Raw genomic sequence first — 225,410 nt, forward strand, 5'->3', positions numbered from 1 at the left:
CGACATCGTCCTGAGCGATCGTCACGCGCCCGAGCACCTCGCACGTACCGCGGTCGAGATGATCGAAGCCGACCCGACGCGCTGGGCAACGCTCAGCACGGTCGCCTATGCGCTGGGATGTGCAACGGCAATGGAAACGGCAGCGGCGCCAGCGGCAATGGCGGGGCCAACGGCGTCGGCAACGGTCGCGGCAATGGAAGTGGCGCTGGCGGCAACGGTGGCCAAGGCGGTAGTGGCAGCGGCGGTTCGGGTAACGGCGGCGGTACCGGCGGCAGCGGTGGCCACGGCAATGGCGGCGGCAACGGCAATGGAAACGGCAGCGGCGGCGCCGGCAATGGCGGGGCCAACGGCGTCGGCAACGGTCATGGAAATGGAAGTGGCGCTGGCGGCAACGGTGGCCAGGGCGGTAGTGGCGGCGGCGGTTCGGGTAACGGCGCCGCTACCGGCGGCAGCGGCGGCCACGGCAATGGCGGCGGCAACGGCAATGGCGGCGGCAACGGCAATGGAAACGGCAGCGGCGGCGCCGGCAATGGCGGGGCCAACGGTGTCGGCAATGGCCATGGCAGCGGGAACGGCAATGGCGGCGGTCACGGCAACGGCGGATCGTCCGGAGGCAACCACTGACCTGCCGCGTTGCCCGACCGGGTGTCGTCAGAGCATCTCGAGCGCGCGCTTGCTGCGTGGCGGACGAAAGTACGCGTCAAGCTGCGCGCGCTCGTCATCGCTGAACATGAAATCGAGCGCGGCCCGGTTGTCGCGCACGTGCTCGATCCGCGACGCCTTCGGGATCGCGAAAACCCCCGGCTGCGCAAGCACCCAAGCGAGCGCGACGCGCATCACCGACACCCCGCGCTGCCGCGCGATCTCGTCGAGCGGCGAGCGCTTCGGCAACCGTCCGTGGTCGACCGGGCTGTAGGCCATCGCCGGCATCCGGTGCTCGGCAAGCCATGGCAGCAAGTCGAATTCCGGGCCTCGCCGCGCGATGTTGTAGAGGATCTGGTTGGTCGCGCATGCGCCGCCACCGGCTTCATCGACGAGCTCGGCCATGTCGGCCGTATCGAAGTTGCTGACACCCCAGCGACGGATCTTGCCCGCGCGCTGCAGCGCTTCGAAGCCTTCGATCGTTTCATCGAGCGGCACCGAGCCGCGCCAGTGCAGCAGATACAGGTCGAGGCGATCGGTACGCAGGCGCTTGAGGCTCGCGTCGCACGCGGCAACGACGCCGCGCCGGCTCGCATGGTGCGGATACACCTTGCTGACGAGGAACACGTCGTCGCGCAGGCCCGCGAGCGCCTCGCCGATCAGTTCCTCGGTCGCGCCGTCGCCGTACATCTCGGCCGTATCGACCAGCGTCATCCCGAGCTCGACGCCTTCGCGCAGCGCGGCGATCTCGTCCGCGCGCCGGGCCGGCCGCTCGCCCATTTCCCACGTGCCCAGGCCAAGCTTCGGAATCGTCTCGCCGTCCGGCAGGACGACCGTGGCGATCGTGTCTGTCATGCGTTCCTCGTTGCGGATTCGTGGCCGCGCACCGCGGCCCAGGCATGGAATACGACGCATCAGTGTAGTCAATCGGCGCGCAATTCACCTATTGCACGACGAAAACCGGCTATAACGGCGCCACGTGATGACTTAGAATGGCCGCAACCTGATCGATACCCACTCCATGAAGGCATCCACGGACGACCGCTGGCAGGACCTGCGCCCCGACCCCGACAACGACACGCCGCTCTACCTGCAGCTCGCCCGCAAGCTCGGCGACGCGATCCACGACAACCGCTGGACGGCCGGTGAGGCATTGCCCTCCGAACGCGTGCTGTCCGATGCGCTCGGCGTATCGCGCATCACCGCGCGCAAGGCGATCGCGTTGCTCGTCGAGCAAGGCCTGATACGCCGCACGCAGGGCGCCGGCAACTTCATCCAGCCGCGCTACGAGGATCCACTGTCACGGCTGTCGAGCTTCAGCGAAATGCTCGAACGGCGCGGCTTCAAGCCGAGTTCGCAATGGATCGCGCGCGAGATCCAGCCGGCGAACCGCGACGAAGTGATCCAGCTCGGGCTTTCGCCGGCCGCATCGGTCACGCGCCTGAAGCGCCTGCGCCTCGCCGACGGCATCGTGATGGCCGTCGAGAACTCGACGTTCCCCGCGACGCTGATTCCCGATCCGCAGGCGATCGGCGGGTCGCTGTACAGCTATCTCGAGGCGCGCGGCACGCCGATCGTGCGCGCGCTGCAGCATTTCCGCGCGGTCAACGCGACCGACGAAATCGCCGAACAGATGGGCATCGCGCCGCACGACGCGCTGCTGCTGATCACGCGGATCGGCTATACGTCGGACCAGCGCGCGATCGAACTCACCGATACCTACTGCCGCAACGACTACTACGACTTCGTCGTCGAGCTGCGCAAGTAACGCACGTGCGCGGCCGGCGGCGGTCGCCAGCGCTCACAGCCAGCGCGCGTCGTCGGTGCCGAGCGGCACGGGCGGCCGCGCGAACGACGGCGGCGTCACCGACAAGCGTTCGGCCGGCCGCACGGCGTCGATCGCGCCGAACGGCGACACCGTACGGTCGATCCGGTCACGCACGTCGGCAAGCGCGAGATCGGGTGCGCGCAATCCGTCCGGCACGACGCCGAACGACTGCAGCCAGCGGCCCGTCTGCGCGAGCGACAGCCGTACGTGCCAGCTTCCTCCTTCGCGCGCCCGGCGCGCAAGCGCGATCATCGCGCCGAACGCCGCGAGATACCCCGTCGCATGATCGAGCGCCTGGCACGGCAGGTGGCGCGGCCGGTTCACGTGCGCAGCCTGTTGCTCCTGCCACGCGATCCCGCTCGCCGACTGCACGAGGCTGTCGAAACCGCGCCGCTGCGCCCACGGCCCCGCGTGCCCGTACGCGGACACCGATACGCAGACGATCCCCGGCCGCAGTTCCGCCAGCATCTGCGGCGCGAAACCGCGCGCCGCGAGCGCGCCGGGACGGTACGACTGCAGGAACACCTCCGCGTCGCGCGCGAGCGCGTGCAACGTATCGACGCCCGCCGCGTCGCGCAGGTCGATCCACGTCGAGCGCTTGCCGCGTCCGTTGTCGATCACGAGCGGCGCGATGTTCGGCAGGTGCGGGCCGTTGACGAGCAGCGTCTGCGCACCGTGCGACGCCAGCGTGCGGCCCGCGACCAGCCCCGCGATGATGCGAGTGAGATCGAGCACGCGCACGCCGGCGAGCGGCTGGCTCGCTTCGCCGCGACCGATCGGCTCGACCGGCGCGTCGCCGATCCGCTCGATCTCGAACAACGGCAGCGATGCGATCGCGCGCGCCTGTTCGTGCGCCGCCCATTCGTCAGGCATTCTGATCAACGCCGCGCACAGGCCGGCCTCGGCCAGCGCGGTATCGAGCGCCGCGCCGTCCCACGTGCGGATCGCCGCTGCGACGTCGGACGGCTGCGGGCCGCAGCCGAGCACGTCGAGTATTCCGTGCAGGTGATGCGCGAAGTTCGCGTGCAGTTGAATCCAGCGCCCGTCGCGCGTCTCGAAGAAACCCGTCACCGGATGACGCAACTCCGGCGGCGGGCCGTCGTCCACGCGCAGGTAGCGTTCGCTGCGGAACGCGACGAGTGCATCGCGCACCGACACGTCGACCGTCTGCGCCACACCCGTGCGAAGCCGGTGGCATTCGGCCGCTGCGAGGCCGGCTGCCGCGATCGTCGCCGCGGCGAGCGTGCCGACCTGAAACGTCGACGGCAGCGTCGGGTCCTGCCCGGTCAGCGTCACGCGAGTCAGGGCCTCGGAGTCGCCGTGCGCGAGTTGCCACAGATGAGTCAATGCGAGTTCGGGTGTCATGGTGGGATGGGTGCAGTAGAGAAGACGAAATCGAGTCTAGAATTCGCGACAGGCGCGATCAATCTTGATTGCACGAATCAATACATAACGAATAGTTGTAGCGGGGCCGCGCTTCATGCGCCCCGCCGGGAGCGATCGGCATGACATCCCTCAGCGCGCAGGAAGCCGCCGGCATCCTCGGTGTCGGCGTAAGCACGCTCTATGCGTACGTGAGCCGCGGCCTGCTGCGCTCGCTGCCTGACGGCGCGAGCAAGCGCCGCCGCTACGACGCCGACGAAGTGCGCCTGCTCGCACGCCGCCGCGCCGATGCGAAACGCGCGGGCGGCGTCGCCGAGCGCTCGCTCGACTGGGGCGTACCGGTGCTCGAATCGCGGATCACGCAGATCGCCGGCGGCCGCCTGCGCTACCGCGGCGCCGATGCGATCGCGCTGGCCGACGCCGCGACGCTGGAAGAAACGGCCGCGCGGCTCTGGGACTGTCCGCCCGCGCGGCTTGCCGCCGCGTCGCTCGCGTCGTCCGGTTTCGACGTCGCGCAGTGGGACGACTGGGCGCGCCGCTGGGCGCATCTCGCGCCGCTCGAACGCACGCTGGTGCTGTTACCTGCCGCGGCCGCGTCGCTGCCGCGCCTGTGGGCGCAGGGGCGCGACGCGCAGCTCGATTCGGCTGCGCTGCTGCTGCGCGTCGCGGCCGCCGCGCTCGCCGGCATCGCACCGGGCGACGCGCCCCTCCACCAGCAGCTTGCGGTTGCATGGCACGTGCGGCAGCCCGCCGAAATCGACCTGCTGCGCCGCGCGCTGGTGCTAAGCGCCGATCACGAACTGAATCCTTCGACTTTCGCGGTGCGCTGCATCGCGTCGACCGGCACCCACCTGTTCGGCGCGATCGCCGGCGGGCTCGCGGCGCTGTCGGGCCCGCGCCACGGCGGCGAGATGTTCCGCGCGGGCACGCTGCTCGACGAGGCGGCCCGCGCCGCCGACCTCGATCGCTACCTCGCGCTGCGGCTCGCACACGACGAGCGCGCGGACGGCGGCCGCACCGCGCTATCCGGCTTCGCACACCCGCTCTACCCCGACGGTGATCCTCGCGCGAAGGCCCTGCTCGACGCGCTGCACGCAGCGGCGCCGGACTGTCCGGCGCTGCACGCGGCCAGCGCGCTGATCGCGCGCGTCGAAGCGGCGACGGGCCTGCGCCCGGCGATCGATTTTGCGCTCGCGTTGCTGGAACGCGCGCTGGCGCTGCCGGATGGCGCAGCGTTCACCCTGTTCGCGGCCGGCCGCACGGCCGGCTGGATCGCGCATGCGCTCGAACAGCATGCGGAAGGCAAACTGATCCGCCCCCGCGCGCGCTACATCGGCAGCGACGCGGCCGCGTGACGCCGGCCGTCGCGCCACGCGACGAGCGGCCGCCACCACACTTGCGCGGTGCGCGCGGCCGACGCCGCGAGCGGGCCGAACGCGAAAGTCGCGCCGTGCGGTCCCGCGCTGACCCACACGCGCATGCCGGGCAAAAGCGTCAGCGAATCGCCCGCACCGAGCCAGTGATCGTCTGCCTGCCCTTCGACGGTCGCCCACGCTTCGCCTTCGGCCACCTCGAGCATGGTGCGATCGACGATCCGCCACCGCCCGGCCGGCTCGTCGCCGTCCATCACGTAGAGTCGCAGTTCGCGCATGGCAGCCTCCTGGTCGCACGAGTTCGATGCCACCAGTATTTCGGACAGTGGCAGCACACGGACAGATACGCCTGCAGACACTTTTGACCGAACCGTACTGGTCACTGGACTGGGACAGGCATCGCCGGCGGCATTCGCGCCGAACCTGCGCCGCGCGGCGGCTTTCCCTACAATGTCGGCTGTCCCGCGCCACCGCCCTGCCTCCATGTTCCAGCGCCCACCTGCCGCCGCTCCCGGCGAAAAGAACCTTACCGTCATGCTGTGGCTCGTCGCGACGGGCTTCTTCATGCAGACGCTCGATTCGACGATCGTCAATACGGCGCTGCCGTCGATGGCTGCGAGCCTCGGCGAGTCGCCGCTGCGAATGCAGTCGGTCGTGATCGCGTACTCGCTGACGATGGCGGTGATGATCCCCGTGTCCGGCTGGCTCGCCGATACCTTCGGCACGCGGCGCGTGTTCTTCAGCGCGATCCTGGTGTTCTCGCTCGGCTCGCTGCTGTGCGCGAACGCGCATACGCTGACGCAACTCGTCGCGTTCCGCGTCGTGCAGGGGGTCGGCGGCGCGATGCTGCTGCCGGTCGGGCGGCTCGCGGTGCTGCGCACGTTCCCGGCCGAACGCTACCTGCCCGCGCTGTCGTTCGTCGCGATTCCCGGCCTGATCGGCCCGCTGATCGGGCCGACGCTCGGCGGCTGGCTCGTGAAGATCGCGTCGTGGCACTGGATCTTCCTGATCAACGTGCCGGTCGGCGTCGCGGGCTGCATCGCGACCTTCTATTCGATGCCCGATTCGCGCAACCCGGCAGTCGGCCGCTTCGACCTGAAGGGCTACCTGCTGCTGACGATCGGCATGGTCGCGATCTCGCTGTCGCTCGACGGCCTCGCCGATCTCGGGATGCAGCACGCGGCCGTGCTCGTGCTGCTGATCCTGAGCCTTGCGTGCTTCGTCGCGTACGGGCTGTATGCGGTGCGCGCGCCGCAGCCGATCTTCTCGCTCGAGCTGTTCAGGATCCACACGTTCAGCGTCGGGCTGCTCGGCAATCTGTTCGCGCGGATCGGCAGCGGCGCGATGCCGTACCTGATCCCGCTGCTGCTGCAGGTGAGCCTCGGCTACTCGGCGTTCGAGGCCGGGCTGATGATGCTGCCGGTGGCGGCGGCCGGGATGTTCTCGAAGCGGATCATCACGCGGCTGATCACGCAACACGGCTACCGCAAGGTGCTGCTCGCGAACACGATCATGGTCGGCGTGATGATGGCGAGCTTCGCGCTGATGCGCGACACGGTGCCCGTCTGGGTGAAGGTCGTCCATCTCGCGCTGTTCGGCGGCTTCAACTCGATGCAGTTCACCGCGATGAACACGCTGACGCTGAAGGATCTCGGCACGGGGGGCGCGAGCAGCGGCAACAGCCTGTTCTCGCTCGTGCAGATGCTGTCGATGAGCCTCGGCGTCACGGTCGCGGGCGCGCTGCTCGCGACGTTCACGGGCATGCTGCGCACCGTGACGCCGAGCAACACGCTGCCGGCGTTCCATGCGACATTCATCTGCGTCGGGATCATCACGGCGGCTTCCGCGTGGATCTTCGCGCAGCTCGCGCCCGAGATCCGCAGCACCGCGCGCAAGACCGACCCGTCCGAGCGCGCGTGACGCGCGGCGCGCGCCGAACCGGGTCGGCGCGCACCATTGCGGTGCAGCGCGGCCCCGCGATGCGCCGGCGATGCCCGGCGGCTCGAGCGCGACGCGCCGCCGCACGGGGTACGATGCCGTGCACGCTTCTTGCTCGCCTATTCTCTAGGTAAACTGGCAGTCTTCCTTCGGCCGACATCATGAGCATGATCGAAATCGATCCCCCCGGCTTTCAGCCGCCCCGCCCCGTCGCCGGCGACGACGGGAACCGGCGCACCGTGCTGTACGGCGGCTACACCGTGTTCAGCGTGTTCCAGCCCGTTTTCTCGGTGTCGCACCGCCGCGCGATCGGCTATCACGCGTCGCTGCGTGCGCACGACGAGGAAAGCCGCCAGGTGGCGTCGCACGAGGTGTTCACGCAGGCGGCGCGGCGCGGCGACCTGCTCGAGCTCGGCCGGCTCGCCGAATCCCTGCATCTCGGCAACTTCCACGCGTTCGACAGTCATGACGAATGGCTCTTCCTGAGCCTGCATCCGGCCGCGCTGATGGACACCGTCTACAGCGACGCCATGCTCGCGAACCTGAAGGCGCTCGGGCTGCCGCCGCATCGCGTGGTGCTCGAGGTGCCGGAACAGGCGGGCGGCGAGACACCGCGCTACGCGGCGATCGTCGACGGGCTGCGCAAGGCCGGCTTCCTGATCGCGCTGGTCGGGTTCGGCGCGAAGCATTCGAACATCGACCGCGTGTGGCACCTGCATCCCGACATCGTCACGCTCGACCGCGGCATCCTCGCGCAGGCGAGCGAGCACTCGCATCTCGAACGCGTGCTGCCGGGGCTCGTGTCGCTGCTGCACGAATCCGGCCAGCTCGTGCTGATGGGCGGGCTCGCGACCGAGCGCGATGCGCTGATCGCACTGGAATGCGACGTCGATTTCGTGCAGGGCCAGTACTTCGCGGGGCCGAGCGTCGAACCGGTGCAGCCGCAGGCCGCCGCGGGCTGCATGGATACGCTGTCGGCCGCGCTGCGGCTGCGCGTCGCGCAGCGTGAACGCACGCAGGCGGAACGGCTCGCGCCGTACGTCGCCGCGCTCGAGGAAGCAAGCCGGAAGCTCGTCGCAGGCGAATCGCTTACCGACGCGGCGGCCGCCGTGCTCGGGTTGCCCGAGACCGCGCGCTGCTTCCTGCTCGATGCATCGGGACGCCAGATCGGCGACAACGTGCTTGCACGCGGCAGCGTATCGCAGCGCGCCAAGCGTTTCCGGCCGCTGCTGCACTCCGAAGGCGCGAGCTGGGAACGCCGCCCGTACTTCATCGACGCGATGCGCGCACCGGGCCGCGTGCACCTGACGCCGCCCTACCTGTCGATCAACGAGGCGCACCTGTGCGTGACCGCGTCGATCGCCGCGCCGGTCGCGACCGGCATGCAGGTGCTCTGCGTCGACATCAACTGGGAAGCGGCGCTCAACCAGTAAGTGCGACCGCGCGCCGCCTTCACGCGGCGCCGGCCGCCTTGCGGACGATCAACCGGTGTACGCGCTTGCCGGACGAGGCGCTGACGACTTCGTGCTCGTCGAGCACGTACACGCCGGCGCCGAGCGCCGCATGCATCCGCGCCGAATCCAGTGCCGTGTAGAGGCGACCGCGCTCGTCGCGCAACGTGCCGTTTCCGGCCACCCGCCAGCTCAGGTACAACGTGCCGCCCGGCATCAGCAGATCGCCCAGCCGCGCGGCGGCGGCGGCCGCATCGGCCTGTTCGAGATGCATCACGACCGTTTCGCACAGCACGTTACGAAACGAGCCGGATGGCACGCCGGCCAGCGCCGGCAGCGTGGCGAGTTCGAAGCTCAGGTCCGGATGGTGCCGCCGCGCCTCGGCGAGCAGCGCGGCGCTCGCGTCGTAGCCACGCACGTCGAAGCCGCGCGACGCAAGCCAGGCCGTATCGCGGCCCGCGCCGCAACCGACGTCCGCGGTCGGCCCCGGCGAGAAATGCTGCTCCAGCAGCGCGTACATGTCGTCGGGTGCGGCCTGGTCGAGCCAGTCCTGCGCGTATTGCGCGGCATGGGCGTCGTACGCATCGAGCGTCGGGCGATCCACCATGATGAGTGCTCCGCATAGGCGTCGTATGACGCACCCCGCATCTTAGCCGTTGCGCCCGGCCTGTGGTGCCGCACACGAGGCCCGCACAGGCGATCGTCTGACGCCGGGCTACGCGGCCCGCACGTCGCCCGCGCGTGGCACCTGCGCGGTCAGCTCGGCCCACAGCGCGTCGCCGCGCCATGCCGGGCGCACGGCCGCGCCCTCGGCGTCGTGGACAAGCGCGCACAGTCTCGCATTGACAGGCGCCGGTGCGCCGAAACGCGCGGCCAGCCGCACGATCTCACCGTTGATCCACTCGACTTCCGTCGCGCGGCGCGCCGCAAGATCGTCGGACATCGACGAACGCGCAAGCGGGTCGATCGCAAGCATCCGGCCGCCGAGCACACGGAAAGCCGCATCGGGCAGATCGAGCACGGCAGGGATCCTGGCGGCCGGCAACGGCGTCAGCCGCGCCGGGCGAATCGCGGCCCGCGCCAGCCAGTGCAGCGCCTCCCGCTGGGCCAGCGCGACGCAGCGACGGTACGCGCGTTGCGCGAGTTCGTCGCGCAGCGGCAGGTTCGCGAGCGCATTGACCGCGTTGTTCAGGTTGAGCAGCAGCTTCGCCCACTGCACGGCCGGTATGTCGCGATGCAGCGCGAGCGGCAGCCCGGCGCGCGCGAACGCGCCGGCGAACGGCTGCAGCGCGGGCGACGCTTCGGCCGCGAGCACGCCGGCCGAGCCCTGGTGAAAGGCGCCGGGACCGCGCTCGATCACGTTGAACGGCACCATGCCGGCCAGCACGGTCGCTTGCGGCAGCGCGTCGCGCAGCACGTCGGCATTGTGCAGGCCGTTCTGGAAGCTGATCACGACCGTGCCCGGCCGCAGCACGCCGGCCAGCTGCGCCGCGGCCTCACGGGTCGCGGCCGATTTCACCGCCACGAGCACGAGCCGCGCGGCGGCCGCAACCGCCGGATCGGTCGCGAACGCGACATCGGCCGGCGCGAGCGTCGCGCGATAGCCGCGCTGGTCGGTCAGCGTCAGCCCGTGCCGATGAATCGCATCGCCGATCCGTGCGCGGCCGACGAGCGTGACATTCGCGCCGGCCGCCGCGAGCCGGCCGCCGAGATAGCAGCCGACGGCGCCCGCGCCAATCACGCAGACCGGTGCGTCAGACATGCGAATGCGCGCCGCCGTGCACAGGGCCGGCGCGCCGCTCGACTTCGCGGCGCACTTCGCCGCGCAGTCCCGCGAAGAACGCGACCTCGGCGACGACGAACAGCGGCCCGACCATCAGCCCGACCAGATCGTCGACGAAGGCGGGCTTGCGTCCTTCGAACCAGTGCCCGACGAACTGCACGATCCAGCCGACGACGAACGCGCCGATGCCGACCGCAAGCCATTGTGTCGTCGGCAGCAACGCGAGCGACTGCGCGGCCCACAGGCCGAGCACGAACAGCGCGGTCATCACGAGCCCGAACCGCAGGTCGAGGCGCAGGTAGAACACGACGAACGCGACCGCGAGCAGCAGCGCCGGCGACAGCGCGATGCCGGCCAGCATCCCGACCGCCGGCCGCGACAGCAGCACCTCGACCGCGAATACGATCATCGGAATCCCGACCAGATGCGTCGCGATGTTGCGCGCGTCACGGTGGTAGGCCGCATATTGCGAAAGATGGTCTTCGAGCGTCTTCATCGCGTCTCCTGGTCGGTTGTTGAGCGCTATGATGCGCGTCACGCCCGAGAACCTCTGTCAGCTACCCGACATCGCGTATCCATGCCTGCTCCGCTCGCCCCGTACCTGCCGCAGATCGAAGCGAACCCGTGGTTCGCCGCGCTGCCGCCCGCGTTGCGCGCGGACCTGGTTGCCAGTGCGGTGCTGCGCCGCCTGCCCGCGGGCCACGCGCTGTTCCGGCGCGGCGACCCGCCGTGCGGGCTGTACGCGGTGCTGACCGGTTCACTCACCATAGGTGCGGTCGACCCGCAGGGCAAGGAAGCGCTGCTGACGGTCGCCGAGCCCGTCACGTGGTTCGGCGAAATCGCGCTGTTCGACGGCCAGCCGCGCACGCACGACGCGATCGCACTCGACGACACGCTGCTGCTGCACGTCCCGCAGGCCGCACTGCTCGCGATCCTCGACGCGACGCCGCAATACTGGCGGCAGTTCGCGCTGCTGATGGCGCAGAAGCTGCGCCTGAGCTTCCTGACCGTCGAATCGATGAGCGTGATGCCGGCCGCGCAGCGGCTCGCCGCCCGCCTGCTGATGATCGCCGACGGCTATGGCGGGATCAGCGCCGGCCGCACGCGCATCCGGCTGTCGCAGGAAAAGCTCGCGGCAATGCTGTCGCTGACGCGGCAGACCACCAACCAGTTGCTGAAGGCACTGCAGGCCGACGGCGTCGTGCGGCTGCACGTCGGCGAGATCGAGCTCATCGATGTCGACGCGCTGCGGCGCGCGAGCGGGTTGCCCGACGGCATGCGCTGAGCCCCGGCACCACCGTTGCGCGGCCACCCGGCCGTCACCGCGTTGCGCTATCGTGACGGCTCGTCCGTTCATCCGCCCGCCCCGCTTTGAGCACGTCGACCGCCTCCGCTCCCTCCCGCCATCCCTGGCCGGTGTTCATCGCATTCCTGCGGCTCGGCCTCACGTCGTTCGGCGGCCCGGTCGCGCATCTCGGCTACTTCCGCACCGAGTTCGTCACGCGGCGCGCCTGGCTCACCGAGCGCGCGTATGCGGATCTCGTCGGGCTGTGCCAGTTCCTGCCGGGGCCCGCGAGCAGCCAGCTCGGGATGGCGATCGGCCTCGCGCGCGCCGGCTACTTGGGAATGTTCGCCGCGTGGCTCGGCTTCACGCTGCCGTCGGCGTTGCTGATGATGCTGTTCGCGCTCGGTGTGCACGCGAGCGGCGCGCCGATCGAAGCCGGCGCGCTGCACGGGCTGCGCATCGTGTCGGTCGCCGTGATCGCGCAAGCCGTGTGGGGCATGGCACGCACGCTGTGCCCGGATGCACGACGCGTCACGCTGATGGCCGCGGCCGCCTGCGTCGCCCTGCTCGCGCCGGCCGCATGGACGCAGGTTGCAGTGATCGTCGCGGCCGGATTGGCCGGCCTCGTGCTGCTACCGCAGCCGGCGCGCGGCGCCCACGATCCGTTGCCGCTGCACGTGTCGCCCCGCGCGGGCGTACTGTGGCTCGCGCTGTTCGCGGCGCTCCTCGTCGTACTGCCGTTCGCGGCCCGCGCGCTGCGCTCCGATACGCTCGCCGTCGTCGATGCATTCTTCCGTACGGGCGCGCTCGTGTTCGGCGGCGGGCACGTGGTGCTGCCGCTGCTGCAAGCGGCCGTGGTCGCGCCCGGCTGGGTCGGCGATGCGGCGTTCCTGGCCGGCTACGGCGTCGCGCAGGCCGTGCCGGGGCCGCTGTTCACGTTCTCGGCGTTTCTCGGCGCGTCGCTGCGCACCGCGCCGAACGGCTGGCTCGGCGGCACGATCGCGCTGGTGTCGATCTTCGCGCCGTCGTTCCTGCTGGTGGCCGGCACCGCGCCGTTCTGGGAGCGGCTGCGCCGCAGCACGCGGATGCAGGCCGCGCTCGCCGGCGTGAATGCGGCCGTCGTCGGGCTGCTGCTCGCCGCGCTCTATCATCCGGTCTGGACCGACACGATCATGGCGCCGCGCGACCTGGCCGCCGCGCTCGTCGCATTCGTCGCGCTGGTGTTCTGGCGCGTGCCGCCGTGGGCCGTCGTGATCGCGAGCGCGGCGCTCGGCTGGGGGCTCGGCATCCTGGCCTGATCGGGCACGCGCGGCACGTTCCACCGCGACAAAAACAAAAAGCCCTCGAAACGAGGGCTTTTTTGCTGGGTGCCGCGCGCCGTAGCGGCGCGCAGGCGCCGGACCTTACGCGAAGTTCTTCGCTGCGAAGTCCCAGTTCACGATGTTCCAGAACGCTTCGACGAACTTCGGACGTGCGTTGCGGTAGTCGATGTAGTACGCGTGTTCCCACACGTCGATCGTCAGCAGTGCCTTGTCGGCGGTCGTCAGCGGCGTCGCTGCGTTGCTCGTCGACACGATGTCGAGCGAACCGTCAGCCTTCTTCACGAGCCATGCCCAGCCCGAGCCGAACGTGCCGACTGCGGCCTTCGTGAACGCTTCCTTGAATGCGTCGTACGAACCCCACTTCGCGTTGATCGCGTCGCCCAGCACGCCCGTCGGTGCGCCGCCGCCGTTCGGCGACAGGCTGTTCCAGAAGAACGTGTGGTTCCAGATTTGCGCGGCGTTGTTGAAGATGCCGCCCGACGACTTCTTCACGATCTCTTCCAGCGACAGGTTTTCGAATTCCGTGCCCGGGATCAGATTGTTCAGGTTCGTCACATAAGCCTGATGGTGCTTGCCGTAGTGGTACTGGATCGTCTCGAGCGAGATGGTCGGCGCGAGTGCGTCTTCAGCGTACGGGAGCGGCGGGAGCGTATGAGCCATGGCGATTCCTTCGTTGAGTATGTAGGGGGGCTTGTGTTGAATGCTGCCGAGCGTCCGATTGTAGGCGAGACCGAATAACCCCGCAAACTCACGGGCCATTTATCCGCGGTATGCGGAAAAGCGATGTTCGCGCATCGTCCGGCGGGGTGAGCCGACACTGCGCAGCATCCGTTCCGGCGCGAGGTTCGCCCGTTGCGCGACCTCCGCTGCGCTCGCACCGGTTATGTCAGATCGTATCGGTCAGCCGCGGCTGCACATCCGCGAGCGACACGTCGGCCGAGCCTTCGGCGAGATGCACGGTCAGGCGCCGCTGCGGCTTCAGCGCGTTCGGCGTGCGCACCGCGCGGCCCGTCTGTGCATCGATCAGCGCCGCATAGCCGCGCTCGAGCGTGCGCTGCGGGCTCAGCACCTCGAGCCTTGCCGCACAGGCTGACACGCGAGCCGTGTCGCGTTCGTGACGGCGCTGCAATGCCAGCACAAGACGCTGCGACAGCCCCGCGAGCGCCTGGCGCGCCTGCGACGGATCGGGGCGCGCGCGCTGCCAGCGCAGCTGCGCGAGCGCGAACCGTGCGCGCGCATCACGCACCGGCCGCGACGCCGCGGAGGCAAGCCGCACGGCGAGCTGCTCGACGTGCGTGCGCTGCCGCTGAAGCCGCTCGGCCGGGCTCACCAGCCGGCGCGCGAGCCAGTCGAGCTGCTGCGCGCGCTGCTCCAACCGGCGTTCCATGCCGCGCGCGAGCGCACGCTGGCGCTCGCCGACCTCGCGCAGCAGCAGCGCGCGCTGCGGGCTCGCGAGCTCGGCGGCGCCGGTCGGCGTCGGCGCGCGCAGGTCGGCCGCGAAGTCCGCGATCGTGAAATCGGTTTCGTGCCCGACGCCGCTGACGACCGGCAGGTCGCTCGCCGCGATCGCGCGCGCCAGCGCCTCGTCGTTGAACGACCACAGATCCTCGATCGAGCCGCCCCCGCGACAGACCAGCAGCACGTCGACCTCGCGGCGCGCATTCGCGGTCTCGACGGCCGCGACGAGCTTTTCGGCGGAACCGGCACCCTGCACGGGCGCCGGATAGACGATCACCGGAATGTGCGGCGCGCGGCGGGCGAGCGTGGTCAGCACGTCGCGCAGCGCGGCCGCCTGCAGCGACGTGACGATGCCGATCGCGCGCGGGTGGGCCGGCAGCGGCCGCTTGCGCTCGGGCGCGAAGAGCCCCTCGCCCTCGAGCTGCGCCTTCAGCCGCAGGAACGCCTCGTACAGGCGCCCCTGCCCGGTGCGTCGCACGGCCTCGACGTTGAGCTGCACTTCGCCGCGCGGCTCGTACATCGTGACGACAGCGCGTATCTCGATCCGGTCGCCTTCGCGCGGCGTGAACTCCGCGTATTGCGCACGGCCGCGGAACATCACGCAGCGCATCTGCGCCTGCTGGTCCTTGATCGAGAAATACCAGTGGCCGCTCGCGGCGCGCGTGAAATTCGATACTTCGCCCGAAATCCACAGCAGCGGAAACGAGCGCTCGAGCATCGTCGAAATCGCACGATTGAGCGCCGAGACGGGTATCACTTCGTCGCCGCCGCGGGTCGCGCCCGGTGCGGCAAATGGGGAGTCGGAAGGCATGGACGGTCGGATGAATGCTGGCGGCGACACGATAGTCCGACACGCGCGCGACGTCCAGCGCCGGGCGCATGCGCCGCGACGCGCGGAAGGTGTCCACACTTTGGCAATCGTCGGCCTAAAACGCTCGAAAACCGCCGAAAAATCCAGACGATTCGCAATAACACATTGATTTTTATACATTTTTAAAACTTTCGAAACGATTCTCATCCGATTCGAGGCCCACCCCACGGGCGTTTGACGCAATCGAACGGGGAGTTCTTCACAGAGTTATCCACAAGCCGCCGCGATCCGGCCCCGTGGGCTGCGTCGGCCGGTCGCGCTTGCCGCGCCCGCCCGCGGCGCGCTAGAGTGCCGCCTTCCGCAGACCCCGCGGCATGCGCCGCCCAACGGAGAATCCGCCTTGACGAATCCGTCCCACGCCGCGGCGCACGACCTGCCGCGCCCGGCCCGATGAGCACGCCCGACGGCCCGCTCGCCCGGCTCGAAGCGCGCCTGACGCGCGAATGGCAGCGCCGCGGCGCGCTCGCTTGGGCGCTCACGCCGTTCGCGTGCGTGTTCGGCCTGTGCGCGGCGCTGCGGCGCACCGCCTACGCACAGGGCTGGAAGAAGCCGGTCGACGTCGGCGTGCCCGTCGTCGTAGTCGGCAACGTGACCGTCGGCGGCACCGGCAAGACGCCGACCGTGATCGCACTCGTCGACGCGTTGCGGGCGGCCGGCTTCACACCCGGCATCGTGTCGCGCGGCTACGGCGCGAACGTGAAGGCGCCGACCGCCGTCACGCCCGCATCACGCGCCAGCGTGGGCGGCGACGAGCCGCTCCTGATCGCACGCCGCACCGGTGCGCCCGTCTGGGTATGCCCGGATCGCGTCGCGGCCGCGCAGGCGCTACGCGCCGCGCATCCGGACGTCGACGTGATCGTCAGCGACGACGGCCTGCAGCACTACCGCCTCGCGCGGACGGTCGAGCTCGTCGTGTTCGACCACCGGCTCGGCGGCAACGGCTTCCTGCTGCCGGCCGGCCCGCTGCGCGAGCCGCTGTCGCGGCACCGCGACGCCACGCTCGTCAACGATCCATACAGCGGCGCGCTGCCGCCGTGGCCCGACACCTATTCGCTCGCGCTCACGCCGGGCGCCGCGTGGCACCTCGACCAGCCCGCGCTGCGCCGCCCGCTGTCGCAATTCGCGAACGAGCGCGTACTCGCCGCGGCCGGCATCGGTGCGCCGGAACGCTTCTTCGCGACGCTGCGCGCGGCCGGTCTCGCGCCCGCGACGCGCGCGCTGCCCGACCACTATGCGTTCGCCGACAATCCGTTCGTCGACGACGCCGTCGACGCGATCCTGATCACCGAGAAGGATGCAGTAAAATTGGGCGCTTCCTGGCGCGATGCTCGACTGTGGGTCGTCCCCGTCGAAGCCGCGCTCGACCCTCGCCTCATTGCCCTCGTTGTGGAGAAACTCCGTGGACGCTCGCCTGCTTGAAATCCTTGTGTGCCCTATCTGCAAAGGCCCGCTCCACTATGACCGTGCCGCGCAGGAGTTGATCTGCAACGCGGACAAGCTCGCCTACCCGATCCGCGACGGCATCCCCGTGATGCTGGTCGACGAAGCGCGCCAGACCGTCGAAGGCACGCCGGTCGACCCGGCCGGCCGCTAAGCCGCCCGACCCAGCCCGAGCTGCGGCCCGTCCGCGGCCAGGGCGCCGAACCCCGCCGGGCGACCCGCGCCAGACGCGCCGCCCGCTCCGTTCTTTTCTCCGCCCTCCCCGATGACTCACCCGCAACCCTTCATCGCCGTCATTCCCGCCCGGCTCGCGTCGACGCGGCTCCCGAACAAGCCGCTCGCCGATCTCGGTGGCAAGCCGATGGTCGTGCGCGTCGCCGAGCGTGCGCGCGAAGCGGGCGCGCAGCAGGTGCTCGTCGCGTCCGACGCGCAGAGCGTGCTCGATGCGGCACGCGATCACGGCTTCGAAGCGGTGCTGACGCGCGCCGACCATCCGTCCGGCACCGACCGGCTCGCGGAAGTCGCCGCGACGTTCGGGTGGAGCGACGACACCGTCGTCGTCAACGTTCAGGGCGACGAACCGCTGATCGACCCCGTACTCGTGCGCGACGTAGCGTCGCACCTCGCCGCGCATCCGGCCTGCGCGATTGCGACGGCCGCGCACCCGATCCACGACGCGGCCGACGTGTTCAATCCGAACGTCGTCAAGGTCGCGCTCGACGCTCAAAGCGTCGCGCTGTACTTCTCGCGCGCGCCGATTCCATGGAGCCGGGACGCATACCAGCCGCACTGGCCCGACGTCGCAGCCATGCCTGCGCCCGCTTTCCCGGTCTACCGGCACATCGGCCTCTACGCGTATCGCGCGCGTTTCCTGCGCACGTATCCGACGCTCGCGCAGGCGCCGATCGAACAGGCCGAGCAACTCGAACAGTTGCGCGCGCTGTGGCACGGCGAGCGCATCGCCGTGCTGATCACCGAATCCGCGCCCGAAGCCGGAATCGACACGCCGGCCGATCTCGCACGCGTGCAGGCCCTTTTTCAGCCGGGTTCAAAATAACCCGTGGCATAATCAGGCGATTGTGCGAGCCGTCCGCGACCAGCGCGTCCTCGCTTGACCCCGCCCGCGGCCCTGCCGGCAGCCGCGCGTCGCCCAACCCGACGCGCCGCATCAGACCGATCCGCCGCGCGCCAGGCAAGCCCCGCGCACACCGTCGCCGGCGCTTTTTTGCGTCTCGCCACACGAATCTACATACTTGGAGATATCACCATGCGTTTGATCCTGTTGGGCGCGCCCGGCGCGGGAAAGGGCACCCAGGCAAACTTCATCAAGGAAAAGTTCGGCATCCCGCAAATTTCGACGGGCGACATGCTGCGCGCGGCCGTGAAGGCCGGCACGCCGCTCGGCGTCGAGGCGAAGGGCTACATGGACGCCGGCAAGCTCGTGCCGGATGCGCTGATCATCGGCCTCGTCAAGGAGCGCCTGAAGGAATCAGACTGCGCGAACGGCTATCTGTTCGACGGCTTCCCGCGCACGATCGCGCAGGCTGACGCAATGAAGGAAGCCGGTGTCGCGATCGACTACGTGCTCGAGATCGACGTGCCGTTCTCGGAAATCATCGAGCGCATGAGCGGCCGCCGCACGCACCCGGCATCGGGCCGCACGTACCACGTCAAGTTCAACCCGCCGAAGGTCGAAGGGCACGACGACGTGACGGGCGAGCCGCTGATCCAGCGCGACGACGACAAGGAAGAAACCGTCAAGAAGCGTCTCGAAGTGTACGAAGCGCAGACCAAGCCGCTGATCACGTACTACGGCGACTGGGCGCAGCGCGGCGAGGAAAACGGCCTGAAGGCCCCGCAGTATCGCAAGATCTCGGGGCTCGGCAGCGTCGAGGAAATTCGCGAGCGCGCGTTTGGCGCACTGAAGTAAGCAACGCGTCGCGCACCCGCAAGCCGCCCCTTCCGGGCGGCTTTTTTTGCGCAGGCGGAATTCGCGTGGCCGTTCTGGTCTCGCCGCCGCGCGAGGGCACCCCGTACAATCGGTCGAGTGCGGGCGCCGCCGATGCCGGCGGGCGCGCATTTCAACCGATCACGAGGCATCGAACCAGGCAACCGCTTTGCCCTGGAAGCGCAACTTGTGCTGAAGCGCCAACGGCGGTCGACCGCTTTGTATCGGACCACCCCAAGCGCTAAAGCGCCAAGGGCGATCGACCGCCTTGGATGGGACCGCCCTAAGCGCTAAAACGCCAACGGCGATCGACCGCCTTGCATGGGACCACCCCAAGCGCTAAAACGCCAAGGGCGGTCGACCGCCTTGCATGGGACCGCCCTAAGCGCTAAAGCGCCAAGGGCGGTCGACCGCCTTGCATGGGACCGCCCTAAGCGCTAAAGCGCCAAGGGCGGTCGACACGGAGACAGTCATGGAAATTCGCGGCAACGTATTTCTGATCACGGGCGGCGCATCGGGCCTCGGCGCCGGCACGGCGCGGATGCTCGCGCAGGCAGGCGGCACGGTCGTGCTCGCCGACCTCAACGACTCGGCGGGCACCGCGCTCGCAACCGAGCTGGGCGGCATCTTCGTGCACTGCGACGTGTCGAGCGAGGCCGACGCGCAGGCGGCCGTCGACGCGGCGACGCGCGCGGGCACGCTGCGCGGCCTCGTGAACTGCGCCGGCATCGCGCCCGCCGCGAAGACCGTCGGCAAGGACGGCGCGCATCCGCTCGACGTGTTTGCGAAGACGATCAACGTGAACCTCGTCGGCACGTTCAACATGATCCGGCTCGCCGCCGCCGCGATGGCCGCCACCGCGCCGACCGCGGAAGGCGAGCGCGGCGTGATCGTCAGCACCGCGTCGGTCGCCGCCTTCGACGGGCAGATCGGCCAGGCCGCGTACGCGGCGTCGAAAGCCGGCGTCGCAGGCATGACGCTGCCGATCGCGCGCGACCTGTCACGCAGCGGCATCCGCGTGATGACGATCGCGCCCGGCCTGTTCGAGACGCCGATGCTGCTCGGCATGCCCCAGGACGTCCAGGACGCGCTCGGCGCGACGGTGCCGTTCCCGCCGCGGCTCGGCAAACCGGCCGAATATGCGCTGCTGGTGCGCCAGATCGTCGAGAATCCGATGCTCAACGGCGAAGTGATCCGCCTCGACGGCGCGATCCGGATGCAGCCGAAATAAGCACGCAAAAAAACGCCCGCATCGCGGGCATTTTTTTCATTCAGGGTTCCGGCGAACGGCGGCGGCTCAGTCCTCGCCGTCGCGCTGCATCCGCTGCCGCAATTCGGTCACTTGCGATTCGACGACAGTTGCGTCGTCCGCGTCGGGCCGCTCGCCGAGATACTGCTCGAGATCCTCGAGCGCGGGGCGCAGGTAATCGAGCCGCGCATACGCGAAACCGCGGTCGCGGACTTCGTCGAGATGCTCAGGCAACAGGATCACGAGCCGCTGCTGCACCGCGAGCAGCCGCTGCCAGCGTTCCGTCTGAAGATAGATCGTCTTCAGGTTGCGCAGCATCCGCGCGATGATCTCGCGGCTCGTCGCCGGCTGCAGCAGCGCGCGCAACGCGCTGTCGACCGCACCGGCCGCACGCGCGACATACGGCTCGAGCATCTCGACCATCTCGGCTTCGGACAGCGAATGGCCGTTGGCCGGATCGATGATCAGGTCGCCGTCCGGCAGCGTGACGCGCAGCAGGAAATGGCCCGGGAACGATACGCCGCGCGCCGGCACGTCGATCTGCTCGGCGAGTTCCAGGTACAGCACCGATAGCGAAATCGGGATCCCGCGCCGCCGCTTCAGCACGGCGTTCAGGTGGCTGTTATCGGGGTCGTAGTAATCGTTGTGATTGCACGCGAAGCCGAGCTCGCGGAAGAAGAAGTCGTTCAGCGCGGCGACGCGGCCCTTCAGGTCCGCATCGTCGGTGAGCCGCCGGCGCAGCCGCGCCGCCAGCATGTCGAGTTCGGCCAGCGTGCCCTGCAGGTCGAGGTCGGGATACGCGTCCTGCGCCAGCGACAGCGCCGCCTCCGTGACAGGCAGGCTGTCGTCGTCTGCCACGAGCGTGCTGAAGTAGTCGAGGACGCGGGTCATAGCGGTCGTCACTTGGCGCGCCTTCTGAAGTAAGCGTATTTGAAGCCCATCACCCACAACATACCGAAATATAGTGCAGCGAACAGCACGAGGCACGCGGCCATCAGCGCGATGCGATCGAGCGGCTGCGCGCGCATCCCGGTCCAGTCGAAGCTGATCGACAGCCAGTGCATCACGCCCGCGAGCACGAGCGTCGCGCCGATCAGCTGCATGAAGAAGCCCAGCCAGCCCGGCGACGGCTGGTAGATGCCGCGCTTGCGCAGCCCGATGAACAGCAGCAGCGAGTTCAGGCACGCACCGACCCCGATGCTCAGCGTCAGGCCCGCGTGGCCGATCAGCGGCACGAACACGTAGTTCGAGATCTGCGTGACGATCAGCACGCCGATCGCGATCTTCACGGGCGTCTTGATGTCCTGCTTCGCATAGAAGCCCGGCGCGAGGATCTTGATCAGGATGATGCCGACGAGGCCGATCCCGTAGGTCGCGAGCGCGCGCGCGACCATCGTGACGGTATGCGCGTCGAACTTGCCGTAGTTGAACAGGGTCGCGGTGAGCGGCGTCGCGAAGAAGAACAGCGCGAGCGCGCTCGGTGCCGCGAGCAGGAAGGTGACGCGCAACCCCCAGTCGAGCAGCGCCGAATACTCGTGCGAATCGGCGTCGACGTGCGCCTTCGACAGGCTCGGCAGCAGGATCGTGCCGAGCGCGACGCCGAGCAGCGCCGTCGGGAATTCCATCAGGCGGTCGGCGTAGTTGATCCACGACACGGCGCCCTGCCCGAGCCGCGACGCGATGTTGGTGTTGATGATCAGCGACAGTTGTGCGACCGACACCGCGAACGTCGCGGGCACCATCTTCGCGAGCACGCGCTTCACGCCCGGGTGGCGCAGCGCGCGCAGCGGGTTGAGGCCGATCAGCGGCACCATGTCGATCTTCTTCAGGCCCGGCAACTGCACGAGGAACTGCAGCACGCCGCCGACGATGACGGCCCATGCAAGCGCGAACACCGGCACCTTCAGGTGCGGCGCGACGAACACGGCCGCGCCAATGAACGCGACGTTCAGCAGCACCGGCGCGAACGCGGGCAGCGAGAAGCTCTTGTATGTGTTCAGCACGCCGGACGCGAGCGTCGTCAGGGAAATGAACACGATGTACGGGAACATGATCCGCGTCATCGTGACCGCGAGCGGGAACGCCTGCCCGTCGGTGTGCAGGCCGGACGCGACCGCGAACACGACCCACGACGCGCCGAAGATCCCGAGGACCGACAGCACGGCAAGCGCCCACGCCAGCACGGTCGACATCGCGTCGACGAGCGCTTTCGTCGCATCGTGCCCCTGCTGGTTCTTGAACTCGGCGAGGATCGGCACGAACGCCTGCGAGAACGCGCCCTCGGCGGACAGGCGGCGCAACAGGTTCGGGATACGGAAGGCGACGTAGAACGCGTCGGTGTATTGACTGGCGCCGAACGCACGGGCGATCAGCGTCTCGCGGGCCAGTCCGGTCACGCGCGACAGCAGCGTGAAGCCGCTGACCGTCAGCAGGGCTCGGAATAGATTCATGGGGCGCTTATTATACGGACGTTGCGTGGCCCGGCCAGCGGTCGATGCCGAAAAGCGCACACGCCGCCGGCGCCCGTCCCGACGGGAATCACGTCGAGCTTGCCACTCGCTTGATTTTGTTGCTATAATCTCCGGTTTCTGGGCTCGTACATGCACGGCAACTGCCGTTTTCATGTCCCGGCCTCGGTTAAAATCACCGTTTTTTTATGCGCCCCTGGGCAATCGTTCTCAGGGGACGGATCGAAAAGCAGCGCTTGGCCGTCAGGCTCCAAGCTCTGGAAACAGGACAGGATAAGGAACCGTCATGGCTAACTCCGCACAAGCACGCAAGCGCGCCCGCCAGGCCGCGAAGGCAAACTCGCACAACTCGGCGCTGCGCTCGAAATTCCGTACCGCGATCAAGTCGGTTCGCAAGGCTGTTGAAGCCGGCGACCACGCAAAGGCTGCCGATCTGTTCAAGGCTGCCGTGAAGACGATCGACACGATCGCCGACAAGAAGATCGTTCACAAGAACAAGGCCGCTCGCAGCAAGAGCCGCCTGGCCGCAGCCGTCAAGGGTCTGCAGGCAGCAGCGTAAATCCGGTGCGCCCGCTCACGCGGGCGCTCCTGTTTCCTGCGATCGCAAAAAAGCCCGCCTAGGCGGGCTTTTTTGTCGTCTGTCGCCGGCGTGCATCCTGCGGGCCGACGGCATTTGCCAGGGCGGGCGCGACAAGCGCCCTCGCCCATACCGGCATCACTTCTTCGCGTCGTAGTCCGGCAGTTCGCACGCCTCGGTGACGACGAGGTTGTTGTCCTTCGCGAAATTCAGCACGAAATCGAAAGCCATCGGCTCGACATCGCGCAGCCGGGAATCGAGGATCACGCATTTCAGGTCGCCGAGCATCGTCGGACGCACATAGAGCGAATACTTGAGACGCGCGTTCCGCCCGCTCGCCCCCGGCCCGAAGCAGGCCATCACACCGGCCAGACGTTCCGACCAGTCGCTCGGGCGAAACTTTTTCCCGTCTTTCGTGATGCCCTGGATGAAGAATTCGGTCGGAGGGGTTTCAGCCATGTGGTTACCCAAGTGACGGCCCGGCGATGTCCAGGCAACGGCGCCTGGATACGCGAACACAAAGCTGAAACGGACGGCGGCACAAGCATTCCGATATCCCGAAAACGGGGCGTCGATGCGCGCCGCCGGTGGACTGCACCGGATTTGTGCAGCGCACGGCTTGTGTCCGGCAGAGCGCGAGGAGGCTTGCCTGCCGGGCTGGAGAAAACTTTCGGATTATACCGCAGCGCGCCATCGCGCGTCGTCCCGACACCCGTCCTCCCGCACCGTCTGCCGCGCGCGGCGATCGCGCCCCGTTTCTCCCCGCGGCTCGTCAAAGCACAGAAAATCCTTTATGCTGCTTTGAGTTATCCACACCCGACGGTGGCGCCGTCCGGCCTTGCTGCCGGGTGCAACCCGCCGTATCCCGCTTCATGACCGCCAAAACCATTCGTCACTACCTGCAGTTCAAGGATTTCTCGCTGGAAGACTACGAGTACGTGCTCGAACGCACGGGTATCCTGAAGCGCAAGTTCAAGAACTACGAGACCTATCACCCGCTGCACGACCGCACGCTCGCGATGATCTTCGAGAAGAGCTCGACGCGCACGCGCCTGTCGTTCGAGGCCGGGATCTTCCAGCTCGGCGGCCACGCCGTCTTCATGAGCACGCGCGACACGCAGCTCGGCCGCGGTGAACCCGTCGAGGATTCCGCGCAGGTCATCTCGCGGATGGTCGACATCATCATGATCCGCACGTTCGAGCAGGAGGTCATCAAGCGTTTCGCGGAGAACTCCCGCGTGCCGGTGATCAACGGCCTGACGAACGACTACCACCCGTGCCAGGTGCTCGCCGACATCTTCACGTACTACGAGCACCGCGGCCCGATCGCCGGCAAGACCGTCGCGTGGGTCGGCGACGCGAACAACATGCTCTACACGTGGATCGAAGCCGCGCAGATCCTCGGCTTCAAGCTGCGCCTGTCCACGCCGCCCGGCTACGCGCTCGACATGAAGCTCGTGTCGCCCGGCAGCGCGCCGTTCTACGAGGTGTTCGACGATCCGAACGAAGCGTGCAAGGGTGCCGATCTCGTCACCACCGACGTGTGGACGAGCATGGGCTTCGAGGCCGAGAACGAGGCCCGCATGCAGGCATTCGCCGACTGGTGCGTCGACGAGGAAATGATGGGCCACGCGAACCCGGACGCCCTCTTCATGCACTGCCTGCCCGCGCACCGCGGCGAGGAAGTGACGGCCGGCGTGATCGACGGCCCGCAGAGCGTCGTCTGGGATGAAGCGGAAAACCGCCTGCACGTGCAGAAGGCGTTGATGGAGTTCCTGCTGCTCGGCCGCCTCAAGCACTGACGCGCCGGCACCCGGCAACCCATGAAAAAAGCGCCGATCGACGATCGGCGCTTTTTGTTTGGGCACGCGAACAGCGGGGCGAGACCCGCGTTACAGGCAGACGGGTTCCGGCTCGAGCTCGACGCCGAATTGCGCGCACACGTCGGCCTGGATCGCCTGCGCCAGCGCGAGCACGTCGGCGCCCGTCGCACCGCCGCGATTGACGAGCACGAGCGCCTGGCGGTCGTGCACGGCCGCCGCGCCCAGTGCGCGCCCCTTCCAGCCGCAGCGGTCGATCAGCCAGCCGGCCGCGAGCTTGACCTGCCCGTCCGGCTGCGGATACGACACGACCTCGGGCGCACGGGCGCGCAGCGCATCGAATTGCGCGGCATCGATCACCGGATTCTTGAAGAAACTGCCCGCGTTGCCGAGGACAAGCGGATCGGGCAGCTTCGCGCGGCGGATCGCGACGACAGCATCGAACACGTCACGCGGCGCGGCCGCATCGGGTGCGATGCCACGGGCATCGAGTTCGCGCGTGACGTCCGTGTAGCCGAGCCGCGGCGCCCATTGCTTCGGCAGCCGGAACGTCACCGATACGATCGCGAACCGGCCGCGCCCTTCCCGCTTGAAAAAGCTGTCGCGATAGCCGAACGCACAGCGCGCGGCGTCGAAGCGCTCGCTACGCCCCGTCGCCAGCTCGACCGCGACCAGCGAGTCGAAATACACCTTCATCTCGAGGCCGTATGCGCCGATGTTCTGGATCGGCGCGGCGCCGACGGTGCCCGGAATCAGCGCGAGGTTCTCGAGACCCGGCATCCCGTGTTCGAGCGTCCATGCGACGAATGCGTGCCAGTTCTCGCCGCCGCCGGCCTCGACGTACCACGCGTCGTCCTCCTCGCGCACGACGCGGCGGCCCGCGATCTCGTCGAGCAGCACGACGCCGTCGAAATCGCGCGTGAACACGACGTTGCTGCCGCCGCCGAGCACGAGCCGTGGCAGGTTCGCGACGCGCGGGTCGCGATGGAGCGCCTCGAATTGCGACGCGTGCGTGACGCGCGCGGCAACGCGCGCGGTCGCGGCGATGCCGAACGTGTTGTGCGCGGCGAGCGGATGGTCGGGAAGCAGCGACAGGGCGGAATCGTCAGGAGGCATCGGCATTCGCGGTCACGTCCGCCCGGGCGGCACATGGCCGGCCTTGGGCAAACGGAGGGGCATCGGTAAAATGGCAAACAGTCCGCAATTATAGCGAGTGCCTGCGCGCGAGCCGGGTGCCCGCATCTCAAGGGAGAAAACCATGCCATCGTTCGACGTCGTTTCCGAAGCGAACATGATCGAAGTAAAGAACGCCATCGAGCAGTCGAACAAGGAAATTTCGACACGCTTCGACTTCAAGGGCTCCGACGCGCGCGTCGAGCAGAAGGAGCGCGAGCTGACGCTGTTCGCCGACGACGATTTCAAGCTCGGCCAGGTCAAGGACGTGCTGATCGGCAAGCTGGCCAAGCGCAACGTCGACGTGCGCTTCCTCGACTACGGCAAGGTCGAGAAGATCGGCGGCGACAAGGTCAAGCAGATCGTCACCGTGAAGAAGGGCGTGACCGGCGATCTCGCGAAGAAGATCGTGCGGCTCGTGAAGGACAGCAAGATCAAGGTACAGGCGAGCATCCAGGGCGACGCGGTGCGCATCTCGGGCACCAAGCGCGACGACCTGCAGAGCACGATCGCGATGCTGCGCAAGGACGTGACCGACACGCCGCTCGACTTCAACAACTTCCGCGACTGATCGCCAGACGATCCTTCACGTCATCCTGCCGGGCCCCGCACGCGCGGGGCGCCCGGCATGCGGCAAGCGCTGCGCGTTCTCAGGCTTTCCCGCCGCCCTGCGCGCCGCCGTCCGCGGCCGCCTTCTTCTTGTCACCGATCCGGCTTTCCTGCCCCGCCAGCAGCTTCGAAATGTTGCCGCGGTGACGCCACACGAGCAGCACGCTCATCGCGAGCACGGCCCACGCGACCGGGTTGTGGCCCGTGCCGAACAGGAACACGTCGAACACCGGCGCGAACACGGCCGCCACCAGCGCCGCGAGCGACGAATAGCGGAAGAAGAACGCGACGATCAGCCAGGTCAGCGCGGTCGCGAGCCCGAGCACCGGGTGCACGGCGAGCAGCACGCCGGCCGCGGTCGCGACGCCCTTGCCGCCCTGGAAGCGGAAGAACACCGGATACAGGTGACCGAGGAACACGGCGATCGCGACCCATGCGACCGCGACGTCGGGCAGGCCGAAGCGGCGGGCGAGCCAGACGGCAACCCAGCCCTTGAACGCGTCGCCGACGAGCGTCAGGATCGCGGCCTTCTTGTTGCCGCTGCGCAGCACGTTGGTCGCGCCGGGATTCTTCGACCCGTACGAACGCGGGTCGGCCAGGCCCATCGCGCCACTGACGACGACGGCGAACGACACCGAACCGATCAGGTAGGCAACAAGGGCAGCGAGCAGGATCTGCATGCGGAGGACTCTTCTTTCAACGTATCGGTAAAGGGACGGCTGCGCGGCAAGCCGGCAAGCCGAAACGGCGCCCATTCTACCGAACGGGCGCGGGGTGCCACGAAGGTGAAACCCTCAGTCGACACTCGCGCACTGCACGGGCTCCGCGCCGAGCAGCGACGTGAGCACGGCCGGCGCGAGGCTGACGAGGTAGCCGCGACGGCCGCCGTTCAGGTAGATCGTCGGCAACTCGAGGATCGTCGCCTCGACGTAGACGGGCATCGTCTTGCGCGTGCCGAACGGCGACGTGCCGCCGACGAGATAGCCCGAATGACGGTTCGCGACCTCGGGCTTGCACGGCTCGACGCGCTTCGCGCCGATCTGCCGCGCGAGGTTCTTCGTCGATACCGTGCGGTCGCCGTGCATCAGCACGATCAGCGGCTTCGCCTGTTCATCTTCCATCACGAGCGTCTTCACGACGCTGTGCTCGTCGACGCCGAGCTGGCGCGCCGATTCGCCGGTGCCGCCGTGCTCGACGTAGTCGTACGGATGCTCGCCGAACACAACGCCGTGGCGGCGCAACAGCTGGGTCGCTGGGGTTTCGGACACGTGTCTGGATTTGCTCATGGCGGCATTTTAATGGTGAACGACCGGCGGGCGCGCAATGGCGCCTTCACGCCCGCGCCGACGGTATACTCGCGGCCCGTTTTCCGCCGGGCGGCCTGCTGCGTCGCCGCAACGATTCCGTCCATCATCATTGCGGACATCGCGAAGCGCTATTGCCCGAATGGCCGATTGTGGCGCGCACGCCGTCATGGCACGATCGTTCGCCAACCTCGTCAGCCGCCGCCCGCCCCTTTTCTGGAGACGCCATGTCCTCGTCCCCCCGTTCTTCCGAGCCGCTCGACGTCGATGCACTGCTCGCCGCGCTGCCTCACCGCATCGCCGACGTGCCCGCACGCCGGGCCGCGCAGGCGCCCGCGCACCCGGCGCTGATCGAGGACGCGCGCCGCCTGTCGTACGGCGAGCTGTCGCAGGCCGTCGATGCGGCGGCCGCGCTGCTCGCCAGCCTCGGCGTGCAAGGCGGCGACCGCGTGATGATCGTCGCCGAAAACTGCGTCGCGCAGATCGTGCTGCTGTTCGCGGTCGCCCGCCTAGACGCGTGGGCGCTCGTGTCGAACGCGCGCTTGTCGGCCGGTGAACTCGACGCGATCGCCGCGCACGCGCGTCCGAAGCTGATCGCGTTCACCACCGACGCATCGCCCGACGCGCGCACGCATGCCTCGCGGCACGGCGCGACACCTGCCGGCACACTGCCGGTCGACATCGGCGCGTGGTCGTATCGCGTCGACGCGAGCGCGCCGGGCGAACCGGTTGCCGCCGACGGCGCCGCGCAATGCGCGGCGCTGATCTACACGACCGGTACGACCGGCACACCGAAAGGCGTGATGCTGTCGCATCGCAACCTGCTGTTCATCGCGGCGACGTCGAGCACGCTGCGCCGCGTGTCGCCTGACGACGTCGTCTACACGGTGCTGCCCGTGTCGCACGTGTACGGGCTCGCGTCGGTCTGCCTCGGCAGCCTGTACGCGGGCGCGACGCTGCGGCTCGCCCCGCGCTTCTCGCCGGAAGCCGTGCGCGTTGCGCTCGCCGACGAAGGCGTCACGATCTTCCAGGGCGTGCCCGCGATGCACGCGAAGCTGCTCGAACACCTGCACACGCACGGCCACGCGTGGCGCGCGCCGCGCCTGCGCTTCGCGTATTCGGGCGGCTCGCCGCTCGACGCGAACCTGAAGGCACGCGTCGAGCGCCTGTACGGCGTGCCGCTGCACAACGGCTACGGGATGACCGAAAGCAGCCCGACGATCACGCAGACGCCGCTCGACGCGCCACGCGCCGACAGCTCGGTCGGCGTGCCGATTCCCGGTGTGGAAATGCGGATCGTCGCACCGGACGGCACCGACGTGCCGCCCGGGGAAGTCGGCGAAATCCGCGTACGCGGGCCGAACGTGATGCTCGGCTACTACCGCAACGCGGACGCCACACGCGCGGCCGTGTCGCCGGACGGCTGGCTGAGCACCGGCGATCTCGCGCGACAGGAAGCGGACGGCGCGGTGACGATCGCGGGCCGCAGCAAGGAGCTGATCATCCGGTCGGGCTTCAACGTCTATCCGGTCGAAGTCGAACAGGTGCTGAACGCGCATCCGGACGTCGTGCAGGCGGCCGTCATCGGCCGCGCGGTCGAAGGTAACGAGGAAGTGCTCGCGTTCGTCGAACTGGTGCCCAATGCGACCGCGGGCGAAGCAGCGTTGCACGCATGGTGTGCCGAGCGGCTCGCGCCTTACAAACGCCCCGCACACATCCGTATCCTCGACGCGCTGCCGGCCGCGTCGACGGGCAAGGTGCTGAAGCACAAGCTGCGCGAGCTGGTCTGACGCTGGCGGGCCGGTGCGCCCGCCGGAGCCTGTGCAGCGAAGTGTGCGCTAACCGCGCGGATGGTGTTGGGCGTGCAGCGTCTTCAACCGCTCGCGCGCGACGTGCGTATAGATCTGCGTGGTCGAGATGTCGCTGTGACCGAGCAGCAATTGCACGACGCGCAGGTCGGCGCCGTGATTCAGCAAGTGCGTCGCGAACGCGTGCCGCAGCGTGTGCGGCGACAGGTGTGCGCGTACGTCCGCGTGCTGCGCGTGACGCTTGATGATGTTCCAGAACTGCTGGCGCGTCATCCCGTCGCCGCGTGCGGTCACGAACAGCGCGTCGGCCGCGCGCGCGCCGAGCAGCGCCGGCCGCGCATCGCGCAGATAGCGCTCGATCCAGCCGTGCGCGACTTCGCCGAACGGCACTAGCCGTTCCTTCGAGCCCTTGCCCATCACGCGCACGACGCCCTCGTTGAGCCCCACCTCGACGGTCTTCAGCGTCACGAGTTCGCTCACGCGCAACCCGCTCGCATACATCAGCTCGAGCATCGTGCGATCGCGCAGGCCGAGCGGCGTGCCGATGTCGGGCGCGCCGAGCAGCGCCTCGACCTGCGCCTCCGACAACGTCGACGGAAACCGGGCGGCCTGTTTCGCGGACGTGATCCGCAGCGTCGGGTCGGCGCTCGCGCGATGTTCACGCACGGCCCAGCCGTAATAGCGCCGGAACACGGACAGCCGCCGGTTCGACGACGTCGCCTTGCCGTCGCTGCGCGCGGCGATATAGCCCGTCACCATCGCTTCGTCGACCGAATCGAGCGACGTGTCGTGCGTCTCGGCCAGCCATTGGGAAAACAGCACCAGATCGCGCCGGTAAGCATCGAGCGTGTTGCGTGCGAGCCCGTGCTCGAGCCACAGCGCATCGCAAAACACGTCGATCGATGCGCGGCTCGCGAGCAGCGCGGGTGACGCCGCGGCGGCATCGCCGTCGGCTTCGGGGGAAATCAGCGATTCACTCATCAGTACGGCACGCCCTCGTGCGCCAGCAGCCAGCGCTTCACTTTCTGGTAATAACCGTTGTCGTCGTGGTTCGCGAAGCCGCCGAGGCCGCCCGCCGCGACGACGCGATGGCACGGGATCACGAGCGGAAAATAGTTCGCGCCGCACGCCTGACCGACCGCGCGCGGCGCGCTGCCGATCCGTTTCGCAACCTGCCCGTAGGTCAGCACCGTGCCAGGCGGGATATCGCTGATCACGTCCCACACGCGGTGCTGGAACGCGCTGCCGACTTCGGCGAGCGGCAGGTCGAAGCGCGCCGACGCGCGCTCGAAATAACGTTCGATCTGCTTGACCGCGCGCTTCGCGAGCGGCGAATCCGGATCGATCGACTTCACCGATTCGGGCAGATAGACGATCTCGCGCACCACCGCGGCATCCGTGCGGACGCCGACCTTGCCGAACGGTGCGTCGATGACTGCATTGAACATGGCCCTCTCCTGACCGACGGATGCGCGCGGCACCACCGCGCGCCGACGACACTGTACGCCGCCTTCACGCGGCACGCAGCGCCCATTCGACATGCTCGCGCACGACCGGCGACGGATCGTCGGCCCGCGCGCGCAACGCGGCGACGATCGCGTCGCGCGCCTGCGGCGCGAGCCGGCCCTCACCCGCGCGCAGCGCATTGCCGAGCCCGACCGCGAGATTGCGCAACCAGCTTTCGTAGCCGATGCGCCGGATCGCACTGCCCTGCATCCGCGTATCGAACGTGTCCGCATCCCACGCAAACAGCTCGACCAGCGTCGCGCGGTCGAGGCCGTGCCGCACGTCGAAATCGGCAACGGGCGCGGCCTGCGCGAACTTGTTCCACGGGCACACGAGCTGGCAATCGTCGCAGCCGTACACGCGATTGCCGATCATCGGCCGCAGCGGCTCGGGGATGCTGCCTTTCAGTTCGATCGTCAGGTACGAGATGCAGCGGCGCGCGTCGACGCGGTACGGCTCGACGATCGCGCCGGTCGGGCACGCGTCGATGCAGCGCGTACAGCTGCCGCAATGCGCACCGGGCGTCTCGGGCGCGGTGTCCGGCGACGTGTGCGCGTCGGTCGGCAACGGAACGTCGACGTAGATCTCGCCGAGGAAGAACAGCGAACCCGCATCGCGCTGCAGCAGCAGCGTGTGCTTGCCGCGCCAGCCGACGCCGGCCTTCTGCGCGAGCTCGACCTCGAGCACGGGCGCCGAATCGGTGAACACGCGGTAACCGAACGCGCCGATCTCTTGCTCGATTCGCTCGGCGAGCGTCTGCAGCCGGTTGCGCAGCACCTTGTGATAGTCGCGGCCGCGTGCATAGATGGACACGACGGCCGCCTGCGGATCGTCGAGCCGGGCGCGTTCGCGCGCGCGCCAGTCGTGCGGCGCGAGCGCGCCCGGCTCATCGTCGGGCGCGCCGGCGGCGAGCGTTTCGGCCGGCAGATAGGCGAGCCGCGCGGAGATCACGCGTCGCGTACCGGCCACAAGTTCGGCCGGACGCGCGCGTTTCATCCCATGTTTCGCCATATAATCCATTTCGCCGTGGTAGCCGGCTTCCAGCCAGGCGGCGAGGCCTGCTTCGGCATCCGAGAGATCGGTATCGCTGATGCCGATCGCCCCGAAACCCAATTCGCGCCCCCACGCCCTGATGCGCGCGGCGAGCGCAGTCAACGCCGCATCGTCGAGCGCGCACGGTGCCGCGCCTTCGGCACGAGTCGAAGGCCTGTCGGATGCGGCGAGTTCCGGTAATCGGTTCATCGCACTATTTTACGAGAATGCCAGCCACGTCCCATACGCCTCATGCCATCACGCTGCCTGCCCCGTTCGCGGAGCGCGTGATCGCGCTCGCCGACGAAGCGGCGACCGAGGCCTTCGGCACCCGCTTCGCGCACGCGCTCGACGCAGCGCGCGTCGATCTCGCCCGCGCGCATGCGTTCGACGGGCTGCAGATCCAGCTGGTCGGCGATCTCGGCGCGGGCAAGACATCCCTCGTGCGCGCGATCCTGCGCGGCCTCGGCCACACAGGGCGCGTGCGCAGCCCGACCTATACGCTCGTCGAGCCGTACGCGCTCGAACGCGACGATGGGGAACTCGAGGTCTATCACTTCGATCTGTATCGTTTCAACGATCCGGCCGAATGGTCCGATGCAGGCTTTCGCGAATATTTCAATTCCAGCGCGATCTGCCTCGTCGAATGGCCACAACAGGCGGGCACGCTGCTCGGCGTACCCGATCTGGTTTTCTCGCTCGACGTGGATGGCGACGGCCGCGCCCTCACCGTTCGGGCGTACAGCGCTTCAGGAAAGGCATGTCTCGAAAGATGTTGATCAAACCGTTCCGCTCGATCGAATCGGCGGCCACCGCGACGCACAACTGGCGGCGTCGCCAGATCCTGTGCGCGGGCGCGTCGACGCTGGTGCTCGGTCTCGTCGCGCCGCGTCTCGCGCACGCGTCGTCGGTGCTCGGCGTGCGCGTGTGGCCCGCACGCGATTACACGCGCGTCACGATCGAATCCGACCAGCCGCTGCAGAATACTCAACAGCTGCTGCAGGGTCCCGACCGCCTCGTCGTCGACCTGAGCGGCCTCGATCTCGACCAGGCGCTGCGCGACCTCGTGTCGAAGATCGCGCCGAACGACCCGCAGATCCAGTCGGTGCGCGTCGGCCAATATCAGCCGCACGTCGTGCGGATGGTGTTCGACCTGAAAGGTTCGGTGAAGCCGCAGGTGTTCACGCTGCCTCCGGTCGGCACCTACAAGTACCGGCTCGTGTTCGACCTGTATCCGGCCGTCGCGCCCGATCCGCTGACCGACCTGATCGCGCAGACGGAACGCAAGGAGCAGGCGCTCAACGATACCGCGCGCGCGCAGCAGATGCAGCCGCCGACCGCGCTGAACGGGCCGGGCACGCCCCTGCCGCCGCCCGCCGCGGGCGACGGCAGCGACGCGTTCTTCCAGCGATTCGCACAGAACACGCCGGCCGCGCCGCACACGCCGCCCGCCGCCGGCACGCCTTCGACACCCGCGAAGCCGGCTGTCAAGCCGCCGCCCGTCATCGCGCGCCGCGACGACAGCGACGACGACGGCGACACCTACAAGTTCACCGCACCGAAATCCGGCAAGGGCGGCACCGTGCGCCTGCTGACGGTGGCGATCGATCCGGGCCACGGCGGCGAGGATCCGGGCGCGATCGGCGGCGGCGGCACGTACGAGAAGCACATCGCGCTCGACATCGCGAAGAAGCTGCGCGCGAAGATCGACGGCGCGCCGAACATGCGCGCGATGATGACGCGCGACGCCGACTTCTTCGTGCCGCTGAATGTGCGCGTGCAGAAAGCGCGCCGCGTGGGCGCAGATCTCTTCGTGTCGATCCACGCGGACGCGTTCACGACGCCGTCAGCGCGCGGCTCTTCCGTGTTCGCGCTGTCCGATCACGGCGCGACGAGCGCCGCGGCGCGCTGGATGGCGAACAAGGAGAACTCGTCCGACCTGATCGGCGGCATCAACATCAAGACGGCGGACGCGGCCGTGAACCGCGCGCTGTTCGACATGTCGACGACCGCACAGATCCGCGATTCGCTGCGCTACGGCAACTACGTGCTGAAGGAAGTCGGCGGCATCAACAAGCTGCACAAGGGCTCGGTCGAGCAGGCCGGGTTCGCGGTGCTGAAGGCGCCCGACATTCCATCGATCCTCGTCGAGACCGCGTTCATCAGCAACCCGGAAGAAGAGAGCCGGCTGAACGACGACAGCTATCGCGACCAGATGGCCGACGCGATCTTCCGCGGCATCAAGCGCTATTTCTCCGCGAATCCGCCGCTCGCGAAGAACCGGATGGCCTGACGGCCGTACCCGGCCACCCCACCCCGCCGCCGGCACGCAGTGCGTGCCGGCGCGTCACGATGCCGCGAAGCGGCGCATCAGTTTCCCGCCGAACACGTTCACCGCGAGCCCGCCCATCACGAGCGCCGTGCCGATCAGCTGCGTGCGCGTCAGATGCTCGTCGAGCAGCAGCGCCGAGGAAGCCAGGCCGACGATCGGCACCAGCAACGAGAACTGCGCGACCTGCGCGGCCGGATAGCGCGACAGCAGGCGGCTCCACAGCCCGTAGCCGAGCAGCGTCGCGACGAACGCGAGATAGACGACCGCGAAGATCGACGCACCGTTCAGCCCGGCGAGCGCGGCCGCGATCCGCTGCGGCCCTTCGAACCACAGCGACAGCAGGAAGAACGGCACGGGCGGCACGAGGCTTGCCCACACCACGAGCGACACGAGGTTCGCACGGCCGACCTTCTTCGTGACGATGTTGCCGAACGCCCACATCGCCGCCGAGCAGATCGTCAACAGGAAGCCCGCGAGCGTCATCGCGCGGCCGCCCTGCGCCGCGATCACGACGAGCCCGCCCGCGGCGATCGCGAGCCCGAACAGGTTCTGCATGCGCAGCCGCTCGCCGAGGAACAGCATCGCGAACACGAGCGTGAAGAATGCCTGCGACTGCAGCACGAGCGACGCGAGGCCGGCCGGCATGCCGACGTACATGCCGGTGAACAGGAACACGAACTGGCCGAGCTGGATCGTCGCGCCATACAGCACCAGCAGGCGCCACGGAATTTGCGGCCGGCGCACGAAGAACACCGCGGGCACGGCCGCGAGCGTGAAGCGCAGCGCGCCGAGCAGCATCGGCGGCATGCCGTGCAGGCCGACCTTGATCACGACGAAGTTCACGCCCCACGCCAGGATCACGACCAGCGCAAGCAGCAAGTCCTTCGGGGCCATCATCGGCGTCTCCTCGATTGTCGAATTGTTGTGGAAGGTGTTCTCGAGCCCCGTCGCTTCGCGTCAGGCTTCCGAGGTGGTGATCCCCCAAAGGGGACGTCCTGCAGGGCGGAAAACCCGCGGCGGCCCGGCGTTTTCTCGGGAAGCCGGTCAGTCTACCGGGTTTCGGCACCCGGCCCGATACCCGCGCGGCGCGAATGGAATCGGCGGCGGACGGCCAGTACAATGACCGGCATCGCCCCCGCCGCCCCACAGGAACAGCCATGACCGCTCCGATCAAAGCCCTGCTAAAACCGCACGTGCGCGACATCGGCAACCTGCAGGTGCGCCGCACGCTGCCCGCACTCGCCGCACGCCTCGTCGGCCCGTTCATCTTCTTCGATCACATGGGGCCCGCCACGCTGCCGCCCGGCACGGGGCTCGACGTGCGCCCGCATCCGCATATCGGCCTCGCCACCGTCACCTACCTGTTCGACGGCGCGATCCTGCACCGCGACAGCCTCGGATCGCGGCAGGAGATCGTGCCGGGCGACGTGAACTGGATGACGGCCGGCCGCGGGATCGTCCACTCCGAACGCACGCCCGATGCGCAGCGCGAAAACGGCCACACCGTGCACGGGATCCAGACCTGGGTCGCGCTGCCGCGCACGCACGAGACGACCGAGCCGTCGTTCGAGCACCATGCAGCCGACACGCTGCCGAAGCGCAACGAAGACGGCGTGTCGCTGACGGTGATCGCCGGCGATGCGTTCGGGCTGCGCTCGCCGGTCACGACGTTCTCGCGCACGCTGTATGTCGCGGCCGAATTCGCGGCCGGCGGCCGTCTCGAACTCGACGCGTCTCACGAGGAGCGCGCGGTCTACGTGGTCGACGGCGAGCTCGCGATCGACGGCACGCCGGTGCCGGCCGAGCAGATGGCCGTGCTCGCGCCCGGTGCCGCAGTCACGCTGACGAGCGGCAGCGGCGCGCGCGCGATGCTGCTCGGCGGCGACAAGATCGACGGCGAGCGCTTCATCGAATGGAATTTCGTCGCGAGCAGCCGCGAAGCGATCGAGCGCGCGAAAGCGGCATGGACGCGCCAGGAAATGGGCAAGGTGCCGGGCGAGACCGAGTGGATTCCGCTGCCCGAGTCGAAGCCGCGTTGAAAAAGGGGCACACCGCCCCCATCCTGACGACATTCGAACGGAAGAGAACGACATGGACACCACGCTTGCCACATTCGAGAAAGACGTCATCGAGGCGTCGCTGGACGCACCCGTGCTGGTCGACTTCTGGGCGCCGTGGTGCGGCCCCTGCAAGACGCTCGGCCCGCTGCTGGAAAAGCTCGAAGGCGACTACGAAGGCCGCTGGAAGCTCGTGAAGGTCAACGTGGACGAGAACCAGGAGCTCGCCGCGCACTTCCAGACCCGCAGCATCCCGCACGTGATCGCGTTCGCCGACGGGCGCCCCGTCGACCAGTTCGTCGGCGTGCTGCCCGAAGGCCAGCTGCGCGCCTTTCTCGACCGGCTGCTGCCGGCCCCCGAGGAAGCCGAGCGGCGTGCCGCGCAGTACGCGATGGCTGAAGAGCGCTACGACGACGCGCTCACGCACCTCGAGGCGGCGCTCGCACTGAACCCCGGCTTCGACGACGCACGCCTCGACCTGATCGAACTGCTGCTCGCGAGCAACCAGGTCGACGCGGCGCGCGCCGAAACCGAACGCCTGTCGCCGCAGATCGTGCAAGCTGGCGACCCGCGCTTCCAGGCGATCAAGACCCGTTTCGACGCACTCGAGGCCACGGCCGACCTGCCGCCGACCGACGCGCTCGAAGCACGCATCGCTGCCAACCCGGCCGATCTCGACGCGCGTTTCGATCTCGCGCAGAGCCTGATTGCGCGGCGGGCGTATGAAGGTGCACTGGAGCAGTTGCTGGAAATCGTCACGCGCGACCGCACGTACGGCGACGATCTCGGCCGCCGCACGATGATCTCGGTGTTCGAGCTGGCCGGCGATCGGCCGGACCTCGTCGCCGGGTGGCGGCGCAGGCTGAGCATGGCGCTCAACTGATGGTCGACCGGCCGGGCCGCAACGGCCCGGCTGCGGGCAGCCCCGCACGGCATGTGACGCACATCACGCGCCGCAACATCGCGTCGACGCCCGCGCGTCGCGGCCTCAGCCGGCGGCTTGCGCCGCGATCGCGCGCAGCGCATGCGCGGCGGCCGCGAAGCCGAAACTCGCGGTCACGCACACGCTCGAACCGAATCCTGCACAGTTGAGCCCCGCGACGTGCGCGGCCGCGGACGGCTCGGCGCCGTCCTCGAGGTCGCAAGCGGCGGCTTCCGGATAGATCAGCGGCTCGTCCGAATACACGGCGCTGACCTTGAAACGCGCCTTCGGCCCGCGCGGAAAGCCGTGCTGCTTGCGTAACTGCGCGCGCACCTTCGACAGCAGCGGATCCTGGATCGTCAGCGCGAGATCGTCGATCCGGATGCGCGTCGGGTCGAGCTGGCCGCCCGCGCCGCCGACCACGACGAGCGGCTGACGCTTCGCGACGCACCACGCGATCAGCGCGACCTTCGTGCGCACGCTGTCGATCGCGTCGATCACGTAGTCGAAACCGCCGCCGAGCAGTGCGTCGAAATTGTCGGGCTCGACGAAATCCTCGATCCGGTTCACGCGGCACGCGGGATCGATCAGCGCGATCCGCTCGGCCATCGCGTCGACCTTCGGCTTGCCGTAATTGCCGTCGAGCGCGTGGATCTGCCGGTTCGTATTGCTTTCCGCGACGTTATCGAGATCGATCAGCGTCAGCGTGCCGACCGCGTTGCGCGCGAGCGCCTCGGCCACCCACGACCCGACGCCGCCGATCCCGATCACCGCAACGTGCGCGCGCTCGAACGCGGCGGCGGCCGGCGCGCCGTACAGCCGCGCGACGCCGCCGAAACGCCGCGCTCGATCCACGTCAAGCTGGATTTCCGGGGTCGGGGTAAGATCAGAGGAACTGGGCGGGGCAGTGTCGGCGGCAGACATGGCAGCAAGGAAATCGTAAGTCGTGCAGCCCTCTATTTTGCCTGAACTCCCCGCTCGCACGCGCCACTGTGCACGCACGTTTCTCACGCGTTGGCTACAATGGTTCCAGATTGAAGCGTTTGCATAACATGACGACTCTCGCCGATCTCCGCATCAATTACTCACGTGCTTCGCTCGACGAAGCCGATGTCGCCCACGACCCCTTCGCCCAGTTCGATCGCTGGTTCAAGGAGGCGCTCGCCGCCAAGCTGCCCGAGCCGAACACGATGACGCTCGCGACCGTCGGCGACGACGGCCGGCCGTCGGCACGCATCGTGCTGATCAAGGGCGTCGACGAACGCGGGTTCGTCTTCTTCACCAATTACGAAAGCCGCAAGGGGCACGATCTCGCCGTGCATCCGCAGGCAGCGCTGCTGTTCTACTGGATCGAGCTCGAGCGCCAGGTGCGCATCGAAGGCCGGATCGAGAAAACCAGCGCCGAGGAAAGCGACCGCTACTTCGCGTCGCGCCCGCTCGGCTCGCGCATCGGTGCATGGGCGTCCGATCAGAGCGCCGTGATCGACAGCCGCGCAACACTTGAAGCGCAGGAAAAGGCCGTCAGCGAACGCTACGGCGACAACCCGCCGCGCCCGCCCCACTGGGGCGGCTACCGTCTCGTGCCCGACTCGATCGAGTTCTGGCAGGGCCGCCCGTCGCGGCTGCACGACCGCCTGCTCTATACGCGCGACGTCGACACGTCGCCGGGCTGGTCGATCTCGCGCCTGTCGCCGTAAGCGCGGCGCCGGCGCATGCCGGTCGTGTCTCGTGTTGCATCCGGGCGCCCGCCTCGCAAGCGACGGGCGCCGGTCAAGATACTTGGCTGTATTCGATTCAACGAACAAACGGAGAATCCAAATGTTCTGGGAAAAGAAGCTGGCACAGTGGGCGGACGAAGTACGGGCGAAAGCGAACATACCGGCGCGCCTCGTGCTGTGGAACGGCGATCAACTCGATTTCGGCACCTTCAGCGCGCCGCAGGTCACGCTGAAGGTGAACAGCGCGTCGGCATTGCCGCTCTTGCTCGAACCGAGCCTCGACAATCTCGGCGAGGCGTACGTGAAAGGCAAGATCGACATCGAGGGCAAGGTGTCGGACATCATCAACATCGGCTACTCGCTCGCGCGCAGCACGGTGACGAGCGCGAGCAAGCTCGCGCGCGTGAAGCGCTACTTCAGCCACACGAAGAACACCGACAGGAAGGCGATCCAGTATCACTACGACGTCTCGAACGAGTTCTACAAGCTGTGGCTCGACGAGAACATGGTGTACTCGTGCGCCTACTTCGAGAACGGCGACGAGGATCTTGCCACCGCGCAGATCAAGAAGATCGACCACATCCTGACGAAGATCCAGTTGCAGCCCGGCCAGCGCCTGCTCGACATCGGCTGCGGCTGGGGGGCACTCGTGCTGCGCGCCGCGCAGAAGTTCGGCGCGCAGTGCCTGGGCGTCACGCTGTCGCAAAACCAGTTCGACCTCGCGACCGCGCGCGTGAAGGCCGCCGGGCTGGAGGACAGGATCGAGATCCGGCTCCAGGACTACCGCGAGATCGACGGCCAGTTCGACCGCATCACGAGTGTCGGGATGTTCGAGCACGTCGGGCGCAAAAACCTGCCGCTCTATTTCTCGCGGGTCCACGACCTGCTTGCCGACGACGGCATCGCGATGAACCACGGGATCACGTCGACCGATGCGGAAAGCGGCGAGACGGCGCTCGGCGGCGGCGAGTTCATCGATCGCTACGTGTTCCCGGACGGCGAGCTGCCGCACATCAGCCTCGCGCTGGAAGCCGCGCAGCGCGGCGGACTGGAAGCGATTGACGTCGAAAGCCTGCGACGGCACTATGCGCGCACGCTCGACATCTGGACGGAAAACTTCGAGGCGAAGGCGGAAGCCGCGCGACAACTCGTCGACGACGAGAAATTTCGCATCTGGCGCGTGTATCTCGCCGGCTGCGCGTATGCGTTCGAGCACGACGACGTGTCGATCTTCCAGATCGTGTGCCGCAAGGCCGGGCGCAGCGCGAAAACGCTGCCGTGGTCGCGGCGCTATATGTACGAACACGCGCTGCCGCGCTAGGCGGCGCTTCACGCTGGGCATGCATGGGTGACGGCAGGACGCGGCGCAAGGCGCCGCCCGAACGACAGCAGCACGATGATGAGCACGCGCCGCACGCCGACGGGCAATTCGACCTGTTCGGCGTGCCGGCCGATGCTGCACGCGCGTCGCCGAAGGACGATGGCCTGCCCGCCAACACCGATGAACACGTGAAACCGGACGCGCCTGACGACGCGCAGCCGGCACCGCGCAGCCGCACCAGCGCCCCTTCCTCCGACGAAACACCGCCTGCCGCTTCCGGCCTGCTGTGGGACGAACCGTCCCCGCCAGCCTCGCCGCCGAAGAAAGGCCGGCGCCGACGCGGCGTGCTGCCCGCGCCGATCGCGCCGGATGTGGCCGACGCAGCGGCCGGCCTGCCGCCGAACGTTCGGCTCGGCACGTCGTCGTGGTACTTCCCCGGCTGGGACGGCATCGTCTACGACGGCGATTTCGCGCAGACCAAGCTGTCGCGCGAAGGGCTCGAAGCATACGGCGCGCATCCGCTGTTGAGGAGCGTGAGCCTCGACCGGTCGTTCTACGGCCCGCTGTCGGTTGCCGACTACCTGCGCTACGCGCAGCAGGTGCCCGACGATTTCCGCTTCGTCGTGAAGGCACCGGCATCGGTGACCGACGCGGTCATCCGCGGCCGGCGCGGCGAGCCGTCGGGGCCGAACCCGACCTTCCTCGACGCGCAGCTCGCCACCCGCGAATTCGTGCAGCCGTGCCTCGAAGGGCTCGGCCGGAAAGCCGGCGTGCTCGTGTTCCAGTTCTCGCCGCTGCCCGACTCGCTGCTCGCCCGGCCGGCCGCGCTGATCGACCGGCTCGCCGCGTTCTTCGCGGCGCTGCCGCCGCTGCCGCCGGAAGCCGACGGCACCCGCTATGCGATCGAGATTCGCGACGCGAGCCTGCTCACGCCGCGCTTCATCCGCGCACTCGCCGCGCTCGGCGTGCGCTACTGCGTCGGCCTGCACGCGCGGATGCCCGACCCGCTGCGCCAGGCGGCCGCGCTCGCGCTGCTCGACGGCGACGCGCCGGGCCCGCTGATCGTGCGCTGGAGCCTGCACGGCGGCTTCAAGTACGAACAGGCGAAAGCGAAATACGAGCCGTTCGACAAGCTCGTCGACGAAGATCCGGCCACACGCTCGGCGCTCGCCGAACTGGCCGCGCGCTATGCGCTGGCCGGGCAGCCGGTGATCATCACGATCAACAACAAGGCGGAAGGCTCCGCGCCGCTGTCGTGCATCGCGCTCGCGCGCGAGATCGCCGCCGCGTGCGCGCAGTGGCGCAACGAGGCAGCCTGACGCGCGGTTCCCGCCGTTCGCGCGCTTACGCGCCGCGCAGCGACTTCAGCCGGTGCGAGAACTTCTGCCGGAATTTCGCGAGCTTCGGCCCGATCACGACCGAGCAGTAGCCCTGCCCCGGGTTACGCGCGTAATAGTTCTGGTGATAATCCTCGGCCGGCCAGTAGTTGCCGTCGAGCGGCACGACCTGCGTGACGATCGGCTGGCCGAACACCTGCTCGCGTTCCAGCTCGCGGATCACGTCGAGCGCCGTGTCGCGCTGCGCATCCGAATGCGTGAACACGACCGACCGGTACTGCGTGCCGACGTCGTTGCCCTGCCGGTTCAACTGGGTCGGATCGTGCGTCGCGAAGAAGATCTCGAGGATCTCGCGATAGCCGATGCGCGCCGGATCGAACGTCACGTTGACGACTTCCGCATGGCCCGTGTCGCCTTCGCAGATGTCGCGATAGCCGGGATTGCGCGTATGGCCGCCCGCGTAGCCCGACTGGACGGCCGTCACGCCGTCGACGTCGAGAAACACCGCCTCCGTGCACCAGAAACACCCGCCTCCCAATGTCGCGGTTTCAAGCATCTCGTTCACCATGAAATCAGTCCCTCGTTGATGTCGGCAACCGGCACGCATGTGCCGGCGCCGTCGTTACGCCTCGCCGCTGCCCGCGCGTGGTGCGCGGCGCAGCGGCACGCCGACAAGTATCTCACTCGCGTGCGAACCTGGCCGTTCGGACAGGTGCCGCACGCGACCGGCACGCCCTTTTCTCGTCTACACTTAGGCACGCGCAAATACGACGGCCAACCCGTCGTCCCGCGCAAGGCGCCCGATGCGTGCCCGCCCCTGATGCAAACATCATCTGCCGGAACATCGATATGCATGCCTTAACAGAAATCACCCACATCGCCCGCCCGGCCGTCGCCGCGTCGCGGGCCGCCGCTTCGACTGCTCCACCACCTTGTCGTGCATCCGTCTCACCCCGCGTGCGGCGATCCGGTACACCGCCTTTATTCGCTTCCACGATCTGATGCACGGCGCCGCACGTGTCGCCGACGCGTGCATCCGCCTGCCGATCGCTCCCGCCGGCGTGATGCGCGCCGTGCGGCAACCCCGACCCGCACGCCCGCAACGAACGGCCGTGCGTCCATGATCCGACACCATCGAGAGGGCATCACCATGAGCATGCGGCCAGACCCGACGTTTCACGCTTCGCCCGAGCTTGCGATGCAGGCGCCGGCGGAGGAGTTTGCCTATACGTTGTTGCTGAGCCCCGATTTTTCCAGACCCGACGCGCTCGCCGTGATCGACGTGAAGCCCGGCTCGCTTACCTACGGAAAAATCGTGCATACGGTGACGATGCCGAACACCGGCGACGAGTTTCACCACTTCGGCTGGAATGCCTGTTCGTCGTCGTTGTCGCCGCTGACCGGGCACGCGTTCCTCGAACGCCGCTTCCTGATCATCCCCGGCCTGCGCTCGTCGCGCATCTACGTGATCGACACGAAACCGCATCCGACGCAGGCGCGCATCCACAAGATCATCGAACCCGACGAGATCTTCGCGAAGACCGGCTATTCGCGGCCGCATACCGTTCACTGCGGGCCCGAGGGCATCTACGTGAGCACGCTCGGCGGCGCGGGCAAGGACGGCACCGACGGTGCGCCCGGCATCTTCATCATGGATTGCGAAACCTTCGACGTGCTCGGCCGCTGGGAGATCGACCGCGGCCCACAGGACAAGCATTACGACTTCTGGTGGAACCTGCCGCGCGACTACATGGTGTCGAGCGAATGGGCGCTGCCACCGCAATTCGAGAACGGGATCGTGCCCGAGGACCTGCTCGCGAACAAATACGGGCACCGGCTGCATTTCTGGGACCTGCGCGCGCGGCGCAACGTGCAGACGATCGATCTCGGCGCGCAGCACCAGATGGCGCTCGAGGTGCGGCCCGCGCACGACCCGGCGCGCGAATACGGGTTCGTCGGGGTCGTGGTCGACACGACGAATCTCGAGGGCTCGATCTGGACCTGGTGGCGCGAAGGCGGCAAGTTCCATGTGAAGAAAACGGCGACGATCCCGGCCGAGCCGGCCGCGGCCGACGAACTGCCGCCGCTGCTGAAATCGTTCGGCGCCGTGCCGCCGCTCGTGACCGACATCGACCTGTCGCTCGACGACCGCTTCCTCTACGTGTCGTGCTGGGGCACCGGCGAGATGCGCCAGTACGACGTATCGGACCCGCACAACCCGGTGCTCGCGGGGTCGGTCCGCATCGGCGGCATCGCGCGCCGTGCACCGCACTCGAACGGCCGCGCATTCGCAGGCGGCCCGCAGATGGTCGAGATCAGCCGCGACGGCCGGCGCGTGTACTGGACCAACTCGCTCTATTCGACGTGGGACGACCAGTTTTATCCGGATGGCGTGCCGGGCGCGCAGGTGCTCGCGCATGTGGGGCCGGAAGGCGGGCTGAAGCTCGCCAACGACTACTGGGTCGAGTTCCCCGACGGCTATCGCGCGCACCAGATCCGGCTCGAAGGCGGCGACTGCTCGACCGACTCGTTCTGCTATCCGTCGGTCAAGCGTTGAACGCCGGCCTTCACGCCCAGTTCGCGCTGTGGGCGGCCGTGCTCGTGAGCGGGGTGTATCACGGGCTCAACCCCGCGATGGGCTGGCCGCTCGCGGTGTCGAACGCGCTGATGACGCGCCGCGGCGGCGCGCTCGTCGCGGCGCTCGGCTATCTCGCGCTCGGCCACGCGCTCGCGGTCTTCGCGGTGATGTTGCCGTTCGGGTTGCTCGCCGCAATGCTCGCCTGGCAGTCGGCGATCCGGATCGGCGCGAGCGCGCTCGTAATCGGCTTCGGCGCCGTGCTGCTGATCCGGCGCCGGCATCCGCGTGCGCTCGCGCGGATCCCGCCCGCGCGGCTCGGCCTGTGGTCGTTCGCGGTCGCGATCGCACATGGCGCGGGACTGATGCTCGTGCCGATCTACCTCGGGCTCTGCGGGTTCGACCAGGACGCCGGCCACCGGGCGGCGGCCGCGCTCGTCGATGCGCATCTCGGGATGGCGCTCGTCGTCGCGGCCGTACATGCGATCGCGATGATCGGCGCCGGCGGCGGGCTCGCGTGGCTCGTGTACCGCTATCTCGGGCTGAAGTTCGTGTCGCGGAGCTGGTTCAATCTCGATGCGGTGTGGGCGTCGAGCCTGATCGTGACGGGCGCGCTGTCACTGGGGTTTGCGGCGGCGCGATAGCGACGGAGTCGGTGGCTTGGTTTGGCGGTTTCGCGGTTTCGCGGTTTGATAGATCGGAGAAGCGGCAGGTGACCGAACCCGCTGAAACCGCGACAGAACGGGCTCCCCGACTCGCGCCCCATCGCAAACCCGGCCGCGCGCCGCAGTGTTCGCTACGTCACCCTATCCCCGCAATGCACCGTCCGGCCGGGCCCGACGGCCCCGATTCCGCTAAAATCGAGCGATGCGCACCACTTCCCACTCGACCGCCCTGTCGCCTTTCGTCCGCCGCGCCCGTCATGCTCGCGTCGCGCCGCGCCCGCCCGTCTCGTGCCGGATGGCTGCCCGATGAGCCAGGCCAATCCCCCTGATTTCGACGCGGCCGCCTTCCGGCAAGCACTCGGCCAGTTCGCAACGGGCGTGACGGTGATCACGACGCGTGCGCCGTCCGGGCAGCTGATCGGCATCACCGCCAGCTCGTTCAACTCGGTATCGCTCGATCCACCGCTCGTGTTGTGGAGCCTCGCGCACAAATCGGCGTCGACGCCCGTGTTCCGCGGCAACAGCCACTATGTGGTGAACGTACTCGCGGCATCGCAGCTCGACCTGTGCAAGCGCTTCTCGACCTACAAGGGCGACCGCTTCGAAGGGATCGCGCATGCGGCCGGCAACTCCGGGATGCCCGTGCTCGACGGCGCGCTCGCATGGTTCGAATGCCACAACCGCAGCCGCTATGACGAAGGCGACCACGTGATCTTCGTCGGCGAAGTCGAACGCTGCGGCGTGCGCGCCGCCTCGGACACGACGCCGCCGCTCGTGTTCCACGGCGGCGGCTTCCACGGCCTTACACCGCTTTGATCGCCCCCGTGCGCGCCAGCCCGACCGGCGCGCCGGCTTCGTCCTTCAGCGTCTGCAGCACGATGTTCGAACGGATGTCCATCACCCCGGGCGCCTTGTAGAGCCGGTTCAGCACGAAATCCGAATAGTGCTTGAGGTTGTGCGCGAGCACGCGCAGCAGATAGTGGCTCTCGCCCGTCACGACGAACGCGCCGACCACCTCCGGCCATTCGCGCAGCGCTTCCGCGAAGCGCTCGTGCCATTGATTTTCTTCGTTGCGCATCGATACCTGCACGAACGCCTCGAGCTCGAAGCCGAGCTTTTCGCGGCTCAGGCACGCGCGATAGTGCTCGATCACGCCCTGCTCCTCGAGCAGGCGCATGCGGCGCAGGCAGGCGGATGGCGAAAGCGAAATCCGTTCCGCCAGGTCGAGATTGCTGATTCTGCCCTCTTCCTGCAGTACCGCCAGAATCCGGCAGTCGGTGGCATCGAGCGTGATCGCGTGCATTTATGGTCCCCGTTTTCCCTCTGAGTCGAATTATCTGCCAATCCGGCGGATTGTCCATGTTTATTTCGCAAGCACTTTCTGCGAGCGTCCACCTATCATTCGAAGCATCGACTCACCGAATCGTCATGCCATGGACACCCTCTGGGACATCTCGCCGCCCGTCAGCCCCGCCACCCCCGTGTGGCCGGGCGATACGCCGGTTTCCGTCGAACGCGTGTGGCGGATGGAGGCCGGTTCGCCGGTCAACGTCGCACGCCTGACGCTGTCGCCGCACACCGGCGCGCACTGCGACGCGCCGCTGCACTACGACGCCGACGGCGCGCCGATCGGCGCCGTACCGCTCGATACCTACCTCGGCCCGTGCCGCGTGATCCATTGCATCGGCGCATCGCCGGTCGTGCAACCGGCCGATGTCGCCGGCGCGCTCGACGGCGTGCCGCCACGCGTGCTGCTGCGCACGTATGCGCGCGCCAGCGTCGAGCAATGGGACAGCGGCTTCTGCGCGGTCGCGCCCGAGACCGTCGACCTGCTCGCCGCGCACGGTGTGAAGCTGATCGGCATCGATACGCCGTCGCTCGACCCGCAGGAATCGAAGACGATGGATGCGCATCACCGCGTGCGCGCGCACCGGATGGCAATCCTCGAAGGCATCGTGCTCGACGACGTGCCGCCCGGCGACTACGAACTGATTGCACTGCCGCTGAAGTTCGCGACGCTCGACGCGAGCCCCGTGCGCGCGGTGCTGCGCGCGCTGCCCACGCGTGCCTCCTGATTACCCCGACCGACAACCCCACATCATGATCAAGACCCGTGAAGACGCACTCGCGCTCGACCGCGACGATCCGCTCGCCCCGCTGCGCGACCAGTTCTCCCTGCCCGACGGCGTGATCTACCTCGACGGCAACTCGCTCGGCGCACAGCCGCGCGCGTCGGCCGCCCGCGCGCAGCAGGTGATCGCCGCCGAATGGGGCGAAGGCCTGATCCGCAGCTGGAACACGGCCGGCTGGTTCGCGCTGCCGCGCCGTCTCGGCGACAAGCTCGCGACGCTGATTGGTGGCGCACCCGGCGAAACGGTCGTCACCGATACCATCTCGATCAACCTGTTCAAGCTGCTGTCGGCGATGGTGCGCCACCAGGCCGAGCGCGCGCCCGAGCGCCGCGTGATCGTGTCGGAACGCTCGAACTTCCCGACCGACCTGTATATCGCGCAGGGGCTGATCGAGCAGCTCGGCGGCGACTACGAACTGCGCCTGATCGACGACCCGGCCGACCTGCCCGGCGCGCTCGGCGCAGACACGGCCGTCGCGATGATCACGCACGTGAACTACCGCACCGGCTACATGCACGACATGCCGGCCGTCACGCAGCTCGTGCACGACGCGGGCGCGCTGATGCTGTGGGATCTCGCGCACTCGGCCGGCGCGGTGCCGGTCGACCTGAACGGCGCGCGCGCGGACGGCGCGGTCGGCTGCACGTACAAGTACCTGAACGGCGGCCCCGGTTCGCCTGCATTCGTGTGGGTGCCGCAGCGCCATCATGCGCACTTCTCGCAGCCACTGTCCGGCTGGTGGGGCCACCGCGCACCGTTCGCGATGCAGCCGGGCTTCGCGCCCGATCCGGGCATCGCGCGCTTCCTGTGCGGCACGCAGCCGATCGTGTCGATGTCGATGGTCGAATGCGGGCTCGACGTGTTCCTGCAAACCGACATGCAGGCGATCCGCCGCAAGTCGCTCGCGCTGACCGATGCGTTCATCGCGCTCGTCGAAGCGCGTTGCGCGGGCCTGTCGCTGAAGCTCGTGACGCCGCGCGCGCATCACCAGCGCGGCTCGCAGGCGAGCTTCGAGCATCCGCACGGCTACGAGGTGATGCAGGCGCTGATCGCGCGCGGCGTGATCGGCGACTACCGCGAGCCGTACGTGCTCCGCTTCGGCTTCACGCCGCTTTATGTGCGCTTCGCCGACGTGTGGGATGCCGTCGAGACGCTGCGCGACATCCTCGCCACCGACGCGTGGAAGGCGCCCGAGTTCGCCGAACGCGGCGCGGTGACCTGACCGGCCTTGCCCGGCGCGGCGCGCAACCACGCGGATTGCGCGCCGCGCCCAGTCATTCAAATCTGGAGATAGTCGTGAATTCTGGTCATATGCAGCCACCCGGCGGCGACGCGCCGGCGGGCTGCCCGTTCTCGGGCGCACGCGCCGCTCAACCGGCACAATCCGCGCACGAAGCGCCGCACGTGCCCGGCGATGCCGCTGAAGCCGGCTGGCACGACGCGCAGCTCGATTTCTCGAAGTCGATGAGCTACGGCGACTACCTGTCGCTGAATTCGATCCTCGATGCGCAGCATCCGCTGTCGCCCGATCACAACGAGATGCTGTTCATCATCCAGCATCAGACGAGCGAGCTGTGGATGAAGCTCGCGCTGTTCGAGCTGCGCGGCGCGCTCGACGCGGTGCGCACCGACGCGCTGCCGCCCGCGTTCAAGATGCTCGCGCGCGTGTCGCGGATCCTCGAGCAACTCGTGCAGGCGTGGAACGTGCTATCGACGATGACGCCGTCCGAGTATTCGGCGATGCGCCCGTATCTCGGGCAGTCGTCGGGCTTCCAGTCGTATCAGTATCGCCAGCTCGAATTCCTGCTCGGCAACAAGAACGTGCAGATGCTGCAGCCGCATGCGCACCGGCCCGACATCCTCGAACAAGTGCGCGCGACGCTCGAAGCGCCGTCGTTCTACGACGAAGTCGTCCGCCTGCTCGCGCGGCGCGGTTTCCCGATCGCGCAAGCGCGGCTCGAGCGCGACTGGACGCAACCGACGCAGCACGACGAAACGGTCGAGGCCGCGTGGCTCGAGGTCTACCGTCATCCGCAGCAGCACTGGGAACTCTACGAGATGGCCGAGGAACTCGTCGATCTCGAGGATGCATTCCGCCAGTGGCGCTTCCGTCACGTGACGACCGTCGAGCGCATCATCGGCTTCAAGCAGGGCACGGGCGGCACCAGCGGCGCGCCGTACCTGCGCAAGATGCTCGACGTCGTGCTGTTCCCCGAGCTCTGGCACGTGCGCACCACACTGTAACGCGCCACGCGCCCGTGGGCCCGCCCGCCGTCACGACGACGTGCGGGCCAGTTCCTCCCCTTCGCGCGGCTGCACCGCGGCTCGTGACAGTCGCGGGATATGCCGTCGCACGACGAGCAGCGCGACGCAGACAACGCCCATCGCAATCGCCAGCATCGTCAGATAGGCCGTGGCGCCCCCCGTGGTGATCACGATCGCGCCCGCGAACGCACTGAGGATCGCACCGAGCCGGCCGAACGCGAGCGCGCTTGCCGTGCCCGTTGCGCGCACGGCGGTCGGGTAGATGTACGCACAGAGCGCGTACATCGTCGACTGCACCGCGTTGACGAACAGCCCGTGCAGGCCGAGCCCGACGATCAGCCAGCCCGTGTGGCGGCTTGCATCGACACCCATCAGCCACACCGCACTCGCCGCGCCGCCGATGCTGCACAGCACGAGCGGCCAGCGCGACCCGGCATGCGTGATCACCCACGCGCACAGCAGCGCGCCGATCACGCCGCCGAGGTTGTACGCGGTGAGCCCGGAACCCGCGACCGACACACTCAGCCCGCTTGCGGCCAGCATCGTCGGCAGCCAGCTGAACGCCGCATACACGGCGAGCAGACACATGAAGAAGGCGCACCACAGCGCGATCGTGTCACGCGCCTGACCGCTCGCGAACAGCGCGCCGAAGCCACCGCGGCCGCCTGCCGCGCGTGCGTCCTTCAGGTCGGTAAATGCGGTGCCCGGCGCAACGGGCCGCTCCATCCGCGCGAGCAGCGCGCCAAGTTCCGGCCAGCGCGCGGGGCGCCGTACAAGATAGCGCGGCGATTCGGGCAGCGCACGCACGAGCACGAAGCCGAGCACGAGCGGCAACGCGCCGCCCGCGAAGAACAGCCCGCGCCAGCCGTAGCGCGGCAGCACCTCGTGCGCGAACAGGCCGGCCAGCATCCCGCCGAGCGGCACGCAGACGATCGTCGCGGTCACCATCATCGTGCGGCGCCGCGCGGGCGTGTATTCGGCCGTCATCGTCGTGGCGGTCGGCAATGCACCGCCGATCCCGAGCCCTGCACAGAAACGCAGCACCGCGATCGCCGTGACGTCCGGTGCGAAACCGATCGCGCAGGTCGCGATGCCGAACAGGAACACGCTGCCGATCACGGCCTGGCGACGACCGAAGCGGTCCGCGACGATCCCCGCGCACGCGCTGCCGATGCCCATCCCGATCAGTCCGGCAGCCACCGCTGGCGCGAATGCACCGCGCGTGATCCCCCATTCGCGGATCAGCACCGGAATCGCGAAACCAATCAACTGGCCGTCAAAGCCGTCGAGCACGATCGCGAGCGCGGCGAGCAGCACCACGCCACGCTGCATCGCCGTGAATGGCCCGTCGTCGAGGGTCGTGCCGATGTCGACCGGCGGCAGCTGCAATCCGTCGCGCGTGCTCATGCGGCCTCCCGTGTGCCGCACGTCGGCGGCAACGTGCGCGAGCGGCGCGCGGCAAGGCAACGGCATTCGATGGTTTTCATGGTGTCTCCGGTTGTCCGGGCTGGCGCGGTGGCGCGTGCCCGAATCTCGTGCTGCGCAGTCGGCCGGCGTCAACGCATCGGCGCCGGCCCCGGTGTCTCGTCCAACCCGTCCCGATCCGGCGCCGTCGCCTGCGCGCGACGCACCCGTCTCGTCGTGCGGCGCAAGCCGGCCGCCGGCCTGATGCTCAGTCGATCCGTGCGTCGATCAGCCGGACGAGCGCGAGCAGCGTCTCGGCATGCGGCACCGCGACACCGGCTTCCCGCGCGGCCGCGACGACCTTGCCGCTGATCGCGTCGATTTCCGTGCGACGGCCCGCGAGCACATCCTGCAGCATCGACGGGCGATGGCCGCGATGCTCGCGGATCGCATGCTCGACGTTGCGCGCGATGCGTTCGCCGTCTACCGCGATCCCCTTCGCGCGGGCGACGGCGGCCACCTCGGCCGCGATCGCGAGCGCGAGCCGCGGCCCGTCGTGGTGATTGCCGAGCTGGTCGACCGTGCAGCCCGTCGCCGCGCACAGCGTGTTGAGCGCCGCGTTGAACGCGACCTTCTCCCAGATCGCGGCCCAAACGTCGACATCCAGCGTGCACGCGAGCCCTGCGCGCGACAGCGTATCGGCCACGGCCGTCGCGAACGGGCGTGCCACGCCGTCAGCCATCATCATGCGGATCGTGCCCGCGCCGTGCGAGCGCACGTGCGCGGGCCCCGCGGCGTCGGCCGGCCACGTCGTCACGCCGACCAGGATGCGTTCGAGCGCCACGAACGCACTCAGCGTCTCGACGTTGCCGAGTCCGTTCTGCAGCGTCAGCACATGCGTGTGCGGCGTCAGCAGCGCACGCACGCCGTCGAGCGCGGTGCGCGTATGCAGCGACTTCGTGAAGACGATCAGCAGGTCGAACGGTGCATCGGCCGATGCGACCGCATCCGCATTCGCGGCTTCCGGCCGCACGGCCTGCAACGTACGAACGCGCCGTTCACCGCGATCGTCGTCGATGCGCAGCCCGTCGCGGCGAATCGCATCGAGATGCGCGTCGTTCACGTCGATCAGCGTGACGGCCTCGCCGCTTTCGGCCAGCAGCGCGCCGAACAGCGAGCCCATCGCGCCCGCGCCCAGAATCGCAATTCTCATCTTCAGTGGCCTCGTCAGAACGGATAGTGGCGCGGTGCGGTCTGCACCGTAATCCAGCGCAGGTCGGTGAACGCCGCGATGCCGGCCTTGCCGCCGAAGTGGCCGAAGCCGCTGTCCTTCACGCCGCCGAACGGCATCTGCGCCTCGTCGTGCACGGTCGGACCGTTTATGTGGCAGATGCCCGATTCGATGCGTGCCGCGACGCGCATCGCACGCGCGACGTCGCGGCTGAACACGGCCGACGACAGCCCGAACGCGTTGTCGTTCGCGCAACGGATCGCGGCGTCCTCGCCGTCGACGCGCACGATGCCCTTCACCGGGCCGAACGATTCTTCCGCGTAGATGCGCATCGCCGGCGTCACATGGTCGAGCAGCGTGGCCGGGAACAGCGTGCTGTCGGCCTTGCCGCCGCACACGAGCGTCGCGCCGTGCGCGAGCGCATCGTCGATCAGCGCGTTGCAGCGCTCGACCGCCTTCATGTCGATCAGCGAACCGAGCACGACGGGCCCGTTGCGCGGATCGCCGAGCGGCAGCGACGCGGCCTTGCCGGCGAGCTTCGCGACGAACGCATCGGCGATCGACGCGTCGACGACGATGCGTTCGGTCGACATGCAGATCTGCCCGGAATTCGCGAACGCGCCGAACGCGGCCGCCGCGACCGCCGCGTCCAGATCGGCATCATCGAGCACGACGAACGACGCCTTGCCGCCGAGTTCCAGCACCGACGGTTTCAGGTGGCGCGCGCACGCTTCGGCGACGATCCTGCCGACACGCGTCGAGCCCGTGAAATTCACGCGGCGCACGGCCGGATGCGCGATCAATGCATCGACGACGGCACCCGCATCCTCGGGCGCGTTCGTCACGAAATTGACGACGCCCGGCGGCAACCCAGCCTCCTGCAGCGCCTCGACGATCAGCCCGTGCGTGACCGGGCACAGCTCCGAGCCCTTCAGCACGACCGTGTTGCCGCACGCGAGCGGCAGCGCGAGCGCGCGCGTCGCGAGGATCACCGGCGCGTTCCACGGCGCGATGCCGAGCACGACGCCCGCCGGCTGCCGTACGCCCATCGCGAGCGAACCGGGCACGTCGGACGGGATCAGCTCGCCGCCGACCTGGGTGGTCAGCGACGCGGCCTCGACGAGCCCGCTCGCGGCAAGGTGCACGTTGAAACCGGCCCACAGCGCGGATGCGCCCGTCTCGGCCGCCATCGCGGCGACGAACTGGTCGTGCTTCGCTTCGAGCGCGGCGGCCGCCTTCAGCAACAGCGCGCGGCGTGCGCCGGGGCCGAGTGCGGCCCAGTCGGGAAACGCGCGGGCGGCCGCGTCGGCCGCAGCACGCGCATCGTCGACGGTGCACGCGGGCGCGGCCGACGCGACTTCGCCGTCGAGCGGGTTGCGGCGCACGAAGGTCGCGCCGCTGGACGAATGGCGGCGTTCGCCGCCGATCAGCATCGATACGGTTTGCATGGAATCTCCGGGAGGACGCGCACCGCGCGTCACGCAATCTCGACTTCGACGACGACCGGCGTCGCGGCGCGCAGCGCGTCGGTCAGGGTGTCGCGCAGGTGCGCGGCATCCGTCACGCGCACGCTGCGGCAGCCCATCCCTTGCGCGAGCGCGACGAAATCCAGGTCGGGCAGATCGGTACCCTGCACGGCGTCGCCGGGACCGAAGCCGAACACGGGCGCGAAATCCTGCAGCGCCGCGTAGCGCCGGTTGTTCAGGATCACGAACGTGACCGGCAGCTTCAGTTGGGCAGCGCTCCACAGTGCCTGGATCGAATACAGGCTCGAACCGTCGCCGATCAACCCGATCACGCGCCGGCCCGGCTGCGCGAGCGCGACGCCGACGGCGGCCGGCATTCCGTAACCGAGCCCGCCGCTGTCCATCGTGTAGAACGTGCCGCTACGCGTGAACGGCAGGTGTTCCTGCATCACCGGTCGCGCGCTCGGCGCTTCCTCGACGACGATGTCGTGCGCATCGCGCACGTCGGCAAGGGTCTGCAGCGCGAACGCGGCCGACATGCGCTCGCCGGCGGCTGGCGGTTCGACGCGCGCACGCGGCGGCCGCGGCGCGGGCATCGGCCGCTCGGGCGGCGCCGGGCGCGCCAGCAGGTCGCGCGCGGCGAGCCGCAAGTTGCCGACAACCGCGTCGCCCGACGGCGTCCACGCGGCGACGCCCGGATCGTCGACGAGCTGCACGAGCGTCGCGCCCGGCGGCACGTGCGGGCCGAAGCCTTCGATGTGATAGGTGAACGCGGGCGCGCCGAACGCGAACACGAGGTCGTGCCCATCGAGCCGCGCGACGATCTTCTCGCGGATCGCGGGCAGGAAGCCGGCAAACAGCGGATGGTCCTCGGGGAAACTGCAGCGGCCCGACATCGGCGCGACGTACACGCGCGCACGGTGCCGCTCGGCGAGCCGCACGATTTCGTCCCACGCACCGGCGCGATCGACGGCCGCACCGACCACGAACGCGGGACGCCGCGCGGCGTCGAGCGCGTCGCCGAGCCGCGCGAGCGCGTCCGGATCGGGCCGCACGACGCTGCTGACTTCGCGCCTCGGCAGCAGTTCGGCCGGCTGATCCCAGTCGTCGACCGGGATCGACACGAATACGGGGCCGCGCGGTTCCTGCATCGCGATGCGGTATGCACGCGCGATCGCGGCCGGCACGTCCTGCGCTCGCGCAGGCTCGATGCTCCACTTCACGTACGGCTTCGGCAGCTCGGCGGCCTGCGTCGCACCAAGGAACGGATCGAACGGCAGGATCGCGCGCGCCTGCTGGCCCGCGGTGACGATCAGCGGCGTACGGTTCTTGAATGCGGTGAAGAGATTGCCCATCGCGTTGCCGACGCCCGCCGCCGAATGCAGGTTGACGACCGCCGCGTTGCCGGTGGCCTGCGCATGGCCGTCGGCCATCCCGACAACGACGGCCTCTTGCAAACCGAGCACGTAACGGAAATCGTCCGGGAAATCGCGGAACATCGGCAGCTCGGTCGAACCGGGATTGCCGAACACGCGGTCGATGCCGAACTGGCGAAGCAGGTCGATGACCGAATCGCGAACGGTGATCGATGCGGCGGAAGGGGGCGGATGGCCGGACATGCTCGGTTGTCTCCTCGATGGCTTGGCGGTTTCCACAGTATCGAAGCGCAAGCCATTCACGGATACTGTATTTTCTGCGAAAAGCCATTACAGACCGGCATGACTTTCGATCTCCGACAATTGCGCGCCTTCACGACGATCGTCGCGTGCGGCAGCCTCGGCCGCGCCGCCGACGCGCTGCATGTGACGCAGCCGGCGCTGAGCCGGATCCTGAAGCGGCTCGAGGAACAGGTCGGTGCGCCCTTGTTCGAACGCCACTCGAAGGGCGTGCAGCTCACCGCGTTCGGCGAGGCGCTGCTGCCGCACGCGACGCTGCTGCAGCACGAGGCCGAGCACGCGCGCGAGGAGCTCGACGCGATGCGCGGGTTGGCGAAGGGCACGATCAAGGTCGGCGCGGTGGGCAGCATCGCGAGCCTCGTGCTCCCGGTCGCAGTGGGCCGCGTGCTCGACCGCTGGCCGAACCTGCGCGTCGAGATCATCGAAGGCGTGTGGGACCGGCTCGCGGAAGGGCTGAACAAGCACGAGATCGATCTCGCGCTGTCCGCGCATGGGCCCGACACCGACGAGATCGTCGCCATTCCCGAGTGCCGCTGGGAAGATCGCAGCCATATCGTTGCGGCACCGCACCATCCGCTGCGCGCGCTAGGCCGCGCGCCGACGCTCGCCGATACGCTGCACGCGCGCTGGGCGATTCCGCCGCGCGGCACCGCACCGTTCGACCACATGCGCGCGACCTTCGACGCGCACGGGCTGGCGCTGCCCGACATCGCGGTCGAGACGCGCTCGGTCACGACGCTGAAGAGCCTCGTCGCGCATGCCGGTTTCCTGAGCTGGATGGCCGAGCCGATGTACGGCGCCGAGCAGCGCGCCGGCACGATCGACACGCTGCCCGTGCGCGAGGTCGTCGCGGTTCGCACGCTCACCGCGTTCCGGCGCCGCCACGGCATCCTGCCGGGGCCGGCCGGCAAGCTGCTCGAAGAACTTGTCGCGTTGACACGCGAAGGACGCTGACAGCACTTCCCGCGCATCCGCCCTTCCCGACCGCCGCCGCAGCGCACCATCGAAATGCCGTTTCCCCGCCTTGACTTTCGCTCGCCCGAATACGATCATTCGCTCACACAAAGAGCAAATGATCGTATTCGACAGGAAAGTCTGGCACGAACAGGAGACAACGGATGAGCGCATCGCCCTCCGCCCGCACGCCCGTGCTGCTGCACATCGGCGCGGGCTCGTTTCACCGCGCGCACCAGGCGTGGTATCTGCATCGCGTGAACGCGGCCGTACCGGCCGACGAGCGCTGGTCGCTGACCGTCGGCAACGTCCGCGACGACATGCGCGCGACGATGGACGCGCTCGCCGCGCAGCACGGCGAATACACGCTAGAAACCGTCACGCCGCAGGGCGAACGCGCGTACGAGACGGTCCGCGCGATCACGCGCGTGCTGCCGTGGTCGATCGACCTCGCCGCGCTGATCGACGCCGGCGCCGATCCGGCCTGCCGGATCGTGTCGTTCACCGTCACCGAAGGCGGCTATTACCTCGACGAACACAACCGGCTCGACGTCGCGAACGCCGATCTCGCGGCCGACCTGCAGGGCGCGCGCACGACGCTGTACGGCGCGCTCGCGGCGCTGCTCGCCGAACGCGTGAAGCGCGGCGCGGGCCCGCTCACGCTGCAGAGCTGCGACAACCTGCGCAACAACGGCGCGCGTTTTCGCGCGGGGATGCGCGAATTCCTCGAGCGGCGCGGGCAGGCCGACCTGCTCGCGTGGTTCGATGCGAACGTCGCGACACCCAGCGCAATGGTCGACCGCATCACGCCGCGCCCGACCGCCGACGTGCGCGAGCGCGTGCTGGCGGCCACCGGCATCGACGACGCCTGCCCGGTGATGGGCGAATCGTTCATCCAGTGGGTGATCGAGGACCGCTTCGCGGCCGGCCGGCCGCGCTGGGAGCTGGCCGGCGCCGAACTCGTCGACGACGTGCACCCGTACGAGGAAGCGAAGATCCGCATCCTCAACGCGACGCACAGCTGCATCGCGTGGGCCGGCACGCTCGCGGGCCACACCTATATTCACGAAGGCACGCACGACGCGGCGATCCGGCGCTTCGCGCACGACTACGTGACGCAGGACGTGATCCCGTGCCTCACGCCGAGCCCGCTCGATCTCGCGCGCTATCGCGACGTCGTGCTCGAACGCTTCGGCAACCCGTACGTGCTCGACACGAACCAGCGCGTCGCGGCCGACGGCTTCTCGAAGATCCCCGGCTTCATCGCGCCGACGCTTGTCGAATCGTTCGCACGCGGCGCGGCGCCGGTCGCCACCGCCGTGCTGCCCGCGCTGTTCCTGCGCTTTCTCGAACGCTGGGCGCGCGGCACCTTGCCGTACGCGTACCAGGACGGCGTGATGGACGAAAGCGCCGCGCGCGCGATCGTCGGGGCCGGCCATCCGGGGGCCGGCCATCCTGGGGGCGACGACCCGGTCGTCGCGCTGTGCGCAAGCCGCGCGCTGTGGGGCTCGCTCGCCGGCAACGCGGCGCTGTTCGAGGCGCTGCGCGCCGGGCTCGCGCGGGTCGATGCATGGCTCGCTGCGCGCTGACGCGCATCCGGGCGAACCTGCCTTGGCACGCGCACGGCCGCGCGGCTAAAGTAGCGACTCCCCACTGACGCAACGGATCGCTCATGTATCTCGGCATCGACCTCGGCACTTCGGAAGTGAAGGTGCTGCTGCTCGCCCCGGACGGCACGGTCGTCGGCACCGCCGGCTCGCCGTTCACCGTGTCGCGGCCGCATCCGCGCTGGGCCGAACAGCATCCGGACGACTGGTGGCAAGGCACGCTCGCCGCGCTCGCGGCATTGCGCGAACGGCATCCGCAAGCGTTCGCGGCCGTGCGCGGCATCGGCCTGTCGGGCCAGATGCACGGCGCCGTGCTGCTCGGCCGCGACGACCGCGTGCTGCGCCCCGCGATCCTGTGGAACGACATGCGCAGCGCCGACGAATGTGCACTGCTCACCGAACGCGCGCCTGATCTCCACGCACTGGCCGGCAACCTCGCGATGCCGGGCTTCACCGCGCCGAAACTGCTGTGGGTCGCGAAGCACGAACCCGACGTGTTCGCGGCCACCGCCTGCGTGCTGATGCCGAAGGACTACCTGCGGTTCCGGCTGACCGGCGCGAAGGTGTCCGACCCGTCCGACGCCGCCGGCACGCTGTGGCTCGACGTCGCGCGCCGCGACTGGTCCGACGCGCTGCTCGCCGCGTGCGGGATGACGCGTGCCCAGATGCCCCGCATCGTCGAAGGCAATGCGCCGTCCGGCACGCTGCGCGCGGACATCGCACGCGAACTCGGGCTGTCGGAGGCCGTCGTGGTGGCCGGCGGCGGCGGTGACAACGCGACAAGCGCGCTCGGCATCGGCGCGATCCACGCAGGCGACGGCTTCGTGTCGCTCGGCACGTCCGGCGTGCTGAGCGTGGTCGGCGACCGCTTCATGCCGAATCCCGCGTCGGCCGTGCATGCGTTCTGCCATGCGATTCCCGATCGCTGGCAATTGATGAGCGTCGTGCTGTCGGCCGCGAGCTGCCTGCGCTGGGTCTGCAAGCTGACGGGCACCGACGAGCCCACGCTGCTCGCCGAAATCGAGGCGCTCGACGCCGACGCGCTCGCGACGGCCCCGCTGTTCCTGCCCTACCTGTCCGGCGAGCGCACGCCGCACAACGATCCGTACGCGCAGGGCGTGTTCTTCGGGATGACGCATGCGACCGAACGCGCGCATCTCGGCTACGCGGTGCTCGAAGGCGTGACGCTCGGCCTCGCCGACGGTCTCGACGCGCTGCATGCGGCGGGCGTCGAAACCGACCAGCTGTCGCTGATCGGTGGCGGCGCGCGCAGTGCATTCTGGGCGCAACTGATCGCCGATGCGCTGAACGTGCGCACGCGCCAGCACGGCGGTGGCGAAACGGGTGCGGCGCTCGGCGCGGCGCGGCTCGGCTGGCTCGCGGTGGGCGGCGATCCGCATGCGGTGCTGGCCAAGCCGCCGGTGCGGGCCGAATACACGCCGGATGCTGCCCGCCATGCGCTGCTGCGCGAACGCCTCGATGCGTTCCGCTCGCTGTACCGCCACGTGCGGCCGCTGTACGAACCGTCGCGTACACGGCTCGCGTAAGCGCCGCATGTCACGCGTGCCGGCCGTTGCCGCGCGTGCGACATGCGGTACAGTGGATGCCGTCATGCGGCCCGCCGGCCGGCCCAGATCCGAACCGAATCGCTATCGTGTCCAAGTCCTCAGAAAAACTCGATCTCGCCACGCGTGCCGCGTGGCTCTACTACGTTGCGGGCGACACGCAGAACGAAATCGCGGAAAAGCTGCAGGTGTCGCGCCCGGTCGCGCAGCGCCTCGTCGCGTTCGCGGTCGAGAAGAACCTGATTCGCGTGCGCGTCGACCACCAGCTCGCCGACTGTCTCGATCTCGGCGCGCAGCTGTCGAAGCGCTACGGCCTCGCGATGTGCGAAGTCGTGCCCGTCGATGCCGATGCACCCGACGCGATCGACCGCAAGCTCTCGGTCGCCGGCGCACAGGTGATGGAGCGCTACCTGAACGAAACGCGGCCGATGGTGATCGCAGTCAGCAGTGGCCGGACGCTGAAGGCCGCGGTCGCGCAGATCGCGCAGATCGACCGTCCGCAGCACCGGCTCGTGTCGATGGTCGGTGCGATCGCGGCCGACGGTTCGTCGAACCGCTACGACGTCGCGCAGTACATCTCCGAGAAAACCGGCAGCAAGCACTTCCTGCTGCCCGCGCCGTTGTTCGCCGACAGCGCCGCCGAGCGCGCGCAGTGGTGCAATCACCGGCTGTACCGGATCGTCGAGGCGCTGTCGGGCAAGGCTGACGTCGCGTTCGTCGGGATCGGCAACATCGGCCCGCACTGCCCGCTCTACGAAGACGGCTTCATCACCGAACAGGAGCGCGACGAGATGACCGCGCTCGGCGCGGTGGCCGAACTGCTCGGCGTGCCGATCGACGCGCAAGGCAAGCTGATCGACGTGTCGACCGGCGCGCGCGTGACGAGCGTGTCGCTCGCCACGCCGCCGAAGCGCCCGACGATCGCGTTCGCGGGCGGCCCGAAGAAACGCGATGCGGTGATCGCCGCATTGCGCGGCGGCTGGATGTCGGGGCTCGTCACCGACGAGACCTGCGCGAGGGCGGCGCTGGAAGCGTAACCGGCGTGCCGGCTTCGCGTCACCGCATGCGGTCGCCGCACACCGGATCGCCGCCCCATCCGGACAAACCGGACATCACTGAAGAAACCCGAGCATCGTGGCCTTCATGACGGCCTCCGCCTTGTTGGCCGCACGAAGCTTGCGCATCACGTTCATCAGGTGAAACTTCGCGGTCCGGTCGTAGATGGACAGAATCAATCCGATATCGGCATACGTCTTGCCTGCCGCAGTCCATTTCAGCACCTCCTTCTCGCGCGCCGTTAGCGTCTGGCACACCTCGGGCATCGCCGTGGAGACGACGAGACGCGTCATCGCCCGGTGAGCCAGCGTCGTCAGCCACAGTACGTATGGCTCTTTGGACAGGAGTTCGTCCTGGAGGATCGGCGCGGATTTCCTCAGCAGCGACAGCAAGCCGATCGTGCCGAACTGCCCACGCAGCGGCATACTCCACGCGTGACGAAACCGCTGCTGCAACGGATCGGCCCAGAAATCCGCCGCCTCCCCGCTGACGGCCGACCACAGGAACGGAACGGTTTCCCGCAACCCGCGCTGCACGGCCGGATCGGTCCTGAAGCCGTCGCGCTCGACGTAGCTCCGGATCCACGTGTCCGGACAATCGGAAAAGATGTAACTCCTCGGGTTCGAGATCGGCAGTGGAATGCGCATCACATAGTAGAAATGCTCGAAGCCGAGCTCGCGCGTCACGTACGTCATGCGCTCGACCAGCTCCGATTCCGAATTCAGCTCGGAAAACATGTTCCCGTAGCCCACGCTCGATTTGTTCGTCATTTTCTCGCCTCCCTGTTTCCGGTTCGCACGTGCCCGGTCAGGAACTGACGGACGTCTCTTCGCGCCGATATGCCGGGGGAGGCATGTGCGCCGCTTCGTCGGTCGCCTTCGGAGCAATGCGGAACCAGATCGCATACAGGGCAGGGAGAAACACGAGCGTCAACGCAGTGCCGCCGATCGTACCGCCGATCAGCGTGAACGCGAGCGCCCCCCAGAACACCGAGAACGTGAGCGGAATGAAGGCGAGCGCAGCCGCAAGCGCCGTCAGGATCACCGGGCGCGCACGCTGCACGGTCGCTTCGATGATCGCGTCGTACGGATCGAGGCCATCGGCTTCGTTCTGATGGATCTGCCCGATCAGGATCAGCGTGTTGCGCATGATGATGCCGGCAAGACCGATCAACCCGAGGATTGCGTTGAACCCGAACGGCTGACGGAACAGCAACAGGATCGGCACGACACCCACCAGCGCGAGCGGTGCCGTCAACAGCACCATCGCCATCGCCGCGATCGAGCGCACCTGGAAGATCACGACGATCATCATCAGGATCAGCATGATCGGAAACACGGCGGCGAGCGCGGCGTTCGCCTTGTTCGCTTCCTCGAGCGCCGCGCCTGTCTCGATCCGGTACCCCGGCGGCAACGCGGCGACGATCGGCCGGATCGCCTGAATGATTTCGTTCGAGATCTCGGGCGGCTGGAATTCCTCGCCGATATCGCCACGCACGGTCATCGTCGTCAGGCGGTCGCGACGCCGCAAGATCGGGTCTTCCATGCGAATCCCGACCTCGCCGAGCTGGTCGAGCGGTACCTTCTGGCCAGCGCTTCCCGTCAGCGTAAACGCACCGAGTTTCGCCGGATCAAGCCGGTCGGCGCCGGCGCTGCGCGCCACCACCTCGACCGAACGGATGTCCTCGCGCACCTGCGTGACAGGGGCGCCCGTCAGCAGGAACTGAAGCTGCTGCGACGCATCGTGCGTGCTCAGGCCAATCGCGCGCAGCCGATCCTGATCGAGCGAGATGCGGATCGTCGGTACGCGCGGCCCCCAGTCGGTGTTCACCTGCCGCATCGACGGGTTCGCACGCATCACACGCTCGACTTGCGCGGCGATCTCCCGGACCTTGCCCTCGTCGGGCCCCATCACGCGAAACGCGACGGGAAAGGGTGAATACGGCCCGAACACGATCTGCGTCGCGCGCACCTGCGCGTCGGGCGCGAGGCCCTGCGCGACGGCGGTGCGCAGCTTCAGCTTCAGCGCCTCGCGCGCCTTCTCGTCCTGCGTCAGCACGACAATCTTCGCGAACGACGGGTCGGGCAGCTCGGGCGACATCGCAATGAAAAAGCGCGGCGCGCCCTGGCCGATGTAGCTCGTGACCAGCCGGGCCTCGGGCTGCTTGCGCAGCCATGCTTCCACCTTGCCGACCACCGCGCTGGTGGCGGCGATGCCGGTTCCTTCGCTCATCCGCACTTCTACCAGCACTTCCGGCCGACTCGAGATCGGAAAGAACTCCTGCTTGACGAGACCGAGGCCGAGCACAGCGGCCGCAAACGAAACCACGACCGCGAACACGACGCGTTTCTTGTGCGCAACCGTCCACGCGAGCAACGCACGAAACCGGCGATAGGCCCGCGTATCGTAGACGGCAGCATGCCCGCCCGCGACCGGCCGGATCCGCGGCAGCAGCTTGACGCCAAGATAGGGCGTGAAGGCGACCGCGACAACCCAGGACGTCAGCAGCGCAAAGGCGACGACCCAGAAGATGTTGCCCGCGTATTCGCCGGCACTCGACTTCGCGAAGCCGACCGGCATCAGCCCGATCGCGGTCACGAGCGTGCCCGCGAGCATCGGCGCGGCCGTGTGGCTCCATGCATACGTGGAGGCGGCGATGCGGTCGAACCCCTCCTCCATCTTCACGACCATCGTCTCGATCACGATGATCGCGTCGTCGACGAGCAGCCCGAGCGACAGGATCAGCGCGCCGAGCGTGATGCGATCGAAATCGCGCCCGGTCGCGAGCATGATGATGAAGACACCCGCGAGCGTGAGCGGCACGGCCGCCGCGACGACGATCCCCACCCGCCAGCCGAGGCTGATCAGGCACACGGTGATCACGACGGCCAGCGCGACGAAGAACTTCAGCATGAACTCGTCGTAGGCTTCCTCGATGTTGACGGCCTGGTCGGTGACTTTCGTCAGCGACAGGCCAAGCGGCATGTCCGCCGAAATCGCCGCCACCTCCTTGTCGAGATCCTTGCCGAGCTGCAGGCCGTTGTAGCGCTCCTTCATCACGACGCCGAGCAGCAGCGCCGGCTCGCCCTGGTTGCGGATCAGGAAGGTGGCGGGATCCTCGTAGCCGCGCTTGACGTCCGCGATGTCGGACAGCCTGAGCGTGCGGCCGCCGGCGACGATCGGCGTGTCGCGGATCTTCTGAAGATCGTCGAACGCGCCGTCAAGGCGAATCAGCACGTGCGGGCCGGCCGTGTCGATCGAGCCGGCGGGCGTCACGAGATTCCGGTCGTTCAGCGCGGCAAAGATATCGCGCGGCGACATGCCGAGATTCGCGAGCCGTGCATACGAGAACTCGACGAAAATGCGCTCGGGCCGCTCGCCGACGATATCGATCTTTTTCACGCCCGGCACGTGCAGCAGCCTCTGGCGCAGCGCTTCCGCCTCACGCACCAACACGCGCGGCGGCTCGCCGCGCGCCTTGAGCGCGTAGAGCGCGAACGTCACATCCGCGTATTCGTCGTTGACGAACGGGCCGGCCACGCCCTGCGGCAGCTTCGCCGCCTCGTCGCCCAGCTTCTTGCGCGCCTGGTAGAACTCTTCCTGAACCGCCGACGGTGGCGTGTCGTCGCGCAGCGTGACGGTCGTGAAAGCGAGCCCCGGCCGCGTAAAGGTTTCCGTGCGGTCGTACCACTTCAACTCCTGCATCCGCTTCTCGAGCGGTTCGGCGACCTGGTCCTGCATCTCCTGTGCAGTCGCGCCGGGCCACGCAGTCATGAAGGCCAGTTCCTTGACGGTAAATGCCGGATCCTCCGCGCGCCCGAGCTTGAGAAACGCGAGCGCACCGGCGACGGATACCGCGACGATCAGGAACAGCGTGACCGCGCGCTCGCGCACCGCGAGCGCGGAAAGATTGAAACCGCTCATTGCTGCGCTCCCGCGATGCGCACGCTCTCGCCGTCGTGCAGCAGGTGCGCGCCGAGCGCGACGAAGCGCTCGCCTGCCTTGAGCCCTTCCGCGACCGTGGCGGTCTCGTCGCCGATCGCGGCCAGCCGCACGCGCCGCCAGACCACTCGCGGCTTCGCCCCATCGACGACCCAGACGCCCGGGCCGTTCCCGCGATCGTAGACAGCCGCGAGCGGCACCCGCATTGCGGCGTCGCCGGTCGCGGCGCGCGCGTCGGGCACATTGACCGTCACCGTCGCGCCGAGCGGCGCGCGCGCGATCGGCCCCTCCAGCACGTAGCGCGCCTCGAATGTCCGCGTCTGCGGATTGGCCGCATCGGAAAGTTGCCGCAGCCGAGCGTCGCCCGTCAGGTCGGCGCCGCCGTACAGCATCGCGCGGCCCATGGAGCCGAGCGCGGGCCGGAACGTCTCGGGCAGGTCGACAACCGCTTCACGCGGGCCGGAACGCGCGAGCCGCACGACCGTCTGACCCGCGGCCACCACTTGTCCGGGCTCGCCGAGCGTGCTCATCACGACACCGTCCGCATCGGCGACCAGCACCGCGTAACCTGCCGCGTTGCGCGCGACGTCCGCACGCGCCTGCGCGGCACGAAGCTGCGCCCGCGCGGTGTCGGCGGCGGCCCGCATCTGGTCGTACGCGGATGCCGACACCGCGCCGGCGGAAACAAGCCCGCTGTAGCGCATTTCATCGGCCGCAGTCTGGTTGGCGCGTGCCTTCGCTGCCGCCACGGCGTCGTCTTCGGCGCGCGTCGCGAGTTGCAGATCGGTTGCGTCGATCCGCATCAGCGGCTGCCCGCGACGCACGGTCTGACCGGCATCCACCAGGCGCTCGACAATCTTGCCCGGCACGCGGAAACCGAGGTCGCTTTGCACCCGCGCGACGACGGTACCCGTGAAGGTCCGGCCGACGGCCCCCGCGTCACGCGCGATGTCCGTCCGGACGAGCGGCATCGCCGCGCGCGGATCGTCCTGTTTCGCGGGACCGCAAGCGACGAGGCCGAACGCAATCGAAGCGGCGAGAACAGCCGGCGCGGCCGCGCGAATGAGCAACATGGGCAATCTCCAGACTGAAGGAGGCCCGAGTGTGAATCATGTGACCAATATCGTCAATGGTCACAATCAAAATGACGTCAGGGCGACAGGCTACGCAACACCAGGTTGCAGACGGCCTTCGACGCGTCTTCAGCGTGGTCGAGGTGGTACTGCAGCATCACCGGATTCACGAATGGCTGCAGCACGAGAAAGATCGCGCGGCAGGTTTCGTCGAGCGGTGTCTTGCGCTCGAATTCGCCGCTTTCCCGCCCTTCGCGGACGATCCGCACGATCGCGCCCCTGATTTTCTCGTCGTGTTCGATCGTGGTCTGCCAGCCTTCCTCGATCGCATACGCGGCAATGTCGTACAGCTTGCGATCGGTGAAGAAGAACCCCACGCACGCGCCGGTCATCGCCTGGAACATCCCGCGCAGCCTGTCGGTCGCGGACTCGGCGCCGGCGATCGCCTGGTCCGCCGCCGTCATGATCGTGCCGAGGCTCGTCGCGCAGATCGCTTCGCCGATCGCGCGCTTCGAATCGAAGAACTTGTAGATGTACGCCTTCGAGAAACCGATCGCCTTGGCGAGATCGGACACCGTCGTCTTGCCGTATCCGTAATGCCGGAAATGTTCGTTTGCCGCATTCACGATCTGGTCGCGGACGGCGTGGTCCGCTGGGCCGCGCCGGCCTGCGGGGAGAGACACGCTTTCAGTCATGGTTGGAAATCTGGAACATCAGGACGTGATTGACACCATGTGACCAATTCATACAATGGTCACACTCGAAACATCGCCTCTATTCTCTACCCTGAAGGGTCGTCATGCCGGTTTCCCATCGATTTTTTGCATCGTTCCTCGCCGTCGGCGCGCTGGCCGGCTGCGCGGTCGGCCCCGATTACCAACGGCCGGCCATGGCCGCACCCGATCGCTTCATCGGGCAAGCCGAGGTCGAACAGCGCCCCGTCACGACGGTCGCGAACCTCGGCGCGTGGTGGACCGGCTTCGACGACCCGCTGATGACGCGCTTCGTCGATCTCGCGCTGCAACAGAACCTCGACATCGCCCAGGCAACCGCGCGCGTCGCGCAGGCGCGCGCCGCGCTGGGCGCCGCCACCGCAGCGCTGCTGCCGAGCGGCAGCGTGACCGCACAGGGCCAGAAGGTCTACCAGTCGGTCGATACACCGCTCGGACGGCTGCTCGACTCGACCCCCGGCTTCTCCCGCAATGCCGCCTATTACGAGGGTGACGTCGGCGCGAGCTGGGAAATCGACCTGTTCGGCGGGTTGCGGCGCAGCCGCGAGGCCGTGCGCGCCGAATACGAGGCGTCGGCGGCGGCCGCGGTCGCCACCCGGCTGGCCGTCGCCGCGCAGACCGCAGATACCTATGTGACGATCCGCGGGCTGCAGGCGCGGCTCGCAGTCGCAAGGCAGCAGGTCGACACCCGCCGGCGCCTGCTGGCAACCGTGCAAATGCAGCACCGCAATGGCGTCGCGGCCGAATTGCAGGTTCGCCAGGCGGAAGGCGCGCTGGCCCAGGTCGAGGCCACGGTGCCGGTGCTCGAAACCGGGCTCGACGCAGCGCAGAACGCACTCGACGTGCTGGTCGGCGCGCAACCCGGCACCCATCGGCCCGAACTGGACACGGCCGCGCCGATTCCGGTCGCCCCGCGCCTCGCCGATGCCGGCACGCCGGGCGACCTGCTGCGCCGCCGCCCCGACCTGATCGTCGCCGAGCGGCGGCTCGCGGCTGCGAATGCACGCATCGGCGCAGCGATCGCCGAGTACTATCCGAAGCTGTCGCTGAGCGGCCTGATCGGCACGGCCGCCACCGCATCCGGCGACCTGTTCACGCATGGCGCGACGCAAGCGCAAGGGATCCTCGGCCTGCGCTGGCGCCTGTTCGATTTCGGGCGCATCGATGCGCAGATCGCGGCTGCGCGCGGGCAGACCTCCGAGGCACTCGCCGCCTATCGGCAGGCGGCGTTGCGCGCTTCGGAGGACGTCGAGGATGCGTTTTCGGCGCTCGTGAAGCGCGAGGCCCAGATGCGTACGCTCGCACGGGGTGAAACCGCGCTGGCGCGCGCGCGGGAAACGTCGTTCACTGCGTACCAGAGCGGTATCGTGAGCCTCATCGAAGTGCTCGACGCCGACAGCGCCCTGCTGCAGACGCGCGATGCGAAAGCCCAGGCGCAGGCCGAGGCGGCCCGGGCGGCCATCGCATCGTTCCGCGCACTGGGTGGCGGCTGGGAAGCCGCGCAGAACGCGCAAAACGATGCTCCGCTCAATGTCTCGGCACGCTGACGCTGACGTCGGCGTCGTCACGTGCCGCGCGCTCGAACCGCCCGCGAGCTGCACGACGTAGGCGCGCGTCCCGCGTGCGCTGCACCGACAAACGAATGCCGCGGCTTGCGCCGCGGCATTTTCGTTCCGATGCCCACCGTGCCGGCCGGTCACGACGGGCCAGCGACGATCCAACCAGCCGGTCCGCCGGCAAACGCCGGACCGGCCGACACCCGACAGCGCGCTCAATACACCTGCACCCGCCACAGCTCGCGCGCCGCCGATTCACGCGACATCGCACGACGGCCATGCAGCACACTGTAGTTGTCGACCAGCACGATATCGCCGTCCACCCAGTCGTGCTCGACAAGGTACTCGCTTGCGTATGCGAGCGCATTGATCCGCTGCACGCTGTCATCGGGCACGGTGCCCGGCGTCGTGATGCTCACTTCGAAACGCTGCAGCGTCGACTCGCTGCCCTCCTGGTAGCGCAGCACCTTTTCGCCCGTATCCGGATGCGTGGCGATCAGCGGGAACGTCCGCGGCACGCCGCCGAAGTAGGTCATTTTCGTGTCGTAGGTCAGACTCGTCTGCTCCCACGCGGCCAGCGTGCCAGCGTCGAGCTGACTGACGATACGACGCGCATCGACCAGCGTCGTCATGCCCTCGCCGCGCTTCGGCGCGGTCTTGCAGTAAAGCGCGAACATCTTCGCGGAGAAATATTCGTCCTGCTGCACGAGCGGATGCGTGAGCGGCAGCATGCTCAGGTCCCAGTGCAGCGGCACCGCCTCGAACGAATGCACGTAGCCGTTCGCGTCTTCTTCGGGCTTCACCTTGTGCACCGGCCCGAACTGCCACACGTACAGCTGGCCGAACTGCTCGGTGAACTTCACGAGCGCAGCCTCGTCGTCGACCCGGAAGCCACGCAGCACGACGAAACCGTGACGCCGCAGCATCGTTGCGAGCGCATCCTTCGACAGCGCGCAGCAATCGATCTGGCCGGCCTCGTCGGCGTTCGGCTCGACCAGCAAGCCGAAGTCGTCGCGATGCACGACGCTGATCGCACAGCGATTCAGGACCGGATCGTCGCCTTCCGCGAAATACCATGGTTCGCCGCCTTTCGTGACGAGCGCGGCGTTGACGGTTTGATTGACCTGCGATTTGCTCAGCATGGCAAATTCTCCATTCTTTTTTTGAAGTAGTACGTTGCGCCAGGGCAGCGCACCATTGCCGCCCCCGGCATGCAACCTGATCGGAATCTTCTTGCTCCCTGGCGGCGCCGTATGGACCGTCAGCCGCAGGCCGGCAGGCAGCTTCGCGTCGAGAAAGCCATCCAGCGCGACGCCGCGCTCCGCCATCCGTTGCGCGGCCCGCGAAAGCCGCGCGCGCGTCTCGGTGTCCGCGTCGGCCAGCACGATCTGCCGTTCGCCGGCGAGCAATGCCGTCAGCTCGCCGACGCGCTCGCCGCGGGCATCGCAACGCTTGTCGTCGTCGGCGGGCCAGTACGGCGCAAGCGCGGCGTCGACGTCGGACGCATCGCGATCGAACGACGGATCCACCGTCGCATACGAATGCCAGACGATGTTGCGCGACACGATCAGCTCACGCAGCGCGCGGTGATACGCATTCGCGTCGGCCCGGCTCACGTCCAGCAGATCGAAGAACGTCAGCCCGTCGCTGAACAGGTCGACCACGCATCCCGGCGGGTAGAACCCGCGCACCGTCTCGCAGAACGCGTCGAGATAACCGAGCGCGAGTTGTTCGCCGCAGTCGGGCAGCCTGCCAAGCACCTTGCCGTGCCGGTCCGGTGACTTGAGCGGGAAACCCGGCAACGTCAGCCGGATCGGCTGCCCGTGCGTCACGCACGCGCCGACTTCTGCATCAAGCGCTTCGCGCTGCGCAACAGACAGGCGGTCGACATCTCCGCTGCGGCACAGTTGTCCGAACGCGCGCCGAAATTCGGCCACCGTCGCTGCACTGCTCATGTCGCACAGCGTGCGCTCAGGTTCGCACGCAGCGTCTGGATGAAGGTTTGCCAGACGGGAAACTCCGCGGTATTCCAGATGCCGGCGATCCATTCGTCCGCCTGCCCGGCGGACCAGCCGTCATGCATCATCTTGTAGTGCGACACGAACACCGAGACCCGGTAGTTTGCCGCGCAATGCACGAGCGTCCTGCCGCCTGCCGCTTGCCGGAAGAGCTCGGCGAAGCGATCGAAGTCCTCCAGCGCGGGCTGCTTGAAATCGACCGGCAGGAAGTGATACTGCATGCCGTTGCGCCGCACGCAGCCTTCCTCGTCGTCGATCGAGTAGCGCGTGTCGAACGGTGCGAGGTTGATGATCGTCGTCACGCCGTCCCGTGCCAGCTCGGCGAACTGCGCCTCGGTCGGCTGGCCGGCCGTCAGCGTATGCGCATCGATCCATTTCGCGTTGCGCATGTCGGAAAGATTCACGTTGTGCCTCCATTGCAGATGGAACGCATTCGTCGCCCGCGCCCGTGGTGCGACGCGGCTGCCGACGAACGCCAAACGGGTGGAACACGCAGCGCGCCGCTCAAGCAGAAACGGCTTCGGCAGCACCGGCGAACAGTTGCGGGTGATGGACGAAATGGCAGGGCACGCCGTCCGAGAACACCAGCACCGAATTGCGCTCGTCGACCTCGGAGCGCTTCTTCAGCACGATACGGTTGTTCTCGCGCACCGCCACCGAATGCCACGGCGTGAGCCACACGTCGTCGCAGTCGACGAGGCGGATGCCGATCTTCTTCGACATGCGGAACTGCGGATGAATGGACAGTCGCAGACTGTTCGGAAACGCGTCCTCGATCAGCCGGCTCCACGCATTGCTGCGCTGGATCACGCGATACGCGTTGCAGCGGCTCATTTTCTGGATCGCGGTGTTGCTCCACGTCCGGAACCGCTCGATGCCGAGCGAATCTTCATACAGGAAACGCGTGATGCCGCGATACATCGCGCTCATCGCCGGATCGTCCTGGCATTGCCGCCGGATCCGTTCGACCGGATCGCTGTATGCGATCAGCAACTCCTCGCGTTTCGACGTGAGGTCGTCGAGATAGCCGAAGTGACCTTTCAGGTCGAAGAACTCGAAGCTGCCTTCGAAATGGACGGCCGCATGCTCTTCGAGGCTCTTCAGGTATTGCGCGACTTCATCGTCGCCAATGCTGACGACGTCCGAGAAACAGTAGCCGTCCGAGCAGATGACGAACTTGACGCCCGGCTTGTAGATCTTGCCGATACGCGTGCACAACGCGGCCAGGTTCTTCAGCGCGTGCTTCTCCGCGAGATCGGGCAACACACCGAGCGTCTTCATCCGGTTCGGCGACTTGCCCGGAAACGCGGGCAGGATCAGCCTGACCTGCCGATCGCTCGCAACGATGGGCAGGATCGCCTCGACATGCCAGTCCATCTCGGCTTCGACGTCGCCGGGTCGACCGTCTTCCGTCGGATGCAGCTTGCGAAGCTTGAACACTTCGCGCACGATCGCACGGGCGATCGATAGCGCGTCGCACTCCACCGCGCGTGCTTGGGTCTCGTATAGATCGCACGACATTTCGGCCCTCTCGTGAATGGCTGAGGATGTGCTTTTCCCGGCATCGGCAGGCGGTCGCGCAACCGCTGCACTCCTCGTAATTTTTGAAATCGCGCTGGCACTGGCACGATCGATCGGCCTGACGCGGCGCGTCCTGGCGTGCGGGACGCGATATAAGCGAATTCGTCAATCAAACGCCGGGGAAATTACAAAGCAAACGCTTCCCGCGCGATAGCTGTCCTTTCGGGCAGGATTTGTCAAAAGGAAACGTGCTACTGAGCACGATTGTTCCCGCCCGGCGCGACGCGCAAGCGTCGATCGCGCCGGACGGTCGATGGGAGACGATCAGGGAGATCGGGACGGGTCGTCAGCCGGCGGCGCACCGGCAGTGCGCGGCAGGGTTCAGGAACGGCGGGACGCACGACAGGATGGCGACGGCACGGCTATCCGCGCGCGGTACCGACGCGCTACGCGCCAGGGCGGCGCCGGACATTCGGTCATCCGGAATCGCGCCCGCACCTGCACACCGCAAGCTCAAGCGGCCCGCGGCGCCGGAAACGCATGCCGGCGAGCACGCCACGCGCCGACCCACGCGGCCGCCAGCAACGCGACGAGCACCCACGGAATCGCGCCGGCGCCCGTTGCGCCGAGCAGCATCCCGCCCGCGATGCCGCCGCCCGCGATCGCGAGGTTCCACACCGTCACGAGCATCGACTGCGCGACATCGGCCGCCTCCCCCGCCGCGTTCGCGGTGGCCGTCTGGAACAGCGTCGGCGCGCCGCCGAACGCGAGCCCCCACAGCGCGACGCCCGCATACACGATCACCATGCCGGAACCGGCGCCGAGCATCGCCGCCGCGAGGGCGAACATCGCGATGCTGGCGAGCGTCAGGCGTCGCTGCGCGGCGCCGATCCACGCGCCCGTCAGCGCGATGCCGACCAGCGACGCGATACCGAACACGAGCAGCACCGCATCGACCTGAGCGCCCATCCGCACGCCCGCAAGAAACGGCGCGACGTACGTGTACAGCATGTTGTGCGCCAGCACGTACGCGAACATCACGGTCAGCACCGGCCGCACGCCGGGCAGCGTCATCACGCCGAGCACCGGCTCGCGCCCGCCGGCCTGCTGCCCCGGATAATCGGGCACACGCCAACGGATCCAGCCGATCAGCACGAGTGCCGCGAGCGTGATGCCCGCGAACGCGACGCGCCACCCGAGCGCCGCACCGAGTGCGGTGCCGGCCGGAATGCCGATCGACATCGCGACCGCGATCGCACGGCCACGCAGCGACGCATCGACCATCCGGCTCGCGTAGCCGGCCAGCAGCGCCCACAGCAGCCCGGCCGCCATCCCGGCGACGAAGCGCGCGGCGAGCGTGAGCGCGTAGTACGGCGACACGGCCGTCAGCGCATTCGATACGACGAAGCCGGCCAAGGCTGCGAGCAGCAGGCTGCGCCGGCGCATCGCGCGCGTCGCGGCGACGAGCGGAATCGCCGCGACGATCGAGCCGAGCGCATACACGGTCACGAGCTGGCCGATCAGCGCCTCGGTCACGCGCAGGTCGGCGCTCATCAGCGGCAGCAGGCCGGCCGGCAACGCCTCGGTGAGAATCGTGATGAACCCGGCCATCGCGAGCGCCAGCAGGTTCGCGACCGGCAGGCGCGCGCCGGCCTGCACCGGTCGAACGGCCAGTTCGTCATCGATCGACGTGCAGTCGCTCATGCCGCGCTCCCGGTTTCGACGCCGTAGACCGCATCGCGCACCGCGGTCACGATCCGCCCGTCGAGGCCCGCGTACAGCGTGTTGGTCAGCGCGACGACCGTCAGCCCCGCCGCGCGGTCGACGAACCACGTGTGCCCGTACGCGCCGCCCCCGCGCCAGGTGCCGACCGTCTCCGGCGACTGCGCGGCCACCGGATCGCGCAGCACCGAAAAGCCGAGCCCGAACCCGAAACCGGGGGCATCCCGCAGTTCGCTCGCCCCCGGCTGGACGCGCGCCATCTCGTCGGCCCATGCGCGTTCGAGCCAGCCGTCGCGGCCCGTGCGCAGCGCGTCGAGCAGCGTCACGCAATCGCGCGCGGTGCCGACCATTCCCGCGCCGCCCGACGGCCACGCATCGGCATCGAACACGCGCGCCGGCTCGAAGCGGATGCCGATCGTGCCGTCGAACACCGGCACGAGATCGACGTCCGCCATCCGGCGCGGGGCGCCCGGCGTGCTCACGTAAGGCGTCGCGAAGCGGGCGGCGTCGTGCGCGACGAACGCGGTGTCGGTCATCCCGAGCGGGGTCGTGACGAGCGCGGCCACCGCGTCGGCGAGCGGCCGCCCGTCGACCGCCTCGATCAGCGCGCCGACCACGTCGATCGCGAGTGAATAGCCCCATGACGTGCCCGGCGCGAACTGCAGCGGCACGGTGGCAATGCGCCGCAGGTTCTCGGCGAGCGAGAGACCCGAGCGATCCATGCCGTCCGACACGCCGGCGCGCGCATACGGGCCGTCGCCGTCCGCTTCGAGGAAGCGGTAGCCGAGTCCGGCCGTATGCGACAGCAGATGACGCAACGTGATGACGGCAGGCGTGCCGTCGGTCAACGTCGGGCGGAACCCGGGCAACGCGCGAACGACCGGTTCGTCGAGCGCGATGCGCCCCGCCGCGACCAGCCGCATCGCGGCGGCCGCCACGACCGGCTTCGTGACCGACGACAGGCGGAACAGCGCGTCGTCCCGCATCGGCGTGCCGGCTTCGCGATCGGCAAGGCCGACGGCGCGTGCGTAGCGCAGCTCGCCGTCCTGCGCGACCAGCACGACCGCGCCGACGATGCGCTCGTCGGCGAGCGCGCGATCGAGCGCGTGGTCGAGCCGGTGGCGCAACGCGACGTCCGGTTCCAGGCGCAAAGCGGTGACAGGCAGGGATGACATGACGTGACCTCTCAACAATGAACGAGCGCTCATCGTAGGGAGCCGACGCAAGAAGAAAAACCGGGGTAGAGTTCCGGACAATCCGGACGCTGGCGTCCGCAATCGGAAACTCGCATGGAAAACCTCGGCGGCTTCGTCGTGTTCGTTCAGGTCGCGGAAACGCGCAGTTTCGTCGCGGCCGGCCGTGCGCTCGGGCTATCGGCCTCGGCGATCGGCAAACGCATCGCGCGGCTCGAGGCGCGCCTGAACGTGCGGCTCTTTCACCGCAGCACGCGCAGCATCACACTGACCGCCGAAGGCACACGCTTTCTCGAACGGTGCCGGCGCGTGATCGCCGAGCTCGACGCAGCCGAGCAGGAACTGACGCACAGCGCCGAAGCGCCGCGCGGGCGCTTGCGCGTGAGCCTGCCGACGATCGGCACGCTGCTGCTGCCGGTACTCGCCGATTTCATGGCCGCGTATCCGGAGATCGAGCTCGACATCGATTTCAGCGACCGGCTCGTCGACGTCGTCGACGAAGGGTTCGACGCGGTGCTGCGCACCGGCCAGCCGTCGGATTCACGGCTGTCGTCGCGGCTGCTCGGCCACTTCCGCCAGCACCTCGTGGCGTCCCCCGGCTATCTCGACCGGCACGGCACGCCACGCACGCCGGCCGATCTCGCGCAGCACCGCTGCCTGCACTACCGTTTCCCGACCAGCGGCAAGCTCGAAACCTGGCCGCTGCGCGTGCCACGCGCGGGCATGCCGCCCGAGGTGCCGGTCACAATGGTCAGCAACAGCGCGGAAGCGCGCCTGTGCTTCGCGCTGCGCGGGCTCGGCATCGCGTGCCTGCCCATCTTCTTCGTGCGCGAGGCGCTCGAGGACGGCACGCTGCGCGCAGTGCTCGACGAACACGTCGCGAGCTGCACGCCGGCCTACGTGCTGTGGCCGTCGGGCCGCCACCCGACGCCAAAACTGCGCGCGTTCGTCGATTACATGGCCACGCACCTGCCGCTGTGACCGCGGCCGGCCGTCACGCGGCCTTCGCGTGCACGCCCAGCCGGCGCAACGCCTGCCCGTGCTCGTCGAACAGGTGGCAGTGCTCGGCTTGCGCGTGCACACGGAGCGCCTCGCCGGTGCGGTACGTGTCGAGCGGCGGAATCCGCGCGATCAGCCCGTCCGGCGCGACGGCCGACTCCGCATACAGATAGGCGGAGTCGCCGAGCGACTCAACGGCCATCGTCCGCGCGGCCACGCCGGCGGCCGCCGCTTCGACCTTCAGGTGCTCGGGCCGCACGCCGACCGTCACCGCCGCGCCGCGCTGCAGCCCCGCCGCGTCGACCGCGACACGCTGCGTCTCGCCGCTGTCGAAACGCACGAGCACGCCGCCGGCATCGACCGATTCGACCGTGCCTTTCAGGAAGTTCATCTTCGGCGAGCCGATGAAGCCGGCGACGAACTGATTCGCCGGCGCATGGTAAAGCTCGTTCGGTGTGCCAACCTGCTGCACCGCGCCGCCCGACAACACGACGATCTTGTCCGCGAGCGTCATCGCCTCGACCTGGTCGTGCGTCACGTAGATCATCGTCGTCTTCAGCTCGTCGTGCAGCCGCGCGAACTCCAGCCGCATCTTCACGCGCAGCGCCGCGTCGAGGTTCGACAGCGGCTCGTCGAACAGGAACACCTTCGGCTTGCGCGTGATCGCACGGCCGATCGCGACGCGCTGCCGCTGGCCGCCCGACAGCTGCTTCGGCTTGCGGTCGAGCAGGTGATCGATGTGCAGGATCTTCGCGGCGTTCTTCACCGCCTGGTCGATCTCGGGCTTCTTCGCGCCCGCGAGCTTCAGGCCGAACGCCATGTTGTCGTACAGCGTCATGTGCGGGTACAGCGCATACGACTGGAACACCATCGCGATGCCGCGCTTCGCGCTCGGCACGTCGTTGACCTTCGCGCCGTCGATCAGCAGGTCGCCGTTCGAGATGTCCTCGAGGCCCGCGATCATCCGCATCAGCGTGGATTTTCCGCAGCCGCTCGGGCCGACGAACACGACGAATTCGCCGTCGGCGATGTCGAGGTTCACGTTGCGCAGCACTTCGGTGTCGTCGTAGCGCTTCGCGATGTTGCGCAGGAGCACGCTTGCCATGATCTGTCTCCGTTCGTTCGTGATGCGCCGCGCGGTACGCGGCGCGCAATCATTCGGGGTTGCTAGTTCGGCAGCACCGCGCCGGTCGCCTGCCAGCGCGCGACGTAGCCAGGCAGCTCGTGCATGTCGTCGAATACGTGGCGCGCACCGATCCCGCGCAGCGCGTCGATCTGCGCGGCCGATGCATGCCCGCCACCGACGAAGCCGAGCACGGTCATGCCGGCCGCGGCCGCCGCGGTGATGCCGGTCACGCTGTCCTCGACGACGAGGCACTGGGCGGGCGCGACGCCGAGCGTGCGCGCGGCCGCGAGATACACGTCGGGCGCGGGCTTCGGCCGCGCGACGGCATCCGCGCAGAACAGCCGGTCGCCGAAGAAGCGCGCGAGGCCCGTGCGTGCCAGTGCCGCCTCGACGTACGCTCGGTAGCTGTTGCTCGCGCAAGCCGTCGTCAATTCAATCGCGTCCAGCGCCGCATCGATGCCGTCGACCATCGGCGCATTCACGGCCGCCGCCTCGACCGCGCGTCTGATCGCGTCGACATCGTCGGCCGACAAAGTCCGCCCGACGGCCTCGCCCGCGCCGGCCAGCACCCGCTCGATGCGCAGCCCGAGCAACGGCATCACGGCCGGCCGCGCATCGACGCCGGGCCAGCGGCCGTCGAGTTCTCGCACGATCACGTCGGCCGCCACGGCCTCGCTGTCGATCAGCACGCCGTCGCAATCGCAGATCAGGACGTTCGCTGTCATTTGACGGCCCCGAACGTGAGCCCGCGCACGAGCTGCTTCTGCGACAGCCATCCGACGATCAGGATCGGCGCGACCGCCAGCAGGGAAGCTGCGGACAGCTTCGCCCAGAACAATCCTTCGGGGCTCGAGTACGACGCGATGAATACGGTGAGCGGCGCCGCGTTCGAGCTCGACAGATTGATGCTCCAGAATGCTTCGTTCCACGACAGGATCACGAGCAGCAGCGCGGTGGACGCGAGCCCCGGCAACGCCATCGGCATCAGCAGGTAGACGATCTCCTGCCACGTCGATGCGCCGTCGATGCGCCCGGCTTCGAGGATGTCCTTCGGGATCTCGTTGAAGTACGTGAAGGTCATCCACACCGCGATCGGCAGGTTGATCAGCGTGTAGACGATCACGAGGCCCGACACGGTGTCGAGCAGCCCCGCGTTCTTCCACAGCAGGTAGATCGGCACGAGCACGCCGACCGACGGCATCATCTTCGTCGACAGCATCCACAGCAGCACCTTCTGCGTGCGGTGATTCGGGAAGAACGCCATCGCGTACGCGGCCGGCACCGCGAACAGCAGCGAGATCACCGTGACGCCCGCCGAGATCAGCACCGAATTCCATGCGAACGCGAAGTAGTTGCTGCGCGCGAATACCTCGCGGAAGCTGTCGAGCGTCGGCATGAAGAACAGCGTCGACGCATACGCCTGCTGTTCGGTCTTGAACGCGGTGATCGCCATCCAGAAGATCGGGAAGAACAGCAGGAGCGCGATCAGCCACGCGAGCGTGCCGGGCAGCGCGCGCCGCACGAGGTCGAACACGGCCGGCACGCGCCGGCCTTCGAAGGTCAGGTCGCTCATTTCTCGTACTCTCCCTTCAGGTTGCGCGCGAGCATCCGCACGAGGAAGAACGACACGACGTTCGCGACCACGACGGCGATGATGCCGCCCGCGGACGCGAGGCCGACGTCGAACTGCTGCAGGCCGAGCGCGTAGATCAGGTACGACAGGTTGGTCGTCGCATTACCCGGGCCGCCGCCGGTCGTCGTGTAGATCTCCGCGAAGATCGACAGCAGGAAGATCGTCTCCATCATCACGACCACCGCGATCGCGCGCTTCAGGTGCGGCAGCGTGATGTAGAAGAACATCGCGATCGGGCCCGCGCCGTCGATGCGCGCGGCTTCCTTCTGCTCCTGGTCGAGCGACTGGATTGCGGTGAACAGGATCAGGAACGCGAACGGCAGCCACTGCCACGCGACGATGATGATCACGGCGGTGAGCGGGTAATCGGCGAACCAGTCGATCGGCGTCATCCCGAGCGCGCGCATCGCGTTCGCGACGAGCCCGTACACCGGGTGCAGGATCATGTTCTTCCAGATCAGCGCGGATACCGTCGGCATCACGAAGAACGGTGCGATCGCGAGCAGGCGTGCCACGCCCTGCCCGTAGAACTTGCGGTCGAACAGCACGGACATCAGCACGCCGCCGACCACCGTGATCGCGAGCACCGCGCCGATCAGCACGAGCGTGTGCCAGATCGCGGGCAGGAACGACGGATCGGTCGCGAGGAAGCGGTAGTTGTCGAAGCCCGCGAAACCCTTCACGTCCGGGTTCAGCAGGTTGTAGCGCGAGAACGAATACCAGATCGTCATCGCGAGCGGAATCGACATCCACAGCAGCAGCACCGCGACGGACGGCGACACGAGCCAGCTCGCACCGCCACGCGCAGGGCGCGGCGCGCCAGGCGGCGACGACGCGTCGCCGACCGACGGCGCGTGGCTCAGGGGAAGACGTAAATGACGCATGATCGGCGTTCCTCCGGTTGATGCGCGGGCACGAACGGCCGCCCGCCTTTCAGCTTCGCCGGCCCGCACCGTCCGCGACGGCGCACGGTGCGGGTTGCACGGCTTCTTGCGCGTTACTTCTTGTAGCCGGCCTGCCGTACCGCGCGGTCGGCGGCGGCCTGCCCGGCAGCGAGCGCCTGGTCGACCGTCATCTGGCCCGCGACCGCACCCGCGATCGACTGGCCGACCACCGTACCGAACGACTGGAATTCAGGAATCCCCACGTACTGCACGCCCGTGTACGGCACCTTCTTCAGCGACGGATCGTTCGGGTCGGCCGTCTCGATCGCCTTCAGCACGAAGTCCGAGAACGGCGCGGCGGCCTTGTACTCGGGGCGCTGATAAGTCGACGTGCGCGTGCCCGGCGGCACCGACGCCCAGCCCTCGTCCTTGCCGGCCATCTCGATGTACTGCTTCGACGTCGCCCACGCGATGAACTTGCGCGCGGCATCCTGCTGCTTCGACGTCTTCGGCACGGCCAGCGCCCACGCCCACAGCCAGTGCGAACCCTTCGGCGTGACGGCGACCGGCGCGGGTGCGAAGCCGATCTTGTCGGCCACCTGCGACTGCTGCTTGTTATAGAGCATCCCGGCCGCGACCGTCGCGTCGATCCACATCGCGCACTTGCCCGATGCGGTGAGCGTCAGGTTCTCGTTGAAGCCGTTCGAGCTCGCTCCCGGCGGGCCGTCCTTCTTCAGCAGGTTCACGTAGAACGTGATCGCCTTCTTCCATTCGGGCGACGTGAGCTGCGCGTTCCAGTTCTCGTCGAACCAGCGCCCGCCGAACGTGTTCACCACCGTCGATACGAACGCCATGTTCTCGCCCCAGCCGGCCTTGCCGCGCAGGCAGATCCCGTAGGTACCCTTCGCCTTGTCGGTGAGCTTGTCCGCGAACTCGGCGATCTGGTCGTAGGTCGGCTGGTCGGGCATCTTCAGCCCCTTCGCCGCGAACAGGTCCTTGCGGTAGAACGTCATCGAACTCTCGACGTAGAACGGCAGCGCGTACAGCTGGCCGTTGTACGACAGGCTGTCGCGCGCGGTCTTCACGATGTCGTTCAGGTCGTAGTCGGCGGGCAGGCCCGTCATCGGCGCGAGCCAGCCGCGCTTGCCCCACTGCGGCGTCTCGTAGGTGCCGATCGCCATCACGTCGAACTGGCCGCTGCCGGTCGTGATGTCGGTCGTCGCGCGCTGGCGCAGCACGTTTTCCTCGAGGATCACCCAGTTCAGCTTGATGTCCGGGTTCGCCTTCTCGAATGCCGGTGACAGCTTCTTCAGCTCGATCATGTCGGGATTGTTCAGCGTCGCGATCGTCAGCGTGCCGGCGGACGCGGCGCAGGCGGCCGTCGCGAGCGCGGCTCCGGCGCAGCGGCGTGCGGCGGCGGCGAGCATCTTTCGTTGCATGGCATGTCTCCTGTGTTTGTTCGAAGTGTCGTCTCGGTACTGCGTGTTGCGTCGTTTCCTTCGCGGCCCGTCATGCCGGCCGCTGCATTCCGCACGCGCGCGCATAGTGCGCGATCACGTCGCGTATCCGGTGGCGCACCCACGCGCGTGGCTCCTTCGCGAGGCCGCCCGCGCGGCACGCCGCGTATACATCCGGCAGCCATTGCGCAACGAGCGTCTCCGGCACCGGCTGCCGCGCGAGGTTGTCGAACAGTTGCTCGACCGCGGCCGCGACGGCCGGCTGCAGCCAGTAGTAGCGGATCCGGTCGCTGTAGCTGAACTGGCGCGCGAGCCGCTGCTCGGTTTCGTCGCCGCGGTAGTACGGCGCCCAGTGCTCGGGCTGCGCGCGCATCGCGGCATCGACCACATCGCGCAACCGCGAGCGCTGCGCGACGTCGCCGGTCAGCGCGTCCTCGATGAAGGTGAGCGCGAACAGCGCCTCGCGCAGCGCGAACGTCAGCGCGGGGCCGACCTTCAGCACCGCGAAGTGGTCGCGCACGAGCGCGGCGAGCGCGCCCTCGGTCTGGTAATCGGTCGAATGCGCCTCGAACACGAGGCGTGGTGTCTGCAGGATACTCGCGCCGAGCGACGCGGCCTTCGCGCTGTCGTAGTCAAGCACGTGGCGATCGTCGAAGTCGACGCCCGGCTGCGCGACGATCGCGACGACGCGCGTCCATGCATCGTCGAGCCCGGCCGCCGCGAACGCATGGCGGTGCGCATCGAGCGTCGCCGCGATGCTGTCGCTGCGCGTGACCGCGATCTGCGCGATTGCCGCATCGCCCCCTTCGTTCGCGCTGCCGCTCACTTCGCCGCCCGGCGTCGGCACCTCGGTGCCGATCACGTAGACGGGCGCCATGCCGGCGCGCGCCGCCGCGTCTTCCGCCACGCGGCACAGTTCGGCCGCGCGCACGGCGATCGTGCGATCGTCGAGCCGCACCGGATCGTCCGCGCACGCCATGCTCGCATCGAGGTGGATTTTTTCGAAACCGGCTTCCACATAGGCGGCGACCATCGCGCACGCCTCGCGCATCGCGTCGGCCGCGCGGCGGTGCCGCCACGGATTCGGGCCGAGGTGATCGCCGCCGAGCACGAGTGCCGACGGCGCGAGCCCGCAACGCGCGGCGATCGCGTCGACGTCGCGGCGGAAATCGGCGGGCGTCATGCCCGTATAGCCGCCGAGATGGTTCACCTGGTTGCAGGTCGCCTCGATCAGCAGCGGCGAGCCGTCCGCGCGCGCCGCCTCGCACGCCGCCTCCAGCACGAGCCGGTGCGCGCTGCAGATCGAATAGATGCCGCGCTGAGCGTCAGCGCGGTTCGCGTCGAAGATCATCCGCAGCACCGCGTCCGCATGGGCGGTGCGAGGACGTTCGGCGAAGGTCGTCAGGCCGGACATGCGATACCTCGTTCGGTCAGGAAGCGGTCGATCTCGGCCGCGCTGCTGTTGCCCTCCATCGGGCCGCGCCGCGTGACCGCGATCGCACCGGCCGCGTTCGCGCGGCGCAGCGCGACATCGATCGGCACGCCCGCGACCAGGCTCGCGACCAGCGTGCCGCCGAAGCAGTCGCCGGCGCCGGTCGGGTCGATTTCGTCGACCGAAAAGGCCGGCGCTTCGACGCGGTTCGCACGGTCGAACGCGACGCTGCCTTGCGCGCCGCGTTTCAGTACGACACGCTCGAGCAGCGGATGCGTCGCGAGCAGGCCCGCGATCGCGCGCTCGGCCGGCTGCGGTCCGCAGAAGAACGGCAGGTCGGCTTCGCTCGGCAGGAACAGGTGGCACGCGGCGAGCATCGCGTCGAGTGCCGCCCGCATCGGGCGAAAACCCAGCATTTCGGGCCGCACGTTCGGATCGAAGGACACCTTCGCGCCGGCGCGCGCGGCCTCGATCACGCCGCGCTGCACGGCCGCGATCGCCGATTCGCTCGTCAGTGACGAGCCCATCACGTGGAAATAGCGGCAACCGTCGAACATCGCGGTATCGACATCGGACGCTTCGACGCACGCGGCCGCGCTGGTGGACAGACTGTAGACGAAGCTGCGCGAGCCGTCGTCGCGATATGCGACGAACGCGGTGCCGGTCGGGCGCGCGACGCGACGGATGCGCGCGACGTCGACACCGTCGCGCTCGAGCCGCGCGACGATCGCATCGCCGAACGCGTCACGGCCGACGCAGCCCGCATACGCGACGCGCGCGCCGAGCCGCGCGGCCTGGTCGGCGAAGATCGCCGGCGCGCCGCTCGGGAACGGCCCGGCGAACAGGCCCGGCGTGTCGAAACCCTGGCCGCGCTCGGCGGCGACGAATTCGGCGAGCAGTTCGCCGGCAACGACGATCTCGGCCATCAGGCGTGCCCTCCCGAGACTGGCGCGCAAAGGGCCTCAGCCTGTGCCAGCGGCCATCGAGGCGAACATGGATGCCACTTCATCCGTTGCTCCGACAAACTGTTATCGGCGGCCAGAAGGAACGATATGCGCTTGACAGGCCGCTTCGTCCACGGGGTAGGATCATTTGCATGATCCTTGTCTACCGCTACCGGGTGAAGTCGCTCAACGGCCTGCTGAACCAGCAGAGCCGTGCGGTGAACTACGTCTGGAACTTCTGCAACGACACGCAAAAGCACGCGCTCAAGTGGAGCAAGAAGTGGCCAACAGGTTTCGACCTGAACGGACTGACGAGCGGCAGCAGCAAGGAGCTTGGCATTCACTCCGGCACGATCAACGCAACGTGCTTGCAGTACGCACAATCCCGTAGCCAGCGCCGACGCCCTTACCTGCGCTATCGCGGCAAGAGAACGCTTGGATGGGTACCGTTGAAAGGGCGCGACCTGAAGCGTGAAGGCGACGCGTTCCGTTTCGCCGGCAACACTTTCCGCGTGTTCAACAGTCGACCGCTTCCCGAAGGCAAGATCAAAGACGGCACCAACTTCGCGCAGGATGCGCGTGGCAACTGGTTTCTCAACATCGTGATCGAGATGCCCGATGTTCAAGCGCGCCCGATCCGTTCCGGCGTCGGCATCGATCTCGGCCTGAAAGATTTCGCCACACTTTCGACCGGCGAAAAGTTGCCCAATGATCGGTTTGGCCGATGCGCGGCTGAAAGGCTGGCGAAGGCGCAGCGTGCACGCAAGCACAAGCGGCATATTGCGAAGCTGCACGCCAAGGTTGTGAATGCCCGTGCCGATTCCCAGCACAAGCTCGCACTCGATCTGGTGCGGCGGTTCGATTACATCGCGGTCGGCAATGTCTCCGCCGTCAAACTCGCCAGAACCAGAATGGCGAAGAGCGTCTACGACGCATCCTGGTCGTCTTTCCGAAACATGCTCCGTTACAAAGCGATCGCGCACGGAGCCACGTACGAGGAAGTCGACGAAAGCGGTTCTACCCAGTCCTGTTCGGCGTGCGGGTCGAAAGACAGCACGACGCGGCCGAAAGGTATCGCGGGACTGCGAGTAAGAGAGTGGGCCTGCAGTGACTGTGGTGTCGAGCATGATCGTGATACCAACGCTGCGCTGAACATTCTCCGATGCGGACGTGCATCGCCAGGTGTGGGAATCCGCCGCCTTTAGGCGGCGGAGGACGTCAAGTCAGCTCATCCAGTTGCCGCCGTCGACGTTCAACGTCTGGGCGGTAATGTAGTCGGCGTCGGACGACGCGAGGAACAGCGCGGCACCCGTCAGGTCGCCCGGCACGCCCATGCGGCCGAGCGGCACGGCTTCGCCCACGAGCCGCTTCTTCTCGCCGAGCGGCCGGTTCTCGTAGCGCGCGAAGAGGGCATCGACCTGCTCCCACATCGGCGTGTCGACGACGCCCGGCGCGATGCCGTTCACGTTGATCCGGTGCGGCGCGAGCGCGAGCGCGGCCGACTGCGTGTAGCTGATCACCGCGGCCTTGGTCGCGCAGTAGTGCGAAACGAGCGCCTCGCCGCGACGCCCGGCCTGAGACGACATGTTGACGATCTTGCCGCCGCGCCCCTGCTCGACCATCCGCTGCGCGACGGCCTGCATCAGGAAGAACAGCCCTTTCACGTTGACCGCGAACAGCCGGTCGAACACGTCCCACGATTCGTCGAGGATCGGGCGCATGTCGAACAGCGCCGCGTTGTTGAACAGGATGTCGACGCCGCCGAAGCGCTCGACCGCCGTGGCAACGATGCGCTCGATGTCGTCGCGGCGCGTGACGTCCGCGGTGACGGCCACCGCGCGGCCGGGGTTCGCCTCGATGAGCCGAGCGAGCGACCCGCCCGCCGGTTTCAGGTCGACGAGCACGCAGCGCGCGCCCTCGTCCAGATAGCGTTGCGCGACCGCCTCGCCGATACCGCTTGCGGCGCCCGTCAGGATCGCGACCTTGTCTGCCAGTCTCACTGGTTGTCTCCGGTTCGTTCTGCTGGTTGACGGTCACGAGGTGAGCGAACGCTCTGCGACCGATCAATTGCTCTGTTGGTGATCGAATGATCGGATACGCGATTCGCGCTGTCAAGGCGACGTAACGGCTTTCTATGATGCGCTGCGGCACAACGGCACACCGCAGCAGCCCGCCACGCGCGCCGGGCAAGGCGCGGCGCGCGCGGTGCGGCGCAGCCGGATCGGCGATGAAGGGGACGGAGCAAGGACGGAAAGGAGATTTCGCGCTGCACGGCGCGACGATACGTTATATCATCGCCGTACTTTGTTTCACGCCCTGCTTCATGCCATGGCTACCTCATCGTCCATTGACGCCCGGCTGTCCCGGGCCGACGCATTCGCCGCCGAGCACGGGCTCGCGTGGACGCCGCTGCGCCGCCAGGTCTACGAGCGCGTGCTGGCCGCGCAGCGCCCGATCGGCGCGTACGACCTGCTCGCCGAGCTCGAGCCGCAGCGCGGCCGCGTGCCGCCCACGACCGTCTATCGCGCGCTGGATTTCCTCGTTGAGCACGGCTTCATCCACCGGATCGAATCGAAGAACGCGTTCTTCGCGTGCTGCGAGATCGGCGTGCCGCACGAAGGCCAGTTCCTGATCTGCGATTCGTGCGGAGACACCGTCGAGATTCCCGGCGGCGACCTCGCGAAGCAGCTGTCCGCGAGCGAGCCCGCGCACGGTTTCGAAGTCCACCACCAGGTCGTCGAGCTGAGCGGCCTGTGCGGGCACTGCAAGCGCAAGCCCGCGCAACGCTGACGCCGAATCGCGCGGCCACGCGCCGCCCCTTCCCACGAGGAGTTCCATGTCCATTGCCCTGAAGCGCGCGCCGCGGCGTGCCCTGTCGCCTGTCCGCTGGCTCGCCGCCGCTATCTCCACTGCCGCCCTGTCGCTCGCGGCGCCCGCGTTCGCGCAGGCCGCGACCGTCAACGTCGTGGCCGCCGAGAATTTCTACGGCGATGTCGCGACGCAGATCGGCGGCAGTCATGTCGCGGTGACGAGCATCCTCAGCAATCCCGACCAGGATCCACACCTGTTCGAAGCGAGCCCGAAGACGGCCCGCGCGCTCCAGCATGCGCAGGTCGTGATCTACAACGGCGCCAATTACGATCCGTGGATGAGCAAGCTGCTCGGCGCGTCGAAACAGGCGAAGCGCGCGACGATCGTCGTCGCCGACCTGGTCGGCAAGAAGGCCGGCGACAACCCGCACCTGTGGTACGACCCGGCGACGATGCCGGCCGCCGCGCGCGCGATCGCGGCCGAGCTCGGTCGCGCCGATCCGGCGAACAAAGCCGAATACGATGCGAACCTGCAGAAATTCGTTGCATCGCTGAAGCCCGTCGACGACAAGGTCGCCGCACTGCGCGCGCAGTACAAGGGCGTGCCGGTGACGGCCACCGAGCCGGTGTTCGGCTACATGTCGGACGCGATCGGCCTCGACATGCGCAACCAGCACTTCCAGCTCGCGACGATGAACGACACCGAAGCCAGCGCGCAGGACGTCGCCGCGTTCGAGAACGACCTGCGCAAGAAGCAGGTACGCGTGCTGATCTACAACAGCCAGGCCGAAGAACCGATGACCAAGCGCATGCTGAAGATCGCGCGCGACGGCGGCGTGCCGACGGTCAGCGTCACCGAGACACAGCCGGCCGGGAAGACCTTCCAGCAGTGGATGGCCGGCCAGCTCGACGCGCTCGCCGCCGCGCTCGCCGCCGGCAAGAAATAAACGACGCAACGACATGACTGCCACTCCCCACGCACTCGCCGTCGATCGCGTCACGCTCGAACTGGGCGGACGCACGATCCTGCGCGACGTCAGCTTCTCGATCGAACCCGGCGAATTCGTCGGCGTGCTCGGGCCGAACGGCGCGGGCAAGACGACGCTGATGCGCGCGGTGCTCGGCCTCGTGCCGGTGTCGGCCGGCACGCTGTCCGTCGGCGGCGTGCCGGTCGTGCGCGGCAACGCGTCGATCGGCTACATGCCGCAGATCAGGAGCGGCCTCGCGAACCGCCGGATGCGCGGCTACGACTTCGTCGCGATGGCCGCCGACGGCCACCGCTGGGGGCTGCCGCACACGAACGCGGCGACGCGCCGCGACGTCGACCGCGTGCTCGATCTCGTCGGCGGCCCGACGCTTGCCCGCCGGCCGCTGTCGGAGCTGTCCGGCGGCGAGCGGCAGCGCCTGCTGCTCGCGCAATGCTTGCTCGGCAGCCCGAAGCTGCTGCTGCTCGACGAGCCGCTGATCAGCCTCGACCCGAACCACCAGCGCGGCGTCGTCGAGCTCGTGCGCAACGTGCAGCGCGAGCTCGGCATCACCGTGCTGTTCTCCGCGCACGAACTGAATCCGCTGCTGAATGCGCTCGACCGCGTGCTGTATCTCGGCAACGGCGTCGCAGCGCTCGGCACCGTCGACGAGGTGATCACGAAGCCCGTGCTGTCGCGGCTCTACGGATCGCCGATCGACGTGATGCGCGTGAACGGCAAGATCTTCGTGATGTCGGGCGACGTCGAGGTCGAGAAGCACGATCACGAACACGAGGACGACGACGGCCACTCGCACGGCGGTGGCGGCGGCCACGGCCATCACCACCACGGACACGCTCATCCCGGGCATTCGCAAGATGTTTGAATACGACTTCATGATCAACGCCTTCGCGGCGTCGGGGATCGTCGCGGTGCTCGCGGGCATCGTCGGCTACTTCCTGGTGCTGCGCGGGCAGACCTTCGCCGGCCATGCGCTGTCGCACGTCGGCTTCACCGGCGCGACGGGTGCGGTGCTGCTCGGCATCTCGCCGATCTGGGGGATGGTCGGCTTCACGCTCGTGGCCGGGATCGGGATGGGTGCGCTCGGCGAGAAGCTCGCAGGCCGCGACGTCGCGATCGGCGTGATCCTGTCGGGCGCGCTCGGTTTCGGCCTGCTGTTCCTGCATTTCTACACGTCGTTCGCGACGCAGGTCACCGCGCTGCTGTTCGGCAACGTGCTCGCGGTGAGCCATGACACGCTCGCGGTGCTCGCCGGCATCGGCGCCGTGAGCCTGCTCGCACTCGCGCTGATCGCGCGGCCGCTGCTGTTCGCGTCGCTGCAGCCCGAACTGGCCGAAGCCAAGGGCGTGTCGCTGCGCACGGTGTCGATGCTGTTCCTCGCCGTGTGCGCGCTCGCCGTAGCCGCGGCAACGCAAATCGTCGGCGTGCTGCTGGTGTTCACACTGCTGGTCGGGCCGGCTGCCGCCGCGCAGAACGTGACGACGCGGTTGTCGACCGGCGTGCTGCTCGCCGCGCTGTTTGCATTGTTCGAAGCGTGGCTCGGCATCGTGCTCGCGTATCACACCGACTGGCCGACCAGCTTCTGGATCACCGCGCTGTCGGCGCTCGTGTACGGCGCAAGCCTGTTGCGGCGCGACTGATCTGCGCGAGGCGGAGCGCCGCCCACGAAAATGAAAAACGCCGGCGTGCCAGAGGGCAGCGCCGGCGTTTTTTTATGCGTCCGCGATCGTGCGGCCCGCCGTGTGCGTTACTTGCTTCCCTTCCCGCTCAGCGTGCGAGCACGCGCGCGTGATGCGCGATGTGATCGGCAATGAACGTCGAGATGAAGTAGTACCCGTGGTCGTAGCCCGGGTGGCGGCGCAGCGTCAGCGGCTGGCCGGCCTTCGCGCATGCGGCTTCGAACACGTCGGGGTTGAGCTGGTTCGCGAGGAACTGATCCGCGAGGCCCTGATCGACGAGGATGCCGTCCGCGAACTTCGGCGCATCGGCGCGCGCGACGAGTTCGCTCGCGTCGTGTGCCTTCCATGCATCGCGATCGGCGCCGAGATAGCCCGAGAACGCCTTCTCGCCCCACGGGCAGCGTGTCGGCGCGGCGATCGGCGCGAACGCCGACACCGACCGGTACAGCCCGGGATGGCGCAGCGCAAGCGTCAGCGCGCCGTGCCCGCCCATCGAGTGCCCGAAGATTCCGAGCCGCGCGCCGTCGATCGGCAGTTCGGCCGCGACGAGCTCGCGCAGCTCGCCCGTCACATACGACTCCATCCGGTAATGCGCGGACCACGGCGCTTCGGTCGCGTCGACATAGAAGCCCGCGCCGACGCCGAAGTCCCACGCATCGGTCTCGCCCGGCACGCCCGCGCCGCGCGGGCTCGTGTCGGGCATCACGAGCGCGATGCCGTGCTGCGCCGCGTATTGCTGCGCGCCGGCCTTGATCGCGAACGTCTCGTCGGTGCACGTGAGCCCCGCGAGATAGAACAGCGCCGGCACGCGGCCGTACGCGGCCTGCGGCGGCAGGTACACCGAGAACTTCATCGGCAGGCCGATGGCCGCCGAATCGTGACGGTAGAAACGCTGCTCGCCGCCGTGGCACGCATGCGAGGAAACGAGTTCGAGCATCGCGGTGCGCTCCCGGTCAGTACAGCACGACCGAACGGATCGACTCGCCGGCCTTCATCAGGTCGAAGCCTTCGTTGATCCGCTCGAGCGGCAGCGTGTGCGTGATCAGGTCGTCGATGTTGATCTTGCCTTCCATGTACCAGTCGACGATCTTCGGCACGTCGGTGCGGCCGCGTGCGCCGCCGAACGCCGAGCCCTTCCACTCGCGGCCCGTCACGAGCTGGAACGGACGCGTGCTGATTTCCTCGCCCGCTGCCGCCACGCCGATGATGAACGACTGGCCCCAGCCCTTGTGCGTGCACTCGAGCGCCTGGCGCATCAGCTTCACGTTGCCGACGCATTCGAACGAGTAGTCGGCGCCGCCGTCGGTCAGCTGCACGATGTGGTCGACCACGTTCTCGACTTCGTTCGGGTTGATGAAGTGCGTCATCCCGAACTTCTTCGCGAGCTCGACGCGCTTCGGGTTGATGTCGACGCCAATGATCTTGTCCGCGCCGACCATCTTCGCGCCCTGGATCACGTTCAGGCCGATGCCGCCGAGGCCGAACACGACGACGTTCGCGCCGGCCTCGACCTTCGCCGAGTACACGACCGCGCCGACGCCCGTCGTCACGCCGCAGCCGATGTAGCAGATCTTGTCGAACGGCGCGTCCTCGCGCACCTTCGCGACCGCGATTTCCGGCACGACGATGTAGTTCGAGAACGTCGACGTCCCCATGTAGTGGAACAGCGGCTTGCCGTCGAGCGAGAAGCGCGACGTCGCGTCGGGCATCAGGCCCTTGCCCTGCGTCGCGCGGATCTTCTGGCACAGGTTGGTCTTGCGCGACAGGCAGAACTTGCACTCGCGGCATTCGGGCGTGTAGAGCGGAATCACGTGATCGCCCTTGCGCAAGGTGCCGACGCCGGGGCCGACGTCGACCACCACGCCCGCGCCCTCATGGCCGAGGATCGCCGGGAAGATCCCTTCCGGATCGGCGCCCGACAGCGTGTAGTAGTCGGTATGACAGATGCCCGTCGCCTTCACCTCGATCAGCACCTCGCCTGCGCGCGGCCCTTCCAGATCGACTTCCTCGATCGTCAGCGGCGCGCCCGCCTTCCATGCAATCGCTGCTTTCGTCTTCATCGTGTGACTCCTGTCTGTGTGTGAGGTCTGCCCGGGTTGGCTCGTCAGCGCTCATGCCGACCGGCGTGGGTGCGCCAGCGCCGACGCCGGCCCAATGCTTCGCACCGGGTTCCATGCAAAGCTGTCGAAACCGAGCCGCGCGGCATCGCGCGCGGCTCGGCGAGAGAATCTCGTGCTCGCCATGATGGCCGGTCCGGCCGCGCATCGCTTGCGGCAAACGGTCGCCGGCTTGCCACGATGCGTCATCGCTGACGCAAAAGAACAAGTGTTCGAGTTTAAACGCCCGTCGTGAACCATGCATCAGTACGCGCATACAGGTCGATGAAGCGCGCGTGGCGCGCGGCCAGCAAGCGATCCTCGCGCGGCGCGGCAACCGGCGACGCGGCCGGCGCCAGCGCGTGCAACGCGTCTTCGCGCCAGTGCCCGATCGCGACGCCCGCCAGCAACGCGGCGCCGCGCGTCGCGGCGTTCGGGCAGTCGATCGCGTGGAGCGACGCGCCCAGCGAGTCGGCAAGCAACTGGCGCCAACGCGGATCGACCGAGCCGCCACCCGCGAGACGCAGCATCGTCACCGGGTCGCCGCGATCGGCGTCGCGGATCGCATCGAGCCCGGCGCGCAACGCGAACGCGACGCCTTCGAACGCGGCGCGCATCATCGCGCCGCGCGTGTCGCCGAGCCCGAGGCCGAGCCAGCCGCCGCGCGCATCGGGGTTCATCCACGGCGAACGCTCGCCCGTCAGGTACGGCAGGAAGCACAGGCGTTCCGACGCAGCCTGTGCAAACGCATCGTCATACGCATCGGCCCACTGCGCGTAGCCGAGCCAGCCGCGCACGGCTTCGAGCGCGAGCCCGACGTTCTGCATCGCGGCCATCGTGTAATAGCCGCCGCCGGCCGCCGCGCGATAGCGATGCAGCCCACGTTGCGCGGGTGGCAGCGCGTCCGCGAGCACGACGATCTGGCCGCCGCTGCCCGTCGTCAGCAGCGCATCGCCGGCGGTGGCGAGCCCGCTGCCGAGTGCCGCGCATGCGGTGTCGGCCGCGCCCGTCGCCAGCGGCACGCCGGCCGGCAGGCCGAGTGCCGCGGCAGCTGGTGTGCCGAGCGTGCCGCAGCGCGCAGTCGACGGATGGACCGATGCGAACCGGTCGGTCGGCAGGCCAAGCGCGTCGATCAATGCGAGATCCCATGCGCCGTCAGGCGTCGCGAGCGCGGTCGCGCACGCGTCGCTCGGATCGGCCGCGACGTCGCCGCCCAGCGCGATGCGCAGCCAGTCCTTCGGCTGCACGGCCCAGCGCGCTGCGTGCAGCGCATCGGGTTCGTGCGCGGCCAGCCAGCGCAACAGCGGGCCGGCCATGCCGGGCGCAACGGGGTTCGGGGCGACGGGCATTCCGGCTGCGGACCAGCCGGCCGCTTCCGCTTCGCGCACCGCGCGCGTGTCGGGCCACAGCAGCGCGGGCCGCACCGGCCGCCCGGCCGCGTCGATCAACACGACGCCGTGCATCTGCCCCGAGAACCCGATCGCTGCGACCTGCGCACGCTCGTCGGCCGGCAGCCGTGCGGCCGCGCGCACGAGCGCCTGCCACCACGTGTCGGGCGCGATCTCGGCCCAGCCGGGCTGCGGAGACGACAGCGCATAGGGTTCGCTCGCAACCGCACGCTCGACGCCGTCGGCATCGAGCGTGACGAGTTTGACGGAGCCGGTGCCGAGGTCGATTCCGAGCAGGCGCATGACGTGACGGTGAATTCGAATGAACGGATGTCGATGATAACGGGATCGCGATGCGCGCCCCGTTTTTTGCCGCCGCCGCGGCGGGCCGAAAACGCGGTTGCGTGCCGGGTTTCACCCGGCTGCACCTTGCCGGCGAAAGCGGCCGCTCGCGGGTTAACCCGGCACGATTTTTCCCAGGCACTTTTTGCCACTATGCGACCCACCCGATACACACCATAAAGCGGCCTATATTTGACACGGGGGCCAGCGCTATTTTGAAGGGCTATAAAACCGGGAAACCTCACTCCTGCGGCAGTTTCCCGATGATCGACACCTTGTTTCATGCCGAAATGGCATATCGAACCAGCAAAGAACGGAATAGTACCCAGCGCTCTTGTTGCGCGGATTCATTCCGCATAACTTCGTATCACCCCGAAAACAAGATCATGGAGTGAGACAGATGCAATCGAACACGGTCCATCCGTGCGATGAGGTGCTGCCGACCGGCAAGCTTGTAACGCTTGGTCTCCAGCACGTCCTCGTCATGTACGCCGGCGCTGTCGCCGTGCCGCTTATCGTTGGCGCCGCACTCAAGCTGCCGAAAGACCAGATCGCGTTCCTGATCAGCGCCGATCTGTTTTCGTGCGGCGTCGCCACGCTGATCCAGACGCTGGGCCTGTGGATCTTCGGGATCCGCCTGCCCGTCATCATGGGCTGCACGTTCGCGGCAGTCGGCCCGATGATCGCGATCGGCACGAACCCCGGCCTCGGCATTCTCGACATCTTCGGTTCGACGATCGCGGCCGGCATCATCGGCATCGTGCTCGCGCCGATGATCGGCAAGCTGTTGCGGTTCTTCCCGCCAGTGGTCGTCGGCACCGTGATCGCGGTGATCGGGCTGTCGCTGATGGAAGTCGGCATCAACTGGGCGGCCGGCGGCGTCGGCAACCCCGAGTACGGCAGCCCCGTCTATCTCGGCCTGTCACTGCTCGTGCTGACGCTGATCCTGCTGATCAACAAGTTCGGCCGCGGCTTCATCGCGAACATCTCGGTGCTGCTCGGCATCGTCGCCGGTTTCGCGATCGCGTTCGCGATCGGCCGCGTGAATACCGACGGCGTCGCGCACGCACCGTGGGTCGGCATCGTGATGCCGTTCCACTTCGGCCTGCCGCACTTCGACCCGCTGTCGATCGTGACGATGGTCACGGTGATGTTCGTCACGTTCATCGAATCGACCGGCATGTTTCTCGCAGTCGGCGACATGGTCGATCGCCCGGTCAACCAGGAGCGCCTGGTGCGCGGCCTGCGCGTCGACGGTCTCGGCACGCTGATCGGCGGCATCTTCAACTCGTTCCCGCATACGTCGTTCTCGCAGAACGTCGGCCTGATCGGCGTGACGGGCGTGAAGAGCCGTTTCGTGTGCGCCACCGGCGGCGTGATCCTCGTGCTGCTCGGCCTGTTCCCGAAGATGGCGCAGGTGGTCGCATCGGTGCCGCCGTTCGTGCTCGGCGGTGCGGGCATCGTGATGTTCGGGATGGTGGCCGCGAACGGCATCAAGGTGCTGTCGAAGGTCGACTTCGTGAACAACTCGCACAACCTGTTCATCGTCGCCGTGAGCGTCGGCATGGGCCTCGTGCCGGTCGTGTCGCCGCACTTCTTCTCGAAGCTGCCGCCCGCGCTCGCCCCGATCCTGCACAGCGGCATCCTGCTGGCATCGGCCACGGCCGTGATCCTGAACATCGTGTTCAACGGCGTGAAAGGCGAAAAGGACGCGCGCTGCGACATCCGCCGCGCCGGACATGACTTCGACGGCCGCCCGGCCGACGTGCATCACTGATCACGACGCGCCGGGCGACGGCGCGAAGCGGAAACGAACAACGCCACGGCATGCCGTGGCGTTTTTGCTTGGCGGGGGGCGGACGACGCTCAGTGCCCGCGTGCGCGCTCAGGGTGCTCGCTGGCAGGCCGCCAGCGACGCGATGCAGGCTGCCGTTTGGCCGCGTCGGGCGACCTGTCTGCCGTGATGGACGCTGCCGATGCCTGATGCCTGATGCCTGATGCCTGATGCCTGATGCCCGATGCCCGATGCCCGATGCCCGATGCCTGATGCCCGATGCCCGGTGCCCGATGCCCAGTGCCCAGTGCCCAGTGCCCGGTGCTCGATGCCCGATGCCCGATGCCCGATGCCCGATGCCCGATGCAGTCATCGTCACGCCAACCGTCGTGATCTCACGCGACTCGGCCGCATAAAAGAAAACGCCACGGACTATCATCCGTGGCGTTTTCGTTTCCGCATACAGCCGGTTCGAAGGACAGGCGCGATGGCCGCGCCTGCCCTTCCTTTCGCTTACCCGTTCGTCGCTGCTGCCGACGCAGGCGCAGGAGCGGCCGCCTTGTCGTAGTCGACCGGCGCATCCGGCGCGCGCGGCGTCTCGCCGGCCCGCTGGACCCAGCCGCCGCCCAGTGCACGGTACAGATCGACCAGGTTCGTCCAGCGTGCGAGGCGCGCGCTGATCAGCGTCTGCTGTGCCGAGTACAGATCCGTCTGCGCAGTCAGCACCGACAGGTAGCTGTCGACGCCGTTCTTGTAGCGCAGGTCCGACAGGTCGAAACGTCGCTGCTGCGCGTGCTCGTTGCGCTCGAGCGCCGCGATCTGCTGGTCGTACGTGCCGCGTGCGGCCAGGCCGTCCGACACTTCGCGGAATGCCGACTGGATCGCCTTCTCGTAGTTGGCGATCTCGATGCGCTTCTGCACGTGCGCGAGATCGAGGTTCGCGATGTTCGACCCGCCCTCGAAGATCGGCAGCGCAATACTCGGCGCAAACGACCACGCCGCCGTGCCGGCCTTGAACAGGCCGCCCAGCGTCGGGCTCGAGGTGCCGAACGCGGCCGTCAGCGAGATCTTCGGGAAAAACGCCGCGCGCGCCGCGCCGATGTTCGCGTTCGCGGCCAGCAGCGTCTGCTCGGCCTGCATCACGTCGGGGCGACGCGTCAGCAGGTCAGACGGGAGGCCTGCCGGCACATCCGTCAGCAGGTTCTGCGCGTCGAGCGGCATGCCCGCCGGCAGGTCGTCCGGCAGCGGCTCGCCGATCAGCAGCACCAGATAGTTCAGCGCCTGTGCACGCGCACGCGCCTGTTGCTGCTGGTTCGCGAGCGCCGTCTCGACCACCGTCTGCGCCTGACGCAGCTCGAGCTCGGAACCTGTGCCGTTGTCGAACTGCAGCTTCGTCAGGTCGTACTGCGCCTGGGCGGACTTCAGCGTGTTCTCCGTGACCTGCAACAGGTCGTCGGTCGACAGCAGCGTCAGGTACTGGTCAGCCACCGACGACACCAGCGAGATTTCCGACGCCTGCCGTGCGTACGCGGTCGACAGGTACTGCGCGAGTGCCTGGTCCTTCAGGCTCTGCACGCGGCCGAACAGGTCGAGTTCCCACGAAGCGGAAAGCCCGACGTTGTAGGCGCGCGAGATCAACGGCGCCTGCGTCGTCGATACGCCGGCCGGATAGCGCTGGATGTTGCCCGTACCCGTACCGTTCAGCGTCGGGAACAGGCCCGCGCGCGTGATCTGGTACTGCGCGCGCGCCGCCTCGATGTTCAGCACCGACACGCGCAGGTCGCGGTTGTTTTTCAGCGCGATCTCGATCAGCCGCTGCAGGCGCGGATCGACGAAGAACTCGCGCCAGCCGATGGCGGTCGCCGCCTGGCCGTTCGCGCTGCGCGCGCCGGCAGCGCCCGGCTGCGTCGCGTAGACGCCGCCGGCCGGGTACGCCTGTGCGACGGGCGCGTCGGGCCGCTTGTAATGCGGGGCCATCGTGCAGCCCGTGGCAAAGAGCGCGACCGCGATTGCAGTCAAAGCGTGTTTTTGCATCATCACTGTCCCTTGTTGCCTTCGTCGCCGTTGCCCGGCTTCTCTTCGTGGTGCGAGTGCTCCTGAGCCAGGCGCAGCGCCTCGTCGACGTCTTCCTTCTCGCCGCTGAAGATCGCACGGATCTTCACGAAGAACATCGGGATCATGAAGATCGCGAGGAACGTCGCCGTGATCATCCCGCCGATCACGCCCGTACCGATTGCGTGCTGGCTCGCCGAACCCGCGCCGTTGCTGATTGCGAGCGGCATCACGCCGAGAATGAACGCGAGCGACGTCATCAGGATCGGACGCAGCCGCAGGCGCGCCGCTTCCAGCGCGGCCTCGATCGGCCCCATCTTCTCCGTCTGCTGCAGTTCGCGCGCGAACTCCACGATCAGGATCGCGTTCTTCGCCGACAAGCCCACGGTAGTCAGCAGGCCGACCTGGAAGAACACGTCGTTTTCCAGACCGCGCATCGTTGCCGCGAGCAGTGCGCCGATCACGCCGAGCGGCACCACCATGATCACCGAGAACGGGATCGACCAGCTTTCATACAGCGCCGCCAGACACAGGAACACGACGAGGATCGAGATCGCGTACAGGATCGGCGCCTGCGAACCGGACTGGATTTCCTGGAACGACAGGCCGGTCCACGAATAGCCGATACCGACCGGCAGTTTCTTCGCGAGCCCTTCCATCGCGGTCATCGCCTGGCCCGTCGACTTGCCCGGTGCGGCCTGACCCTGGATTTCCATCGCCGATACACCGTTGTAGCGCTCGAGCTTCGGCGAACCGTACGTCCAGTGACCGGTCGAGAACGCGCTGAACGGCACCATCCCGCCCGAACTGTTGCGCACGTACCAGATGTTCATGTCTTCCGGCGTCATCCGGAACGGCGCATCGGCCTGCACGTAGACCTTCTTGATCCGGCCGTCGACGTCGAGGAAGTTGTTCACGTACTGCGACGCCCACGCGATCGAGAACGTCTGGTCGATCGCAGCGGCCGTCACGCCGAGCGCATTCGCCTTCTCGCGGTCGATGTCGACCTTGTACTGCGGCGTATCGTTCAGGCCGTTCGGGCGCACGCCCTGCAGCGTCGGATCCTTCGAGGCCATCCCGAGCAGCTGGTTACGCGCGGCCATCAGCGCATCGTGGCCAAGACCCGCGTTGTCGGTCAGCTCGAAGTCGAAGCCGGCAGCGGTACCGAGTTCAGGAATCGACGGCGGGTTGAACGGGATCACGATCGCGTCCTTGTAGCCCGCGTAGCGCCCGAACATCCGGCCGATCAGCGCCTGCACCTTCTGGTTCGCATGCTGACGCTGCGAGTAGTCCTTCAGGCGCACGAACACGAGACCGGAGTTCTGGCCACGGCCCGCGAAGCTGAAGCCGTTGACCGTGAACGCCGATTCGACGATTTCCTTCTCGTCCTTCAGCAGGTAGTCGGAAATGTTCGCGAGCGTCTTCGCGGTCGTTTCCTGCGTCGAACCCGACGGCGTCTGCACGATCACGAACATCAGGCCCTGGTCTTCATCGGGCAGGAACGACTTCGGCAGGCGCACGAACAGCAGCCCGACCGCGACGATCACGACCAGATAGATGATGAGCCAGCGCCCCGAGCGCTTGATCACGTGGTGCACGCCGACGTGGTACTTGTCGCGGCTGTTGTTGAACGTGCGGTTGAACCAGCCGAAGAAACCCTTCTTCTCTTCGTGATGCCCTTGCGGGATCGGCTTGAGGATCGTCGCGCACAGTGCCGGCGTCAGAATCAACGCGACCAGCACCGACAGCACCATCGCCGACACGATCGTCAGCGAGAACTGACGATAGATCGCGCCGACCGACCCGCCGGAGAACGCCACCGGCACGAACACCGCCGACAGCACGAGCGCCACGCCGACGAGTGCGCCGGTGATCTGGCCCATCGCCTTGCGGGTCGCCTCCTTCGGTGACAGGCCCTCTTCCGCCATCACCCGCTCGACGTTCTCCACCACCACGATCGCATCGTCCACCAGCAGGCCGATCGCGAGCACGAGGCCGAACATCGACAGCGTGTTGATCGAGAAGCCCACCATCGACATGATCGCGAACGTGCCGAGCAGCACGACCGGCACCGCGATCGTCGGGATGATCGTCGCCCGCAGGTTCTGCAGGAACAGATACATCACGAGGAACACCAGCACGATACCTTCGAGCAGCGTCTTGACCACTTCCTCGATCGACAGCTTCACGAACGGCGTCGTGTCGTACGGGTACTTCACGACGAGGCCGTGCGGGAAGAACGGTGCCAGTTCGTCGATCTTCGCGCGCACGGCCTTCGCGGTCGCGAGGGCGTTCGCGTTGGTCGCGAGCTGGATACCGAGTGCCGCGGTCGGCTGACCGTTGTACTTCGTGTCGAAGTTGTAGTTTTCGCCGCCGAGGCCGATCTGCGCGACGTCCTTCAGGCGAACCTGCGAGCCGTCCTGGTTGACCTTCAGCAGGATGTTGCCGAACTGCTCGGGCGTCTGCAGCAGCGTCGATTCGGTGATCGTCGCCTGCAGCACGGTGCCCGGCGTAGCCGGCGTGCCGCCGATCTGGCCGCCCGCGATCTGCACGTTCTGCGCGGTGATCGCGGAGCTGACGTCGACCGGCGTGAGGCCGTAGTTCGTCAGGCGGTTCGGGTCGAGCCAGATCCGCATCGCGTACTGCGAGCCGAACAGCGTGACGGTACCGACGCCGTTCAACCGGCTGATCGGGTCCTTCACGTGCGACGCCACGAAGTTCGCGAGGTCGTACTTGTTCATGCTGCCGTCTTCGGAGTTGAAGGCGAGCACCAGCAGGAAGCTGCTGCTCGACTTCGTCACCGACAGACCAAGCTGCTGCACGACCTGCGGCAGGACCGGCGTCGCGAGCGACAGCTTGTTCTGCACCTGGACCTGCGCGATGTCGGCGTTGGTACCCGGCGCGAAGGTCAGCGTGATCGTCGCGTTGCCCGAGTCATCGCTCGTCGACGACATGTACAGGAAGTTGTCGAGACCGCTCATCTGCTGCTCGATCACCTGCGTCACCGTGTCTTCCACCGTCTTCGCGGAAGCGCCCGGGTAGTTCGCCGTGATCTGGATCGATGGCGGTGCGATCGTCGGATACTGCGAGATCGGCAGCGTGAAGATCGCTGCAACCCCGGCCAGCATCAGGATGATGGCGATCACCCACGCGAAGATCGGGCGATCGATAAAAAACTTTGCCATGAAACAGGCTCCCTGTTATTGCGCGCTCGAAGCAGCGGCAGCACTCGCCGGCGCGGCACCCGATGCGGCAGCACCGGAAGCGGCAGCGGCGCCGGAACCGGCAGCGGCCGGCGCGGCGGAGGCGGCAGCAGCACCCGGTGCGGCAGCGGCCGCCGGTGCGAGCTGCGCCGCGACCGTCTTCACGGTCGCACCCGGGCGCACCTTGTCGACGCCCTGCACGATCACGTGATCGCCCGCTTCCAGACCGCCTTCGACGACCCAGTTCTGGCCCTGCATGCCCGTCGTCTTCAGCGGACGCGGCTCGACCTTGTTGCTGGCGTTCACGACCATCGCGATCGCCTGGCCCTTCTGGTCATGCGTCACGCCGATCTGCGGCACCAGGAACGCGTTCTCGTTCACGCCTTCCTCGATCCGTGCACGCACGAACATGCCCGGCAGCAGCACGCGGCCCGGGTTCGGGAAGACCGCGCGGATCGTCACCGAGCCGGTGGTCTGGTCGACCGTCACGTCCGAGAACTGCAGCTTGCCGGCCTCCGAATAGGTCTTGCCGTCTTCCAGGATCAGCGACACCTTCGCCGCGCCCGGGCCGCTCGTCTTCAGGCGGCCGCTCTGCACGTCCTGGCGCAGCTTCAGCCCTTCGAGGCTCGACTGCGTGAGGTCCACGTACACCGGATCGAGTTGCTGCACCGTCGACATCAGCGTCGCCTGGCTCGCCTGCACGTACGCGCCCGGCGTCACCTGCGAAATGCCGACGCGGCCGGTGATCGGCGAAACGACATCGGTATAGCCCAGGTTGATCTGCGCGGTATCGACCGCCGCCTTGCCGGCCGCGACGTCCGCCGCGGCCTGGCCCTGCGTGGCCACCGCGTTGTCGTAGTCCTGCTTGCTGACCGCGTTCGCGGCCACCAGCACCTTGTAGCGTGCAACCAGCGCGTTCTGCGTGACGAGGTTCGCCTGCGCCTTCGCGAGCGTCGCCTTTGCGCTGTTCAGCGCGGCGATGTAGGGCGCCGGATCGATCTTGTAGAGGCGCTGACCGGCCTTGACGTCGGTGCCTTCGGTGAATTCGCGGCGCAGCACGATGCCGTCGACCCGCGCGCGCACCTGCGCGACGAGGAACGCACTGGTGCGGCCCGGCAGGTCGGTGAAGACCGGTACGGCTTGCGGCTGGACGGTGACGACGCCGACTTCCGGCGTTTGCGGCGGCGGTGCCGATTCTTTTTTCCCGCACGCGGCCAGGAAAACGGCGGCCGTCGCGACAGTGATTAAGCGGTATGGAACCCGTTCGACGCGCATGGAGCGACCTCTGTGTATAACCAATGGAATAAGTGCCGCACCCGACCGGAGCGAGCGCAACACGGATGCGCCTCACGGCGCAGATCGAACACCTGAAATACTGGACTGCTAGATACAGCAAGCGGCACGAAACCTCCGTGCCGACAGGTTGCCCCGCAACTGCGGACTGGTACTTTGGCGGGAATCAGCAGAGTGGGATATTAACTGATTGCCACTTGGGTCATTCGATCGTAGGGTGGTATTGTATATACATTCATGAATGTATGTAAAAAGCCCGTTTATGCGCCGCCGGCTGTCCAGTCTTACGAATTGTTACCAGCCGCAAGCATAGCCAGTCTATATGACTGCGACGAGGGTTGCAGACCCTATATTCACCTACGATCGATCCAATCAGGCCTGCACATGGTCAGACGTACCAAGGAGGAGGCGCTCGAGACGCGCAACAGCATTCTCGACGCCGCCGAACACGTGTTCTTCGAGAAGGGCGTGTCGCACACGTCGCTCGCGGACATCGCACAGCACGCCGGCGTGACGCGCGGCGCGATCTACTGGCACTTCGCGAATAAAAGCGAGCTGTTCGACGCGATGTTCGACCGCGTGTTTCTGCCGATCGACGAGCTGAAACGGATGCCGCTCGACGCGCCGGGCGGCAATCCGCTCGACAAGATCCGCCAGATCCTGATCTGGTGCCTGCTCGGCGTGCAGCGCGACGCGCAGTTGCGGCGCGTGTTCAGCATCCTGTTCATGAAGTGCGAATACGTCGCGGACCTGGAGCCGCTGCTGCAGCGCAACCGCGCGGGGATGAGCGAGGCACTGCACGCGATCGACGCCGACCTCGCGGGGGCGGTGCGGCTCAAGCTGCTGCCCGAGCGACTCGATACGTGGCGCGCGACGCTGATGCTGCACACGCTCGTCAGCGGTTTCGTGCGCGACATGCTGATGCTGCCCGACGAGATCGACGCCGAGCAGCATGCGGAAAAGCTCGTCGACGGCTGTTTCGACATGCTGCGCTACAGCCCGGCCATGCTGAAAGACGGCGAATGACCGCGCGGCGAGCGTTCGCCCGCGGTCTTCGTTTCATCGGGCGGCGCGCCAACCTCGCCAGCGCACTGCCCGCGCCCGCTTCTCCCCGCCCTGCTCAGGCCGCCTTCGCGCGCTGCGCGCGGGCCCGCCGGTTCGACGCGGCGACCGAATCGCGCTTTGGCATCGGCGCATCGGCCAGTCCCGCGATCCACGCATCGGTGGACATCACGGCCGCGAAATTCGACTGGAACACCACCGTGTACGCGCGGTGAATCTCCTCGGCGCTCGCCGCGCCGGCTTCGTTCTCGTATGGCAGCGCGCCCGTCGCGTCGTCCAGGTACTCGACATTCAGCCCCGCATGCGCCGCGTGATAGACCGTCGACGCATTGCAGTTGTGCGTCATGTAGCCGGCCACCGCGAGCGTGTCGATCCCGCGTGCATCGAGCCACGCAGCAAGATCGGTCCCGGCAAACGCGCTTGCCTGCGCCTTCTCGATCAGGTGCGCGTACGGCCGGCCGGCGACGACCGCGTGCAGTGCGACGCCGTCGGTGCCGGGCGCGAAGATCGGCGCGCCGGCAGGCGCGACGTGCTGGACGACGATCACGGGCACGCCGGCCGCATGCGCGGCATCGATCGCGCGGCCGATGTTCGCGAGCGACACGTCGAGCGGCGGATACTCGATCGGGAGGTTGCCCGTCACGTACTCGTTCTGAACGTCGATCACGATCAGCGCGCGGCGGGAAGCCGGACGGGAAGCCGGACGGGAAGCGGAACGGGAAACGGAATGCGGGACGGCGTTCGACATGGCGGGCTCCTGGTCCGGGGGCGCGGCCCCGCCCCGGAACGGGGCGGCCAGCGGCGCGATGCGATGCATTGTCGGGGGACATCGCTCACGCGGACAGTGGCCCGATAGCCATTCTTCGATAGAATCGGGCCATCGCCCATCCTGAGCCCGCCATGACCGCCGCCGTCTCGCCCACCCCGCCCGTTCCGACCGTCGTTGCCGTGATCGCGTACGACGGCATCAGCCCGTTCCACCTGTCGGTGCCGTCCGTCGTGTTCGGCAAGGAACGCGACGCGGCCGCCTCGCCCGCGTTCGAGTTCCGCGTCTGCTCGGCCGAGCGCGGCCCGCTGTCTACGACGGGCGGCTTCACGATCACCGCGCCATACGGGCTCGACGGGCTAGACGACGCGGACATCGTCATCGTGCCGGCGTGGCGCGACCCGGACGAAGCGCCGCCCGACGTGCTGCTCGACGCCGTCCGCGCCGTCGCCGCGCGTGGCGCGCAGCTCGTCGGGCTGTGCCTCGGCGCGTACGTGCTTGCCGCGGCCGGCCTGCTCGACGGCCGCCCGGCCACCACGCACTGGGCATGGGCCGACGACTTCGCGCAACGCTTTCCGCGCGTGAAGCTCGATCCGGACGTGCTGTACGTGGACGACGGCAACCTGATGACGTCGGCGGGCACGGCCGCGGGGCTCGACTGCTGCCTGCACGTCGTGCGGCGGCGCTTCGGCTCGGACGCCGCGAACCAGATCGCGCGCCGCCTCGTGATCCCGCCGCACCGCCAGGGCGGGCAGGCGCAATACGTGCCGCAGCCGGTCGCCGCGCACCCGCGCGATGCGCGGCTCGCGGGGCTGCTCGACTGGGTGCGCGCGCACCTCGACGCCGCGCACAGCGTCGATTCGCTCGCCGAACGCGTGCTGATGAGCCGGCGCACGTTCACGCGCCACTTCCGCCAGGCGACCGGCACGACCGTCACCGCGTGGCTGCAGGCCGAGCGGCTCGCGCGTGCGCAGCATCTGCTGGAAACCACCGGGCAATCGATCGATGCGATCGCGCAGGCGGCCGGCTACGGGTCGAGCGTATCGCTGCGCCAGCATTTCGCGGGCGCGCTCGGCACGTCTCCGTCGGCGTATCGAAGGGAATTTCGCGGCGCCGGAACCGGCGCCGATGCCGGGCGGTAATGCGCCGCGGCGGGCGGACCTTGCAGCGGAACCGGCCGGCCGCTCAGCCGCCGTTGATCCAGCGCGCCGCGTAAAGCAGCAGCGCGACGAAGACGATCATCGCGGCCCACCCCCAGACGGGCACCGTGCCGGAGCCGCGATGCGGGAGCGCGCTGGCCGCACGCCCGGTCAGCGCGCCGCCGAGGTGCGACGGCAGCGAACGCTTCGTCGCGGCCACCAGCGACGCCGGCCGCAGGAACACATGCTGGCGCCGCGGCGCGGCCGAGCGCGCGCGATTCGGTGCGAGACCGTGCTTCGCCTGTACGACCGCGCAGAATTCACGGAAGAAATCGTCGGTCCATTCGCGCAATGTATTTTCGATCTGCCGCCCCGGCAGCTCGGTGAGCGGGCCGCTCGCCGTCGCCCAGACCACGTACTCGATGCGCGTGGCGTTCGCATCGTCGTCCTGCATCAGCACGAGTTCGACCTGGCCGCGCAGCGCGCCGAGTCCGTCGGCCCGCGCCTTGAAATTGAGCACGCGGCGCGGCTGCCCTTCCGCGTCGCCCTGCTCGGCAGCCGCATGCGCACGCACGTCGTAGCGGGCGCGCAGCGGGCCGAGCGGCACCGTGATCGTCAGCGCGAACTCGCCGTCCGCAAGCTTCACGAAGGATTCGCAATGGTCGAAGCTCGCGCGCAGCAACGCGAGATCCTCGAACGCCTCCCGCACGACGGGCGGCGCGAGCGGTATGCGTAACGTGTCGTTCAGTTCCATGACGCCTCCCCGATGAACGTGCACCGCATCAGGACGTCTCGACGAGACTGTCGATCCGTGCAGCGTCGAAGGCGACGTAGTGCGCGAGCGCCGACGCAGCCGCCTTCGGTTCCTCGTAACTCCATGCGGCGTTCTCGATCACGCCGTCTTCCGTCTGCAAGTCGAAGTGCACGGCCTCGCCCCTGAACGGACAGGCCGACGTGACACCTGATTTCACGAGCCGGCGCATGTTGACGTCGCGGCGCGGCAGGTAGTGGGTGTCCGGCAGGCCCGTTTCGCGCACGGTCAGCGCGCCGTGCGAATCGGCGTACGTGATGCCACGATGGATCACGCGCACGCGATGACGGTTCGGCACGATTTCGAGACGTGGGTCGGCTGCGTCGGACATCGTTTCTCCTTGGGGCGGCACGGCCAAGCCGGGCTCAGGAAACGAAAAAGCCACGGCACGGGTGCCGTGGCTTTCATTATGGGCGAAACCGCAGCCGAATGCGCGCCCCCGGCCGGAGCCGCGCGCGGCGGGCTACTGCGCGCTCCACTGAAACGCAGCCTTCGCGCCGCCCTTCGAGCCGACCGTGACGGCACGGGATTCCTCGTTGCCCTGGTACGACGCATGCACCGTATAGCGGCCCGGCGGCACCTTCACGAGCATGTACGGCCCGCGCGCGTCGGTCTTCAGCACCTCGTCGCCCTTGCCGTCGACGATCCGCACATGAACGTCGGCCAGGAACTCGCCGCCCTTGCCGGTGAAACGCAGCGCCATCGGCCATTTCGGCTCGTTGCGCTGGAACGCCGTCGATTCGTCCTGCCCGACGCCGCCGGACACGAAGGTGACGTCGCCTTGCTGGCGCGCGGCGGGCAAGCCGTCCGACTGCGCGTACGCGCCGGTCGCGCCGGCGGCGAGGCCGGCGGCCAGCGCCGCGGCGACGGCAAATCGGGACACGTTGCGTAGATATTGCATGGCTCTCTCCTTGGGGTCGGAACACATACAGGGCGCTGCATCGTGCGATCGAACCTCGGCGGCGCCCGCCGCGGCCGGCCAGGCCGGCCGTCGGCCGTGGCCGGTCAGCTCAGGTCGACCGGCACGAAGATCTGTGCATTATCGCGCTGGATCAGCAGAGCAAGACTGTTGCCCGCACCTTTGACCGCGTCGCGCAACTGCTCGGGGCTCGTGACCGGGCGGCCGTTGACCGCGAGGATCACGTCGCCGGGCTGGATGCCCGCGTTGGCGGCCGGCCCGCCGGCCTGCTGCACGATCAGGCCGTGCGACAGGTTGTCGGCGCTGCGCTCCTGCGGCGACAGCGGACGCACCGCGACGCCCAGGCGCCCCTGCTCGACGGGTCCGCCGTCATTCGACGCGAGCTTCGCGTCGGCCATTGCGCCGAGCGTCACGCTGATCGACTTCTTCGACTTGTCGCGCCAGATCTGCAGGTCGGCCTTCGAGCCCGGCTTCAGGTTCGCGATCTGCGCGGGCAGCGACGTCGAATCGGCAACCGGCGAGCCGTTGACCGACAGGATCACGTCACCCGGCTGCAGGCCGGCCTTCGCGGCCGGGCCGTTCGGATCGACCGAGCTGACGAGCGCGCCATCCGGCTTCTGCAGTCCGAATGAGCTCGCGAGCGTCTGGTTCAGCCCCTGCACGGCTACGCCGAGGCGGCCGCGGCTCACGTGGCCCGTCTTCACGAGCTCGTCCTTTACCTTGATCGCCTCGTTGATCGGGATCGCGAACGACAGGCCCTGGAAGCCGCCCGTCTGCGAATAGATCATCGAGTTGATGCCGATCACCTCGCCCTGCAGATTGAACAGCGGGCCGCCCGAGTTACCGGGGTTCACCGGCACGTCGGTCTGGATGAACGGCGTGTAGTTCTCGTCCGGCAGCGCGCGCGACTTCGCGCTGATGATGCCCGACGTGACCGTGTTGTCGAAGCCGTACGGCGAACCGATCGCGACGACCCACTGGCCGACCTTGCTCTGCGCCGGGTCGCCGATCTTCACGGTCGGCAGGCCGCTCGCGTCGATCTTCAGCACCGCGACGTCGGACTGCTTGTCGGCACCGACGACCTTCGCCTTGTATTCGCGCTTGTCGGTCAGCTTGACCGTGACGACGTTCGCGCCGTCGATCACGTGCGCATTGGTAAGGATGTATCCGTCGGAGCTGATGACGAACCCGGAACCGAGGCTCGCGCTCGGCTGGTCGTCCGGCTGTGCGTCGCCGCCCATGCCCGGCACCTGGCCGTAGAAATGCTTGAAGAACTGGTAGAACGGGTCGCTCGGGTCGATCGGCAGTTGCGGCTGCTGCACGCGCCGCGACACCTGCTTCACGACGTGCTTCGCGCTGATGTTCACGACCGCCGGGCCGTAGGTCTCGACGAGCCCGGAGAAATCGGGGATGCCGGTCTTGGCGGCCGCCTCGGCCGGCATCAGTGCGGCAGCCTGCGCGGGCGTGATGATCTGCGGATCGGCGCGGCGGGTGCCGGCGACATAACCGGCGGACAGGGCGGCCGCCACGGCGACCGCGACGGCGCCGCGCGCAAGGAATCGGGTGTTCATCGTAGGACCTCCTCTTTGTTAGGACGCAGCGTAACGACCCTGACTTAAAGGAGGCTTAATCAGCCTTAAGCGGGGCTTAAGCGGCCGCCGGCGCCCGCCCGGCGGCGTTCTTCACACGGATTCGGACGGCTGCGGCGCCTCGGTCGGCATCTCGGCATCGCGGAACACGACGCTGACGAGCAGGCCGCCCGCGGCCGCGTCGCCGAGCGACACCGTCGCACCCTGCTGCGCCGCCACGCGCTTGACGATCGCGAGCCCGAGCCCGCTGCCCGCCACGTCGGTGCGCGCCCGCGCGGAGCTGTCGCGGTAGAAGCGGTCGAACACGCGCTCACGCTCGTCGGCCGGGATGCCGGGCCCGCTGTCGCCAATCTGGACGCACGCGCGGCCGGCCGCGTCGCGGGTCAGCGACACGTCGATGCGACCGCCGTCCGGCGTGTATTTCACCGCGTTGTCGAGCAGGTTGCCGAACATCACGCGCAGCGCGCCGACGTCCGCGACGACGCTCGCCGCGCGCGTCTCCTCGAAGCCGAGATCGATGTCGCGCCGCTGCGCGAGCGGCGCAAGCGCGGCCACGCATTCGGCGAGCAGTGCCTGCAGGTCGACCGGCTCGCGCATCGTCGCGCCATCGGGTTCGGCGCGTGCCAGCGCAAGCAGTTGCTCCGTGAGACGCGTCGCACGCGACACGCCATCCTGAAGATCCGCGACCGCCTCGCGGCGCGATGCGTCGTCCTTCGCGCGGGCGACGAGTTGGGCCTGGATCTGCACGGCTGCGAGCGGCGTGCGCAGTTCGTGCGCGGCATCGGCCACGAAGGCCTTCTGCGTGTCGAGCGCGGCCGACAGCCGCGCGAGCAGCCCGTTCAGCGCCCGCACGAGCGGCTGCACCTCGAGCGGCAGGCGCGCATCGGGCAGCGGATCGAGCGCTTCCGGCCGGCGCGCCTCGACCGCGCGCGTCACACGGCCGAGCGGCGCGAGCCCGCGCCCGACGATCACCCACACGGCCGCGCCGAGGAACGGCAGCAGCACGATCAGCGGCCACAGCGTGCGCAGCGCGACGTTCGCCGCGAGCCGGTTGCGCACCGACAGCGGCTGCGCGAGCTGCACGACGTTGTCGCCGACGATCGCACCGTACACGCGCCATTCGCCGCGATCGGTGCGCTCGGTCGAGAAACCGAGCTCCGCGCGCGGCGCGATCGGCGCACGCGGATGCGAGAAATACATCAGCACGCCGTTGCGGTTCCAGATCTGGATGACGATGCCTTCGTCGCCGTTGGTGCGCGAGCCGAACACCTGCGAGAACGGCTCGGACGGCAGCGCCGCGGCGATTTCCTGCAACTGGTAGTCGAACAGTTCGTTCGCCTCGGCGAGCGCCTGCCGGTAGATGAGCCAGCCCGCGATGCCCACGCCTGCGACAACGATCGCGAGCAGCCAGATCAGCAATTGATGACGAATCGACCTCACGCGTCAGCTTTCCTTGACGACCATGTAGCCGAGCCCGCGCACGTTGCGGATCAGGTCCGAGCCGAGCTTCTTGCGCAGCGCGTGGATGTAGACCTCGACCGTGTTGCTGCCGATCTCCTCGCCCCAGCCGTACATCTTCTCCTCGAGCTGGCTCTTCGACAGCACCGCGCCGGGCCGCGCGAGCAGCGCTTCGAGCAACGCGAACTCGCGCGCGGACAACGCGACGGGCACGCCGTCGAGCGTCACCTGGTGCGAAGCGGGATCGAGCGTCAGCGCGCCGTGGCGGATCAGCGACTCGCTGCGCCCCGCCTGGCGGCGGATCAGTGCACGCATCCGCGCGCCGAGCTCGTCGAGGTCGAACGGCTTGACGAGGTAGTCGTCGGCGCCCGCGTCGAGGCCCTTCACGCGATCGGCAACCGCGTCGCGCGCGGTGACGATCAGCACCGGCAGCGCCAGCCCGCGCGCGCGCAGCGTACGCAGCACGTCGATACCGTCGCGCTTCGGCAGGCCGAGATCGAGCAGCAGCAGGTCGTACGTCTCGCCGCCGAGCGCCGTCAGTGCGGCGTCGCCGTCCTGCACCCAGTCGACTGCAAAGCCGTCCGAGCGCAGCGCCTTGCGCACGCCTTCGGCAATCATTCGATCATCTTCGACAAGCAGTATCCGCATCGGGACAGGCATCCATGGGGCGAGTCAAACACGGCGACCATTGTAGCGCCGCGAACCGTGCGCGCGGCACCGTGCAATGCAACAGAAAGGCGGATTGCAAGGGGGCTGTCCGGACTTGTCTCTACAATGTGCGCTTTGGCGCCGCGCGCGCCCTGCCCGAACGTCGTGCTTCTCCCGTATTCGCTCATGCCGATTTCCGATCTTTCCACCCGGTTCGCCCCCCGCGCCCGCGTCTGCCTGCGGGCGGCCGCCATCGTCGCCACCTGCACCGCCCTCGCCTTCGCACCTGCCGCGCAGGCCCGCAAGAAATCCCACAAGGAAGCACGCAAGACCACGGTCGTGTCGCCGGCCGCGCGCGCGGCCGGCCTGCCGGCGTCCGTGCTCGTCGCGCTGCAGCGCGCGAAGGTGCCGGCGTCGGCAATGAGCGTCGTCGTCGAGCGCGTCGGCGATCCGGAACCGCTGATCGCGTGGAACGCGAGCCGGCCGATGCTGCCTGCATCGACGATGAAGCTCGTGACGACCTTCTCGGGCCTGTCGATCCTCGGCCCCGACTACCGCTGGCGCACGACCGCCTACACGGACGGCACGATCGACCCCGACGGCACGCTGCAGGGCAACCTGTACATCAAGGGCACCGGCGATCCGAAGCTCGTGCCCGAAGAGCTGATCGACCTCGTCGACAAGCTCCGCAAGGCCGGCGTCAAGCGCGTGGCCGGCGGCCTCGTGCTCGACAAGAGCTACTTCGCGGCGTCGACGCGCGATCTCCCTTCGTTCGACGACGATGCGAGCGCGCCGTACAACGTCGGCCCCGATCCGCTGCTGTACGCATTCAAGGCCGTGACGTTCACCGTCACGCCGGGTGACGACGGCAAGGTGGCCGTCGACGTGCTGCCGCCGCTCGCGGACCTGTCGATCGACAACCAGCTGGTCGAAGGCACCGGCTCGTGCAGCGCGGCCGCCGCGGCCGCGCGCCCGACGCTGACGGCCGGCAGCGGGATCATGACCGCATCGTTCGCCGGCGACTATCCGCTGCGCTGCGGCGCGCACACGACCAACCTCGCGATCCTCGATCACACGACGTTCTTCGCGCGCGGCTTCCTCGCGCTGTGGCAGCAGGACGGCGGCACGATCACGGGGCCCGTGAGCGAAGGCAAGGTGCCGACCACCGCGCGGCCCCTGGCCGTGCATCACAGCCCGGTGCTCGGCAGCATCGTCTACGACATCAACAAGTTCAGCAACAACGTGATGGCGCGCAACCTGTTCCTGACAATCGGCGCGGTCGGCGGCAAGCCGCCGGCGACGCCCGAACAGTCGAGCCGCGTGATTCAGGCGTTCCTGCAGAAGAACGGCATCGCGATGCCCGACCTCGTGCTCGAAAACGGCTCGGGCCTGTCGCGCGAAGAACACGTGAGCGCGCAGTCGCTCGCCGCGCTGCTGCAGGCCGCAAACGCGAGCCCCGTCGCGCAGGCCTTCGTCGATTCGCTGCCGATCGCGGGCATCGACGGCACGATGAAGAACCGCCTCACCAACGCCGGCGTGCTCGGCAACGCGCACATCAAGACCGGCACGCTGCGCGACGTGCGCGCGATCGCCGGCTACGTTGCCGGCGCCGACGGCCAGAGCTACATCGTCGTGAGCTTCATCAATAACGATCACGCGGAAGGGGCACGCGCCGCACACGACACGCTGCTCGAGTGGATCTACTCGGGCGCGCACTGACGAGCCGCGCACCGCTGCATGGCGCGGCACCGCCGGCCGCCGGCTCGCGCCGACTTGCGCCGGCCACGCGGCCGCACCGCGCAGCGGGTCGCCCCGGCGGGTAGCCGGGGCGGTCTGCAAGCGCCTCCGCACACGGAATCCCGCCCTCCCCGGTTTGAAACGGCAGCCGCCACCCGCGCGCGACACACCGCGCGCCAATCGCGCCCATAAAACAGGGCCACACCGCCCGGCCCCGTGCCGCGCGGCTTCCGTAGAAACCCTGTCCTCAGAGGGAACCCTCTACGCTGCCCCCTCGCCTAGCGCGTGGCGATTGCGTAGGCTGTTGGCCTGATCGATATCTACAACGGGCCATACGCCCGGCCTCAAGGCTTGCAGGGGAAAGAAGGAGACACGCCCATGCGATTCGACGTCGAATTGCTTCTGCTCGCGCTGGCGCCCGTCTTCCTGCTCTGCATCGCGTGGGAGGCCTGGCACCTCGCCCGCACTCGTGCGCAGGACCATGTCTATGCGTGGCGCGATACGCTGTGCAACGCGGCGCTCGCGCTGATGCACCAGGGCGCCGACAAGATCGCGTGGCTGTTCGTGATCCCCGTCTACGCGTATTGCTACCGGCACTACCGCCTGTTCACGTGGCACGACGGCTGGCTGTCGTTCGCGGTGCTGTTCGTCGCGCAGGATTTCCTCTACTACGTGTTCCATCGCGCGAGCCATCGCGTGCGCTGGCTGTGGGCCGCGCACGTCGTGCACCACTCGTCCGAGCGGATGAATTTCTCGACCGCGTTCCGCCAGAGCCTGATGTACCCCGTCGCGGGAATGTGGGTGTTCTGGCTGCCGCTCGCGTTCGTCGGCTTTCCGCCGCAACAGGTCGTCGGCATCGTGCTGATCAACCTCGCGTTCCAGTTCTTCGTGCACACGCAGGCGATCGGCAAGCTCGGCTGGCTCGAATACGTGCTGAACACGCCATCGATCCACCGCGCGCACCATGCGCGCAATCCGCGCTACATCGACCGCAATTACGCAGGCGTCCTGGTGATCTGGGATCGCCTGTTCGGCAGCTATGTCGAGGAAATGCCCGACGATCCGCCGCAGTACGGGATCGTCGAGCGGCTCGGCTCGAACAACCCGCTCGTCGCGACGTTCCACGAGTGGGTATCGATGGCCGGCGACGCGTTGCGCGTCAACGGCTGGCGCAACAAGCTGCGCGCGATTTTCGGCCCGCCCGAATGGGCGAGCGCTTATCATGCGCAGATTGCCGAGGCCGCGAACCCCGATCCGCGCACCGTGCCGCTTGCGGCTGCGCGAGACCAATAAACCGTTTCAGCCAACGGCCGCCGCGCAGCCCGGAACCGAGCAGGCACGCGGCAGATGAGAAACACATCAGGCCATATCTACGAGGAGATCGAACGATGCAGACACAACAACACGCACCTTCCCGCACCCGGCAGCGCATGCTGCGCACCGCGCAAGTCGCGATCGCCGGCGCCGCGCTCGCGCTGCTCGCCGCTTGCGGCGGCGGTGACGACAACAACAGCAACAACGCATCGAACACGCCGCCGTCGGGCGTGAAAATGCAGATCGTCTCGTTCGGCGACAGCCTGTCCGACGCCGGCACCTACTCGCAGATCAAGCTCGGCTTCGGCGGCGGCCGCTTCACGACCAACCCGGGCCAGGTGTGGACGCAGAACGTCGCGCAGTACTACGGCGACACGCTGCAGCCCGCGAACCAGGGCGGGTTCGGCATTCCGCTGCAGGCCACCGGCGGTCTCGGCTACGCACAGGGCGGCGCACGCGTGACGCTGCAGCCGGGCATCGGCCATGCGGACGCGAGCGTGCCGAACGCCGATTACGCGCAGGCAACCACGACGCCGATCGCGACGCAGCTCACGCAATACCTGCAGCAGCATGGCAGCTTCAACGCGAACCAGATCGTGCTGCTGAACGGCGGCGCGAACGACATCTTCTACCAGGTCGCCGCGCTGCAAGCCGGCGCGATCACGCCGACGCAGCTGCAGCAGAACATCGGCGCCGCTGCGCAGCAGCTCGCGGGTGTCGTGCAGCAGATCGTCGCGTCGGGCGCGACGCACGTGTTCGTGTCGAACGTGCCCGATATCGGCGGCACGCCGCTCGCGCTCCAGGGCGGTTCGCAGACGACCCTCACGCAACTGTCGATGCTGTTCAACGGCACGCTCGCCGCGACGCTGCAGGCGCTCAAGGTCGACACGACCAAGTACGCGCTGCTCGATACGTTCACGTGGCAGGACGGCATCCTCGCGAACTACAAGGCGAACGGCTTCAGCGTGTCGAACACCGACACCGCGTGCAACCTGAAGGCAATGGTCCAGGCTGCCACGCAGTACGGCGTCGCGAACGCGACCGCATTCGGTTCGTCGCTGTTCTGCTCGCCGCAGACCTACACGGTCGCAAACGCGGATCAAACCTACATGTTCGCCGACACGGTCCACCCGACAACGCGCCTGCATGCAATGTTCGCGCAGTTCGTCGAACAGCAGATCGCGAAGTCGGGCGTCGGCAAGTAAGCCGCCGGCCACGCGCCCAAACAAAAACGCCCGACCGGTTCGCCGGTCGGGCGTTTTTCATTCCTGAGTTGCGATGAGCGTCAGTCGCGCGCTTCGAACGCGGCCGCCGCGCGGCCGAGACGATCGTTGACCGCGATCCATTCGACGGTCTCGGGCAGCTTCTCGACGAGAATCCGCGCGACCTGCGCGCGGTCGAGCGCGCGCAGCATCCCGTACAGGTCGCGCGCATACGCCTGCGGATCTTCCGGCGCCGCGACGAAATGCACGCCATCGGCCTGCGCCCAGCGTCCCGCGCGCGACGCACGGGCGACAAGCGCGACGCGTTCGCCGTCGGTCTGCGCGGCCGCCAGCACCGGCTCGAGCGCATCGAACGGCAGCAGCGCGAGCGGCGTGCGCGGTGCGTAATGCGCTTTCAGCGTGCCCGATGCGCGCGGCGCGGTGGCGTCGCTGCCGTCCGGCAGCTTCGGCGCGCGGCCGAGCACGTCGGCGATCTGCTGCGGCGTCACGTGGCCCGGGCGCAGCAGCGCCGGGAAACCGCGCGACAGGTCGAGAATCGTCGATTCGATGCCGACTTCGGACGCGCCGCCGTCGAGCACGTGCACGGTGTCGCCGAATTCGTCGCGCACGTGCTGTGCGGTGGTCGGGCTCACATGGCCGAACCGGTTCGCGGACGGCGCGGCCACGCCGCCATGCCCGCCGCGCCGCGCGCTGAACGCGGCCAGCAGCGCCTGCGCGACCGGATGCGACGGGCAGCGCAGCCCGACCGAATCCTGGCCGCCGCTCACGGCGTCCGGAATGCGCGCATGACGCTTCAGGATCAGCGTCAGCGGGCCCGGCCAGAATGCATCGATCAATGCCTGCGCATCGGCCGGCAGATCGTCGGCCCAGTAACCGGGATCGCCGCCCGGCGGCAGGTGCACGATCACCGGATGATTCGCGGGCCGCCCCTTCGCCGCGTAGATGCGCGCGACGGCCTCGGGATTCGCGGCGTCGCCGCCAAGCCCGTAGACGGTTTCGGTCGGAAAAGCGACGAGCTGGCCCACGTCGAGCAACGCGGCGGCCGCGTCGACCTGCGCGGCCGTCACGGCGTTCGGGAGATCGATGGACATCGGCCGGCGCCTCAGTCGAGCGGCACGCGCAGCAGCTGCGCGCACGCGGTGGCCGCGGCAACGGCTTCGTCGCGCGTTTCGGCCGTGAAGTTCACGTGGCCCATCTTGCGGCCGACGCGCGCGTCTTCCTTGCCGTACAGGTGCAGGTGCGCGGCCGGCATCGCGGCGACCGTGTCCCACGGCGGCGTGACGGCATCGGCCGCCGCACCGTTCGGGAACCACACGTCGCCGAGGATATTCAGCATCGCGGCCGGCGAATGCTGGCGCGGGTTGCCGAGCGGCATGCGTGTCATCGCGCGCACCTGCTGCTCGAACTGGCTCGTTGCGCACGCATCGACCGTGTAGTGGCCGGAGTTGTGCGGGCGCGGCGCCATCTCGTTCGCGACGAACGAACCGTCTTCCAGCACGAAGAATTCAACGCACAGCACGCCGACGTAGCCGAGCGTATCGGCGATCCGCACGGCGGCCTGCTGCGCCTCTTCGACGCGCGCGGCATCGGCGGCCGGCGCGGGCACGACCGTCAGCGCGAGGATGCCGTTGTGGTGTGCGTTCTGCGCGAGCGGGAACGCGGCCGAGCGGCCGTCCGCACCGCGCGCGATCAGCGCCGACACTTCGTATTTCAGCGGCAGGCGCTTCTCGAGCACGCACGGCACGCCGTTCAGTGCCGCATGCGCATCGCGCGCTTCCTGCGCGGTGCTCACGCGCACCTGGCCCTTGCCGTCGTAGCCGAGGCGCGCCGTCTTCAGGATGCCCGGCAGCACCGCGTCGAGCGCGGCATCGTCGAGCGCGGCGAGCGCCGCCGACGATTCGATCACGACGTGCGGCGCAACGGGCACGCCCGACGCTTCGATGAAGCGCTTCTCCGCGATCCGGTCCTGCGCGACCGCGACGCAGCGGCCGGCCGGCGCGACGAACGTCGTGCGCGCGAGGAAATCGAGGCTCGCGGCCGGCACGTTCTCGAACTCCGTCGACACCGCATCGCACAGGTCGGCCAGTTCGGCGAGCGCGGCTTCGTCGTCATACGCCGCGCGCAGGTGGCGGTCGGCGACCGCGCCGGCGGGGCTCGTCGGATCGGGATCGAGCACGGCGACGCGATAGCCCATCGACTGGGCGGCAAAGCAGAACATGCGGCCGAGCTGGCCACCGCCGACCATGCCCAGCCACGCGCCGGGCAGGATCGGGGAAACGAAATCAGGAGTTGCGGTCATGTCAGTGGTCGGTCGCGGCGGGCGCTGCCCGCCGCAGTGGGGAGGTCAGGCAGCCGCGAGAAGGCAGTGCGGCCACCGGTGCGCCGTCATTCCAGCGGCGGCAGCACCATCGCGTGCGCGGCTTCGTTCTGGCGCACGCGGAACGCGGCGAGCCGGTTCGCATAGTCGACCGAGTTGCCGGACAGGATCGACACCGCGAACAGCGCGGCATTCGCGGCGCCGGCCTCGCCGATCGCGAACGTCGCGACCGGCACGCCCTTCGGCATCTGCACGATCGAGTGCAGCGAATCGACACCCTTCAGGTACTTGCTCGCGACCGGCACGCCGAGCACCGGCACCGTGGTTTTCGCGGCCAGCATGCCGGGCAGGTGCGCGGCGCCGCCGGCGCCCGCGATGATCGCGCGCAGCCCGCGCTCGCGCGCCTTCTCCGCATAGTCGAACATCTCGTCGGGCATCCGGTGCGCGGACACGACCTTCGCTTCGTACGGTACGCCGAATTCCTGCAGGATCGCGACCGCGTGCTTCATCACGTCCCAGTCGGAACTCGAACCCATCAGCACGCCGATGAGCGGCGCGCTGTGCGTGTGGGCAGTCTGGATTTCACTCATTTCGTCAGTTCCTGTCGACCAGAGTTGGTGCTTCAGCACTTACTCTGGTCCCATGCAAAGCGGTCGACCAGAGTTGGTGCTGAAGCACTTGTGTCGGCCGGAGTGAGTGCTTCAGCACTGACTCCGGCCCCATGCTTCGCATCTGGTCCCATGCAAAGCTCGCTCAGGCGAGCGACTGGCCCGTGATGCGCTCGAGCGCTTCCTGGTACTTCGCGGCCGTCTTCTCGACGACGTCGGCCGGCAGCGCCGGCGCCGGCGCTGTCTTGCCCCACGGCTGCGTCTCGAGCCAGTCGCGCACGAACTGCTTGTCGAACGACGGCGGGTTCGTGCCGACTTCATACTGGTCGGCCGGCCAGAAGCGCGACGAATCGGCGGTCAGCACTTCGTCCATCAGGTACAGCTGGCCGTGGTTGTCGAGGCCGAATTCGAACTTCGTATCGGCGATGATGATGCCGCGCGTCGCCGCGTAGTCGGCCGCTTCCTTGTACAGCTTGATCGAGATGTCGCGGATCGTTGCAGCCAGTTCGGTGCCGATGCGGCGCTCGGTTTCCTCGAACGTGATGTTCTCGTCGTGCTCGCCCATCTCGGCCTTCGCGGCCGGCGTGAAGATCGGCTCGGGCAGCTTCTGCGCGTTCTGCAGGCCTTCCGGCAGCTGCACGCCGCACACGGCGCCCGACGCCTGGTATTCCTTCCAGCCGCTGCCGGCCAGGTAGCCGCGCACGACCGCTTCGATCATGATCGGCTCGAGGCGCTTGACGACCACGCCGCGGCCCTTCACCTGCTCGACCTCGTCGGCCGCGACGACCGCTTCCGGCGCGTCGCCCGTCAGGTGGTTCGGCACGATGTGCGCGAGCTTGTCGAACCAGAAGTTCGCCATCTGGTTCAGCACGCGGCCCTTGTTCGGAATCGGCTCGCCCATCACCACGTCGAATGCCGACAGGCGATCGGTCGTGACGATCAGGAGCTTGTCGTTGCCGACCGCGTAGTTATCGCGGACCTTGCCGCGACCGAGGAGCGGCAGCGAGCGGAGCGTGGATTCGTAGAGGGTAGACATCGTCTTTTCGCAGATAAGGAGCCAAACAAAAAGGGAAACGCCGTTCCCCGCGGCAGGCGGGAACGGCGGTCTTGCAATACGTCGGCGAACCGGCCGGGCAGCAGTGCCCGGGCGGTTGCCGGCCGGCCCTCGTTCGGCCGGACAGAGCGGCTGCCCGGGGCCGGATCAGATCCGGCCGGGCGGCCCACCCTGCCCGATCGCAGAATCGGGCGGGGCAATCGTACTACAGTCTCAGCGCACGACCTGCGCGAGCGCGCCGGACTTGTACTGCTCGGCGATCTTGTCGAGCGACACCGGCTTGATCTTGCCGGCCTGGCCTTCGCAGCCGAACGCGAGGTAGCGGTCGACGCAGACCTGCTTCGCCGCTTCACGTGCGGGCTTCAGGTAGTCGCGCGGATCGAACTTGCCCGGGTTCTCGAACAGGTAGCGGCGGATCGCACCGGTGATCGCGAGACGCAGGTCGGTGTCGATGTTGATCTTGCGCACGCCGTGCTTGATGCCTTCCTGGATTTCCTCGACCGGCACGCCGTAGGTTTCCTTCATGTCGCCGCCGAATTCGCGGATCTCGGCCAGCAGTTCCTGCGGCACCGACGACGAACCGTGCATCACGAGGTGGGTGTTCGGGATGCGCGCGTGGATTTCCTTGATGCGCTGGATCGACAGGATGTCGCCCGTCGGCTTCTTCGAGAACTTGTACGCGCCATGCGACGTGCCGATCGCGATCGCGAGTGCATCGCACTGCGTGAGCTTCACGAAGTCGGCGGCCTGCTCCGGATCGGTCAGCAGCTGCTCGCGGGTCATCGTGCCTTCCGCGCCGTGACCGTCTTCCTTGTCGCCCTTCATCGTCTCGAGCGAGCCGAGCACGCCGAGTTCGGCTTCGACCGTCACGCCGATCGAGTGCGCCATCTCGACGACCTTGCGCGATACGTCGACGTTGTACTCGTACGACGCGACCGTCTTGCCGTCGGCTTCGAGCGAACCGTCCATCATCACGCTCGTGAAGCCGCTGCGGATCGCGCCCATGCAGACCGCCGGCGACTGGCCGTGATCCTGGTGCATCACGACCGGGATGTGCGGGTACGACTCGACTGCTGCTTCGATCAGGTGGCGCAGGAACGGCTCGCCCGCGTACTTACGGGCGCCGGCCGATGCCTGCATGATCACGGGCGCGCCGACCTGGTCCGCCGCCGCCATGATCGCCTGGACCTGCTCCAGGTTGTTCACGTTGAAGGCCGGCAGGCCGTAACCGTGCTCTGCCGCGTGGTCCAGCAATTGACGCATTGATACGAGAGGCATTGTGGAACTCCTTGGAATGAAAACCGGTGCGCCCTGACGCCGGCGCGGCGCTCGCTCCCGTTCGAACCCGGGGTGGCGCGGCGCGGCTGAGCGTCGAATAGCCGCATTTTATCGCGAAGCGCCTCCGATTCCGACCGCCCCGTGGCGCCGACTCGCAATTTGTTACGTTCGCACGGCACAATGCGGGCAAAAAAGAGAAAAAAAGCCGCGCGGGGCTTCGGACCCCACGCGGCTTTCGCGTGAAAAACGGTGCCGGATCGAGTTTTCAGCCGATCCGGACGGACGGCCCGCAGGCCGGCCCGATGTTCAGCCGGCGCTCAATAGTGCTCGCCGACCCGCACGATCTTCAGCGTGTTGGTGCCGCCCGCCTGCCCCATCGGCTCGCCGACGGTCAGCACGACCATGTCGCCGTGCTGCACGTAGCCCTGCTTGACGACGATCTCGAGCGCGGCCTGCAGCGCCGAATCGCGGTCGCTGTTGAAGTCGACGTGCAGCGGCGTCACGTTGCGGTACAGCGCCATCGTGCGCTCGCTGCCGACGCGCGGCGTCAGCGCAAAGATCGGCACGTGCGTGTAGTGACGCGACATCCACAGCGCGGTCGCGCCCGATTCGGTCAGCGCGATGATCGCCTTCGCACCCAGGTGGTACGCGGTGAACAACGCGCCCATCGCGATCGACTGGTCGATCCGGGTGAACGTGCGGTCGAGGAAATCCTTGTCGAGTTCGACGTGTTCCGACTTTTCCGCTTCGACGCACACGGCCGCCATCGTCTCGATCGTGACGACCGGGTACTTGCCGGCGGCCGTCTCGGCAGACAGCATCACCGCATCGGTGCCGTCGAGCACCGCGTTCGCGACGTCCGACACTTCCGCGCGGGTCGGCACCGGTGCGTAGATCATCGATTCCATCATCTGCGTCGCGGTGATCACGAGCTTGTTCGACTCGCGCGCCATCCGGATCATCCGCTTCTGCAGCGCCGGCACGGCCGCGTTGCCCACTTCCACCGCGAGGTCGCCGCGCGCGACCATGATGCCGTCGGATGCGTCGAGGATGCTCTGCAGCGCCGGGATCGCTTCCGCGCGCTCGATCTTCGCGATCATCTTCGGCTTGATACCGTACGGCGCGCCCGCGATATTCGCGAGCTGACGCGCCATTTCCATGTCGGTCGCGTTCTTCGGGAACGACACCGCGACGAGGTCCGCGCCGAGCGACATCGCGGTGCGGATGTCTTCCATGTCTTTCGCGGTCAGCGCCGGCGCCGACAGGCCGCCGCCCTGGCGGTTGATGCCCTTGTTGTTCGACAGCTCGCCGCCCACCTTGACGGTCGTGTGGATCTCGTCGCCGAGCACGCGCTCGACGGTCAGCACGATCAGGCCGTCGTTCAGCAGCAGCAGGTCGCCCGGGCGCAGGTCGCGCGGCAGTTCCTTGTAGTCGAGGCCGACACGCTCGTCGTTGCCGAGCTCGCAGGCGGCGTCAAGGATGAAAGGCTGCCCCGGCACGAGCGTGGTCTTGCCGTTCTCGAACTTGCCGACGCGGATCTTCGGGCCCTGGAGGTCGGCCATGATCGCGATCTCGCGGCCAACCTTGCGGGCGGCCTCGCGCACCATCTCGGCGCGCTGGCGGTGATCGTCGGCCGTGCCGTGCGAAAAATTGAGCCGCACGACGTCGAGGCCCGCCTGCATCATCTGCAGCAGAATCTCCGGCGAACTGGAAGCCGGGCCGATCGTGGCGACTATCTTGGTGGCGCGCTGCATGAAACTCCTCATCTGGATCAAGGTGGATGCGCTGGGTGAAACGCTGCGAGAGCCGGAAGCGGCAGGCCCAGCGGCGGCCGTTCCGGGGGGCGTGCCGGTGCTTGCGCCCGGCATCGCTTTGTTCTGAATCTCGTGGTGCTGGTCGGCCGCGTCGCCGGCAGCCGCCGGTGCGCGCGGGGCGGAGTTCGCCCGCGCGGGCGCGCGTTTGCGCTTGCCCGCGCCGGCCGGCTGCTCCGCTTTCGCGGAGCGCACGGCCTTCGTCACCCCTGCGCGCGCCGCCACGCTCAGGCCGCCCGCGTTTCGAGCACTTCCACCGCCGGCAGCTTCTTCCCCTCGAGGAACTCGAGGAAGGCGCCGCCGCCCGTCGAGATGTAGCTGACCTGGTCATGGATGCCGTACTTCGCGATGGCCGCGAGCGTGTCGCCGCCGCCCGCGATCGAGAACGCGGACGATTTGGCGATCGCGTCGGCGAGCGTCTTGGTACCGTTGCCGAACTGGTCGAACTCGAACACGCCGACCGGGCCGTTCCACACGATCGTGCCGGCCTTCTCGAGCTGGCTCGCGAGCGCCTTGGCCGTATCGGGGCCGATGTCGAGGATCATGTCGTCCGCTTCGATGTCGGCGACCTGCTTCACCGTGGCCGCGGCCGTCGGCGAGAATTCCTTGGCCGTCACGACGTCGGTCGGGATCGGCACCGATGCGCCGCGCTCGCGCGCTTCGTCGATGATCGCCTTCGCTTCGGCGACGAGGTCGGCTTCCGCGAGCGACTTGCCGATCGACAGTCCGGCCGCGAGCATGAACGTGTTGGCGATGCCGCCGCCGACGATCAGCTGGTCGACCTTGCCGGCCAGCGACTTCAGGATGGTCAGCTTGGTCGACACCTTCGAACCCGCGACGATCGCCACCAGCGGGCGTGCCGGGTTGCCGAGCGCCTTGCCGAGCGCGTCGAGTTCGGCGGCCAGCAGCGGGCCCGCGCACGCGACCGGCGCGTACTTCGCGATCCCGTGGGTGGTCGCTTCCGCGCGGTGCGCGGTGCCGAACGCGTCGTTCACGTACACGTCGCAGAGCTTCGCCATCTTCTGCGCGAGCTCGTCCGAATTCTTCTTCTCGCCCTTGTTGACGCGGCAGTTCTCGAGCAGCACGACCTGGCCCGGCGCGACGTTCACGCCGTTCTCGACCCAGTTCGAGACGAGCGGCACGTCACGGCCGAGCAGCTCGGCGAGGCGCTTCGCGACCGGCGCAAGCGAATCTTCCGGCTTGAATTCGCCTTCGGTCGGGCGGCCCAGGTGCGACGTGACCATCACGGCCGCGCCGGCGTCGAGCGCGGCCTGGATGGCCGGCACGGACGCGCGCACGCGCGTGTCTTCGGTGATGTTGCCCTGGTCGTCCTGCGGGACGTTCAGGTCGGCGCGGATGAACACCCGCTTGCCGGCGAGCTGGCCGGCGGCGATCAGGTCGGTAAGACGCTTGACTTGGCTCATGTTGGACAAATTGAAGTAGTGGATGGGGAAAGGGGGTTCACGCGGGGCGTGCGCGGGCTGCCGCGAAAGGGCGCCGGATGCGGCCGTGGCTGGCGGTTCGCATGACGCGCACGGGTAAAAAATCTCGAACGGGCATTCTAGCCGATCCACCCGGCAGACTGACCCGCGGGCGGCGAATTCCGCCTATTTGGGATCGCACGCGGCAACGGACACATTGCTGCAACGCAGCAATGCAGGTGCGCGGGCGGGCGGCGCCCGGCGGACCGCAGCGGCAGCCCATCAGAAGATCAGGCGCAGTGCGGTGAACACGAGCATCCCGACGACGATCGTGCCGAGCATGCTGCGCCGCCACAGGAACCAGCCAAGACCGGCGAGCGCCGCGTAAAACGGATGGTTGGACAGCGCGAACGACAGCCCGGCCGGCGTTTCGAGCACATCGGGCAGCACGACGGCGACCAGCGCGGCGGCCGGCGCATAGCGCAGCGCGCGCTGCGCCCGTTCGGGCAGCACGGTGCGTTCGCCGCCGATCAGGAACAGCGCGCGCGTAACGGCCGTGACGATCGTCATCCCGATGATGACGATCCAGATCTCCGTCGCGCTCATTCGATTTCCTTTTCGTGCACGGTTTCGGTGCGGATGCGCCGCCAGTCGGCCCGCTCGACGAAGAAGTCGGCCGTGCAGCCGGCCGCGAGCGCGGCGAGCACCGCGAGCGGCAGCGCGAGCCGGTACGGCAGGTCGAATGCGACGAGCGATACGACGCCGGCGACCGCGACGGCCGCAAGCGTCGAGCGGTTCGCGACGGCCGACACCATGATCGGGATCAAAGCAAGCGTGCCGGCCAGCTCCAGCCCCCAGCTCGCGGGGAAGAAGCTCGCAAGCAGGATGCCGGCGAGCGACGACACCTGCCACGACACCCAGCTCGCGAGCGCCATCCCCCAGAAATACGCTTCCTTGCCCGGCACGTGGCCGTACCCGAAACCTTGTTTCTGGAACAGCAGGTAGATGACGTCGCCGTTGAAATAGCCGATCGCAAGGCGCCGCCACAGCGGCAGGTAGGAAAAATGGGGGGCAAGCCCGGCGCTGAAGATCACGAAGCGCGTGTTGACCATCGCGGCCGTGAGCAGGATGGTCCAGATCGGCAGCTTCGCCGCGAGGAGCGGCAGCACCGCCAGTTGCGACGAACCCGCGTAGACGAAGATCGACATCGCGCTCGCCTGCCCGAGCGTCATGACCGACTTGCTCATCGCGATGCCGGTGACGAGCCCCCAGGAGAGGATCGCCATCAATGTCGGGGAATAGTCGCGCGCGCCCTGGATCAGCGCGAAGCGGTCGGTGGCGGACAATCGAGCGAGCATGGGAAAGCGGGCCGCGGCGGGCGGTTCGTCGGGCCGCCGGCGCCTCCTGCCGGTACGACCCGTCGTTATTGGAATCGGTACCGGGCGATTATAGCGCCGGCCCCGCGCCGACCGACCGGATCGCCTTCAAATGACGCTAAAATAAGCGTCTTTCCGGCTCAACGCTGCATACAACCCGCTGTACCACTGCTTCCCAGGAGAATCCTATGTCAATGGCCGACCGCGACGGCAAGATCTGGATGGACGGCAAGCTGATCGACTGGCGCGACGCCAAGATCCACGTCCTGACCCACACGCTGCACTACGGCATGGGTGTCTTCGAGGGCGTGCGCGCGTACAAGTCGGCCGACGGCAGCACCGCGATCTTCCGCCTGTACGAGCACACGAAACGTCTGCTGAATTCGGCGAAGATCTTCCAGATGGACGTGCCGTTCGACCGGGAGACGCTCGAAGCCGCGCAGCTCGAAGTCGTGCGCGAGAACAAGCTCGAGTCGTGCTACCTGCGCCCGATCATCTGGGTCGGCTCGGAAAAGCTCGGCGTGGCCGCGAAGGGCAACACGATCCACGTCGCGATCGCCGCATGGCCGTGGGGCGCGTACCTCGGCGAGGAAGGCCTCGCGAAGGGCATCCGCGTGAAGACGTCGTCGTTCACGCGCCACCACGTGAACGTATCGATGGTGCGCGCGAAGGCGTCGGGCTGGTACGTGAACTCGATCCTGGCGAACCAGGAAGCAACGGCCGACGGCTACGACGAAGCGCTGCTGCTCGACGTCGACGGCTACGTGTCGGAAGGCTCCGGCGAGAACTTCTTCCTCGTGAACAACGGCAAGCTGTACACGCCCGACCTGTCGTCGTGCCTCGACGGCATCACGCGCGACACGGTCATCACGCTCGCGAAGGACGCCGGCATCGAGGTCATCGAGAAGCGCATCACGCGCGACGAGGTCTACACGGCCGACGAAGCGTTCTTCACCGGCACGGCCGCTGAAGTCACGCCGATCCGTGAGCTCGACAACCGTACGATCGGCAGCGGCGCGCGCGGCCCCGTCACGGAAAAGCTCCAGTCGGCGTTTTTCGATATCGTGTCGGGCAAGAACGCGAAGTACGCGCACTGGCTGACGAAGGTCTGAGCGCGCCGCGCCACCGACCGCCCCACAAAAGAGTGATAAGAGAAAGTCTCATGAGTGAAATCAAGGAAATGCCGCTGGTCGAGCTGACGGCGAAGGATCTTCCCGCGTACTGCCCGAACCCGGCCATGGCGCGCTGGAGCGCGCATCCGCGCGTCTTCATCGACGTCTCGCACGGCGAAGCACGCTGCCCGTACTGCGGCACGCGCTACAAGCTGCGCGACGGCGAGGTCGTCAAGGGCCACTGAGCTCCGGCGGCCGGGCTTGCAGGCCCGCCGACCCGCAAAGGCGGCGCAGCCGGATCCCCGGCGCGCCGCCCTTCTCCATTCTGGCAACCCGAACGCGGCGCCTGGGCGCCGTGCTTCATTACGACATCGGAAGTCGACCTGATGCGTCGAGCGCTGGTTATCGCACCGAACTGGATCGGTGACGCATTGATGGCGCAGCCACTTTTTGCGCTGCTGAAGAAACTCCATCCCCGCATCGCGATCGATGCCGTCGCGCCCTCGTGGGTCGCGCCCGTGCTCGAGCGGATGCCCGAGATCCACGATGTCTACGCGACCGATCTCGCGCACGGCAAGCTGCAGCTGCTGCGCCGCTGGCAGCTCGCGAGCGACCTGCGCGACGTCGGTTACGACGCGACGTACGTGCTGCCGAACTCGCTGAAATCTGCGGTGATCCCGTGGCTCGCGAACATCCCGCTGCGGATCGGCTACACGGGCGAGCACCGCTACGGGCTGCTCAACGTGCGGCACGCGAACCCGACCAAATCGGGCGAGCGGCCGCCGATGACGACCCACTACGCGGCGCTCGCGTACGCGCCGGGCGCCAAGCTGCCCGAGTCGATGAAGACGCTGCCCGCGCCGCGCCTCGACGCCGACCTGAACGAGACGGCGCGCGTGTCCGCGCGTTTCAATCTCGATACGCGCAAGCCGCTCGTCGTGTTCTGCCCCGGCGCGGAATACGGCCCGGCCAAGCGCTGGCCGCCCGAACACTTCGCGTCGCTCGCCACCATCGTCCACCAGTCGTTCCCGTACACGCAGATCGTCGCGCTCGGTTCGCAGAAGGACGCCGCGGCCGCGCAGGCGATCGCCGACCACGCGCCGAACGTGCGCAACCTGTGCGGGCAGACATCGCTGTCGGAGGCATGCGCGCTGATCGCGCGCGCGAACGCGGTGGTCACCAACGATTCGGGGCTGATGCACGTCGCCGCCGCGCTGCGCCGGCCGCTCGTCGCGCTGTACGGCTCGACGGATCCGCGCCACACCCCTCCGCTGTCGGACCTGGCGAAGGTACAATGGCTTCATCTCGAATGCAGTCCCTGCTTCGAACGCGAGTGCCCGCTCGGCCACCTGAAGTGCCTGCGCGAACTCGGTCCCGAGCAGGTATTCGGCGATTTGCGCGGCATGCTCGTCGGGCAGCGCTGACCCTGGCCGGCAGCGTCGCACGACGCGCCGGGCAATCCGATTCACCGGTGTACGGCGGCTCCATCCGGGCCGCCGTGCTGAATACGGCGCGCGACGCGCGCGAGAGATAACCCCGATGCCACGTTTTGCCCGCCTCTTCGAAGCCGCCGCCGATACGCTGAATGCCTACTACCAGGCCGTCGCCGATGCCAATCTCGACGCGCTGCTGGGATTGTGGATCGACGAGGATTTCGCCAGCTGCGTATGGGCGGACGGCGAGCATCTGCATGGCCTCGACCAGATCCGCAGCGGGCTCGCCAACCGGCTCGCCACGCGCCCCGTGACGATCGAGCCGCTCGACATCCGCGTATACGACAGTCTCGGCACCGTCGTCTACACGATCGCCGAGGCGCATCAGCAGGCCGACCTGACGGCCGAACCCGACATGGTTTTCGCCACGTACGTGATGATTCACGAACGCGGCGAGTGGCGCATCGCGCATATTCACGCGAGCCCGATTCCCGAACAGGCGGCCGGACAATTCGCCGCGAAGATCCGTCACGGGCAGGGTCCGCTGCACTGACGAAGAAAGAAGCAACGCATTTGCGGGGCGATCATGAGTACGGCTTCTCCGCCCACCTCGCCGCTGACCGGGGCTCCGGCCCCCGACGACGATTCATCGCGCTATCGCGCACCGCGCTGGCTGCCGAACAGCCATGCCCAGACCATCGTGCCCGCGCTGTTCGCACGGCGTCCGGTCGTCGCTTACCGACGAGAGCGATGGGAAACCCCCGACCACGATTTCATCGATCTCGACTGGGTCGCGCATCTCGACAGCGCGGCGCCACCGCCTGACGCGCCGCTGTTCGTGCTGTTCCACGGCCTCGAAGGCAGCTCCGGCTCGCACTACGCGCTCGCGATGATGGCCGCCGCGCGCGCGAAGGGCTGGCACGCGGTCGTGCCGCACTTCCGCAGTTGCAGCGGCGAGATCAACCGCCAGCCGCGCTTCTACCATCTCGCCGACAGCGCCGAAGTCGACTGGATCCTGCGCCGGCTCGCCGCGCAGCATCGCGGGCCGCTGGTTGCGGCCGGCGTGTCGCTCGGCGGCAACGTGCTGCTGCGCTGGCTCGGCGAGCATCGCAGCGACACGTCGATCCTGCGGGCGGCCGCCGCGATCTCGACTCCGATCGACGTGCACGCGGGCGGGCGCGCGCTGTCTCAGGGGTTCGCGATGGTCTACACGCGCAGCTTCCTGAAGACGCTCAAGCGCAAGGCGCTCGCGAAGCTCGACCAGTATCCGGGGTTGTTCGACCGCGAAGCGATGCTGCAGGCCGTGACGATGCGCGACTTCGACGAGATCGTGACCGCGCCGCTGCACGGTTTCGCGAACGCGGACGACTACTGGACGAAGGCGACGACACGGCCGCTGCTGCCCGCGATCGACGTGCCGACGCTAATCCTCAACGCCCGCAACGACCCGTTCCTGCCCGAGTCCGCGCTGCCGGGCCCGGCCGACGTATCGCCGGCCGTCGAGCTCGACCAGCCCGCGGACGGCGGACACGCGGGATTCATGACCGGGCCGTTCCCCGGCCGCCTCGACTGGCTGTCGGCGCGGGTGTTCGGCTATTGCTCCAAATTCGTCGACCATGGATGACATCGTCAGGCAGGCCCTCGCCAAATGGCCGAACGTGCCGCACTGTACCGGCTGGCTGCTGCTCGACCGGCGCGGCGAATGGCGGCTGCGCGACGACGCGGCCCAGGCGGCCGGCGAGCTCGGCTCGCCGATCCGGCATGCGGCGCTGAACGCGTTCATCGGCCGCAACTACGAATGCGACGCGCAGGGCCAGTGGTTCTTCCAGAACGGGCCGCAGCGCGTGTACGTCGAGCTTGCCTATACGCCGTGGGTCGTCCGGCTCGCCGAACGCGACGGGCAACTCGCGCTCACCGACCAGACCGGCACGCCGTTCGAACCGGACGAAGCATGGCTCGACGACGCGGGCGGCGTGCTGTTTCGCGCGGCCGGCACGGCGCCGCGCATCGCGGCGCTGCACGATCACGATCTGGGGCTGTTCGCCGATCACGCGGATTTCGATGCCGCACCGCCGGTGCTGCGCTGGCGCGACGGCCGCATGCTGCCGCTCGGCAGCATCGTCTGCGCGGACGTGCCTGCGCGGTTCGGCTACGTCGCCAGCCCGGCGCAACAGGCTCGCGACGCGGCCGGCGCCAGCACCTGACCTGCAGCGGCTTCGCCCCCGCCTGGCGCGCGCCGGACGCTACCCGCGGCCGTTCTTCTCGTCTTCGCGCTCTTCCTTGTAGCGCGCCTCGAATTCCAGCAGCCGCGCGCCGATCATCGACTGCTCGTAGAACGAGACGTCCTTCGCGTCGCGCGCTTCCTTCAGCTGGCGAATCGCCGACGGCCATGCGCCGTCGAGCGCAAGCTTCTCCGCGAGCGCGCGGCGCCGCGCCAGCACGTCGCCCTTGCCGTCGCTCGCCTTCGCGAGATAGTCCCACCAGTCCGGCTGCTCGGGGTCGGCCTTCGCCTGCGCGCGTGCCTGCGCCTGCGCGTCGGCGAAACGGCGCGCCGCGATCAGTGCCTGGAGATGCACGACGATCGCCGCGTGCGACGCCGGCCAGCGCCGCTGCGCGAGCGCCGCGAGCCGCACCGCCTCGTCGGCCCGCCCCGCACGGCGCGCGAGGTCGGCAGCCAGCACATCGAGGCTCGGCGAACTCATCGCCGGATCGTCCTCGCGCCGCTCACGCGCGTCGAACGCCGTGCGTGCCGACGCGAGCGCCTTGCCGGCCGCGTCGTACTCGCCGAGCTGCGCATTCGCGAGCGCGATGCCGTACCAGTTCGCCGCGACGTTCGGCGCCGTGCGATCGTCGATCTCGGACTGCATCCGGCGCACTTCGGCCGCGATGTCGGTCGGCGCGCGGTTCTGCAGGACCCGCAACCGCGCGCGCACGAACCCGTATTCGGGCGACTGGCGCGGCTGCCGGTACGGCGCGCGGCGCGCGCGATCCTCCATGTCGGCGATCCGTTCGCCGGTCAGCGGGTGCGTGCGCGCATACGCCGGCACGCCCGCATCGCCCATCGACGCGCGGTCGAGCCGCTCGAAGAAGCCCGGCATCCCGTACGGGTCATAGCCCGCGCCTGCGAGCAACTGGAAGCCGACCCGATCGGCCTCGCGCTCGGCCGAGCGCGAGAAGCGCAGCTGGTTGTCCACCGCGTACGCCTGCCCGCCCACCGCGATCGCGCTGCCGAGGTCGCCGCTTCTCGCGAGCACGCCGGCCAGCACGCCGAGCAGCATCGTCGCGAGCGCCGTATAGCCGGTCTTCTCGTTCGCGCCGATCATCCGCGCGATGTGCCGCTGCAGCACGTGCCCCATCTCGTGACCGACCACCGACGCGAGTTCCGACTCCGTCTGCGTCGTGACGACGAGCCCGCTGTTGATCCCGATGAAGCCGCCCGGCATCGAGAACGCGTTGATCTGCGGATCGCGCACCGGGAACAGGTCGAAGTCCGGCGTGTAGCCGCCGATGAAGCGCGCGGCCGCCGCGGCCGCGAGCCGCGCCGCCATCGCATTCAGGTAGTCGCGCACGAGCCAGTCGTCGAGATAGTCGGGATCGCGCCGCACTTCGCGCATCACCCGCTCGCCGAGCCGGCGCTCGGCCTGCGGCGTCAGTGAACCGCCGGAGCCGTCGCCGAGGTCGGGCAACTCGAGCGCGCGCAGCGGCGCGCGCAGGCTCGCGGCCGGTGCCGATGCACCGCCCGCACCGGAGAACCGGCTCTCCGCGCCGCCGTACGTACCGAACACGCCGGCCGCGATGCCGGACGGCACGGTGGAAATCGACCGGGCGCCGCCGGCCGCCGATTCGAGCGGCGGTGCGGACGCACGCTGCGCATGGCCGCTCGGCGGCAAGGCGAGCGCCGCCGACAGCGACACGGCAAGCAACTGTTTGACACGCATGGCAGGATGAAAGCGACGCCGCCCCGCGCCGGGCGCGCATCGCGGCGTTTGGTCTGAATATTCGGGTCATTGTACCGGCGCCGCGGTGACTGTCCCGTGCCACGCCGGTGCCATCTGCGCTCCGGCAACGCGAACGCCGCTGCTATGATAAGCGCCCGTTGAAACGTAGCATCGGGTCGGGAGCCGGGATCGGATTCAGCGCCCTGCCCGATCGCGAAGCAGGATCGAGGAACGTGCTCGTGCGAGCACGCCGTTCCACTGGAGCATGACATGTCAGGACTCACCCATTTCGACGCCGCCGGCCATGCGCACATGGTCGACGTCGGCGGCAAGCAGGAAACCCAACGCATCGCGATCGCGCGCGGCACGATCCGGATGCTGCCGGCCACGTTCGCGCTGATCCGCGACGGCAAGGCCAAGAAAGGTGACGTGCTCGGCGTCGCACGCATCGCGGCCATCCAGGGCGCCAAGCGCACGTCCGACCTCATTCCGCTGTGTCACCCGCTCGCGCTGACGCGCGTGGCCGTCGATTTCGAACTCGACGACACGCTGCCGGGCGTCCACTGCGTCGCGCAGGTCGAAACGTTCGGACGAACCGGCGTCGAGATGGAAGCGCTGACCGCCGTGCAGGTCGGGCTGCTGACCGTCTACGACATGTGCAAGGCCGTCGATCGCGGGATGGTGATCACCGACGTGAGCGTGCGCGAGAAACGCGGCGGGAAGTCCGGGGACTGGAAGGCGGAAGACGTCGCGGGTTGACCGCCGGCGGCAACAGCAGCCATTCACGGGGCATCGTCGGCCGTAGCGATGCCCCGTTCGAACGATAAGAAACCAGAAGAACACATTACCGATGAAGAACCGCACGCTGAAATACGCCGCGCCGCTGCTGTGCGCGCTCTCGCTGCTGCCGGCCGCCGCTTCGGCCGCCGGCACCTGCCCCGCCGCCGACACTGCCGCGCGCGCGGCCATCGACGCGCAGCACCGCGTACAGCAGGTCCGCAATCCGCCGAGCGACGGCGCCGGCGTCGACATTTCGCCGCCGCTGCGCGACGCGCTGCGTGCGTACAAGCAGGCGCTCGCCGGCGCGATCGATGCGCGGCTCGCATGCAGTGACGAACAGGTCGACCCGGCCGCGCTGAAACGAACGCTCGCAGCCGCGCTCGGCGTGCCGGCACGGCCGGTCCAGCCGAAAGACGGCGAATCGGCGTTCGGCCGCAATCCGGACGTCGACGTCGAACGCGGCGGCACGGCCCGCACGTTGCTCTTCGTGCGCGCCGGCTTCGACATCGCATGCGGCGACGACAACCTGCTGACCGCTTACGCATGGGAAAACGGCGGCTGGCGGCGCGTGCTGCGCTGGCAGGCCGACGACTACAAGGACATCGGCGGCGCGTACGGCGGCGGCTTCTGGTTCTCGGCGCTGCCCGGCGGGCAGGTTGCGGTCGTCCACGGCACGCCGTGGTGCGCGTCGCGCTGGAGCCAGTTCGCCGCGGACGTGGTCGCACCGGCCAACGGCCCGGCCGCGCAGCACGTGCTGTTCCATGCCGAGAACAGCTACGTGCTCGACGAAAACCCGATCCGGTTCAAGGTGCGCCCCGACGGCTTCGAGGTGCGTGCGACGGTCGGCTCGATGGACAGCGAAGTGATGACGCGGCCCGGCGTCTTCCGTTATCGCGTCGACGGCGGCACCGTGCAGCGCGTACAACCTGTCGCGCTCAACGGCCGCGATTTCGTCGACGAATGGCTGAATGTGGACGATACGCAGGCGCGCGAATGGAGCGAACCCGTCGCCGCGGCTGCCGCGCTGAAAGGTCGGCAGGCGTTCGACAAGGCCCGCAAGGCGCCCGGTACCGGGTTCGAGTACGGCCCGGTGCGTGGCTGCTCGGACAGCAAGGACCGCTTTCAGGTCGAACTCGACCTGACGGGCAACACCGGGGAAACGGTTGCGCGGCACTATGCGCAGATTCGCCAGGAGCGCAACGGGTTCACGCTGCTCGGGCTGAGCACGGCGGCCGAGCCGGCTTGCCGCGGCGCGAACCTGATGCCGCGGCACTGAACGCCGGGCACGCGCGGCCCGACGGCCGCGTGCATCGACCTTCGGCGGCCATGCACAGCGACGCGGCTGGCAGGAAACGAAACCGGACGGCAACCCGCACGCAGGCCGCGCCGCCCACGCGTCACTGGCCGCGCTGCGGCTCGAACACGAACGGTTGTGTCAGCAGGAACGGATTCGCGGTCGCGCCCGTCTGCACGCAGGTCGCGTGCGTCATCGCGTCGACGGCCGCGCGATCGGCCGCCGCATTGCGGCTGCTCGTGGTCACGGTGACGTTCTGCGCTTCGCCGGACGTCGTCATCAGCGCGCGCACGAGCACGGTCGCCGGGCGCGTGAGCGGCTTCGCGGTATCCGGATAGACGGCACGCGGAATGTGGCAGGTCAGCTTGCTTTCCTGCGACGACGACAGCATCGCGCAGCCGGAAAACAGCATCGCGACGGCGGGCAGGATCAGGTAGGTCGAGCGAATGGCCATGGTCGAATATCGTTCTTCAGCACTGTTCCGGACGAACGCGCCGCGCACCGGGAAACATCGCCCGACCGCATCGCATGCGTCACACTGCGCCGCGGCCATCGGACCGGCGCCCCGTTACGGCCGCGCGGCCGATCGATGCTCGGCCGCGATCCTGCTTGACGGACTTCCCGGTTGGCCCGGTGTTGCCGGTGTTCGCGCCAGCCCCTGCCTCGCACGGGCCGGCACGCGAGCGCTTTCGCGCATTGTGCACGTGCCGCCCGGCGAGCGGCGGCGATTTGACAATGGTTGACGCGAATCGCCGCGCCTTCAGCCGGAATCCGCGCAATCCACGAGGTAATCGATACGCGGTCGATTCGCCCGGTTCAAGCCGGGCGGTTCCGCCCCGCGCGCACCGCTGCTTCCTCACGGCGCGGCACCTGCCGGAATTCCCCGTTCCGGCAGGCGCTGCGCGTATCAATCCGAATCGTCGTCGTCCTCGTCGTCGGCCGCATCGGCCGGAACTTCGCCGTATTTCGCGACGACCGCCGCCTTGAACGGCTTCAGTGCAGGCTGCTGATCGCACAGCTTGTACAGCGCCGCCAGTTGTTGCGGCCAGTCCTTCAACTCCTTCGCAAACACATGCAGGCGCGCGACGGTGTCGAGCGCGTCGGCTTCGCGGCCGGCCAGCGCCTGCAGCGCCGCATAGCGGCGCAGCACCGTCTCGCCGGGCAGAAGCGCGATCGCGCGCTCATGCGCGGCGAGCTTGGCCGGCAGGTCGTCCGCCGAAATCGGGAGCAGCGTAGCCGCGCCGTATTCGCCCCAGGCGCCGAACAGCAACGACGGCGCATCGCGGTACTGCGCGGCCGGATTGCTGCCGTAATACAGCACCTCCGCGCGCTGGTAGTCGCGCAGCACGGGCACCGCCGCCAACACGCCGCCGACCGACAGCACCGCGAACAGCCCGAAGGCTGCGCGCCCCGGCAGGATACGCAGCGGCTTTACTTCGAGCAGTCCGATCACGAACATCGCCGGCAACAGGAAGAACATGTACTGCTGCGGATACTCGACCAGCGCATGCATCAGCAGGATGCCGATCAGCGCGAAGCCGAACACGCGCATGCTCGACTGCGGCGCGCGCACCGCACGCACGAACCACGTCACGAGCGCGACGACGAGCACGCCCAGGCCGACGAGGCCGGACTTCGCGAGCAGGTCGATGAAGATGTCGTGCGAGTTGTTCGCGATCTCGACACCGCCGAGCGAACGCACCAGCGCGAACTGGTGTGACGGGAACTCGCCCCAGCCGACGCCGAGCAGCGGATGCTCGCGGAACATCGCGAGCCCGTACTTCCACAGCGCGAGGCGCGGCGCGATCTGCCCCGCGTCACGCATCCGGTCGGCCGCGGATTCCGCGAGACCCAGGTGGTAGTGCACGTTGGCCCAGCGTACCGCCACGTTCACCGCGATGAACGCCACCGCAAGCACGACCGGGATTGCCCATGCGCGCGCATTGCCCGGCGCGCGGCGCGATTCGAGCCACGCCATCCAGAAGCCCGCGACGACCATCACCGCGACCTGCAGCCACGGCCCGCGCGACACCGTCAGCGCAAGACCGACCGACAGCACGATCGACAGCGCGAACCACGCCCATACCGCGAGCCGGCGCGTCTGCACGAGATACAGCGCGCCCGCGAGCGCGAACGCAATGTAGCTGGCCAGGTGGTTCGCTTGCGCCATGTTGCCGTACGGGCGGCGATCGACCGCGACGTTGTACATCACGACGAACGGCGACAGCGCCGACTCGAGGTGGAACAACTGCACGATCTGGGTGCCGACCGCGAACACGCCGCCGACGAGCAGCGCACCGGCCATCATCCGTGACACGGCTTCGGCCAGCCCGTCGCGCGCAAGCGCATAGCCGGCCTGCATCGCGACCAGCGCGGCGGCAAGATAGCCGACCGCAAGCCAGTTCATCGACGGCACCTTGAGCGGGATCAGCGCGACCTGCGCGATGAGCACCACGGCGAACCCGAGCGGCGCGACGAACGCGGCCGGCGCGGCAAACGGCTCGGCCGGGCGACCCGTGCTCGCGAGCAGCACGACGGACACCCCCACCAGCAGATACAGCACCAGTGCGGAAAACTCGGAATAGAAAGTCGGGATCGGATACGTGTGATTCGTGATCGCGTACGGCACGATCAGGGCGACAGCCAGCGCAACGAGCGGCAACGAACGGGAAAAAGTAGAAGGCATGAGCGAACCGGATGTCAGCAACCGGCGCACTATACAAAACTTTCCCCCCTCTGTGCGGGGCCTTCGCGCCGCGACCCGCCGCAGGGCGGCCACCCCGGCCGACTGAAGTGGCCGCCGGCATGCGGCCCTCGCCGCCCTGCTGCGCCGCCGGTACTACGCGCGGCACTCCGCCGGTGCATATTTCGCCGGCAGTGTAGCGGCGTCGCCCGGCAACGGCCCGGCCCCCGGCGCCGGCAGCGACGACGCATCCTTGCCGGCGGCGAAGCACTCCCACGCGATCGCACCGGCCTGCATTGCGCCCTTTTTGAGCGGCACGCGCGCGGTGGGCGCGTCGGCCTTGTCGGGCGCGGATGGCACAAGCACCAGCGTATTGGCGCCGCCTGCGGCGACGCGCGTCGTGAAAGCGACCGTGATCTGGCCGGTCTCGCCGTCGATCGCGACGGATTCGACGTTGCGGGTCGCGGCCGGCGGGCTATAGCCGCCGTCGAGGCTCGCGCCGCTCGCGGCGTTGTCGGCGACGGCCAGCCGCGCGGACGACGCAAGCGCGAGCCCCTCGCCGACGCGCGAGCGCGCAAGGTAATCCTGGTACGCGGGAATCGCATAGGCGGCGATCACGCCGACGATCGCCAGCACGATCATCAGTTCGATCAGCGTGAAGCCGGCCGGCCGCCAGCGCGGCGACGACCGGTTCGCGCGCCGCAGATCGGCGGCAACGCGACGGAACAGGGAAACGGAAAAGGCTTCGAACATGGCAGGCTCCGGAAACGAAAAACGCCTGCCGGTAAAGGCAGGCGTCTCGATCGTAGCCAGCGGGCCGTGAATCCGGCAGTCGGCCGGATGGCCAGCGTCAGTGCACGCGCGGTGCGCCGCTGCGCCGCCTGAGCGCGTAACCGATCGCCACGACGAACAGCGCGCCCGCGATGCTCGCACCGTAGAGCACCTGCGGCGTATCGAGCACCGGCCAGCGATCGCCGACCGGGTCGTTCACGATCAGCCCGCCCGCGATCCAGCCGAGCAGCCCGGCGCCGAGCGCCACGACGATCGGGAAACGGTCGAGCAGCTTCAGCACCAGCGTGCTGCCCCACACGATGATCGGCACGCTGACGACGAGCCCGAAGATCACGAGCGGGATCCGGTGCGACGGGTCGGCCTGCTCGGCCGCGCCGGCGATCGCGATCACGTTGTCGAGGCTCATCACCGCATCGGCGATCACGATCGTCTTCACGGCGTCCCACAGCCGGCTGGCCGGCTTGATGTCGTCGTGCGCGTCGGCGGCCGGCGCCATCAGCTTGATGCCGATCCACAGCAGCAACAACCCGCCGCCGAGCTTCAGGAACGGCACGTCGAGTAACGCGACCGCGAACGTGATCAGCGCGACACGCAGCAGGATCGCCCCCGCGGTGCCCCAGATGACGCCGCGCAGTCGCTGGTTTGCCGGCAGGTTGCGGCAGGCGAGCGCGATCACGACCGCGTTGTCGCCGCCGAGCAGGATGTCGATGATGATGATCTGGAGAACGGCGCCCCAGTGCAGCGACGTCAGGAATTCGAGCATGGGGGTGATGTGCAGGACAGTGGCGGCCTGGCAGGCGGCCTGGTTCATCGCCGGCACATGCACGACGCATGTCCGGTGGGTGCTTACGAATTCATTGCGCGAGCATAACAAAAAACGCCGGCAAAGCCGGCGTTTTCTGCAGGACGAACCCAGGGGGAAATATTACAGCGCCTTCTTCAGCAGACGGCCCATTTCCGACGGGTTGCGCGTGACGGTGATACCGCACGCTTCCATGATTTCCAGCTTCGCTTCGGCGGTATCCGCACCGCCCGAGATCAGCGCGCCGGCGTGGCCCATGCGCTTGCCCGGAGGCGCCGTGACGCCAGCGATGAAGCCGACGACCGGCTTCTTCATGTTGTCCTTGATCCACTCTGCCGCGTTGGCTTCGTCCGGACCACCGATTTCGCCGATCATCACGACCGCATCCGTATCCGGATCGTCGTTGAACATCTTCATCACGTCGATGTGCTTCAGACCGTTGATCGGGTCGCCGCCGATACCGACTGCCGACGACTGGCCGAGGCCCAGTGCCGTCAGCTGCGCAACGGCTTCATACGTCAGCGTGCCCGAACGCGACACGACGCCGATGCGGCCCTTGCGGTGGATGTGACCCGGCATGATGCCGATCTTCAGTTCGTCCGGCGTGATCGTGCCCGGGCAGTTCGGCCCGAGCAGCAGCGTCTTGCGGCCTTCGCGACGCATGCGGTCCTTCACTTCGATCATGTCACGGACGGGGATGCCTTCCGTGATGCAGATCGCGAGATCCAGATCGGCTTCGACCGCTTCCCAGATCGCAGCAGCTGCGCCTGCCGGCGGAACGTAGATGACCGACACGGTCGCGCCGGTTTCTGCCTTCGCTTCCTTGACGCTCGCGTAGATCGGAATGCCTTCGAAATCTTCGCCGGCCTTCTTCGGGTTCACGCCCGCGACGAATGCTTCGCGGCCGTTTGCGTATTCACGGCAGGCGCGCGTATGGAACTGACCGGTTTTGCCGGTAATGCCCTGCGTGATGACCTTCGTGTCCTTGTTGATCAGAATCGACATGTATTTTGACCTCTGTTCGATTGGCGTCGCGTGCGAACCGCGCCGCCATGCGTGTTCATTAGCGCGCGCTTACTTGCCTGCGGCAGCCGCGACGACCTTCTGCGCAGCTTCTTCCATGCTGTCCGCCGAGATGATCGGCAGGCCCGAATCGGCCAGCATCTTCTTGCCGAGGTCCTCGTTCGTGCCCTTCATGCGCACGACGAGCGGCACGTTCAGGTTCACGGCCTTCGAACCGGCGATCACGCCTTCCGCGATCACGTCGCAGCGCATGATGCCGCCGAAGATGTTCACGAGGATCGCCTTCAGGTCCGGGTTCTTCAGCATCAGCTTGAACGCTTCCGTGACCTTCTCGGTCGTCGCGCCACCGCCGACGTCCAGGAAGTTCGCCGGCTCGCCGCCGAACAGCTTGATGGTGTCCATCGTTGCCATCGCGAGGCCTGCGCCGTTCACGAGACAGCCGATGTTGCCGTCGAGCGAGATGTACGCGAGGTCGAACTTCGACGCTTCGATTTCAGCCGGATCTTCTTCGTCCAGATCGCGGTACGCGACGATTTCCGGGTGACGGAACAGCGCGTTCGAGTCGAAGTTGAACTTCGCGTCGAGTGCGATGACCTTGCCGTCGCCGGCGACGTTCAGCGGGTTGATTTCAGCCAGCGATGCGTCGGTTTCCCAGAATGCCTTGTACAGGCCTTGCAGGATGGCGCGCGCTTGCGGGATCGAAGCAGCCGGCACGCCGATCTTCGCGGCGAGGTCGTCAGCTTGCGCGTCGAGCAGGCCCGTCGACGGCTCGACGATGACCTTGTGGATCAGTTCCGGGTGCTTTTCGGCGACTTCTTCGATGTCCATGCCGCCTTCGCTCGAACCCATCAGAACGATCTTTTGCGTCACGCGATCGACGACGAGGCTGACATACAGTTCCTGCTTGATGTCGGCGCCTTCCTCGACCATCAGACGGTTGACCTTCTGGCCTTCCGGACCGGTCTGGTGCGTGACGAGCTGCATGCCGAGGATCTGGTTCGCGTATTCGCGGACCTGCTCGATCGACTTCGCCACCTTCACGCCGCCGCCCTTGCCACGGCCACCCGCGTGAATCTGAGCCTTCACGACCCATACCGGGCCGCCGAGCTCTTCTGCCACCTTGACGGCCTCGTCAACCGAGAACGCCGGCTTGCCGCGCGGTACCGCGACTCCGAATTTCCGCAGGATTTCCTTACCCTGGTACTCGTGAATCTTCATGCGTGATTCCCTTCAGTCTGAGAGTTGGATGAAAAGTCGCTTTAGACGCTTCTTCGAATGATTTCCGTTCATTCCTTCGTGCTGCCATCACCGGGCAGATCCGGCCGAATCGGGCCATACCACCGCGGGTAGTACTGCCGCACGACCTCGCCGTCGAACCGCAACGCCCGGCAGCGGCCAAGCTGGAAAGGCGGTTCGGCGTGTGCGTCGTCATGATCCGGCTCTTCGCCGCCCTCCTCGCGCACGTTCCATACATCACCGGCAAACGCCTGGATCGCTGCCGTCGGCAGCACGGCGCACAGTTCGGTGAGATGGGAACAGCCTGCGACGCCGGCGAGCAGCCGGTTCGCGTTGCGGCGGAAATTGCGGAAGAGATTGAGCCCGATGAGGGCCCGATAGGCAGGAGGGGCGGATTGACAGTGACCGGGATAGGGAACCCATTCCGAAGACGCTTCCGCGTCGACGATATTGAGGTCACGATCGATAGTCACGCGCAGCCAGAGTTCGTGGATCGGCAGGCCCTGGGGCCGGATGCCCGACGCAAGCGCGACATCGCGCGGCTTGTGGTCGGTCAGGCAGGCTTCGATGTCCCACAAGCCGTCGCCGCGCTCGTAAGCTTCCGCTCGGATTGCGCGTCGATGTCGCAACTGACGGGGCACGGGCTCGGATAGCGGCATGCTGGAGGTTGAGGCCGAAGAGGAAAACCCACGGATTTTAGCATATTGGGTATTTGAGACACTTTGACGCGACGGCGGGTATTCCCGCCTGTCCGGAAGTCGTTGCGTTGCAGCAAAATCGCGCGCCACGCGCGCGATCGGCTCAGTCAGTCGTCGATCGGGAAATCGTCGCCGACCTTCAGCAACTTCACGATGGTCGCGCTCGAGAAGCCGCGCGCGGCGAGAAAGCGCGCCTGCTTCGCGCGCTCGGCCGGCGTTTGCGGCAGTGCACCGAATTTCTTGCGCCAGACCGCCTGCGCACGCGCCCATTCGGTCTCGCGAAGCTGGGCGTTCACCTCCTCGACGAGCGTGTCGCCAACCGCATGCCGCTTCAGCTCGCTGACGATGCGTGCGACGCCGACACGCGACGCGCGGCGATGCACGAGACTCTCGGCAAAGCGCGCATTGGACAGCCAGCCTTCCTGTTCCAGCGCATCGAGCACGGGTTCGACGGATTCGTCTTCGCCAACGTAGGGAGCGAGCTTGCGCGCGAGTTCCGCACGGCTGTATTCACGCCTGGACAGATAGCCGAGCGCACGTCCCTTCAAGGATCGCGGCGGCTTCGACGACTTGCGCTCACCGGCGGCGGCGTCACCGGAAGACGTGCCGGCAGAAGTGCCCGACGCTCGACGCGTGCGGCGCGGATGCTGGCTGCTGCGCGTGTAGACATCTTCCCTGGCCGGCGCCGACGCATCGGCTGCGCGATCGCCCGGGAAACTGACACCGGACACGCGACGACGGGAGCGGTCGTGCGAGTCGAACGATTCATCGTCGTCGAACGGATCGTCCGGTGCGGTTATCTCAAACGAAACGAGGGCATCGTCGGATGCCCTCGTCGCGGTGCGGTTCGCGGCATGGCTGCCCGCGCCCCGCTGATCGGCGCCCGAGGATCCGGCTCGCCGGCCGGGGCGACCCGCCGTTTCGGGCGTGTCGCACTCCTCCGGCTTGCCAGCCTGACCTCGGCGCCCGACCATCACTCTTCTTCGTCCATCGCCTCGGCTTCGTTGTGGCCTGCACCATCCGGCATGGCAACAACGCCGAGCGATTCGCGAATGCGGTTCTCGATCTCGCGTGCGATTTCCGGATTCTCGCGCAGGAATTCACGCGCGTTGTCCTTGCCCTGGCCGATCTTCTCGCCGTTGTAGCTGTACCAGGCGCCGGCCTTGTCGACGATCTTCGCCTGCACGCCGAGATCGATGATCTCGCCCTGGCGCGAAATGCCTTCGCCGTACAGGATGTCGAAGATCGCTTCGCGGAACGGCGGCGACACCTTGTTCTTGACGACCTTCACGCGGGTTTCGTTGCCGATCACCTCGTCGTTCTTCTTGATCGAGCCGATCCGGCGGATGTCGAGACGCACCGACGCATAGAACTTCAGCGCATTGCCGCCCGTCGTGGTTTCCGGATTGCCGAACATCACGCCGATCTTCATCCGGATCTGGTTGATGAAGATCACGAGGCAGTTCGTACGCTTGATCGTGCCGGTCAGCTTGCGCAGCGCCTGCGACATCAGGCGGGCCTGCAGACCCGGCAGCGAATCACCCATCTCGCCTTCGATTTCGGCCTTCGGCACGAGTGCCGCGACCGAGTCGATGACGATCATGTCGATCGAGCCCGAGCGCACCAGCGCATCGGTAATTTCCAGCGCCTGCTCGCCGGTGTCCGGCTGCGAGATCAGCAGTTCCGGCACGTTCACGCCGAGCTTCGCCGCGTATTGAACGTCGAGCGCGTGCTCGGCGTCGATGAACGCGGCCGTGCCGCCAATCTTCTGCAGTTCGGCGATGACCTGCAGCGTGAGCGTGGTTTTACCGGACGATTCCGGGCCGTAGATCTCGACCACCCGGCCGCGCGGCAAGCCGCCGACGCCAAGCGCGATATCGAGACCCAGCGAACCCGTGGAGACGACCTGGATATCTTCCGCCGCCTCGCCGTCGCCCATGCGCATGATCGAGCCCTTGCCGAACTGCTTCTCGATCTGGGCAAGCGCGGCGGCCAGCGCCTTGCTCTTCTCGGCGGTCATCCCGGAGCCCTTCTTGCTATCTTCCATGAATCGTCCTTTGCTATGATGAGCAGCGTCTGTTAGAGGCGCGCCCGCTTTCAAGCGCCGCCCACGAATGCAGACACTGTATAAAAAAACAGTGTTTTGTGCAAGCCCGCAATGCAGGCTGCGTTGTACACGAATAACTTCGGAGACAGCCGGCCGGCGCGAACGCCCTGCCGGCCATCGGTCAGCACCATGCGAATTCTCATCGCGGAAGACGACAGCATACTCGCGGACGGCCTCACCCGGTCACTCCGCCAATCGGGCTATGCAGTCGACCACGTGAAGAGCGGCGTCGACGCCGATACGGCGCTGTCGATGCAGACGTTCGACCTGCTGATCCTCGATCTCGGGCTCCCGAAAATGCCCGGGCTCGACGTGCTCAAGCGCCTGCGCGCCCGCAATTCCAACCTCCCCGTACTGATCCTGACCGCCGCCGACAGCGTCGACGAGCGCGTGAAGGGGCTCGACCTCGGCGCCGACGACTACATGGCCAAGCCGTTCGCGCTCAACGAGCTCGAGGCGCGCGTGCGCGCGCTGACCCGGCGCGGTGCGGGCGGCGGCCCGACCGTCGTGCGCCACGGCTCGCTCGCGTTCGACCAGGTCGGCCGCATCGCGTATGCGAACGATCGCGTGCTCGACCTCTCCGCGCGCGAGCTCGGCCTGCTCGAGGTGCTGCTGCAGCGGATAGGCCGGCTCGTGTCGAAGGAGCAGCTCGTCGACCATCTGTGCGAATGGGGCGACGAAGTCAGCAACAACGCGATCGAAGTCTACGTGCACCGGCTGCGCAAGAAGATCGAACCCAGCGGCGTACGGATCTCGACCGTGCGCGGCCTCGGCTACTGCCTCGAGAAGGTCGCGCCCGCTGCGCCGGCCGACACGGCCGCGCCCCAGCCCGCGGTGGCCGGCACGCCGCTGCGCTGAAACCGGGCGTCGCCGCGATGGCCACGCCGGCCCCTACCCGCCACCCGACCGGCGCGCCGTCGTCGGCCGCCGACGAGGCGCGCGACGCGCGCTACGAGAACCCGTTCGCGCCTCCCGACGAAACCGACGCGCCCGAGGCACCGCGCCCGCGCTCGCTGTTCGGCGAGATCCTCGACTGGATGCTCGCACCGCTGCTGCTGCTGTGGCCGATGAGCATCGCCGTCACCTACCTCGTCGCGAAGACGATCGCGAACGGCCCGTTCGATCGCGCGCTCGAGACCAACGCGTACGTGCTCGCGCGGCAGATCCATCCGGTAAACGGCGTCGCCGAGCTGACACTGCCGGAACAGACGCGTGACTTCCTGCGCGCGGACAACGTCGACAGTGTTTACTTCCAGGTACTCGGCACACGCGGCGAGCTGGTCGCGGGCGAAGCCGACATGCCGCTGCCGCGCGACGAGGACCGCCCGCCGCCAGGCGTCGTCATGTTTCGCGACGACCTGCTGCGCGGCAACGACGTGCGCGTCGCGTATACGACGGTCGCGCTGCCGCAATCGGACAGCACGCAGCCCGTGCTCGTGCAGGTCGGCGAAACGCTGGACAAGCGCAACGCGCTCGCGAACGACATCATCAAGGGCGTGATCCTGCCGCAGTTCGTGATCCTGCCGCTCGCGATCCTGCTGGTCTGGTTCGGGCTGTCGCGCGGGCTCGCACCGCTCAACGCGCTGCAGGCGCACATCCGCGCGCGGCGGCCCGACGACCTGTCGCCGGTCGAGGCGCAGCGCGCGCCGCCCGAGATCGAGCCGCTCGTCACGTCGTTCAACGACCTGCTCGCCCGCCTCGAACAGAACATGGCGCTGCAAAAGCGCTTCATCGCCGACGCCGCCCACCAGATGAAGACGCCGCTCGCGGGCCTGCGCACGCAGGCCGAGTTCGCGCTGCGCCACCCCGTCCCGCACGACGTGCAGCGCTCGCTCGAGCAGATCGCGACGAGCTCCGAGCAGGCCGCGCGGCTCGTCACGCAGCTGCTCGCGCTGGCGCGCGCCGAGAACCGCGCGAGCGGGCTGACGTTCGAGCCGGTCGAGATCGCCGCGCTCGCGCGGCGCGCGGTGCGCGACTGGGTGCAGGCCGCGCTCGCGAAACGCATGGATCTCGGCTACGAAGGCCCGCCGGACGACACGCCGCTCGACGTCGACGGCAATCCGGTGATGCTGCGCGAGATGCTCGGCAACCTGATCGACAACGCGATCCGCTACACGCCGGACGGCGGCCGCATCACGGTGCGCGTGCGCGCCGAGCCCGCGGCGCGGTTCGTGCATCTCGAAGTCGAGGACACCGGGCCGGGCATCCCGGCCGCCGAACGCGAGCGCGTCGTCGAGCGCTTCTACCGGATCCTCGGCCGCGAAGGCGACGGCAGCGGCCTCGGGCTCGCGATCGTGCGCGAGATCGCCACGCAGCACGGCGGCACGCTGACGCTCGACGATCACATCTACCAGCAAGCACCGCGCCTCGCGGGCACGCTCGTGCGCGTCAGCCTGCCGCTGACCGAAACCGCCCCGGATTAACCCTGACGCACGCTGCCGCCGCACACCGCGATTGCGTCAAAACCGGCAATTTGCCAGACGTTGCAGGCATGATAAGCACCCGAAGCGGCCGGTTCGGCGCGGGTTAACGCTCAGCCGTTTTGCACGCGCGAGTCAGTCCGCCGTAAGTTTCCGTACCAATAATCGTCGACAGGCCCGCCCACCCAAGGCGGCCGCACACCTATATCAAGGGACTTGGAGACGACTCATGGCAACGTTAGGCGGGCAAATTTCCCACTCGCCGATGACGGGCGAAGAGAAGAAGGTGATCTTCGCGTCGTCGCTCGGCACCGTGTTCGAGTGGTACGACTTTTACCTGGCCGGCTCGCTCGCGGCCTACATCAGCAAGAGCTTCTTCTCCGGCGTCAATCCGACCGCCGCCTTCATCTTCACGCTGCTCGGCTTCGCGGCCGGTTTCGCGGTGCGGCCGTTCGGCGCGATCGTGTTCGGCCGGCTCGGCGACATGGTCGGCCGCAAGCACACGTTCCTCGTGACGATCGTGATCATGGGCATCTCGACGTTCGTGGTCGGCTTCCTGCCGGGCTACGCGTCGATCGGCATTGCCGCGCCCGTGATCTTCATCGCGATGCGGCTGTTGCAGGGTCTCGCGCTCGGCGGCGAGTACGGCGGCGCGGCGACCTACGTCGCCGAGCATGCGCCGGCCAACCGCCGCGGCTTCTACACCGCGTGGATCCAGACGACCGCCACGCTCGGCCTGTTCCTGTCGTTGCTCGTGATCCTTGGCGTGCGCACGTTCATCGGCGAGGAAGCGTTCGGCAGCTGGGGCTGGCGCGTGCCGTTCGTCGCGTCGATCCTGCTGCTCGCGGTGTCGGTGTGGATCCGGATGCAGCTGAACGAATCGCCGGTGTTCCTGCGCATCAAGGCGGAAGGCAAGACGTCGAAGGCGCCGCTGACCGAAGCGTTCGGCCAGTGGAAGAACCTGAAGATCGTGATCCTCGCGCTCGTCGGCCTGACCGCCGGCCAGGCCGTCGTGTGGTACACGGGCCAGTTCTACGCGCTGTTCTTCCTCACGCAGACGCTGAAGGTGGACGGTGCGAGCGCGAACATCCTGATCGCGATCGCGCTGTTGATCGGCACGCCGTTCTTCCTGTTCTTCGGTTCGCTGTCGGACAAGATCGGCCGCAAGCCGATCATCCTCGCGGGCTGCCTGATCGCGGCACTCACCTACTTCCCGCTCTTCAAGGCGCTCACGCACTACGCGAATCCGCAGCTCGAACTCGCGACGCAGAAGGCACCGATCTCCGTCGTCGCCGACCCGGCCACCTGCTCGTTCCAGTTCAACCCGGTGGGCACGTCGAAGTTCACGAACTCGTGCGACATCGCGAAGAGCGCGCTCGCGAAGGCCGGCCTGAACTACGAGAACGTCGCGGCACCGGCCGGCGCGATGGCCGAGATCAAGGTGGGCGACACTGTGATCCCGGCCTACGAGGGCAAGGCGACCGACGCGAAGGCGCAGGGCGCGGCGTTCGACAAGACGCTCGCGTCGACGCTGAAGGCGGCCGGCTATCCGGCCAAGGCGGACCCGGCGCAGCTCAACTGGCCGATGACGATCGTGATCCTGACGATCCTCGTGATCTACGTGACGATGGTCTACGGCCCGATCGCCGCGATGCTGGTCGAGATGTTCCCGACGCGAATCCGCTACACGTCGATGTCGCTGCCCTATCACATCGGCAACGGCTGGTTCGGCGGCTTCCTGCCGGCCACCGCGTTCGCGATCGTCGCGGCGAAGGGCGACATCTACTCGGGCCTCTGGTATCCGATCGTGATCGCGCTCGCCACGTTCGTGATCGGCCTGCTGTTCGTCAAGGAGACGAAGGACTCGAACATCTACGCGCAGGATTGAGGTCGAGGGGCGGGCTAGCGGTTGCTGCCGGACGCGGGTTCCGGTGAACGGCAACCCGCCCCGCCGCGAGGCCGGCACGGGCCGCCGGCACCTTTTTTCACGGAAGATGAAAAAAGGTGTTGACAGCCTGACGGCCAATCTACATAATTCATTTCTTCGGCGAATTAGCTCAGTCGGTTAGAGCGACGGAATCATAATCCGCAGGTCCGGGGTTCGAATCCCTGATTCGCCACCAAATGCGAAAGCCCGGTAGATCTTTGATCTGCCGGGCTTTTCCGCTTTTCATGCCGTGAAATTCTCCTGGGCCGGGCGCCAGCAGCGCGAACGTTTCAGGTATGAGGCGGTTCGGGAAGCGCAGGCACCCGTGAAACACCCCTACTCGTCCGGGCGTTGCTTCAGTACACGGATCTGGTTCAACTCCAGCCCCGCGTACGGCTTCTTCCATCGGTAATACGTCTGTTCGGATATCCCCGGTTACCGATCCCGGTCCGACTCCGGCATGCCCTGCCTCGCCTGCTTGAGCGCTGCCACGATCTCCTCCACCGAGTATTGCTCGCGCTTCGCCGCCAACCTCCCGTTCCTGTCGGGGGAAATTGCCCACGAAACACCAACACTCATTTGTGTCCAGGATTTCCAAAGCAGATCAACTGATTTCTCGCTCCGAATTTCCAGATGATCGCGAAAGCTTGAACAGCAATGCAGTCAATCATTTCTTCAAGATTACGCCAGCCATATACTCATTCAGATCGCGAAAATCCCTAACCGTCCACGTGAATGCGGGCAGCTTTACACCATTTTCTCGCAATGTTTTCGGAATCAGATCTCCGTTTGGACGGAGTATTACGGACGAGACAATGACGCCCGGATAATCGAGCAGGCGCTTCTTGAACGCAGGCGTGGTGAGATCAGGTGTTGGAGGCGTGCTTTTATTAGCCAATGGCCCAGTGCCTTTAATGTCAGCTCCGTGGCACATCGCGCATCTCTTCAAAAAAATCCTCTCCCCATTGATAACATCTGCAAAGGACATGGACGGCGTCAGAAGCAGCATGATCAACGCGACGATGAAATTTCCCTTAGCCTTCATACAGTCCGTGCCCCCGATGGAATCAGCTTGAATCAGCGTTTCGTGCTGCGACAATTACCACGGCAGCCCTCGAATCCTCGATCTCAAGTTCTTGCAGGTGGGTTACCCGTCGGGACGAATACGCGAATCCATGTATGTCCGTTTTTTATAAACCGGCCCGCCTTTTTCGGGCTGAATTTTTGACGGGAAAGGATGTTTTGTCAAATTGGAAAAACCTTGCTGATTCGCAGGCACAATGACGCCGTCCAGCACACGGCCGACGTCACACGATGATCCAGACCACTCCCGACAAGACATGGCGCATCGCCGCCCTCGCACTGGCTGCCGTCGTGCTCTGCTATGCCGGCGCCGGCGCGCCGACGCTTTCCCGCCTGCTCGACCCTGCCGTCATCGGCGAAGGCCTCGCCCTCAAGCCGATCACCTATCACTGGGTCAATCGCGTCGACCGCGCGATCCCCGAGGCCGATCTGTTCGCGAGCCGCTTCTACGTCCTGGTGCTGGCCGCACTCAACGCAATGGCCGCGCTGGTTGCACTTGATGCCCATCGCAGCCGCAAGCGCTTCGCATTCCTGCTCGGCTGGGCCCTCGTCATGCTGATCGTGCTCGTCAACGCGCAGGTCCAGGCGTTCTACAACGTGGGCTGACCGATGAAGCGGCGCATCATGATCGTCATCGCCACGCTGGTCACCCTGATCGGGCTCGTGTCCGTCGCCGGCACGTTCGCCAATCTGTCGACACCCGACCAGTTGCGCCGTCTGCTGAGCTACGACTACATGAGCTTCGCGGACAGCCTCGTCGAACGCGACTTCGGCGATTTCGCCAACAACTTCTACGCCGGCGTGGCGCTGATGCTCGTCGGCGGCACGCTCTTCATCCGAATCGAACGCACACGCACGATCGCCCGCATCGTCACGTCGCTGCTGTTCGCGCTGCTCGCCGTCAGCCTCGTCTACGCGTGCCTGAATCCGCGCATCGGCATACGGCCGTTCTGATCGGGTGCGACTCGCGCGGCCGATCGCGCACGCCGCCCGTGCGACGAGACGCGCGCATCACTTCGACTGAACCGGCTCATAAACGCTGTCGATACGCTGATACGTATAGGAAAACGTCTTGTTCTCCGGATCGTAAAGACGCTGATACGCGTCGCGGCAAGCGCCGTCCAGCTCCACCGGGTAACTCGGTGGCCATGCCGCAACAGGCTGACACCTGAAATCGTCGGCGCCCGCACCGTTCTTTTTGAAACGCAGGATCATCAGGCTTTCCTGAATCTCCTGCGCCGCCTTCTCGTAGTACGGCTTGCGGTTGAAAACGACGCCGGGCGGGAAATAGTCCGATGTGAGGCCTTCGGCCATTTCCGGCTCGGCCACCATCACGGCCGCCTTGCGCAGATACGCCTCGGCCGCAGCGGGATCCGACGCCATCAGGCGCTGCCCCTTGAATTTGTAGGCCACTGCCACCACCGGGAGCTGGCCGGGCGTCGGGTGTTCGCCCCACCACGTGATGATCTGATCGAGACTGCGTGCGAAAAGCTGCTGCAACTCGTCCGATTTGGACTGAGTCACGCGCAACGGCAGCTGACAGTCGACCACGCATTGCGCAACGACCGGCGGATCGCCCGCTTTCCACTGCTTCCAGGTTTCCTCGTCGCGCGCGTTGCGCCGGTGATCGTCGATGGCGCTGGACACCAATGCAACCGGCGCGACGGCGACGATCGCTGCGCCCCACGCAAGATTGCACGCCGTTGAATGGCTGCTGGAAAACACGTTGCTGCATTCGCTCGAACATGCACCGAGCGCCAGCGCACCTGTCAGGCACGCCAGGCGCCGAATGATCTTCATGGACTTCGACATCGTTCCCCCGGTGATCGTGAATCGTTCTTCTGGCCGCAGTCATCCTTGCCGCGGCTCTTCACCCGAGGCGGAAAGCCGCTGCGCGAATTTAGCGAATCGGTCGATCAAAAGATAACTGTCGGGTTTGTCAGGCGGTCAACCGTTCCGGGCAAAATCACCGGGGCGGAAGGTGTGTCGAGGAAGTACGGACGGCGGTCAAACGCGGGATCGTCGAGTCATTGCGACGCGTCGACAGGCACGCGCGGCCGGGCACGACGCGCTTCGCATCCGTACCCGGCGGCATCACCATCGCATCCAGTCGTCGCCTCGATTCGTACACCCATGCCCGCCGGGCGTGTCCGTCGCACGCCATGCGTTACATCACGCGGCCACCGCGCCTCTCTGCAGCTTCGCCGCGTGCGCCTCCACCCGCCCCCGCCAGTTCTCCCCGCCCTCCAGCGACGGCGTCGCCTCGAACACCTCCGCGACCCAGTCGGCGAACACGCGCACCTTCTGCGACAGGTGCCGGTTGTGCGGATAGACGATCGAAATCGGCTTCGGCTTCGGATTGCAGTCCGGCAGCACCTCGACCAGCGAACCGTCGAGCAGGTGCGGCAGCACCATGAACAGCGTCGGCTGGATCATCCCGAACCCTTCGAGCCCGCACGTCACGTAGGCATCCGAATCGTTGACCGTGACGCTGCCGTTCATCCGCACCTCGAACGGCTTGCCGTCGATCATGAACACCCACGGAATCGCACGCGCACCGTGGCTCGAACGAAAATTCACCGCTTGATGGTCGGCGAGATCGGCGATCTCGTGCGGCTCGCCGTGACGCGCCAGGTAATCGGGCGACGCGCAGGTCACGCGCTTCAGCATCCCGATCCGCCGCGCGACCATCGACGAATCCTCGAGCGGCCCGACCCGAATCATGCAGTCGATGCCCTCCTCGACCGGATCCACGTAGCGGTCGGAGAGCCCCAGTTCGAGCGTGATGTCGGGGTAGCGCTGCCGGAAAATCGACAGCGACGGCAGCACGATGCGCCGCCCGAGCGAACTCGGCATGTGGACACGCAACACGCCGCTCGGCTTGCGGTTGCCGGTCTGGAAACTCGCGTCGGCCTCCGCGATCTCCGTGATGATCTTCGTGCAATGCTCGTAGTACGCTGCGCCTTCCGGCGTGAGCGACAGCCTGCGCGTCGTCCGGTGCATCAGGCGCACGCCGAGCAGCGCCTCGAGGTTCTGAATGATGGTCGTCACCGACGCGCGCGGCATCGCGAGCGTGTCGGCCGCGCGTGTGAAGCTGTTCGCGTCGACCACGCGGGTAAAAACTTCCATTGCCTGGATTCGGTCCATGCTGCTCCCCCTTCGAATCGCCAACGAAACAGCATAGAGCGCGCGACGGGCACGGCACAAGCCCCCACCCATTGTTCTCCGATCCTGAATAGTTTCGGCATTTCGGACTGGAAAGCGATCGATTTCCGTTCAGTCTCACCCGGCAACCGTTCCGGCCCCGAGCGCAGCCGCACGCCGTGCATTAGCGCACGAATCGCTCGCGATACCCCTGCGGCGACACGCCCAGCAAACGCACGAAACAGCGCCGCAGCGTCTCCTCCGAGCCGAAGCCGCAACGCGCGGCGATCCGCTTGACGGGCCATGCCGTTTCGCCGAGCAGGCGCTGCGCGGCCTCGACGCGGATCTGCTCGACCGCACGCGCGGGTGTGCGGCCGGTTTCCGCGCGGTAGTGACGCACGAAGCTGCGCTCGCTCATGCTTACGCGCTCGGCCAGCGCGGGCACCGACAGGTCGGCCGTCAGGTGCTCGGCCATCCACGCATGCAGTTCGCCGAACCGGTCGTCGGTGCGCTGCATCGACAGCATCGCGCTGAACTGCGCCTGCCCGCCCGGGCGCTTCAGGAACACGACGAGTTCGCGCGCGACGTCGAGCGCGGCCGCCCGCCCCAGATCCTCCTCGACCAGCGCGAGCGCGAGATCGATGCCGGCCGTCACGCCGGCCGAGGTCCACAGCGCGCCTTCGCGGATGAAGATCGGATCGGATTCGACGCGCACGTTCGGATAGCGCGCCGCGAATTCGTCGCAGCGCGCCCAGTGCGTGACCGCACGCCGCCCGTCGAGCAGGCCGGCCTCGGCGAGCAGGAATGCGCCGGTGCAGACCGATGCCACGCGCCGTGTGCGCGCCGCCTGCTGCCGCACCCAGCGCACCAGCCGCGCATCCCGGGATGCCGCATGCACGCCCTTGCCGCCGGCGACGATCAGCGTATCGGGATGGCGTGCAGCCGAGCGCAGCGACTCGGCCATCACGACGAGGCCCGACGACGTCTCGACGGGCCCCGCCTCGGCCGCGACGACGCGCGGCGCGTACGGCGCCGGCTGGCCGCGCTCCAGCGCGAGCTCGTTGACGGACGCAAACACCTGCAGCGGCCCCGACACGTCGAGCAGCTGTGCACGAGGGAATGCAAGGACCAGGATCGAACGCGGGGCGGCAGACATGGCGATTGGCTGAAAACGTGGGTGATATGGCAATTTCGCCAAACACTACGCGCCTAGAATTCATCTGTCCATCCCGTGCCGGCAACGGTGCGCTCCCCTTCCAACCGGAGTCTTCGCATGACCCTGCATATCGGCCTTCTCGTGTTTCCTGGTGTCCAGCAACTCGACCTCACCGGCCCGCACGATGTGCTCGCGTCGCTGCCCGGCGCAACCGTCCATCTGGTCTGGAAGACGCGCGACACCGTCGCGTCGAGCAGCGGGCTCGCGCTCGCGCCGACCTGCACGTTCGACGATTGCCCGCCGCTCGACGTGATCTGCATTCCGGGCGGCATCGGGATCAACGAGTTGCTGCTCGATGCCGAAACGATCGCCTTCGTGCAGCAGCGCGCGGCCGCCGCGCGCTACGTGACGTCGGTCTGCACGGGTGCGCTGCTGCTCGGCGTAGCCGGCCTGCTGCGGGGGCGGCGCGCGACGACGCACTGGGCGTTCCACGCGCTGCTCGAACCGCTCGGCGCGGTGCCGGTGCGCGAGCGCGTGGTGCGCGACGGCAACCTGATCACGGGCGGCGGCGTCACGGCCGGCATCGACTTCGCATTGACGATCGCCGCGGAACTGGCCGGCGAAGAAGAAGCGCAGGCGATCCAGCTGCAGCTCGAATACGCGCCCGCGCCGCCGTTCGACGCCGGTTCGCCCGACACCGCGCCGGCAACGGTCGTCAAGCGCGTCACCGAACGCTCGGCGGCCGGCTTCGCGAAGCGCAAGGAGATAATCGAACGAGCGCTGCGCGCGATGTCGCTTTGAATGCGGGAACGGGGAAATTGACGGAAAGACAACGCGCATTCGCGCCGGAGAACCCATTGATGAACATCATCCGCAGCGCCACGTTCACCGCGGACCGCGCGTGGGGCGCGCTCGACATCGCGAACCTGAACGGCATCACGGTCCGCCTGCACTGGACCGACCAGCCGTATCGATGGCACGTGAACGACGACGAGGAAGTGTTCGCGGTGCTCGACGGCCGCGTCGAGATGCGTTATCGCGAAGCAGGCGTCGAGCACGCGACGGTGCTCGAAACGGGTGACGTGTTCCACGCGGCGGCCGGCACCGAGCACGTCGCGCACCCGCTCGGCGAAGCACGCATCCTCGTGATCGAAACCGCAGGCAGCGTCTGACGGCCGGTGGCCGTGCGCCGGGGTCGCGCGGACGGCAAGCGCCTCCGCGCGGCGGGTTTCATCCGGTGATCGTCCCCGTGGCCTGCGACGCGATCAGCTTCGGCTGCGGCGTGCACAGGCACTGGCACAGGTCGTGTTCGAGCGCGACGACCTTGCCCATCACGGTCATCGTCCGCTCGCCGCCGTCGGAGACGATCACGCCCGGCGACTTGCAGGCGGCGCAGAATACCGGCGCGCCGAGATAGGCGAGTTCGCGTCCGTCGAACGACGAATTGGCGATCCCGTCGAGCACGACGCCGCCGTGGTCGGTCGTGTCGCCCTTCAGAATGAATTTGCGGCTCATGTGTCGGTTCTTCCCTCGGAAATGCCGTGCAGCGCGGCAGCGCGGCCGCACATGGGCAATCGGAATCCGCCCGTCGATCGCGGGCGTGCCGCGAGCATATCACCGCTCGCGGCCGCCGCCTGCCGATCGCCGCGCCCGTCAGAACTTGTGCCGGATACCGATCCGCGCCTCGAACTGGCGGTCGTTCGCGGACGCGCCGGGGCCGTTGATCGCGGCAACCGCCGCGTGCCCCGTCGAATCAGTGCCCGATGCGCGCTGAAAGACGGCGGTCGCATACACGTCGGTGCGCTTCGACAGGAAATAGTCGAGCCCGGCCGCCACCTGGTGGTAGGTCGCGCCGTCGCGGCCGTCCACGCCGCCGCCGCGCGTGTAGTCGTACGCAATGCCGCCGAACAGATAGGGCGTGAACTGGTAGCGCACGCTGGCCTCGACGTTGTTGAACACCGCGTTGCCGGACACGCCACCGGGGTTCGGCCCGGACGACAGGTCGCCGAGCCCGCGGAACGACGTGTTCGTATACATCGCGCCGAGCGTCACCGCGCCGAACGCGTAGGTGCCGCCCGCCGCCGCGACCTGCAGCGTGCGCGCCGACGCATAGCCGGAATACACGGGCGACAGCATGTTGTTGCCCGGCACGCCGCCGACGACCGGCGCGGGGCTGCCGGTCGTGCCGAAGAACGACACGTTCGGGTTGCGCGCATTCAGATAGCCGGCCGCGACCACGAGCGGCCCGCGCGTGTAGCCGGCCGTCATCGACCACACCTGGTTGCGCGTCGCCGCGCCCGCGATGCCGCCCACACCGTACATGGCCGCGAAACGGAATCCGCCATAGTCGTTGCTGGTGAACTTGATCGCGTTGTTGGTCGAGTTCGCGTTGTTCACGTTGTCGAGATCGCCGGGGTGCGCAACCATGTAGCCGCCGAACAGCGCGGCGGCCTCGAGCGGCCCGAGGAAGTCGACGTTGGTATCGTACTGGCGCCCGAGAGTGACGGTGCCGAACGGCCCCGACAGCCCGACGAACGCCTTCTTGCCGAACATCAGCCCGCCTTGCCCGAGCTTGCCGGTGCTCGGGTCGAAGCCGTTCTCGAGCGTGAAGACAGCCGCCAGCCCGCCGCCGAGATCCTCGACGCCGCGCAGCCCCCAGCGGCTCGCCTGCTGCACGCCGCCGAGCATGCGCCACGCCGGCTTGCCGCTCACGGTGCCGTTCGGGCCGGCGACCGCGAGGTTGCTCGTGTAGGTCAGCCCTTCGTCGATAATGCCGTACAGCGTCACGCTGCTCTGTGCGTGCGCCGCACCCGCGATCAGCGCGACGCCCGCGCCTGCCAACAGCCGTTTTTTCATCGGAAGGTCTCCATTGCGCGGGTCGAATGGCAAAACGCAGGCGCGCGCGTCCCCCGCAGGCGCGCGGCCTGCTCCGGAGCAAACCGGAACGGTCAGGGGTAAATCGGGGAAGACGGCTAGCGCATCGCGTCGGCGACAACCGCCGGCGGGGCCCAGCGGCGGCCGGCCGCGACTTCGTACGCGTGACCGAACTGCAGCACGCCCCAGTCGTCGCGATAGCGGCCGACGATCTGCATGCCGATCGGCAAACCGGTCGCGCCGAAGCCGCACGGCACCGACAGGATCGGCGCCTCGGTCGACGACAGGTACCAGCACACGCGCATCCAGTCGATGTATGACGTGCTCGCGGCCCCCTGCACATGCGCAGGCGAGCGCAGGTCGACGTCGAACGGCATCACCTGTGTCGTCGGCAGCACGTAGAACGCGTAGCGCTGCATGAACGCGCGCATCCGCTCGAACAGCCGCGTCTTGCGCACGAACATCCGGCCGAGATCGGCGGCCGTCAGCGACCGATGCAGCCGGTATTCATCGTGAATCTCGGGCTTCAGCGCCGCACGCTGCGCATCGTCGAACCCGTCGACCAGCGTGCCGATCATCCATGCGCGCTCGATGCGGAACACGTCCTCGGCGTCCGACAGATCGGGATCGTCGAATTCGACTTCGCAGCCGAGCGCCGCGAACACACGCGCCTGCGCATCGACCGCCCGCGCGATCTCCGGATCGACCGGCACGCCGGGCAGGCCGCGCGACATCGCGATGCGCGTGCCGCGGAAGTCGCGTTCGAGCGGCTGCGCGAAGCGCGCGCCCGGTTCCGCGAGTTCGGTCGCGGTCTCGCCGCTCGGCCCGGCGATCGCCGACAGCAGCAACGCGGTATCGGCCACGTCGCGCGCCATCGGCCCGTCGACACCGAGCGTCGTCCAGCCGTTCAGGTCGGGCGCGCGCGGCACGCGGCCCGGCGACGGCCGCAATCCGACGACGTTGTTCCACGCGGCCGGGTTGCGCAGCGAACCGCCCATGTCGCTGCCGCACGCGAGCGGATTCATCCCGCACGCGAGCGCGGCCGCCGCGCCGCCGCTGCTGCCGCCCGCGGAACGCGTCAGGTCCCACGGGTTGCGCGTCGCGCCGAACACGTCGTTGAACGTATGCGACCCGGCGCCGAATTCGGGCGTGTTCGACTTGCCGATCATCAGCGCGCCGGCGCTCGCGCAGCGGCGCACGACGAGCGCGTCATGCAGCGGCACGTGATCGGCGAACAACGGCGAACCGTAGGTCGTGCGCACGCCGCGCGTCGCGGTGAGATCCTTCTGCGACACCGGCAACCCGTGCAGCGGCCCCTGCCATTCGCCGCGCATCCAGCGGGCGTCGATGTCATGCGCACGGGCACGCAGCACGTCGGGATCGACGACGGTCACGAGCGCATTCACGCGCGGGTTGACCGTCGCGATCCGTGCGAGATGCGCATCGAGCAGGTCGCACGCGCTGATCCGCCGTGTCTTCAGCAGGTCGAGCATCGTGCGGGCGGACAGGTCGCACAGGTCGCCGGCCATGACATCGGCGGGCGGGGACGATAGCGAAACGGTGGCGGTCATACGGTTCGTGGCGAAGAGGAAGGAAAGCGGGAAGGAAGGCGGCGGCAGCGGTCACGCATCGTGTTCGCTGCGATCCGATGCGAACGCGAGCGCGACGAGCGACAGCACGCCGCAGACGATCACGTACCACGCGGGCGCCGCCGGATTGCCGGTCGCGCCGATCATCCACGTGACGATGAACTGCGCGAAGCCGCCGAAGATCGACACGCCGCCCGCATACGCGATCGACAGCGCGGTGGCGCGCGTGCTCTTCGGGAACAGCTCGGCGAGGATCACGCCGTTCGCGCCGGCGTTGATCGAGTGCAGCGCGGCGAGCAGCATCACGACCGCGTACATCGTCGCAATCGACGGCACCGCGCGCATCAGCCAGAACCCCGGCAGGATCAGCACGGTCAGCGCGATGCGCGACCACAACGCGACGCGCTTGCTGCCGGTGCGATCCGACAGCCGCCCGCCGATCGGCGCGGCGACGAACATCACGGCGCCGGACAGGATCCCGCACCACAGCGCGGTGTCCATCGGCAGGTGCAGCACCTTGATCGCGTACGTCGACATGTAATACAGCACGATGAAGTGCGCGGCCGTGCCGCCGACCACGAGGCCGAGCGCGGTCAGCACGGCGCCGCCGTCACGCCGCAGCACGGTACCCAGCACCGCCGACGAACGCCGCGCGGCCGCGGCCGGCGCATGCTGCTCGATCGCGCTGAAGCGTGCGCGCAGGTAGAGGCCGATCGGCGCGATCAGCACGCCCAGCAGGAACGGCACGCGCCAGCCCCACGATTCGAGCGACGCGGTATCGAGGAAATACGACAGCAGGAAGCCGACGAACGAACCGGCCAGCGCCGCGGCACCCTGGCTCGCGAACTGCCAGCTCGTGTAGTAGCCGCGTTCGCCGGCCGGCGCGCGCTCGGCGAGCAGCGACGTCGATACGCCGACCTCGCCGCCGGCCGAAAAGCCCTGCAGCAGCCGCGCGGCGACGACCAGCACGGGCGCCGCGATACCGATCTGCGCATAGGTCGGCAGCACGCCGATCATCCCGGTGCCGATCGCCATCGTGACGAGCGTGAGGTTCATCGCGGGCACGCGGCCGAACCGGTCGGCGACGAGCCCGATCACGACACCGCCGATCGGCCGCGCGATGAAGCCGACGCCGAAGGTCGCGACCGACATCAGCAACTGCTGCTGCGCGGAGACCGCGGGAAAGAACAGTTTGCCGAGCAGCACCGCGAAGAAACTGAACACGGTGAGATCGAAGAATTCGAGGCCGTTGCCGATCGTGATCGCGACAATCAGCTGACGATTGGACGGGGATGCGGCAACGTCGCCGACATGCCCGCCGAACATGCTGTCCGCTCGGGGCGCCTTCATGAAGGTATGTCTCCGTACTGGTTATGCGTGTCGTGTGCGCGGCCCGTTCGACGGCCTGCGCATGCAGTCTAGGCATTCAAAATACGCAGCCCGGAGCGACATTTTTCGATCGTGATAACGCACGGTTATCGCATGCTTTCCATGCGGAAACGCGGTGTAGGATACGAACGTCGCCACTGCCGCCGCGCCCCGCCTCGCCGTGAAACACCACCAGCTCCGGGCGCTTGCCGCCATCGCCGAACATGGCAGCCTGCGCGCGGCCGCGCGCGCGATCCACCTGTCGCAGCCCGCGCTGACGAAGGCGATCCGCGAACTCGAACTCGATCTCGGCGTGCCGCTCGTCACGCGCAATGCGCGCGGCGCGCAGCTCACGCGTTTCGGCCAGGCCGTCTATGCACGCGCGCGGCTAATCCTTGCGGAGATGCAGCACGCGCGCGACGACGTAATCCAGCTGTCGGGCGGCAAGGAAGGTGCGCTCGCCTGCGCGCTGACGCCGCTGATGTCGCTCGGCTTCCTGCCGGCCGCGCTCGACGCGTTCCGCCAGCGCATGCCGACGATCCGCCTCGACGTGCGCGAAGGATTTCTCGACACGGCGCTGCCGCGGCTGCGCGACGGCTCGCTCGACTTCGTGATCGCGATCGTCGATGCGACTCGGCTGTCGCCGGAATTCACGTTCCGGCCGCTGCTCGAATCGGAACTGATCCTGATGACGCGCGCGAGCAATCCGCTGCGTCACTGCACGTCGCTCGCGCAGTTGCAGGACGCGCAGTGGATCCTCAACACGTCGCCTGAAAGCATCGGCCGGCTGCTGCAGGACGTGTTCGTCTCGCACGGCTATCCGGCGCCGCAGCCGATCGTCGAATGCACGTCGTTCAGTGCGGCGTTTTCGCTGTCGGTGCACACCGACACCGTGTCGTGCGCGCCGAAGAGCTTTATGGAAGTCGACTGGATTCGCGAGCGGATGGTCGCGATCGACGTGGAGGAAACGATCCCGGCCGTGTCGGTCGGCGTGCTCACGCGCCGCGATGCGCTGAACACGATTGCCTGCGACTACCTGATCCACTGCTTCGTCGAAGCCGTGCGCCGGCACGATCACGCGACGCTGCTATGGCGGTAGCGCCGCCATTCAGACGAACAGCGCGATGCACAGCGCGGCGCCACACAGATAGGTGCCGAGCGCACCGATGAAACGCACGGGATTCGGGCTGGCCATCGTCGGCCATGCGAGCAATCCGACGACGAGCAGGCAGCGGCACGCGGTCGCCGCGACGATCAGCGCCAGGATCGCACGCGACGGATCATGGGCGCCGAAATAGAGAAACAGCACCGCGAGAAACGGTGCGTATTCGGCCGTGTTGCCGTGCGCGCGCACGATCTTGTGCAGCCCGTTCGCCGGGTCGGAGGCGCACCCGGATCCGGTGGTGCACCGAAAGCGTGTGACGGACACGACGAGCCCGAGCCCGAACAGCAGCAGGCCGAGGATGGCCGTGCAAACAAGCGCGACGGGATGGATCGGCATGGGACTCCCGGCAAAAGCGGAAATGCGCCGCACATCCGGCGATCGTACCCGTGGCCGGCTCGCGCGGCTATCACGGAAACCCGCAGCATCGCCGTTCGCCGGACACAATTTTACGGTCGGGTTCCGATCCCAATTGTCGCTCCGCCGCACCGCACGAAACCGGTGCATTGCCCGCCTGCCCGGCCGTCCGGGCCTGCCCGCCGACACGCCCGCCACGCGGATGCCTCGGCACGAAACGCGCAAACGTTGCCCTGCGACGGCATGCACCGCCGCAACGCAACGCGGGTTACAGCGCGTCACAGGCACGCACGTTGCGTCGACGCATCTCGGTAGTCAACGCCCTTGGCAGCCCGCTGCGGAGGACTACACTAATCCTTAATGGGGTGCGGCCGGAGCCCGCGCCTTCAGGGAGACGCCGCCATGAATCGGCCGCTGAATCGTATCCTGCCGCGCGTGACCGGTCCCGCATCGGTCTGGACGTGGGTCAAGTGGTCTTTGCTGGCCGCGCTGCTGATCGCCGTGGCGATCGTCGCGCGACTCGTGCAGAGCGAGATCGAAACGTCCCGGCTGCAGGCGCACTATCTGTCCGAGCTCACCCGCGACGTCGGCTACACGGTCGAGACGGGCCCGAGCGATCACATCCGCTTCCCCGCGAACGGCCCGTACGACCAGCGCCTCGGCTACGCGATGATTCCGGCATTCCAGGAGCGGCTGCTCGCGCGCGGCTTCGTTGTCAGCAAGCAGGCGCGCGATTCGCAGCGGATGCTGTCGCTCGGCGATCGCGGGTTGTTCCTCCCGTTCGAAGAGAAAGACCAGGCGGGCCTGATGCTGTTCGACTCGACCGGCGCGCCGCTGTTCGCGACCGTGTTCCCGCAGCGCGTCTATGCCGACTTCGACACGGTGCCGCGCGTGGTCGCCGATTCGCTGCTGTTCATCGAGGATCGCTACCTGCTCGACGCGAACGAGCCGAACCGCAACCCGGCGATCGACTGGGGGCGCTTCAGCCGCGCGCTCGCCGACCAGGCGCTGCACGTCGTCAACCGCCACCAGGCACGCCCCGGCGGCAGCACGCTCGCCACGCAGATCGAGAAGTTCCGCCATTCGCCCGAGGGCCGCACCGCGACGCCGCCCGAGAAGCTGCGGCAGATCGCGTCCGCGTCGGTGCGCGCGTACCTGAACGGCCCGCAGACGATGCTCGCGCGCCGCACGATCGTCGTGCGCTACCTGAACTCGGTGCCGCTCGCCGCACGGCCGCACATCGGCGAGATCACCGGCATCGGCGACGGTCTCGCCGCGTGGTACGGCCGCGACTTCAACGACGTGAATCGCATCCTGTCCGCGCCGACGACCGGCGACAACGTCGACGAACAGGGCAAGGCGTTCCGCGAGGTGCTGTCGCTGATCATCGCGCAGCGCGCACCGTCGTACTTCCTCAACCGCGGCTATCCGGCCCTGGAGCGGCTGACCGACAGCTACCTGAGGCTGCTGTCGACCGGCGGCGTGATCTCTCCGGCGCTGCGCGACGCCGCGCTTGCCGCGCAGATCGAACGCAGCGCGCCGCCCGCCGCCGCGCACGTGCAATCGTTCGTGTCGCGCAAGGCCGTGACGTCCGCGCGCGCGTCGCTGCTGTCGGCGCTCGGCATCAGCGACCTGTACCAGCTCGACCAGTTCGACCTCCAGGCGACCAGCACGCTCGACAACGGCGTACAGCAGGCCGTCGCCCAACGGCTCGCGCAGGCGTCGACGCGCGACGGCGCGCAGGCAGCCGGCCTGTACGGTTTCGAGATGCTTGCACCGAAGGACGACCCGTCGCACCTCACGTACAGCTTCACGCTGTACGAACACCGCAACGGCGCGAACCTGCTGCGGGTGCAGACCGACAGCGTGAACGAGCCGTTCGACGTCAATCGCGGCGGCCGCATCAACCTCGGCTCGACCGCGAAACTGCGCACGCTGATCACCTACCTGCAGATCGTGTCCGACCTGCATGCGCGCTACGCGAACCTGTCGAACGCGGAGCTTGCGCGCGTGAAGCCCGACCCGATCGACGGGCTGTCGCACTGGGCGCTCGACTACCTGTCGCATACGCGCGACCGCTCGCTGCAGGCGATGCTCGACGCGGCCGTCGAACGCAAGTATTCGGCGAGCCCCGACGTGTTCTACACGGGCGGCGGCGCACAGGTGTTCTCGAACTTCGAGAAGTCGGACAACGGCCGCATCCTGACGCTGCACGCAGCGTTCGAGCACTCGGTCAACCTCGTGTTCGTGCGGCTGATGCGCGACATCGTCCACTACGAGACGCTGCAGGCGGCCGGCCCGTCGTCGTCGTGGCTCGGAGACCCCGAGCAGCGCCAGCATTACCTGCAGCAGTTCGTCGACGGCGAAAGCCAGGTTTACGTGAAACGCTACTACACGCGCTATGCGGGCAAGGCGCCCGACGATGCGCTCGCGCTGATGCTGAAGGACGTGCGCAAGTCGCCGCCGAAGATCGCCACGGTGCTGCGCAGCGTCGCGCCGAACGAATCGCTCGCGTGGTTCGACGCGCAGATGCGCGCGCAACTGAAGGGCACGCCGGCCGCGACGCTCTCCGATGACGACCTCGCGAAGCTCTACGCGAAGTATGCGATCGACCGCTTCAACCTCAACGATCGCGGCTATATCGCGAGCGTGCATCCGCTCGCGCTGTGGACGCTCAACTACCTGCGCGCGCACCCGACGGCGGCGCTTGCCGATGTCCAGCGCGACAGCCGCGATGCGCGTTTCTACACCTACTCGTGGCTGTACAAGACGCGCTACCACGCGACCCAGGACCGCCGCATCCGTCGCATGGTCGAGCTGCGCGCGTACGCGGAAATCACGAAGTCGTGGCGCGCGCTCGGCTACCCGTTCGCGGAAGTCACGCCGTCGTACGCGGCCGCGATCGGCGCATCGGGTGACCAGCCCGACGCGCTCGCGAAACTGATCGGCCTGATCGCGAACGGCGGCCAGAAAGCGCCGACCGAGACGATCACGCGGCTCGACTTCGCGCAGGGCACGCCGTACGAAACGCGCTTCGTGCGCGCGGCCGCGCAGCCGCAGACGATGCTGTCGCCGGAGATCGTCACCGTGGCGCACACGCTGCTGCGCGACGTCGTGCTCAACGGCACCGCGCGCCGCCTCGCGGGCGGCTTCACGCTGCCCGACGGCAAGACGCTCGACGTGTACGGCAAGACCGGGACGGGCGACCAGCGCTTCAACGTCTATGTGCGCGGCGCGCGGCTGATCGAGTCGCGCAAGGTGAACCGCAGCGGCACGTTCGTATTCGTGCTCGGCGACCGGTTCTTCGGGGTCCTGACGGCAACGGCGCACGAACCGTATGCGGCACGCTACGACTTCACGAGCGCGATGGCCGTGCAGTTGCTGAAGTCGATGGCGCCGGCACTCGCGCCGCTGATCGAACGCCCGGCCGGCACCGGCGCGCGCACCGCGGGCGCCGCCCGCCAAGCGGAAACGCCCGCGCCGGGTGCCGCTGCCGCGCAACCGTCCTGACGGCCGCGCGAGCGTTCATGCGCCGACGCGCCGCTCAGTGCGAGCGGCCGTCGTAGTGCGTGACCGGCAGCGCATCGAGATCGACACCTTCGAGACAGCGCACGTTGATCGCGGCCATCGCTGTGCCGTTCGGATGAACGCCCTCGCCGAACGTGTGAATCCCGCAGCGCTTGCAGAAGCGATGCTTGATGACGTGCTTGTTGAACATGTAAGTGGCGAGATGCTCGTCGGGCGTGAGGAGCATCATGTGATCGCGCGGCACGAACCACATCAGCGCGCCCTTGCGCTGGCAGATCGAGCAGTTGCACGCCATCACGCCCTGCAGGTCACCTTCCACCTCGAACTTCACGTCTGAGCAGTGACAGCTTCCGCGATAAAGCATGGTCGTCTCCCGGTGCGGCCCGTGCGCATCGACGGCGCCCCGGCGGGACACCATTGGCCAGGCCGATCCAAGCGGGTACAGTAGCGCGCACATGCGCCGCACGCAATGTCCGGCGGCGCCCGTCCCGCCCCTGTCAAAACCAAGGAAAACCGCCATGCTCGAACTGCGCCCCGGCTGCGAATGCTGCGACAAGGACCTGCCGCCCGATTCCGCGGAGGCCCGCATCTGTACGTTCGAATGCACGTTCTGCGCGACCTGCGCCGACGAGGTGCTGAAGGGCCGCTGCCCGAACTGCGGCGGCGACTTCGTCGTGCGCCCGCGGCGGCCGGCGAGCCTGCTCGCGAAATACCCGGCGTCGACCGAGCGCATCCACAAGCCGGGCGGCTGCGCGAGCGCCTGACGGCACCGCACCGCCCGCCGTTTCCGCTCACGACATCTCGATCCGCGCGCGCGTCACCGCGAGCAGCGCCGCCATCGCGCGGCGCGCACCGTCCTCGTCGCGCACGCGGATCGCGTCGCTGACGGCCGTGTGCTCGGCGAGCGACGCGTTGTACACGTCCGCGCGGCGCGCATTCAGATGCAGTTGCGCCTCGAGCGTGCGATCGATCAGCGTGCCGAGCGGCACCAGCAGCTCGTTACCGCCGGCCTCGAGCACGCTCAGGTGAAAGCGCAGGTCGGCGCGCACCCATTCGTCGACATTGCGCGCGGCGGCCATCGCGCGCGCCGCGCCGTCGATCGCATCGAACGTTTCCGGTGTATGCATGCGCGCGGCGAGCGCAGCCGCGTACGGCTCGACCATCTCGCGCATCTCCTGCAGCTTCAGCGCAAACGCGAGCGGCGGCGCGACTCGCGCATACCAGTCGAGCAGGTCGGCATCGAGCAGGTTCCAGACGCCGCGCGGCCGCACGCGCGTGCCGATCTTCGGCCGCGATTCGACGAGCCCCTTCGACGTGAGCGTACGCAGCGCCTCGCGCATCACCGTGCGGCTCACGCCGTACATCTCCATCAGGTCGGGTTCCCTCGGCAGCAGCGACTCGGGCGGGTAGTCGCCGCGCAGGATCGCCGTGGCAAGCCGGAAGGCCGTCTGTCCATGCAGGTCGCGTCGAATGATCGTTCTCCGTTATGCCGGTACCCGGGCGAGCCGGCTGCCCACTATCTGCGCAATAGTGCTATTAATACTATTTTTCATCGGGCTACGCTAGGATAACCGCGAAAGCACGCGACCGTGCGCCGCGCCCGACTGCCCGCGCCGGTCAACCCTGGAGACCCGCATCGTGAAAATCACCCGCCTCGAAACCTTCGTCGTCCCGCCGCGCTGGCTGTTCCTCAAGATCGAAACCGACGAGGGCATCGTCGGCTGGGGCGAGCCGGTCGTCGAAGGCCGCGCGCACACGGTCGAAGCCGCCGTGCAGGAGCTGGCCGACTACCTCGTCGGCCGCGACCCGCTGCTGATCGAGGATCACTGGCAGGTGATGTACCGCGCGGGCTTCTATCGCGGCGGCCCGATCATGATGAGCGCGATCGCGGGCGTCGACCAGGCGCTATGGGACATCAAGGGCAAGCATCACGGCGTGCCCGTGCATGCGCTGCTCGGCGGCCAGGTGCGCGACCGCATCAAGGTGTATTCGTGGATCGGCGGCGACCGGCCGAGCGACGTCGCGAACAACGCGCGCGCGGTGGTCGAGCGCGGCTTCAAGGCCGTGAAGATGAACGGCTCCGAGGAGCTGCAGATCGTCGATACCTACGACAAGGTCGAGCAGGTGATCGCGAACGTCGCGGCGGTGCGCGACGCGGTCGGCCCGCACGTCGGGATCGGCGTCGACTTCCATGGCCGCGTGCACAAGCCGATGGCCAAGGTGCTGGCGAAGGAGCTCGACCCGTACAAGCTGATGTTCATCGAGGAGCCGGTGCTGTCGGAGAACGCCGAGGCGCTGCGCGACATCGTCAACCAGACCAACACGCCGATCGCGCTCGGCGAGCGGCTCTATTCGCGCTGGGACTTCAAGCACATCCTCGCGGGCGGCTACGTCGACATCATCCAGCCCGACGCGTCGCACGCGGGCGGCATTACCGAGTGCCGCAAGATCGCGACGCTCGCGGAGAGCTACGACGTCGCGCTCGCGCTGCACTGCCCGCTCGGCCCGATTGCGCTCGCCGCGTGCCTGCAGCTCGACGCGGTCAGCTACAACGCGTTCATCCAGGAACAGAGCCTCGGCATCCACTACAACCAGGGCAACGACCTGCTCGACTACCTGCGCAACCCCGAAGTATTCCGCTACGAGGACGGCTTCGTCGCGATCCCGCAAGGCCCGGGGCTCGGCATCGACGTGAACGAGGAGAAGGTGCGCGAGATGGCGAAGACGGGCCACCGCTGGCGCAACCCGGTGTGGCGTCACGCGGACGGCAGCGTCGCCGAGTGGTGAGCGCGATGCGCAGTGCGCGCGGCTGCGCGCCCGCGCGGTAAGCCGCGGCAAGTATCGACTCGAAAACGGCTGCCCGACAGGCAGCCGTTTTTTTCATGCTCGGCGCGACGCCCGGCACGTGCCGGATGGCATCGGCGGCCCAGCGTCGCGCCGTGCCGTGCCGCGCGAAACCGGCCGTCAGCCGAGGGCCGCGAACCCCGGCACGCTGAACGACAGCACGGCGGCCGCGACGAACACGCCGATCATCGTCAGCGCTTCGAGATGCAGGATGTTGCGGAACGTGTGCGCATCCTCGGTCGACGCAGTACGGCGCAGGCGCGGCAGCGCCGAGAAGCGGTTCAGGCCGCCGAGCACGAGCGCGAGCGCGACGAGCAGCAGCTTCAGCAGCAACAAGCGCCCCCACGTGCTGCCGTCGAGCGGCGCAAGCGAACCGCCGAGCCCGCGGATCGCATTGAGCGCGCCGGTGCCGAGCACGAAGACGACTGCGATGATCGACGTACGCGACAGGTGCTGGCCGATGCGGATCAGCGCGCCGCGTGCGACCGACGAACCGAGCGCCGGCAGCACCGCGAGCCCGCCCGCGAGCACGAGGCCGCCCCACACGGCCGTCGCAAGCAGGTGCAGCGTCTGCACACCGACCGCCGCGGACAGCGCGCCCGTATCGGCCGCATGGCCGAGCGAGGCCTTGCCGGCCGCGACCACGATCACCGCGAGCCACAGCACCGCGTGCGCGACCGGGCCTTCCGGCTTCGCCAGTGCGACGATCGCGAGCACCACGGCGCCGGCGAACGCGACGCTCCATGCGAAGCCCGTATGCGTCTGCGTGAGCATGACGGGAATCGCGGCGAACGCGCCGCCGAGCCCCGCCCCGCTCATCGTCGCGGCCTCGTAGACGAGCCAGCCGAGATCCGCGAGCACCAGCGCCAGCGCCGCCGCAGCCAGCGAATGTTGCGCGCGCAGCCACGCGGGATGCGACGGCGCGACGACCGGACGTGCGCCGTCCTTGCCGAGCCATGCCTTGAGCAGCGCCGAGCCGACTGCCATCGCGAACGCGGCGTCCATCAGCGCCGCGAGCGCGACCTGACCGATCCACAAGCTGTCGAACTTCATCGCGCACACCCTCCCGAAAGCGGCAGGCCGACGGAGCGGGGGCTACGGGACAGACAGCGTGAGGAAGGCAACGGCACGGTAGAAAACGTCATCGATGAATCCGGAAACGGGAGAAATGACTGGACCTGCGGCGGAGGCGGCGCCGCGCGACCCGCGAGTGTACGGTCTTCGATGGTGAAAACGCACGCCGGTTCAACCAGGCACGGTGCAATGCGCGTCAAATTGTCGCAAGTCGCAAACGGACAGGAACCGCTGTCCTTTTGCCAAATAGCCGTCATTACCCATCGATGATAGAATGCCGCGTCGCAGCAGCCCGGCTGCCTTGCCGTCATGCGCCGAGCCGATCGTAGCCCGGACAACAGGTCCCCGTCGAATAAACATGGAGTCTCGTGTGTCTTCAAGACGCCTCTTCCGTCCGCTGCTCGCCGTTCTGATGTTCGGCGGCGCGGGCCTTATGAGCGCTGCCCAAGCGCAGACCAAGCCCACGGAGCAAGCGCACGCCCAGCAGGCGCCGCTCAAGGCACCCGATACCATGGCCGAGCGCGTGCGCGGCTGTACTGCATGCCACGGCGTCCACGGCCAGGGCACGGACAACGACTACTTCCCGCGTCTTGCCGGCAAGCCGGCCGAGTACCTGTACAACCAGCTCGTCAACTTCCGTGACGGCCGGCGCAAGTACCCGCCGATGAACTACCTGTTGACGTACCTGAACGACGATTACCTGCGCGAGATGGCCGAGCACTTCTCGGCCGAACGCCCGCCGTACCCTGCGCCGGCGAAGCCGACGCTGCCGGCCGCGACGCTCGCGCGCGGCAAGCAGCTCGTCACGCAAGGCGATCCGTCCCGCAAGCTGCCGGCCTGCGTGGCCTGCCACGGCGCGACGCTGACCGGCATGCAGCCGGCGATCCCGGGCCTGGTCGGCCTGCACGCCGACTACCTGAGCGCGCAGATCGGTGCATGGCGTTCGGGCAACCGCCACGCGAAGGCGCCCGATTGCATGCATGACGTCGCTGCGAAGCTTTCCGACGAAGACGTGACGGCCGTGACCGCATGGCTCGCCGCGCAACCGGCGCCCGCCAACCCCGTGCCGGCACCGGCGCGTTCGATGAAGACTCCGCTCGCCTGCGGCAGCGAACCGCAATAAGGCAAGGGAGACAGACACAATGAAACGCAAGTCCCTGTTTGCAATCTCGGCCGCCGCGATCGTCGCGGCCGCTGCCCTCGTCCCGGTCCTGTGGCCGGGCAACGACACGCTGCACGGCGCTTCCGCCGTCGCGGCCACGCCGGCCGACCAGGCCGCGCTGATCAAGAAGGGCGAGTACCTCGCGCGCGTCGGCGACTGTATCGCTTGCCACACCGTGCGCGGCGGCAAGTCGTTCGCGGGCGGCCTGCCGATGGCAACGCCGTTCGGCACGATGTACACGCCGAACATCACGCCGGACGATCAGGCCGGCATCGGCAAGTGGACGTCGGACGACTTCTACCGCGCGATGCACACGGGTCGCTCGAAGGACGGCAGCCTGCTCTACCCGGGCTTCCCGTTCGCGAGCTACACGAAGGTCACGCGCGCTGATTCGGACGCGATCTACGCATACCTGCGCTCGGTCGCACCGGTGTCGGTGCCGAGCCGTCCGCACGAACTGAAGTTCCCGTTCAACAACCGCAACCTGCTGATCGGCTGGCGCACGCTGTTCTTCAAGGAAGGCGAGTACAAGCCGGATCCGACGAAATCGGTCGAGTGGAACCGTGGTGCTTACCTCGTCGAAGGCCTCGGCCACTGCTCGATGTGCCACACGTCGATCAACATGATGGGCGGCCCGGTGAGCTCGTCGGCGTTCGCCGGCGGCCTGATCCCGCTGCAGAACTGGTATGCGCCGTCGCTGACGAACGACAAGGAACTCGGCCTCGGCGACTGGCACGTGCAGGAGCTGTCCGACCTGCTGCAAGCCGGCGTGTCGCACAAGGGTGCGGTGTTCGGCCCGATGGCGGACGTGGTCCACAACAGCCTGCAGTACATGAGCGACGAAGATACGCGCGCGATGTCGACGTACCTGAAGTCGATCCCGCAGAAGGCTGAAGCGCCGAAGAACATGCAGTACGAGCCGTCGAAGCAGTTCGGCAACGCGCTGTTCGACCAGGGCAAGAAGATCTACGCGGACAACTGCGCGACCTGCCACGCCGAAACCGGCGCCGGCAAGCCGCCTGCTTATCCGCCGCTCGCGGCCAACCACTCGATCATGATGGAATCGGCGGTCAACCCGATCCGCATGGTGCTGAATGGTGGCTATCCGCCGAGCACGTTCAAGAACCCGCGTCCGTACGGCATGCCGCCGTTCGCGCAGTCGCTGTCGAACCAGGAAGTCGCAGCAGTGGTAACGTACATCCGGATGTCGTGGGGCAACAACGGTACGCCGATCTCGCCACAACAGGTGAGTGACCTGCGTTCCGCGCCGCTTGACTAAATAACGCGTGACGCAAACGGGGCGCGGCTGCGGGAAACCGCAGCCGCGCCCCTTTGCTTTTTGCGACGCCAGTCCCCGCGCGGGCCGCGCGAGGTGTCGCCGATCATAAAACTCAAGAGTGGTATCTATGTCTTTCGAATCTCTCGGCCTGGCCGAACCGCTGGTCAAGGCGGTCAACGAGCTCGGCTACACGTCGCCGACTCCGATCCAGCAGCAGGCGATCCCTGCCGTCCTCGGCGGCGGCGACCTGCTCGCCGGCGCGCAAACTGGCACCGGCAAGACCGCCGGCTTCACGCTGCCGATCCTGCAACGCCTGCACACGTTCTACGCGGACAACCGCAGCGCGAAGCGCGCCGTGCGCGCCCTGATCCTCACGCCGACGCGCGAACTCGCCGCACAGGTCGAGGAAAGCGTCCGTGCCTACAGCAAGTACCTGAAACTGCGCTCGGCCGTGATGTTCGGCGGCGTCAGCATCAATCCGCAGATCGATGCGCTCAAGCGCGGTGTCGACATCGTCGTCGCGACGCCGGGCCGCCTGCTCGATCACATGCAGCAGAAGACCATCGATCTGTCGAATCTCGACATCCTCGTGCTCGACGAAGCCGACCGGATGCTCGACATGGGCTTCATCCACGACATCAAGCGCGTGCTCGCGAAGCTGCCGCCGCAGCGCCAGAACCTGCTGTTCTCGGCCACGTTCTCCGACGAGATCAAGGCGCTCGCCGACAGCCTGCTCGACTCGCCCGCGCTGATCGAGGTCGCACGCCGCAACACGACCGCCGAGAGCGTCGCGCAGAAGATCCACCCGGTCGACCGCGACCGCAAGCGCGAACTGCTCACGCACCTGATCCGCGAACACAACTGGTTCCAGGTGCTCGTGTTCACGCGCACGAAGCACGGCGCGAACCGGCTTGCCGAGCAACTGACGAAGGACGGCATCAGCGCGATGGCGATCCACGGCAACAAGAGCCAGTCGGCCCGCACGCGCGCACTGGCGGAGTTCAAGAACAGCACGCTGCAGGTGCTCGTCGCGACCGATATCGCCGCGCGCGGGATCGACATCGACCAGTTGCCGCACGTCGTCAACTTCGACCTGCCGAACGTGCCGGAAGACTACGTGCACCGGATCGGCCGCACCGGCCGCGCAGGCGCGACCGGCGAAGCCGTGTCGCTCGTGTGCGTCGACGAAAAGCAGCTGCTGCGCGACATCGAGCGGCTGATCAAGCGCGAGATTCCGCAGGAAGTGATCGCGGGCTTCGAACCCGATCCGAACGTGAAGCCGGAGCCGATCCAGCAGCGCCGCGGTCAACAGCAGCCGCGTGGCGGTGGCGGTGGTGGCGGTGGTGGTGGCGGCAATCGCCAGCCGCGTGCGGGCGGCTCAGGCCAGCCGGCCGCGAAACGCGACGGCAACGCACAACCGAAGGCATCGCAGCAGAAAGCCGCGAAGCCGCGCACGCAAGGCGGCGCCGGCGGCAACGGCGGACGCCCGGCGGGCGGCGGCAACGGCGCGCGCCCCGCGAACGGCAACGCCGCGCACCCGAACCGCAACCGTTCGTCGCGCAGCGGCCAGCGCGGTCACTGAAGCCGCGCGGCCGCGCGCCGCAGGTGCTCGACCTGGCGTTGCCAGCGTTCGAGCACCGCGGCGCGCTCCCCTTCCAGCGTGAACGTGACGCCTGTCGCGAGACGCGCATAGCCGACCCGCTGCGCATCGCCGTGCGCGATCGTCGCAGCGAATCCGGCCAGTCCGCCGAAGTCCCCTTCGAGCGGCTCAATCCTCATTTGCGCCTGAAAGAACGCACCGTCCGCGACCAGCGTCAGCGCGGCCGTGCGCCGTTGCGTAATCGCGCGCGCCGCACGCGATTGCGGCCAGAGCGCGAGCAGCAGCGTGCGCGCATCGTGCGCATAGATCTCGCCGACGCCGAGCAGCGTCGTGCGCAACTGGCCATCGTCGGTCGCGACAATCAGCGATGCGGCGAAGTCGGCATGACGCTCGAGCGCGGTGCCGTCGAACAGCGAGACGACGGCCGGCGGCCACGCATCGAACGTCCATTGTTCGAGCGCGTGGCGATGGGTATCGGTCATGATGGCGTGGCCCCGGTGGAAAGCGGATGAAGCAGCCGCAGCATACGCGCGACGGGCCGCGCCGCGGCGATCAGCGCAGGAACACGTGCCGCGTGATCTTCGTGAGCGGATAGTGGACGCCCGGCTGGATCTTCGCGGGCAGGTCGAGCGGCTTGAGCAGCATCTTCACGCACATGTCGGCCGACAGGTTGCGCCGCACGAGCCGGCTGATGCGCGCGGCACGCTCGCGGTTGTACTGGCTGTCGCCGACGCGATCCGGATAGCGGACCGCGAACACGTGGCGCAGCGCGATCTCGGAATCCTCGTTCTTGATTTCCATCACGCGGCGCGCCAGCGCGCCGAGCACCGCGAGCCGGCCATTGCCTTCGAGCTGGTTGTACTTCTTGAAGAACTTGAAGAAGTGCTTGTAGTGACGCACTTCGTCCGTGCGGATGTTGTCGGTGATTTCCTTCAGCACGGGCTCGTCCGAGCATTCGTTGATCGCGCGATAGAGCGTGGCCGTGCCCGTCTCGACGACGCAGCGCGCGACCATCTCGAGTGCGCGGGTCTTCTCGAATGCCTCGACCTTGCAGGTCAACGAATACTCGGCGAAGAAATTCGCGAACGCGGTATCCCAGTCGAACTCGGGCCACACGTGCGCGATGTACGCCTTCAGCGCGCGCCCGTGCTGCAATTCTTCGTGCTCCCATGCATTGTTGAGCCATGCGGAGACTTCCGGATCGTCGTTGAAGAACTGGCTCAGATTGCTCGTGTAGAGATCCGAGCCGCTTTCGATGAACGACGACGCGCACAACAGCAGCAACAGATCCTCGTTCGCGGCGGCTCGCTGACGATCGATCCGGTTCAGGTCGATATCCTCGATTCGCCACGGCATCACATGCGTCGTTTTGGTGTCCATGGTGGTGCGCTCCCAGTCGTCGCGCGGGGGCCGGCCCATGCCTCCGGCACAGGCGCCAACCGACCCGCAGGCGGCGTTTTACTTGCGTTTATAGTGGATTGGTCCGGCCGAACCATGCTGGCATCTTAGCCGGACTTTGATGTTCGTGCTCCAGAGCACTGACCATACCCGACAAGCGCAGTTCCGCGGCGTCTGTTGCCGTTCGTTAGACGAGTCCTTCAAACCGCTTGCGCCCGCTCGACGATACGGGCCGCGGCAAACGAAACGGGCGGCCGTTCGGCCGCCCGTGAAGCACACGAAATGCCGGCGAAAGCCGGCCGCAATCGGTCAGAAACCTGCCGCCAGACCGTCGCGGCGGCTGTCGCTCGCGGCCACGTAGCCGCGCTCGCGATCGTCGCGATCGAGACGCCAGATGAACTGCCCCGAACCGAAATCCATGTAAGGATCGTCGATCGACTTGATCGTGTGGCCGCGTGCGGCCAGCGCATCGACGGTCGCGCGATTCATCGAGGCCTCGACGTCGAGCGTGAAGTCGCGGTTGACCTTCCAGCGCGGCGCGTCACAGGCGGCCTGCGGTTGCTGCCCGTAGCCAAGCATGCGCACGACGGTCTGCAAGTGGCCCTGCGGCTGCATGTCGCCGCCCATCACGCCGAAGCTCATCACGGCCTCCGTGCGGCCGTCGACCTCCTCGGTGACGAATGCCGGGATGATCGTGTGGAATGGCCGCTTGCCGCCCGCGACGACGTTCGGCGAGGCCGGGTCCATCGAGAAGCCGTGCCCGCGATTCTGCAGCGCGATGCCGGTGCCGGGCACGACGAGCCCCGAACCGAAACCCATGTAGTTCGACTGAATGAAGCTCACCATCATCCCGCGCTCGTCGGCCGCCGACAGGTAGATCGTGCCGCCCGAATGCGGCCGCCCGGCGCCGAAGTGCGTCGCGCGCGCGGGATCGATCAGCTTCGCGCGTTCGGCGAGATACGCGTCGTCGAGCATCTGCTCGGGCGTGACTTCCATCGCGCGCGGATCGGCGACGTAGCGATAAACATCGGCGAACGCGAGCTTCATCGCCTCGATCTGCAGATGCTGCGAGTCGACCGAATCGACTGGCCATTCCGTCACGCCCGCGTGCTCGGCGATGCCGAGCGCGATCAGCGCAGCGATGCCCTGCCCGTTCGGCGGAATCTCGTGGATCGTGTGACGGCCGAAGCGCTTGCCGATCGGCTCGACCCATTCCGGCCGGTAAGCACGCAGGTCGGCCGCGGTCAGCGCGCCGCCGCCTTCGCGGGAGAACGCGGCAATACGCTCGGCGAGCGCGCCCTCGTAGAACGCGCGAGCGCCCTCCTTCGCGAGCGTGCGCAGCGTCTGCGCATGGCCGGGCAGGCACACGCGCTCGCCGACGAGCGGCGCGCGGCCGTGCGGCATGAAGGTCTCGGCGAAGCCCGGCAGCCCCTGCAATTCGGGCACGGCGGCCGCCCACTTGTGCGCGACGATCGGCGGGACCGCATAACCGCGCTCCGCGATCTCGATTGCCGGTTCGAGCAGGTCCGCGAACGGCAGCGAACCGAACTTCGCATGCAGCGCTTCCCAGCCCGCGATCACGCCCGGTACGGTGACGGTATCCCAGCCGCGCGTCGGCTTGTTCGCGATGCCGTTCGCCGCCTCGCCGTGGCGCTGGCGGAAATAGTCGACGTTCCACGCGGCCGGCGCGACGCCCGACGCGTTCAGCCCGGACAGCCGTTCGCCGTCCCACACGAGCGCGAACGCGTCGCCGCCGAGCCCGCACGACACGGGCTCAACGACCGTGATCGCCGCCGCCGCGGCCAGCGCCGCGTCGACCGCATTGCCGCCCTTCCACAGCATCCGCAGCCCGGCCTGCGCGGCGAGCGGATGCGACGTCGACACGACGTTGCGCGCGAACACCGGAATGCGGGTCGTCGGATACGGGTTGTGCCAGTTGAAGCCTGTCATCGGTGCCACCTCGTCGAAAGCTGAATGAACGCGCCACGCGCGCACCCGCGTGCGCGGGCAATCCGCCATTGCAGCGCGATCAGCGCAATCGCACAAATTCATTTGTCACATGAATCAATGCAATTTCCGCATGAATGGCGGGCAACCCGGTCGGCCGGGCCGGCCTAACGCCGTTGCCGCCCTTACAATACCCGCTCCGTCTCACGACACGACCATCGAGCCATGACCCGAGATCCCCGCCTCACCCTCAACGCGCGCCAGCAGGAACTGCTCGAATGGGTGCAGCGCGACGGCTTCGTGACCGTCGACGATCTCGCCGCGCACTTCGCGGTGACACCGCAGACGATCCGTCGCGACGTGAACTGGCTCGCCGACCTGAACCTGCTGCGCCGCTACCACGGCGGCGCGAGCCTGCCGACCAGCTCGGAGAACGTGTCGTACACGGCGCGCCAGCGGATGTTCCACGACGAGAAGCGGCGCATCGCGGCACTCGCGGCGTCGCACATTCCCGACCAGGCATCGCTGTTCATCAACCTCGGCACGACCACCGAGGAAGTCGCACGCGCGCTGAACCGCCACCACGGGCTGCACGTGATCACGAACAACCTGAACGTCGCGTCGATGATGAGCGGCTATCCCGACTGCGAGGTGCTGATCACGGGCGGCATCGTGCGGCCGTGGGACAAGGGCATCGTCGGCGAGCTCGCGATCGACTTCATCCGCCAGTTCAAGGTCGACTACGCGATCATCGGCACGTCGGCGATCGAGGCCGACGGCACGCTGCGCGACTTCGACACGCGCGAGGTGCGCGTGGCCGAGGCGATCATGCAGCATGCGCGCACGGTCTATCTCGTGACCGACCACTCGAAGGTCGGCCGCCCGGCACTGGTGCGTCAGGGCCACCTGAGCCAGGTGCACGCGCTCTTCACCGACAAGCCACTGCCGCCCGAGATGGCCGACACGGTGGCCGCCGCCGGCACGCAGGTGTACGTCGCGGAGTGACGGTTGCGATGCTGCACCGCACCTGAAACTTCAAGTGAAATCAAGAAGTTGGCGCTTCATGCGGACCGCTTGCGGCGGGCGTTCCTGTCAAACGGAAAATTAACGGGGCACGATTTGTCGTTGCCTGCGGGCTCGACTAGACTCCAGTTCCCCGGCCCGTTCGCCCGATCCGCCTGTGCCAGGGCGTGTGCGAACCGCAGGGCCGGCGAATACAGCTTTCCCCCCAAGCCATACCCCCCGGGGTATCGCGCGTCGGCGTGTGCGCCGGCCGCGCGGGCAGTCCGATTGCCATGGAGAGAACGATGCTGAGTCCGCATGAATTCGCCACGCTATTGCTTGTGAAGGACGCGCCTGATCAGCGCGACATGGATCGGGATGAACTGGACATCCTGCTCGAACAGCAGCTCGTTCGCCTGGAAGGGCTCGGCTCGGGGCGCAAATACTGCGTGACCGAGAGCGGCGACGCCGCGCTGCGATCCATCAAATACCGCTATTCGTGAAATTCCGCTGTTCCTGACCTGACCGCGTGGCCTGATTCCCGGCCACGCGGTCGCTTCCGCTTGCTCCGCCCGCTCACCGCAGCCGGCTTCAACCGCCGCGCAGCGTCGGATCGACCGCCGCCCGCCAACTGATGGCCTGTGCGCGCGCACCGTTGAAATACGCGATCCAGCCGGCACGCGCCGCCGCGTCGGGTGCCGCATAGTGCGTCGAAAGTTCGTTTACGAACGCACAGTAGTTCGCTTCGGTCAGCCCGCGATACCGTTTCGCCACGTACGCGTCGTACAGCGTCGAGTAGACCGGCTGCGCGTCCGCGCCCCAGTCGCGCGCCGCGCCGCCGCACGACGTCTGCAGGTCGACGAACGATGGCGCCCGCCAGTTGCCGGTGAGCGGCGGCATGCCCGCGCTGCACCCCGCCAGAAGGACGGCGCACGCGCCGGCCCACATCCCAATACGCATGATTCACCTCGCGAAACGGTCGATTCCGCCAGTATCGTCCGGGATCGCACGGCGCGCTACTGGCCCCGCTTTATCGAACTTTACTTTTTCGATTTCGTTCGTTAAATTTCGAATTCGAACATTTTCTGTTCAACCATTTCCCTCAGACGATAAGGACAGCAGGTGACCCAACCGAATCGCTACGATCTGCTCGTCGTCGGCGGCGGCATCAACGGCGCGGGCATCGCGCGCGATGCGGCCGGCCGCGGCCTGTCGGTCATGCTCTGCGAGCAGGACGATCTCGCGTCGCACACGTCGTCGTGCAGCACGAAGCTGATTCACGGCGGCCTGCGCTACCTCGAGTACAACGAGTTCGGGCTCGTGCGCAAGGCGCTGCAGGAGCGCGAGACGCTGCTGCGCGCGGCGCCGCACATCATGGGGCCGCTGCGCTTCGTGATGCCGCACATGCCGAACCTGCGTCCGGCCTGGCTGATCCGTATCGGCCTGTTCCTCTACGATCACCTCGCGAAACGCGAACTGCTGCCCGGCTCGCGCGGCATCGACATGCGCCGCCATGCGGCCGGTGCGCCGCTGATCGATTCGATCAAGCGCGGCTTCGTGTATTCGGACGGCTGGGTCGACGACGCGCGCCTCGTCGTGCTGAACGCGATGGATGCGAAGGAGCGCGGCGCCGAGATCCTGACACGCACGAAGCTGGTATCCGCCGAACGTCGTGGCGACGAATGGGAAGCGCGGCTGCAGCACGCCGACGGTTCGATCCGCGTCGTGCATGCGCGCGCGATCGCGAACGCGGCCGGCCCGTGGGTCGGCGAACTGCTGCACGGCGCGCTCGGCCGCGGCGCGCACCACAGCGTGCGGCTCGTGAAGGGCAGCCACATCGTCACGCGCCGCCTGTTCGATCACGATCACGCGTACATCTTCCAGAACCCGGACAAGCGGATCATCTTCGCGATTCCGTACGAACACGATTTCACGCTGATCGGCACGACCGACGTCGAATACACGAACGATCCCGCGAAGGTCGCGATCGATCGCGACGAAACACAGTACCTGTGCGATTCGATCAACCGCTACTTCAAGCGCAAGATCTCGCCGGCCGACGTGCACTGGACCTACTCGGGCGTGCGCCCGCTGCTGGAAGACGAGAACGCCGCGAACGCATCGGCCGTCACGCGCGACTACCGCCTCGAGCTGGACGACGGCGCGGGCGCCCCGCTGCTGTCGGTGTTCGGCGGCAAGATCACGACGTTCCGCAAGCTCGCGGAAGAAGCCGGCGACATGCTGTGCCGCGCGCTCGGCCGCGACGGGAAGACCTGGACGGCCGGCGTCGCGCTGCCGGGCGGTGACATCGCGAATGCGAAGTTCGACGTGTTCGCCGCCGCGTTCGCGAAACGCCACCCGTGGCTGCCCGCCGCGCTCGCCCGCCGCTATGCACGTGCGTACGGCACGCGTGCGGAGCGCGTGATCGACGGTGCGAAGTCGCTCGCCGATCTCGGCACCGAAATCGCACCGGGCATCCACGACGCCGAACTGCGTTACCTGCGCGACGCCGAATGGGCGACCTGCGCGCAGGACGTGCTGTGGCGCCGCTCGAAGCTCGGCCTGCACGTCACGCCAGGCACGCTCGACGCGGTGACGGCTGCGGTCGACGCATGGTTCGCCGCCGCGCACGCGCCGCACGCCTGATCCGAATGCAGTTGCAGTTGCCGTACCGACGTTGACTCACCGACGCGCCGCTCCACATGCGGCGCGCATCACAACTAAGCCAAATCCACGGATGGAGATGAGAGACATGCAGGATCAGTACATCCTCGCGCTTGACCAGGGCACCACGAGTTCCCGCGCGATGCTGTTCGATCGCCAGGGCAATATCGTATCGATCGCCCAGAAGGAATTCGAGCAGATCTACCCGCAACCCGGCTGGGTCGAGCACGACCCGCAGGAAATCTGGTCGACGCAAGCCGGCGTCGCCGCCGAAGCCGTCACGCGCACGGGCCTGAACGGCACGTCGATCGCCGCGATCGGCATCACCAACCAGCGTGAAACCACGATCGTCTGGGATCGCGAGACGGGCCAGCCCGTCTACAACGCGATCGTCTGGCAGGATCGCCGCACGGCCGACTTCTGCGACTCGCTGAAAGCACAGGGCCTCGAGGCGAAGGTGCGCGCGAAGACCGGCCTGCCGATCGATTCGTACTTCTCAGGGACCAAGATCCGCTGGATCCTCGACAACGTGCCGGGCGCCCGCGAGAAGGCCAGGCAGGGCAAGCTCGCGTTCGGCACCGTCGACAGCTGGCTCGTGTGGAACTTCACGAAGCACGAACTGCACGTGACCGACGTGACGAACGCGTCGCGCACGATGCTGTTCAACATCCATACGCGCGAGTGGGACAACGAACTGCTCGAGCTGCTCGACATCCCGCGCAGCATGCTGCCGGAAGTGAAGGCATCGTCGGAAATCTACGGCCACACGAAGACCACCGTGTTCGCGTCGAAGATCCCGCTCGCGGGCATCGCCGGCGACCAGCAGGCCGCCCTGTTCGGCCAGATGTGCACGACGTCGGGCATGGTGAAGAACACCTACGGCACCGGCTGCTTCCTGATGATGAACACCGGCGACAAGCCGATCGAATCGAAGAACAACCTCGTCACGACGATCGCCTGGCAGATCGGCGACAACGTGCAGTACGCGCTGGAAGGCAGCATCTTCATCGCGGGCGCGGTGGTGCAGTGGCTGCGCGACGGCGTCGGCATCATCAAGTCGGCCGCTGAAATCGAAGCGCTCGCCGCGAGCGTGCCGCACACCGACGGCGTCTACCTGGTGCCCGCGTTCGCCGGCCTCGGCGCACCGCACTGGAACGCACGGGCGCGCGGCTCGGTGTTCGGCGTCACGCGCGGCACGACCTCCGCACACCTCGCACGGGCGGCGCTCGATTCGATCGCGTACCAGTCGCTCGACGTGCTGGCCGCGATGGAAGCCGATTCGGGCATCAGCATCGGCGAGCTGCGTGTCGACGGCGGCGCAAGCGCGAACGACCTGCTGATGCAGTTCCAGGCGGACCTGCTCGGCGTCGATGCGGTGCGTCCGCAGATCACCGAGACGACCGCGCTCGGCGCGGCCTACCTCGCGGGCCTCGCGATCGGCTACTGGAAGAACCTCGACGAAGTGCGCGACCAGTGGCAGCTCGATCGCCGCTTCTCGCCGTCGATGCAGAAGGAGCAGGTCGAAAGCTGCATGGCCGGCTGGCAACGGGCGGTACGCGCCGCGAAGGCTTGGGCCGACGACACGCAGTAACCGTCAGCTATCCCTACGAAATACAACAACACTGGCGGACCGCGCAACGCGCGAGTCCGCCGTGACATACGAGAGACAACCATGTCACCTTATATTGCAGAATTCATCGGCACAGCGATCCTCGTGCTGCTCGGCAACGGCGCGGTCGCAAACGTGCTGCTTGCAAAGACCAAGGGCAAAGGCGCGGACCTGATCGTGATCGTGATGGGCTGGGCGATGGCGGTATTCGTCGCCGTCTACGTGACCGCGTCGTTCAGCGGCGCGCACCTGAACCCGATCGTCACCATCAGTCTCGCGCTCGCGGGCAAGTTCGCGTGGTCGAAAGTCGGCGGCTACATCCTCGCGCAGATGCTCGGCGGGATGGCGGGCGCCCTGCTCGTGTGGCTCGCGTATCGCCAGCACTTCGCGAAGGAAGCCGATGCGGACCTGAAGCTCGCGGTGTTCTGCACGGCGCCCGCGATCCGCAGCGTCACGCACAACGTGCTGACCGAAGCGATCTGCACGTTCGTGCTGATCCTCGGCGTGCTGTACCTCGCTTCGCCGCAGGTCGGCCTCGGCGCGCTCGACGCGCTGCCCGTCGGCCTGCTCGTGCTCGGCATCGGCATCTCGCTCGGCGGCCCGACCGGCTATGCGATGAGCCCTGCACGCGACCTGTCGCCGCGCATCATGCACGCGCTGCTGCCGATCCCCGGCAAGCGCGACAGCGACTGGCGCTATGCGTGGGTGCCCGTCGTCGGCCCGCTGCTGGGCGGCGCCGCAGCGGCCGGCCTGTACCTGCACCTGCACGCGACGGTCTGATCGCAGCTTGACCGAAGCGCGCGGCGTCCATCGCCGCGCGCTTCGCGCATCATCCCTCCGCCCCGCCCCTTCCCCTCGCCTGTCCGGCCCCCGTCGTTGACGAATTCGCGTCGCGGCGCCAGCATACCGTCAGCCCCCGCACCCTCACGACAGCGCGCGCCTGCCGCACGCATGCCGGGGAAACACGCAAGCACCGCCCCTGGCCGACAGGAGACGACACGATGGCCGCCGACCCCGCACCTCGCCGGCGCAAACGCACTGCGCGTTTCGTCGAGATCGCACAGCTCGCGGGCGTCAGCACCGCGACCGTCGATCGCGTGCTGAACGAGCGCGGCAGCGTATCGGCGCACGCGCGCGAACGCGTCGTCGCCGCGGCACGCACGCTCGGCGTGCCGCGCCAGCTTCCCGATGTCCGGCACGGGCTGATTCACGTCGACGTACTGCTGCCCGATACCGACACGCCGTTCTACCGACGGCTGCAGCAGGCGCTGCAGCGCGCGGTGCAGATGCTCGACCGGCGCGTCGTCGTGCACCGGGCGATCCTGCCCGCCGCCGACTGCACGCGCCTCGCCGCGCAGATCGAGCGCCCCGCGTACCGCCGTGCGGCGCTGATCGTGACAGCCGGCGATACGCCGCGCGTGCGCGATGCGCTGGCCGGCGCGATCGCGCGCGGCGAGACCGTCGTCACGATGGTCTCCGACATCGGCGGAATCGCGCGCGCACACTACGCCGGCATCGACAACGAACGCGCGGGCCGCACGGCCGGCTACTGCATCGGCCGTCTCGCGAAGCAGCCCGGTCGCGTGCTGCTGCTCGGCGGCCGGATGGGCTATCGCGTGCACATGGACCGGATCGCCGGCTGCCGCGCCGAACTGGCGCGCGCATTCCCCGAACTGGCCTGCGACACCAAAATCGCCGAAACGCTCGATCAGGACGACCTCGCCTACAGCGCCGTCGCGAAGGCGCTGCGCGCGTCCGGCGACGTGGTCGGCATCTACAACAGCGGCGGCGGCTCGGCCGGCATCGAGGCTGCGCTGCGCCGCTTCGGCGCGGCCGGCAACGTCGTCTGGGTCGGCCACGAGATGCTCGACCAGCATCGCGCGTACATCGAGGCAGGCACGATGGACATCGCGATCGACCAGGACCCGGACGGGCAGGCGATCTCGGCGCTGCAGCACCTGATGCATGCGTGCGGCGTGGTCGAGCAGCCGCCGCCGGCCGAGCCGGTCGAGTTCCGCGTGTTCTGCTCGGCCAATGTGCGCACGAGCCCGTACCTGCAACCGGTCTAGGGCCTGCCGGGCACACCCGTTTCGCGCTCGCTCATGGAGCGCCTTCTTGCCGATTTTTCGGCAACGCCGCGCATGCAGCCGGGACGGCGCCGACCTACATTGACGGTCATTCGCCACGACGAATGCACCGGAAACGATGGCCTGACCGATGGCCGCCCCACACACGGGCAGCACCCGGTCGCGGCGGCCGGTCGCCTGCCGTCCCGGCGTCGAACCCCGACCGAGGCCCCCGTGATGACCCAACCCCTTACGTTTTCGCTGAACCGGATGAGCGCACCGCGCTTGCCGCTCGACCGCTATGTCGCGCTGTGCACGCGCCTCGGCGTCGACACGATCGAGATCCGCAACGATCTCGACGGCGTCGAGATCGCCGACGGCACGCCGGCCGCCGCCGTCCGCGCGACGGCCGAAGCGGGCGGCGTGACGATCCTGACGATCAACGCGCTGCAGCGCTTCGAGCAATGGAACGCCGAGCGCGCGGACGAGGCGACCGAACTGGCCGACTACGCGGCGCAATGCGGCGCACGGGCGCTGGTGCTGTGCCCGACCAACAGCCGCGGCGACACGCGCGGCGCGAACGTGCGCCACGCGGATCTCGTGAAAGCGCTGAAGGCGCTCATGCCGATCCTCGAAGCGCGCGGCCTGCTCGGCTTCATCGAGCCGCTCGGTTTCGAGGAATGCGCGCTGCGCCGCAAGTCGGATGCGGTGAAAGGCATCTACGACGCGGCGGGCGAGCAGGTGTTCCGGCTCGTGCACGACACGTTCCACCACCACCTGTCGGGCGAAGACATCTTCTTTCCGAACCTGACGGGCCTCGTGCACATCTCGGGCGTCGAGGAAAACGACCTGCCGGTCGACCGGATGCGCGACGGCCATCGCGTGCTGGTCGGCAGCGCCGACCGGCTCGGCAATATCCGGCAACTGCGCGAACTGCTCGCGCGCGGCTACCGCGGCGCGCTCTCGTTCGAGCCGTTCGCGAACGAAATCGCCGCAGCCGGCGACATCGAGGCGCGGTTGCGGGCAAGCATCGACTACGTGCGCGGCGAACTGGCGGATCAATGACCGCCGCCGCGGTGCGCGGCCGCCTCGAGCCGCGTGCCGGCGGAACACCACGCAATCAACAGGAGAACGGAATGATCGAATTCGCGTTGTTCGGCGCGGGACGAATCGGCAAGATCCACGCGGCGAATCTCGCACGCCATCCGGGTGCGAAGCTGAAGTACGTGGTCGACCGGCACGCGCCGTCGGCCGAAGCGCTGGCCAACGCTCACGGCGCGCAGGTGGCCGACGTCGAGCGCGCGCTCGGCGATCCGGCCGTCCGGGCCGTGGTGATCGCATCGAGCACCGACACGCATGCGGACCTGATCGACGCGGCGGCGAGCGCAGGCAAGGCCGTGTTCTGCGAAAAGCCCGTCGACCTGAGCGTCGAGCGTGCGCGTGCCTGCGCGGACGTCGTCCGGCGCAGCGGCGTGACCTGCATGATCGGCTTCCAGCGTCGCTTCGACCCGACGTTCGCGGCGCTGAAGGCGCGCGTCGAGCACGGCGAGATCGGCGCGCCGGAAATGCTGGTCGTCACGAGCCGCGACCCGGGCGCGCCGCCCGTCGACTACATCCGCAGCTCGGGCGGCATCTTCAAGGACATGCTGATCCACGACTTCGACGTGTTCCGCTGGATCCTCGGCGACGAAGCGCAGACGCTGCACGCGACCGGCAGTTGCCTGACCGATCCGGCCGTGCGCGACGCAGGCGACCTCGATTCGACCGCCGTGACGATCCGCACGCGGCGCGGGCTGCTGTGCCAGATCAACACGTCGCGGCGCGCCGCCTACGGCTACGACCAGCGTTTCGAACTGCTCGGCAGCAACGGAATGCTGCAGGCAGGCAACGTGCGGCAGACCGAGGTAAGCGCGTGGCTCGCGGGCGGCGTCGCGACGGACGTGCCGGAGCCGTTCTTCCTCGAGCGCTACCGGCATGCTTACGCGGCCGAGATCGCGCACTTCGTCGACGCGCTGCGCGACGGCACGCCGGTGCGGACGACGATCGACGACGGGCTCGCCGCGCTCGAACTCGCCGAGGCCGCGATGACGTCGTGGAAAACGGGGCGCGTGATCGAGCTTTGACACAACCGGTGGCAGGCGGTGGCATGGGGCGGCGAACCTGCAAGCGCGCCGCCGCCGGACGATCGGCAGCACACCTGGACGAAACGCGGCGAGCACGCGGCCGCATCGGGAAAATTTGCCGAAGCGTCGCGCGGCATGCGCGTGAAAGCACGTATGATGGCGAATTGATCTGCGTCGCCGACATCCCGCTTCTTCACCACCATGCTCGATCACCTCATCTGCGACTGCGACGGCGTGCTCGTCGACAGCGAAGTCATCGCCGACCGCGTGCTGCTCGATACGCTGTCCGCCACGTTCCCGAATCTCGATTTCGAAGCCGCCGCGAAGTCGGCGTTCGGCCAGCAGACGTCGCGCTTCCTCGCCGGGATCGAATCCCGTTTCGGGATCGAGATGCCCGCCAACTTCATCGAGACCATCGAGCACAACATCGAGAGCGCGCTGGCGCAATCGCTCGCGCCGATCACCGGCGTGCGCGATGCGCTGCTGAAGGTGAGCCTGCCGGTGGCCGTCGTGTCGAACAGCCGGCTCGTGCGCGTGCGCAGCTCGCTGAAGCGCGCATCGCTCACCGAGATCTTCGGCGATCGCGTGTTCAGCTCCGAGCAGGTGGCGCGGCCGAAGCCCTACCCCGACGTCTACCTGCATGCGGCGCAAACGCTCGGCGTCGCGCCGGGGCGCTGCATCGTCGTCGAAGATAGCGTGTCGGGGCTGAATGCCGCGCGTGCGGCGGGCATGAAGACGATCGCATTCGTCGGCGCGAGCCACATCCCCGACAACTACGCGGACGCGCTGCGCGCGATGGGCATCACGCGGATCATGCGCAAGATGGACGAACTGCCGGCGTTCGTCGAAGCCGGCACGCGCGGCGAATTCGGGGACGTACAGTCCTGACGGTTGTTCCGGCCCGATCAGGCTGATCGGGCCCATCCGGCGTGTGCGGGTTCACGCACGCCGTGCCATGGGCGCGCGAACACGCCCGCCTTCCCCGTTCCCTTCACTCATACCGGTTCGCAGCAGCGCTCGCGCACGGCAGCCAGCGCCTCGCGAAACTCGACGAGTTCCGCAATCGTCAGCATCGGCAGCCCGTGCCGTTGCGCGAAGCGCTCGACATCGTCGCCGCGCGTCATCGTGCCGTCCGGATTCATCAGCTCGCACAGCACGCCGGCCGGCTTCAGGCCCGCGAGGATCGACAGGTCGACCGTGCCTTCGGTGTGACCGCGGCGTGCCAGCACGCCGCCCGGTTGCGCACGCAACGGAAACACGTGGCCGGGGCGCACGATGTCGTGCGGCTTCGCCCCTTCGGCGATCGCCGCGCGGATCGTCGTCACGCGATCGGCCGCCGATACGCCCGTATGAACGCCTTCGCGTGCCTCGATCGAGACGGTGAACGCGGTGCCGTTGCGGCTCTCGTTGGTCTGCACCATCGGCGGCAGCTCGAGCGCGCGCACCGTGTCGTCGGTCAGGCACAGGCACACGATGCCGCTGCACTCGCGGATCAGCAGCGCCATCGTCTCGGGCGTGATGCGCTCGGCGGCAACGATCAGGTCGGCTTCGTTCTCGCGGTCGTGGTCATCCTGCAGCACGACCGCACGGCCTGCGCGCATCGCATCGAGCGCGGCGGCGATGCGCGGCGGCACCGGTTCGGAATCCAGCAACGGGAGATCGGCAAAGGCGTCGGCAGGTGCCGACGAAACGGACATCAAGGACATGTGAAACGCTCCTCGCAAATACGATTAGGGCGAAAAACGTTTCAGGGCATTGCAAACAGACAGAACGACAACCCGCTTCGCACGCATGGCGAAGCGGCCCTGGCGGACATGACTATCTGCACATCTTCTCTCATCCGGACTGTGACCGTCGGCTCTGGCATTCGACCAGATCTGCTGACCCCGCGCGGATGCGCGGGCGCTCGCGGGCTCGCCGGCTTACGCCAGCCTACCGCCGGTGGGGAATTTCGCCCCGCCCTGAAGACGCACTGATTGCCGGACGGGACAACCCCATCAGCGGCGGGCCAAGCATACAACAGCTGCGCGCGCGGCGCAGCGAACCACACTTAAAACCTTACTGACGACCCCGTCTAACGGCATCGTCCAAACGGCCGACGAACAACCCGCGATCTCGCCCTAGCGACGGGAACGCGCCCGCGCCGTGCGGCCTGTGCGATCAGCCGGCCGCGTGCGCTGCGTGCGCCGCATGCGCCGCGTCGGGCACGAGCCAGCGCGGCGGCACTTCGGGGCTCACCGTCACGCGGAATGCGCGCGCCTCGCTGTCGCCCGGGTTGCGCAGGCTGTACGGCTGGTCGGCATCGAACACGATCGCATCGCCGGTCGCGAGCAACTGGCGCCGGTCATGCACGCTGAGCTCCAGCGTGCCCTCGCTGACGACGAGGTTGACCGTCGTGCCGGGTGCGCGGCGTGCGCCGGGCTCCGTATGCAGCGGTGCGATCCGCAGCTCGTGGAACTCGGCCGCGGCCGGCTCGCCTTCCGGGTAAAGCGCGCGCGCCGAGAAGCGGCCATTCGAACTGACGACGCGCGACGCGCGCTCGGCCGCCAGATGCTCGAAGCCGTTCACCGCATGGCGGCGCAGGAAGGCGGCGACCGATACCTTCAGCGCCGCGGCGATCTTGCAGAGCACCTTGATGGACGGCACGCTGCGTGCCGACTCGATCTGCGCGAGCATCGCGCGCGACACGCCGGACAGCCGCGCGAGCGCATCGAGCGACAACTGCCGCTCGGCACGCAACCGCGCGAGGTTCACGCCGACGACCTGCTCGAGAACGTCGAGCGACGCGGACGCCCGCGCATCGGCGGCGTTGCCGGACTCGAAGGAAGACACGTCGCGCACTAGCGCCAGGGATGAAGACATAGCATTGCCTCCGGGCCGCTGTGCAGCCCTGCGATGGGGTAAGCCGGGATCGGAATCGGGTTGCGCCAGCAACGGCGCGTATCGAGACGCTATCACCCGGTCTTGCACCGGCAAACGAAGTTATCTTCACACCGTTATCAGCATCGCGGAGGAATGCGTTTCTCGCGCCCCCTTTCCTGCCGCTATCGCGTCGCGCCGGGCTCGCTCATTGCGCCGCCGGCGCCGCACCGCGCGCCGGCCCACGCGCGTCGAGCCGCATCGCGAACCACGTGACGACGAGCGCCGCGAACGTCACCGCGACGGCGACCCACGGCAGCGCATCGAGCGCGAGGCCGTGTTCCAGCGCAAGACCGCCGAGCCACGCGCCGCCCGCATTGCCGACGTTGAACGCGCCGATATTGAGCGTCGACGCGAGATGCGGCGCACTCGCGGCCTTCTCGACCATGCGCGCCTGCAGCGGAGGCACCGTCGCGAACGCGGCGATCCCCCACACGAACACGGTGACGGCGGCCGCGACCGGCAGGTGGCTCGTCTTCGCGAACACGGCCATCACGGCCATCAGCGCGACGAGGATCACGATCAGCGACGGCATCAACGCACGGTCGGCGAACTTGCCGCCGAGCGTGTTGCCGATCGTCAGCCCTGCGCCGAACAGCACGAGGATCAGCGCGACCGAGCGCGGCGAGAAACCCGACACGGTCTCGAGAATCGGCGCGATGTACGTGAACACGACGAACACGCCGCCGAAGCCGAGCACGGTCATCAACAGCGCGAGCCACACCTGCGGCTCCTTCAGCACCCGTACTTCGTGACCGAGGCCGACCGGCCCGCCGTCGTGGCGGTTCGGCACGAGCGCGGCGACGCCGCCGAGCGCCAGCACGCCGAGCGCGGCGACGATCCAGAACGACGCACGCCAGCCGAGCAACTGCCCGACGAACGTGCCGAACGGCACGCCGAGCACATTCGACAGTGTGAGCCCCGTGAACATCAGCGCGATCGCGCTCGCGCGCTTGTCGGGCGGCACGAGCGACGCGGCGACCACCGCGCCGATCCCGAAGAACGACCCGTGCGCGAACGACGTGACGACGCGCGCGACCATCAGCATCGCGTGGCCGGACGCGGTCGCGCACAGCACGTTGCCGACGATGAAGATCGCCATCAGCAGCAGCAGCGCGGCCTTGCGCGGCATGCGGCTCGTCAGCACCGCGAGCAGCGGTGCGCCGGCCGCGACACCGAGCGCGTAGCCCGTGACCAGCAGGCCGGCCGACGGCAGCGACACGGCCAGGTCGTGCGCCACTTCGGGCAGCAGGCCCATGATGATGAACTCGGTGGTACCGATGGCGAAGGCGCTGATCGCGAGCGCCAGTAACGGAAGGGGCATGACGTTCTCCGGAAGGCGGCGGGCGCGGCGCCCGGTCGGTGCCGCACCGCACAAAAGGCAGGATGTGCGCATTGTCCCGAAGACGTCGATATTTGATAATTGGCGTGGCGTTTGAACCATTTTCAAATATTTCTGGAAAATCGCATGGATCGACTGGGCGATATCCGGCTGTTCGTCGAGGCGGCCGAACTGGGCAGCCTGTCCGCCGCCGGGCGCAAGCTGAACCTCACGCCGGCCGCCGCGAGCGCGCGCCTCGCCAAGCTCGAGGCGGCGGTCGCCACCCGGCTGTTCGACCGCTCGACCCGGCAGTTGCGGCTCACCGACGAGGGCCGCCTGTACCTGAACGGCTGCCGGCAGGCGTTGCAGGCGCTCGACGACGCAAACGCACTGCTGCAGGCCGGCCGCAATGTCGTCGCCGGCCGGGTGCGGCTGTCGGCGACGTCCGATTTCGGCCGCCGCCGGCTGCTCGACTGGCTCGACGAATTCACCGCCCGCTACCCGGACGTGACGTTCTCGCTGACGGCGTCCGACTCGACGGTGAACCTGTGGCAGGACGAGATCGACCTCGCGATCCGTTTCGCCGCGCCGCCCGACGGCGCGCTGATCGCCCGCCGGCTCGCCGCGGACCGGCGCGTGCCATGCGCGGCGCCGTCGTTCGTCGAACGCCACGGCGTGCCGCGCGATCCGCACGATCTGGCCCGCTTTCCGTGCAACGTGATCACGGTGGCGTCCGGGCCGATGAACACGTGGCGCTTCACGCGCGGCGACGACACGCAGACCTGCACGGTGCCGCTCGCCACCGCGTTCGAGACCAACGACGGCGGCCTCGCCCGCGAGTGGGCACTGCGCGGCCACGGCATCGTGCTGAACTCGATCTGGGATGTCGCCGACGACATCCGCGCCGGGCGGCTCAAGGTCCTGCTGCCCGACTGGCGGCACCAGAGCGCGCCGCTGCATGCGATCTATCCCGGCAAGCGCTACATGGCGCCGCGCGTGCGCGTGCTGCTCGACTTTCTCGCCGAACGCTTCGCGCGCGAGGAAGCCGCGCACGACGACCTGCTGAATGCGTGCCGCTGACGGCCGGCGCGCCGCCGTTCAGGGGCCGGAACGTGGCAGGCGGCGTCGCGTGGCCGCAACCCGCAGCCCGTCCCGGGCGGCGTGAAAAGCTATAATGGAAGGCTTTCCCGACGGCTTTTCATGCTGGCTGCGCGCCACCCGCGTGCGGCGCATGGGCCGTCCCGATTCACTCTTGACGACGCCCCCAGGTCAACCACTGCGAACGGCGAACCCCCATGACCAAGAAAGTTTACGTAAAGACCTTCGGCTGCCAGATGAACGAGTACGACTCGGACAAGATGGTGGACGTGCTGAATGCGGCCGAAGGCCTCGAAAAGACCGATACGCCGGAAGACGCGGACATCATCCTGTTCAACACGTGCTCGGTGCGTGAAAAGGCGCAGGAGAAGGTGTTCTCCGATCTCGGCCGCGTGCGCGAGCTGAAGGAAGCGAAGCCCGGCCTGCTGATCGGCGTCGGCGGCTGCGTCGCGAGCCAGGAAGGCGCATCGATCGTGTCGCGCGCGCCGTACGTCGACCTCGTGTTCGGCCCGCAAACCCTGCACCGCCTGCCGCAGATGATCGACGCGCGCCGCGAGAGCGGCCGCGCGCAGGTCGACATCTCGTTCCCCGAAATCGAGAAGTTCGACCACCTGCCGCCCGCGCGCGTCGAGGGGCCGAGCGCGTTCGTGTCGATCATGGAAGGCTGCTCGAAGTACTGCAGCTACTGCGTGGTGCCGTACACGCGCGGCGATGAAGTGTCGCGCCCGCTCGACGACGTGTTGACCGAAGTGGCCGGCCTCGCCGACCAGGGCGTGCGCGAAGTCACGCTGCTCGGCCAGAACGTGAACGCGTATCGTGGCGCGCTGACGGCCGGTTCCACCGAGATCGCCGATTTCGCGACGCTGATCGAATACGTCGCCGACATCCCCGGCATCGAGCGGATCCGCTACACGACGTCGCACCCGAAGGAATTCACGCAGCGCCTGATCGACACCTACGCGAAAGTGCCGAAGCTCGTGAGCCACCTGCACCTGCCCGTCCAGCACGGCTCCGACCGCATCCTGATGGCGATGAAGCGCGGCTACACGGTGCTCGAATACAAGTCGGTGATCCGCAAGCTGCGCGCGATCCGCCCGGACCTGTCGCTGTCCACCGACATGATCGTCGGCTTCCCCGGCGAAACCGAGGAGGATTTCGACAAGATGATGGCGCTCGTGCACGAGATGAGCTACGACACCAGCTTCTCGTTCATCTACAGCCCGCGCCCGGGCACGCCGGCCGCGAACCTGCACGACGACACGCCGCGCGAGGTGAAGCTCAAACGCCTGCAACATCTGCAGGCGACCATCGAGGAAAACGTCGCGCGCATCAGCCAGTCGATGGTCGGGAAGGTCGAGCGGATCCTCGTCGAGGGCCCGTCGCGCAAGGATCCGAACGAGCTCGCGGGCCGCACCGAGAACAACCGGGTCGTGAATTTCCCGGCACCGCTCGCATCGCACCCGCGCCTGATCGGCCAGATGATCGACGTGAAGATCAACCACGCATACCCGCATTCGCTGCGCGGCGAGCTCGTGCTCGTGAGCGACGACGCGAGCGCGGCCACGCACTGACGTTCCACCGGAGCCCGACGCCACTTTGAAGCCGACCCAAGCACTGGAATTCGTCGCGCCGCGCGACGACAACGCGCGCCTCGCCAACCTCTGCGGCCCGCTCGACGAGAACCTGCGGCAGATCGAACAGGCGCTCGACGTCACGCTGTCGCGACGCGGCCACCGGATCGCGATCCGCGGGCGCGGCGCCAAGCTCGCGCTCGCCGCGCTCGAGAACTTCTACAACCGCGCACGCGATGCACTGTCGGTCGACGACATCCAGCTCGCGCTGGTCGAGGTGCGCCACACGGCCGGCAACGGCCGCCAGGACACGCTCGACGTGCGCTTTCGCGGCGACCCCGACCATCCGTTCGACGACCCCGTCGTCCAGCTCGACGCCAGCGAGCCGGACGAGGAGCCCGCGCCGAAGCTCTACACGCGGCGAGCCGACCTGCGCGGCCGCACGCCGGCGCAGCGCGAATACCTGAAGCAGATCCTGTCGCACGACGTGACGCTCGGCATCGGGCCGGCCGGCACCGGCAAGACCTACCTCGCGGTCGCCTGCGCGGTCGACGCGCTCGAGCGCGACCAGGTCAAGCGGATCGTGCTGACGCGCCCGGCCGTCGAGGCCGGCGAGCGGCTCGGCTTCCTGCCGGGCGATCTCGCGCAGAAGGTCGACCCGTACCTGCGTCCGCTGTACGACGCGCTGTACGACCTGCTCGGCTTCGACAAGACGGCGAAGATGTTCGAACGCCAGATGATCGAGATCGCGCCGCTCGCGTACATGCGCGGCCGCACGCTGAACCACGCGTTCATCATCCTCGACGAGGCGCAGAACACGACGCCCGAGCAGATGAAGATGTTCCTCACGCGGATCGGCTTCGGTTCGAAGGCGGTCGTGACCGGCGACACGAGCCAGGTCGACCTGCCGCGCGGCCACAAGAGCGGCCTCGTCGAGGCGCAGCAGGTGCTCAACGGCGTACGCGGCATCGCGCTCACGCGCTTCACGAGCGCAGACGTCGTGCGCCATCCGCTCGTCGCGCGCATCGTCGAGGCGTACGACGAATTCCACGCGCAGCACCAGGACGGCTGACCGGCCCGACATCCCGGCCCGGCCCGCCAGACGGCGCGCCGGGCTTTTTTTCGCCTGCGTGAATTCGGGTGCGATCGGCCGTTTGGTGTATCCTCAACGCGTCCTAATCGCCGCACGCGTCATGAAATCTTCCCGTTCCCGCAAGTCCGGGCGCGCCCAGTCCGCCGCGCCCGCCTCCCCCCGCCTTTCGCTGTTCGACGCGAAGGGCAAGGCCCGCACCGTCAACGCGCAAGGGCTGCGAATCGACTTCCCGGACGGCCGCAGCCTGATGTTCGACCTGTCGGGCAGTTCCGGGGAAGCAGCCGTCGCGATCGTCGCGCAACACAACGATCCGGCCATGCGCGCGAAGCTCGCGCTGCAACCCGAGCACTACGACAGCGTGACGCTGCACGTGGGCGCCGAGCCCGCACCGCGCGAAGACGACACCGAAGACGCACTGCGCGAGCCGGAGCTCGACCTGTCCGTGCAGTACGGCGACGAGATCACGAGCGACGTGCGCAAGACGCTGCCCAAGCGCAAGCTGATCGCCGAATGGATCGAACCGGCGCTGTTCGCCAGTGCGCAGCTCACCGTACGCTTCGTCGGCGAAGACGAAGGCCGCACGCTGAACGCCGGCTACCGCCACAAGGATTACCCGACCAACGTGCTGACCTTCGCGTATGACGCGGCGCCCGACGGCACCGTGATCGGCGACCTCGTGCTGTGCTGCCCGGTCGTCGAGAAGGAAGCGCACGACCAGGGCAAGCCGCTCACGGCCCATTACGCGCACCTGCTGGTGCACGGCGCGCTGCACGCGCAGGGCTACGACCACGAGACGAGCGACGAGGACGCGGCCGAAATGGAAGCGCTCGAAGTCGACATCCTCGCGAAGCTGGGCTTCCCGAACCCGTACCAGTAAGCCGTCCGCACGATGCGCAACGCCGCGACGCTCCCGCCCGCCTACCCGCCGTCGATCGGCGACGGGCGCCTGCTGACGGAAGACGAGCTCGCGGCGTCGCTCGCGCACACGATGCGCGACTGGGACGGCCAGCAGGATCTCTGGCTGTTCGGCTATGGCTCGCTGATCTGGAACCCGGGGCTGCCGACCGTCGCCGCCGTGCGCGGCAAGGTGCACGGCTATCATCGCGGGCTCTACCTGTGGTCGCGCGTGAACCGCGGCACGCCCGAACGCCCGGGCCTCGTGCTCGCGCTCGATCGCGGCGGCTCGTGCTCGGGCATCGCGTTCCGGCTCGCCGGCCCGACCGCGCAGCCGCACCTCGAAACGTTGTGGAAACGCGAGATGCCGATGGGTTCGTACCGGCCTGCGTGGCTGCCGTGCTCGCTCGAGAACGGCGAGCGCGTGAACGCACTCGCGTTCGTGATGCGCCGCGACGCGCCGACCTATACGGGCAAGCTGTCCGATCCCGTCGTGAAGGAAGTGTTCGGTTGCGCGGCCGGCCGCTACGGCACGACGCTCGACTACGTCAGCCGCACGGTCGACGCGCTGCGCGCGAGCGGCATTCCCGATCGCGCACTGGAAGGGCTGCTCGCGCGATGCCGGTGACGCGGCACGGCGCCCGGCTTGCCGTCACGCGCTGCCGCGCCGTGTGCGCATTCGAACGAGGGCAAGACCGATGAAACCGTCACGCTGGTCGCGGTGCAAGGTTGCCGCGCTGATCGTCGCCGCGAGCGTCGCGCTGTCCGGCTGCGGAATACTCGGCTGCGGCGGCGCCGCGACCAACGGCGCGGCCGGCGGCGGCTGCTCGGCCGGCATGCGGTTCTGAACCGCGACCGGGCGCAGCCCGCGTGCGGCAGAATGCCGCCGCTCAACGCCTCCGCCGGACGTTTTTCCGCGTCACGGTTTCCCTCCCGTTCCACACCCGTTTTTGCCGCCGCTGCCCCGCCGCCCTTTTCTGAGATAGGATGGACACGAGGACGATGCCGCGCCCGGCGCGGCCGTCCGCGAGCGGGGCCCGCGCGCGCTGCCCACCCTGGCCATGCGGCTGGTGTGACACGGTCGCGTCGTGCCCTTGGTGTATCCTTGCCTACTCCGTGACAGCGCGCTCCGGCATGACCCGGGCGCACCACCATGAACGATTCGTATCCCAGTCGTAAGCCAACCGACAAACCGCAAGAAAAGCGCTCGCTGCTCGAGCGCCTGACCGACTTCATCTCGCCCGAGCCCGAATCCCGCGGCGAGCTGCTGGAAATCCTCCAGGACGCCCACGAACGCAACCTGATCGACGCCGATTCGCTGTCGATGATCGAAGGCGTGTTCCAGGTATCCGACCTGTGCGCGCGCGACATCATGGTGCCGCGCGCACAGATGGACGCGATCAACATCGCCGACAAGCCTGAGGATTTCATCCCGTTCGTGCTCGAAAAGGCGCACTCGCGCTACCCCGTGTACGAGGAGAACCGCGACAACGTCATTGGCGTGCTGCTCGCGAAGGATCTGCTGCGCTTCTACGCCGAAGAGGAATTCGACGTGCGCGGGATGCTGCGCCCGGCCGTGTTCATTCCCGAATCGAAGCGCCTGAACGTGCTGCTGCACGACTTCCGCGTGAACCGCAACCACCTCGCGATCGTCGTCGACGAATACGGCGGCGTCGCGGGCCTGATCACGATCGAGGACGTGCTCGAGCAGATCGTCGGCGACATCGAGGACGAATACGATTTCGACGAGGAAGCCGGCAACATCATCTCGGGGCCCGACGGCCGCTACCGCGTGCGCGCGCTCACCGAGATCGAACAGTTCAACGAGACGTTCGGCACCGATTTCCCCGACGACGAAGTCGATACGATCGGCGGGCTGATCACGCATCATTTCGGCCGCGTCCCGCATCGCGGCGAGAAGCTGCAGCTCGGCAACCTCGTATTCGAGATCCAGCGCGGCGATGCGCGCCAGGTGCACGTGCTGCTGGTGCGCCGCAATCCGCTCGCCAGCCGTCGCGCCGAAACCTCGCACGAGGACTGACCGTCGCGCGCCAGCCGCGCGTTCCACAACCGCTCGCCCACTTTCGCTTCACATGGACGATCCGATCCTGTCCCGCCCGGCTGGCGGTCTTCTCGCGCCGACACCCGGCCGCGCGCTGCCGCGCTGGCACTACCCGGCCGCGCTGCTCGCCGGCGCGGCCAATACGCTCAGCTTCGCGCCCACGCCGCATGGCGGCTGGCTGCAACTCGTCGTATTCGTCTGGTTTTTCGCGCAGCTCACGCGCACCGCGAGCTGGCGCAGCGCCGCGCTCACCGGCGGCGCGTTCGGCTTCGGCAACTTCATCAGCGGCATCTGGTGGCTCTACATCAGCATGCACGTGTACGGCGAGATGGCCGCGCCGCTCGCGGGCGGCGCGCTCGTGCTGTTCTCGCTATACCTGTCGCTGTACCCGGCGTTCTCCGCCGGGCTGTGGTCGTTCTGCGCAGGTCACGCGTGGCATCGCCGCACGCCCGACCCGCGGCCGTTCTCGCCGACCTGGCACGGCGCATTCGCGTTCGCGAGCGCATGGGCACTCGGCGAATGGCTGCGCGGCACCGTATTCACCGGCTTCCCGTGGCTCGCAAGCGGCTATCCGCAGGTCGACGGCCCGTTCGCGGGCTTCGCACCGGTCGCCGGCGTGTACGGGATCGCGTGGGTGCTCGCCTTGTTCGCCGCGCTCGTCGTGCAGGCGCTCGCCGCCGCCCGGCCGTCGCCGCTCGCCGAACCCCGTGCCGGCAATGCGCGCGTGCGCATCGCCGCGCCCGCCGGCATCGCGGTCGCGCTGATCGCGGCCGGTCTCGGGCTGTCGCAGGTCACGTGGACCGTGCCCGCGAACGCGCCGCTCACCGTGCGGCTGCTGCAGGGCAACGTGAAGCAGGACATCAAGTTCGAGGAAGCGGGCATCGACGCGGCGATCAAGATGTACACGCAGATGATCGTCGAGAAGCCGGCCGACCTGATCGTCACGCCCGAAACCGCGATCGCGGTGATGATCCAGGAGTTGCCCGAGCCGTTCGCCGTCGCGATCCGCAAGTTCAGCGACACGACGGGCTCGGCCGTGCTGTTCGGCGCGGTCGGTGCATCGGTGACCGAGGACGGCCACTACGTCGACTATACGAACAGCCTGTACGGCGTGACGCCGAATTCGCGCGACATCTATCACTACGACAAGCACCACCTCGTGCCCTTCGGCGAATTCATCCCGTGGGGCTTCCGGTGGTTCGTCGACCTGATGAAGATGCCGCTCGGCGACTTCGCGCGCGGCGCGCCGGTGCAGAAACCGTTCCTCGTGCACAACCAGCCCGTGATGGCCGACATCTGCTACGAGGACTTGTTCGGCGAGGAAATCGCCGCGACGATCCGCGACAACCCGCAGCCGCCGGGCGTGCTCGTCAACGTGACGAACCTCGCGTGGTTCGGCGACACGATCGCGCTCGACCAGCACCTGCAGATCGCGCGGATGCGCTCGCTCGAAACGGGCCGGCCGATGCTGCGCTCGACCAACACGGGGATGACGGCCGCGATCGATGCGCACGGCCGCGTGCTCGGCCAGCTGAAGCCGTTCACGATCGGCTCGCTCGACGTGCGGATCGAAGGCACGAGCGGCTTCACGCCTTACGTGACGAGCGGCAACAACATCGTGCTCGCGGTGTCGTTCGTGCTGCTCGCGTTCGGCTTCACGTTCGGCCCCGGGCTGCGCCGGCGCAATGGCCGGAACAACAGCAGGAACAACGGCGACGCCCCGCCGAAATGACGCAACAGGCCGCCGCTGCGCAGTGCGTGGCGGCCGCCGCCGCATGCAGCGGCCCTTGACCGCCAACCGGCCGGCCGCTCAGGCCGCTCAGTCCTGCCGGACCGACTCCGCCGATTGAACCGACTGAACCGGCTGCGCGGCCAGGCGCCGCAGGTCGCGGCTCACGTCCTCCATCACCGGCTCCCACGCACCGAACGCCGGTTGCCGGTACAGCGTGGCGCTCGGGTACCACGGGCTGTCCTTGCGTTCGAGCAACCACGGCCAGTGCGGATTCACGTCGAGCAGCACCCAGGTGCGCGCGCCGAGCGCGCCCGCCAGGTGCGCGACCGACGTGCACACGGTGATCACGAGATCCAGTGCGCCGATGAACGCGGCCGTATCGTCGAAGCTCGTCAGTTCCGCGGTGAAATCCTCGATCGCGAAGCCGGCCGCGCGCGCCGCCGCGACCTCCGCCTGCGCACCCGGCTGCAGCGAATGAAACGCGACGCCGTCGATCCCGCGGAACGCATCGGCATAGCGCTCGAGCCCGACGCGCCGGAACGGATTGCGCTGGTGCCCCGCACTGCCCGTCCACACGAGCCCGACCTTCAGCCGGCTGTCGCCCGCAAGCAGCGCGCGCCACGCGTCGCGCGCGGGCGGATCGGCACGCAAATACGGCACCGACGACGCGAGCGTGTCGTTCTCCATGCCGAGCATCAGCGGCAGGCCAATCAGCGGTACTTCGAAATCGAAGGCAGGCAGCACGTCGACGCCGCCGCCCGCGCTGAACGCATCCACATGCGCGCCGAGGCTGCGCTGCATCAGCGTGCCCACCTGCGGGAACGTATTCCATACGAGCCGGCCGCCTTCGCGACGCACGCGCTCGGCGAGCGGCGCGACGAAGCGGCAGAACTGCAGCACGTCGCCGAGCCCCTGCTCGCCCCACACGAGCAGCGTCTTGCCGGCGAGCGGCTCGCCCTGCCAGCGCGGGCCCGGCAGCACCGGGCGGCGGCCGCGCAACTCGCCCGCACCGTCCCAGCGCGCCTCGTGGCCGCGCCAGCCGGCCGCGTAGTTGCCGCGCACGAGCTGGATGATCGCCAGGTTGAAACGGTAGGACGCGTCGTCGGGCGCCAGCTCGCACGCGCGCGCCGCGAAACGCTCGGCGTCGTCCCAGCGCTGCGCCTCCTTCATCGCCATCGCGACGTTGTTCATCGCGAGCGCGTTGTCGGGCGCGAGCTCGACGAGCCGCGCGGTGCACGCGAGCGCGCCGTCCAGGTCGTGCGTCGCGAGCCGCGCGACGACGAGGTTGATCCATGCCTGCACGTCGCGCGGATCGGCGCGCACTGCTGCGTCGAGCAGCGCGATCTCCTCCGCGCGGTCGCTGCCCGACAGCCGCAGCGCGATCGCGAGGTTGTTGCGCAGCGACGGCCGCCCGGCATCGAGCGCCAGCGCCGCGCGATACGGCGCCACGGCGTCCGCGTGACGACCCGCCATCTGCAGCGCGTAGCCGTGATTGAAATACGCGGTCGCGCCCGGCTGCACGCGCGCCGCGCATTCGGCGAGCGCGACCGCATCGGCCGTGCGCTGCCGCGCGACGAGCGCGCCGGTGAGCTGCGCGAGCGCATCGGCGTCGACCGCATGCAGGTGCGCGGCGGCGGCAAGCCACAGATCGTGCGCGGCGCGCTCGCCGCGCGCCCGCGTATCGGCGGCCTCCCCGAGCAGCGCGAGGAAGGGCGGGAGCAGCGGAATGAGGATGTCGGTCGGATCGTCCATGCGGTCGGGATCGGCAAGCGGTGGCGCGGCACGCGTCGCGCGCACCGCAATACGCGCATCTTAACGCCCGTGCGAAGCCGTGCGGCACGCGCGTCGCGACATCCCGCGCGCGGCCGCCGGGCGCGCGCCGGCCACGCCCGCGCAGGCCACTCGGACGGGGCCGACGGTGCGCCTGCCCGCGTTCCGGCCGCATCCGCTCGCCGATCCGGTAAAATTACGCGTTTCAGCACACTAACAAGCCGCGCCGCCGCGCGAGCCGACCCTCCGGGCCCCGCCCGGAGCGCCGCCCGCAACGGAGCGCCAGCGCCACGAAGGCTCTTCATGCTTACGTTTCAGCAAATCATCCTGACGCTGCAGTCCTACTGGGACAAGCAGGGTTGCGCCCTGCTCCAGCCCATCGACATGGAAGTCGGCGCAGGCACGTCGCACGTCCACACGTTCCTGCGCGCGATCGGCCCCGAGCCGTGGCGCGCCGCGTACGTGCAGCCGTCGCGCCGCCCGAAGGACGGCCGCTACGGCGAGAACCCGAACCGCCTGCAGCACTACTACCAGTACCAGGTCGTGCTCAAGCCGGCACCGGAAAACATCCTCGACCTGTATCTCGGCTCGCTCGCGGCGCTCGGCTTCGACCTGCAGCAGAACGACGTGCGCTTCGTCGAGGACGACTGGGAAAACCCGACGCTCGGCGCGTGGGGCCTCGGCTGGGAAGTGTGGCTGAACGGGATGGAAGTCACGCAGTTCACGTATTTCCAGCAGGTCGGCGGCCTCGACTGCAAGCCGGTGCTCGGCGAGATCACGTACGGCCTCGAGCGCCTCGCGATGTACCTGCAGAAGGTCGAGAACGTGTACGACCTCGTGTGGACGGAGTGGGAAGAGCAAGGCCCGAACGGCCCCGAGCTGCGCCGCCTGTCGTATGGCGACGTCTATCACCAGAACGAGGTCGAGCAGTCGACCTACAACTTCGAGCACGCGAACGTCGACCTGCTGTTCACGTTCTTCAACAGCTACGAAGCGGAAGCGAAGAAGATGATCGACGCGCAGCTTGCGCTGCCCGCGTACGAACTCGTGCTCAAGGCCGGCCACACGTTCAACCTGCTCGATGCGCGCGGCGCGATCTCGGTCACCGAACGCGCGGCGTACATCGGCCGCATCCGCGCGCTGTCGCGTCTCGTCGCACAGGCTTACTACGACTCGCGCGAGAAGCTCGGCTTCCCGATGCTCGGCAACCCGCCGGGCGTGCCGGGCCTCACCACCGACGCCCAGGACGCCGCACAACCGGCATGGGCGCCGCCGCTCAAGGTCGAACGCAAGATCGATCAGGACTGACGAGACGAGATTCATTCCAATCATGACGCACAATCATCCCGCCCCCCTGCTCGTCGAACTGCTGACCGAAGAGCTGCCGCCGAAGGCCCTCGCGCGCCTCGGCGACGCATTCGCCGAAGGCCTCGCGCAACGCCTCGCGGCACGCGACCTCGTCGAAGGCGAACTCGTGTTCGAACGCTACGCCACGCCGCGCCGCCTCGCTGTCGTCGTGCAGAACGTGCGCGCCGTCGCACCTGAAAAACAGGTCCGCGAAAAGGTCCTGCCCATATCGGTCGCGCTCGACGCGGAAGGCAAGCCGACGGCTCCGCTCGCGAAGAAGCTCGCGGCGCTCGGCCACCCGAACCTGTCGATCGCCGATCTCGAGCGCGCGCAGGACGGCAAGGCCGAAGCGTTCTTCATCAACTATTCGGCAGCCGGTGCGACGCTCGCCGACGGCCTGCAGGCCGCGCTCGACGAAACGCTCGAGAAGCTGCCGATCCCGAAGGTGATGACCTACCAGCGCCCGGACGGCTCCGACGTGAAGTTCGTGCGCCCGGTGCATCGCCTGACGGTGCTGCACGACGATCGCATCGTCCCCGTCACCGCATTCGGCGTCGACGCCGGCGACACGACGCTCGGCCACCGCTTCCTGTCCGACGGCCTCGTCGCGATCCAGCATGCGCGTGCATACGCCGACACGCTGCGCGACAAGGGCCGCGTGATCGCGCATTTCGTCGATCGCCGTGAAACGATCCGCACGCAGCTGAACGAACACGCGAACGGCGATACCGTCGTGATGCCCGAAGCGCTGCTCGACGAAGTGACGTCGCTGGTCGAATGGCCGGTCGTCTACCCGTGCCGCTTCGAGGACGAATTCCTGCAGGTTCCGCAGGAATGCCTGATCCTCACGATGCAGACGAACCAGAAGTATTTCGCGCTGACCGACGTCGCCGGCAAGCTGCGCTCGCGCTTCCTGATCGTGTCGAACATCGAGACGAAGACGCCGGGCGAGATCATCGAAGGCAACGAGCGCGTCGTGCGCCCGCGCCTCGCCGATGCGAAGTTCTTCTTCGAGCAGGACAAGAAGAAGCCGCTCGCCGACCGCGTGCCGCAGCTCGCGAACGTCGTGTATCACAACAAGCTCGGTTCGGCGCTCGCGCGCGTCGAGCGCCTCGAGGCGCTGGCCGGCGAGATCGCGCCCGCGATCGGCGCCGATGCCGCGCTCGCGAAGCGCGCCGCGCGCCTCGCGAAGGCCGACCTGCTGACCGACATGGTCGGCGAGTTCCCGGAACTGCAGGGCACGATGGGCACGTACTACGCGCGCCACGACGGCGAAGCCGACGACGTCGCGCTCGCCTGCGCCGAGCACTACCAGCCGCGCTTCTCGGGCGACGCGCTGCCGACCACGCCCGTGTCGACCGCCGTCGCGCTCGCCGACAAGCTCGAAACGATCGTCGGCATCTGGGGCATCGGCCTCGCGCCGACCGGCGAGAAGGATCCGTTCGCGCTGCGCCGCCACGCACTCGGCGTGCTGCGCCTGCTGCTCGAGAAGCAGTTGCCGGTCGATCTCGTATCGCTGCTGCGCACGGCCCACGCGCGCTTCGAGGGCGTGCCGGGCGTCGCCGAGTCGACCGATGCGATCTTCGCGTTCTTCATGGATCGCCTGCGCGGCCTGCTGCGCGAGCGCGGCTATTCGGCCGGCGAAATCGATGCGGTGCTGAGCCTGAACCCGACGCGCGTCGACGATCTCGTCGCGCGCCTCGACGCGGTGCGCGAATTCACGCGCCTCGCGGAAGCCGAAGCGCTCGCGGCCGCGAACAAGCGGATCTCGAACATCCTGAAGAAGTCGGAAGGCGGCGCGAACGGCACGGTGCAGCCGGCGCTGCTCGTCGAAGCCGCCGAGAAGGCGCTGCACGAACAGCTCACGGCCGTGACGCCGCACGTGCAGTCGCAGCTCGAAGCGCGTGCGTACACGGGTGCGCTGTCGGCGCTCGCCGCACTGCGCGCACCGGTCGACACGTTCTTCAACGACGTGATGGTCAACGCGGAAGATCCGGCACTGCGCGCGAACCGTCTCGCGCTGCTGTCCGCGCTGCACCAGCAGATGAACTGCGTCGCCGACATCTCGAAGCTCGCCGCATAAGGGCCGCACGATGCCGACCAGCCCCAACCGAAAGCTCGTCGTCCTCGACCGGGACGGCGTGATCAACGTCGATTCGGATGCGTTCATCAAGACGCCCGACGAATGGATCGCGCTGCCCGGCGCCCTCGAGGCGATCGCCCGGCTCAACCACGCGGGTTATCGCGTGGTCGTCGCGACCAACCAGTCCGGCATCGGTCGCGGGCTGTTCGACATGGCCACGCTCAACGAGATGCATCTGAAGATGCATCGCGCGGCGGCCGCGGTCGGCGCACGTATCGACGCCGTGTTCTTCTGCCCGCACACGGCCGAGGATCACTGCGACTGCCGCAAGCCGAAACCCGGCATGATGCAGATGATCGCCGAGCGCTTCGAGATCGATCCCGATCACACGCCGGTCGTCGGCGATTCGCTGCGCGACCTGCAGGCCGGCGTCGCGGTCGGTTTCCGTCCGCACCTCGTGCTCACCGGCAAGGGCAAGAAAACGCTCGCCGCCGGCAACCTGCCGCCCGGTACGAAGGTCCATGACGACCTGCGCGCCTTCGCGCTCGATTTCCTTTCACACGAACACGAGTGATGCAGCCGCCACGCGCATCCTCCCTAACGCCAGACTTACGCCGATGCGCTTCGTCCGCTCCCTGCTGCTGCTGATCTACTTCATCCTGTACACGGTGCCGTACGCCACCGCGTGCTTCATCGCCTTTCCGTTCATGCGACCCGACGCGCGCTACTGGATGGCGGCCGGCTGGTGCAAGTCCACGCTGTGGGTCGTGCGCTGGCTGAACGGCATCCGCTACCGGATCGAAGGCTATGAGAACCTGCCCGACGGCCCGGCCGTGCTGCTGTCGAAGCACCAGTCCGCATGGGAGACGCTCGCGTTTCCGGCGCTGATGCCGAGGCCGCTCTGCTACGTGTTCAAGCGCGAGCTGCTGTACGTGCCGTTCTTCGGCTGGGCGCTCGGGCTGCTGCACATGGTCAACATCAACCGCAAGGAAGGCAAGAATGCATTCGTGTCGGTGATCCGCCAGGGCAAGAAGCGCCTGTCGGAAGGCGCATGGATGATCATGTTCCCGGAAGGCACGCGCACGCCGGTCGGCAAGCAGGGCAAGTACAAGACGGGGGGCGCGCGCTTCGCGATCGAAACCGGCGCACCGGTCGTGCCGATCGCGCACAATGCAGGTCGGGTGTGGCCGCGCAACTCGTTCACGAAATTCCCGGGCGTCGTCACCGTGTCGATCGGCAAGCCGATTCCCAGCGAGGGGCTGACGCCCGATGCATTGAACTCGCAGGTCGAAGCATGGATCGAAGCGGAAATGCGCCGGATCGATCCGGATTCGTATCGCCAGGCGGGCAACGCCGGCACGCGCGATGCCGCGCGTGTCTGACGCCCCCAGGTTGCAGCCGTTGCGTACGACAAAAAGAAGCGAACTGATGAAACAGCGTCCGCGGCCACGGCCTGCCGTCGTGGCCCTCGATCATCGCCAGATGGATCTGCCGCTCTTCGACGGGCCGGCCGCCGCACCGTCGGCGCCCGCCACCCCGCCCGCACCGACCGAAGCGGCACCCGCCGCGCCGCTCGATCCGGGCCCGGCGCCCGACCGCTCGCGCGTGCGGACGTTCGCACTCGACAGCCGTGTGCTCGAATACCGCCTGAAGCGCTCGGCGCGCCGCACGATCGGCTTCACGATCGACGGCAGCGGGCTGTCGATCACCGCGCCGCGCTGGGTCACGCTCGCCGACATCGAAGCCGCGATCTCCGAGAAACAACGCTGGATCTTCGCAAAGCTCGCGGAGTGGAAGACACGCACCGAGCAGCGCGCGCTGCCGCAGATCGACTGGCGCGACGGCGCGCAGCTGCCCTATCTCGGCAAGACGGTGACGATCGCGCTCGGCGCAGGCGCCGTCGCATTCGACGCCGATGCGCTGCGGCTCTCGCTGCCGCTGCCCGTGCAGGCCGACATGCAGCAGATCAAGGATCGCGTGCAGGGCTGGCTGCAGGGCGAAGCCAGGCGAATCTTCGGTGAACGCCTCGCGGTCTACGCGGAGAAGCTCGGCGTCACGTATGCGATGTACGCGCTGTCGTCGGCCGCGACGCGCTGGGGCAGCTGCTCCAGCGACGGCAAGATCCGCCTGAACTGGCGGCTGATCCATTTCCCGATGTCGATCGTCGACTACGTCGTCGCGCACGAGCTGTCGCACCTGCGCGAAATGAACCACAGCCCCGCCTTCTGGCAGACCGTCGAATCGATCTTCCCCGAGTTCCGCGAAGCGCGGCACACGCTCAAGCATCACCCGCCCGAGCTGCTGCCGTCGCTTTGACGCGCACGGCTTCGCCGCCAACGAAAAAGGGCGATGCGGGTCACCCCGCACCGCCCTTTTTTGCGGCCGCGGCGCACATCGCACGCCGCGGCCCGGTTCATCCGGCGCTCAGTGCGCCTTCTTCTGGATGAACTCGATCTTGTAGCCGTCCGGATCCTCGACGAACGCGATCACGGTCGTGCCATGCTTCATCGGGCCCGCTTCGCGCGTGACCTTGCCGCCTTGCGCCTTGATCTTGTCGCAGGCCGCATACGCGTCGTCGACTTCCAGCGCGAGGTGGCCGAATCCGTTGCCGAGATCGTAGGCCGGCGTATCCCAGTTATGGGTCAGCTCGATCACGGTGCCCGTGCTTTCGTCCTCGTAGCCGACGAATGCGAGCGTGAACTTGCCTTCCGGATAGTCGTCGCGGCGCAGCACCTTCATGCCGAGCAATTCGGTGTAGAACTTGATCGAGCGGTCGAGATCGCCGACTCGCAGCATCGTATGCAGCAATCGCATGTGTTGTACTCCTGTGGGGACTTTCCAGAACCGGGAACTCTACCAGAGTCGGGTGAACTTCGCCGGGGGCGCCTAGCCGGGGGCGCCCAGCCGGGGGCGTCTGGCCGGAGCCCGGCCTATACGGCCCATCGGCACCGACCGGTGCAGGCGCAACGGCGCAAAACAGCACGATCCGGCTCGCCCGGCTACCGTGCCGATCGGGTAACATCCTTCCACCTCGCACCAAAAGCGGGCATGCGACACACCGCCCGAACGCGACCACCCACTCTTCCCTACCGCCACACTGCCGTGCGAAACCGCCGATTCGAGCGCGCCGGATGCGCCACCCTCCCGATCTCGCAGCCGCCGTACCGAACCGGCGAGGTTCGCCGATGAGCACGCTCGCCGCTGCCCCCGTGCGCCGCGCGCTCGACATGCGCGCCGTCGGCCTGATGCTGCTGCTGTGCGCGATCTGGGGCTTCCAGCAGGTCGCGATCAAGAGCACGAACGCCGCGATCGCGCCGATGTTCCAGGCCGGGCTGCGCTCGGTGATCGCAGCGGTGCTGCTGTGGGGCTGGGCCCGCTCGCGCGGTACGCCGCTGTTTCAGGCGGACGGCACGTTCGGTGCGGGCCTCGCGGCCGGTGCGCTGTTTGCCGGCGAATTCATCTGCGTGTTCTTCGGGCTGACGCTGACGAGCGCGTCGCACATGGCGATCTTCCTGTACACGGCACCGTGCTTCACCGCGCTCGGCCTGCACCTGTTCGCACCGGGCGAACGGCTGCAACGTACGCAGTGGGCCGGCGTCGGCCTTGCATTCGCCGGCATCGCGCTCGCGTTCGCGGACGGCTTCCTGAAGCCGCGCACCCCCGGCGCATCCGTGCTGGCCGGGCTCGCCGGCGACGCGCTCGGAATCCTCGGCGGCGCGATGTGGGCCGCGACGACCGTCGTCGTGCGCTCGACGGCGCTCGCGCGGGCGAGCGCGAGCAAGACGCTGTTCTACCAGCTCGCGGTATCGGCAGTCGTGCTGATCGCACTTGCCGCACTGTTCGGCCAGGTGTCGTTCGCGCACGTCACGCCGGTCGCGGTAGCGAGCCTCGCGTACCAGTCGGTGATCGTCGCGTTCGTCAGCTACCTGTCGTGGTTCTGGCTGCTGACGCGCTACAGCGCGTCGCGGTTGTCCGTCTTCACGTTCCTGTCGCCGCTCTTCGGCGTCGCGTTCGGCGTGCTGCTGCTCGGCGAATCGGTCGGCTGGCGCTTCATGTCCGCGGCCGCGCTCGTGCTGACCGGCATCGCACTCGTCAACGCGCCGCCACGCAGGCGCGCGTAACGCCGCCCGGTCGCGGTCCGACATCGACGAAAACGGCGCGGGGAAAATGAAAAAGGCCGCCCGCCAGGGCAGCCTTGTGAACCTCGAGCCGGCGTGCGACACGCGCATGACGCGCGCGCTGCCGTTACTCTGCGGCCTTGCGCATCTTCGCCAGCGCCTGCGCCACGCCGACGTATTCGGCCACGCTCACATCCTCCGCACGGCGCGCGAGATCGAAGCCGAGCGCGTCGAAATCGATCGTCTCGCGATAGTCGCCGAGCGTATTGCGCAGCATCTTGCGGCGCTGCGAAAACGCGGCGGTGACGACTTCGCCGAGCAGCACGGGATCGACATCCGGCAGTTCGTGCGGCTCGTACGGAATCATCCGGACGATCGCCGAATCGACCTTCGGCGGCGGCTGGAACGATTCCGGCGGCACGTCGAGCATCTTTTCCATCACGTAGCGGTACTGCAGCATCACCGACAGACGCGAAAACGCCTTCGTGCCCGGCTCCGCGACCATCCGCTCGACGACTTCGTTCTGCAGCATGAAGTGCTGGTCGATGACCGCCTCGGCGAACGTCATCAGGTGAAACAGCAGCGGGCTGGAAATGTTGTACGGCAGGTTGCCGACGATCCGCAGCGACGGCTTGTCGCCGGGTGCCGCTAGTGACCGGAAATCGAACGCGAGCGCGTCGCCCGCATGCAGCTCGAGCAGCGCGCCGAAGCGTTGCTGCAGGCGCCCGATCAGGTCACGGTCGAGCTCGACCGCATGCAGCGGCGCCTCGGGCGTCGCGAGACGCTCGATCAGCGGCCCGGTCAGCGCGCCGAGGCCCGGGCCGATCTCGACCATGCGTTGGCCGCGCGCGGGGCCGATCGTCGAGACGATCGAGTCGATCACGCCGTGATCGACGAGGAAGTTCTGCCCGAAGCGCTTGCGCGCGAAATGGCCTTGGTGCTGTCTACTGTTCGACATCGACTGAGTAAAACGAAAAATACGACGAATGAGGGGAAGCCGGGCCGCGTCAGGCCGTGCGGCGGTGGCGCGCCATCGTGACGGCCGTGTCGAGCGCGGCGATCATGCTGCCGGGATCCGCGCGGCCCGTGCCGGCCAGATCGAGTGCCGTGCCGTGATCGACCGACGTGCGAATGATCGGCAGCCCGAGCGTCACGTTGATGCCCTCGCCGAACGTCGCATACTTCAGCACGGGCAGACCCTGGTCATGGAACATCGCTAGCACGCAATCGGCATCGGCGAGATAGCGCGGCTGGAACAGCGTGTCGGCCGGATACGGGCCGCGCGCGTCGATGCCCTGCGCGTTCGCGCGGGCCAGCGCCGGCGAGATCACGTCGATCTCCTCGCGGCCGAGATAACCGTTCTCGCCCGCGTGCGGGTTCAGGCCCGTCACGAGAATGCGCGGCGCGGCCAGACCGAAGTCGCGCCGCAGGTCGCGATCGATGATCGCGAGCGTCTCGACGAGCCCGTCGACCGTCAGCGCGGCCGACACGTCCTTCAGCGGCAGGTGCGTGGTCGCGAGCGCGACGCGCAGCGGCTGGTGGCCGGTACCGGCCAGCATCATCACGACACGCGGCGTATGCGTGCGCTCCGCCAGGTATTCGGTATGGCCGGTGAACGGCACGCCCGCATCGTTGATCGTGCTCTTCTGCAGCGGCGCGGTGACGATTGCGTCGTACCGGCCGGCCAGCGCGCCGTCGATCGCCGCGTCGAGCAGCCCGAGCACGTACGGGCCGTTCGCCGCGTCCAGCTTGCCCGCTTGCGCGGGCACGGCGAGCGCGTGATGCGCGACCGACACCGGCCCGCTGCCGGCCAGCGTGGCCCGGTCGGCGCCGACGGCCGCCGCACGCGCGTCAAGCAGCGCCGCATCGCCGAGCACGGTGAAATGCGCGTCGGGCCAACGCTGCGCGGCATCACGCAGCGCCTGCACGGTCAGTTCCGGGCCGACCCCTGCGGGTTCGCCGGTCGTGATCGCGATCTGCAGCGCGGGCGTGGTCATCTGAAGCTCGCTCAGTTCGCCGGGCCGACGCCGCCGATCTTGTACTGCACGTACGACGAATCACGCAGCTCGCGCAGCCAGTCGGCATAAGCCTGCTCGGCCTTGCGCTGGCCGATCGCCTGACGCGCGATATCCATCTGCTGCTGCACCGAACCTTCCGCGTCGCGGCGGCTCAGCACCTGGATCAGGTGATAGCCGTACTCGGTACGGATCGGCTGGCTGATCTGGCCGTCCTGCAGGTTGTTCATTGCGCGCTCGAATTCCGGCACGGTCTCGCCCGGGCTGATCCAGCCGAGATCGCCGCCCTGCGACGCCGAACCGTCCTGCGAGTAGGTGCGCGCGAACTTCGCGAAATCGCCGCCGGCCTCGACCTGGCTGCGGATATCGGCGAGTTGCTGGCGCGCCTGGCCTTCCGACTTGCCTTCGCCCACGCGCAACAGGATGTGGCGCACGTGCGTCTGGACGATCTTCGGTGCCGCGGCGGACGCGCCCTGGCTCTGGCGACGATCGACGAGACGCACGATCTCGAAGCCGTCCGGCACGCGGATCAGCGTCGGGTTGACCTGGCCCGGGCGCAGCTTCGATGCGGCGTCGACGACGTCGGCCGGCAGCGCGCTCGGCGACTTGAAGCCGAGGTCACCGCCCTTCTTCGCGTCGTTCGCTTCCGAATTGTTCTTCGCGAGCTTCTCGAAATCGGCACCCGACTTAGCCTGCTGCAGCAACGCGTCAGCCTTCTTCTGCGCGGCTTCGATGTCGGCCTGCGGCGCGTTGGTCGGTGCCTTGATGAAGATGTGCTGGAAGCGCAGGTCCTGCTGCTGCGACGCGCTCGGCCCGCGCTGGCTCGCGATGTAGTTCGCGACCTCGGCGTCCGACACGGTGATCTTGCCGTCGACCTCGCGCTCGCGCAGCTTCGACAGCATCAGTTCGGTGCGTGCGTCGCTCGTGAAGATGCTCCAGGGCACGCCTTGCGCCTCGAGACGCGCGCGGTACTGGTCGAGCGTCATGCCGTTCGCCTGCGCGAGACGCTGCAGCGTGGACTGTACCGTCGCATCGTCGATGCGGATCCCGTCGTCCTTGGCCTTCTGCACCTGGATACGCTCGAGCACCATCTGGTTCAGCACCTGCGCGCGAAGCTGGTCGGTCGGCGGCACGGGTGCGTTCTGCTGCTGCAGCCGGCGCGCGATCAGGCCGGCGCGCTGGTCGAGTTCGCGGCCCGTGATCACGTCGTTGTTGACGACCGCGACGACTTCGTCGGCGAGCTGCGCACCTTGCGAACCGAGCGCCTGCGCCGCGGCCGGCGCGGCGGCGAGCAGCGCGGCGGCCGCAGCGAGACTGGACACGACTGCCGCGAAACGAAGGGTTTTCTTCATTGCCACTGGAACTCCATTGAAATCGTGCTGACCGGTGCAGACAAGCCGGCGTTACTCGTAGTTGCTGAAGCGGGACATCGGCGGCGGCGGCGGCGGCAGCGGCGTGTAGCCCGGCACCCCCGCGCGGAATGCGGACACGAGGCCGTTGTCGACGGTCGACAGGCCCTTGAGCGTCAGCTGCATCATGAAGCGCGTCGACGAGTTCTGCTGTCCCGACGAATTGATGCCGTTCGCAGCCCGCTGCACCCCGACCCCGAGCGCCCAGCAATCCGCGTCGTATTGTAAGCCGACCAGACCGTCGACCACGCGATCGCCGGCGAGGTCGTAGTTGAAGCGGCCGATCGCATACAGGCGGCGCGTGAGCGGCCATTGCGCGGACACCAGGAACTGGTTGATCGGCTGGTTGTCGAGCGTGGTGTTCGAACGCGTATAGCGGTAGCCGACGTTGATCACGCGGCGCTCGCCCGGGCTGTAGCCGAAACCGACGCTCGACTTCACGAGCTGGTTGTTGTTCTGGTTGTACTGGAACGCCGTCTCGGACATGAAACCCGAGCCGAGCTTCAGCGCGGCGCCGACGATCAGGTCCGAGTGGCGCGCCAGCACGGCGCTCTGGCCGGAATTCAGCGTGACGCGCTGATCGGCGAAGTAGTACTGCTGCGCGATCACGAAACGCGCGCGCTCGTCGCCGGTGCGCGGATCGATGAAGCGCGACGTCAGGCCGGCCGTGATCCGGTTCGCATCGGCGATCCGGTCGTTGCCGACGAACGTGTTCGGCTGATAGATCTCCGCGAGGCCGAAGTCCGATTCCGCGGTGTCGAACAGCGGTGCGTTCGACTGGTCGCGATACGGCGTGTACACGTAGTACAGGCGCGGCTCGAGGGTCTGGATGAAGTCCTGCCCGAACAGGCGCACCGAGCGGTCGAAGATCAGGCCCGAATCGAAGCTCACGGTCGGGATCGACTCGGTGAAGCGCTTCGGGCTGTTCGGCGTGGTCGACGACAGGTAGTTCAGGTCGTACGACGCGAAGTGGTACTGGACCTTCGGCACGACGAAGTAGCCGGGGCCGTACACGCCGTACGCGATATACGGGTTGAAGACGATCCGGTCGCCTTGGGTCGCATCGGCCGTCGTGATGCGGAACCGCGAATAGTCGGCTTCCGCGCCGAAGTCGAAGCCGCCGACGTTGTACTTCGTGTACTTCACGTTCAACTGCGGCTCGCGGCTGTACGGCGCGATCGACGGCGGCAGCGTCTGCCAGTGCTGGTAGCGCGCGAGCACCGACCACGGGCCGTTGTTGTACGTGAGGCCCGCTTCCTGCTGGTACAGCGTCTGCGTCCCGTTGATGAACTGGTTCATCGACCCAAGGTCTTCGGGATACAGGTTGTCCGAGACCTTGTTGTAGTAGACGTAGCCGCCGAAGCCGCCGCCGAAGTTCTGCTGGTGCTGCCAGTAGATCGCGTAGCGGTTGCGGTGCGCGAGCCGGTCATCCGGCAGGTAATTGGCCGTAAACGTGCCCGAATACGACGGCGACAGGTAGCGGAACGTCGCTTCCATCATCGCGCCGCGCCGCGAGATGATGCGCGGCGTGAGCGTCAGGTCGCGGTTCGGCGCAATGTTGAAGTAGTACGGCAGCGTCAGCTCGAAGCCGTTGCTCGAGTTCATCGAGAACGTCGGCGGCAGCAGGCCGCTGCGCCGCTCGCCCGACAGCGGGAACGTCATCCACGGGCTCGCGAAGATCGGCACGCCCTGGAAGAACAGCACGCCGTTGCGCGCGGTGCCTTCGTCGGCGCCCGTGTCGAAGTCGAAGCGGCTGCCCTTGATGTACCACGCGGGGTTCGTCGAGCACTGGCACGCGGTGTAGGTGCCGTTGACGAACACCGAGCGCTCGTTGTCGACCATGTCGACGCGCTCCGCGCTGCCCGACCCGCCCGTCATGTTGAAGTGGTACTTCGGCGCCGTCATGAAGCCCTGGTTCGCCTCGATCTTCAGGTGCGCCTCGGGGCCCACGAACGACGTGCCGGAATTGTTCACCCTGACCTGGCCGTACGCATCGGCCATGTCGGTATCCTGATCGTAGTGAATCGCATCGGCCTTCACGACGGCATCACCCCGCCGCAGCTCGGCCGAACCCTTCGCGGCAAGATCCTGCTCGGCCGTGCCGCTCGTGTGGTCGGCGATCACAAAGGTGGCCGGCTTCGCGCCGTCCTTCAGCGGACGATCCTCGAGCTGGGGCGCGAGACGCAGATCCCACGGCGAGTCGAGCGGCTGCGGCTGCGCGGCCGCGCCCGACAGCTGCGCGTACGACACGGCCGGCACGAGGCCGGGCACGGCCAGGAGCGCGAGCGCGAGCCGCCGTTTGCGCGGCGCCCCGTCACCGGGGAAAACATTCGGGAATAGCGGTTTGGGCGGCATCTATCGTTTGGCGAATCGCCCCTTGTCAACCGCGCCGTCGCGGCACATTCGCGCACGGCGGGCCGCGCCGTCGCACCGCGACTGCGGCTGAGCGCAAACCGGGGAGGCGATCGGGTGACGGCGCGACAGGCGGCGGGCCTGCACGGCGGAAAGCTGACGCGGGGCGCGTCAAAAAAGTCGTGGGGTATTATATGGCAAGACGTCCCCCCCTCCTCCGAGTTTCATGACGCCCCCATCCGCCGCATCCCAGCCCGACGCCCGCCTCGAAGCGCTCACCGCGTGGCTGCACCCGCTCGCCGAGCGCTACGCGCTCGACCTGTCGACCCTCGCGCCCGCGTCGTCGGACGCCAGTTTCCGCCGCTATTTCCGTGTCGCGTCGGCCACGAGCCCCGGCGGCACGCTGATCGCCGTCGACGCGCCGCCGCCCGAGAAGTGCCGCGAATTCGTCCAGGTCGCGCAACTGCTCGCCGCGGCCGGCAACCACGTGCCGGAGGTACTCGCCCACGATTTCGACGCCGGCTTCATGCTCGTGTCCGATCTCGGCCGCACGTCGTACATCTCGGTGCTCGATCCGGCCGACCCGGCCGCCGCCCGGCCGCTGATGCACGCTGCGCTCGACGCGCTGATCCGCTTCCAGCTCAGGTCGTTGCCCGACGTGCTGCCGCCGTTCGACGAGGCATTCCTGCGCCGCGAGATGGAGCTGATGCCCGAATGGTTCGTCGGCCGCCACCTCGGCAAGCCCGTCACCGACGCGATGCGCGGCACGCTCGACCGCACCTTCGCGCTGCTGGTCGCCAGCGCGCATGCGCAGCCGCAAGGTTTCATGCTGCGCGACTTCATGCCGCGCAACCTGATGGTGTGCGAGCCGAACCCGGGCATCCTCGATTTCCAGGACGCCGTCTACGGGCCGCTGACGTACGACGTCGTGTCGCTGCTGCGCGACGCCTTCATCAGCTGGGACGAGGAGTTCGAGCTCGACTGCTTCGCGTACTACTGGGAAAAGGCGAAAAAGGCCGGCCTGCCGGTCGATCCCGATTTCGGCGAGTTCTACCGCCAGCTCGAATGGATCGGGCTGCAGCGCCACATCAAGGTACTCGGCCTGTTCGCGCGGATCAACTACCGCGACGGCAAGCCGCATTACCTGAACGACCTGCCGCGCTTCATCACGTATGCGCGCAAGGTCGCGCTGCGCTACCGCCCGCTCGTGCCGTTCGCGAAGCTGCTCGACGAGCTCGAGGGCAACGCGCCGGCCGACGTCGGCTATACGTTCTGACTGCCCCATAGCGCCCTGATACCCGGCCGAACATGAGCACTACCCTGACCACGGCGATGATTTTCGCCGCCGGGCGCGGCGAACGGATGCGCCCGCTCACCGACACCCGCCCGAAGCCGCTCCTCGAAGCAGGCGGCAAGCCGCTGATCGTGTGGCAGATCGAAGCGCTCGCGCGCGCGGGCATCGAGACGATCGTGATCAACCATGCGTGGCTCGGCGAACAGATCGAGGCCGCGCTCGGCGACGGTTCGCGCTGGGGCGTGCGGCTCGCGTATTCGGCCGAGGGCGACGCACTGGAAACCGCGGGCGGCATCGCGCAGGCGTTGCCGCGGCTCGAGCGCGACGGGCAACCGGTCGTGTTCGCGGCGGTCAGCGGCGACGTGTACTGCGCGTTCGACTACCGGACGCTCGCGCCGCGCGCTGCCCGGATGGCCGCGCTCGACTCGCCGGCGATGCACCTCGTGATGGTGCCGAACCCGCCGTTCCACCCGGCCGGTGACTTCGCGCTCGGCGACGACGGCCGCCTGGCGCTCGACGGCGCCGCGCGCTTCACGTTCGGCAACATCGGCCTGTACGACACGCGGATGTTCCGCGATCTCGCGCCCGGCACGCGGCGCGCGCTGACGCCGTACTATCGCGCGACGATCGAAGCCGGTCGCGCGACCGGCGAATTGTACGAAGGGATCTGGGAAAACGTCGGCACGCCCGCGCAGCTCGGCGAACTCGACGCGCGGCTGCGCGCGGCGAGCTGATCGCGTCGCGGCCGAGCGGCGGTTCGGCGGCCGATGCCCTGACAGGCCGATGACTGCCCGGCCATTGGGCGGCGGACCCATCCGGGATCACAATGTCGCGGACGCTCCGCCAGGTCACCCGGCCGTGACGGCACCGCACCGCGTCGGCGGCACCCTCGCTTAAGCGGCCTCGGCCTCTTCCCCGCCCGCCGCCGCGCGCTGCTGCTGCAGCGCCCACATCTGCGCATACAACCCGTCGGCGCGCACGAGTTCGTCGTGCGTGCCGCGCTCGACGATCCGCCCGTGATCCATCACGAGGATCTGCTGCGCGTGCACGACCGTCGACAGCCGGTGCGCGATCACGAGCGTCGTGCGATGCCGCGCGATCTGGTCGAGCTCATGCTGGATCGCACGCTCCGAGCGCGAATCGAGCGCCGACGTCGCCTCGTCGAACAGCAGCACCGGCGGATCCTTCAACAGCGTGCGCGCGATCGCGACGCGCTGCTTCTCGCCACCCGACAGTTTCAGCCCGCGCTCGCCGACCGGCGTGTCGTAACCCTTCGGCAAGCTTTCGATGAAATCGTGGATGTGCGCGGCGCGCGCGGCCGCGATCACCTCGTCGCGGGTCGCGGTCGGCCGGCCGTACGCGATGTTGTAGTAGATCGAGTCGTTGAACAGCACGGTGTCCTGCGGCACGATCCCGATCGAAGCGCGCAGCGAGTCCTGCGTGACGTCGCGGATGTCCTGGCCGTCGATCCGGATTGCGCCGCCCGCCTGCCGGTCGAGATCGTAGAAACGGAACAGCAGCCGCGACAGCGTCGACTTCCCCGAGCCGCTGTGGCCGACCACCGCGGTCGTCGTGCCCGCGTCGATCGTGAACGACACGTCGTGCAGGATCTGCCGCGCCGGCTCGTAGGCGAAATTCACGTGCTCGAAGCGCACCTGTGCGCCGGCGACCGCGAGCGGCCGAGCATCGGGCAGGTCGGCCACTTCCTTCGCGGACGACAGCAGCCCGAACATCCGGTCCATGTCGGTGAGGCTCTGCTTCAGCTCGCGATAGACGACGCCGAGGAAGTTCAGCGGAATGTACAGCTGCAGCATGAACGTGTTGATCAGCACCAGATCGCCGAGCGTCAGCTTGCCCGCGAGCACGCCCTGCGTCGCGCGCCACAGGATGAACACGAGCCCCGTACCGATGATCGCCTGCTGGCCGAAGTTCAGCACCGACAGCGAATTCTGCGAACGGATCGCGGCCTTGCGGTAGCGCTTCAGGTTCTCGTCGTAGCGCTGCGCTTCCCACTCCTCGTTGCCGAAATACTTGACCGTCTCGTAGTTGATCAGCGAATCGATCGCCCGCGAGTTCGCGCGCGAATCGAGTTCGTTCATCGTGCGGCGGAAATGCGTGCGCCAGTTGGTGACCTTCACCGTGAACACGATGTACGTGACCAGCGCCGCAAACGTCACGTAGGCGTAATAGGCCTCGTACTTGACCACGAAGAAGCCGAGCACGAGCCCGACCTCGACGAGCGTCGGCAGGATGCTGTACAGCGAATACGAAATCAGCTGCTGGATGCCGCGCGTGCCGCGCTCGATGTCGCGCGACATGCCGCCCGTCTGGCGCTCCAGGTGAAACCGCAGCGACAGTCCGTGCAGGTGCCGGAATACCTGCAGCGCAAGCTGGCGTACCGCGCTCTCGGTGACCTTCGAGAACAGGATCTCGCGCAGCTCGGTGAACAGCGACGTCGACAGCCGCACGAACGCATACGCGACGACCAGCAGCCCCACGCCGCCCGCGAGCACGATGCCGGCCGATTGCTCCGCGCGGCCGAGCGCGGTGATCTGCTGGACGTAGGACAGGTGGTCGACGATGCGCTTCATCACGACCGGCACGCCGAGATTCGCGACCTTCGCGCCGATCAGGCAGGCGAGCGCGAGCGCGACTCGCCATTTGTAGGTGGTCAGGTACGGCAGCAGCGACCGGATGGTCTGCCAGTCGTTGCGGGGCCCGGTCGAAGCCGGCGCGGGCTCGCCGGAAGCAGGAAATCGGCGCATGGGGGGAAGGATCGGCGGCAGTGCCGGGCGCGTGCATCGGCGGCCGGCTCGCTCACTTTCTCGTACAATTTGCGAACGTTGTATTGTCGCAGAAGCCGCTTCGCGCCGCTGCCGGCGCATTCGCCGGCCGGACTGCGCAAGGCGGCATGTTTATTACAGGATGAAAGCCCCGCCATGACCGATTCGACCCTCGACCTCCCGCAAAAGCAGCCCGCGCTGCGCGTCGTCCCGCAACCGCACGACGCGAACGTCCACGGCGACGTGTTCGGCGGCTGGATCATGTCGCAGGTCGACATCGCCGGCTCGATCCCCGCGAGCCAGCGCGCGAACGGCCGCGTCGCGACCGTCGCGGTCAACTCGTTCGTATTCAAGCAGCCGGTGTTCGTCGGCGATCTGCTGAGCTTCTACGCGACCATCACGCGCACCGGCAACACGTCGATCACGGTCGACGTCGAGGTGTACGCCCAGCGCATGCGCCTGATGGGTGAAGTCGTGAAGGTCACCGAAGCGACACTCACCTACGTCGCGACCGGCCCCGACCGCAAGCCGCGGCAACTGCCGCCGCTCTGACGGGCAAGCGCCGCACGACGGCGCCCTCTACCTGCCTGCGGCCACCTCAGTGCGTGGCCGTCAGCCCGAACTCCCGCATCGCGGGCAGGAAATCGTGGTTCAGCTTCGGCTTGCGCGACAGCTTCACCAGCACGTAGCGCTGGAACGGCGCGAGCCGCTGCCACTGCGCGAGCTCGGGCGCCATCAGCCCGGCCAGCGCGCTCTGCTGCACGAGCGACTCCGGCACGATGTCGGTGGCACGCCAGGTCGGCCGCTCGTCCGGCTGGAACCACGATGGTTCCAGATCCGCGTGCGTGCGCAGCATTTCGAACAGCGCGTGATCGAAGTTGGGCTCGATCGCGGTGTCGTCGTCGGCCGGAAAGCGCGCGAGCAGCTTGCGGTCCTCGAGCGGCAGCAGCTGCCACTGCTCCAGCGAAATCCGCAGACCGAAGCGGTCGAGATTGAAACGCACGATCATCGGGATGTACGTGAAGTTTTCCGACGATTCGTGTTCGAAGGTGAATAGCAGTGGAGCGTCGCTGAGTCCCATGATCCTTACCTGACGTGGCGGATGCCGGCGCGGCCGGCTTGCCTGAGGTATTTTAGAACCTCTGCGCGCGGGCGGCGGATACGATTGCCGCCGCCCGCGCGCTGAATCAACGGGAGTGTTCGTGAATCCGACCGAATCCGGTGACATGCGCGACGAACCGCGCGGCGCGATCGAACTGTCCGTGCGCCGCACGCGCGGCGGCGCCGTCGAAACCGCGCACGACTACGTGGGCCAGGAATGGCCAGTCGCACTCGTCTTCAACGGCATCTCGCACGCAGTGATGATGTGTACGCCATGCGACCTCGAAGCGTTCGCGGTCGGTTTCGCGATTTCGGAAGGGATCGTCGCGCGCGGCAGCGACATCAAGGACATCGAGGTGATCCTGCACGCCGACGCGCCGCTGCCGCATGCGGAAGTCCACCTGGAAGTCGTCCAGCAGGCGTTCGCCGCGCTGAAGGACCGGCGCCGCGCGCTCGCAGGGCGCACGGGCTGCGGCGTATGCGGGATCGAAAGCATCGACCTGCTCGACCTCGCGCCCGAACGCGTGCCCGATACGGGCTTTCTCGCACGCCTGGCACCCGACGCGCTGACGCGCGCGGCGCAGGCACTGCCGGCCCACCAGGCGCTCACGCAACTCACGGGCGGCCTGCACGCGGCCGCGTGGTGCGACGCAACAGGCGCGATCCGGATGGCGTTCGAGGACGTCGGCCGCCACAATGCGCTCGACAAGCTGATCGGCTCGCTCGTACTGTCGCGCGCCGACGCGACCGACGGCTTCGTGTTCCTGTCGAGCCGCGCGAGCTACGAGCTCGTGCGCAAGGCCGCACGGATCGGCATCCCGCTGGTGGCGACGATCTCCGCGCCGTCGTCGCTCGCGATCGAAATCGCGAAGGCGGCCGGCTTGCGGCTCGTCAGCTTCTGCCGCGAAACCGGCCACGTCGACTACGGCACCGCCTGATCGCGTCCGCGGCAGCGCGCCGGCGGTCCACCGCCGGCGCGGCCTGCTCCGTCAGTCGAACTGACGGAAATCCGGCTTGCGCTTCTCGAAGAACGCCGTCATCGCCTCGCGCGCTTCCGGCGCGCGCAGCATCGCGGCGAAGTGGCCTGCTTCCTCGGCCATCCGCGCGGACGTCGCCACACCGCCCGTATCCTTCAGCAGCGCCTTCGTCACACGCAGCGATGCCGCCGGCAGCGCCGCGAGCTTCGCCGCCTGCTTCGCCGCGAACGCGTCGAGTTCGGCAGCCGGCAGCACGCGGTTGACGATGCCAATCCGGTGCGCTTCCAGCGCGTCGAACGCCTCGCCGAGCAGCAGCTTCTCGGCCGCAACCTGATGGCCGGCCAGGCGCGGCAGCAGCACGCTCGACGCGGCTTCCGGACACAGCCCGAGCTGCGCGAACGGCAGCGAGAACGTCGCGGTGTCGGCTGCGTACACCAGATCGCAGTGCAGCAGCATCGTCACGCCGACGCCGATCGCCAGGCCCGGCACCGCGGCCACGATCGGCTTGCTCGCGCTGCTGATCTGCGCAAGGAACTGGAACACCGGAGCGGCATCGTCCTTCGGCGGCGCCTTCAGGAAATCCTCGAGATCGTTCCCCGCGGTGAAATTGCCGTCGCTGCCGCGCAGCAGGATCACGCGGATCGCCTTGTCTTCCTGCGCGTCCGCGAGCGCATCGGCCATCGTCTGGTACATCGCCGCCGTCAGCGCATTCTTCTTCGCCGGGCGCGCGATCGTGATCGTCATTACGCCTTCGGCGCGTTCCACTTGAATTTCCGCCACAACCGTCTCCTTTGACTTTCCTCTACCGGAATGGAAAAACGGTGCGTGAGCTCGTGGCCCGCGCACCGTCGTCGCTTTTCGTCGCGTCCTGCTTACAGGCGTTCGATGATGCCCGCGGCGCCCATGCCGGTGCCGACGCACATCGTGACCATCCCGTACTTCAGGTTACGACGGCGCAGGCCGTGCACGACGGTCGCCGCGCGGATCGCGCCGGTCGCGCCGAGCGGGTGGCCGAGTGCGATCGCGCCGCCCATCGGGTTGACCTTCGACGGGTCGAGGCCGAGGTCGCGCATCACCGCCAGCGATTGCGCGGCGAACGCTTCGTTCAGCTCGATCCAGTCGAGATCGTCCTGCTTCAGGCCGGCGGCCTTCAGCGCGGCCGGAATCGCTTCCTTCGGGCCGATGCCCATGATTTCCGGCGGCACGCCGCGCACCGCGAAGCTCACGAAGCGCGCGAGCGGCGTCAGGTTGAATTCCTTGAGCACCTTCTCCGACACGACGAGCAGCGCGCCCGCGCCGTCCGACGTCTGCGAGCTGTTGCCGGCCGTGACCGAACCCTTGTTCGCGAACACCGTGCGCAGCTTCGCGAGGCCTTCGATCGACGTATCCGCGCGCGGACCTTCGTCGAGCGCGATCTCGCGCGTCTTCACGTCGACTTCGCCGGTCGCGAGGTTCGGGAAACGCTCAGTGATCGTGTACGCGGCGATCTCGTCGTTGAACTCGCCGGCCTGCTGCGCGGCGAGCGCCTTGCGGTGCGACTCGACCGAGAACGCGTCCTGGTCTTCGCGGCTCACCTTCCACTGCTCGGCGACGCGCTCGGCCGTCAGGCCCATCCCGTACGCGATGCCGAAGTCTTCGTTGCGATCGAAGATGTGCGGCGACATCGACGGCTTGTTGCCCATCATCGGCACCATGCTCATCGATTCGCAGCCGCCCGCGAAGATCGCGTCCGATTCGCCGACACGGATGCGGTCGGCCGCCATCGCGAGCGCCGTGATGCCCGACGCGCAGAAGCGGTTGACCGTCACGCCGCCGACCGTCTGCGGCAGGCCGGCGAGCAGCGCGCCCATGCGCGCGACGTTCAGGCCCTGCTCGGCTTCCGGAATCGCGCAGCCGATGATCGCGTCTTCGATCAGCTTCGTGTCGAAGCCGGGCACCTGCGCAACCGCCGACTTGATCGCGTGGACCAGCAGCTCGTCCGGGCGCGTGTTCTTGAAGACACCGCGCGGGGCCTTGCCGATCGGCGTGCGGCTGGCGGCGACGATGTATGCGTCTTGCAATTGTTTGCTCATTTGAGACTCCTTGCCTTATCCGCTCGCTCAGTTACGCACCGGCTTGCCGGTCTGCAACATGCCCATGATCCGTTCCTGCGTCTTCTGCGTGCCGAGCAGCTCGACGAACGCACGGCGCTCCAGCGCGAGCAGCCACTGATCGTCGACCAGGCTGCCGGCTTCGACGTCGCCGCCGCACACGGCTTCGGCGATGCGGCTCGCGATCAGGTAGTCGTGGTCGCTGATGAAGCGGCCGTCACGCATGTTGACGAGCGATGCCTTGATCGTCGCGATCGCCGAGCGGCCTGCGACCGGCACGTCCTTCGCGCGCAGCGGTGCGCGGTAGCCGGTAGCGGCCAGCGCACGCGCTTCCTTCTTCGCGGTGTCGAGCAGTTCGAACACGTTGAAGACGATCGTGTCGGACGGCTTCACGTAGCCCATCGCACGTGCATCGTGCGCAGACGCCGAGACCTTCGCCATCGCCGCGTTCTCGAACGACTTCGTGACGAACTTCAGGATGTCGGTGGTCGCGTTCGCGGCCGTCGCGGCATCCGCTGCGCGCAGCGCCGCTTCCTTCAGGCCGCCGCCCGCCGGCACGAGGCCGACGCCCACTTCGACGAGACCGATGTAGCTCTCGACGTGCACGACACGCTTCGCGCTGTGCAGCATCAGCTCGCACCCGCCGCCGAGCGCGATGCCCGACACGGCCGCGACGACCGGCACGTTCGCGTACTTCACGCGCAGCATGCCTTCCTGGAACTTCTTCACGAACGGCTCGATACCCTTCGCACCGCCCATCATGAACGCGGGCATCGCCTCTTCGAGGTTCGCGCCGGCCGAGAACGGGCCGCCCGGCGTGCCGAGCTTCAGCGACGTCGGCTGCCAGATCACCACGCCCTTGTAGTCCTTCTCCGCGAGCTCGATCGCCTGCACGAGGCCGTCGATCACGCTCGGCCCGATCGTGTTCATCTTCGACTTGAACGACACGATCACGACGTCGTCTTCACCCGCACGGTCGTCGACCCATGCGCGCACCGCGTCGGTCTCGAACAGCGTCTTGCCGTAGGTCTTCGGATCGGCACCCGCTTCGCCGAACAGCGGCGCGCGGAATACCTGCTTGCCGTAGACCGCGAGGTCCGAACGCGGCACGAAGCGCTGCGCAGCCGGCGCCCACGAGCCTTCGGCCGTGTGCACACCGCCCTTCTCTGCAACCGCGCCTTCGAGCACCCACGACGGCAGCGGCACGTTCGCGAGCGCCTTGCCGGCCGCGATGTCTTCCTGCACCCACTCGGCGACCTGCTTCCAGCCGGCGGCCTGCCAGCCTTCGAACGGGCCTTCGTTCCAGCCGAAGCCCCAGCGGATCGCGAGGTCGACGTCGCGCACGTTGTCGGCGATCGACTCGAGATGCACACCGATGTAGTGGAACACGTCGCGGAAGATCGACCACAGGAACTGCGCATGCGGATGATCCGTTTCACGCAGCAGCTTCAGGCGCTCTGCCGGCGGACGCTTCAGGATGCGGCCGACGGTTTCGTCCGCCTTCGCGCCCGAGTCGACATAGGTGCCCGTCTTCGCGTCGAGCACCTTGATCGCCTTGCCTTCCTTCTTGTAGAAACCGCCGCCCGTCTTCTGGCCGAGCGCGCCCTGCTTCACCAGTTCGGCGAGCACGGCGGGCGTCTGGTAGACCGGGAAGAACGGATCGTCGGCGAGGTTGTCCTGCATCGTCTTGATCACGTGCGCCATCGTGTCGAGGCCGACCACGTCCGCGGTGCGGAACGTCGCCGACTTCGCGCGGCCGAGGCGGCTGCCGGTCAGGTCGTCGACTTCGTCGAAGCGCAGGCCGAACTTCGCGGCCTCGGTGATCACCGCGAGGATCGAGAAGATGCCGACGCGGTTCGCGATGAAGTTCGGCGTGTCCTTCGCGCGCACGACGCCCTTGCCGACGATGCTCGTCAGGAACGTCTCGAGCTGGTCGAGGATCTCCGGGCGCGTGTGCGCGGTCGGGATCAGTTCGACGAGGTGCATGTAGCGCGGCGGGTTGAAGAAATGCACGCCGCAGAAGCGCGACTTCAGCTCGTCCGAGAAACCTTCGGACAGTTTCGTGATCGACAGGCCCGACGTGTTGGTCGCGAAGATCGCGTTCGGTGCGATGTGCGGCGCGACCTTCTTGTACAGGTCGTGCTTCCAGTCCATCCGCTCGGCGATCGCCTCGATCACGACGTCGCACTCGGCGAGCTTCGCGATGTCGTCTTCGTAGTTCGCGGCTTCGAGGTACTTCGCGTCGTCCTTCACGCCGAACGGCGCGGGCGACAGCTTCTTCAGGTTCTCGATCGCCTTCAGCGCGATCGCGTTTTTCGGGCCTTCCTTGGCCGGCAGGTCGAACAGCAGCACCGGCACGCGTGCGTTGATGAGGTGCGCGGCGATCTGCGCGCCCATCACGCCGGCGCCCAGCACGGCGACCTTGCGAATCAGGAAATTGCTCACGGGATGTCTCCGGATAGTGTCGTGCAGCGCGGAGGTTGGAGGCTGCACGGCGAAGTGAGTACCAGGAACCGTTGGACCCGGGCGGCGCGCATCGCGCCCCGCCCGGACTCGCGTCAGAACAGCGATTCGTCGACTTCCATCATCGTCTTCGAACCGGCGCGCGCGGCGCGGATCGTCGACGCCGTCTCGGGCAGCAGGCGCGCGAAGTAGAAGCGTGCCGTCGCGAGCTTCGACTTGTAGAACGGATCGCCCGACGCTTCGTTGTCGAGTGCGAGGCGCGCCATGCGCGCCCAGAAGTACGAGAACACCAAGTGGCCGACGGTGCGCAGGTACGGCACGGCGGCAGCGCCGACTTCGTCCGGGTTCTGCATCGCCTTCATGCCGATTTCCATCGTCAGCTTCTGCACCTTGTCGCCGATGTCGGCGAGCGGGTTGATGAACTCGGCCATCTCCGGCTTCACGCCTTCGGCTTCCGCGAATTCCGTCACGAGCTTGCCGAACTTCTTCAGCTTCGCGCCCATGTCGCCGAGCACCTTGCGGCCGAGCAGGTCGAGCGACTGGATCGAATTCGTGCCTTCGTAGATCATGTTGATCCGCGCGTCGCGCACGTACTGCTCCATGCCCCACTCGGAGATGAAGCCGTGGCCGCCGTAGATCTGCATCGCGTGGTTGGTCGACTCGAACGCGTTGTCGGTCAGGAACGCCTTGATGATCGGCGTGAGCAGCGCGACCAGATCGGCAGCTTCCTTGCGCACCGCTTCGTCACCGTGCGACAGCTCCTTGTCGATCTGCAGCGCGGACCAGTACGTGAACGCGCGCGCGCCTTCGGCATAGGCCTTCTGCGTGAGCAGCATGCGACGCACGTCCGGGTGCACGATGATCGGATCGGCCGGCTTGTCCGGTGCCTTCGGGCCCGTCAGCGAGCGCATCTGCAGGCGCTCCTTCGCGTACGTGAGCGAGTTCTGGTACGCGACTTCCGTGAGGCCGAGGCCCTGCATGCCGACGCCGAGACGCGCGGCATTCATCATCACGAACATCGCGTTCAAGCCCTTGTTCGGCTCGCCGACCATCCAGCCCTTCGCGCCGTCGAGGTTCATCACGCACGTCGAGTTGCCGTGGATGCCCATCTTGTGCTCGATCGAGCCGCACTTGATGCCGTTGCGCTCGCCCGGCTCGCCCGCGGCGTCCGGGACGAACTTCGGCACGATGAACAGCGAGATCCCCTTCGTGCCTTGCGGCGCGTCCGGCAGGCGCGCGAGCACGAGGTGGATGATGTTCTTCGACATGTCGTGCTCGCCGCTCGAGATGAAGATCTTCGTGCCGCTGATCGAGTACGAGCCGTCGCCGTTGGGTTCGGCCTTGGTGCGCAGGATGCCGAGGTCGGTGCCGCAATGCGGCTCGGTCAGGCACATCGTGCCCGTCCATTCGCCCGACACGAGCTTCGGCAGGTATTGCTTCTGGAGTTCCGGCGCGCCGTGCGCGTGCAGGCATTCGTAGGCGCCGTGCGACAGGCCCGGATACATCGTCCATGCCTGGTTCGCCGAGTTCAGCATTTCGTAGAGCGCGTTGTTCACGAACGCGGGCAGGCCCTGGCCGCCGTAGTCCGGATCGCAGCCGAGCGCCGGCCAGCCGGCCTCGACGTATTGCTGGTAGGCCTCCTTGAAGCCGGTCGGGGTCTTCACGACGCCGTCGCCTTCATACGTGCAACCTTCGCGGTCGCCGACCTGGTTCAGCGGGAACAGTACCTCGGAGCAGAACTTGCCCGCTTCCTCGAGGACCTGGTTGATCGTGTCGGCGTCGAGGTCCGCATGCTTGGGCATTTGCTTGACTTCGGCTTCGACGTTCAGAAGCTCGTGCAACACGAATTGCATGTCGCGCAGCGGCGCGGCGTACTGTCCCATGACTCTCTCCAAAGGTGGGCAAAACGGCTCGAGCTCCTGGCGGGCGGATCACGCGCCGCTAACGGCTCTCGCTCTGATACGAAACAATCGTCTTTTCCAGCGCGGCCCACGTGAGGCGCACGGCGTCCGGCGAATGCAGGAAGCGTGCGTCGTGATGCAGGCCGAGCGTGAAGCTGTACAACTCGAAGAGCATCAGGTCCGGATCCGTATCCGCACGCAGATGGCCTTCTTCTTTCGCCTGCGAAATGGCACGCAGCATCGCGGCACGCCAGGCCGTCACGCTCGCGATCAACTGCTCGCGCACGGGGCTGTCAGGCCGGTCGTCGTACTCGACGGCACCGCTGATGTAGATGCATCCGGTCGTCACCTCCTGGATGCGCTTCTCCGTCCAGCGGGCCAGCATCGCCCGAAGGCGCGGCAAGCCTCGCGACTCGCGCAGGCTCGGAAAGAACACCTCGTTTTCGAAACGATGGTGATACTCGCGGACGACCTCGACCTGCAGGTCTTCACGCGATCCGAAGTGCGCGAACACGCCGCTCTTGCTCATCTGCATGCGTTCGGCCAACAGGCCGATCGTCAGCCCCTCCAGCCCGTCACGGCTGGCGAGGTCCAAAGCAGCTTCAAGTATCGCGGCACGCGTCTGTTCGCCTTTTCGCATAGCTATTTCTGTAACCGTTCGGGGGTTCGAATAAAATCGAACGGCCGTACTATTATTGAGTGCGGCCGCTCGCGAAACAAGGAAATTATTAGAAACCGGTGTCTAACCGAGCCGCTATTTTGCGCGATTCCGGCGGGACCGGAGCGGCTTTTCCGCACGAACGTGCGGACAGATATTTTGAAGCAAACGCTTAGTCTGCGTCAGTCGTAACCACCGACCGTCAACGCCTTCATCACGACGCGATACGCCGTATAGGCGAGCCAGTTCAGCATGCGTTCGATGCGCGGGCGCGCAGCGAACCGGGCGGGGTCGATTTCCCGGCCGTCGGCGAACGCGGCCGCGATCGCGTCGCGCAGTTCGTTCGTGACAGCATCGTAGCGCACCAGCACGACATTCGCCTCATTGTTCAACATCAGGCTCAGCGCGTCCAGGTTCGACGAGCCGACCGTCGCCCAGTTGTCGTCGATCACGGCCACCTTGCCGTGCAGCATCGTCTTGTCGTACTCGGCCACACGCACGCCCGCGCGCAGCAGCGCGTGATACAGGAACGGCACGGCCGTATCGAGCGCCGCGAACTCCTTGCGGCCGATCAGGATCCGCACGTCGACGCCGCGCCGCGCGGCGCCCGTCAGCGCACGGCGCAGCTTGCGCCCCGGCATGAAGTACGGATTGGCAAGCAGAATCCGCTGGCGCGCCTGGCCGATCGCCGCGAGATACGCCTTCTCGATCGCGCGGCGATTCACGACGTTGTCGCGCGCGACGAACGCGACGCTCGCCTCCGTCACGACCCGCAGCGCGCCGGCCTTGACCCACCGATGGCTGCGCATCCAGCGCCGGAACATCTCCGGGAACGCTTCCCCGCCATGCAGCCCGGCCGCGTATTGCGCATACGGCTTGTGGCCGAACATGATCCGGTGCCACTGCAACTCGAATGCGGCGCGCACGTCGGATACCGCGGGCCCCGCCATCTCGACCGCGAAATCCCAGCGCGGAAACGGCAGCGTCGTGCCGTTCTGCGCGTAGTCGTCGATGATGTTGATGCCGCCGCAGAACGCGACCGCGTGATCGATCACCGCGAGCTTGCGATGCGTGCGCGAGAAGCCGAAACGGCCGAACAGGAAACGGTTGTAGATGCAGTGCTCGACGCCGGCCGCCACCCACGTGTCGAACAACGGCAGGCGTGCGGTGCCGATGCCGTCGGTAATCACGCGCACTCGGACGCCGCGCTGCACGGCGCGGATCAGTGCGTCCGACACCGGCCGGCCGGCCGCGTCGTCGCAGAAGATGTAGGTTTCGAGCATCACCTGCTCGCGGGCGGCATCGATCCGCTCGATCAGTGCCCGGAAGAATGCGCCGCCGCCCTCGCACAGCCGCACGGTGTTGCCCGACGTGAAGGCGAGCCGCGACGCGGAACCGCGCTCCTGCAGGAACATCTGCCGCAATTGCGCGAAGCGCTTGCGGGCTTCCGCGGTCATGCGGACGAGCCGTGCGGCGCGCGCGAGAGTGCCACGCGCGCGGGCAATTGCAGGATCGCCTCGGCATTGGACGGCGAGAAGCAGCGCGCGGCCGCCTCGCGGAACGGCAGCCACGCATGGTCGACATGCTCGCGCGGCGACAGCGTCACGCTGACGCGATGCGGCACACACAGGCCGAACCAGTGCTCGGTGTTGCGCGTAACGCCCGGTGCATAGCGGTGCAGGTATTGCGGATAGATCGTGTATTCGATCCGGTGGCGCCAGTCGACGAGCGCGCTGGCCGGCACGTCCAACGTGCCGATCGCGATGCCGGTTTCCTCGGCCACTTCGCGCGCGGCGGTGAGCGCGAGCGGCTCGTCGAGCGCGTCCTTCGAGCCGGTCACCGATTGCCAGAAATCGGGCTGGTCGGCACGCTTGATCACGAGCACATCGAGGTCGGGCGTGTAGATCACGACAAGAACGGATTCGGGAATTTTCGGCGGCTTCGTCATCTTTGTTTCATGCAACACAGGGCCGCGCGCCGGGCACAGGCTCCGAACGGGCGGCAAGTGCTGCGACTGTACCGCAAAAAACGAAAAAGGCGCATCGCTGCGCCTTTTTCGTGGGTACCGTGTGCGCGTCGCCGCACACACGACCGGTTTTGCGAGAGGCGCGTTACGCCTTCGGCTGTTCCGGCTGACGCAGGCGGATGT

The 225,410-nt window shown here is 67.9% G+C and carries 207 protein-coding genes, 1 tRNA gene, 1 pseudogene and 1 riboswitch (1 of these 210 running past the window's edge); of the genes and pseudogenes, 97 read left to right on the forward strand and 112 right to left on the reverse strand.

Annotated elements, in window-relative coordinates; genetic code table 11:
- Positions 1-105 precede the first annotated feature (105 nt).
- Together HAV18_RS29585 and HAV18_RS29590 are read right to left on the reverse strand one after the other, a co-directional pair.
- Positions 106-591 (reverse strand): hypothetical protein, encoded by a 486-nt coding sequence (locus HAV18_RS29585; RefSeq protein WP_166963214.1) that lies wholly within the window; start codon positions 589-591, stop codon positions 106-108.
- Positions 592-651: 60 nt separating this feature from the next.
- A complete protein-coding gene (locus HAV18_RS29590; protein WP_166963216.1) occupies positions 652-1,497 on the reverse strand; it encodes an aldo/keto reductase in 846 nt (281 codons plus the stop codon).
- A 166-nt stretch (positions 1,498-1,663) separates the two neighbouring features.
- Here HAV18_RS29590 and HAV18_RS29595 point away from each other — a divergent pair, with 166 nt between their 5' ends.
- Complete coding sequence (locus HAV18_RS29595; protein ID WP_021156386.1) at positions 1,664-2,410, forward strand: GntR family transcriptional regulator; 747 nt, start codon at positions 1,664-1,666, stop codon at positions 2,408-2,410.
- Between the two features lie 33 nt (positions 2,411-2,443).
- On the opposite strand, the gene HAV18_RS29600 is transcribed toward HAV18_RS29595, so the two are convergent.
- Positions 2,444-3,835 carry a CoA transferase gene (locus HAV18_RS29600; RefSeq protein ID WP_166963218.1) on the reverse strand — a complete coding sequence of 464 codons (1,392 nt, stop codon included), beginning with the start codon at positions 3,833-3,835 and terminating at the stop codon, positions 2,444-2,446.
- A gap of 140 nt (positions 3,836-3,975) precedes the next feature.
- On the opposite strand from HAV18_RS29600, the gene HAV18_RS29605 reads away from it, so the two are divergent.
- Positions 3,976-5,208, forward strand: coding sequence for a citrate synthase family protein (locus HAV18_RS29605; protein WP_166963220.1), 1,233 nt, complete (start codon positions 3,976-3,978; stop codon positions 5,206-5,208).
- Here HAV18_RS29605 and HAV18_RS29610 read toward each other — a convergent pair.
- A complete protein-coding gene (locus tag HAV18_RS29610; RefSeq protein ID WP_166963222.1) occupies positions 5,181-5,504 on the reverse strand; it encodes a DUF2917 domain-containing protein in 324 nt (107 codons plus the stop codon). The genes HAV18_RS29605 and HAV18_RS29610 overlap by 28 nt on opposite strands.
- A 205-nt stretch (positions 5,505-5,709) precedes the next feature.
- On the opposite strand from HAV18_RS29610, the gene mdtD reads away from it, so the two are divergent.
- Both mdtD and HAV18_RS29620 read left to right on the forward strand, forming a co-directional pair.
- On the forward strand, positions 5,710-7,146 hold the full coding sequence (mdtD, locus tag HAV18_RS29615; protein ID WP_166963224.1) for a multidrug transporter subunit MdtD: 1,437 nt from the start codon (positions 5,710-5,712) through the stop codon (positions 7,144-7,146).
- A 179-nt stretch (positions 7,147-7,325) separates the two neighbouring features.
- Positions 7,326-8,597, forward strand: coding sequence for an EAL domain-containing protein (locus HAV18_RS29620; protein WP_166963226.1), 1,272 nt, complete (start codon positions 7,326-7,328; stop codon positions 8,595-8,597).
- A gap of 19 nt (positions 8,598-8,616) precedes the next feature.
- Here the strand turns inward: HAV18_RS29620 and HAV18_RS29625 are convergent, their stop codons facing one another.
- The 3 genes from HAV18_RS29625 to HAV18_RS29635 all read right to left on the reverse strand — a co-directional run bounded on the left by HAV18_RS29625 (position 8,617) and on the right by HAV18_RS29635 (position 10,894).
- Positions 8,617-9,222 carry a bifunctional 2-polyprenyl-6-hydroxyphenol methylase/3-demethylubiquinol 3-O-methyltransferase UbiG gene (locus HAV18_RS29625; protein ID WP_166963228.1) on the reverse strand — a complete coding sequence of 202 codons (606 nt, stop codon included), beginning with the start codon at positions 9,220-9,222 and terminating at the stop codon, positions 8,617-8,619.
- Positions 9,223-9,330: 108 nt separating this feature from the next.
- Complete coding sequence (locus HAV18_RS29630; protein WP_166963230.1) at positions 9,331-10,377, reverse strand: 2-dehydropantoate 2-reductase; 1,047 nt, start codon at positions 10,375-10,377, stop codon at positions 9,331-9,333.
- A complete protein-coding gene (locus HAV18_RS29635; protein ID WP_166963232.1) occupies positions 10,370-10,894 on the reverse strand; it encodes a DUF962 domain-containing protein in 525 nt (174 codons plus the stop codon). The genes HAV18_RS29630 and HAV18_RS29635 overlap by 8 nt, the downstream gene beginning before the upstream one ends.
- A gap of 81 nt (positions 10,895-10,975) precedes the next feature.
- On the opposite strand from HAV18_RS29635, the gene HAV18_RS29640 reads away from it, so the two are divergent.
- Together HAV18_RS29640 and chrA are read left to right on the forward strand one after the other, a co-directional pair.
- On the forward strand, positions 10,976-11,683 hold the full coding sequence (locus tag HAV18_RS29640) for a Crp/Fnr family transcriptional regulator (RefSeq protein WP_166963234.1): 708 nt from the start codon (positions 10,976-10,978) through the stop codon (positions 11,681-11,683).
- 86 nt (positions 11,684-11,769) lie between these two features.
- Positions 11,770-12,981 carry a chromate efflux transporter gene (chrA, locus tag HAV18_RS29645; protein ID WP_166963236.1) on the forward strand — a complete coding sequence of 404 codons (1,212 nt, stop codon included), beginning with the start codon at positions 11,770-11,772 and terminating at the stop codon, positions 12,979-12,981.
- A 105-nt stretch (positions 12,982-13,086) separates the two neighbouring features.
- Here the strand turns inward: chrA and sodB are convergent, their stop codons facing one another.
- Positions 13,087-13,665 (reverse strand): superoxide dismutase [Fe], encoded by a 579-nt coding sequence (sodB, locus tag HAV18_RS29650; protein WP_166963238.1) that lies wholly within the window; start codon positions 13,663-13,665, stop codon positions 13,087-13,089.
- A gap of 226 nt (positions 13,666-13,891) precedes the next feature.
- The gene (gene xseA / locus HAV18_RS29655) at positions 13,892-15,274 is read right to left on the reverse strand and encodes an exodeoxyribonuclease VII large subunit (protein WP_166963240.1); all 1,383 of its coding nucleotides are present in this window, start codon (positions 15,272-15,274) and stop codon (positions 13,892-13,894) included.
- Positions 15,275-15,724: 450 nt separating this feature from the next.
- Between xseA and lpxK the strand changes: the two genes are divergently transcribed.
- The 5 genes from lpxK (at position 15,725) to HAV18_RS29680 (ending at position 19,953) form a co-directional block, all read left to right on the forward strand.
- Positions 15,725-16,753 carry a tetraacyldisaccharide 4'-kinase gene (lpxK, locus tag HAV18_RS29660; RefSeq protein ID WP_166963242.1) on the forward strand — a complete coding sequence of 343 codons (1,029 nt, stop codon included), beginning with the start codon at positions 15,725-15,727 and terminating at the stop codon, positions 16,751-16,753.
- Positions 16,734-16,928, forward strand: coding sequence for a Trm112 family protein (locus HAV18_RS29665; RefSeq protein ID WP_010090898.1), 195 nt, complete (start codon positions 16,734-16,736; stop codon positions 16,926-16,928). Before lpxK ends, HAV18_RS29665 begins: the two co-directional genes overlap by 20 nt.
- Before the next feature lie 111 nt (positions 16,929-17,039).
- Positions 17,040-17,831, forward strand: a complete 792-nt coding sequence (kdsB, locus tag HAV18_RS29670; protein WP_059665170.1) for a 3-deoxy-manno-octulosonate cytidylyltransferase — start codon at positions 17,040-17,042, stop codon at positions 17,829-17,831.
- A 210-nt stretch (positions 17,832-18,041) separates the two neighbouring features.
- A complete protein-coding gene (gene adk / locus HAV18_RS29675; RefSeq protein WP_011352990.1) occupies positions 18,042-18,704 on the forward strand; it encodes an adenylate kinase in 663 nt (220 codons plus the stop codon).
- A gap of 490 nt (positions 18,705-19,194) precedes the next feature.
- Positions 19,195-19,953: an SDR family NAD(P)-dependent oxidoreductase gene (locus HAV18_RS29680; RefSeq protein WP_166963244.1), complete on the forward strand. Its 759-nt coding sequence runs from the start codon at positions 19,195-19,197 to the stop codon at positions 19,951-19,953.
- 66 nt (positions 19,954-20,019) lie between these two features.
- Here HAV18_RS29680 and HAV18_RS29685 read toward each other — a convergent pair whose 3' ends face one another.
- Positions 20,020-20,862 (reverse strand): SirB1 family protein, encoded by an 843-nt coding sequence (locus HAV18_RS29685; RefSeq protein WP_166963246.1) that lies wholly within the window; start codon positions 20,860-20,862, stop codon positions 20,020-20,022.
- Between the two features lie 8 nt (positions 20,863-20,870).
- Complete coding sequence (murJ, locus tag HAV18_RS29690) at positions 20,871-22,421, reverse strand: murein biosynthesis integral membrane protein MurJ (RefSeq protein ID WP_166963248.1); 1,551 nt, start codon at positions 22,419-22,421, stop codon at positions 20,871-20,873.
- A gap of 304 nt (positions 22,422-22,725) precedes the next feature.
- Here murJ and rpsT point away from each other — a divergent pair, with 304 nt between their 5' ends.
- Positions 22,726-22,998 carry a 30S ribosomal protein S20 gene (gene rpsT, locus HAV18_RS29695; protein ID WP_047898858.1) on the forward strand — a complete coding sequence of 91 codons (273 nt, stop codon included), beginning with the start codon at positions 22,726-22,728 and terminating at the stop codon, positions 22,996-22,998.
- 156 nt (positions 22,999-23,154) lie between these two features.
- On the opposite strand, the gene HAV18_RS29700 is transcribed toward rpsT, so the two are convergent.
- Entirely contained in the window at positions 23,155-23,475 is a 321-nt protein-coding gene (locus tag HAV18_RS29700; protein ID WP_166963250.1) for a DUF3579 domain-containing protein, read from the reverse strand.
- Between the two features lie 413 nt (positions 23,476-23,888).
- On the opposite strand from HAV18_RS29700, the gene argF reads away from it, so the two are divergent.
- A complete protein-coding gene (argF, locus tag HAV18_RS29705; RefSeq protein ID WP_166963252.1) occupies positions 23,889-24,818 on the forward strand; it encodes an ornithine carbamoyltransferase in 930 nt (309 codons plus the stop codon).
- A gap of 90 nt (positions 24,819-24,908) precedes the next feature.
- On the opposite strand, the gene murB is transcribed toward argF, so the two are convergent.
- Positions 24,909-25,958: a UDP-N-acetylmuramate dehydrogenase gene (gene murB / locus HAV18_RS29710; protein WP_166963254.1), complete on the reverse strand. Its 1,050-nt coding sequence runs from the start codon at positions 25,956-25,958 to the stop codon at positions 24,909-24,911.
- A 136-nt stretch (positions 25,959-26,094) separates the two neighbouring features.
- On the opposite strand from murB, the gene HAV18_RS29715 reads away from it, so the two are divergent.
- Positions 26,095-26,580: a YajQ family cyclic di-GMP-binding protein gene (locus HAV18_RS29715; RefSeq protein WP_006482217.1), complete on the forward strand. Its 486-nt coding sequence runs from the start codon at positions 26,095-26,097 to the stop codon at positions 26,578-26,580.
- A gap of 79 nt (positions 26,581-26,659) precedes the next feature.
- Here the strand turns inward: HAV18_RS29715 and plsY are convergent, their stop codons facing one another.
- Entirely contained in the window at positions 26,660-27,298 is a 639-nt protein-coding gene (gene plsY, locus HAV18_RS29720; protein WP_166963256.1) for a glycerol-3-phosphate 1-O-acyltransferase PlsY, read from the reverse strand.
- Between the two features lie 114 nt (positions 27,299-27,412).
- The gene (gene ybaK / locus HAV18_RS29725; protein WP_166963258.1) at positions 27,413-27,904 is read right to left on the reverse strand and encodes a Cys-tRNA(Pro) deacylase; all 492 of its coding nucleotides are present in this window, start codon (positions 27,902-27,904) and stop codon (positions 27,413-27,415) included.
- Positions 27,905-28,149: 245 nt separating this feature from the next.
- Between ybaK and HAV18_RS29730 the strand changes: the two genes are divergently transcribed.
- The gene (locus HAV18_RS29730) at positions 28,150-29,712 is read left to right on the forward strand and encodes a class I adenylate-forming enzyme family protein (RefSeq protein WP_166963260.1); all 1,563 of its coding nucleotides are present in this window, start codon (positions 28,150-28,152) and stop codon (positions 29,710-29,712) included.
- A 48-nt stretch (positions 29,713-29,760) separates the two neighbouring features.
- On the opposite strand, the gene xerD is transcribed toward HAV18_RS29730, so the two are convergent.
- The 3 genes from xerD to queG form a co-directional block, all read right to left on the reverse strand.
- The gene (xerD, locus tag HAV18_RS29735; protein ID WP_166963262.1) at positions 29,761-30,711 is read right to left on the reverse strand and encodes a site-specific tyrosine recombinase XerD; all 951 of its coding nucleotides are present in this window, start codon (positions 30,709-30,711) and stop codon (positions 29,761-29,763) included.
- A complete protein-coding gene (locus HAV18_RS29740; protein WP_166963264.1) occupies positions 30,711-31,178 on the reverse strand; it encodes a methylated-DNA--[protein]-cysteine S-methyltransferase in 468 nt (155 codons plus the stop codon). Before HAV18_RS29740 ends, xerD begins: the two co-directional genes overlap by 1 nt.
- 64 nt (positions 31,179-31,242) lie before the next feature.
- Positions 31,243-32,478 carry a tRNA epoxyqueuosine(34) reductase QueG gene (gene queG, locus HAV18_RS29745; protein WP_166963266.1) on the reverse strand — a complete coding sequence of 412 codons (1,236 nt, stop codon included), beginning with the start codon at positions 32,476-32,478 and terminating at the stop codon, positions 31,243-31,245.
- Positions 32,479-32,495: 17 nt separating this feature from the next.
- On the opposite strand from queG, the gene tsaE reads away from it, so the two are divergent.
- Both tsaE and HAV18_RS29755 read left to right on the forward strand, forming a co-directional pair.
- Positions 32,496-33,047, forward strand: coding sequence for a tRNA (adenosine(37)-N6)-threonylcarbamoyltransferase complex ATPase subunit type 1 TsaE (gene tsaE / locus HAV18_RS29750; RefSeq protein WP_166963277.1), 552 nt, complete (start codon positions 32,496-32,498; stop codon positions 33,045-33,047).
- Positions 33,029-34,561, forward strand: a complete 1,533-nt coding sequence (locus HAV18_RS29755) for an N-acetylmuramoyl-L-alanine amidase (protein WP_166963279.1) — start codon at positions 33,029-33,031, stop codon at positions 34,559-34,561. The genes tsaE and HAV18_RS29755 overlap by 19 nt, the downstream gene beginning before the upstream one ends.
- A gap of 54 nt (positions 34,562-34,615) precedes the next feature.
- Here HAV18_RS29755 and HAV18_RS29760 read toward each other — a convergent pair whose 3' ends face one another.
- The gene (locus tag HAV18_RS29760; RefSeq protein WP_208102182.1) at positions 34,616-35,494 is read right to left on the reverse strand and encodes an EamA family transporter; all 879 of its coding nucleotides are present in this window, start codon (positions 35,492-35,494) and stop codon (positions 34,616-34,618) included.
- 263 nt (positions 35,495-35,757) lie between these two features.
- On the opposite strand from HAV18_RS29760, the gene HAV18_RS29765 reads away from it, so the two are divergent.
- Both HAV18_RS29765 and trxA read left to right on the forward strand, forming a co-directional pair.
- Positions 35,758-36,639: a pirin family protein gene (locus tag HAV18_RS29765; RefSeq protein WP_166963283.1), complete on the forward strand. Its 882-nt coding sequence runs from the start codon at positions 35,758-35,760 to the stop codon at positions 36,637-36,639.
- 52 nt (positions 36,640-36,691) lie between these two features.
- A complete protein-coding gene (gene trxA, locus HAV18_RS29770; protein WP_166963285.1) occupies positions 36,692-37,540 on the forward strand; it encodes a thioredoxin in 849 nt (282 codons plus the stop codon).
- 105 nt (positions 37,541-37,645) lie between these two features.
- Here the strand turns inward: trxA and HAV18_RS29775 are convergent, their stop codons facing one another.
- Complete coding sequence (locus HAV18_RS29775) at positions 37,646-38,503, reverse strand: ThiF family adenylyltransferase (RefSeq protein WP_166963287.1); 858 nt, start codon at positions 38,501-38,503, stop codon at positions 37,646-37,648.
- Between the two features lie 128 nt (positions 38,504-38,631).
- Here HAV18_RS29775 and pdxH point away from each other — a divergent pair, with 128 nt between their 5' ends.
- From pdxH to HAV18_RS29790, 3 genes are all read left to right on the forward strand, one after another.
- Complete coding sequence (pdxH, locus tag HAV18_RS29780; RefSeq protein ID WP_166963289.1) at positions 38,632-39,276, forward strand: pyridoxamine 5'-phosphate oxidase; 645 nt, start codon at positions 38,632-38,634, stop codon at positions 39,274-39,276.
- 121 nt (positions 39,277-39,397) lie between these two features.
- Positions 39,398-40,618, forward strand: a complete 1,221-nt coding sequence (locus tag HAV18_RS29785) for a cyclopropane-fatty-acyl-phospholipid synthase family protein (protein ID WP_166963291.1) — start codon at positions 39,398-39,400, stop codon at positions 40,616-40,618.
- A 23-nt stretch (positions 40,619-40,641) separates the two neighbouring features.
- On the forward strand, positions 40,642-41,937 hold the full coding sequence (locus tag HAV18_RS29790) for a DUF72 domain-containing protein (protein ID WP_166963293.1): 1,296 nt from the start codon (positions 40,642-40,644) through the stop codon (positions 41,935-41,937).
- 25 nt (positions 41,938-41,962) lie between these two features.
- Here the strand turns inward: HAV18_RS29790 and msrA are convergent, their stop codons facing one another.
- Positions 41,963-42,523 (reverse strand): peptide-methionine (S)-S-oxide reductase MsrA, encoded by a 561-nt coding sequence (gene msrA, locus HAV18_RS29795; RefSeq protein ID WP_041492935.1) that lies wholly within the window; start codon positions 42,521-42,523, stop codon positions 41,963-41,965.
- A gap of 582 nt (positions 42,524-43,105) precedes the next feature.
- On the opposite strand from msrA, the gene HAV18_RS29800 reads away from it, so the two are divergent.
- The 3 genes from HAV18_RS29800 to HAV18_RS29810 all read left to right on the forward strand — a co-directional run bounded on the left by HAV18_RS29800 (position 43,106) and on the right by HAV18_RS29810 (position 46,011).
- On the forward strand, positions 43,106-44,512 hold the full coding sequence (locus HAV18_RS29800; protein WP_166963295.1) for a selenium-binding protein SBP56-related protein: 1,407 nt from the start codon (positions 43,106-43,108) through the stop codon (positions 44,510-44,512).
- The gene (locus HAV18_RS29805) at positions 44,509-45,174 is read left to right on the forward strand and encodes a hypothetical protein (RefSeq protein ID WP_166963297.1); all 666 of its coding nucleotides are present in this window, start codon (positions 44,509-44,511) and stop codon (positions 45,172-45,174) included. Before HAV18_RS29800 ends, HAV18_RS29805 begins: the two co-directional genes overlap by 4 nt.
- A gap of 327 nt (positions 45,175-45,501) precedes the next feature.
- Positions 45,502-46,011 (forward strand): flavin reductase family protein, encoded by a 510-nt coding sequence (locus tag HAV18_RS29810; protein ID WP_166963299.1) that lies wholly within the window; start codon positions 45,502-45,504, stop codon positions 46,009-46,011.
- Here the strand turns inward: HAV18_RS29810 and HAV18_RS29815 are convergent.
- Positions 45,998-46,498 carry an Lrp/AsnC family transcriptional regulator gene (locus HAV18_RS29815; protein WP_006477992.1) on the reverse strand — a complete coding sequence of 167 codons (501 nt, stop codon included), beginning with the start codon at positions 46,496-46,498 and terminating at the stop codon, positions 45,998-46,000. The genes HAV18_RS29810 and HAV18_RS29815 overlap by 14 nt on opposite strands.
- Positions 46,499-46,628: 130 nt before the next feature.
- Here HAV18_RS29815 and kynB point away from each other — a divergent pair, with 130 nt between their 5' ends.
- The 3 genes from kynB to kynA all read left to right on the forward strand — a co-directional run bounded on the left by kynB (position 46,629) and on the right by kynA (position 49,571).
- Positions 46,629-47,270, forward strand: a complete 642-nt coding sequence (gene kynB, locus HAV18_RS29820; RefSeq protein ID WP_166963301.1) for an arylformamidase — start codon at positions 46,629-46,631, stop codon at positions 47,268-47,270.
- 25 nt (positions 47,271-47,295) lie between these two features.
- Entirely contained in the window at positions 47,296-48,549 is a 1,254-nt protein-coding gene (gene kynU / locus HAV18_RS29825; protein ID WP_208102180.1) for a kynureninase, read from the forward strand.
- 89 nt (positions 48,550-48,638) lie between these two features.
- Positions 48,639-49,571: a tryptophan 2,3-dioxygenase gene (kynA, locus tag HAV18_RS29830; protein WP_166963650.1), complete on the forward strand. Its 933-nt coding sequence runs from the start codon at positions 48,639-48,641 to the stop codon at positions 49,569-49,571.
- A 30-nt stretch (positions 49,572-49,601) separates the two neighbouring features.
- Here the strand turns inward: kynA and HAV18_RS29835 are convergent, their stop codons facing one another.
- From HAV18_RS29835 to mdlC, 4 genes are all read right to left on the reverse strand, one after another.
- Positions 49,602-50,999 (reverse strand): MFS transporter, encoded by a 1,398-nt coding sequence (locus HAV18_RS29835; RefSeq protein ID WP_166963304.1) that lies wholly within the window; start codon positions 50,997-50,999, stop codon positions 49,602-49,604.
- Between the two features lie 265 nt (positions 51,000-51,264).
- Positions 51,265-52,209, reverse strand: a complete 945-nt coding sequence (locus HAV18_RS29840) for a ketopantoate reductase family protein (protein ID WP_166963306.1) — start codon at positions 52,207-52,209, stop codon at positions 51,265-51,267.
- Positions 52,210-52,223: 14 nt separating this feature from the next.
- Entirely contained in the window at positions 52,224-53,675 is a 1,452-nt protein-coding gene (locus HAV18_RS29845; protein WP_166963308.1) for an aldehyde dehydrogenase, read from the reverse strand.
- A 29-nt stretch (positions 53,676-53,704) separates the two neighbouring features.
- Positions 53,705-55,312 carry a benzoylformate decarboxylase gene (mdlC, locus tag HAV18_RS29850; RefSeq protein WP_166963310.1) on the reverse strand — a complete coding sequence of 536 codons (1,608 nt, stop codon included), beginning with the start codon at positions 55,310-55,312 and terminating at the stop codon, positions 53,705-53,707.
- A 99-nt stretch (positions 55,313-55,411) separates the two neighbouring features.
- Between mdlC and HAV18_RS29855 the strand changes: the two genes are divergently transcribed.
- The 4 genes from HAV18_RS29855 to HAV18_RS29870 all read left to right on the forward strand — a co-directional run bounded on the left by HAV18_RS29855 (position 55,412) and on the right by HAV18_RS29870 (position 60,532).
- The gene (locus tag HAV18_RS29855; protein ID WP_166963312.1) at positions 55,412-56,323 is read left to right on the forward strand and encodes a LysR family transcriptional regulator; all 912 of its coding nucleotides are present in this window, start codon (positions 55,412-55,414) and stop codon (positions 56,321-56,323) included.
- Positions 56,324-56,487: 164 nt separating this feature from the next.
- Entirely contained in the window at positions 56,488-57,912 is a 1,425-nt protein-coding gene (gene dalD, locus HAV18_RS29860) for a D-arabinitol 4-dehydrogenase (protein ID WP_166963314.1), read from the forward strand.
- A gap of 83 nt (positions 57,913-57,995) precedes the next feature.
- Positions 57,996-59,477, forward strand: a complete 1,482-nt coding sequence (gene xylB, locus HAV18_RS29865; RefSeq protein WP_166963316.1) for a xylulokinase — start codon at positions 57,996-57,998, stop codon at positions 59,475-59,477.
- A 56-nt stretch (positions 59,478-59,533) separates the two neighbouring features.
- Entirely contained in the window at positions 59,534-60,532 is a 999-nt protein-coding gene (locus HAV18_RS29870) for a sugar-binding transcriptional regulator (protein WP_166963318.1), read from the forward strand.
- A gap of 75 nt (positions 60,533-60,607) precedes the next feature.
- Here HAV18_RS29870 and HAV18_RS29875 read toward each other — a convergent pair whose 3' ends face one another.
- From HAV18_RS29875 to HAV18_RS29890, 4 genes are all read right to left on the reverse strand, one after another.
- Positions 60,608-61,321, reverse strand: a complete 714-nt coding sequence (locus HAV18_RS29875) for a LuxR family transcriptional regulator (protein ID WP_166963320.1) — start codon at positions 61,319-61,321, stop codon at positions 60,608-60,610.
- Positions 61,322-61,358: 37 nt separating this feature from the next.
- Complete coding sequence (locus HAV18_RS29880) at positions 61,359-64,475, reverse strand: efflux RND transporter permease subunit (protein WP_166963322.1); 3,117 nt, start codon at positions 64,473-64,475, stop codon at positions 61,359-61,361.
- On the reverse strand, positions 64,472-65,563 hold the full coding sequence (locus tag HAV18_RS29885; RefSeq protein WP_407062445.1) for an efflux RND transporter periplasmic adaptor subunit: 1,092 nt from the start codon (positions 65,561-65,563) through the stop codon (positions 64,472-64,474). Before HAV18_RS29885 ends, HAV18_RS29880 begins: the two co-directional genes overlap by 4 nt.
- An 80-nt stretch (positions 65,564-65,643) precedes the next feature.
- On the reverse strand, positions 65,644-66,261 hold the full coding sequence (locus HAV18_RS29890; protein WP_166963326.1) for a TetR/AcrR family transcriptional regulator: 618 nt from the start codon (positions 66,259-66,261) through the stop codon (positions 65,644-65,646).
- Between the two features lie 104 nt (positions 66,262-66,365).
- Between HAV18_RS29890 and HAV18_RS29895 the strand changes: the two genes are divergently transcribed.
- Positions 66,366-67,844, forward strand: a complete 1,479-nt coding sequence (locus HAV18_RS29895; RefSeq protein WP_166963328.1) for an efflux transporter outer membrane subunit — start codon at positions 66,366-66,368, stop codon at positions 67,842-67,844.
- 224 nt (positions 67,845-68,068) lie between these two features.
- Here HAV18_RS29895 and HAV18_RS29900 read toward each other — a convergent pair whose 3' ends face one another.
- The 5 genes from HAV18_RS29900 to HAV18_RS29920 form a co-directional block, all read right to left on the reverse strand.
- The gene (locus HAV18_RS29900; protein WP_166963330.1) at positions 68,069-69,808 is read right to left on the reverse strand and encodes an L-tyrosine/L-tryptophan isonitrile synthase family protein; all 1,740 of its coding nucleotides are present in this window, start codon (positions 69,806-69,808) and stop codon (positions 68,069-68,071) included.
- Positions 69,805-70,275 carry a protein tyrosine phosphatase family protein gene (locus HAV18_RS29905; protein ID WP_166963332.1) on the reverse strand — a complete coding sequence of 157 codons (471 nt, stop codon included), beginning with the start codon at positions 70,273-70,275 and terminating at the stop codon, positions 69,805-69,807. The genes HAV18_RS29900 and HAV18_RS29905 overlap by 4 nt, the downstream gene beginning before the upstream one ends.
- 100 nt (positions 70,276-70,375) lie before the next feature.
- On the reverse strand, positions 70,376-71,392 hold the full coding sequence (locus tag HAV18_RS29910; protein WP_166963334.1) for an isocyanide synthase family protein: 1,017 nt from the start codon (positions 71,390-71,392) through the stop codon (positions 70,376-70,378).
- Positions 71,393-71,905: 513 nt separating this feature from the next.
- On the reverse strand, positions 71,906-73,096 hold the full coding sequence (locus HAV18_RS29915; RefSeq protein ID WP_166963336.1) for an MFS transporter: 1,191 nt from the start codon (positions 73,094-73,096) through the stop codon (positions 71,906-71,908).
- The gene (locus tag HAV18_RS29920; RefSeq protein WP_166963338.1) at positions 73,093-74,289 is read right to left on the reverse strand and encodes a serine hydrolase; all 1,197 of its coding nucleotides are present in this window, start codon (positions 74,287-74,289) and stop codon (positions 73,093-73,095) included. The genes HAV18_RS29915 and HAV18_RS29920 overlap by 4 nt, the downstream gene beginning before the upstream one ends.
- 114 nt (positions 74,290-74,403) lie before the next feature.
- Between HAV18_RS29920 and HAV18_RS29925 the strand changes: the two genes are divergently transcribed.
- Positions 74,404-75,288, forward strand: coding sequence for a LysR family transcriptional regulator (locus tag HAV18_RS29925; protein ID WP_166963339.1), 885 nt, complete (start codon positions 74,404-74,406; stop codon positions 75,286-75,288).
- Between the two features lie 13 nt (positions 75,289-75,301).
- On the opposite strand, the gene HAV18_RS29930 is transcribed toward HAV18_RS29925, so the two are convergent.
- The 7 genes from HAV18_RS29930 to HAV18_RS29960 all read right to left on the reverse strand — a co-directional run bounded on the left by HAV18_RS29930 (position 75,302) and on the right by HAV18_RS29960 (position 82,764).
- Positions 75,302-76,411 (reverse strand): ABC transporter ATP-binding protein, encoded by a 1,110-nt coding sequence (locus HAV18_RS29930; protein WP_166963341.1) that lies wholly within the window; start codon positions 76,409-76,411, stop codon positions 75,302-75,304.
- A gap of 62 nt (positions 76,412-76,473) precedes the next feature.
- Positions 76,474-77,157 (reverse strand): HAD family phosphatase, encoded by a 684-nt coding sequence (locus HAV18_RS29935; protein WP_166963343.1) that lies wholly within the window; start codon positions 77,155-77,157, stop codon positions 76,474-76,476.
- On the reverse strand, positions 77,154-78,005 hold the full coding sequence (locus HAV18_RS29940; RefSeq protein ID WP_048245223.1) for a carbohydrate ABC transporter permease: 852 nt from the start codon (positions 78,003-78,005) through the stop codon (positions 77,154-77,156). Before HAV18_RS29940 ends, HAV18_RS29935 begins: the two co-directional genes overlap by 4 nt.
- Positions 78,002-78,949 carry a carbohydrate ABC transporter permease gene (locus HAV18_RS29945; RefSeq protein WP_166963345.1) on the reverse strand — a complete coding sequence of 316 codons (948 nt, stop codon included), beginning with the start codon at positions 78,947-78,949 and terminating at the stop codon, positions 78,002-78,004. Before HAV18_RS29945 ends, HAV18_RS29940 begins: the two co-directional genes overlap by 4 nt.
- Before the next feature lie 113 nt (positions 78,950-79,062).
- Positions 79,063-80,388 (reverse strand): sugar ABC transporter substrate-binding protein, encoded by a 1,326-nt coding sequence (locus HAV18_RS29950; protein WP_166963347.1) that lies wholly within the window; start codon positions 80,386-80,388, stop codon positions 79,063-79,065.
- 70 nt (positions 80,389-80,458) lie between these two features.
- A complete protein-coding gene (locus tag HAV18_RS29955) occupies positions 80,459-81,820 on the reverse strand; it encodes a D-tagatose-bisphosphate aldolase, class II, non-catalytic subunit (RefSeq protein ID WP_166963349.1) in 1,362 nt (453 codons plus the stop codon).
- Positions 81,808-82,764 carry a sugar kinase gene (locus HAV18_RS29960; protein WP_166963351.1) on the reverse strand — a complete coding sequence of 319 codons (957 nt, stop codon included), beginning with the start codon at positions 82,762-82,764 and terminating at the stop codon, positions 81,808-81,810. The genes HAV18_RS29955 and HAV18_RS29960 overlap by 13 nt, the downstream gene beginning before the upstream one ends.
- A gap of 170 nt (positions 82,765-82,934) precedes the next feature.
- Here HAV18_RS29960 and HAV18_RS29965 point away from each other — a divergent pair, with 170 nt between their 5' ends.
- Positions 82,935-83,987, forward strand: coding sequence for an RNA-guided endonuclease TnpB family protein (locus HAV18_RS29965; protein ID WP_166963353.1), 1,053 nt, complete (start codon positions 82,935-82,937; stop codon positions 83,985-83,987).
- 18 nt (positions 83,988-84,005) lie between these two features.
- On the opposite strand, the gene HAV18_RS29970 is transcribed toward HAV18_RS29965, so the two are convergent.
- The gene (locus tag HAV18_RS29970) at positions 84,006-84,782 is read right to left on the reverse strand and encodes an L-iditol 2-dehydrogenase (RefSeq protein ID WP_166963356.1); all 777 of its coding nucleotides are present in this window, start codon (positions 84,780-84,782) and stop codon (positions 84,006-84,008) included.
- Positions 84,783-85,110: 328 nt separating this feature from the next.
- Here HAV18_RS29970 and HAV18_RS29975 point away from each other — a divergent pair, with 328 nt between their 5' ends.
- Genes HAV18_RS29975 through HAV18_RS29990 form a run of 4 tightly spaced genes read left to right on the forward strand, consistent with a single transcriptional unit; the run spans position 85,111 to position 88,218 of the window.
- Positions 85,111-85,572 (forward strand): Fur family transcriptional regulator, encoded by a 462-nt coding sequence (locus tag HAV18_RS29975; protein WP_011546084.1) that lies wholly within the window; start codon positions 85,111-85,113, stop codon positions 85,570-85,572.
- Positions 85,573-85,618: 46 nt separating this feature from the next.
- Positions 85,619-86,539 (forward strand): metal ABC transporter solute-binding protein, Zn/Mn family, encoded by a 921-nt coding sequence (locus tag HAV18_RS29980; RefSeq protein ID WP_166963358.1) that lies wholly within the window; start codon positions 85,619-85,621, stop codon positions 86,537-86,539.
- A 13-nt stretch (positions 86,540-86,552) separates the two neighbouring features.
- Complete coding sequence (locus tag HAV18_RS29985; protein ID WP_166963360.1) at positions 86,553-87,443, forward strand: ABC transporter ATP-binding protein; 891 nt, start codon at positions 86,553-86,555, stop codon at positions 87,441-87,443.
- Positions 87,436-88,218, forward strand: a complete 783-nt coding sequence (locus HAV18_RS29990; protein ID WP_166963362.1) for a metal ABC transporter permease — start codon at positions 87,436-87,438, stop codon at positions 88,216-88,218. The genes HAV18_RS29985 and HAV18_RS29990 overlap by 8 nt, the downstream gene beginning before the upstream one ends.
- Before the next feature lie 127 nt (positions 88,219-88,345).
- Here HAV18_RS29990 and fghA read toward each other — a convergent pair whose 3' ends face one another.
- The 3 genes from fghA to HAV18_RS30005 all read right to left on the reverse strand — a co-directional run bounded on the left by fghA (position 88,346) and on the right by HAV18_RS30005 (position 92,044).
- Positions 88,346-89,194, reverse strand: a complete 849-nt coding sequence (gene fghA, locus HAV18_RS29995) for an S-formylglutathione hydrolase (protein ID WP_166963364.1) — start codon at positions 89,192-89,194, stop codon at positions 88,346-88,348.
- A gap of 16 nt (positions 89,195-89,210) precedes the next feature.
- Positions 89,211-90,317, reverse strand: coding sequence for an S-(hydroxymethyl)glutathione dehydrogenase/class III alcohol dehydrogenase (locus HAV18_RS30000; RefSeq protein ID WP_011353045.1), 1,107 nt, complete (start codon positions 90,315-90,317; stop codon positions 89,211-89,213).
- Positions 90,318-90,592: 275 nt separating this feature from the next.
- Positions 90,593-92,044: a xylulokinase gene (locus HAV18_RS30005; RefSeq protein ID WP_166963366.1), complete on the reverse strand. Its 1,452-nt coding sequence runs from the start codon at positions 92,042-92,044 to the stop codon at positions 90,593-90,595.
- A 50-nt stretch (positions 92,045-92,094) separates the two neighbouring features.
- On the opposite strand from HAV18_RS30005, the gene HAV18_RS30010 reads away from it, so the two are divergent.
- Together HAV18_RS30010 and HAV18_RS30015 are read left to right on the forward strand one after the other, a co-directional pair.
- Positions 92,095-92,478, forward strand: a complete 384-nt coding sequence (locus HAV18_RS30010) for a hypothetical protein (protein WP_166963368.1) — start codon at positions 92,095-92,097, stop codon at positions 92,476-92,478.
- A 5-nt stretch (positions 92,479-92,483) separates the two neighbouring features.
- Complete coding sequence (locus HAV18_RS30015; protein ID WP_166963370.1) at positions 92,484-93,860, forward strand: nucleobase:cation symporter-2 family protein; 1,377 nt, start codon at positions 92,484-92,486, stop codon at positions 93,858-93,860.
- A 510-nt stretch (positions 93,861-94,370) separates the two neighbouring features.
- Here the strand turns inward: HAV18_RS30015 and HAV18_RS30020 are convergent.
- Genes HAV18_RS30020 through HAV18_RS30030 form a run of 3 tightly spaced genes read right to left on the reverse strand, consistent with a single transcriptional unit; the run spans position 94,371 to position 100,387 of the window.
- On the reverse strand, positions 94,371-95,894 hold the full coding sequence (locus HAV18_RS30020; RefSeq protein WP_166963372.1) for an efflux transporter outer membrane subunit: 1,524 nt from the start codon (positions 95,892-95,894) through the stop codon (positions 94,371-94,373).
- Entirely contained in the window at positions 95,894-99,094 is a 3,201-nt protein-coding gene (gene bpeB, locus HAV18_RS30025; protein WP_166963374.1) for an efflux RND transporter permease BpeB, read from the reverse strand. The genes HAV18_RS30020 and bpeB overlap by 1 nt, the downstream gene beginning before the upstream one ends.
- A gap of 15 nt (positions 99,095-99,109) precedes the next feature.
- The gene (locus HAV18_RS30030) at positions 99,110-100,387 is read right to left on the reverse strand and encodes an efflux RND transporter periplasmic adaptor subunit (RefSeq protein WP_166963376.1); all 1,278 of its coding nucleotides are present in this window, start codon (positions 100,385-100,387) and stop codon (positions 99,110-99,112) included.
- 402 nt (positions 100,388-100,789) lie between these two features.
- Between HAV18_RS30030 and HAV18_RS30035 the strand changes: the two genes are divergently transcribed.
- On the forward strand, positions 100,790-101,431 hold the full coding sequence (locus HAV18_RS30035; RefSeq protein ID WP_166963378.1) for a TetR family transcriptional regulator: 642 nt from the start codon (positions 100,790-100,792) through the stop codon (positions 101,429-101,431).
- Positions 101,432-101,525: 94 nt separating this feature from the next.
- On the opposite strand, the gene HAV18_RS30040 is transcribed toward HAV18_RS30035, so the two are convergent.
- Entirely contained in the window at positions 101,526-102,215 is a 690-nt protein-coding gene (locus tag HAV18_RS30040) for a cysteine hydrolase family protein (protein WP_166963380.1), read from the reverse strand.
- A 152-nt stretch (positions 102,216-102,367) separates the two neighbouring features.
- Here HAV18_RS30040 and HAV18_RS30045 point away from each other — a divergent pair, with 152 nt between their 5' ends.
- Positions 102,368-103,375 (forward strand): helix-turn-helix domain-containing protein, encoded by a 1,008-nt coding sequence (locus HAV18_RS30045; RefSeq protein WP_166963382.1) that lies wholly within the window; start codon positions 102,368-102,370, stop codon positions 103,373-103,375.
- A 43-nt stretch (positions 103,376-103,418) separates the two neighbouring features.
- Here the strand turns inward: HAV18_RS30045 and HAV18_RS30050 are convergent, their stop codons facing one another.
- The 6 genes from HAV18_RS30050 to HAV18_RS30075 form a co-directional block, all read right to left on the reverse strand.
- On the reverse strand, positions 103,419-104,126 hold the full coding sequence (locus tag HAV18_RS30050; protein WP_166963384.1) for a CoxG family protein: 708 nt from the start codon (positions 104,124-104,126) through the stop codon (positions 103,419-103,421).
- Between the two features lie 28 nt (positions 104,127-104,154).
- Positions 104,155-104,514 carry a DUF427 domain-containing protein gene (locus HAV18_RS30055; RefSeq protein WP_166963386.1) on the reverse strand — a complete coding sequence of 120 codons (360 nt, stop codon included), beginning with the start codon at positions 104,512-104,514 and terminating at the stop codon, positions 104,155-104,157.
- Between the two features lie 132 nt (positions 104,515-104,646).
- Positions 104,647-105,084, reverse strand: a complete 438-nt coding sequence (locus HAV18_RS30060) for a carboxypeptidase-like regulatory domain-containing protein (RefSeq protein WP_166963388.1) — start codon at positions 105,082-105,084, stop codon at positions 104,647-104,649.
- A 104-nt stretch (positions 105,085-105,188) separates the two neighbouring features.
- A complete protein-coding gene (locus tag HAV18_RS30065; RefSeq protein ID WP_166963390.1) occupies positions 105,189-106,673 on the reverse strand; it encodes a DegQ family serine endoprotease in 1,485 nt (494 codons plus the stop codon).
- 111 nt (positions 106,674-106,784) lie between these two features.
- Complete coding sequence (locus tag HAV18_RS30070) at positions 106,785-108,131, reverse strand: ATP-binding protein (protein ID WP_166963392.1); 1,347 nt, start codon at positions 108,129-108,131, stop codon at positions 106,785-106,787.
- Between the two features lie 3 nt (positions 108,132-108,134).
- Positions 108,135-108,797 carry a response regulator gene (locus tag HAV18_RS30075; RefSeq protein WP_039360640.1) on the reverse strand — a complete coding sequence of 221 codons (663 nt, stop codon included), beginning with the start codon at positions 108,795-108,797 and terminating at the stop codon, positions 108,135-108,137.
- 186 nt (positions 108,798-108,983) lie between these two features.
- Between HAV18_RS30075 and dacB the strand changes: the two genes are divergently transcribed.
- The 3 genes from dacB (at position 108,984) to HAV18_RS30090 (ending at position 113,053) form a co-directional block, all read left to right on the forward strand.
- On the forward strand, positions 108,984-110,516 hold the full coding sequence (gene dacB / locus HAV18_RS30080) for a D-alanyl-D-alanine carboxypeptidase/D-alanyl-D-alanine-endopeptidase (protein WP_166963394.1): 1,533 nt from the start codon (positions 108,984-108,986) through the stop codon (positions 110,514-110,516).
- Between the two features lie 396 nt (positions 110,517-110,912).
- A complete protein-coding gene (locus HAV18_RS30085; RefSeq protein ID WP_166963396.1) occupies positions 110,913-111,827 on the forward strand; it encodes a sterol desaturase family protein in 915 nt (304 codons plus the stop codon).
- A 95-nt stretch (positions 111,828-111,922) separates the two neighbouring features.
- Positions 111,923-113,053: an SGNH/GDSL hydrolase family protein gene (locus HAV18_RS30090; protein WP_166963398.1), complete on the forward strand. Its 1,131-nt coding sequence runs from the start codon at positions 111,923-111,925 to the stop codon at positions 113,051-113,053.
- An 80-nt stretch (positions 113,054-113,133) separates the two neighbouring features.
- Here the strand turns inward: HAV18_RS30090 and HAV18_RS30095 are convergent, their stop codons facing one another.
- The 6 genes from HAV18_RS30095 to pyk form a co-directional block, all read right to left on the reverse strand.
- Entirely contained in the window at positions 113,134-114,162 is a 1,029-nt protein-coding gene (locus HAV18_RS30095) for an L-threonylcarbamoyladenylate synthase (protein WP_166963400.1), read from the reverse strand.
- Between the two features lie 11 nt (positions 114,163-114,173).
- A complete protein-coding gene (locus HAV18_RS30100) occupies positions 114,174-115,370 on the reverse strand; it encodes a 5-(carboxyamino)imidazole ribonucleotide synthase (RefSeq protein WP_166963402.1) in 1,197 nt (398 codons plus the stop codon).
- 86 nt (positions 115,371-115,456) lie between these two features.
- Entirely contained in the window at positions 115,457-115,978 is a 522-nt protein-coding gene (purE, locus tag HAV18_RS30105; protein ID WP_006477946.1) for a 5-(carboxyamino)imidazole ribonucleotide mutase, read from the reverse strand.
- Positions 115,979-116,141: 163 nt separating this feature from the next.
- The gene (locus tag HAV18_RS30110; RefSeq protein WP_166963404.1) at positions 116,142-117,032 is read right to left on the reverse strand and encodes a phosphoribosylaminoimidazolesuccinocarboxamide synthase; all 891 of its coding nucleotides are present in this window, start codon (positions 117,030-117,032) and stop codon (positions 116,142-116,144) included.
- Positions 117,033-117,263: 231 nt separating this feature from the next.
- Positions 117,264-118,328 (reverse strand): class II fructose-bisphosphate aldolase, encoded by a 1,065-nt coding sequence (gene fba / locus HAV18_RS30115; RefSeq protein WP_047898922.1) that lies wholly within the window; start codon positions 118,326-118,328, stop codon positions 117,264-117,266.
- 317 nt (positions 118,329-118,645) lie between these two features.
- The gene (gene pyk / locus HAV18_RS30120) at positions 118,646-120,082 is read right to left on the reverse strand and encodes a pyruvate kinase (protein ID WP_166963406.1); all 1,437 of its coding nucleotides are present in this window, start codon (positions 120,080-120,082) and stop codon (positions 118,646-118,648) included.
- Here pyk and HAV18_RS40215 point away from each other — a divergent pair.
- A complete protein-coding gene (locus HAV18_RS40215) occupies positions 120,081-120,209 on the forward strand; it encodes a hypothetical protein (protein ID WP_021164118.1) in 129 nt (42 codons plus the stop codon). The genes pyk and HAV18_RS40215 overlap by 2 nt on opposite strands.
- Positions 120,210-120,366: 157 nt before the next feature.
- Here HAV18_RS40215 and HAV18_RS30125 read toward each other — a convergent pair whose 3' ends face one another.
- The 3 genes from HAV18_RS30125 to HAV18_RS30135 all read right to left on the reverse strand — a co-directional run bounded on the left by HAV18_RS30125 (position 120,367) and on the right by HAV18_RS30135 (position 122,918).
- Entirely contained in the window at positions 120,367-121,563 is a 1,197-nt protein-coding gene (locus HAV18_RS30125; protein WP_166963408.1) for a phosphoglycerate kinase, read from the reverse strand.
- 279 nt (positions 121,564-121,842) lie between these two features.
- Positions 121,843-122,166, reverse strand: coding sequence for an AzlD domain-containing protein (locus HAV18_RS30130; RefSeq protein ID WP_059523415.1), 324 nt, complete (start codon positions 122,164-122,166; stop codon positions 121,843-121,845).
- Entirely contained in the window at positions 122,163-122,918 is a 756-nt protein-coding gene (locus HAV18_RS30135; protein WP_166963410.1) for an AzlC family ABC transporter permease, read from the reverse strand. Before HAV18_RS30135 ends, HAV18_RS30130 begins: the two co-directional genes overlap by 4 nt.
- Before the next feature lie 206 nt (positions 122,919-123,124).
- Between HAV18_RS30135 and HAV18_RS30140 the strand changes: the two genes are divergently transcribed.
- The 6 genes from HAV18_RS30140 to HAV18_RS30165 all read left to right on the forward strand — a co-directional run bounded on the left by HAV18_RS30140 (position 123,125) and on the right by HAV18_RS30165 (position 127,685).
- On the forward strand, positions 123,125-124,048 hold the full coding sequence (locus tag HAV18_RS30140; protein WP_011353071.1) for a branched-chain amino acid transaminase: 924 nt from the start codon (positions 123,125-123,127) through the stop codon (positions 124,046-124,048).
- A gap of 50 nt (positions 124,049-124,098) precedes the next feature.
- Positions 124,099-124,293, forward strand: coding sequence for a zinc-finger domain-containing protein (locus HAV18_RS30145; RefSeq protein ID WP_006749970.1), 195 nt, complete (start codon positions 124,099-124,101; stop codon positions 124,291-124,293).
- A gap of 141 nt (positions 124,294-124,434) precedes the next feature.
- The gene (gene waaF / locus HAV18_RS30150; RefSeq protein WP_166963412.1) at positions 124,435-125,472 is read left to right on the forward strand and encodes a lipopolysaccharide heptosyltransferase II; all 1,038 of its coding nucleotides are present in this window, start codon (positions 124,435-124,437) and stop codon (positions 125,470-125,472) included.
- Between the two features lie 115 nt (positions 125,473-125,587).
- The gene (locus HAV18_RS30155; protein ID WP_006749968.1) at positions 125,588-126,034 is read left to right on the forward strand and encodes a nuclear transport factor 2 family protein; all 447 of its coding nucleotides are present in this window, start codon (positions 125,588-125,590) and stop codon (positions 126,032-126,034) included.
- Between the two features lie 33 nt (positions 126,035-126,067).
- Entirely contained in the window at positions 126,068-127,105 is a 1,038-nt protein-coding gene (locus tag HAV18_RS30160) for a hydrolase (RefSeq protein ID WP_166963414.1), read from the forward strand.
- Positions 127,098-127,685: a DUF2946 family protein gene (locus HAV18_RS30165; RefSeq protein ID WP_166963416.1), complete on the forward strand. Its 588-nt coding sequence runs from the start codon at positions 127,098-127,100 to the stop codon at positions 127,683-127,685. Before HAV18_RS30160 ends, HAV18_RS30165 begins: the two co-directional genes overlap by 8 nt.
- A gap of 39 nt (positions 127,686-127,724) precedes the next feature.
- Here the strand turns inward: HAV18_RS30165 and HAV18_RS30170 are convergent, their stop codons facing one another.
- On the reverse strand, positions 127,725-129,419 hold the full coding sequence (locus HAV18_RS30170; protein WP_166963418.1) for a M48 family metalloprotease: 1,695 nt from the start codon (positions 129,417-129,419) through the stop codon (positions 127,725-127,727).
- 270 nt (positions 129,420-129,689) lie between these two features.
- On the opposite strand from HAV18_RS30170, the gene moaC reads away from it, so the two are divergent.
- On the forward strand, positions 129,690-130,178 hold the full coding sequence (gene moaC / locus HAV18_RS30175; protein ID WP_166963420.1) for a cyclic pyranopterin monophosphate synthase MoaC: 489 nt from the start codon (positions 129,690-129,692) through the stop codon (positions 130,176-130,178).
- 91 nt (positions 130,179-130,269) lie between these two features.
- On the forward strand, positions 130,270-131,475 hold the full coding sequence (locus tag HAV18_RS30180; RefSeq protein WP_166963422.1) for a hypothetical protein: 1,206 nt from the start codon (positions 130,270-130,272) through the stop codon (positions 131,473-131,475).
- A 121-nt stretch (positions 131,476-131,596) separates the two neighbouring features.
- On the opposite strand, the gene HAV18_RS30185 is transcribed toward HAV18_RS30180, so the two are convergent.
- From HAV18_RS30185 to HAV18_RS30230, 10 genes are all read right to left on the reverse strand, one after another.
- Positions 131,597-131,947, reverse strand: coding sequence for a TonB family protein (locus HAV18_RS30185; RefSeq protein WP_089426248.1), 351 nt, complete (start codon positions 131,945-131,947; stop codon positions 131,597-131,599).
- Between the two features lie 453 nt (positions 131,948-132,400).
- Positions 132,401-134,179: a Wzy polymerase domain-containing protein gene (locus HAV18_RS30190; protein ID WP_166963424.1), complete on the reverse strand. Its 1,779-nt coding sequence runs from the start codon at positions 134,177-134,179 to the stop codon at positions 132,401-132,403.
- A 153-nt stretch (positions 134,180-134,332) separates the two neighbouring features.
- The gene (locus tag HAV18_RS30195) at positions 134,333-134,929 is read right to left on the reverse strand and encodes a pilin (protein ID WP_166963426.1); all 597 of its coding nucleotides are present in this window, start codon (positions 134,927-134,929) and stop codon (positions 134,333-134,335) included.
- Between the two features lie 97 nt (positions 134,930-135,026).
- A complete protein-coding gene (locus HAV18_RS30200) occupies positions 135,027-135,731 on the reverse strand; it encodes a TerC family protein (RefSeq protein ID WP_166963652.1) in 705 nt (234 codons plus the stop codon).
- 162 nt (positions 135,732-135,893) lie between these two features.
- A complete protein-coding gene (gene sucD, locus HAV18_RS30205) occupies positions 135,894-136,775 on the reverse strand; it encodes a succinate--CoA ligase subunit alpha (RefSeq protein WP_006477916.1) in 882 nt (293 codons plus the stop codon).
- A 69-nt stretch (positions 136,776-136,844) separates the two neighbouring features.
- Positions 136,845-138,011: an ADP-forming succinate--CoA ligase subunit beta gene (sucC, locus tag HAV18_RS30210; protein ID WP_014896152.1), complete on the reverse strand. Its 1,167-nt coding sequence runs from the start codon at positions 138,009-138,011 to the stop codon at positions 136,845-136,847.
- A 68-nt stretch (positions 138,012-138,079) separates the two neighbouring features.
- On the reverse strand, positions 138,080-138,688 hold the full coding sequence (locus HAV18_RS30215) for a DUF2889 domain-containing protein (RefSeq protein WP_166963428.1): 609 nt from the start codon (positions 138,686-138,688) through the stop codon (positions 138,080-138,082).
- Between the two features lie 146 nt (positions 138,689-138,834).
- Positions 138,835-139,701 carry a recombination regulator RecX gene (recX, locus tag HAV18_RS30220; RefSeq protein ID WP_166963430.1) on the reverse strand — a complete coding sequence of 289 codons (867 nt, stop codon included), beginning with the start codon at positions 139,699-139,701 and terminating at the stop codon, positions 138,835-138,837.
- Positions 139,701-140,774, reverse strand: coding sequence for a recombinase RecA (gene recA / locus HAV18_RS30225; protein WP_166963432.1), 1,074 nt, complete (start codon positions 140,772-140,774; stop codon positions 139,701-139,703). Before recA ends, recX begins: the two co-directional genes overlap by 1 nt.
- A 50-nt stretch (positions 140,775-140,824) precedes the next feature.
- Entirely contained in the window at positions 140,825-140,965 is a 141-nt protein-coding gene (locus HAV18_RS30230) for a hypothetical protein (RefSeq protein WP_153488778.1), read from the reverse strand.
- On the opposite strand from HAV18_RS30230, the gene HAV18_RS30235 reads away from it, so the two are divergent.
- From HAV18_RS30235 to HAV18_RS30250, 4 genes are all read left to right on the forward strand, one after another.
- Entirely contained in the window at positions 140,964-141,692 is a 729-nt protein-coding gene (locus HAV18_RS30235; protein WP_166963434.1) for a response regulator transcription factor, read from the forward strand. The two genes, HAV18_RS30230 and HAV18_RS30235, sit on opposite strands and share 2 nt — an antisense overlap.
- A gap of 17 nt (positions 141,693-141,709) precedes the next feature.
- On the forward strand, positions 141,710-143,257 hold the full coding sequence (locus HAV18_RS30240; RefSeq protein ID WP_166963436.1) for a sensor histidine kinase: 1,548 nt from the start codon (positions 141,710-141,712) through the stop codon (positions 143,255-143,257).
- Positions 143,258-143,483: 226 nt separating this feature from the next.
- Positions 143,484-145,142 carry an MFS transporter gene (locus HAV18_RS30245; RefSeq protein ID WP_166963438.1) on the forward strand — a complete coding sequence of 553 codons (1,659 nt, stop codon included), beginning with the start codon at positions 143,484-143,486 and terminating at the stop codon, positions 145,140-145,142.
- 158 nt (positions 145,143-145,300) lie between these two features.
- Positions 145,301-145,377 (forward strand) — tRNA-Met (locus tag HAV18_RS30250).
- A 143-nt stretch (positions 145,378-145,520) separates the two neighbouring features.
- On the opposite strand, the pseudogene HAV18_RS30255 reads toward HAV18_RS30250, so the two are convergent.
- Both HAV18_RS30255 and HAV18_RS30260 read right to left on the reverse strand, forming a co-directional pair.
- A pseudogene (locus HAV18_RS30255) lies at positions 145,521-145,760 on the reverse strand (transposase); the annotation flags it as partial.
- A gap of 88 nt (positions 145,761-145,848) precedes the next feature.
- On the reverse strand, positions 145,849-146,226 hold the full coding sequence (locus HAV18_RS30260) for a c-type cytochrome (protein WP_166963654.1): 378 nt from the start codon (positions 146,224-146,226) through the stop codon (positions 145,849-145,851).
- A gap of 269 nt (positions 146,227-146,495) precedes the next feature.
- Here HAV18_RS30260 and HAV18_RS30265 point away from each other — a divergent pair, with 269 nt between their 5' ends.
- Positions 146,496-146,870, forward strand: coding sequence for a hypothetical protein (locus tag HAV18_RS30265; RefSeq protein WP_166963440.1), 375 nt, complete (start codon positions 146,496-146,498; stop codon positions 146,868-146,870).
- A gap of 18 nt (positions 146,871-146,888) precedes the next feature.
- On the forward strand, positions 146,889-147,218 hold the full coding sequence (locus HAV18_RS30270) for a hypothetical protein (protein ID WP_166963442.1): 330 nt from the start codon (positions 146,889-146,891) through the stop codon (positions 147,216-147,218).
- 57 nt (positions 147,219-147,275) lie between these two features.
- On the opposite strand, the gene HAV18_RS30275 is transcribed toward HAV18_RS30270, so the two are convergent.
- From HAV18_RS30275 to HAV18_RS30285, 3 genes are all read right to left on the reverse strand, one after another.
- On the reverse strand, positions 147,276-148,064 hold the full coding sequence (locus HAV18_RS30275; RefSeq protein WP_166963444.1) for a hypothetical protein: 789 nt from the start codon (positions 148,062-148,064) through the stop codon (positions 147,276-147,278).
- A gap of 372 nt (positions 148,065-148,436) precedes the next feature.
- On the reverse strand, positions 148,437-149,411 hold the full coding sequence (locus tag HAV18_RS30280; protein WP_166963446.1) for a LysR family transcriptional regulator: 975 nt from the start codon (positions 149,409-149,411) through the stop codon (positions 148,437-148,439).
- 181 nt (positions 149,412-149,592) lie between these two features.
- Complete coding sequence (locus tag HAV18_RS30285) at positions 149,593-150,564, reverse strand: GlxA family transcriptional regulator (RefSeq protein WP_166963448.1); 972 nt, start codon at positions 150,562-150,564, stop codon at positions 149,593-149,595.
- Positions 150,565-150,681: 117 nt separating this feature from the next.
- Here HAV18_RS30285 and HAV18_RS30290 point away from each other — a divergent pair, with 117 nt between their 5' ends.
- Both HAV18_RS30290 and HAV18_RS30295 read left to right on the forward strand, forming a co-directional pair.
- Positions 150,682-151,365, forward strand: coding sequence for a DJ-1/PfpI family protein (locus tag HAV18_RS30290; RefSeq protein ID WP_166963450.1), 684 nt, complete (start codon positions 150,682-150,684; stop codon positions 151,363-151,365).
- 59 nt (positions 151,366-151,424) lie between these two features.
- Entirely contained in the window at positions 151,425-151,736 is a 312-nt protein-coding gene (locus tag HAV18_RS30295; RefSeq protein ID WP_166963452.1) for a cupin domain-containing protein, read from the forward strand.
- A gap of 58 nt (positions 151,737-151,794) precedes the next feature.
- Here HAV18_RS30295 and HAV18_RS30300 read toward each other — a convergent pair whose 3' ends face one another.
- The 4 genes from HAV18_RS30300 to HAV18_RS30315 form a co-directional block, all read right to left on the reverse strand.
- On the reverse strand, positions 151,795-152,079 hold the full coding sequence (locus HAV18_RS30300) for a PAAR domain-containing protein (RefSeq protein ID WP_166963454.1): 285 nt from the start codon (positions 152,077-152,079) through the stop codon (positions 151,795-151,797).
- Between the two features lie 138 nt (positions 152,080-152,217).
- Positions 152,218-153,420, reverse strand: a complete 1,203-nt coding sequence (locus HAV18_RS30305; RefSeq protein ID WP_166963456.1) for a porin — start codon at positions 153,418-153,420, stop codon at positions 152,218-152,220.
- Between the two features lie 116 nt (positions 153,421-153,536).
- Positions 153,537-155,009 carry an amidase gene (locus tag HAV18_RS30310; protein WP_166963458.1) on the reverse strand — a complete coding sequence of 491 codons (1,473 nt, stop codon included), beginning with the start codon at positions 155,007-155,009 and terminating at the stop codon, positions 153,537-153,539.
- 51 nt (positions 155,010-155,060) lie between these two features.
- Positions 155,061-156,377, reverse strand: coding sequence for an MFS transporter (locus tag HAV18_RS30315; protein ID WP_166963460.1), 1,317 nt, complete (start codon positions 156,375-156,377; stop codon positions 155,061-155,063).
- Positions 156,378-156,576: 199 nt separating this feature from the next.
- Here HAV18_RS30315 and HAV18_RS30320 point away from each other — a divergent pair, with 199 nt between their 5' ends.
- Positions 156,577-157,494, forward strand: coding sequence for a LysR substrate-binding domain-containing protein (locus tag HAV18_RS30320; protein WP_166963462.1), 918 nt, complete (start codon positions 156,577-156,579; stop codon positions 157,492-157,494).
- A gap of 9 nt (positions 157,495-157,503) precedes the next feature.
- Here HAV18_RS30320 and HAV18_RS30325 read toward each other — a convergent pair whose 3' ends face one another.
- Positions 157,504-157,896 (reverse strand): MAPEG family protein, encoded by a 393-nt coding sequence (locus tag HAV18_RS30325; RefSeq protein ID WP_166963464.1) that lies wholly within the window; start codon positions 157,894-157,896, stop codon positions 157,504-157,506.
- A 420-nt stretch (positions 157,897-158,316) separates the two neighbouring features.
- On the opposite strand from HAV18_RS30325, the gene HAV18_RS30330 reads away from it, so the two are divergent.
- A complete protein-coding gene (locus HAV18_RS30330; protein WP_166963466.1) occupies positions 158,317-161,424 on the forward strand; it encodes a transglycosylase domain-containing protein in 3,108 nt (1,035 codons plus the stop codon).
- Between the two features lie 34 nt (positions 161,425-161,458).
- On the opposite strand, the gene HAV18_RS30335 is transcribed toward HAV18_RS30330, so the two are convergent.
- On the reverse strand, positions 161,459-161,806 hold the full coding sequence (locus HAV18_RS30335; RefSeq protein WP_166963468.1) for a GFA family protein: 348 nt from the start codon (positions 161,804-161,806) through the stop codon (positions 161,459-161,461).
- A 154-nt stretch (positions 161,807-161,960) separates the two neighbouring features.
- Here HAV18_RS30335 and HAV18_RS30340 point away from each other — a divergent pair, with 154 nt between their 5' ends.
- Positions 161,961-162,206, forward strand: a complete 246-nt coding sequence (locus tag HAV18_RS30340; RefSeq protein ID WP_166963470.1) for a DUF1272 domain-containing protein — start codon at positions 161,961-161,963, stop codon at positions 162,204-162,206.
- A gap of 27 nt (positions 162,207-162,233) precedes the next feature.
- On the opposite strand, the gene HAV18_RS30345 is transcribed toward HAV18_RS30340, so the two are convergent.
- A complete protein-coding gene (locus HAV18_RS30345; RefSeq protein ID WP_050781594.1) occupies positions 162,234-162,917 on the reverse strand; it encodes a FadR/GntR family transcriptional regulator in 684 nt (227 codons plus the stop codon).
- A gap of 163 nt (positions 162,918-163,080) precedes the next feature.
- Between HAV18_RS30345 and dgoD the strand changes: the two genes are divergently transcribed.
- Positions 163,081-164,229 carry a galactonate dehydratase gene (dgoD, locus tag HAV18_RS30350; RefSeq protein ID WP_021160175.1) on the forward strand — a complete coding sequence of 383 codons (1,149 nt, stop codon included), beginning with the start codon at positions 163,081-163,083 and terminating at the stop codon, positions 164,227-164,229.
- 177 nt (positions 164,230-164,406) lie between these two features.
- On the opposite strand, the gene HAV18_RS30355 is transcribed toward dgoD, so the two are convergent.
- Positions 164,407-165,339: a CopD family protein gene (locus HAV18_RS30355; RefSeq protein WP_166963472.1), complete on the reverse strand. Its 933-nt coding sequence runs from the start codon at positions 165,337-165,339 to the stop codon at positions 164,407-164,409.
- A gap of 379 nt (positions 165,340-165,718) precedes the next feature.
- Here HAV18_RS30355 and HAV18_RS30360 point away from each other — a divergent pair, with 379 nt between their 5' ends.
- From HAV18_RS30360 to HAV18_RS30370, 3 genes are all read left to right on the forward strand, one after another.
- Complete coding sequence (locus HAV18_RS30360) at positions 165,719-166,483, forward strand: c-type cytochrome (RefSeq protein WP_166963474.1); 765 nt, start codon at positions 165,719-165,721, stop codon at positions 166,481-166,483.
- Positions 166,484-166,502: 19 nt separating this feature from the next.
- Positions 166,503-167,801, forward strand: a complete 1,299-nt coding sequence (locus HAV18_RS30365; RefSeq protein ID WP_166963476.1) for a cytochrome c — start codon at positions 166,503-166,505, stop codon at positions 167,799-167,801.
- Between the two features lie 127 nt (positions 167,802-167,928).
- Entirely contained in the window at positions 167,929-169,383 is a 1,455-nt protein-coding gene (locus HAV18_RS30370) for a DEAD/DEAH box helicase (protein WP_166963478.1), read from the forward strand.
- Here the strand turns inward: HAV18_RS30370 and HAV18_RS30375 are convergent.
- From HAV18_RS30375 to HAV18_RS30385, 3 genes are all read right to left on the reverse strand, one after another.
- Complete coding sequence (locus tag HAV18_RS30375) at positions 169,377-169,883, reverse strand: hypothetical protein (protein ID WP_166963480.1); 507 nt, start codon at positions 169,881-169,883, stop codon at positions 169,377-169,379. The two genes, HAV18_RS30370 and HAV18_RS30375, sit on opposite strands and share 7 nt — an antisense overlap.
- Before the next feature lie 70 nt (positions 169,884-169,953).
- Positions 169,954-170,781 carry a ferritin-like domain-containing protein gene (locus HAV18_RS30380; RefSeq protein ID WP_166963482.1) on the reverse strand — a complete coding sequence of 276 codons (828 nt, stop codon included), beginning with the start codon at positions 170,779-170,781 and terminating at the stop codon, positions 169,954-169,956.
- 327 nt (positions 170,782-171,108) lie between these two features.
- Positions 171,109-172,749, reverse strand: coding sequence for a gamma-glutamyltransferase family protein (locus HAV18_RS30385; protein ID WP_166963484.1), 1,641 nt, complete (start codon positions 172,747-172,749; stop codon positions 171,109-171,111).
- 222 nt (positions 172,750-172,971) lie between these two features.
- Between HAV18_RS30385 and HAV18_RS30390 the strand changes: the two genes are divergently transcribed.
- Positions 172,972-173,751, forward strand: coding sequence for a DeoR/GlpR family DNA-binding transcription regulator (locus HAV18_RS30390; protein WP_006493999.1), 780 nt, complete (start codon positions 172,972-172,974; stop codon positions 173,749-173,751).
- A gap of 302 nt (positions 173,752-174,053) precedes the next feature.
- The gene (locus HAV18_RS30395) at positions 174,054-174,251 is read left to right on the forward strand and encodes a hypothetical protein (protein ID WP_166963486.1); all 198 of its coding nucleotides are present in this window, start codon (positions 174,054-174,056) and stop codon (positions 174,249-174,251) included.
- 88 nt (positions 174,252-174,339) lie between these two features.
- On the opposite strand, the gene HAV18_RS30400 is transcribed toward HAV18_RS30395, so the two are convergent.
- Complete coding sequence (locus tag HAV18_RS30400; RefSeq protein WP_166963488.1) at positions 174,340-174,708, reverse strand: hypothetical protein; 369 nt, start codon at positions 174,706-174,708, stop codon at positions 174,340-174,342.
- 162 nt (positions 174,709-174,870) lie between these two features.
- Between HAV18_RS30400 and glpD the strand changes: the two genes are divergently transcribed.
- The 7 genes from glpD to HAV18_RS30435 all read left to right on the forward strand — a co-directional run bounded on the left by glpD (position 174,871) and on the right by HAV18_RS30435 (position 183,098).
- Positions 174,871-176,394 (forward strand): glycerol-3-phosphate dehydrogenase, encoded by a 1,524-nt coding sequence (gene glpD / locus HAV18_RS30405; protein ID WP_166963490.1) that lies wholly within the window; start codon positions 174,871-174,873, stop codon positions 176,392-176,394.
- A 106-nt stretch (positions 176,395-176,500) separates the two neighbouring features.
- On the forward strand, positions 176,501-178,003 hold the full coding sequence (gene glpK / locus HAV18_RS30410; RefSeq protein WP_166963492.1) for a glycerol kinase GlpK: 1,503 nt from the start codon (positions 176,501-176,503) through the stop codon (positions 178,001-178,003).
- A gap of 81 nt (positions 178,004-178,084) precedes the next feature.
- A complete protein-coding gene (locus HAV18_RS30415; protein WP_048242695.1) occupies positions 178,085-178,801 on the forward strand; it encodes an MIP/aquaporin family protein in 717 nt (238 codons plus the stop codon).
- A gap of 221 nt (positions 178,802-179,022) precedes the next feature.
- Positions 179,023-180,090 (forward strand): LacI family DNA-binding transcriptional regulator, encoded by a 1,068-nt coding sequence (locus HAV18_RS30420; protein ID WP_166963494.1) that lies wholly within the window; start codon positions 179,023-179,025, stop codon positions 180,088-180,090.
- A gap of 234 nt (positions 180,091-180,324) precedes the next feature.
- A complete protein-coding gene (locus HAV18_RS30425; RefSeq protein WP_166963495.1) occupies positions 180,325-181,152 on the forward strand; it encodes a TIM barrel protein in 828 nt (275 codons plus the stop codon).
- 71 nt (positions 181,153-181,223) lie between these two features.
- Positions 181,224-182,210, forward strand: a complete 987-nt coding sequence (iolG, locus tag HAV18_RS30430; protein ID WP_166963496.1) for an inositol 2-dehydrogenase — start codon at positions 181,224-181,226, stop codon at positions 182,208-182,210.
- Between the two features lie 201 nt (positions 182,211-182,411).
- Positions 182,412-183,098 (forward strand): HAD family phosphatase, encoded by a 687-nt coding sequence (locus tag HAV18_RS30435; protein WP_166963498.1) that lies wholly within the window; start codon positions 182,412-182,414, stop codon positions 183,096-183,098.
- A gap of 107 nt (positions 183,099-183,205) precedes the next feature.
- Here the strand turns inward: HAV18_RS30435 and ribB are convergent, their stop codons facing one another.
- The 3 genes from ribB to HAV18_RS30450 form a co-directional block, all read right to left on the reverse strand.
- A complete protein-coding gene (gene ribB, locus HAV18_RS30440; RefSeq protein ID WP_166963499.1) occupies positions 183,206-183,916 on the reverse strand; it encodes a 3,4-dihydroxy-2-butanone-4-phosphate synthase in 711 nt (236 codons plus the stop codon).
- Positions 183,917-184,034: 118 nt separating this feature from the next.
- Positions 184,035-184,183, reverse strand: a riboswitch (FMN riboswitch).
- Positions 184,184-184,370: 187 nt separating this feature from the next.
- A complete protein-coding gene (locus HAV18_RS30445) occupies positions 184,371-185,072 on the reverse strand; it encodes a helix-turn-helix domain-containing protein (protein ID WP_166963501.1) in 702 nt (233 codons plus the stop codon).
- A 205-nt stretch (positions 185,073-185,277) separates the two neighbouring features.
- Entirely contained in the window at positions 185,278-186,453 is a 1,176-nt protein-coding gene (locus tag HAV18_RS30450; protein WP_166963502.1) for an MFS transporter, read from the reverse strand.
- Between the two features lie 144 nt (positions 186,454-186,597).
- Here HAV18_RS30450 and HAV18_RS30455 point away from each other — a divergent pair, with 144 nt between their 5' ends.
- The 8 genes from HAV18_RS30455 (at position 186,598) to lnt (ending at position 194,900) form a co-directional block, all read left to right on the forward strand.
- Entirely contained in the window at positions 186,598-187,530 is a 933-nt protein-coding gene (locus HAV18_RS30455; protein ID WP_166963503.1) for a LysR family transcriptional regulator, read from the forward strand.
- Positions 187,531-187,745: 215 nt separating this feature from the next.
- A complete protein-coding gene (gene miaB, locus HAV18_RS30460) occupies positions 187,746-189,119 on the forward strand; it encodes a tRNA (N6-isopentenyl adenosine(37)-C2)-methylthiotransferase MiaB (RefSeq protein ID WP_166963505.1) in 1,374 nt (457 codons plus the stop codon).
- A gap of 25 nt (positions 189,120-189,144) precedes the next feature.
- Positions 189,145-190,191, forward strand: coding sequence for a PhoH family protein (locus HAV18_RS30465; RefSeq protein WP_166963506.1), 1,047 nt, complete (start codon positions 189,145-189,147; stop codon positions 190,189-190,191).
- Between the two features lie 121 nt (positions 190,192-190,312).
- A complete protein-coding gene (gene ybeY, locus HAV18_RS30470) occupies positions 190,313-191,089 on the forward strand; it encodes an rRNA maturation RNase YbeY (RefSeq protein WP_166963507.1) in 777 nt (258 codons plus the stop codon).
- Between the two features lie 12 nt (positions 191,090-191,101).
- Positions 191,102-191,734 (forward strand): gamma-glutamylcyclotransferase, encoded by a 633-nt coding sequence (locus HAV18_RS30475; protein ID WP_166963509.1) that lies wholly within the window; start codon positions 191,102-191,104, stop codon positions 191,732-191,734.
- Positions 191,735-191,804: 70 nt separating this feature from the next.
- The gene (locus HAV18_RS30480) at positions 191,805-191,954 is read left to right on the forward strand and encodes a hypothetical protein (RefSeq protein ID WP_166963510.1); all 150 of its coding nucleotides are present in this window, start codon (positions 191,805-191,807) and stop codon (positions 191,952-191,954) included.
- Positions 191,955-192,259: 305 nt separating this feature from the next.
- Entirely contained in the window at positions 192,260-193,147 is an 888-nt protein-coding gene (locus tag HAV18_RS30485; RefSeq protein ID WP_021160150.1) for an HlyC/CorC family transporter, read from the forward strand.
- 52 nt (positions 193,148-193,199) lie between these two features.
- The gene (gene lnt, locus HAV18_RS30490) at positions 193,200-194,900 is read left to right on the forward strand and encodes an apolipoprotein N-acyltransferase (RefSeq protein ID WP_166963512.1); all 1,701 of its coding nucleotides are present in this window, start codon (positions 193,200-193,202) and stop codon (positions 194,898-194,900) included.
- Between the two features lie 87 nt (positions 194,901-194,987).
- Here the strand turns inward: lnt and HAV18_RS30495 are convergent, their stop codons facing one another.
- A complete protein-coding gene (locus HAV18_RS30495; RefSeq protein WP_166963513.1) occupies positions 194,988-196,652 on the reverse strand; it encodes a hypothetical protein in 1,665 nt (554 codons plus the stop codon).
- A gap of 321 nt (positions 196,653-196,973) precedes the next feature.
- Between HAV18_RS30495 and glyQ the strand changes: the two genes are divergently transcribed.
- From glyQ to HAV18_RS30520, 5 genes are read left to right on the forward strand one after another with little or no spacing between them, the layout of a single operon-like run.
- The gene (glyQ, locus tag HAV18_RS30500) at positions 196,974-197,978 is read left to right on the forward strand and encodes a glycine--tRNA ligase subunit alpha (protein WP_166963521.1); all 1,005 of its coding nucleotides are present in this window, start codon (positions 196,974-196,976) and stop codon (positions 197,976-197,978) included.
- A gap of 22 nt (positions 197,979-198,000) precedes the next feature.
- Positions 198,001-200,100, forward strand: a complete 2,100-nt coding sequence (gene glyS / locus HAV18_RS30505) for a glycine--tRNA ligase subunit beta (RefSeq protein ID WP_166963523.1) — start codon at positions 198,001-198,003, stop codon at positions 200,098-200,100.
- 10 nt (positions 200,101-200,110) lie between these two features.
- Positions 200,111-200,674: a D-glycero-beta-D-manno-heptose 1,7-bisphosphate 7-phosphatase gene (gene gmhB / locus HAV18_RS30510; protein WP_166963525.1), complete on the forward strand. Its 564-nt coding sequence runs from the start codon at positions 200,111-200,113 to the stop codon at positions 200,672-200,674.
- A gap of 43 nt (positions 200,675-200,717) precedes the next feature.
- The gene (locus tag HAV18_RS30515) at positions 200,718-201,482 is read left to right on the forward strand and encodes a 1-acyl-sn-glycerol-3-phosphate acyltransferase (protein WP_166963527.1); all 765 of its coding nucleotides are present in this window, start codon (positions 200,718-200,720) and stop codon (positions 201,480-201,482) included.
- A 46-nt stretch (positions 201,483-201,528) separates the two neighbouring features.
- Entirely contained in the window at positions 201,529-202,416 is an 888-nt protein-coding gene (locus HAV18_RS30520) for a M48 family metallopeptidase (RefSeq protein WP_166963529.1), read from the forward strand.
- 108 nt (positions 202,417-202,524) lie between these two features.
- Here HAV18_RS30520 and gloA read toward each other — a convergent pair whose 3' ends face one another.
- On the reverse strand, positions 202,525-202,914 hold the full coding sequence (gene gloA, locus HAV18_RS30525) for a lactoylglutathione lyase (RefSeq protein WP_166963531.1): 390 nt from the start codon (positions 202,912-202,914) through the stop codon (positions 202,525-202,527).
- 371 nt (positions 202,915-203,285) lie between these two features.
- Here gloA and HAV18_RS30530 point away from each other — a divergent pair, with 371 nt between their 5' ends.
- On the forward strand, positions 203,286-204,221 hold the full coding sequence (locus tag HAV18_RS30530; RefSeq protein WP_166963533.1) for a DMT family transporter: 936 nt from the start codon (positions 203,286-203,288) through the stop codon (positions 204,219-204,221).
- Positions 204,222-204,345: 124 nt separating this feature from the next.
- Here the strand turns inward: HAV18_RS30530 and rsmA are convergent, their stop codons facing one another.
- Genes rsmA through HAV18_RS30550 form a run of 4 tightly spaced genes read right to left on the reverse strand, consistent with a single transcriptional unit; the run spans position 204,346 to position 209,997 of the window.
- On the reverse strand, positions 204,346-205,176 hold the full coding sequence (gene rsmA, locus HAV18_RS30535) for a 16S rRNA (adenine(1518)-N(6)/adenine(1519)-N(6))-dimethyltransferase RsmA (RefSeq protein WP_166963535.1): 831 nt from the start codon (positions 205,174-205,176) through the stop codon (positions 204,346-204,348).
- 49 nt (positions 205,177-205,225) lie between these two features.
- A complete protein-coding gene (pdxA, locus tag HAV18_RS30540; RefSeq protein ID WP_166963537.1) occupies positions 205,226-206,215 on the reverse strand; it encodes a 4-hydroxythreonine-4-phosphate dehydrogenase PdxA in 990 nt (329 codons plus the stop codon).
- An 11-nt stretch (positions 206,216-206,226) separates the two neighbouring features.
- Complete coding sequence (locus HAV18_RS30545; RefSeq protein WP_166963539.1) at positions 206,227-207,585, reverse strand: peptidylprolyl isomerase; 1,359 nt, start codon at positions 207,583-207,585, stop codon at positions 206,227-206,229.
- Positions 207,586-207,636: 51 nt separating this feature from the next.
- Positions 207,637-209,997, reverse strand: coding sequence for an LPS-assembly protein LptD (locus HAV18_RS30550; protein ID WP_166963541.1), 2,361 nt, complete (start codon positions 209,995-209,997; stop codon positions 207,637-207,639).
- A gap of 223 nt (positions 209,998-210,220) precedes the next feature.
- On the opposite strand from HAV18_RS30550, the gene HAV18_RS30555 reads away from it, so the two are divergent.
- Both HAV18_RS30555 and murU read left to right on the forward strand, forming a co-directional pair.
- Positions 210,221-211,270 (forward strand): aminoglycoside phosphotransferase family protein, encoded by a 1,050-nt coding sequence (locus tag HAV18_RS30555; RefSeq protein WP_166963543.1) that lies wholly within the window; start codon positions 210,221-210,223, stop codon positions 211,268-211,270.
- 32 nt (positions 211,271-211,302) lie between these two features.
- On the forward strand, positions 211,303-212,022 hold the full coding sequence (murU, locus tag HAV18_RS30560) for an N-acetylmuramate alpha-1-phosphate uridylyltransferase MurU (RefSeq protein ID WP_166963545.1): 720 nt from the start codon (positions 211,303-211,305) through the stop codon (positions 212,020-212,022).
- Positions 212,023-212,181: 159 nt separating this feature from the next.
- Here the strand turns inward: murU and HAV18_RS30565 are convergent, their stop codons facing one another.
- Positions 212,182-214,053, reverse strand: a complete 1,872-nt coding sequence (locus HAV18_RS30565) for an ABC transporter ATP-binding protein/permease (RefSeq protein ID WP_166963547.1) — start codon at positions 214,051-214,053, stop codon at positions 212,182-212,184.
- A gap of 174 nt (positions 214,054-214,227) precedes the next feature.
- On the opposite strand from HAV18_RS30565, the gene HAV18_RS30570 reads away from it, so the two are divergent.
- Positions 214,228-214,623, forward strand: coding sequence for an acyl-CoA thioesterase (locus tag HAV18_RS30570; RefSeq protein WP_043190612.1), 396 nt, complete (start codon positions 214,228-214,230; stop codon positions 214,621-214,623).
- 46 nt (positions 214,624-214,669) lie between these two features.
- Here the strand turns inward: HAV18_RS30570 and HAV18_RS30575 are convergent, their stop codons facing one another.
- A complete protein-coding gene (locus HAV18_RS30575) occupies positions 214,670-215,152 on the reverse strand; it encodes a nitrate reductase associated protein (RefSeq protein ID WP_166963549.1) in 483 nt (160 codons plus the stop codon).
- Positions 215,153-215,267: 115 nt separating this feature from the next.
- Here HAV18_RS30575 and fdhD point away from each other — a divergent pair, with 115 nt between their 5' ends.
- Positions 215,268-216,110 (forward strand): formate dehydrogenase accessory sulfurtransferase FdhD, encoded by an 843-nt coding sequence (gene fdhD / locus HAV18_RS30580; protein ID WP_407062444.1) that lies wholly within the window; start codon positions 215,268-215,270, stop codon positions 216,108-216,110.
- Between the two features lie 51 nt (positions 216,111-216,161).
- On the opposite strand, the gene HAV18_RS30585 is transcribed toward fdhD, so the two are convergent.
- The 8 genes from HAV18_RS30585 to aspS form a co-directional block, all read right to left on the reverse strand.
- Positions 216,162-216,929: an enoyl-CoA hydratase gene (locus tag HAV18_RS30585; RefSeq protein ID WP_166963553.1), complete on the reverse strand. Its 768-nt coding sequence runs from the start codon at positions 216,927-216,929 to the stop codon at positions 216,162-216,164.
- 92 nt (positions 216,930-217,021) lie between these two features.
- Complete coding sequence (locus HAV18_RS30590; protein ID WP_043190603.1) at positions 217,022-218,221, reverse strand: acetyl-CoA C-acyltransferase; 1,200 nt, start codon at positions 218,219-218,221, stop codon at positions 217,022-217,024.
- 27 nt (positions 218,222-218,248) lie between these two features.
- Complete coding sequence (locus HAV18_RS30595) at positions 218,249-220,684, reverse strand: 3-hydroxyacyl-CoA dehydrogenase/enoyl-CoA hydratase family protein (protein WP_166963555.1); 2,436 nt, start codon at positions 220,682-220,684, stop codon at positions 218,249-218,251.
- A 113-nt stretch (positions 220,685-220,797) separates the two neighbouring features.
- Positions 220,798-222,585 carry an acyl-CoA dehydrogenase C-terminal domain-containing protein gene (locus HAV18_RS30600; RefSeq protein WP_166963557.1) on the reverse strand — a complete coding sequence of 596 codons (1,788 nt, stop codon included), beginning with the start codon at positions 222,583-222,585 and terminating at the stop codon, positions 220,798-220,800.
- Positions 222,586-222,643: 58 nt separating this feature from the next.
- Positions 222,644-223,243, reverse strand: a complete 600-nt coding sequence (locus HAV18_RS30605; RefSeq protein ID WP_166963559.1) for a TetR/AcrR family transcriptional regulator — start codon at positions 223,241-223,243, stop codon at positions 222,644-222,646.
- A gap of 200 nt (positions 223,244-223,443) precedes the next feature.
- Positions 223,444-224,718 carry a cardiolipin synthase ClsB gene (gene clsB, locus HAV18_RS30610; protein WP_166963561.1) on the reverse strand — a complete coding sequence of 425 codons (1,275 nt, stop codon included), beginning with the start codon at positions 224,716-224,718 and terminating at the stop codon, positions 223,444-223,446.
- Positions 224,715-225,209, reverse strand: coding sequence for a dihydroneopterin triphosphate diphosphatase (nudB, locus tag HAV18_RS30615; protein ID WP_166963563.1), 495 nt, complete (start codon positions 225,207-225,209; stop codon positions 224,715-224,717). The genes clsB and nudB overlap by 4 nt, the downstream gene beginning before the upstream one ends.
- Positions 225,210-225,372: 163 nt before the next feature.
- Positions 225,373-225,410, reverse strand: the final stretch of a protein-coding gene (aspS, locus tag HAV18_RS30620) for an aspartate--tRNA ligase (protein ID WP_166963565.1). 1,765 nt of this gene lie beyond the right edge of the window; only the last 38 of its 1,803 coding nucleotides appear in the window; the start codon falls outside the window, past its right edge — the gene reads right to left on this strand; its stop codon occupies positions 225,373-225,375.

This window comes from Burkholderia sp. D-99 (assembly GCF_011605345.1).
Taxonomy (GTDB): domain Bacteria; phylum Pseudomonadota; class Gammaproteobacteria; order Burkholderiales; family Burkholderiaceae; genus Burkholderia.

Excerpts from the sequence above, each read along its gene's own strand:
- HAV18_RS30055 (WP_166963386.1), bottom strand. The coding sequence starts at position 104,514 with ATGTCCGACGCAGCCGACCCACGTCTCGAAATCGTGCCGAACCGTCAT.
- HAV18_RS29595 (WP_021156386.1), top strand. The coding sequence starts at position 1,664 with ATGAAGGCATCCACGGACGACCGCTGGCAGGACCTGCGCCCCGACCCC.
- lnt (WP_166963512.1), top strand. The coding sequence starts at position 193,200 with ATGGACGATCCGATCCTGTCCCGCCCGGCTGGCGGTCTTCTCGCGCCG.
- HAV18_RS29775 (WP_166963287.1), bottom strand. The coding sequence starts at position 38,503 with ATGTCTGCCGCCGACACTGCCCCGCCCAGTTCCTCTGATCTTACCCCG.
- HAV18_RS29835 (WP_166963304.1), bottom strand. The coding sequence starts at position 50,999 with ATGAGCACGCGCGACGGATTGCAGCTGCCGCCGGTCGACATCGGCACG.
- HAV18_RS29605 (WP_166963220.1), top strand. The coding sequence starts at position 3,976 with ATGACATCCCTCAGCGCGCAGGAAGCCGCCGGCATCCTCGGTGTCGGC.
- HAV18_RS30300 (WP_166963454.1), bottom strand. The coding sequence starts at position 152,079 with ATGAGCCGCAAATTCATTCTGAAGGGCGACACGACCGACCACGGCGGC.
- HAV18_RS30005 (WP_166963366.1), bottom strand. The coding sequence starts at position 92,044 with ATGCGCCTGCTCGGAATCGACCTCGGCACCGGCTCCGTCAAACTCGTC.
- HAV18_RS30555 (WP_166963543.1), top strand. The coding sequence starts at position 210,221 with ATGACGCCCCCATCCGCCGCATCCCAGCCCGACGCCCGCCTCGAAGCG.
- sucC (WP_014896152.1), bottom strand. The coding sequence starts at position 138,011 with ATGAAGATTCACGAGTACCAGGGTAAGGAAATCCTGCGGAAATTCGGA.
- HAV18_RS30575 (WP_166963549.1), bottom strand. The coding sequence starts at position 215,152 with ATGGGACTCAGCGACGCTCCACTGCTATTCACCTTCGAACACGAATCG.
- HAV18_RS29965 (WP_166963353.1), top strand. The coding sequence starts at position 82,935 with ATGATCCTTGTCTACCGCTACCGGGTGAAGTCGCTCAACGGCCTGCTG.
- HAV18_RS30305 (WP_166963456.1), bottom strand. The coding sequence starts at position 153,420 with ATGAAAAAACGGCTGTTGGCAGGCGCGGGCGTCGCGCTGATCGCGGGT.
- pyk (WP_166963406.1), bottom strand. The coding sequence starts at position 120,082 with ATGCAGCGCGCCACCAAGATAGTCGCCACGATCGGCCCGGCTTCCAGT.
- mdtD (WP_166963224.1), top strand. The coding sequence starts at position 5,710 with ATGTTCCAGCGCCCACCTGCCGCCGCTCCCGGCGAAAAGAACCTTACC.
- HAV18_RS30600 (WP_166963557.1), bottom strand. The coding sequence starts at position 222,585 with ATGGGACAGTACGCCGCGCCGCTGCGCGACATGCAATTCGTGTTGCAC.
- HAV18_RS29900 (WP_166963330.1), bottom strand. The coding sequence starts at position 69,808 with ATGAGCAGTGCAGCGACGGTGGCCGAATTTCGGCGCGCGTTCGGACAA.
- HAV18_RS29640 (WP_166963234.1), top strand. The coding sequence starts at position 10,976 with ATGCCTGCTCCGCTCGCCCCGTACCTGCCGCAGATCGAAGCGAACCCG.
- HAV18_RS29955 (WP_166963349.1), bottom strand. The coding sequence starts at position 81,820 with ATGTCCGGCCTGACGACCTTCGCCGAACGTCCTCGCACCGCCCATGCG.
- moaC (WP_166963420.1), top strand. The coding sequence starts at position 129,690 with ATGTCAGGACTCACCCATTTCGACGCCGCCGGCCATGCGCACATGGTC.
- HAV18_RS30400 (WP_166963488.1), bottom strand. The coding sequence starts at position 174,708 with ATGCGTATTGGGATGTGGGCCGGCGCGTGCGCCGTCCTTCTGGCGGGG.
- HAV18_RS30355 (WP_166963472.1), bottom strand. The coding sequence starts at position 165,339 with ATGAAGTTCGACAGCTTGTGGATCGGTCAGGTCGCGCTCGCGGCGCTG.
- murU (WP_166963545.1), top strand. The coding sequence starts at position 211,303 with ATGAGCACTACCCTGACCACGGCGATGATTTTCGCCGCCGGGCGCGGC.
- HAV18_RS30155 (WP_006749968.1), top strand. The coding sequence starts at position 125,588 with ATGCCACGTTTTGCCCGCCTCTTCGAAGCCGCCGCCGATACGCTGAAT.
- HAV18_RS30420 (WP_166963494.1), top strand. The coding sequence starts at position 179,023 with ATGGCCGCCGACCCCGCACCTCGCCGGCGCAAACGCACTGCGCGTTTC.
- HAV18_RS30035 (WP_166963378.1), top strand. The coding sequence starts at position 100,790 with ATGGTCAGACGTACCAAGGAGGAGGCGCTCGAGACGCGCAACAGCATT.
- HAV18_RS30260 (WP_166963654.1), bottom strand. The coding sequence starts at position 146,226 with ATGAAGGCTAAGGGAAATTTCATCGTCGCGTTGATCATGCTGCTTCTG.
- HAV18_RS30485 (WP_021160150.1), top strand. The coding sequence starts at position 192,260 with ATGAACGATTCGTATCCCAGTCGTAAGCCAACCGACAAACCGCAAGAA.
- HAV18_RS29680 (WP_166963244.1), top strand. The coding sequence starts at position 19,195 with ATGGAAATTCGCGGCAACGTATTTCTGATCACGGGCGGCGCATCGGGC.
- dacB (WP_166963394.1), top strand. The coding sequence starts at position 108,984 with ATGCCGATTTCCGATCTTTCCACCCGGTTCGCCCCCCGCGCCCGCGTC.
- murB (WP_166963254.1), bottom strand. The coding sequence starts at position 25,958 with ATGCCGATGCCTCCTGACGATTCCGCCCTGTCGCTGCTTCCCGACCAT.
- HAV18_RS30275 (WP_166963444.1), bottom strand. The coding sequence starts at position 148,064 with ATGAAGATCATTCGGCGCCTGGCGTGCCTGACAGGTGCGCTGGCGCTC.
- HAV18_RS30060 (WP_166963388.1), bottom strand. The coding sequence starts at position 105,084 with ATGCAATATCTACGCAACGTGTCCCGATTTGCCGTCGCCGCGGCGCTG.
- HAV18_RS29880 (WP_166963322.1), bottom strand. The coding sequence starts at position 64,475 with ATGAGCGGTTTCAATCTTTCCGCGCTCGCGGTGCGCGAGCGCGCGGTC.
- HAV18_RS29810 (WP_166963299.1), top strand. The coding sequence starts at position 45,502 with ATGAGCCAGGCCAATCCCCCTGATTTCGACGCGGCCGCCTTCCGGCAA.
- HAV18_RS30180 (WP_166963422.1), top strand. The coding sequence starts at position 130,270 with ATGAAGAACCGCACGCTGAAATACGCCGCGCCGCTGCTGTGCGCGCTC.
- HAV18_RS30240 (WP_166963436.1), top strand. The coding sequence starts at position 141,710 with ATGGCCACGCCGGCCCCTACCCGCCACCCGACCGGCGCGCCGTCGTCG.
- HAV18_RS30295 (WP_166963452.1), top strand. The coding sequence starts at position 151,425 with ATGAACATCATCCGCAGCGCCACGTTCACCGCGGACCGCGCGTGGGGC.
- iolG (WP_166963496.1), top strand. The coding sequence starts at position 181,224 with ATGATCGAATTCGCGTTGTTCGGCGCGGGACGAATCGGCAAGATCCAC.
- glyQ (WP_166963521.1), top strand. The coding sequence starts at position 196,974 with ATGCTTACGTTTCAGCAAATCATCCTGACGCTGCAGTCCTACTGGGAC.
- bpeB (WP_166963374.1), bottom strand. The coding sequence starts at position 99,094 with ATGGCAAAGTTTTTTATCGATCGCCCGATCTTCGCGTGGGTGATCGCC.
- HAV18_RS29590 (WP_166963216.1), bottom strand. The coding sequence starts at position 1,497 with ATGACAGACACGATCGCCACGGTCGTCCTGCCGGACGGCGAGACGATT.
- HAV18_RS30130 (WP_059523415.1), bottom strand. The coding sequence starts at position 122,166 with ATGAGCGCGACGGAGATCTGGATCGTCATCATCGGGATGACGATCGTC.
- HAV18_RS29740 (WP_166963264.1), bottom strand. The coding sequence starts at position 31,178 with ATGTTCAATGCAGTCATCGACGCACCGTTCGGCAAGGTCGGCGTCCGC.
- HAV18_RS30330 (WP_166963466.1), top strand. The coding sequence starts at position 158,317 with ATGAATCGGCCGCTGAATCGTATCCTGCCGCGCGTGACCGGTCCCGCA.
- HAV18_RS30285 (WP_166963448.1), bottom strand. The coding sequence starts at position 150,564 with ATGTCTGCCGCCCCGCGTTCGATCCTGGTCCTTGCATTCCCTCGTGCA.
- HAV18_RS30050 (WP_166963384.1), bottom strand. The coding sequence starts at position 104,126 with ATGGAACTGAACGACACGTTACGCATACCGCTCGCGCCGCCCGTCGTG.
- HAV18_RS30270 (WP_166963442.1), top strand. The coding sequence starts at position 146,889 with ATGATCGTCATCGCCACGCTGGTCACCCTGATCGGGCTCGTGTCCGTC.
- murJ (WP_166963248.1), bottom strand. The coding sequence starts at position 22,421 with ATGAATCTATTCCGAGCCCTGCTGACGGTCAGCGGCTTCACGCTGCTG.
- HAV18_RS30090 (WP_166963398.1), top strand. The coding sequence starts at position 111,923 with ATGCAGACACAACAACACGCACCTTCCCGCACCCGGCAGCGCATGCTG.
- HAV18_RS29610 (WP_166963222.1), bottom strand. The coding sequence starts at position 5,504 with ATGCGCGAACTGCGACTCTACGTGATGGACGGCGACGAGCCGGCCGGG.
- HAV18_RS30545 (WP_166963539.1), bottom strand. The coding sequence starts at position 207,585 with ATGAAGAAAACCCTTCGTTTCGCGGCAGTCGTGTCCAGTCTCGCTGCG.
- HAV18_RS29870 (WP_166963318.1), top strand. The coding sequence starts at position 59,534 with ATGCCGTCATGCGGCCCGCCGGCCGGCCCAGATCCGAACCGAATCGCT.
- miaB (WP_166963505.1), top strand. The coding sequence starts at position 187,746 with ATGACCAAGAAAGTTTACGTAAAGACCTTCGGCTGCCAGATGAACGAG.
- queG (WP_166963266.1), bottom strand. The coding sequence starts at position 32,478 with ATGAACCGATTACCGGAACTCGCCGCATCCGACAGGCCTTCGACTCGT.
- HAV18_RS29630 (WP_166963230.1), bottom strand. The coding sequence starts at position 10,377 with ATGTCTGACGCACCGGTCTGCGTGATTGGCGCGGGCGCCGTCGGCTGC.
- HAV18_RS29985 (WP_166963360.1), top strand. The coding sequence starts at position 86,553 with ATGACTGCCACTCCCCACGCACTCGCCGTCGATCGCGTCACGCTCGAA.
- xerD (WP_166963262.1), bottom strand. The coding sequence starts at position 30,711 with ATGAGTGAATCGCTGATTTCCCCCGAAGCCGACGGCGATGCCGCCGCG.
- HAV18_RS30245 (WP_166963438.1), top strand. The coding sequence starts at position 143,484 with ATGGCAACGTTAGGCGGGCAAATTTCCCACTCGCCGATGACGGGCGAA.
- HAV18_RS30570 (WP_043190612.1), top strand. The coding sequence starts at position 214,228 with ATGACCGATTCGACCCTCGACCTCCCGCAAAAGCAGCCCGCGCTGCGC.
- HAV18_RS29840 (WP_166963306.1), bottom strand. The coding sequence starts at position 52,209 with ATGAGAATTGCGATTCTGGGCGCGGGCGCGATGGGCTCGCTGTTCGGC.
- purE (WP_006477946.1), bottom strand. The coding sequence starts at position 115,978 with ATGAGTGAAATCCAGACTGCCCACACGCACAGCGCGCCGCTCATCGGC.
- HAV18_RS29635 (WP_166963232.1), bottom strand. The coding sequence starts at position 10,894 with ATGAAGACGCTCGAAGACCATCTTTCGCAATATGCGGCCTACCACCGT.
- HAV18_RS30265 (WP_166963440.1), top strand. The coding sequence starts at position 146,496 with ATGATCCAGACCACTCCCGACAAGACATGGCGCATCGCCGCCCTCGCA.
- HAV18_RS30390 (WP_006493999.1), top strand. The coding sequence starts at position 172,972 with ATGACCCGAGATCCCCGCCTCACCCTCAACGCGCGCCAGCAGGAACTG.
- HAV18_RS30520 (WP_166963529.1), top strand. The coding sequence starts at position 201,529 with ATGAAACAGCGTCCGCGGCCACGGCCTGCCGTCGTGGCCCTCGATCAT.
- gmhB (WP_166963525.1), top strand. The coding sequence starts at position 200,111 with ATGCCGACCAGCCCCAACCGAAAGCTCGTCGTCCTCGACCGGGACGGC.
- HAV18_RS30340 (WP_166963470.1), top strand. The coding sequence starts at position 161,961 with ATGCTCGAACTGCGCCCCGGCTGCGAATGCTGCGACAAGGACCTGCCG.
- HAV18_RS30380 (WP_166963482.1), bottom strand. The coding sequence starts at position 170,781 with ATGGACACCAAAACGACGCATGTGATGCCGTGGCGAATCGAGGATATC.
- HAV18_RS30140 (WP_011353071.1), top strand. The coding sequence starts at position 123,125 with ATGTCAATGGCCGACCGCGACGGCAAGATCTGGATGGACGGCAAGCTG.
- HAV18_RS30015 (WP_166963370.1), top strand. The coding sequence starts at position 92,484 with ATGCAATCGAACACGGTCCATCCGTGCGATGAGGTGCTGCCGACCGGC.
- HAV18_RS30170 (WP_166963418.1), bottom strand. The coding sequence starts at position 129,419 with ATGCGTGTCAAACAGTTGCTTGCCGTGTCGCTGTCGGCGGCGCTCGCC.
- HAV18_RS30605 (WP_166963559.1), bottom strand. The coding sequence starts at position 223,243 with ATGCGAAAAGGCGAACAGACGCGTGCCGCGATACTTGAAGCTGCTTTG.
- HAV18_RS29930 (WP_166963341.1), bottom strand. The coding sequence starts at position 76,411 with ATGGCAAGCGTGCTCCTGCGCAACATCGCGAAGCGCTACGACGACACC.
- recA (WP_166963432.1), bottom strand. The coding sequence starts at position 140,774 with ATGGAAGATAGCAAGAAGGGCTCCGGGATGACCGCCGAGAAGAGCAAG.
- nudB (WP_166963563.1), bottom strand. The coding sequence starts at position 225,209 with ATGACGAAGCCGCCGAAAATTCCCGAATCCGTTCTTGTCGTGATCTAC.
- HAV18_RS29940 (WP_048245223.1), bottom strand. The coding sequence starts at position 78,005 with ATGAGCGACCTGACCTTCGAAGGCCGGCGCGTGCCGGCCGTGTTCGAC.
- HAV18_RS30200 (WP_166963652.1), bottom strand. The coding sequence starts at position 135,731 with ATGCTCGAATTCCTGACGTCGCTGCACTGGGGCGCCGTTCTCCAGATC.
- HAV18_RS30590 (WP_043190603.1), bottom strand. The coding sequence starts at position 218,221 with ATGAGCAAACAATTGCAAGACGCATACATCGTCGCCGCCAGCCGCACG.
- HAV18_RS30190 (WP_166963424.1), bottom strand. The coding sequence starts at position 134,179 with ATGCCTTCTACTTTTTCCCGTTCGTTGCCGCTCGTTGCGCTGGCTGTC.
- HAV18_RS30480 (WP_166963510.1), top strand. The coding sequence starts at position 191,805 with ATGAAACCGTCACGCTGGTCGCGGTGCAAGGTTGCCGCGCTGATCGTC.
- HAV18_RS30530 (WP_166963533.1), top strand. The coding sequence starts at position 203,286 with ATGAGCACGCTCGCCGCTGCCCCCGTGCGCCGCGCGCTCGACATGCGC.
- HAV18_RS30425 (WP_166963495.1), top strand. The coding sequence starts at position 180,325 with ATGACCCAACCCCTTACGTTTTCGCTGAACCGGATGAGCGCACCGCGC.
- HAV18_RS30475 (WP_166963509.1), top strand. The coding sequence starts at position 191,102 with ATGCGCAACGCCGCGACGCTCCCGCCCGCCTACCCGCCGTCGATCGGC.
- HAV18_RS30100 (WP_166963402.1), bottom strand. The coding sequence starts at position 115,370 with ATGACCGCAACTCCTGATTTCGTTTCCCCGATCCTGCCCGGCGCGTGG.
- glpK (WP_166963492.1), top strand. The coding sequence starts at position 176,501 with ATGCAGGATCAGTACATCCTCGCGCTTGACCAGGGCACCACGAGTTCC.
- fba (WP_047898922.1), bottom strand. The coding sequence starts at position 118,328 with ATGCCTCTCGTATCAATGCGTCAATTGCTGGACCACGCGGCAGAGCAC.
- HAV18_RS29925 (WP_166963339.1), top strand. The coding sequence starts at position 74,404 with ATGGAAAACCTCGGCGGCTTCGTCGTGTTCGTTCAGGTCGCGGAAACG.
- HAV18_RS29975 (WP_011546084.1), top strand. The coding sequence starts at position 85,111 with ATGGCTACCTCATCGTCCATTGACGCCCGGCTGTCCCGGGCCGACGCA.
- HAV18_RS30040 (WP_166963380.1), bottom strand. The coding sequence starts at position 102,215 with ATGTCGAACGCCGTCCCGCATTCCGTTTCCCGTTCCGCTTCCCGTCCG.
- HAV18_RS30215 (WP_166963428.1), bottom strand. The coding sequence starts at position 138,688 with ATGCCGCTATCCGAGCCCGTGCCCCGTCAGTTGCGACATCGACGCGCA.
- HAV18_RS30365 (WP_166963476.1), top strand. The coding sequence starts at position 166,503 with ATGAAACGCAAGTCCCTGTTTGCAATCTCGGCCGCCGCGATCGTCGCG.
- HAV18_RS30395 (WP_166963486.1), top strand. The coding sequence starts at position 174,054 with ATGCTGAGTCCGCATGAATTCGCCACGCTATTGCTTGTGAAGGACGCG.
- HAV18_RS29920 (WP_166963338.1), bottom strand. The coding sequence starts at position 74,289 with ATGTCATCCCTGCCTGTCACCGCTTTGCGCCTGGAACCGGACGTCGCG.
- HAV18_RS30235 (WP_166963434.1), top strand. The coding sequence starts at position 140,964 with ATGCGAATTCTCATCGCGGAAGACGACAGCATACTCGCGGACGGCCTC.
- pdxA (WP_166963537.1), bottom strand. The coding sequence starts at position 206,215 with ATGACCACGCCCGCGCTGCAGATCGCGATCACGACCGGCGAACCCGCA.
- ybeY (WP_166963507.1), top strand. The coding sequence starts at position 190,313 with ATGAAATCTTCCCGTTCCCGCAAGTCCGGGCGCGCCCAGTCCGCCGCG.
- HAV18_RS30095 (WP_166963400.1), bottom strand. The coding sequence starts at position 114,162 with ATGTCCATCGATCTCCCGAACGCCGTGACGGCCGCGCAGGTCGACGCG.
- xseA (WP_166963240.1), bottom strand. The coding sequence starts at position 15,274 with ATGCCTTCCGACTCCCCATTTGCCGCACCGGGCGCGACCCGCGGCGGC.
- HAV18_RS29790 (WP_166963293.1), top strand. The coding sequence starts at position 40,642 with ATGGGTGACGGCAGGACGCGGCGCAAGGCGCCGCCCGAACGACAGCAG.
- HAV18_RS29785 (WP_166963291.1), top strand. The coding sequence starts at position 39,398 with ATGTTCTGGGAAAAGAAGCTGGCACAGTGGGCGGACGAAGTACGGGCG.
- HAV18_RS29895 (WP_166963328.1), top strand. The coding sequence starts at position 66,366 with ATGCCGGTTTCCCATCGATTTTTTGCATCGTTCCTCGCCGTCGGCGCG.
- xylB (WP_166963316.1), top strand. The coding sequence starts at position 57,996 with ATGTATCTCGGCATCGACCTCGGCACTTCGGAAGTGAAGGTGCTGCTG.
- HAV18_RS30550 (WP_166963541.1), bottom strand. The coding sequence starts at position 209,997 with ATGCCGCCCAAACCGCTATTCCCGAATGTTTTCCCCGGTGACGGGGCG.
- HAV18_RS30125 (WP_166963408.1), bottom strand. The coding sequence starts at position 121,563 with ATGAGCCAAGTCAAGCGTCTTACCGACCTGATCGCCGCCGGCCAGCTC.
- rpsT (WP_047898858.1), top strand. The coding sequence starts at position 22,726 with ATGGCTAACTCCGCACAAGCACGCAAGCGCGCCCGCCAGGCCGCGAAG.
- msrA (WP_041492935.1), bottom strand. The coding sequence starts at position 42,523 with ATGGTGAACGAGATGCTTGAAACCGCGACATTGGGAGGCGGGTGTTTC.
- HAV18_RS29800 (WP_166963295.1), top strand. The coding sequence starts at position 43,106 with ATGAGCATGCGGCCAGACCCGACGTTTCACGCTTCGCCCGAGCTTGCG.
- HAV18_RS30360 (WP_166963474.1), top strand. The coding sequence starts at position 165,719 with ATGGAGTCTCGTGTGTCTTCAAGACGCCTCTTCCGTCCGCTGCTCGCC.
- HAV18_RS30385 (WP_166963484.1), bottom strand. The coding sequence starts at position 172,749 with ATGACAGGCTTCAACTGGCACAACCCGTATCCGACGACCCGCATTCCG.
- HAV18_RS29950 (WP_166963347.1), bottom strand. The coding sequence starts at position 80,388 with ATGCAACGAAAGATGCTCGCCGCCGCCGCACGCCGCTGCGCCGGAGCC.
- HAV18_RS30020 (WP_166963372.1), bottom strand. The coding sequence starts at position 95,894 with ATGATGCAAAAACACGCTTTGACTGCAATCGCGGTCGCGCTCTTTGCC.
- HAV18_RS30335 (WP_166963468.1), bottom strand. The coding sequence starts at position 161,806 with ATGCTTTATCGCGGAAGCTGTCACTGCTCAGACGTGAAGTTCGAGGTG.
- HAV18_RS30280 (WP_166963446.1), bottom strand. The coding sequence starts at position 149,411 with ATGGACCGAATCCAGGCAATGGAAGTTTTTACCCGCGTGGTCGACGCG.
- HAV18_RS29700 (WP_166963250.1), bottom strand. The coding sequence starts at position 23,475 with ATGGCTGAAACCCCTCCGACCGAATTCTTCATCCAGGGCATCACGAAA.
- HAV18_RS29620 (WP_166963226.1), top strand. The coding sequence starts at position 7,326 with ATGAGCATGATCGAAATCGATCCCCCCGGCTTTCAGCCGCCCCGCCCC.
- HAV18_RS29890 (WP_166963326.1), bottom strand. The coding sequence starts at position 66,261 with ATGACTGAAAGCGTGTCTCTCCCCGCAGGCCGGCGCGGCCCAGCGGAC.
- ribB (WP_166963499.1), bottom strand. The coding sequence starts at position 183,916 with ATGTCCTTGATGTCCGTTTCGTCGGCACCTGCCGACGCCTTTGCCGAT.
- HAV18_RS29935 (WP_166963343.1), bottom strand. The coding sequence starts at position 77,157 with ATGACAGCGAACGTCCTGATCTGCGATTGCGACGGCGTGCTGATCGAC.
- HAV18_RS30195 (WP_166963426.1), bottom strand. The coding sequence starts at position 134,929 with ATGTTCGAAGCCTTTTCCGTTTCCCTGTTCCGTCGCGTTGCCGCCGAT.
- HAV18_RS30495 (WP_166963513.1), bottom strand. The coding sequence starts at position 196,652 with ATGGACGATCCGACCGACATCCTCATTCCGCTGCTCCCGCCCTTCCTC.
- sodB (WP_166963238.1), bottom strand. The coding sequence starts at position 13,665 with ATGGCTCATACGCTCCCGCCGCTCCCGTACGCTGAAGACGCACTCGCG.
- HAV18_RS30045 (WP_166963382.1), top strand. The coding sequence starts at position 102,368 with ATGACCGCCGCCGTCTCGCCCACCCCGCCCGTTCCGACCGTCGTTGCC.
- clsB (WP_166963561.1), bottom strand. The coding sequence starts at position 224,718 with ATGACCGCGGAAGCCCGCAAGCGCTTCGCGCAATTGCGGCAGATGTTC.
- HAV18_RS30160 (WP_166963414.1), top strand. The coding sequence starts at position 126,068 with ATGAGTACGGCTTCTCCGCCCACCTCGCCGCTGACCGGGGCTCCGGCC.
- HAV18_RS30165 (WP_166963416.1), top strand. The coding sequence starts at position 127,098 with ATGGATGACATCGTCAGGCAGGCCCTCGCCAAATGGCCGAACGTGCCG.
- pdxH (WP_166963289.1), top strand. The coding sequence starts at position 38,632 with ATGACGACTCTCGCCGATCTCCGCATCAATTACTCACGTGCTTCGCTC.
- HAV18_RS29910 (WP_166963334.1), bottom strand. The coding sequence starts at position 71,392 with ATGTCGTGCGATCTATACGAGACCCAAGCACGCGCGGTGGAGTGCGAC.
- HAV18_RS30435 (WP_166963498.1), top strand. The coding sequence starts at position 182,412 with ATGCTCGATCACCTCATCTGCGACTGCGACGGCGTGCTCGTCGACAGC.
- HAV18_RS30315 (WP_166963460.1), bottom strand. The coding sequence starts at position 156,377 with ATGAAGGCGCCCCGAGCGGACAGCATGTTCGGCGGGCATGTCGGCGAC.
- HAV18_RS30290 (WP_166963450.1), top strand. The coding sequence starts at position 150,682 with ATGACCCTGCATATCGGCCTTCTCGTGTTTCCTGGTGTCCAGCAACTC.
- waaF (WP_166963412.1), top strand. The coding sequence starts at position 124,435 with ATGCGTCGAGCGCTGGTTATCGCACCGAACTGGATCGGTGACGCATTG.
- ybaK (WP_166963258.1), bottom strand. The coding sequence starts at position 27,904 with ATGAGCAAATCCAGACACGTGTCCGAAACCCCAGCGACCCAGCTGTTG.
- rsmA (WP_166963535.1), bottom strand. The coding sequence starts at position 205,176 with ATGTCGAACAGTAGACAGCACCAAGGCCATTTCGCGCGCAAGCGCTTC.
- HAV18_RS30085 (WP_166963396.1), top strand. The coding sequence starts at position 110,913 with ATGCGATTCGACGTCGAATTGCTTCTGCTCGCGCTGGCGCCCGTCTTC.
- HAV18_RS29845 (WP_166963308.1), bottom strand. The coding sequence starts at position 53,675 with ATGCAAACCGTATCGATGCTGATCGGCGGCGAACGCCGCCATTCGTCC.
- HAV18_RS30075 (WP_039360640.1), bottom strand. The coding sequence starts at position 108,797 with ATGCGGATACTGCTTGTCGAAGATGATCGAATGATTGCCGAAGGCGTG.
- kynA (WP_166963650.1), top strand. The coding sequence starts at position 48,639 with ATGCAGCCACCCGGCGGCGACGCGCCGGCGGGCTGCCCGTTCTCGGGC.
- tsaE (WP_166963277.1), top strand. The coding sequence starts at position 32,496 with ATGCCAGCCACGTCCCATACGCCTCATGCCATCACGCTGCCTGCCCCG.
- HAV18_RS30455 (WP_166963503.1), top strand. The coding sequence starts at position 186,598 with ATGGATCGACTGGGCGATATCCGGCTGTTCGTCGAGGCGGCCGAACTG.
- HAV18_RS30135 (WP_166963410.1), bottom strand. The coding sequence starts at position 122,918 with ATGCTCGCTCGATTGTCCGCCACCGACCGCTTCGCGCTGATCCAGGGC.
- HAV18_RS30310 (WP_166963458.1), bottom strand. The coding sequence starts at position 155,009 with ATGACCGCCACCGTTTCGCTATCGTCCCCGCCCGCCGATGTCATGGCC.
- plsY (WP_166963256.1), bottom strand. The coding sequence starts at position 27,298 with ATGCAGATCCTGCTCGCTGCCCTTGTTGCCTACCTGATCGGTTCGGTG.
- HAV18_RS30185 (WP_089426248.1), bottom strand. The coding sequence starts at position 131,947 with ATGGCCATTCGCTCGACCTACCTGATCCTGCCCGCCGTCGCGATGCTG.
- kdsB (WP_059665170.1), top strand. The coding sequence starts at position 17,040 with ATGACTCACCCGCAACCCTTCATCGCCGTCATTCCCGCCCGGCTCGCG.
- HAV18_RS29815 (WP_006477992.1), bottom strand. The coding sequence starts at position 46,498 with ATGCACGCGATCACGCTCGATGCCACCGACTGCCGGATTCTGGCGGTA.
- HAV18_RS29990 (WP_166963362.1), top strand. The coding sequence starts at position 87,436 with ATGTTTGAATACGACTTCATGATCAACGCCTTCGCGGCGTCGGGGATC.
- HAV18_RS30375 (WP_166963480.1), bottom strand. The coding sequence starts at position 169,883 with ATGACCGATACCCATCGCCACGCGCTCGAACAATGGACGTTCGATGCG.
- HAV18_RS29730 (WP_166963260.1), top strand. The coding sequence starts at position 28,150 with ATGTCCTCGTCCCCCCGTTCTTCCGAGCCGCTCGACGTCGATGCACTG.
- trxA (WP_166963285.1), top strand. The coding sequence starts at position 36,692 with ATGGACACCACGCTTGCCACATTCGAGAAAGACGTCATCGAGGCGTCG.
- mdlC (WP_166963310.1), bottom strand. The coding sequence starts at position 55,312 with ATGTCCGGCCATCCGCCCCCTTCCGCCGCATCGATCACCGTTCGCGAT.
- HAV18_RS30000 (WP_011353045.1), bottom strand. The coding sequence starts at position 90,317 with ATGAAGACGAAAGCAGCGATTGCATGGAAGGCGGGCGCGCCGCTGACG.
- HAV18_RS30145 (WP_006749970.1), top strand. The coding sequence starts at position 124,099 with ATGAGTGAAATCAAGGAAATGCCGCTGGTCGAGCTGACGGCGAAGGAT.
- HAV18_RS30325 (WP_166963464.1), bottom strand. The coding sequence starts at position 157,896 with ATGCCGATCCATCCCGTCGCGCTTGTTTGCACGGCCATCCTCGGCCTG.
- HAV18_RS29915 (WP_166963336.1), bottom strand. The coding sequence starts at position 73,096 with ATGAGCGACTGCACGTCGATCGATGACGAACTGGCCGTTCGACCGGTG.
- dalD (WP_166963314.1), top strand. The coding sequence starts at position 56,488 with ATGAGCGCATCGCCCTCCGCCCGCACGCCCGTGCTGCTGCACATCGGC.
- HAV18_RS30370 (WP_166963478.1), top strand. The coding sequence starts at position 167,929 with ATGTCTTTCGAATCTCTCGGCCTGGCCGAACCGCTGGTCAAGGCGGTC.
- HAV18_RS29765 (WP_166963283.1), top strand. The coding sequence starts at position 35,758 with ATGACCGCTCCGATCAAAGCCCTGCTAAAACCGCACGTGCGCGACATC.
- HAV18_RS29755 (WP_166963279.1), top strand. The coding sequence starts at position 33,029 with ATGTCTCGAAAGATGTTGATCAAACCGTTCCGCTCGATCGAATCGGCG.
- kynU (WP_208102180.1), top strand. The coding sequence starts at position 47,296 with ATGATCAAGACCCGTGAAGACGCACTCGCGCTCGACCGCGACGATCCG.
- HAV18_RS40215 (WP_021164118.1), top strand. The coding sequence starts at position 120,081 with ATGAAACTCCTCATCTGGATCAAGGTGGATGCGCTGGGTGAAACGCTG.
- HAV18_RS29875 (WP_166963320.1), bottom strand. The coding sequence starts at position 61,321 with ATGACGAACAAATCGAGCGTGGGCTACGGGAACATGTTTTCCGAGCTG.
- HAV18_RS29715 (WP_006482217.1), top strand. The coding sequence starts at position 26,095 with ATGCCATCGTTCGACGTCGTTTCCGAAGCGAACATGATCGAAGTAAAG.
- HAV18_RS29960 (WP_166963351.1), bottom strand. The coding sequence starts at position 82,764 with ATGGCCGAGATCGTCGTTGCCGGCGAACTGCTCGCCGAATTCGTCGCC.
- HAV18_RS30110 (WP_166963404.1), bottom strand. The coding sequence starts at position 117,032 with ATGTCTACCCTCTACGAATCCACGCTCCGCTCGCTGCCGCTCCTCGGT.
- fghA (WP_166963364.1), bottom strand. The coding sequence starts at position 89,194 with ATGCTCGAACTCGTTTCCTCGCATGCGTGCCACGGCGGCGAGCAGCGT.
- kynB (WP_166963301.1), top strand. The coding sequence starts at position 46,629 with ATGGACACCCTCTGGGACATCTCGCCGCCCGTCAGCCCCGCCACCCCC.
- HAV18_RS30415 (WP_048242695.1), top strand. The coding sequence starts at position 178,085 with ATGTCACCTTATATTGCAGAATTCATCGGCACAGCGATCCTCGTGCTG.
- HAV18_RS30230 (WP_153488778.1), bottom strand. The coding sequence starts at position 140,965 with ATGGTGCTGACCGATGGCCGGCAGGGCGTTCGCGCCGGCCGGCTGTCT.
- HAV18_RS29945 (WP_166963345.1), bottom strand. The coding sequence starts at position 78,949 with ATGCGTCATTTACGTCTTCCCCTGAGCCACGCGCCGTCGGTCGGCGAC.
- HAV18_RS30445 (WP_166963501.1), bottom strand. The coding sequence starts at position 185,072 with ATGTCTTCATCCCTGGCGCTAGTGCGCGACGTGTCTTCCTTCGAGTCC.
- glyS (WP_166963523.1), top strand. The coding sequence starts at position 198,001 with ATGACGCACAATCATCCCGCCCCCCTGCTCGTCGAACTGCTGACCGAA.
- HAV18_RS30010 (WP_166963368.1), top strand. The coding sequence starts at position 92,095 with ATGCGCGCCCCGTTTTTTGCCGCCGCCGCGGCGGGCCGAAAACGCGGT.
- HAV18_RS30565 (WP_166963547.1), bottom strand. The coding sequence starts at position 214,053 with ATGCGCCGATTTCCTGCTTCCGGCGAGCCCGCGCCGGCTTCGACCGGG.
- adk (WP_011352990.1), top strand. The coding sequence starts at position 18,042 with ATGCGTTTGATCCTGTTGGGCGCGCCCGGCGCGGGAAAGGGCACCCAG.
- recX (WP_166963430.1), bottom strand. The coding sequence starts at position 139,701 with ATGGTCGGGCGCCGAGGTCAGGCTGGCAAGCCGGAGGAGTGCGACACG.
- HAV18_RS29685 (WP_166963246.1), bottom strand. The coding sequence starts at position 20,862 with ATGACCCGCGTCCTCGACTACTTCAGCACGCTCGTGGCAGACGACGAC.
- HAV18_RS29980 (WP_166963358.1), top strand. The coding sequence starts at position 85,619 with ATGTCCATTGCCCTGAAGCGCGCGCCGCGGCGTGCCCTGTCGCCTGTC.
- HAV18_RS29600 (WP_166963218.1), bottom strand. The coding sequence starts at position 3,835 with ATGACACCCGAACTCGCATTGACTCATCTGTGGCAACTCGCGCACGGC.
- argF (WP_166963252.1), top strand. The coding sequence starts at position 23,889 with ATGACCGCCAAAACCATTCGTCACTACCTGCAGTTCAAGGATTTCTCG.
- HAV18_RS30515 (WP_166963527.1), top strand. The coding sequence starts at position 200,718 with ATGCGCTTCGTCCGCTCCCTGCTGCTGCTGATCTACTTCATCCTGTAC.
- HAV18_RS29855 (WP_166963312.1), top strand. The coding sequence starts at position 55,412 with ATGACTTTCGATCTCCGACAATTGCGCGCCTTCACGACGATCGTCGCG.
- gloA (WP_166963531.1), bottom strand. The coding sequence starts at position 202,914 with ATGCGATTGCTGCATACGATGCTGCGAGTCGGCGATCTCGACCGCTCG.
- sucD (WP_006477916.1), bottom strand. The coding sequence starts at position 136,775 with ATGTCGATTCTGATCAACAAGGACACGAAGGTCATCACGCAGGGCATT.
- HAV18_RS29625 (WP_166963228.1), bottom strand. The coding sequence starts at position 9,222 with ATGGTGGATCGCCCGACGCTCGATGCGTACGACGCCCATGCCGCGCAA.
- lpxK (WP_166963242.1), top strand. The coding sequence starts at position 15,725 with ATGAGCACGCCCGACGGCCCGCTCGCCCGGCTCGAAGCGCGCCTGACG.
- HAV18_RS30065 (WP_166963390.1), bottom strand. The coding sequence starts at position 106,673 with ATGAACACCCGATTCCTTGCGCGCGGCGCCGTCGCGGTCGCCGTGGCG.
- HAV18_RS30030 (WP_166963376.1), bottom strand. The coding sequence starts at position 100,387 with ATGCGCGTCGAACGGGTTCCATACCGCTTAATCACTGTCGCGACGGCC.
- HAV18_RS29760 (WP_208102182.1), bottom strand. The coding sequence starts at position 35,494 with ATGGCCCCGAAGGACTTGCTGCTTGCGCTGGTCGTGATCCTGGCGTGG.
- HAV18_RS30450 (WP_166963502.1), bottom strand. The coding sequence starts at position 186,453 with ATGCCCCTTCCGTTACTGGCGCTCGCGATCAGCGCCTTCGCCATCGGT.